This window comes from Arthrobacter sp. SLBN-53 (genome assembly GCF_006715585.1).
GTDB lineage: Bacteria > Actinomycetota > Actinomycetes > Mycobacteriales > Mycobacteriaceae > Mycobacterium > Mycobacterium neoaurum_A.
On sequence record NZ_VFNN01000001.1, the window covers coordinates 4752129 to 4977250 of the forward strand.

Genomic DNA, 225122 nt, shown 5'->3' on the forward strand with positions numbered 1-225122 from the left:
TGTGGCCGTGGTGTCCGGCGGTGCGTACGGCATCGACGGTGCTGCGCACCGCTCGGTGCTGGGGGTCGAGGGCGTCACCGTGGCGGTACTGGCCTGCGGCGTCGACGTGTCCTACCCCGCTGGGCATTCCGCAATGCTGCACCGGATCGCGGCGAGTGGCCTGGTGCTCAGTGAGTACGCACCGGGGGAACGGCCCACCCGGTACCGGTTCCTGACCCGAAACCGGTTGGTGGCCGCGCTCGGCGGGGCGACGGTGGTGGTCGAGGCGGGTGTGCGCAGTGGCGCGGCGAACACCGCCGCCTGGGCCAGGGCGATGGGCAGGACCGTGTGCGCCGTGCCCGGCCCGGTCACCTCGGCCGCTTCGGCGGGGTGTCATGTGCTGATCAGGAACGGGACGGCGGAGTTGGTCGGCCGGGCCGAGGAGGTCGTCGAAATCGTCGGCAGGATAGGCGAACTCGCCGATGATCCGGAGCATCCGCAGATGCCCCTCGACGGATTGTCCAGGGAGGAGATGCTGGTGTACGAGGCGTTGCCCGCGCGCGGGTTGCGCAGCGTCGAGCAGATCGCCGTCGACGCGGGCGTGCCGCCCGAACACGTGCTGGGACCGCTGGCGCTGCTGGAGATCGCCGGCCGGGTTGAGCGTCGCGACGGGCGGTGGCGGATCACCTGCGATTGACGCGGAGCCCACCACGACCCACGCGTGCCTCGTAGAGTGGTGAACGGATCAGCTAACGATATTGCGAGGTAGTGCCATGGCAGGACGCCCTATTCATACGTTCGAAGTGATCAGCAAGCTGCAGCTGACACCGCACATGATTCGCCTGGTGCTCGGCGGTGTCGGGTTCGACACCTTCAAGCCCGGCGGGTTCACCGACTCCTACGTCAAGATCGTCATCGTCCCGGCCGATGTCGACGTCGTGGCACTGCCGCACCCACTGACCCTCGACAGCTTCATCGAACTGCCCGAGTCCAAGCGCCCGACGGTGCGCACCTATACCGTGCGCAGCATCGACGATGCCAAACGTCAGATCGCCATCGACTTCGTCGTCCACGGCGAACTGGGGGTGGCCGGTCCGTGGGCGGCGGCCGCGGAACCGGGCCAGCCGGTGTACCTGATGGGGCCCAGCGGCGCCTACGCACCCGACCCGGCGGCCGACTGGCATCTGCTCGCCGGCGACGAATCGGCGATACCCGCCATCAGCGCGGCGCTGGAAGCGCTGCCGCCCAACGCAATCGGCCAGGCCTTCATCGAGGTCAGCGGTCCCGACGATGTCCTCGAATTCGTCAGCCCGGAGGGCGTCGACGTGCATTGGATCTACCGCGGCGGCCGCGCGGACCTGGTCAGCGAGGCACAGGCAGGCGACCACGCCCCGCTGATCGCTGCGGTGAAAGAGGCGAAGTGGCTGCCCGGACAGGTCCAGGTCTTCGTTCACGGCGAGGCGCAGGCGGTGATGCACAATCTGCGTCCCTACCTGCGCAAGGAACGCGGTGTCGAGGCCAAGTGGGCGTCCATCTCGGGCTATTGGCGCCGCGGACGCACCGAAGAAACTTTCCGCGAATGGAAGTCGGAGCTAGCCAAAGCCGAGGCGGGCCAGACAGACTGACCCCATGGCATACGGCGACTACCAGCTGGAGATCTATCTACAAGGGCTGGCGGGAGTGCTGCCGTCGTATCCGATTCTGTTCGCCGAACTGGAACAGCGAGCCGAGTACGCGTTGTCGCCGTCGGTGTGGTCCTACGTGGCCGGCGGGGCGGGCGATGAGCGCACCCAGCGGGTGAACGTCACCGCCTTCGAGCGCTGGGGGCTGATCCCGCGGATGGGGGTCGGGGCCACCGAACGACACCTCGAGATCGAGTTGTTCGGGCTGACACTGCCGTCCCCGGTGTTCATGGCGCCCATCGGCGTCACCGGCATCTGCAGCCAGGACGGTCATGGTGACCTCGCCGTCGCCCGGGCCGCCGCGCGCACGGGGGTGCCGATGACGGTCTCGACCCTGACGGCCGATCCGCTGGAGGACGTCGCCGCCGAGTTCGGCGACACCCCCGGCTTCTTCCAGCTCTACACCCCCAAGGATCGGGAGCTGGCCGCAAGCCTGGTCTCGCGGGCCGAGAAGGCCGGCTACAAGGCCATCATCGTCACCCTCGACACCTGGGTGCCGGGATGGCGCCCGCGCGACCTGAGCACCTCCAACTTCCCGCAGCTACGCGGCAAGTGCCTGTCCAACTACATGAGTGACCCGGTCTTCCGGGCCGGTCTGGCCCAGTCGCCCGAAGAGAATCCACAGGCCGCGATCCTGAAGTGGGTCAGCACCTTCGGCCAACCCGTGACCTGGGATGACCTGCGCTGGTTACGGGCCCAGACCGAACTTCCGCTGATCGTCAAGGGCATCCAGCACCCCGACGATGTCCGGCACTCCATCGACGTCGGGATGGACGGTATCTACTGCTCCAACCACGGCGGCAGGCAGGCCAACGGCGGGTTGCCGGCCCTGGACTGCCTACCCGAGGTGATCGAGGCCGCCGACGGGGTGCCGGTGCTCTTCGATTCCGGCGTCCGCACCGGTACCGACATCGTCAAGGCATTGGCATTGGGTGCCTCGGCCGTCGGCGTCGGACGGCCCTACGTCTACGGGCTCGCGCTCGGCGGCACCGACGGCGTGGTCCACGTGCTGCGGTCACTGCTGGCCGAGACCGATCTGACGATGGCCATCGACGGCTATCGCAGCCTGGCCGATCTCACCCCGGATACGTTGCGGCGCGTCCACTAGACACCTTCGGTAATTCTGCGACCGTGAAGCGGTGACCGAACCGTCGATCGAGACCCTGCTCGAGGAATTCGACGAGTATCTCGAGCTGAACCGCGGCCGATCGGCACATACCCGCCGGGCCTACCTGTCGGACCTGCGTTCGCTGTTCGAGTTCACCGGCGGCGGGCTGAGCACCCTGACCCTGCCCCGGCTGCGGTCCTGGTTGGCCGCGCAGGCCGGTGCCGGAGCGGCGCGCAGCACCCTGGCCCGGCGTACTTCCGCGGTGAAGACCTTCACCGGCTGGGCATTGCACCGCGGGTTGCTCGGCACCGACCCGGCCGCACGGTTGCAGACACCGAAATCGCACCGCGTGCTGCCCGCCGTGTTACGCCAGGACCAGGCCCTCGATGCCATGGAAGCGCTCAGCATCGGTGCGCAGCAACATGATCCGCTGGCCTTGCGGGACAGGGTGATCGTCGAGTTGCTGTATGCGACCGGGATCCGGGTCAGCGAGCTGTGCGGGCTGGACGTCGACGACATCGACACCGCGCGCCGGTTGTTGCGGGTCCTGGGCAAGGGCAACAAGGAGCGCACCGTGCCCTACGGCGAACCCGCCGAGGATGCGCTGACGGCCTGGCTGCAGACCGGTCGACCCGCGCTGGCCACCGCGCACTCGGGTCCGGCGCTGTTGTTGGGCGCCCGCGGCGGCCGGCTGGACCAGCGGCAGGCGCGCACCGTCGTGCACCAGACCATGGCCGCCGTCGACGGGGCGCCCGACCTGGGCCCGCACGGCCTGCGGCACAGCGCGGCCACCCATCTACTCGAAGGTGGCGCAGACCTTCGGGTGGTGCAGGAACTGCTCGGCCATTCGACGCTGGCGACCACCCAGCTCTATACACACGTCAGCGTGGCCCGGCTGCGCTCGGTGCACGACCAGGCGCACCCGCGGGCATAGCGAGCGATTTCGGCGCGCTCGCGCTCGGTGAGCGGGCGTCAGCGCGCCGAAATCGGCTTGAGCACGATCGGCGTCCCGTCCAGCAGCCCCAGCGGATCGACATAATCCGCCCGTGCGGCCGGACCCCACATCGCCCCCCAGTGCAGGCAGGCCGACACCGGGCAGCCGGGATGACCGGCGCGCAGCGTGCCCAATGCGGTCCCGGCCGACACGTGCTGCCCGGGACGCACCGCGGCCTCGACCGGTTCGTAGCTGGTCCGCAACCCACCGGGATGCTGCACCGATATCAACGGCCGACCGGCGAGCACCGCGGCGAAGACGACCACACCCTCGCCCGCCGCGTACACGGTCTGCCCGCCGGCACCGCCCAGGTCGACCCCCCGATGACCGGTCCGCCAATTCGGCTGTGGGGCGTCGAAACCCCGGGTGACGGCGGGGGCGGGCCGCAACGGCCAGGACAGCCGAGCCGTCTCGGCCGACACCGGTGCCGCGACGGCCAGCGCCGCGGCGATGAAGGTCACCGCCCATCTCATCTGCCCAGTTCAGCGCGCTATCGTCGGGAACGAAACCCCACACCGGCCCACTGTGGACGAACGGGCGTTTGTGGAAAACGCGCGTGGTAAAAGCACAGGTTCCCACGGTGTAAACTTCTTCCCGCAGCTCACATCCGTGGGCTGACTTCGCGCGTCTGCACCGCAACCCGCACAAACAGGTTGCTCAGCATGCCGGGCGGTCCCGACCGGGAAACCGGACGGGTCCGGCAGCAGCAGGCGCCAGGGCCGGGCATCGACCGATGTCTGGCGTCAACCGAACACCTAGTGAGGCACAACCATGGCCGTCGTGACCATGAAGCAGCTGCTCGACAGCGGCACCCATTTCGGACACCAGACCCGGCGCTGGAACCCCAAGATGAAGCGGTTCATCTTCACCGACCGCAACGGCATCTACATCATCGATCTGCAGCAGACGCTGACCTACATCGACTCGGCCTACGAGTTCGTCAAGGAAACCGTCGCCCACGGCGGCAGCATCATGTTCGTCGGCACCAAGAAGCAGGCGCAGGAATCGATCGCCGAAGAGGCGACCCGCGTGGGGATGCCCTACGTGAACCAGCGTTGGCTCGGCGGCATGCTCACCAACTTCCAGACCGTGCACAAGCGCCTTCAGCGGATGAAGGAGCTGGAGGCCATGGAGCAGACCGGTGGCTTCGAGGGTCGCACCAAGAAGGAAATCCTCATGCTCACGCGTGAGAAGAACAAGCTGGAGCGCTCGCTCGGCGGTATCCGGGACATGGCCAAGGTTCCCTCGGCCGTCTGGGTCGTCGACACCAACAAGGAGCACCTGGCCGTTGCCGAGGCTCGCAAGCTGAACATCCCGGTCATCGCGATCCTGGACACCAACTGCGATCCCGACGTGGTCGATTACCCGATCCCGGGTAACGACGACGCCATCCGTTCGGCCGCGCTGCTCACCAAGGTGATCGCCTCCGCGGTCGCCGAGGGTCTGCAGGCCCGCTCGGGCGCCGGTAAGGCCGAGGCAGGCCAGGACGCCGCCGCCGAGCCGCTCGCCGAGTGGGAGCAGGAGCTGCTGGCCGGTGCCACCACCGGTGCCGCAGAGGGCGCTCCCGCCGCCGAGACCACCACTGACGCTTCCTAAATCTTTTCAGGAGAAGGCTTTATGGCTAACTACACCGCTGCCGACGTCAAGCGCCTGCGGGAGCTGACCGGCGCCGGAATGATGGACTGTAAGAACGCGCTGGCCGAATCGGACGGCGATTTCGACAAGGCCGTCGAGCTACTGCGCATCAAGGGCGCCAAGGATGTCGGCAAGCGCGCCGAGCGTGCGACCGCCGAGGGTCTGGTGGCCGCCAAGGACGGCGTGCTGATCGAGCTCAACTCGGAGACCGACTTCGTCGCCAAGAACGCCGAGTTCCAGGGTCTGGCCGACACGATCGTGGCCGCCGCACTGGAGGCGAAGGCCGGCGATGTCGAGGCGCTCAATGCCGCCAAGGTGGGCGACTCGACGGTCGAGCAGGCCGTTGCCGACCTGTCGGCCAAGATCGGCGAGAAGCTGGTCCTGCGTCGCGCCGCGTACTTCGACGGTCAGGTGGAGACCTACCTGCACAAGCGCGCCGCGGATCTGCCGCCGGCCGTGGGTGTGCTGGTGGAGTACACCGGCGACGACAAGAGTGCGGCGCACACCGTGGCTCTGCAGATCGCGGCGCTGAAGGCCAAGTACCTCACCCGTGAGGACGTGCCGGAGGACATCGTCGCCAACGAGCGTCGTATCGCCGAGGAGACCGCCAAGGCCGAGGGCAAGCCCGAGCAGGCGCTGCCCAAGATCGTGGAGGGTCGCGTGACCGGCTTCTACAAGGACGTCGTGCTGCTGGATCAGCCGTCGGTGTCCGACAACAAGAAGACCGTCAAGGCGCTCCTCGACGAGGCAGGCGTGACCGTGACCCGGTTCGTCCGCTTCGAGGTCGGCCAGAACTAACACGTTTCGTCTCGCCAGAACCCCGCGTCACCTCGGTGACGCGGGGTTCTCTGCTTTCACGCAGCGCCGTGGTACGGACTGGTACCGTCGGTCGAATGGCCCGCATCCACACTTTCGGCGATGACGCTCTCGGTGACCACGACGCGGTCGGATTGGCGGACGCGTTGCGCACCGGTGCGGTATCACGCGCCGAGGTCATCGAGGCGGCCGTCGCCCGCGCGGAGGCCGTCGATCCCGCGCTGAACGGATTGGCCTACCGCGCCTATGACCGGGCGCGCGCATCCGCCGCACGAGGCGGCTTCTTCGCCGGAGTGCCCACCTTCGTCAAGGACAACGCCGACGTGGCCGGTATGCCCACGATGGATGGCACCGACGCCTGGACGCCGCGGCCCGCACCCGCCGACGGTGATTTCGCGCGCGCCTATCTGGGTACCGGACTGGTCGCACTGGGCAAGACGCAGCTCTCGGAGTTCGGGTTCAGCGCCGCGGCCGAGCATCCGCGCCTCGGTGCGGTGCGCAACCCGTGGGACACCGACCACACCGCGGGCGCGTCGTCATCGGGATCCGGTGCGTTCGTCGCCGCCGGTGTGGTACCGATCGCCCATGCCAACGACGGTGGTGGTTCGATCCGGATCCCGGCCGCGTGCAACGGACTGGTCGGCCTGAAGCCGACAAGGGGTCGACTGCCGCTGGATCGGCAGATGCGCCAGATGCCGCTGCGCATCGTCGCCAACGGTGTGGTGACGCGGTCCGTCCGCGACACGGCTGCGTTCTACCGGGAGATGGAGTTGCTCTACCGCAATCCCAAACTGCCTGCCATCGGTGACGTGACCGGACCGGGGCGGCGTCGCCTGCGCATCGCGGTCACCACCGAATCGATTGCGCGCGAGGCCGGTCCACAGGTGCGTGAGGCGACGATGAAGACCGCGGCGCTGTTGGAGGGTCTCGGCCACCAGGTCACCGAGATCGCCAATCCGATCCCGTCATCGTTCATCGACGACTTCCTGCAGTACTGGTCGCTGCTTGCCTTCGCCCTCGTGCGTGGCGGTAAGCGCACCTTCGGGCCCAGCTTCGATCCGGACCGGCTGGACAACCTGACGCGGGGGCTGGAGCGGGTGGCCGCCCGCAACCTGCACCGCATGCCGCTGGTCATCGCCCGCCTGTCGCGGATCCGCCGGATCACCGCGCAACTGGGGCATCGATACGACGTCCTTTTGATGCCGACGCTGGCCGATGTCACGCCGCGGATCGGGCACCTCGATCCCACCGCGGACTATCAGCAGATCATCGACCGGCTGATCGACTGGGTGGCCTTCACGCCGCTACAGAACATCACCGGTGATCCGGCGATCTCCTTGCCGCTGGGCACATCTGATGACGGTTTGCCGCTCGGTGCGATGTTCTGCGCAACCCAGGGCAACGAGCGCATCCTGTTGGCGCTGGCGTTCGAGCTGGAGCAGGCCAGCCCGTTCGCGCGTATCCAGGACTGACGTTTGCGAGCCTAGTTGTGCTCTGCGCCGACCGCGGCCAGAATCCGCTTCAGCGCGCTGCGGTCGGTATCGCTCAGCCGGCCGAGCACGCGGTGCTCGGCCGCGCGGATGCCCTCATCGGTGCGGGTGAGCAGCATCCGGCCCTCGCGGGTCAGCTCGGCCGGTCGGGCGCGCCCGGAGGGCACGCTGGCCGGCCGCGTCACCAGGCCTCGTTCCTGCAGGGCGCGCAGCACCATGTTCGTCGCCTGCGGCGAGACCGAAAGGTCCCGCGCCAGATCGGCATTGGACCGGCCCGGCGACTTGGACAGGATGCGCATGCAGAGGTATTGCGGGAAGGCGAGATTCAACGGTTCGAGGACGCTGGCGGTCACGTCGGCGCGCAACCGCATCGCGGCGCGGTGCAGCAGATAACCCAGTGGTTGGTCCGCCTGCGAAGAAGACATGTCAACCATGTTGACACATATCAACTAGGTTGATATACCGGATTCATGACGACGCCCGAGCCGCAGGAAATGTTCGAACAGGCCTACCGCGGTGATGCGCCCGAGTTCCAGGGTGTCCGTCCGCCCTGGAGTATCGGTGCGCCGCAACCCGAGATCGCGGCGCTCATCGAGGCCGGCATCGAGAACGGCACGCTGCACGGTGATGTCTTGGATGCGGGATGCGGTGAGGCGGCCACCGCGCTGGAACTCGCGGCCCGGGGGTTCACCACCGTCGGCCTGGATCAGTCGCCGACGGCCATCGAGCTCGCCCGCGCCGAGGCGGCCCGCCGCGGGCTGACGAATGCCACCTTCGAAGTGGCCGATATCAGCTCGTTCACCGGCTACGACGGCCGTTTCGGCACCATCATCGACTCCACGCTGTTCCACTCGATGCCGGTGGAGCTGCGCGAGGGCTACCAACGGTCCATCGTGCGGGCGGCCGCACCCGGTGCGTCCTATCACGTGCTCGTCTTCGATGCTGGGGCGCTGCGCAACGGCGGTCCCGTCAACGCCGTCACCGAGCCCGAACTGCGGGATGTGGTCGGCAGGTATTGGCAGATCGACGAGATCCGCCCTGCCCGCATCCATGCCAACTTCCCCGATGCGATCCTGGCGGCCGGACCTTTTGCGGGTAACGACATCCGAGAGGAGCCCACCGGCCTCAAATCGGTCGGTGCGTGGCTGCTGTCCGCCCATCTTGGCTGACCGTCGAACCGGTCATGACGTGCCCCTGCGACCCGAGCGTCGCAGGGGCACGTTGATGAGGCAGGATTGTCTGCGAATTCTGTGTCGCGGGACCGAAGGAGTCTGATGGCAGAGCCAGGCAGCGCGAGCCCCGGGGTCATCCGACCCGCCTATACGCGGGTCCTGCTCAAACTCGGCGGGGAGATGTTCGGCGGGGGACAGGTCGGGCTCGATCCGGATGTCGTCGCCCTGGTGGCCCGCCAGATCGCCGACGTGGTGCGCGCCGGAGCGCAGGTCGCCGTCGTCATCGGCGGTGGCAACTTCTTCCGGGGCGCACAGTTGCAGCAACGCGGTATGGAACGCACCCGCAGCGACTACATGGGCATGCTCGGCACCGTCATGAACAGCCTTGCGCTGCAAGATTTCCTGCAGAAGGAAGGCATCGACACCCGGGTGCAGACCGCCATCACGATGGGTCAGGTCGCCGAGCCCTACATCCCGCTGCGGGCGCGTCGGCATCTGGAGAAGGGCCGGGTGGTCATCTTCGGTGCAGGCATGGGCCTGCCGTACTTCTCCACCGACACCACCGCAGCGCAGCGCGCATTGGAGATCGGCGCCGAGGTGGTGCTGATGGCCAAGGCCGTCGACGGTGTCTTCACCGCGGACCCCCGCAAGGTGCCCGATGCCGAGCTGCTGACCACCATCACCCACCGCGAGGTGATCGACCGCGGCCTGCAGGTGGCCGATTCGACCGCTTTCAGCCTTTGTATGGACAACGGCATGCCGATTCTGGTGTTCAATCTCCTCACCGATGGCAATATCGCGCGAGCGGTCGCAGGTGAGAAGATCGGAACTCTGGTCACCAGCTGAGCGCGCTTTTAAGGAGATAGACACGTGATCGACGAAACCCTCTTCGACGCCGAGGAGAAGATGGAGAAGGCGGTGTCGGTGGCTCGCGACGACCTGTCGTCGATCCGCACCGGCCGCGCCAACCCGGGCATGTTCTCCCGTCTGAACATCGACTACTACGGTTCGATGACCCCGATCACCCAGCTCTCCAGCATCAACGTGCCGGAGGCGCGGTTGGTCGTGATCAAGCCGTACGAGGCCAACCAACTCAAGGCCATCGAGGACGCGATCCGCAACTCCGACCTTGGGGTCAACCCGTCCAACGACGGCAGCGTCATCCGGATCTCGATTCCGCAGCTCACCGAGGAACGCCGTCGCGAACTGGTCAAGCAGGCCAAGAGCAAGGGCGAGGATGCCAAGGTGTCGGTGCGCAACATCCGTCGAAAGGCCATGGACGAGCTGGCCCGGATCAAGAAGGACGGCGAGGCCGGCGAGGACGAGGTCGGGCGCGCCGAGAAGGACCTGGACAAGACCACCGGTCAGTACGTGACCCAGATCGACGAACTGGTCAAGCACAAAGAAGGCGAGCTGTTGGAGGTCTGATGACCTTTCAGCAGCGCACTCCCGTGGTAGAAGCCGAAAAACCGAAGAAGCCCTCGCGTGCGGGTCGTGACCTGCCCGCGGCCATCGCCGTCGGCGTCGTGCTCGGCGGTATGGCCATCGGCACGTTGTTGTTCGCCCCGCTGTGGTGGCTGCCGCTGCTGGCCGTCGCCATCGCCATCGCCACCCATGAGGTGATCCGCCGGCTGCGCGAGCACGGCTTCGTCCTACCGACCGTGCCGTTGCTGGTCGGCGGCCAGGCGATGATCTGGCTGACGTGGCCGTTCGGTGCCGCCGGTCTGCTGGGCGCCTATGCGGGCACCGTCGTGATCTGCATGTTCTGGCGGCTGTTGGGCCAGGGGCTGAACAAACAGCCCATCAACTATCTGCGTGATATCGCGGCGTCGGTGCTGCTGGCGACGTGGGTGCCGTTGTTCGCGGCGTTCACCGCGCTGCTGATCTTCGCCGACGACGGCGGGGAACGGGTGTTCACCATCATCGCCACCGTCGTGTTCGCCGATATCGGTGGTTACGTCGCCGGCGTGCTGTTCGGCAAGCACCTGATGGCCCCGGCGATCAGCCCCAAGAAGTCCTGGGAGGGGATGGGCGGCTCACTGGTCTTCGGCACTGCTGCCGCGATTCTGTCGGTGGCCTTCCTGCTGGATCGGCCGGCCTGGATCGGTGTACCGCTGGGTGTGCTGCTGGTCATCACCGGCGTTCTGGGGGACCTGGTCGAATCTCAGGTCAAACGTGACCTCGGCATCAAGGACATGGGCACGCTGCTACCCGGGCACGGCGGCATCATGGATCGCATCGATGCGATGCTGCCCTCGGCCGTCGTCGGCTGGATCGTGCTGACGCTGCTCGCCTGACCGTGATTTGTGGTGTCCCAGCCGCCATGGTCGCGGCGCAGACTCCACAAATCGCAGATTGGTGGCCCGGCCGCGCCGGATGAGATACTGGATCAGATCATGGCCGTTTCCCTTCCGCTGGTTTTCGACGCCCCGCGACGCGCGCTGCCGCCGCGGCATCTTGCCGACCTCGACGCCGACGGCCGGGTAGCCGCCGTGACCGAGCTGGGGCTGCCGAAATTCCGCGCCAAACAGCTGGCCAACCACTATTACGGCAGGCTGAGCGCCGACCCGCGGGAGATGACCGATCTGCCCGCCGCGGTGCGCGAACAGGTGGCCGAAGCGCTGTTCCCCACCCTGATCCAGCCGGCCAAGCAGATCCAGTGTGATGCCGGCGAGACCCGCAAGACGCTGTGGCGCGCGGTCGATGGCACCACCTTCGAGTCGGTGTTGATGCGCTATCCCCAGCGCAATACCGTGTGCATCTCCTCACAGGCGGGCTGCGGGATGGCGTGCCCGTTCTGCGCGACGGGCCAGGGCGGCCTGCAGCGCAATCTGTCCACCGCCGAGATCCTGGAACAGGTGCGGGCGGCATCGGCGGCAATGCGTCATGAACATGACGGCAGGCTGTCCAACATCGTCTTCATGGGGATGGGCGAGCCGCTGGCCAACTACAACCGGGTACTGGCCGCCGTGAAGCGCATCATCGCGCCGCCTCCGGAGGGCTTCGGCATCAGTGCGCGTTCGGTGACGGTGTCGACCGTCGGCCTGGCACCCGCCATCCGGAAACTGGCCGACGAGAAGCTCGGCGTGACGTTGGCGGTCTCGCTGCACACCCCTGACGACGAATTGCGCGACACCCTGGTCCCGGTGAACAACCGCTGGAGTGTCGACGAGGTGCTCGACGCCGCGCGCTACTACGCCGATTCGACCGGACGCCGGGTGTCCATCGAGTACGCGCTGATCCGCGATGTCAACGACCAGCCCTGGCGCGCCGACCTGCTGGGCAAGAAGCTGCACAGCAAGCTCGGCCAGTTCGTACACGTCAACCTGATCCCGCTGAACCCGACGCCGGGCAGCCAATGGGATGCCAGCCCGAAACCGGTCGAGCGTGAATTCGTGCGACGGGTGCAGGCCAAGGGAGTGTCGTGCACCGTGCGCGACACCCGAGGCCGCGAGATCGCCGCAGCCTGCGGGCAATTGGCCGCCGAGGGCTGATCTACTTGATGCCGACGGCGTGGCGCAGCTGCGCCAGGAACTGGGCATCGTCATCGCTGCGCACGATGTAATGCGATATCGCCACCCTGATCACCGTCGCGGCCTTCACCTCGGCGTTCGCGCCGCTGAGCAGTTTGAGCAGGCGTGCCCGCATGATCGGGATGACATAACCCAGTTGCTTGATGACGACCTCGGGTTCGATGTCCACCACCCGGACCCCGGAATACGACTGCTGGTACTCGACGATGAAACGCAATGCGGCATCCAGCTTTTCGGTGCCCCGCAGACCGGCGGTGGCTGCACCCATCCCGGTGTCGAACAGCTCGGATTCGTACCTGCCGAAGGCGCGCAACAGCTCTTCCTTCGACGCGAACCACCGGTACAACGTGGGCCGGGACACTCCGGCCTGCAACGCAACTTCCGACAGGCTCAGTTTGGTCTGACCGTTGCGGCCGAGCACCTCGGCCGTGGCGGCCAGGATCCGGCGCTGCGTCGAGGTGTCCTCGGCACCGTCGGAATGTGCGGTCAGGGGCTTGTTCACGCCCATGATGCTAGTAGGACCGCCCAGCGTTGATGGTCGCGAGCAGCTCCTGAACCTGCTCGGGGCGTACGGTGCCGCCGCTGAGCGATGCGAGCCGGCCGATCGGGATCGAGGACAGCATCCGCAGCATGTCGGTACGCAGTCCCTGGCCCGAATCGTGCTCTGGTGCCGCCGCGGCCATCGCGGTCATCACCACCGGTGCGGCCGCCGGATCGGACAGCAGTTCCCCGAGCGTGGAGTCCACGGTGAACGACGTCGGCACCTCATCACCGGAGACGCTCACCATGGTGCTCAAGCGCACGTCACGGCTGGAGGCGCCGGCTGCCAACGAATAGTCACCGGCTTCGACGACCCACCGCGACGCGGCGACATCCCAATGGGCGAGTTCGGCACGCGCGACGGCGATCTCGACGGTGCGGCGGTCGCCGGGCGGCAGCGTCAGCTCGCCGAAACCGACCAACCATCGCGGCGGCCGAGAGACCCGGGACTCGGCGCGCCCCGCGTAGATCTGCACCACCTCGCGACCCAGCCGTGATCCGTTGTTCGTCACCGTCACCCGCACCGTCCAGCGGTCGGTTCCCTCTTCGACCGTCAGGTTGTCATAGCTGAAGTCGGTATAGGACAGGCCGTGCCCGAACGGGAATGTCACCTCCAGATCGCGCGCGTCGTAGCCCCGGTACCCGACGAAAATCCGTTCCCCGTAGATGATCTTGCCGTTCTCGGCAGGGAAGTTCAGATACGCGGGGCAGTCCTGCAGACGGACCGGCACGGTTTCGGTGAGCTTGCCGGAGGGATTGACCGCGCCGAAGAGCACATCGGCGATGGCCGCCCCGCCGCCCTGCCCCAGCAGGGCACCGTCCAGGATCGCCGGTGCCAGGTCGGCGACCGGCTGTAGCCGCACCACGCCGCCATGGCTCAGCACCGCCACCGTGCGCGGCTGGGCGCGAACGACGGCGGCCAGCAGCTGGAGCTGCTCATCGGGCAGTTCGATATCGGCCCGGTCGAACCCCTCGGACTCGTCCTCGGCGGGCAGGCCCAGGAAGACCACCGCGGCGTCGGCGGCAGCCACCGCGGCAAGGGTGTCCTCGGTGATGCCGTCGGCATGGGTGACCGTGCCCGCCCGAATCTCGATCTCCTCCAATGGGATGTCCAGCCGGGTCGGGTTCACATGGGAGCTGCCCCCGCCCTGATAGCGCGGCGCCACGGCGAACGCGCCGACGACGGCGACCGAGGATGCCGGGTTCAACGGCAGCACATCGCCGTCGTTCTTCAACAGCACGATCGAGCGTGCGGCCGCGGTCCGAGCCAGGTCGTGATGCTCGTCGATATCGAAAGTCGCTGTCGCCGAATCGTGTTCATGGGCTCTCGTGGCCAGCCGTGCCACCCGCTGGGCGGCACGGGTCAGAACGTCGGGATCCAGATCGCCGGCCTCCATCGCGGCGCAGGCCGCGTCGTCGGTGTTGCCGCCGGTACCCGGCATCTCCAGATCCAGCCCAGCGGCGACCGCGGCGACCCGGTCTCGCACGGCGCCCCAATCGCTGACCACGGCGCCGTCGAAACCCCACTCGTCGCGCAGCACGGTGCTCAGCAGCCACTCGTTCTCGGCCGCGTACACGCCGTTGATGCGGTTGTAGGAACACATCACCGTCCAGGGGCGGGCCCGGGTGATGACATGTTCGAAACCGCGCAGATAGATCTCCCGAAGGGTGCGCTCGTCGACCTCGGAGCTGACACGCATCCGATCGTCCTCGGCGTTGTTGGCGGCAAAATGCTTCGGTGAGGCACCGACACCGCGGCTCTGCACGCCGGACACCCACGCCGCACCCAGCACCCCGGTGAGCAACGGATCCTCGGCAAAATACTCGAAGTTGCGGCCGCACCGAGGATCTCGCTTGATGTTGATCCCGGGCCCCAACAGCACGTTCACCCCGAGTGCCCGCGCCTCGTTCCCCAACGCGATGGCGACCCGGTGCACCAGCTGCGGGTCCCAGGACTGCGCCAGACCCGCTGCCGGAGGGAAACAGGTGGCCGGCTCGCTCGCGGCGATCCCGACGTGATCGGCGGCGCCGGACTGCCTGCGCACCCCGTGGGGGCCGTCGGTCAGCAGGATAGAGCGGACATCTCCGACGGCTTTGGTGGTCCAGAACGTGGCACCGCTTCCGAGTGCGGCCTGTTCGGCGGTGGACAGTGCGGTGATGTCATCGGAGCGCTCGGTCACCTGTCCCATTGTCCACAGTTCCGCGGTCCCGAGGCCCACAGCGGATCCGTCCACGACCCCGCGCACGAGAACGCCCCGGCAGCCAAGGGCTCCGGGGCGTTCTCGCAAACGGTGTGGGCTAGCGGTACCAGCCGCGGCTGCGGGCGATCCAGTCGCGCGCCACGATGCCGAGGATCAGCACGGCGAAGAAGATGAGGAAGACATCCTCGACGTGTCCGACATGGTTGCCGTGGGTCATCACGACCAGGAAGATCGCGGCGAAGATGCCGATGATGTGCAGCACCCGGGGGTTCTCCACCGACCAGCCCCATGCCGCCGAGGGCACATCTTCGGTATCGACGCCGTTGTGACGCTCGACCTCGGTGCTGGACACGCCTTCTCCTCACGTCCGCTGGACAGTGCGCCCATTCTGGCACACCGCGACGGACGCGCCCGAACGAGGTTCGCGAGCAGGCCCGCATGCAGGGCCGAAAAGGAGGTGGAAAAGGGCCTGTAGTGGGTACGTTGCGTGCGTGACGGAACGATTGCGCAGGAAATCCGTGGAGCAGTCCATCGCCGATACCGACGAACCGGGGACTCGGCTGCGCAAGGATCTGACCTGGTGGGACCTGACGGTCTTCGGCGTGTCGGTCGTCGTGGGCGCCGGCATCTTCACCGTCACCGCCTCGACCGCGGCGAACATCACCGGCCCGGCCATCTCGCTGTCGTTCATCCTGGCCGCCGTCACCTGCGGCCTGGCCGCCCTGTGCTACGCCGAGTTCGCCTCGACGGTACCGGTGGCCGGCAGCGCCTACACGTTCTCCTATGCGACCTTCGGCGAGTTCGTCGCCTGGATCATCGGCTGGGATCTGATCCTGGAGTTCGCCGTCGGCGCCGCCGTGGTGGCCAAGGGCTGGTCGAGCTACCTGGGCACCGTTTTCGGATTCTCCGGTGGTGTCGTCGCGGTCGGGCCGCTCGACTTCGACTGGGGCGCCCTGCTGATCGTCGGCACCGTCGCGGCACTGCTGGCGCTGGGCACCAAGTTGTCGTCTCATTTCAGTCTCGTCATCACCGCGATCAAGGTGTCGGTGGTGCTGCTGGTGGTGATCGTCGGCGCCTTCTACATCAAGGTGTCCAACTACACCCCGTTCATCCCGCCCACCGAATCCGGGGAGTCCGCGGGCTCCGGTGTGGACCAGTCGGTCTTCTCGCTGTTGACCGGTGCGGCGGGCAGCCACTACGGCGTCTACGGTCTGCTCGCCGGGGCGTCGATAGTGTTCTTCGCGTTCATCGGGTTCGACGTGGTCGCGACGACGGCCGAGGAGACCCGCAACCCCCAACGCGATGTCGCCAGGGGCATCCTGGCCTCGTTGGCGATCGTGACCGTCCTCTACGTGGCGGTCTCGGTGGTGCTGTCCGGGATGGCCTCCTATGTCGACATGAAGGAGGCCGGTGGAGGGCATCCGAACCTGGCGACGGCCTTCGAGCTCAACGGTGTGGATTGGGCAGCCAAGGTCATCTCGATCGGCGCGCTGGCCGGCCTGACCACCGTGGTGATGGTGCTGATGCTCGGTCTGTCGCGGGTGCTGTTCGCGATGTCCCGCGATGGCCTGCTCCCGCGCTCGCTCGCCCGCACCGGCACCCGGGGAACACCGGTCCGGATCACCGTCATCGTCGCCGTGCTGGTGGCGCTGGCCGCTTCGCTGTTCCCGGTCAATCGGCTCGAAGAGATGGTCAACGTCGGAACATTGTTCGCCTTCGTGCTGGTGTCGGCGGGAGTCATCGTGTTGCGGCGCAATCGCCCCGATCTCGAGCGTGGCTTCCGGGTGCCGTGGGTGCCGCTGCTGCCGATCGCCTCGATCGTCGCGTGCCTGTGGTTGATGCTCAATCTCACCGCGCTGACCTGGATCAGGTTCGTCGTGTGGATGGCTTTCGGTGTGCTGATCTACCTGGCGTACGGCCGCAGGCATTCCCTGCTGGGGCAGCGGTTGGCGCTGGACGGGAAGATCTGAACTCCGACTCAGCCGTAGGTGAACGAATACGCCTGCAGCCCACTGTCGAGTGACACCTCGATGGTGCCGGCGCCCACGGGGTCGTCGGCAACGATCTGCCGCATGTTCGGTGGACCCGTGACCGGTATCTCGCGGGTGACACCGTCGCGGGTGATCCGCACGGTGCCGTCACCGCCGACGACCAGATAGACGTTGCGCGCGCGATAGTTCAGCCGGATCGTCGATCCTGGCGCCTGCGCGGTGATGCCCTGATAGTCCAGCGCCCACGGCCCGCGCAGGGCGAAGCTGTCCGGGGCGAGCCGGTCCGGGAAGTCGAAGTTGTGGGTCCCCTCGTCGTACACCCCGGTGCCGCCGTAGTTGACCACCTTGCCGACGCTGAAGTACGTCTCTGGTGTGGTGGGGGCGGTCGGGGTGTCATCCGAGCGTTCCGTCGCCGCGGGCAGGGCGCGGCCGTCGCCGTCGGAAAGGAGTTGGCGGATCAGCTTTTCGGTGGTGGCGTAGTCGCCCTCGCCGAACTTGATGTGGCGCACCACGCCGTCCTTGTCGATCAGGTAGTGGGCCGGCCAGTAACGGTTTCGGTAGTTGGTCCAGGTCGAGAAGTTGTTGTCCATCGCCACCGGATAGGTGATGCCGAGATCGGCTGCGCCGCTGACGACATTGGCCTGCACCTTCTCGAAGGCGTACTCGGGAGTGTGGACACCGATGACCTGGAGTCCGCGATCGCGGTAGGCCGCATACCAGTCGACCAGATGCGGTGCGGCCCGCTGGCAGTTGATGCACGAGTAGGCCCAGAAGTCGATCAGGACCACCTTGCCGCGCAGCGACTTCAGGTCGATCGGTGTATTGCCCGGAGTATTGAGCCATGCCGTGATGCCCTTGATATCCGGTGCGGTGCCACAACTTTCCAGCACGGGGGCACCGTTGGTGCAGTTGGACAACTCGGCGTTCTGCTCGTTGACCAGCCCGCCGAGGTCGAGCTGCTCGCGCAGTTGCTCCTCACCGCCGACCCGGTCCTGCAGTGCGGTGGTGTAATCGGGGATGGAGCGCTGCAGCACCGCGGGAAGGTTGAATACGAGCGCCACGGCCAGTCCGATCGTGACCACTCCCGCGATGACGCGGATCTCGCGTTGCCTGCGACGGAAGGCCGCCACCCGCTCGGTGACCCGCCGCCCGGCCAGGGCGAAGAACAGCAGGGGCAGTGCGGCGCCGATGGCGAAGGACAGTGTCAGGGCGATGATGTCGGCCCCGATGCTGCCCGTGGCGCCGGCGACGACGATCGCGGCCAGCACCGGACCCGCGCACGGCACGTACAGCACGCCCAGGGTGAGGCCCAGTACGAAACCGCTGTTGCCGGAACCGAACTGCCGCTGCGGTAGCCGTGCGAATGGTTTCTCCAACAGCGCTTCGAATCGCGGGAAGATCAACCCCAGGCCGATCGCCACCAAGGCCGCCAGCGCCACCCAGCGGATGGTGTCCTGGGGCAGGTGCAGCAGCGACAGCAGTGCCGAACCGACCAGTGTGACCAGGCTGAAGCTAACGACCAGGCCGGCGATCACCAGGTAGGGCCGCAGTCGAGAGGTCAGCGCCGAGCGGGCAGGTGCATCGGTGTCCCCGCTCTGGGTGCCGGAAAAGAAGATGACCGGCAACACCGGCAGGATGCACGGCGAGATGCCGGTGATCAGGCCACCGAGGAAGCCGATCGCGATCAGAGTGACCATATGAGTTATTCGTCACGGCAACGCAATTGGATGGCCAGAAAACACATCAGCCCGGCCGCAGTTGCGGCCGGGCTGATGTGGTGGAGAACCGATCACATGGGCGGCATCAGCACGGTGTCGATGAGGTAGACGGTGGCGTTGGCGGTCTGCACGCCCCCGCACACCACGTTTGCATCATTGACCTTCAGTTCGGCGGGCATGGCCATGTTCGGCACGGTGACGTTCACATCGGCGCCCTGCATGGTCTTGTGCATACCGACCACCTGTTCGGGGCTGGCCTGACCCTCGACCACGTGGTAGGTCAGGATGCTGGTCAACAGCGCCGAGTCGGTCTTGAGGCGCTCGATGGTGGCCGGATCGATCTTCGCGAACGCCTCGTCGGTGGGCGCGAAAACCGTCAGTGCGGGAGCGCTGTTCAGCGTGTCGACCAGGTTCACGTGCGGGTTCAGCTGACCCGAGAGCGCCTGGGTGAGGGTCTTGAGCATCGGGTTGTTCGCCGCCGCGACGGCCACCGGATCGGCGGCCATACCGGTCACCGAGGCCGGACCGACGGGGTTCTGTGCGGCATAGGCTGCGCAGCCGGGGCCGACCGGCGCGGCCTGGGCGACGCCGGCGGAGGCGAAGATGAGGCCGGTGGCGGCGGCGGCGGTACATGCGACACCGGCGAACTTGCGGGTGTTCAGCGAGAAAGTCATCGATGTAGTCCTTTTCTTGGTCGTATCAACGTTTCGTATGGGGGAGTCGGGACGGGCGGTGCCGTCCGGAGAGGCGGGACGGCAGGGCCGTCCGGAGGGGCGAGGCAGCCCGGTCGGGGGAACGGGCCGCCTCGCCGGCTCAGTTCCGGCTATCAGGCAGCCGGGGGCATCAGGACGGTGTCGATCATGTAGACCGTGGCGTTGGCGGTCTTCACGCCGCCGCACACCAGGCCGGCGTCGCCGACCTTGAGGTCGTTGCCCGCACCGGTGACGGTGACCGGAGCGCCCTGAACGGTGGTGTGCTCACCGGCGACCTGATCGGGGCTGGCCTGGCCGGGGACCACGTGGTAGGTCAGGATCGAGGTCAGCAGGGCCGAGTCGGTCTTCAGGGTCTCCAGCGTGGCCGGATCGATCTTGGCGAACGCGTCATCGGTCGGGGCGAACACGGTGAACTCGCCGCCATTGAGGGTGTCGACCAGATTGACGTTCGGGTTGAGCTGGCCCGAGAGGGCCTGGGTCAGGGTCTTGAGCATCGGGTTGTTGGAGGCGGCGACGGTCACCGGGTCGGCGGCCATACCGGTCACCGATCCGGGCCCCTCGGGATTCTGCTCGGCGTACGCGGCGCAGCCCGAACCGATCAGGTTGCCGGCCGGCGCGGCCATGCTGGAGGTGGTCTCCGGTGCCGCCATCGACGAGGTCATCGAGGAGATTGAGGAACTGGCTTCACTGGCACTGCTCTCGACTGACGAAGTGCCGCCCGAACAGGCGGACAACCCGAGCGCCGCGACGGCGGCGAACCCGGCAAATGCGATGCGATGCTGGTGGGTCAATGTCATGAGACTCAACTTCCTTGTTGGCGGGTGGCTGGTACCGACCCGGTTGGCCCTACATCGCTCATTCGGTGCCCACCGCGGCCCGGATGGGTCTGCAGCAGAATTCGTGTCTGGGCGGGGCACAATGGTCGATGTGAGTTCTGACCGCCGGCGCGTGCTGATCCTCGGTAGTACCGGGTCGATCGGCACCCAGGCCCTCGACGTCATCGCCGCGAACCCCGACAGTTTCGAGGTGGTGGGGCTGGCCGCCGGTGGTGGCAACGCCGAACTGCTGGCCCGCCAGGCCGCCGAGACCGGCGTCACGAACGTGGCCGTCGCCGACCCCGATGCGCCCGTCGAGGCCCGCTACCGCGGACCGGAGGCCGCCACCCGACTGGTCGAGGACACCGACGCCGATGTGGTGCTCAACGCTCTCGTCGGGGCACTCGGGCTCAAACCGACCCTGGCCGCGCTGCACAGCGGCGCCCGGCTGGCGCTGGCGAACAAGGAGTCTTTGGTCGCAGGCGGACCGCTGGCGCTGGCCGCCGCGGCCCCCGGCCAGATCGTGCCGGTGGATTCCGAACACTCCGCGCTGGCGCAGTGCCTGCGGGGCGGGACCCCCGACGAGGTCGCCAGCCTGGTCCTGACCGCCTCGGGTGGACCGTTCCGGGGGTGGTCGGCGCAGGCGTTGGAGGATGTCACCCCCGAACAGGCCGGCGCCCACCCCACCTGGTCGATGGGTCCGATGAACACGTTGAACTCGGCGACTTTGGTCAACAAGGGTCTGGAGCTGATCGAGACGCACCTGCTGTTCGGCGTCGACTACGACCGCATCGAGGTGGTCGTGCATCCCCAGTCGATCGTGCACTCGATGGTCACCTTCACCGACGGCTCGACGCTGGCCCAGGCCAGTCCGCCGGATATGAAGTTGCCGATCGCGCTGGCGTTGGGATGGCCGGCACGGGTGCCCGGCGCGGCCGCGGCGTGCGATTGGTCCACAGCCTCGACCTGGACGTTCGAACCGCTGGACGCGGCGGTGTTCCCGGCCGTCGACCTGGCCCGCGAGGCAGGCCGCCGGGGCGGCAGCCTGACCGCGGTCTACAACGCCGCCAACGAAGAAGCCGCGGCGGCATTCCTCGACGGCCGGATCCGTTTCCCGGCGATTGTCCGAACCGTTGCCGATGTGCTGCACGCCGCAGATCAGTGGGCCGCGCAACCAGCTACCGTGGAAGAGATACTCGAAGCGCAGGACTGGGCCCGAGCACGGGCCGGCAGCGCCATCGACCGGGAGGTAGTCGGAAGCCGATGATGTTCACTGTCGGCATCGTGCTCTTCGCACTGGCCATCCTCGCGTCGGTGGCGTTGCACGAGTGCGGGCACATGTGGGTGGCCCGAGCCACCGGGATGAAGGTGCGCCGCTACTTCGTCGGCTTTGGTCCGACGCTGTGGTCGACGCGGCGACCCAACAAGCTCGGCAGCACCGAATACGGCATCAAGGCCGTCCCGCTCGGCGGGTTCTGCGATATCGCAGGCATGACCGCGGTAGACGAGATCGCCGATGAGGACCGGCCCTACGCGATGTACCGCCAGAAGGTGTGGAAGCGCGTCGCGGTGCTGTTCGCCGGGCCCGCGATGAACTTCATCATCGGCCTCGTCCTCATCTACGGCATCGCCGTCGTGTGGGGGCTGCCCAGCCTGACGCCGCCACCGACGACCGCTGTGATCGGTGAAACCGCCTGTGTGGCACCGCAGGTGGCCAAGGAGGGGGACAACCCCTACGGTCCGTGTCCGCAACCCGGCCCCGGCCCGGCGGCCCTGGCCGGACTGCAGCCCGGGGACACCATCGTCAAGGTCGGCGACACCGATGTGGCGACATTCCCCGAGATGGCGGCCGAGATCCGCAAGCTCGACGGCCCGGTCCAGGTGGTCTATGAGCGAGACGGCCAGCGCCTGTCCACCATCGTCGACGTCGCCAGGACCCAGCGTTTCACCTCGGCCGAGGCGGCCACCCCGGACACGGTCGGGGCCATCGGTGTCAGCGCGGTGCAACCGCCCGGGCCCACGCAGTACAACCCGTTGACCGCCATTCCGGCGACCTTCACCTTCACCGGTGATCTGGCCGTCGAACTCGGCAAGGCGCTGGCGAAGATCCCCACCAAGATCGGTGCCCTCGTCGACGCCATCGGTGGCGGGGAACGCGACAAGGAGACCCCGATCTCGGTGGTGGGCGCCTCGATCATCGGCGGCGAGACCGTCGACGCCGGGCTGTGGGTGGCCTTCTGGTTCTTCCTGGCCCAGCTGAACTTCGTGCTGGGAGCGGTCAACCTGATCCCGCTGCTGCCCTTCGACGGTGGTCACATCGCGGTGGCCACCTACGAGAAGATACGGAACATGTTCCGTGCGGCCCGCGGCAAAGTCGCCGCGGAACCGGTCAACTATCTCAAGCTGATGCCCGCCACCTACGTTGTGCTGGCGGTGGTCGCCGGGTACATGCTGTTGACGGTCACCGCCGACTTTGTCAACCCGATCAGCATCTTCGACTAGGAGTTCGACTGTGACGTCCATCGGCCTCGGCATGCCGGCCCCGCCGCCGCCCGTGCTGGCACCCCGCCGCAAGACCCGGCAACTCAAGGTCGGCGATGTCGGCGTGGGCAGTGAGTCGCCGATCTCGGTGCAGTCCATGTGCACCACCAAGACCCACGACATCAACTCGACGCTGCAGCAGATCGCCGAGTTGACCGCCTCCGGGTGCGATATCGTCCGCGTCGCCTGCCCGCGTCAGGAAGATGCCGAGGCGCTGCCGATCATCGCCAAGAAGGCCAACATCCCGGTCATCGCGGACATCCACTTCCAGCCCAAGTACATCTTCGCCGCCATCGACGCCGGATGCGCGGCGGTGCGGGTGAACCCCGGAAACATCAAGGAGTTCGACGGCCGGGTCAAGGAGGTGGCCAAAGCCGCAGGCGCGGCGGGTATTCCGATCCGGATCGGGGTCAACGCCGGCTCGCTGGACAAGCGCATGCTGGAGAAGTACGGCAAGGCCACCCCGGAGGCGTTGGTCGAGTCCGCGCTGTGGGAAGCCTCGCTGTTCGAGGAGCACGGCTTCGGCGATATCAAGATCAGCGTCAAGCACAACGACCCGGTGATCATGGTTGCGGCCTACGAGCAGCTCGCCGCGCAATGTGATTACCCGCTGCACCTCGGTGTGACCGAGGCGGGGCCGGCGTTCCAGGGCACCATCAAATCCGCCGTCGCGTTCGGCGCGTTGCTCTCCCGCGGGATCGGCGACACCATCCGGGTCTCGTTGTCGGCGCCGCCCGCTGAGGAGATCAAGGTCGGCAATCAGATCCTGGAGTCGCTGAACCTGCGTCCGCGCGGGTTGGAGATCGTCTCCTGCCCGTCCTGCGGGCGCGCCCAGGTCGATGTGTACACGCTGGCCAACGAGGTCTCGGCCGGTCTGGACGGACTCGATGTGCCGTTGCGCGTGGCGGTGATGGGGTGTGTGGTCAATGGACCGGGCGAGGCGCGGGAGGCCGACCTGGGGGTGGCTTCGGGTAATGGCAAGGGGCAGATCTTCGTCAAGGGCGAGGTCGTCAAGACGGTGCCCGAGGCCATGATCGTGGAAACCCTCATCGAGGAGGCCATGCGGATCGCCGGGGAGGCGGACGCGCAGGGAACTCCCTCCGGCCCACCGGTTGTCACCGTAAGCTGAGAAACGGCCCTGCACTGCGGGGCCACCACTGTCGGCCGGCCCCCAGAAAGAGTCCCCAATGTCGGCTCCACCGCTGTCCCGCTTCACCGCAGACCGCAGGGTCTCGGTGGTGCGCGACCTGGAGCCCGTGCGCGCGGTCCTGGACCAGGACCCCGTCGCCGCATGCATGGTGGCCTGCCGGGTACAGGAGTTCGGGGTGGACCCCAGCGCCATCGGCGGCGAGTTGTGGACGCGCCGGCGCCCTGCCGAATCCCTGTGCTACGCCGGGGCGAACCTGATTCCACTGCGCGGCGGTGGCGACGATCTCGCCGCCTTCGCGGCCAAGGCGCTGAGCGGCCCGCGGCGCTGTTCGTCGCTGGTCGGCCGGGCCGAGTTGGTGATGCCGATGTGGCGGCATCTGGCGCCCGGGTGGGGACCTGCCCGCGATGTCCGCGATGACCAGCCGCTGATGGCGCTGACCGAGGCCCCGGTCTGCGCCCCCGATCCGGCGGTTCGCCAGGTTCGGATGGAGGAGTTGGACACCTACCTGGTGGCCGCGATCGAGATGTTCATCGGCGAGGTCGGTATCGATCCGCGGATGGGCGACGGTGGCCGCAGCTACCGCCGTCGGGTCGCCGGCCTGATCGCTGCGGGGCGTGCCTGGGCGCGATTCGAACGCGGCGAGGTCGTCTTCAAGGCCGAGATCGGTTCGCAGTCACCGACGGTCGGGCAGATTCAGGGTGTCTGGGTGCACCCGGACTGGCGTGGCCGGGGGCTGGGTGCCGCCGGGACCGCGGCGGTGTCGGCCGCGGTGCTGCGCGGCGGCCGTATCGCGAGCCTCTATGTCAACGGGTTCAATCACGTCGCGCGCGCGACGTACGCCCGGATCGGTTTCACCCAGGTCGGCACGTTCGCCACGATCCTGCTCGACTGAGATCGACTTTTCTGTGGTCTACGCGGGACGTGGACCGCAAAAGCGTTGATCTCGACGCAATCACAGTTGTGTGTCGGTGCGCCTAAGCCGCCGACGCCCGTCGCGCTTTTAACATCTGTCTCAATGACAACACAGGCATCGGTGACCACATCCGTATCACGGCGTGCGAGGCTGCGAACCGCGGTCGCCGTGCTGGCTGTCGCTGCCCTCGGCACCTCGTTGAGCGCCTGCACGCCGAAACCCGACGGACCCGAGCCCGCTGCCGCGAAGTTTTTCGCGGCGCTGTCCACCGGTGACACCGCCGGCGCCGCGGCCCTGGCCGACAAGCCCGAGGAGGCCAAGGAGGCGCTCAACGAGGCCTGGGCGGGTCTGCAGGCCAATCGGCTGGACACCCAGATCACCGGGTCGAAGTACGAACTCGACACCGGCACAGTGAAATACCGCTACACCTGGCACCTGCCCAAGGAGCGGACCTGGACCTATGACGGTGAGCTCAACATGGTCCGCAACGAGGGACAGTGGGAGGTCCGCTGGACCACCACCGGCCTGCACCCGGGGCTCGGTGCCAACCAGACCTTGGCCCTGCGCGCCGATCCGCCGCGGCGGGCCTCGGTCAACGAACGCTCCGGCAGCGATGTGTTGGTGCCGGGCTACCTGTATCACTACGCCCTCGACGCACGCGCCGCCGGCGCCGAGCTGATGCCGACGGCCCGCGCCATCGTCGACGCGCTGCGACCGTTCGACGCCACGCTCGATGCCCAGCGTCTGGCGGAGGAGGCCAGCTCGAAGGCCACCCCGCTGAGCCTGATCACCCTGCGCAAGACCGACCACGACCGGGTGTTCGCCGCGATCGGCTCCCGACCGGGTGTGGTGGCCACACCGCAACCGGAGATGCTGCCGACCGACGAGAAGTTCGCCCCGGCGATCGTCCAGGAGGTCAAGAAGGCGGTCAGCGGTGATCTCGCCGGCGAGCCGGGTTGGCGGGTGGTCAGCGTCAACCAGAACGGTGTCGACGTCGCCGTGCTCAGCGAGGAGCCCGGCACCCCGGCGCCGTCGGTGACCATCAGCCTGGACCGCTCGGTGCAGAACGCGGCGCAGGACGCGGTGAACATGGTCGGCAAGAAGGCGATGATCGTGGCCATCAAGCCGTCGACCGGCGAGATCCTGGCCGTGGCGCAGAACGCTGCCGCCGACGTCGACGGTCCCACCGCGACGATGGGCCTCTACCCGCCAGGGTCGACGTTCAAGATCGTCACCGCGGCCGCTGCTCTCGAACGCGATATGGCCACCCCCAACACCCTGCTCGGCTGCCCGGGCACCCTGGACATCGGGCACCGCACCGTGACCAACTACAACGCCTTCGACCTCGGCACCGTGCCACTGTCGCGGGCCTTCGCCAACTCCTGTAACACGACCTTCGCCGAGCTGGCCAGCGTGATGCCGCCGCGTGGACTGACCACCGCGGCCGCCCGCTACGGACTGGGACCCGACTTCATCGTCGACGGCGTGCCGACGGTCACCGGATCGGTGCCGCCCACGGTCGATCTGGCCGAACGTACCGAGGACGGGTTCGGACAGGGCAAGGTGCTGGCGAGCCCCTTCGGCATGGCCCTCGTCGCGGCGACGGTCGCGGCGGGCAAGACCCCGGTGCCGCACCTGATCGAGGGACGTCAGACCGAGATCCACGGGCAGGCGGGCGAGCCGCTGAACCCGGAGATCGTCGACGGGCTGCGGCCGATGATGCGGCTGGTGGTGACCAACGGCACCGCCAAGGACCTCAACGGACTCGGCGATGTGCGGGGCAAGACCGGTGAGGCCGAGTTCGACGGCGGCTCACACGCCTGGTTCACCGGCTATCGCGGAGACATGGCGTTCGCCGCGCTCATCGTCGGCGGCGGCAGCTCGGAGTACGCGGTACGGATGTGCCGCGACATGCTCAACGGGTTGCCCCCGGACTACTTGGCCTAGCCTGGACCGGTGACCGACGATCTGACGCTGCGGGTCTCCGATGCGGACCGCAACGGCACGCTGCGCAGGCTGCACAACGCTGTCGCGCTCGGGCTCATCGATATCGAGGAGTTCGAGGAGCGCTCCGCGCGGGTGGCCTCGGCCCGACTGCATTCGGATCTGACCGCCCTGGTCGACGACCTGCCCGGCCCCGGTGCGATCGTCACCTCCGCCGCCGACCGGGTCGAGTTGCGGGGCGTGATGGGTTCGCTGAAACGCCAGGGGGAGTGGGTGGTTCCGACCCGGCTGGCGCTCACCCGACGCATGGGTTCGGTGGACCTGGACCTGACCCGCGCGCGGTTCGCCGGACCGATGGTGGTGATCGAACTCGATCTCAAGTTCGGCTCACTGGACCTGCGCCTGCCCGCCGGCGCCAGCGCCTCCATCGACGATGTCGAGGTTGTGGTCGGCAGCGCCCGCGATCACCGCGCCGACGCGCCCGCCGAGGGCACCCCGCACATCATTCTCACCGGCAAGGTGGTCTGCGGTTCGGTGGACATCCGCGGGCCGCGGCGCACCTGGAAGCCGAGCCTGCGGACACCGGTACGGCGCGGCCCCCGATCTCGGTAGGCTGATCGTCATGCCTGTTCGTGCCCCATTGCGCTCCGGAGAGCTGTCACCGACCCTGCCGGTGCCCAAATCGATCGAGCGCCCGGAGTACGTCTGGAAGCCCACGGCAGCCGAGGGCAGCGAGCCCTGGGTCCAGACCCCGGAGGTCATCGAGAAGATGCGAGTCGCCGGGCGCATCGCCGCGGGCGCGCTGCTCGAGGCGGGCAAGGCCGTCGCGCCCGGTGTCACCACCGACCACCTCGACAGGGTGGCCCACGACTACATGATCGACCACGGCGCGTATCCGTCGACGCTCGGCTACAAGGGCTTTCCCAAATCGTGCTGCACCTCGCTCAACGAGGTCATCTGTCACGGTATCCCGGATTCCACGGTGATCGCCGACGGTGACATCGTCAACATCGACGTCACCGCCTATATCGACGGCGTGCACGGCGACACCAACGCGACCTTCCTGGCCGGCGATGTCTCCGAGGAACACCGACTGCTCGTCGAACGCACCCATGAGGCGACCATGCGGGCGATCAAGGCCGTCAAACCCGGTCGTCAGCTCTCGATCGTCGGACGGGTCATCGAGGCGTATGCCAACCGGTTCGGCTACAACGTGGTTCGCGATTTCACCGGGCACGGCATCGGTGAGACGTTCCACAACGGGCTGGTCGTCCTGCACTACGACCAGCCGGCGGTCGAGACGGTGCTGGAGCCCGGGATGACGTTCACCATCGAACCGATGATCAACCTCGGATCGCTGGACTACGAGATCTGGGATGATGGCTGGACGGTGGCGACCCGGGACCTGAAGTGGACGGCCCAGTTCGAGCACACGCTCGTCGTCACCGAGAACGGTGCCGAGATTCTGACCCTGCCTTGAGGGGCGCACTGCTGATCGCCGGCACCACCTCCGATGCCGGTAAATCGATGGTGGTTGCCGGTCTCTGTAAGTTGCTGGCGCGCAAGGGCATCAGCGTGGCGCCGTTCAAGGCGCAGAACATGAGCAACAACTCCGCGGTGACGGTCGAGGGTGGTGAGATCGGCCGGGCGCAGGCGGTTCAGGCCCGCGCCTGTGGGCTGGCGCCCAGCGTGCGATTCAACCCCGTGCTGCTCAAACCAGGTAGTGACCGCACCTCCCAGCTGGTGGTGCGCGGCCAGGTCGCAGGCACCATGGCCGCCGGCGACTATTTCACCAAGCGCACCCAGCTCGCCGAGATCGTCAACGACGAATTGCGCTCCTTGCGAGCCGAATTCGACGTCGTCATCTGTGAGGGGGCCGGCTCGCCTGCCGAGATCAACCTGCGCGCCACCGACCTGTCGAACATGGGTCTGGCGCGCGCCGCCGACCTGCCGGTGGTGGTGGTCGGTGATATCGACCGCGGTGGCCTGCTGGCCCATCTGTTCGGCACCGTCGCCGTGCTGTCGCCGCAGGATCAGCGACTGATCAGCGGATTTCTGGTCAACAAGTTCCGTGGCGATCCGGGACTGCTGGCGCCCGGACTGGACCAGCTGCGCACCCTGACCGGCCGCCCCACCTACGGGGTGATCCCGTACCTGGACGAGCTGTGGATGGACACCGAGGACTCGTTGTCGGTACAGGCCGGCCGCACGTTGGGCGCACCGGTTCCCGCCGTGGGGCGCGACGGTTTGCGCGTCGGGGCGATCCGGCTGCCGCGCATCTCCAATTCCACCGACGTCGAGGCACTGGCCTGCGAACCCGGCGTGCAGGTGCACTGGATCACCGAACCCGCCGAGCTCGCCGACGTCGACGTCGTGGTGTTGCCGGGCAGTAAGGCCACGGTGTCGGACCTGGAGTGGCTGCGGGCCCGTGGGTTGGCCGACGCGGTGACCGCCCACGCGGCGGCCGGTGGTCCGGTGCTCGGTGTGTGCGGCGGCTTCCAGATGCTGTGCCGATCGATCGAGGATCCGGTCGAGTCGAAGGCGGGCACCGTCGCCGGACTGGGCCTGCTGGCCGCCGATATCGTCTTCGCGCAGCAGAAGACGTTGCGGCACTGGGAATCTCCACTGACCGGTTATGAGATTCACCACGGTCAGGTCGTCGGTGGTGCGGAGGCCGACTGGTTGGGCGTCGGCATCCGGCGCGACCAGGTGTACGGCACCCACTGGCACGGCCTGCTCGACAACGACGAACTGCGCCGGGCCTGGCTGGCCGAGGTCGCCGAGGCGGCCGGGCGGACCGGCTTCGTGGTGGCAACCGATGTCAGCGTGCCCGCCCGCCGCGACGCCCAGCTCGACGCGATGGCCGATGCGTTGCAGACACATGTCGACATCGACGCGCTGCTGGCGCTGCTGTCGGGCGCCCCGCAGCGTCCGGTCATCACCCACCACGCTCGGTAGCCTGTGCTGATGATCCGCGCACTCCGGTGGTTGTCCGCACTGGTCGCCGTGCTGGCGACGCTCACGGGTTGCACGAGCGCCGTCTCGGGCACGCCGACCTGGCCCGGTGCGCGCCTTGAGAAAGTGGTCCTGACGTCGGCCGATTTCCCGGACGGTGTCCAGTACGACCGCATCGTCGAAAAGGAAGGCGTTCCCGACGGGGCGGGCGGGCCGCCGCCGATGCTCTCGGACCCGCCGGGGTGCAGCGAGGGCTTCAGCAAGTCGATCGGGGCCACGGCCGAGCGCGGTCCCGGCAGCGCCGCGAAGTACGTCGTCGGCTACAACGGCGCGCGGATGCTGATCACCGTGTTGAGCTGGTCCCTGGACACCGAGACACTGCAGGCGATCGCCGAACGCTGTGAACGCTTCGCCACGTATTTCGGGCCGGGATCGCCCTCGATCCCGATGACCACGACCGCGCTGGACACCGACCGCGACGGCGCGCTGGTCTATCAGCAGACCATGGATCTGGGCGGGGCTCGCAGCAGCGTCTTCTTCTCGTTCGAGAATGTGGGTTCGATGGCGGTGTTCGGCGTCGCGTTTCCCACCCCGGACCCCCGGATCCCGGTCAAAGCGACGCTGCCACAAACCTTTCTGGAGGCAATGGGCAAGCAGGCCGAACGCTTGGAACAGGCGTGAAGACCGGTGAAAACAGCCCCGCCGGACGGCGGAATGACCTAGCGTGACCGAGATGCCCACCACGACCGTGACCGTCGACGGAACTGGATTCGCGGTGGACGTCGCGGGTCCGGAGAACGCCGGAGTGGTGGTGCTGCTCGGCTCGGCACAACTGGCACCCGCCGCCTATGACGGGGTGTGCCAACGGCTGCACACCGCATCGCTGCGCACCGTGGTGATCGCCGCTCATCCGCAGCTCGATGCGGCGACGGTCATCGCCATCATGGACACCTTCGATATCCGGTGGAGCACACTGGTCGGTGACCGCGCCGGCGCCGAGATCGCCTGGGAGCTGGCCGCGACCCGCCTGGACCGGTTCACCGGTCTGGTGGTCATCGATCGCGGTCACCCGCGGGTCACCGATGAGGCCGGGGTGACCCGTGACGAGAACTGCACGCCGGTCGAGGTGGCGACGACGGTCCTGGTCAGCAACGCCAAGGCCGCCGATATCGCCAAGGCCAGCCAGCGCTATGTCTACGGTGAGTTCCGTATCGTCGAATTGTTGGGCCGTCGTAATGCCGGCGAATCGACGGCGCAACTGGCCGCCGAGATCGTGATGCGCACCAGTACCTGGTGACTTGCTCCCGACCGGGCGGGTCCTCTCGCTTTCCATTGGTCTGATGGCCTACCTTTGGAGGTGACGGCTGGGTCGATGCCGATCCGCGCCGAGCCGACAGGACGGAGCCAGCATGCTGACGCAAGCCGAATTGGAGCGTCTCGTCGCGGCCGGAGAGATCGACACGGTCATCGTCGCCTTCCCCGACATGCAGGGCAGGCTGACCGGTAAACGGGTATCGGCACGGCTGTTCGTGGAGGAAGTCGCCGCCCACGGCGCCGAATGTTGTAACTACCTGCTGGCCGTCGACGTGGACATGAACACCGTCGAGGGCTACGCCATGTCCAGCTGGGAAACCGGTTACGGCGATATGGTCATGACCCCCGACTTCGACACGCTGCGCCTGCTGCCCTGGTTGCCCGGCTCGGCGCTGCTGATGGCCGATCTGTCGTTCACCGACGGCAAGCCCGTCGCCCCCGCGCCGCGCAGCATCCTGGCCGCGCAGCTCAAGCGGCTGGCCGACCGCGGGCTGAGCGCCTATGTGGGCACCGAGCTGGAGTTCATGGTTTTCGACGACACCTTCCGCGATGCGTGGAAGGCGGGATATCGCGGGCTGACCCCGGCCAGCGACTACAACATCGACTACGCGATGCTGGCCTCGACCCGGATGGAACCGCTGCTACGTGATATCCGACTCGGCATGGACGGCGCCGGGATGTACTGCGAGGGCGTCAAGGGGGAGTGCAACCTGGGTCAGCAGGAGATCGCCTTCCGGTACGACGAAGCGCTGGTTACCTGCGACAACCACACCATCTACAAGAACGGTGCCAAGGAGATCGCCGACCAGCACGGCAAGTCGCTGACCTTCATGGCCAAGTTCGACGAACGCGAGGGCAACAGCTGCCACATCCACATATCTCTCCGGGGTGCCGGCGGGGACAATGACGGAGCGGCCGTCTTCGCCGATGACAACGATCCGCTCGGGATGTCGACGATGTTCCGCAGCTTCGTGGCCGGCCAGTTGGCCACGCTGCGCGAGATGAGCCTGTGGTACGCGCCGAACATCAACTCCTACAAGAGATTCGCCGACGGCAGTTTCGCCCCGACCGCGGTGGCCTGGGGGCTGGACAACCGTACCTGCGCGCTGCGCGTCGTCGGGCACGGCCAGAGCATGCGGATGGAGAACCGGGCGCCCGGTGGTGATGTCAACCAGTACCTGGCCGTCGCCGCGCTGATCGCCGGGGGGCTCTACGGTATCGACAACGAGCTCGAACTCCCAGATGCGTTGGCAGGCAACGCCTACACCAGCGGTGCCGATCGCCTGCCGACCACGCTGGCCGAGGCCGCCGAACTCTTCGAGGCATCGCAGGTCGTGCGCGATGCGTTCGGTGACGAGGTCGTCGAGCACTACCTCAACAACGCTCGTGTCGAGCTGAAGGCCTTCAACGCCGCCGTCACCGACTGGGAGAGAGTGCGTGGTTTTGAACGGCTCTGAGAATCCGGTCCTGGGCCTGACGACCTATCTGCAGCAGGCCCAGACCGGGGTCTGGGACGTGCAGGCCAGTTTCCTGCCCGCCATCTATCTGCAGGGGGTGAACCTGGCCGGCGGCACCGCGGTACTGCTGCCGCCCCAGCAGCCCGACGTCGCAGACCGGGTGCTCGACGGGCTCGACGGGCTGATCATCACCGGTGGCCGTGATGTCGATCCCGCGGCCTACGGTCAGGGCAGGCACCCGCTGACCGATGAGCCCGCCGCTGACCGCGATGCCTGGGAGTTCGCCCTCGTGGAGCACGCGTTGGCGCGAAGGCTCCCGGTGCTCGGGATCTGTCGCGGTGCACAGGTTCTCAACGTCGTGCTCGGGGGAACGCTGCACCAACATCTGCCCGATGTGCTCGGGCACAGCCGCCATCAACTCGGCAACGCGGTGTTCACCACCTCCGCGGTGGTGACGGTGCCCGGCACCCGGCTGGCCGCACTGATCGGTGAGAACACCGACGCCCAGTGCTATCACCACCAGGGCATCGACCGCCTCGGCCGCGGGCTGATCGTCAGCGCGCTCGACGGTGCCGACCGCACCATCGAAGCCGTGGAACTCGACCCCGATGCCCACCCGGATCAGTTCGCGATCGCCGTGCAATGGCATCCGGAGGAGCGTCTGGACGATCTGCGCCTGTTCGCCGCCGTCGTTGCCGCTGCACGGGAGTACGCGCACACCAGACATCCATCGACAGAGAGCGTTTCATGACCAGTTGTGACGTCATCAACCCGGCGACCGAGGAACTGCTGCGCCAGGTCGAATTACTCGACGTCGCCGCCGTCGACGAAGCGGTGGCCCGTGCGGTGGTCGCGCAACGGAAATGGGCCCGGCTCGCACCCGCGGAGCGGGCGAGCGCGCTGCGGGCCTTCGCCGCCGTCGTCGACGCCCACATCGGCGAGCTCGCCGCCCTGGAGGTGGCCAACTCCGGACACCCGATCGGGCAGGCCGAATGGGAGGCCGGTCACGTCCGCGATGTGTTGAACTTCTATGCGGCCAGCCCGGAACGCTTGTCCGGCAAGCAAATCCCGGTTGCCGGTGGCATCGACGTGACGTTCAACGAGCCGCTCGGCGTGGTGGGGATCATCACCCCGTGGAACTTCCCGATGACCATCGCGTCCTGGGGATTCGCACCCGCCCTGGCCGCAGGTAATGCCGTGCTGGTCAAGCCCGCGGAGTGGACCCCGCTGACCACGCTGCGGCTGGCCGAGCTGGCCGGCACCGCGGGCCTGGATCCCGACCTGTTCCAGGTGCTGCCCGGGGCGGGCCCGGTGGTGGGGGAGCGGTTCGTCACCCACGAGCACATTCGCAAGGTCGTTTTCACCGGTTCCACCGCGGTGGGCACCCGGGTGATGGCCGGCGCCGCCGCGCACGTCAAGCGGGTGACCCTGGAACTGGGCGGCAAGAGCGCCAACATCATCTTCGATGACTGCGATCTGGAGCGAGCGGCGGCGACCGCACCCTATGGCGTGTTCGACAACGCAGGTCAAGATTGCTGCGCACGTAGCCGGATCCTGGTGCAACGCAATGTATACGAGCGATTCATGGAACTCCTGGAGCCCGCCGTAGCCGCGGTCAAGGTGGGTGACCCGACATCATCGGAGACCGAGATGGGGCCGCTGGTATCGCGTAAGCATTGGGAGTCGGTGTCCAGCTACGTGCCCGACGACGCGCCGGTCGCGTTCCGCGGATCGGCGCCCCAGGGCCCCGGATTCTGGTTCCCGCCGACCGTCCTGACCCCGCAGCGCACCGACCGCACCGTCACCGAGGAGATCTTCGGACCCGTCGTCACGGTGCTGCCGTTCGACGACGAGGCCGATGCCATCGCGCTGGCCAACGACACGAAATACGGTCTGTCCGGTTCGATCTGGACCGACAACCTGTCGCGGGCGCTACGGGTGTCCCGCGCCGTCGAGGCAGGCAACCTGAGCGTCAACTCGCATTCCTCGGTCCGCTACACCACCCCCTTCGGTGGCTTCAAGCAATCCGGTCTAGGCCGGGAACTCGGTCCGGATGCGCCGTTTGCTTTCACCGAGACCAAGAACGTGTTCATCGCCGTCGGCGAAGCCCAGTAGAGGAGAGGCAAGATGGATCTGACCCAGCGACTCAAGGACAAGGTCGCCGTCATCACCGGCGGTGCCAGCGGAATCGGCCTGGCCGCCGCGAAGCGCATGCAGGCCGAGGGTGCCATCGTGGTCATCGGCGACGTGGACGCGGCGACCGGCCAGTCGGTGGCCAACGATCTCAACGTGACCTTCGTGCAGGTCGACGTCGCCGACCCCGTCGCGGTGGACAATTTGTTCGACACCGCCTTCGAGGTGCACGGCGGGGTGGACATCGCCTTCAACAACGCCGGGATCAGTCCGCCCGAGGACGACCTGATCGAGAACACCAGCCTCGATGCCTGGCAGCGGGTGCAGGACATCAACCTCAAATCGGTCTTCCTCTGCTCCAAAGCCGCACTGCGGCATATGGTTCCTGCGCAGCGCGGGTCGATCATCAACACCGCGTCGTTCGTCGCGGTGATGGGTTCGGCGACCTCGCAGATCTCCTACACCGCGTCCAAGGGTGGGGTGCTGGCGATGTCGCGCGAGCTCGGTGTGCAATTCGCGCGCCAGGGCATCCGGGTCAACGCGTTGTGTCCCGGACCGGTGAACACCCCGCTGCTCAAGGAGCTGTTCGCCAAGGATCCCGAACGCGCGGCCCGCAGGCTGGTGCACGTGCCGGTCGGCCGGTTCGCCGAACCCGAGGAGCTCGCGGCGGCCGTGGCCTTCCTGGCCAGCGATGACGCCTCGTTCATCACCGGCTCGTCGTTCCTGGTCGACGGCGGCATCAGCTCGGCCTACGTGACACCGCTGTAGGGGGAGGCTTCCGTTGTCGGTGGGACCGGATCAGCAACCGGCCAGCGATGCCTTGTTGCGTCCGGTCCGGCTCGGCAATGCGTTCGAGGACACCGTGGGCAGGCTGCTGCAGATGATCCGACTCGGCGTGTTGGCCCCCGGCGACTCGCTGCCGCCGGAACGGGAGCTCGCCGCCCGGCTCGGCGTCAGCCGGGACACCGTGCGCGAGGCCATCAAGTCGCTGGCCGACACCGGCTATCTGGTCTCCAAACGCGGCCGCTACGGAGGCACGTTCCTGGCCGACGCGCTGCCCGAGAGTGTGCAGCCGCCCGACGGTGACGTGGTCACCCGCGATGTCCTCGATGATGTGCTGCGGCTGCGCGAGATCCTGGAGGTGGGGGCGGCGCGGATGGCGGCCACCCGCACCCTGACCGAGGCCGAAGCAGCCGAATTGCGCTCGCGTTGCCAGGATGTGCGCGGTGCCGCCGCCGAGGACTACCGGCGCCTGGACTCGCGGCTGCACCTGGCGATCGCCGAGGCCGCCGGTTCGGTCTCGCTGGTGCCGCTGGTCGCCGAGAACCGGATGCGGATCAATGCACTGCTCGACCAGATCCCGCTGCTGGGCCGCAACATCTCACATTCCGACGAACAGCACGATGCCATCGTCGAGGCCATCCTGACCGGGGACGCGAACGCGGCCGCCGACGCCATGTGTGCGCATCTGGCCGGCTCTGCGGCGCTGCTGCACGGCTTCCTGGACTGAGCGCCGCGACGACCACCGCGGTCGACGACTAGATTGCCAGTCATGGAGGACGCGTCGGCGGTGGGAAAGGCGTCATCGGCGCTGAACGATGTCGACACCGATGAATGGGCCCGGCGCTTCGATCTGCTCTCCGATCCACACCGCCTGGAGATCTTGCTGAGTCTGCACCGAGTGCCCGGTATCTGCGTCGGTGACCTTGCCGCCGCCCTGAACCGTTCCGAAAATGCCGTCTCACAAGCGCTTCGGGTGCTACGTGGGCAAGGCTGGGTGGACAGCGAACGGATCGGCCGGACGGTGAGTTACCGGCTCGACGACGAGATCGTGCACGATCTGCTGCACTGGCTCGGCGCCGGGCACAGCTGAGTCGAGCGCGGGGAGCGGGCCCGACATCTTTTCGCTTGGACAGATGTTGGAGTGTCGGCTTAGGCTCGGTCGATGAACATCCCCGCTCCGTGGTCGAGCAAGGTCTCCTTCGACCGAACCGACCGGATGGCGATCGCCGCGATGGCCGCCGTCGTGCTCTCGCTACACGCCTTCGGATGGGGAGTCCTGGTGCTGGCCGTTGCCCCCCAACACATCACGCTCGGGTCGGCGGGGGTCTTCGGCGTCGGCCTCGGGGTCACCGCCTACCTGCTCGGCGTGCGGCACGCGTTCGATGCCGACCATATCGCGGTCATCGACAACACCACCCGCAAGCTGGTCGGTGAGGGCAAGCGATCGATGTCGACAGGCTTCTGGTTCTCGCTCGGACATTCCAGCGTCGTCTTCGGCTTGGCGTTGCTGCTCGCTCTCGGGGTGCGGGCGCTGGCCGGCCCCGTGCAGGATGAGAGCTCGTCGATGCTGCAGACCCTCGGACTCATCGGTTCGGTGGTCGCAGGGACATTCCTCATCCTGATCGGGGTGACCAACCTGTTCGCCGTCGTGGGTATCGCCAAGGTGTTGCGCGACATGCGCTCCGGTGACTTCGACGAGGCCGAGCTCGAGCGGCACCTGAACAATCGTGGTTTCCTGGCGCGGCTTCTGGGCAGGGTGATGAGGCGGGTCAGCAAGCCGTGGCACCTCTATCCCGTCGGACTGCTGATGGGTCTCGGTTTCGACACCGCCACACAGGTCGCGCTGCTGGTGTTGGCGGCGGGCACCGCGGCCTTCACATTGCCGTGGTACGCGATCATGGTGCTGCCGGTCCTGTTCGCGGCCGGGATGAGCCTTTTCGACGCGCTCGACGGAATCTTCATGTCCCGCGCATACGGTTGGGCGTTCCTGCATCCGATCCGCAAGGTGTACTACAACCTGACCGTGACGGTGCTCTCGGTGTTCGTCGCACTCGCCGTGGGCGTCATCGTGTTGGCCGGATTGGTCACCGATCGCTTCGGCCTGGAGGACGGCGTGCTGGTCGCGATCGGTTCGGCAGATCTCGAATTCGTCGGTTTCATGATCGTCGGAATGTTCGTCGGGACCTGGCTGATCGCGTTGGCGTACTGGCGTTTCGGTCGGGTCGAGCAGCGCTGGAGCGGCAGCGTCTGATCTCGCTAGACGAGACCCAGCAGCGCGTTCTCGATGACCTCGGGCAGCGCGGGATGGATCCAATACTGCCCGGTGGCAACCTCTTTGGCTGTCTGGCCGAAACTGATCGCCTGGATCAGCGGCTGGATGATCGACGATGCCTGATACCCCATGATGTGCGCGCCGAGCAGCTTGCCGGTCGTCCGGTCGCCGATGAGCTTGGCGATCCCGGTGGTGTCCTCCATGGCCCAGCCGTAGGCGGTGTCGCCGTAGCTCTGCACCTTGACGATGACATCGTGTCCGGCGTCGCGGGCCTGCGCCTCGGTGAGTCCTACGGTGGCCAGTTGGGGATCGGTGAACACCGCCGAGGGCACATACCGGTGATCACTGGCGACCATCGCTGCGGTGTCATCCCAATCCTGCAGCAGGTTGTGCCGCACCACCCGCATCTCGTGGTTGGCCACGTGCTTGAGCTGGTAGTTCGAGGACACGTCGCCCAGTGCCCACACCCCGCGCGCGCTGGTGCGCTGGAACTCGTCGACGGCGACCATGCCGTCGGAGACGTCGACCCCGGCCAGTTCGGCATCCAGCTGATCACCGTTGGGCCGGCGACCGGTGGCCACCAGCAGCATGTCGGCGGACAGCTCGGTGCCGTCGTCGAGTTCGAGGACGACACCGTCGCCGTCCTGCGGGCGTGAGCCGACGACGTTGACATGCGTGCGCAGATCCCACTTCTGGGCGGCAAGGTCGGTGAAGCGGTGGCACAGCGTCTCGTCACAATGGGTCAGCAGACCGGGGCCGCGCACCACAATGGTGATCCGCACACCGAGCGAGGAGAACACGTGCGCGAACTCGGCGGCGACGAAACCGCCGCCGACGATCACCATGTGCTCGGGTAGTTCGCTGATGCGCATGATGTCGTCGCTGGTGTAGTACCGCACCCCGCAATCGGTGATGGCCGGCGGGATCACCGCGCGTGCGCCGGCGGCGATCACCACCTGATCAGTGCTGAACTGCGCACCGTCCTCGGTGCGCAGTGTGTAACGACCATCGGACACCCCGCTGAATCGGGTGTGACTGCCGTAGACGTCGATATTGGGCAGGCTGCGCTTGTATGCCTCACCGCCGCTGGCGATCGGGTCGATCCGGCCGAAGACCCGCGAGACGATATCGGGCCAACGGATCTTGTCGATATGGGCGTCCACGCCGTATTGCGCGCTGTGGCGCACCGTGTGGGCGACCTCCGCGGCGTAGACGAACATCTTGGTCGGAATGCAGCCGACGTTGAGGCAGGTGCCGCCGAAGGTGCCCTGCTCGCAGATGGCGATGCGCATGTCGGCATAGCGGGGGTCGACGTTCGGGTCGGGGATGCTGTTACCCGAACCGGTGCCGATGATCGTCAGGTCGTAATGCTGCATGTGGGTGTCCTATCCGGCATCAGGCGCGGTCGATGTTGTCCCGCTCGTCAGATACCAGTCCAGCCAGGTATCGAGTTCGCGGTAGGCCGCAGCCCGCGGTTCGGGCAGCGAGAGGAATACGTCGTGTTTGGCGTCGGTGATGGGCACGACCGTGAGCCGATTGCCGATACAGCCGGCCCAGCGCGCGATCTGGTCGACGTCGAGCACCGCGTCGCCGCGCTGGATCAGGTCCGGGTCGGAGGCCTCGGCGACGCTGTGGTCGGAGCGCAGGATCAGGCTGGGCACGCCGATATCGAGGCCGCGGTGTAACCGTCTCTGCCCCCGCCGGATTGCGTTGATCCATCCGAAGGTGATCGGGAATCCCCCGACGGGCTTCCAATCCAGGTTGTAGTCGAACTCACCGGCGAAGTCGCGGTGCAGGGTGGTGCCGTAGCCGCCGACTCCCGGCTTGCGGACCACCGTCATCTTGCGGACCCGGGCCAGCGCCATCAGCGCCGCCGAGGTGGGTGGGGTGCGCAGCACCGCCGGGCCGTGCAGGTCGAGGAAGGGGCTGTTGAGCACCAGCCCGGTGATCGGGCCGGTGTCGCCGCGCCGGCGCAGCCGATCCAGCCACAGCGAGAGGATCAGTCCACCGGCCGAATGCCCGTACATCAGTACCTGCTCGGCGTCGACGGCCGTCAGCGCCGCCTGCAGCGCCGAATCGTAATGGGCCAGGTCGGAGGTGAAATGCGGGGTTTGACCGGCACGCCGCGACCGCCCGCACTTGGGTAGGTCCATGGCATAAACGGCGAATCCGCGCCCGGCCAGGTGGTCGGCCAGTTGGGTATGGAAGAAGTAATCGGTGTAACCGTGCACCACCAGCACCGCGCGGGCGGCGCGCGGCTGCGGTCGGCCACGCGATACCAGCGTCGCCACCAGCTCGCCCTCGCCATCGGGGTCGGCGCCGAGAGGCAACTGCTGCTGCCAATAGCCTGGCAAGACGTCGGGCTCCCAGCCGGTCACGTCTGCCACTCTAGTGACCGGTACGCCCCGAGGGTCGGCGTGGCCGGGGCGAGCGAGGCCACCGAGCCCGACGACGATAACCTTGTGGTCGTGTCTGACTCGAAGACCGTGAAGACGGACGTGGTACTCGTCGGTGCCGGCATCATGAGCGCCACCCTGAGTGCTCTGCTGCGCCTGCTCGAACCGAACTGGTCGATCACCTTGGTCGAGCGCCTCGACGGTGCGGCCGCCGAGAGCAGCGACCCGTGGAACAACGCGGGCACCGGCCACTCGGCGCTCTGTGAGCTGAACTACACGCCGCAGAATTCCGACGGCACCGTCGACATCGCCAAGGCCGTCAACGTCAACGAGCAGTTCCAGGTCTCGCGCCAGTTCTGGACCTACGCCGTCGAGAACGGCGTGCTGCCCGACGTGCGCAACTTCTTGAACCCGATCCCTCACGTCAGCTTCGTCGAGGGCGCCGACAACGTCGCCTACCTGCGCGCCCGGTACGAGGCGTTGGTGTCCAACCCGCTGTTCTCGGCCATGGAGTACATCGACGACACCGACGAGTTCGCCCGTCGGCTGCCCTTCATGGCCGCCAAGCGGACGTTCGCCAAGCCGGTCGCGCTGAACTGGACGCAATCCGGTACCGATGTCGATTTCGGCTCACTGTCGCGCCAGCTGATCGGTTACACCGCAAGCCAGGGCATGACCACGCTGTTCGGCCACGATGTGCGCGACCTGTCCAAGGATTCCGACGGCGGTTGGACGGTCAAGGTGGTCAATCGGCGCACCCGGGCCAAGCACAAGATCAAGGCGAAGTTCGTGTTCGTCGGTGCGGGCGGCGGTGCGCTTCCGCTGTTGCAGAAGGCGGGCATCCCCGAGGCCAAGGGATTCGGCGGCTTCCCCGTCGGCGGTCAATGGCTGCGGTCGGCCAATCCCGACCTCACGGCCGGACACCAGGCCAAGGTCTACGGCGCGCCGCCGCTGGGCGCCCCGCCGATGTCGGTGCCCCACCTGGACACCCGGGTGATCAACGGCAAGTCCTACCTGCTGTTCGGGCCGTTCGCCGGGTGGTCGCCGAAGTTCCTCAAGCAGGGCAAGGTCACCGACCTGCCGCTGTCGGTGAAACCCAACAACCTCGCCTCGATGGTGGGTGTCGGACTCACCGAGATGAGCCTGTTGAAGTACCTGATCGGCCAGCTTCTGCTCAGCGAGGCCGATCGGGTCGACGCGCTGCGTGAATTCGCGCCCAGCGCAGTCGATTCGGACTGGGAGCTGGACATCGCCGGCCAGCGTGTGCAGGTGATCCGGCGCAAGGGTGCCGGTGGCGTGCTGGAATTCGGCACCACCGTGCTCACCGCCGCCGACGGCAGCATCGCCGGTCTGCTCGGCGCGTCCCCCGGCGCGTCGACCGCGGTCCCGGCCATGCTCGAGGTGATGGAGCGCTGCTTCGCCGACCGATACCCGACCTGGCTGCCCAAACTCAAGGAGATGGTGCCCTCGCTGGGGACCAAGCTCTCCGGTGAGCCCGCACTGTTCCGCGAGATCTGGGATCACGGCACCAAGGTGCTCAAACTCGATGCACCAGCGCCCGTATGACGGTGAGCTCTGCATGACCGTCGCGCTGCGCCGCAACTGGGCCAAGGATCTCGACGCCGCCACCCTCTACGAACTGCTCAAGCTGCGTGTCGAGGTCTTCGTCGTCGAGCAGGCCTGTCCCTATCCGGAACTCGACGGACGCGACCTGCTCGCCGAGACCCGGCACTTCTGGTTGGAAGGTGAAGACGGACAGGTGATTTCGACGCTGCGATTGATGGAGGAGCACCCCGGCGGGGAGAAGGTCTTCCGCATCGGCCGGGTGTGCACCAAACGGACCGACCGTGGGCGCGGACACACCTCCCGGCTGATGCAGGCCGCGCTGGCCGAGGTGGGCACCTACCCGTGCCGGATCGACGCGCAGACCTATCTGCAGGACATGTACGCCTCGCACGGGTTCATCCGTGAGGGTGAGGAATTCATCGAGGACGGCATTCCGCACATTGCGATGGTGCGCCCCGCGTCGGGGGGTGCCTCGTGACGTACCCGTTCAGCGCGCTGATCGGCCACGACCGGCTGCGGCTGGCCCTGGTGCTGTGCGCGGTGCGCCCGGATATCGGGGGAGTGCTGATCCGCGGCGAGAAGGGCACCGCGAAATCGACGGCCGTGCGCGCGCTGGCGGCGGTGCTCGCCCATGTCGACGAGGATGCGCGGTTGGTCGAACTGCCGATCGGGGCCACCGAGGACCGCGTCGTCGGGTCGCTGGATCTGCAGAAGGTGCTCCGCGAAGGTGAGCACGCCTTCTCGCCGGGACTGCTGGCGCGCGCCCACGGCGGGGTGCTCTACGTCGACGAGGTCAACCTGCTTCACGACCACCTGGTCGACGTCCTGTTGGACGCCGCCGCGATGGGCCGGGTGCACATCGAACGCGATGGTGTCTCGCACTCCCATGACGCCCGATTCGTCCTGATCGGCACCATGAACCCCGAAGAAGGCGAGCTGCGACCGCAGCTGTTGGATCGGTTCGGCCTCACCGTCGACGTGGCCGCCTCCCGCGATGTCGATACCCGCGTCGAGGTGATCCGGTCGCGGCTGGCCTACGAGGCCGACCCGAACGGCTTTGCCGCCGGTTACGCCGAGGCCGATGCCGAGTTGGCCGGCCGCATCGCCACGGCCCGTGCGGCACTCGCCGAGGTGGTGCTGGGGGACAACGAGTTACGACGCATTGCGGCCCTGTGCGCGGCGTTCGACGTCGACGGGATGCGGGCCGACCTGGTGTTGGCGCGCACCGCGGTCGCGCACGCCGCCTGGCGAGGTAGCGCGGTCGTGGAGGAAGAAGACATCCGGGTGGCCGCGGAGCTGGCGCTGCCGCATCGCCGCCGCCGCGACCCGTTCGACGATCCCGGCCTGGATCCCGAGCGTCTGGACGATGCGCTCTCGCAGACCGCCGAAGCCCCCGAGGAACCCGAGCCCGACCCCGAGCCGCCGGGTGGCGGCGGGGGATCGGATGCCCCCACCGAAGGGTCTGCCGCACAGGACAATTCGTCGGATCGAGGCGAGCAGCCCCAGGCTGCCGCTCCGCCGACCCGGTCCAGCGCACCACCATCGTCGACATTCCGCACCCGCGCCCTGGTGGTCCCCGGTGTCGGCGAAGGGGCCCCGGGTCGACGGTCCAAGGCCCGCAACCGCACCGGCAGCACCGTCGGGTCGACCGAGGTGGTGGGCGAGGGACACGGCACACACGTCTTCGCGACCGTGCTCGCGGCGGTCAACAACCAGCGCCGACCCGGCAGGCCGCAGGTGCAACCCGAGGATGTGCGGCGCGCAATACGCGAGGGCCGCGAAGGCAATCTGGTGATCTTCGTGGTGGACGCCTCCGGTTCGATGGCGGCGCGCGACCGGATGTCGGCGGTCGGCGGGGCCGCCCTGTCGTTGCTGCGGGACGCCTATCAGCGGCGTGACAAGGTCGCGGTGATCACCTTCCGCGGCCAGCAGGCCGATCTGCTGCTGCCGCCGACGTCCTCGGTGTACATCGCCGGCCGCCGGTTGGCCCGGTTCGACACCGGCGGCAAAACGCCACTGGCGCAAGGCCTGCTGGCCGCGCGTGACGTGGTGGTGCGCGAGAAGGCACGCGACCGTGCGCGCCGGCCACTGGTGGTGGTGCTCACCGACGGGCGTGCGACCGGGGGACCGGACCCGCTGGGCCGGACCAGGACGGCGGCGCGGATGCTGCTGGCCGAGGGGGCCGCCGCGGTCGTGGTGGACTGCGAGACATCGTTCGTGCGGCTGGGTTTGGCCGAAGAGCTGGCGCGCCAGCTGGACGCCCCGGCGGTCCGGCTCGCGCACCTGCAGGCCGGTGAACTGACCTCACTGGTCAAGACTGCGGCCTGAGAACAACCGAGGAGACCCGATGCCACAGGGACAACCGCTGACCGTGCCCGATGACGGGCTGACCACCAAGGCCCGGCGCAATGCGCCGCTGCTGGCGGTACACACCGGGCCGGGCAAGGGGAAGTCGACCGCGGCGTTCGGGATGGCATTGCGGGCGTGGAATCAGGGTTTCGATATCGGGGTTTTTCAGTTCGTCAAGAGCGCGAAGTGGAAAGTGGGCGAGGAGAGCGTCTTTCGCGAGCTCGGTCGGCTGCACGAAGAGCACGGCGCCGGCGGGCCCGTGCAGTGGCACAAGATGGGCTCGGGCTGGTCGTGGACGCGTAAGCAGGGATCCGAGGTGGATCACGCCGAGACCGCGCGGGACGGCTGGGCCGAGATCAGCCGCCGAATCGCCGCCGGACAGCACGACTTCTACGTCCTCGACGAGTTCACCTATCCGCTCAAATGGGGCTGGATCGATGTCGAAGAGGTGATCGCGACCCTGGCCGACCGACCGGGCCGCCAACACGTGGTGATCACCGGTCGCGATGCGCCGCAGGCGCTCATCGACGCCGCCGACCTGGTCACCGAGATGACCAAGGTGAAGCATCCGATGGATGCGGGCCGCAAGGGGCAGCGGGGCATCGAGTGGTAGCTCCCGCGATCGTCATCGCCGCGCCCTCGTCGGGCAGCGGAAAGACCACGATTGCAACGGGTCTGATGGGTGCGCTGCGGCGTGCCGGTCGACGGGTGGCGCCGTTCAAGGTCGGCCCCGACTTCATCGACCCCGGCTACCACGCGTTGGCCGCCGGTGTGCCGGGGCGCAACCTGGATCCCGTCCTGGTAGGCGAGAACCTGATCGGACCGCTCTACCGGCACGGCGTCGCGGCCGCCGACATCGCCGTCGTCGAAGGCGTGATGGGGTTGTTCGACGGGCGCATCAGTGCACACCACACCGGCCCGGCCCAGGGGTCCACCGCGCACGTGGCCGCGCTCCTCGGCGCTCCGGTCGTCCTGGTGGTCGATGCCCGCGGGCAGGCCCACAGCATCGGTGCACTGCTGCACGGTTTCTCGACGTTCGACAGTTCGATCCGGCTGGCCGGGGTGATCCTGAATCGGGTCGGTTCGGCGCGCCATGAACAGGTGTTGCGCCAGGGCTGTGAACAGGCCGGCGTGCCGGTGTTCGGGGCGATCCCGCGGTCGGCCGAGCTTGAGGTGCCTTCGCGTCACCTTGGATTGGTGACGGCGGTCGAATTCGGTGCGCTGGCTCAGCGTGCGGTCGCGGCGATGACCGATCTGGTCGCCCAGCACGTCGACGTGGCCGCGCTGGCCGGGGCGGCCACGGCCCACGTGCACGCTCCCGCCTGGAGCCCGGAGCCCGAGCACCGCGCCGCCGAGTCGATCACCATCGCCTTGGCCGCCGGACGTGCCTTCAGCTTCGGCTACGCCGAACATCGCGAACTGCTGACCGCCGCCGGGGCAGATGTCGTCGACTTCGACCCGCTCACCGATCTGCTGCCCGCGGGCACCGCGGGTGTGGTGATCCCCGGCGGGTTTCCCGAACAGTTCACCACCGAGTTGTCGGCCAATGCGGCCGTGCGCACCGAGATTCGGACGCTGGCGGCCGCGGGCGGCCCCGTGCATGCCGAGTGCGCCGGCCTGACCTACCTGATGGACGATCTGGACGGGGCGCCGATGTGTGGCGTACTCGCCGGTTCGGCATCGTTCACCGAGCGGCTCACACTGGGCTACCGGGATGCCGTCGCGGTTGCCGATTCGTCCATGCACATCGCGGGTGAGCGGGTCAGCGGGCATGAGTTCCACCGGACTGCAGTGACTTTCGCCACAGACTACGAGCCCGCGTGGGGGTTCGCGGGGACCGGCGGCCGGGACGGTGCGGTGCACGCCGGGGTGCATGCGGGGTACCTGCACACGCATCCGGCCGGGCACCCGAAGGCGTGCTCGCGCTTCGTCACCGCGGCGGCAACCTTTAAGCTCGGCGGGTGACGCGCACCCGAGGAGCCCAGTGACAGACAACGCCTACCTTGTCGGTCTGCGTTTGGAGGGCCGCAAAGTCGTCGTGGTCGGCGGCGGCACCGTCGCGCAGCGCCGGCTCCCACTTCTGGTCGCCGCAGGCGCGGATGTCCACGTCATCACCCTGGCGGCCACCCCTGCGGTGGAAGCCTTCGGCGACTCGTCGGCGACCGTCACCGTGACGCTTCGGGCGTTCCGTGACGAAGACCTCGACGGCGCCTGGTACGCCCTGGCCGCCACCGACGACCCGGAAGTCAACGCCGCGATCGTCGCCGGCGCGGATCGACGGCGGATCTTCTGCGTGCGCGCCGACGTCGCCCGGGAGGGCACGGCGGTCACGCCCGCCTCCTTCGAATACGAGGGGTTGTCGGTGGGGGTGCTGGCCAGCGGCGAGCACCGCCGGTCGGCGGCCATCCGCTCGGCCATCCACGAGGCGCTACAGCAGGGGCTCATCAGTGACCGCGAGCGCAACACCGGTGCCGAGGGTGCGACCGTGCACGAGGGGGTTGCCCTCGTCGGCGGCGGGCCGGGGGACCCGGAGTTGATCACGGTGCGCGGCAGGCGACTGCTGGCCAATGCCGATGTCGTCGTCGCCGACCGGCTCGCTCCGCCCGAGCTGCTGGCCGAACTGCCGCCCCATGTCGAGGTGATCGACGCCGCCAAGATCCCGTACGGGCGCGCGATGGCCCAGGAGGCCATCAACGATGTGCTGATCGACCGTGCGAAGGCGGGCAAGTTCGTCGTGCGGCTCAAGGGCGGCGACCCGTTCGTCTTCGCGCGTGGGTACGAGGAGGTGATCGCGTGCGCCGAAGCCGGTGTGCCGGTGACCGTGGTACCCGGTGTGACCAGCGCCATCGGTGTGCCGGCCCTGGCCGGTGTGCCGGTGACGCATCGGCACATCACCCACGAGTTCGTCGTGGTCAGCGGGCATGTTGCGCCGGGGCACCCCGAATCGTTAGTGAATTGGGATGCGCTGGCCGCGATGTCAGGAACCATCGTGCTGCTGATGGCCGTCGAGCGGATCGAACTCTTCGCTCAGGCGCTGCTTTCGGGCGGCAGACCTGCGGATACGCCGGTGATGGTGGTCCAGCATGGGACGACGGCGGCGCAACGGACGGTCCGGGCGACCCTGACCGACGTTGCCGAAAAGGTACGTTCGGAGGGGATTCGACCGCCCGCCATCATCGTCATCGGGGCTGTGGCGGCGTTCGGCAGTTAAAGGATTCTTAAGATTACTGTAAGGTAACCCGGTATGACTGCTCTCAACGACGCTGGCCGCAAATCCAGCCGAGACGGCGCAGGCGGCAGCGACCGGGCCCTGCCAGTGCATGTAGGCCGAGGGGATATGCAGCAAAACGGCAAGTCACCGGCGTTCCTGCCGTCCTGGAACTTCATCGCCGCCGTCATCGCCATCGGCGGTATGCAGCTGTTGGCCACGATGGACAGCACCGTGGCCATCGTCGCGCTTCCTAAGATCCAGGACGAGCTCGGGCTTTCCGATGCCGGTCGTAGCTGGGTCATCACCGCGTATGTTCTGACCTTCGGTGGACTGATGTTGCTGGGCGGTCGCCTCGGCGACACGATCGGCCGCAAGCGCACCTTCATCGTGGGTGTCACCCTGTTCACCATCGCCTCGGTGCTCTGCGGTGTGGCATGGGATGAGGCCACCCTGGTCATCGCCCGCCTGCTGCAGGGCGTGGGTGCGGCGATCGCGTCGCCCACCGGTTTGGCGCTGATCGCCACGACATTCCCCAAGGGACCCGCCCGCAACAGTGCGACGGCCGTCTTCGCCGCCATGACCGGTATCGGCTCGGTGATGGGCCTGGTGGTCGGCGGAGCCCTGACCGAGGTCTCCTGGCGCTGGGCATTCCTGGTCAACGTGCCGATCGGCCTGGTGATGCTGTATCTGGCCCGCACGCATCTGCGTGAGACCGATCGCGCCCCGATGAAACTCGACGCCGCGGGTGCCATCCTGGCGACCCTGACCTGCACCGCGGCCGTGTTCGGGTTCTCGATGGGACCGGAGAGGGGCTGGGCCTCGCCGCTGACGCTGGCGTCCTTGGCCGGTGCCGGAATCTTCGGATTGGCATTCCTCTACGCCGAACGCACCGCGGAGAACCCGGTGGTGCCGTTCTCGCTGTTCCGTGACCGCAACCGCGTCGCCACCTTCGCCGCGGTCTTCCTGGCCGGTGGCGTGATGTTCACCCTGACCGTGCTCATCGGGCTCTATGTCCAGGACATCATGGGCTACAGCGCGCTGCGCGCCGGTATCGGTTTCATCCCGTTCGTTATCGCACTCGGCATCGGTCTGGGCCTGTCCTCGCAGCTGGTGTCCCGCTTCGCGCCGCGATGGCTGGTGATCGCCGGTGGCGTGCTGGTGCTCGCCGCGATGATCTACGGCTCGACGCTCAACGGCGACATCCCGTACTTCCCGAACCTCGTGCTGCCGATCACCATTGGTGGATTCGGTATCGGCATGATCGTCGTGCCGCTGACGGTCTCGGCCATCGCCGGTGTGGGCCTCGACGAGATCGGACCGGTGTCGGCCATCGCGCTGATGCTGCAGAACCTCGGTGGCCCCGTGGTGCTGGCGGTCATCCAGGCCGTCATCACCTCACGGACCCTGTACCTGGGCGGAACCACGGGACCGGTCAAGAACATGAACGAGGCGCAGCACCACGCGCTGGACCAGGGATACACCTACGGCCTGCTGTGGGTCGCCGCGGTCGCCGTGGTGGTGGGTGCCGCCGCGCTGTTCATCCGCTACAGCGCGGAGGAGGTGGCGCACGCCCAGGAGGTCAAGGACGCCATCGATGCCGGCGAGCTGGAGAACTGAGCGCGCGACCCGTCGAGCCGACCCCTGACCGGGACCGGTCGAGAAATTTTCATCTGTGTTGTTTGGTTGCATCGTGCGGTGGGTACATCGCCGGTGGGAGCCGGTTGCCTCTATCGAGGCGCGCCCAAAACACAAGCGTGTAATTTCTCCACACCTGTGGATGGATCTTGTGGATAACTCCGCATCCAACGGAGTAGAGGCAGATATGCGCCGTCAGGACATCAGTACCGCGGTCGATCCGCTCGGCTGGCGTCTGATCCTCGGAACGCTGATCACGCACGTACCCGTCGACTCGCTCCGCGCCGCCGTGCGCGTCGCCGACGGCGCCGTGAACGCCGCCGATGCGGACGCCGTCACCGGACATCTCGGCGTCGAACTGTGCGACGACCGGGTGGTCCTGCGACTGCAGGACCGGTCGACGGGGACGATCACCGACCATGATCTGAGGCTGGCCGGCCGGATCACCGGCGCCCTGTCGGACGCGGGGTGGGTCACGGTGCCCGGTGATGCGGCGATAACGCCACAAGTCTTCGAAATCGCCGTCGACGCGCTCGACATCGCGTCGGTGCGCCCGTTCTGGCGGGCGATCACCGGCTATGTCGACCTCCCGGACGCGACCGACCTGCCGGCGGGGGCGCTTGTCGACCCGTTGGGGCGCGGGCCGACGATCTGGTTCCAGCAGATGGATTCGCCGCGCCCGCAACGCAACCGGATTCACCTCGACGTCGACGTCCCGCCCGAGCGCGCCGCCGCGCGCATCGAGGCGGCGCTGGCCGCGGGCGGGCGGCTGGTCTCGGATGCCGCCGCACCGGCGTTCTGGGTGCTCGCCGACGCCGAGGGTAACGAGGCCTGCATCTGCACCTGGCAGGGCCGCGACTGAAACGGATTGTCGGGCTCTTGGGTCGCCCACGAGGCTGAATTGTCGGGCTCCTACGTCGCCCGACTAGGCTGACCGCTCGTGATCACCCGTATGTCCGAGCTGTTCCTGCGTACCCTGCGCGACGACCCTGCCGACGCCGAAGTTCCCAGCCACAAGCTGCTGATCCGCGCCGGCTATGTGCGGGCCGTCGGACCGGGCATCTACAGCTGGTTGCCGCTGGGTCTGCGGGTGCTGCGCAAGATCGAGAACGTCGTGCGCAGTGAGATGAACGCCATCGGCGGCCAGGAGATCCTGCTGCCCGCGCTGCTGCCGCGCGCCCCTTACGAGACCACCAATCGCTGGACCGAGTACGGCGACACCTTGTTCCGCCTCCAGGACCGTCGTAACAACGACTATCTGCTCGGTCCAACACACGAGGAACTGTTCACCCTGATGGTCAAGGGGGAGTACTCCTCCTACAAGGATCTTCCCGTCCTGCTGTACCAGATCCAGACCAAGTACCGCGACGAGGCCCGCCCCCGCGCAGGCATCCTGCGCGGCCGCGAATTCGTCATGAAGGACTCGTACTCCTTCGATCTCGACGACGACGGCCTCAAGACCGCCTATCACCACCACCGCGAGGCCTATCAGCGCATCTTCAACCGGCTCGGGATCGACTATGTGATCGTCTCGGCGGTGTCCGGAGCCATGGGCGGCAGCGCGTCCGAGGAGTTCCTCGCCGAGAGCGAGGTCGGCGAGGACACCTTCGTGCGATGCGTCGAATCGGGCTATGCCGCCAACGTGGAAGCCGTCATCACCCGGGCGCCGGACGCGCTGCCCATCGAGGGACAGCCGCCCGCGCAGGTGTACGACACCCCCGACGCCCCGACCATCGCGACCCTGGTCGACTGGGCGAACTCGGCCGGGCTGCCGCAGTTCGGTGACCGAGCCGTCACCGCGGCCGACACGCTGAAGAACGTCCTGCTCAAGACCCGCCAGCCCGGCGGCGAGTGGGAATTGCTCGGCATCGGAGTGCCCGGTGACCGCGAGGTCGACGAGAAGCGACTCGGCGCGGCGTTGGAGCCCGCCGAGTTCGCCCTGCTCGACGACGCCGATTTCGCCGCCAACCCGTTCCTGGTGAAGGGATACGTGGGCCCGAAAGCACTGCTGGACAACGGGGTCCGATATCTCGTGGATCCGAGAGTGGTGTTCGGCACATCCTGGATCACCGGCGCCGATGAACTCAACAAGCACGTGGTGGGGCTGGTCGCGGGTCGTGATTTCACCCCGGACGGCACCATCGAGGCCGCCGATGTGCGCGACGGTGATCCCTCCCCGGACGGTGCCGGTGTGCTGACTTCGGCCCGCGGTATCGAGATCGGCCATATCTTCCAGCTCGGCCGTAAGTACGCCGACGCGTTCAGCGCCGATGTGCTCGGTGAGAACGGCAAGCCGGTGCGCCTCACCATGGGGTCCTACGGCATCGGGGTTTCTCGACTGGTCGCCGTCATCGCCGAGCAGCAGCACGATGACATCGGCCTGCGCTGGCCGGCCTCGGTCGCGCCCTTCGACGTGCACGTGGTGATCGCCAACAAGGACGCCGGCGCGCGTGCGGGCGCAGAGGAACTGGCCGCCGAACTGTCCGGTCTGGGCCTGGAAGTGCTCCTGGACGACCGAACCTCATCGCCCGGGGTCAAGTTCAAGGATGCCGAACTGCTCGGCATGCCCTGGATCGTGGTGGTCGGTCGCGGCTGGGCCGACGGCGTGGTCGAACTGCGCAACCGGTTCAGCGGTGAGGCCCGTGAGATCGCCGTCGCCGGCGCGGCCGCCGAGGTCGCCGCCGCGCTGAGCGCGAATCAGGCCTGAGCGCTGAGCGCGAATCGGGCCTGAGCGCTGAGCGCGAATCGGGCCTGAGCGCTGAGCGCGAATCGGGCCTGAGCGCTGAACGGCTAACCGGCTTGTTCGGGACCGCCAGGGAAGGCCACCGTCACCGGTGGCACGCCCAGGATGCTGCGCCACCGGGCGGCCAGCACCGCGGCCTGCGTCATCGCGGTGAGCGCGAAGGTGCGGTCCTGCGGATCTTCGGCCTGTTCCAGGACGGCCCGCCACGCGGTGGCCGTGTCGGCCTCCATGCGGACGGCCAGCTCGGCGGCGTCGCCGGGATCGGCGACCTCGGTAGGCAGCTGATAGCCCGGTGCCGGTAGCGGTGCGGTGATCTGACGGCGCGCAAGGATCTCCAACGCCTCCTCGCGGCGTTGTCGGTGCTGGGCCATCGCCTCGGCGACCAGCCAGTTGTCATCGGGCGTGGAATGCGCCGACACGATGCCGTAGCCGTAGATGGCGCCGTGCTCGGTCGCTACCGCATCGAACCACGCCGCGGCGGCGGCATTCTCCGGGCGATCCGGGTCCGGGGTCGGCTCGGGCGCCGTGTTCGGAGCTGTCATGGCTTCTCGCCTCCGCCGAGCGCCACCAGGTATGCCGCGGTGCACGCCGCGGAGATGGAACCGAACAGTCCGGCGCGATAGCCGGTGAGTCCTTCGGCAGCGCGAGCGGCCTGTTCGGCTGACCCGCGGAGTTCCTCGATGACCTTGGCGACGGTGGGGGCGGTCGCCGGGTCAGGCGCCGTCGCCGTGGTGGGGGTCGTGCTGGTCGCCGTCGCCGGGCCCTCGCCCGCGGTCAGCCTGGTGATCTCGGCGGCCAGCGCGTCGGCGTGGGCCGACCGCTCGGCGGCGATCGACGTCAGCGCGGCGACCTGCGACTGACGCGACGGTCCGGTCAGCGCCGTCGCCGCGTCACCGGCCAACTCGCTGTCGGAGCGGGCCCGGTCGAATCCGGTCTGCAGGTCGTCGAGGTCGGCGGGCGGCGGTGCCGGCGCGCACGCGGCGGTGGAGCCGAGTAGGGCCAGCGCGACGCCGGCCGGCAGGGCACCGATCAGCAGGCGACGCCGACTCAGGATGGGCAGGGCGCTCGGCACGCCCACATCCTGCCATGTTGGGTCGGGCCGCTCGTTTGGTGATTGTCGCGTCATGGCTGGCGTATCGTTTGGTAGTTGATTCTCCGGCCGTGCCGGTCGGAGGTTGTCCGCACAACTCAAGATGAGGAGCTCGCCGTGGCAACGGATGACCCGCTGCGGTCTGCGCGCCTTCCGTCGCGTGAGCAGGTGATCGAACTCCTCACCGGTGAGTTCTCGCGCGTGGGTTACGAAATCGAAGATGTCACGATCACGGCCGCCCGGCCGCCGAGCATCACCGTGGTCGCCGACGGTGATGCGCCGCTGGATCTGGACGCGGTGGCCGAACTGTCCCGGCTCGCCTCGGCGGCGTTGGACGAGGCAGATCGCGGTTTCGACCCGTACGTGCTCGAGGTCACGTCCCGGGGTGTGGACCGCCCATTGACCGAGGAGAAACACTTCCGCCGGGCGAAGGGACGCAAGGTCGGTGTGATCCTTGCGGACGGCTCGGAGGTCACCGGGCGCATCGGTGCGACCGCTGACGGGGTGGTCACCTTGGTGGTCGCGGACGGCAAGAATCTCGTCCTGCGGCCGGTGGCCGTCGGCGAGATCGTCAAAGCAATTGTGCAAGTAGAGTTTTCGACGCCAAATCGACGTGAGTTGGAGTTGGTCGAACAGTCAGAAGAGGGGGCCGGGTCGTGAATATCGACATGGCGGCATTACACGCCATCGAGGCGGACAAAGGTATCTCGGTCGATATCGTGGTGGACACCATCAAATCGGCGTTGCTCACCGCCTATCGGCACACCGAGGGCCACGAGGCCGATGCGCGTATCGACGTCGACCGCAAGACCGGTGTGGTCAAGGTGATGGCGAGGGAGACCGACGCCGACGGCAACCTGATCAGCGAATGGGATGACACCCCAGAAGGTTTCGGGCGTATCGCCGCCACCACGGCTCGCCAGGTGATCCTGCAGCGGTTGCGCGACGCCGAGAACGAGAAGATGTACGGCGAATTCGCCGCCCACGAGGGCGATATCGTCGCCGGGGTTGTCCAGCGTGATGCCCGCGAGAACACCCGCGGCAACGTGGTGGTGCGGGTGGGGACCGAGGCCAAGGGCTCCGACGGAATGATCCGTCCCGCCGAGCAGGTGCCCGGTGAGGGCTACCAACACGGCGACCGGTTGCGCTGCTATGTCATCGGCGTGACGCGTGGCGCCCGCGAGCCGAAGATCGAGCTGTCGCGCACCCATCCGAATCTGGTGCGCAAGCTGTTCGCCCTCGAAGTCCCCGAGATCGCCGACGGTTCGGTGGATATCGTGGCCGTGGCAAGGGAGGCCGGTCACCGGTCCAAGATCGCGGTCACCTCCCGGGTCTCGGGACTCAACGCCAAGGGTGCCTGCATCGGCCCGATGGGCCAGCGCGTGCGCAATGTGATGAGCGAGCTGTCGGGGGAGAAGATCGACATCATCGACTTCGACGAGGATCCGGCCCGGTTCGTCGCCAACGCGCTGTCGCCGGCCAAGGTGGTCTCGGTCACCGTCATCGACGAGAACACCCGCGCCGCGCGTGTCGTGGTGCCCGATTTCCAGCTGTCACTGGCCATCGGCAAGGAGGGGCAGAACGCTCGGCTCGCCGCGCGGCTGACCGGATGGCGCATCGATATCCGCAGCGATTCGGCCGCCGCGCCCGATGCCGACGGCGCAGAACACGCCACGTAGAGAAGCCGGCTCGGGGCCTAGTGACACGCGATTGAAGTCTGGACGCCCCGGAACGGTAGACTGAACCGTGATCCAGCGTGAGACTCCGGCAGGCCAGCCTCGTGCGCATCGAGATCCCGCGGGACCGGTGCGTACGTGTGTGGGTTGTCGGAAGCGAGCGCTGGCCGTCGATCTGGTCAGACTGTCCACCGTTTCCGACAGGCCCGGCGTTTGCGCCGTGACTGTGGATACAGCGGGTAATCTGCCGGGGCGGGGTGCGTGGTTGCATCCCGATCCGCAGTGTCTGGACGTGGCACTTCGCCGGCGAGCAATCGGCCGAGCGTTGCGCATCTCCGGTTCGCCGGACACCACCGTGGTGGAAGAGCTTTTCCACCGGTCAGAGAACAGGTAGCGAAGAACATGAGCACACCGTGAAGTCCCGATGACCATGCGTCATAGCTAAACCCGAGGCGCGGCCAAACCACCGCTGTCGCCTCCAAACGAGGAGAAGTAGTGGCAGGTAAGGCCCGCGTGCACGAGTTGGCGAAAGAACTCGGTGTCACAAGTAAGGAAGTTCTCGCCCGTCTGAGCGATCAGGGCGAGTTCGTCAAATCCGCATCATCGACGGTCGAGGCCCCCGTGGCCCGCCGTCTGCGGGAATCGTTCGGCGGCGGCAAGCCGGCGGCCGGCGATGCGCCCGCCCCCAAGGCGCCCGGCAAGACCGCGGCACCGTCCGGCGGCCCCAAGCCCGGACCGAAACCCGCACCACAGGCGCCCGCAGCGCCCGCTCCGGCCGCACCTGCAGCGCCGGCTCCGGCCGCGCCCGCAGCGCCTGCTCCGGCTGCACCCGCGGCGCAGGCTCCGACGCCGGCCGCGCCGACACCCGGCCCCGCGGCGCCGACGCCCGCACCTGCACCGTCGGCACCCGCGGCCACCGGCACTCCCGGGACCACCCAGACCCCCGGTCCCCGTCCGGGTCCGACTCCTGGTCCCAAGCCCGCACCGCGGGCACCCCGTGTCGGCAACAACCCGTTCTCGTCGCAGGCACCGGTCGAGCGTCCGGCGCCTCGTCCTGCCGCCGGTCCCGGTGGCCCGCGTCCGGGCCCCGGCCCCGGTGGTCCGCGTCCCGGCGCACCCCGTCCCGGTGCCGCCTCACCAGGCAACATGCCGCCCCGTCCGCCGGGTGCACGTCCCGGCGCGACCGGTCGTCCCGGTGGTCCGCGTCCCGGACCGGGCGGTCGTCCGGCTCCCGGTGGACGTCCCGGCGGCGGCGGTGGTGGTAACTACCGCGGTGGCGGCGCAGGCGGCGGCGCAGGTGCCGGTGCCGGCGGCGCAGCGGCCGGTGGATTCCGCGGACGTCCCGGCGGTGGTGGCGGCGGTGGCCGTCCCGGCCAGCGCGGCGGTGCCGCAGGTGCCTTCGGCCGTCCCGGCGGTGCTCCTCGACGCGGGCGCAAGAGCAAGCGCGCGAAAAGGGCCGAATACGAAAACATGCAGGCCCCGGTGGTCGGTGGCGTGCGGTTGCCGCACGGCAACGGCGAAACCATCCGGCTGGCCCGCGGCGCGTCGCTGAGCGATTTCGCCGACAAGATCAACGCCAACCCGGCTTCGCTGGTGCAGGCGCTGTTCAACCTCGGTGAGATGGTCACCGCCACGCAGTCGGTGGACGATTCCACGCTGGAGCTGCTGGGCAGCGAGATGAACTACGTCGTCCAGGTCGTCTCCCCGGAGGACGAGGACCGCGAGCTGCTGTCGTCCTTCGACCTCACCTATGGCGAGGACGAGGGCGGCGAAGAGGACCTCGAGTTCCGTCCGCCGGTGGTCACCGTCATGGGCCACGTCGACCACGGCAAGACCCGCCTGCTCGACACCATCCGTAACGCCACCGTCCGTGAGGGCGAGGCCGGTGGGATCACGCAGCACATCGGCGCGTACCAGGTCCTCACCGAGCTGGACGGCAACGAGCGGCTGGTCACCTTCATCGACACCCCCGGTCACGAGGCGTTCACCGCCATGCGTGCCCGTGGCGCCAAGGCCACCGATATCGCGATCCTGGTGGTCGCCGCCGACGACGGTGTGATGCCCCAGACGGTGGAGGCCATCAACCACGCGCAGGCGGCCGATGTGCCGATCGTGGTGGCGGTCAACAAGATCGACAAGGAAGGTGCCGACCCGAGCAAGATCCGGGCGCAGCTCACCGAATACAACCTGGTGGCCGAGGAGTACGGCGGCGACACGATGTTCGTCGACATCTCCGCCAAGCAGGGCACCAATATCGATGCGCTGCTGGAAGCGGTGTTGTTGACCGCCGATGCGTCACTGGATCTGCGGGCCAACCCCGATATGGAAGCCCAGGGTGTGGCAATCGAAGCGCACCTGGACCGCGGTCGTGGTCCGGTGGCGACGGTGCTGATCCAGCGCGGCACGCTGCGGGTCGGCGACTCGATCGTCGCCGGCGACGCCTACGGCCGCGTCCGACGCATGGTCGACGAGCACGGTGAGGATGTCGAGGAGGCGCTGCCGTCGCGTCCGGTGCAGGTCGTCGGGTTCACCTCGGTGCCCGGTGCCGGCGACAACCTCCTGGTTGTCGACGAGGACCGCATCGCCCGCCAGATCGCCGACCGGCGCAGTGCGCGCAAGCGCAACGCCCTGGCCGCGCGCAGCCGCAAGCGGATCAGCCTGGAAGACCTGGATTCGGCGCTGAAGGAAACCAGCCAGCTGAACCTGATCCTCAAGGGCGACAACGCCGGTACCGTCGAGGCGCTGGAAGAGGCCTTGATGAACATCGAGATCGACGACGAGGTGCAGTTGCGCGTCATCGACCGCGGTGTCGGTGGTGTCACCGAGACCAACGTCAACCTGGCCTCGGCCTCGGATGCCATCATCATCGGCTTCAACGTCCGTGCTGAGGGCAAGGCGACCGAGCTGGCCAACCGCGACGGTGTCGAGATCCGCTACTACTCGATCATCTACCAGGCGATCGACGAGATCGAGGCCGCGCTCAAGGGCATGCTCAAGCCGGTCTACGAGGAGAAGGAGCTCGGTCGCGCCGAGATCCGCGCCATCTTCCGGTCGTCCAAGGTCGGTAACATCGCCGGTTGCCTCGTGCAGTCGGGCATCATGCGGCGCAACGCCAAGGCCCGCCTGCTGCGCGACAACGTGGTGGTCGCCGAGAACCTCACCATCTCCTCGCTCAAGCGGGAGAAGGACGATGCCACCGAGGTCCGCGAGGGTTACGAGTGCGGTCTGACCGTGACCTACAACGACATCAAGGAAGGCGACGTCATCGAGACCTATGAACTGGTCGAGAAGGCGCGCACCTAATGGCTGATCCAGCTCGCGCACGCCGGCTGGCCAAGCGGATCTCGACGATCGTGGCCTCGGCCATCGAGTACGAGATCAAGGATCCGCGGCTGGCCGGCGTGACGATCACCGACGCGAAGGTGACCGCCGACCTGCACGATGCGACGCTGTACTACACGGTGTTGGGGCCGACCCTGGAGGACGAACCCGATTACGCCGGTGCAGCGGCCGCCTTGGAGAGCGCGACCGGTGTGCTGCGCTCCAAGGTGGGCGCGGGCACCGGCGTGCGGTTCACCCCGACGCTGGCCTTCGTCAGGGACACCGTCCCGGACGCGGCCAATCGAATGGAAGAACTGCTGTCGAAGGTGCGGGCGGCCGATGCCGACTTGGCCCGAGTTCGGGAGGGTGCGGTGCCGGCAGGCGATGCCGACCCGTACCGTGTGAGCGGGGGAGACGCTCGCGGGGACGAACTCGACGCTGAGGACACCGGTGACGACGACCGACACGACCGCTGAGACCGCTACCGACGCGGTCCCATCCGGCCCGCGGGTCGATGCCGCGGGTGCGGCACGGTTGTTCGATGACGCCGATTCGATCGTGATCATCGCGCATGTCTATCCCGACGCCGACACCATCGGCGCCGGTCTGGCACTCGCACAGGTCGCCGCCACCGCGGGCAAGGACGTGCAGGTCAGCTTCGCCGCTCCCGATGCACTTCCAGAGTCGCTGGCCACTCTGCCCGGCGGGCACCTGTTGGTCCCGCCGGCTCAGGTGCGCCGAGATCCGGACCTGGTGGTCACCGTCGACATCCCGTCGGTGAATCGGTTGGGCAGTCTGAGCGAGTTGGCGGAGGGTGCTCGCGCGGTTCTGGTCATCGATCACCACGCCTCCAACACACTGTTCGGCACGACCAACTTCGTGGATCCGAAGGCGGACTCGACGACGATGCTGGTCGCCGAGCTCCTCGACGCCTGGGACAAGCCGATCGACGAACCGGTGGCCCACTGCCTCTATGCCGGGTTGACCACCGACACCGGATCGTTCCGGTGGGCCAGTGCCCGCGCGCACCGGCTGGCGTCCCGACTGCTCGACACCGGGTTGGACAACGCCGGAATCAGCCGCGCCCTGATGGACACCCACCCGTTCGCCTGGCTGCCCATGTTGTCGCGCGTGCTGGGTTCGGCCCGGTTGCTCGAGAATGCCGCCGGCGGACGGGGGTTGGTCTACGCCGTCGTCGATCACCAGGAATGGAGCGGCGCGCGACCCGAAGAGGTCGAGAGCATCGTCGATATCGTGCGCACCACCGCCCAGGCCGAAGTGGCGGCGGTGTTCAAGGAGATCGAACCACGGCAGTGGTCGGTATCGATGCGTTCCAAGTCATTGGATCTCTCGGCAGTGGCGGGGCGTTTCGGCGGCGGGGGACACCGCCAGGCCGCAGGCTACTCGGCCGCCGGCTCTGTCGATGACGTCGTTCTCGCCTTGCAGGATGCTCTTGGCTGACGAACCGGTCACCGCGCGGCGGATCGCCGGACTGGCGTTGCCCGCACTGGGAGTGCTTGCCGCAGAACCTCTTTACCTGCTGTTCGACCTTGCCGTCGTGGGGCGGCTCGGGGCGCTGAGTTTGGCGGGTCTGGCGATCGGCGGCTTGGTGATCTCACTGGTCGCCTCGCAGGGCACCTTCCTGTCCTATGGCACCACCGCGCGATCGGCGCGGTTCTTCGGCGCCGGCGATCGCGCCGCCGCGGTACGTGAAGGTGTGCAGGCCAGCTGGCTCGCGGTGGGGCTCGGGGTGCTGATCGTGGCCCTGGTGCAGGTCTTCGCCGATCCGCTGGTCTCGGTGCTCGCCGACGGCGGCGCGCTGGCCGCCGAGACGCTGCCGTGGCTGCGCATCGCCATCTGCGGTGCGCCGGCGCTGCTGATCTCGTTGGCAGGCAACGGCTGGATGCGCGGTGTGCAGGACACGGTCCGGCCCCTTCGCTACGTCGTTTTCGGTTTCACCGTGTCGGCCCTGCTGTGTCCGCTGTTGGTGTACGGCTGGCTGGGATTGCCCCGGCTGGAGTTGGCCGGCTCGGCGATCGCGAACCTGGTCGGGCAATGGCTGGCGGCGTTGTTGTTCTGCCGGGCCCTGCTCGCCGAGAAGGTGCCGCTGGCAGCGGTGCCTGCGGTACTGGTTGCGCAGCTGCTCATGGGACGTGACCTGCTGGTGCGCTCACTGGCCTTCCAGGCGTGCTTCGTCTCCGCGGCGGCGGTGGCTGCCCGGTTCGGCGCCGCGTCGGTGGCCGCGCACCAGGTGGTGCTGCAACTGTGGAGTTTTCTTGCCCTGGTGCTCGATTCGTTGGCCATCGCCGCTCAGTCACTGGTCGGTGCCGCCCTCGGCGGTGGTCAGCTGAGCCACGCCAAGTCGGTCGCCGCCCGCGTCACCATCTTCTCCACCGCGGCCGCCGCGGTACTCGCGCTGATCTTCGCCGCCGGCTCCGAGGTGATCCCGCGGCTGTTCACCTCCGATGCGGCGGTCCTCGACCAGATCGTTGTGCCGTGGTGGTTCCTGGTCGGCCAATTGATCGTCGCCGGAATCGTTTTCGCGCTGGACGGGGTGCTGCTGGGCGCCGGTGACGCCCGGTTCATGCGTAACGCCACGGTGTGCAGCGCGTTGGTCGGTTTCCTACCGCTGATCTGGCTGTCGTTGGCGTTCGGCTGGGGACTGGCCGGCATCTGGTCGGGTCTGTCCCTGTTCATGGTGCTTCGCCTGGTGTTCGTCGGCTGGCGCACCCTCTCGGGACGCTGGCTGGTGGCAGGCACCGGATAGTCCCCAGCTGAAGCCGTCCGTCAGGCTCCCAGCGTGCGCTGGATGTCACCCTTCATGGCATTGAGCTGGCTGCCCCAGTAACCCCAGCCGTGGGTGCCGTTGGGCGGGAAGTTGAACGTGCCGTTGGTCCCACCGGCCTTCTCGTACTGGGTCTGGAAGTTGCGGTTGCTGTCCAAGGTGATCGTTTCCAGCACCTGGCCGGCCACATCGCCACCACCGCCGAGCTCACCGGGACGACCGGTGCCGCAGTACACCCAGATGCGAGTGCCGTTGGCGACGAGCTTGCCGACGTTCACGGTCGGGTCGTTGCGCTGCCAGGCCGGTCCGCCGCCCAGGCCCCACATGTTGATCGCGTTGAAACCGCCGGCGTCGGCCATGGCGAAGGTGACCAGCAGTGGCCACAGGCCCTGCGAGAGGTTCAGATAGCCCGACAGCGAGGCGGCGTAGCTGAACTGACCGGGGTGGAAGGCGGCCAGGGTCAGCGCGGCGCTACCCGACATCGACAGCCCGACAACGGCATTGCCATTCGGCGAGATGCCCTTGTTGGCGGCCAGGTAGTTCGGCAGCTCAGAGGTCAGGAAGGTCTCCCACTGGTAGTTGTAGGTCTGGCCGTTGCCGACCGCGGGTCCCTGCCAGTTGGTGTAGAAGCTGGACATGCCGCCCACCGGCATGACGACCGAGACTCCGGATTCGAAGAAGGTCTCGAAGGCCGCGGTCTCGATATCCCAGCCGCTGTTGTCGTCGCGGGCGCGCAGACCGTCGAGCAGGTACACCGCGCGCGGGCCGCCCCCTTGGAAGCGCACCGGGATGTCACGACCCATCGCGGCCGAGGGAACCATCAGCGTCTCGACCGGTAGCCCGGGCCGGGAGAATGCCGAGGCGGTGGTCGGTTGGACCATCCCGACGAGCAGGAGTGCGGCCATCAGGCCGATCATTGCTCGGCGGGTCATTGCGTGCAGATTTTTCATGAGATCGATGCCGTCCTGTCGGGCGAGCCCCCCGCGGCGCGCAGGTACGAAGATGCGATCCGGCACGGCGCCGGGCCGGACCGGTGTCATCGATTACGTCGTCTGCGAACGGCTTTTCGTTACGACGCCTTCGGTTCGCTGTCGGTGAACGCCGGAAGACACCAGGAACGCCCGACGCGTTCAGCGCCGGGCGTCCGCGGGTGCTCGATCAGTCTGCGGCGCTGGAGCTTCCCAGCAGGTCGCGGACCCGGTTGGCCACCTTGATGAACTCCGGCCGTTCCATCGTCTCGGCGTAGTCCCGTTCGGCGGGGAGGTCGACGTCGATGGTCTCGATGATGCGGCCCGGCCGCGGGCTCATCACCACGACGCGGTTGGCCAGGTACACCGCCTCGGCCACCGAGTGTGTCACCAGTACGACGGTGGTTCCGGTTTCCCGCCAGATCCGGTGCAACTCGACATTCATCTTTTCCCGGGTCAGCGCGTCGAGTGCACCGAAGGGCTCGTCCATCAACAGCACCTCGGGTTGGTGCAGCAGCGCCCTGCACAGCGAAACACGTTGCTGCATACCGCCGGACAGCTCGTGGGGCAGGGCGTTCTCGAACCCGCTCAGCCCGGTCATCTCGATCAGGTAATCGCAGCGGGACTGCGCCTCCTTACGGGGCATGCCTCGCATCTCGGCCTGCAGCAGGATGTTCTTGCGGACCGAACGCCATTCCAGCAGGGCGGCTCGCTGGAAGACGTATCCGATATCGCGCTGCGGTCCTTTGACCTGCCTGCCGCGCAACCTGACATCACCGGAGGTGGCGGTGGTCAATCCGGCGACCACCTTGAGCAGGGTGGACTTGCCACAGCCCGACGGGCCGGCGATGGAGACGAACTCCCCGTGTGCGACCCGCAGGTCGACATCGTCGACGGCGGTGACGGTGGACCGTTTGGAGGAGAACGTGACGGTCAGGTTGTCGATGGAGATGGCGTCGGAGGTCACGGTGGTCCTCGGTGCGGTGATCGTTGCGGAGGTCATGATCGGGCTCTTCCCTATTGTCCCGCGGTGGCGGGGACGAACGACGATGCCCAGTATTCGGCCGGGTCCTTGGCCGACTGCAGAAGGCCGGCCTCGCTCAGGGTGGCGATGGTGGAGGTCCAGTCCTGTTCGGCATTGGTGCCGGGGACCTTGCCGGTGGTGGCCGGGGTGTTCAGCAGCGGGATGGTCTCCTGCCACTGCTGCAGCAGCACCTGCTCGGGTGGCGTCTGCGGGTCGACACCCACCATGGCCTTGGCGGCGGCCGCGGGATCGTTCTTGGCCGACTCGTAGGACTCACTGACCGCGTCCAACATCGACTGCACCAGTTCGGGATTGTCGGCGATGGTGGAGTTGTGGGTGATCAAACCGTTGCTGTAGAAGTTCAGCCCGGCGTCGGAGTAGCGGAAGTAGCGCATTTCGCGGCCGCTCTTGTTGGCGATGGTGGGGCCCTGGTCATGGGCGAAGCCGATGAGCCCGTCGACGCGGCCGGCCATCAGGGCGGCCATCTTGCCCGCGGAGTCCAGGTTCTGCTCCTGTACCGCACCGGGTTCCAGGCCGACATCGGCAAGGTACATCGGGAACGTGGTGGTCGGGGCGTCACCGGCGGACACCGCGATGGTGCGTCCGGCCAGATCGGCCGGTTCCTCGATTCCGGAGTCGGCGAACACCTGGACCGCCGAGGGGGTGGTCTGCAAGAACACGCCGACGCTCTTGATGTCGACGCCCTGGTCGATATTGCTCAACACCGCGGCGGTATCCGACCAGCCGAAGTCGACCTGCTTACCGCCGACCGCCTGCGCGGTGCGGGTGGAGCCCTGGCCGGGATCGATGGTCAGGTCGATGCCGTGCTTGGCGAAGATGCCCTCTTTCACACCGAGGTAGAGGGGAGCGTGCTCGCCGTAGGGGTACCAGTTCAGCATCAGCGTGACCGGAGTGGTGCCCTCGCCACCGTCGGCGGCCGAGTTGTCCTGGCCCGCACCGCCACCGCAGGCGGCGAGGGTAAGCATGGCGGTGGTGGCGGCGATCGCGCCGGCGGCGCGACGATTCAGCGAAAACATGGGTCTCCTGTTTCGGGGTGGGGGTCAGACGGCCGCGGTGGAGGCGGAGTTGGACGTACGGCGCGAGGCGTGCCAGGGGATGAGCAGCTTCTCGGCGATTTCGATGATGGCGAACAGCACGATCCCGAGAATGGACATGATGATCAATGCCGAGAACAGCATTGCGGTGTCCAGGCTTCCGTTGGCCTGCAGGATCACATAGCCCAGACCTTCGTTGGCACCGACGAATTCACCGACCACGGCGCCGGTGACCGCGAGGGTGGCGGCCACTTTCAGACCGGACATCAACTGCGGCAGGGAAGCGGGGAAGCGGACCTTCATGAAGGTCTTGAACCGGCTGGCACCCATCGTGGAGGTGAGTTCCAGGATCTCGGGATCCACCGAACGCAGACCGGCCAGCCCGGAGATCACGATGGGGAAGAAGGCCATCAGCACGGCGACCAGAATCTTGGGGGATGGGCCGAAGCCCAGCCACACGATGAACAGCGGGGCGATCGCGATCTTCGGGACCACCTGGGCGAACAGGATCAGCGGGTAGACGGTCTTCTCGAAGCTGGTCGAGTAGATCATCATGACCGCGACGAATACGCCGACAACGGTGGCGATGAGGAAGCCGATGACGGTCTCCCAGGTGGTCACCCAGGTGTTGGCCGCAAGGTATGCCGCGTTCTGCTGGGTCGCGGCCCAGGTATCGGCGGGCGAGGGAAGGATATAGGGCGCAACGAGTTCGGCCTCGGTGACTGCCCACCAGCCGGCCAGCAGCGCGAGCACCAGCACGATCGGCCGCCAGGTGTTCGACAACGTGCGTCCCGGTGAGAATGATCGGCGAGCCCGTCGGGAACCGGTGCGCGATCGGGCCCGCGTGCCGATGTCCGGTGACTGGACGCGGGCCGATGCGGTTACCGCCATGGAATGTCCTCTAGTTCGCAGTGAACGGGTTGAAACCCGTTGGGAATGCGCTTTCCGAAGCAATTTCGACAGTAACGTGACCTGGCGCACACTGTCAACCGGGTGGTGGTCTGCGCCTCGTGAGGCTGAGAATCAGCTCAGCTTCGTGCTGTCCCGCAGCACGATCCGACCGGGTATCCGCTCGCGCAGATCGTCGGCGCCGTCGTGGTTGCGCAACGCCAAATCGACTGCGCGCACGCCGATTTCTTCGAGCGGAAGGATCACGGTGGTCAGGCTGGGGGTGTGATCGCGCAGGGTGGGGATATCGTCGAAGCCGGCGATGCAGACATCACGGGGAACGCTCAGTCCCAGCTCTCGCCACGCCGCGATCGCCCCGATCGCCATGACGTCGGTGACCGCGAACACGCAGACCGGTGGTGTCACCGCACCCGGTTGCAGATCCAGTGCGGCCGCCAGGCGACGGGCGGCCGAATGGCCACCGTCGCGATCGAAGTCTCCGGATACCTCCACCAAGGGGGTCAGTCCGTGCCTGCCGAGCGCCTCGACGAATCCGTTGCGTCGGTCGACCGAGGTTCGGATATTGCCCGGTCCGCCGATCACGGCGAACCGCCGGTGCCCGGCCGCCACCAGTGCGTCGGCCAATTCTGCTGAAGCGAAATGATTTTCGGGTTCGACGGCGCCGCCGAAGGCCAGCGGTTGGCCGACCACGACGACCCGTCCACCGTTGGCTCGGTAACGGCCGAACTCGGCCTCCAATTCGCGGTCGAGGTCGCCGCTCTGGCGTGAACCGGCCAGCACGATCGCATCGGCGCGGTGTGCGATGAACGTACTGACGGCCTCACGTTCGATATCGAAATCGCGGTCGGTGCCGGCCAGTAGTACCTGCTTGCGGGCGGCCCTGGCGGCGGCCTGTACTCCGCGGGCGATCGAGGAGAAGTAGGGGTCGGCTATGTCATGCACGATGAGGCCGAGCAGTCCGGTGGAAGCCCGCGCCAACGCCTGGGCCTGGGCATTCGGCACGTAGCCCAGCTCGCGTGCGGCTGCCCGCACCCGGTCGGCCACGCCTTCCCCCGGAACGCGGCTCGACCCGTTGAGCACGCGCGACGCCGTCGCCTGCGAGACCCCCGCGCGTACCGCCACATCGTGCAGAGTGACCGCTGCCATGCCCGTTCTTCCCCTGTGTCGCCGACGTCCGGAGTTGACCCGGATAGTGCCGACAGCTTACCTTGGAAAGCGCATTCCGAAGTGCAGACGCCGCCGTCACTCGACCGATGAGTTCGGCCGCGGTGTCGGTCCGCACACCTTTCACCGTCTCTTCAGACAAGGAATCTGCACATGTCTTCAGCTGAATCATCCGGCCGCCGTACGGTGCGCATCGCCATGAACGGCGTCACCGGGCGCATGGGTTACCGGCAGCACCTGGTGCGTTCGATCCTCCCGTTGCGCGACACCGGACTGTTGCTCGACGACGGTAGCCGGGTGGCCATCGAGCCGATCCTGGTGGGCCGCAACGCCGACAAGCTCGCCGAACTTGCCGCCGAGCACGGCATCGAGTCCTGGACCACCGACGTCGCCTCGGTGATCGCGGACCCGACGGTGGACGTCTATTTCGACGCGCAGGTGACCTCGCGCCGGATGGAGGCGCTTTCGACCGCGATCAAGGCGGGCAAGCATGTCTACACCGAGAAGCCCACCGCGGAAACCCTCACCGAGGCGATCGAACTGGCGCGGATGGCCGAGAATGCCGGAGTGGTCGCCGGTGTCGTCCACGACAAGCTGTACCTGCCCGGACTGGTGAAGCTGCGCAGGCTGATCGACGAAGGCTTCTTCGGCCGCATCCTCTCGATGCGGGGCGAGTTCGGTTACTGGGTGTTCGAGGGTGACCACCAGCCCGCGCAGCGACCCAGCTGGAACTATCGTGCCGAGGACGGCGGAGGCATCACCGTCGACATGTTCTGCCATTGGAACTATGTGATGGAGGGTCTGCTCGGCACCGTCGAAGCCGTCACGGCGCGCACCGTGACCCACATCCCGACCCGTTGGGATGAGCAGGGCAAGGCGTATGCCGCCACCGCCGACGACGCCGCCTACGGCATCTTCGAGATCGAGGGCGGCGTGATCGCCCAGATCAATTCGTCCTGGGCGGTGCGGGTGCACCGCGACGAGCTGGTCGAGTTCCAGATCGACGGCACGCACGGTTCCGCGGTGGCGGGTCTGCGCCGATGCGTGGCCCAACAGCGCGCGCACACCCCGAAGCCGGTGTGGAATCCCGACCTTCCGGTCACCGAGAAGTTCCGCGACCAGTGGCTGGAGGTCCCGGCCAACGCCGATCTGGACAACGGCTTCAAGCTGCAGTGGGAGGAATACCTACGCGACGTGTTGGCCGGCCGCCCGCACCGCTTCGGCCTGCTGTCGGCGGCCCGCGGTGTGCAGCTCGCCGAGCTCGGTCTGCAGAGCTCGGCCGAGGGACGGCGCATGAGCGTGCCGGAGATCGTGCTGTGACCATGATCAGCGCCGGCACCGGCGTGCTGCTCGACCTGCCGGAGCACGGATCCTACGAGCTCTCCCGCCCGGGGTCGTGGCGCAAACCCGGCTCGCCGATCACCTCCCGGATCGCCTATGCCGCAGCCCATGTGGTGCCCGCCGCCGCGGCCGACTGCACCCCGGGTGCGCCGGCACAGCTGGACTGGGACGTCACCATGGCCTACCGACACGAGTTGTGGTCCTACGGGCTCGGTGTCGCCGAGGCCATGGACACCGCCCAGCGCGGGATGGGTCTGGACTGGGCCGCCACGCGAGAACTGATCGCCCGTAGCGGCCGCGAGGCCGCCGCGGTGGGTGGCCGGCTGGCGTGCGGGGCGGGCACCGATCAACTCGACCTCGCCGACGTTCCCGGCGGCGCAACCGGTTTGGCCGTCGTCACCGATGCCTACCGTGAACAGATCGACGTCGTCCGAAACGCCGGGGCCGAGGTGATCCTGATGGCATCACGAGCATTGGCCCGGGTGGCACAGTCACCCGCCGACTATCTCTCGGTGTACGGCACGCTGCTGGCTCAGGTCGACCGGCCGGTCATCCTGCACTGGTTGGGCGAGATGTTCGATCCGGCGCTGCGCGGATACTGGGGTGACACCGATATCGACGCCGCCACCGCCACCTTCCGGGAACTGCTGGGCACCCACGCCGACAAGATCGACGGGGTCAAGGTCTCGTTGCTCGACGCGGGCCACGAGGTGGCGCTGCGGCGCGCGTTGCCCGCCGGTGTCCGGCTCTACACCGGTGACGATTTCAACTACCCGGAACTCATCATCGGCGACGGTGCGAGCCATTCCGATGCGTTGTTGGGGATCTTCGCCGCCATCTACCCGGCCGCCTCCACGGCGCTGCAGGAACTCGACGCAGGCAACACCGCGGCGGCCGAGGACATCCTGGAATCCACCCGAGCGTTGGGGCGGCACATCTTCGCCGCGCCGACCTATTACTACAAGACGGGGATTGCGTTCCTGTCCTGGCTCAACGGCCATCAGCCCGGTTTCACGATGGTCAACGGTCTGACCGCGGGCCGCTCGGTCGGGCATCTGTGCGAGTTGTTCGTGCTCGCCGACCGGGCCGGCCTGCTCGACGACCCGCAGATTGCCGCCGATCGGATGCGGATGTACCTGACGTTGAACGGAGTCCGGTGATGAGCGATCCCTATGCCAGGCTGTCGCTGAACACCATGACCACCAAGTCCTGGACCCTGCGCGAGGCCGTCGAGGCGACAGCCGCGGCGGGATTGCCGGCCATCGGTCTGTGGCGCGATCGGGTCGCCGAGGCCGGTGTCGATGATGCGGCGAAGATCGTGCGCGATCACGGGCTCCGGGTGTCCAGTCTGTGCCGCGGCGGTTTCCTGACCGGTCGGCACGACGGTGACACGGCCTTGGCGGACAACCGTCGGGCGATCGATGAGGCGGCCACCCTGGGCGCACCGGAATTGATAATGGTCGCCGGCGGTGTGCCGGACCGGGATCTACCGGGCGCCCGTGCCCGGCTCGCCGACCGCATCGCCGAACTGGTGCCCTATGCCGCACAACGGGATGTCCGACTGGCCCTCGAACCGCTACACCCGATGTTCTGCGCCGACCGCGCGGTGATCTCCACCCTCGGGCAGGCGCTGGAGCTGGCGGCGCCGCACCCCGCCGAGTCGGTCGGTGTCGTCGTCGACACCTTCCACCTCTGGTGGGATCCCGAACTCGCGCAGCGGGTTGCCGAGGCCGGCGCCCAGGGGCGGATCAGCTCTTACCAGATCTGTGACTGGCTGGTCCCGATGACACCGGACCCGTTGGTCTCACGCGGCATGATGGGCGACGGTGTCATCGACTTCGGGGCCATCACCGCAATGGTGGCCGCGGCCGGATATGCCGGGGACGTCGAGGTGGAGATTTTCAACGAAGCGGTGTGGGCCACCGACGGACACGCCGTGCTGGAGACGATGAAGAGTCGCTACCGCGATATGGTTCTGCCCGCGTTGTGAAGATTCTCATCGCACCGGACTCGTTCAAGGGCACCGCGACGGCGACCGAGGTGGCCGAGGCGCTGGCTGCCGGCTGGAAGGCATTGCGAGGCAACGACGATATCGTCGTCCTGCCGCAGGCCGACGGAGGTGAGGGCACCTTGAGCGCCATAGCCGCATCGGCATCCTGGCAATGGCACCGGACCGTCGTGGACGGCCCCGATGGCCGTGCGGTGCCGGCCCGGTGGCTGCTCGACACCAGCACCGGCCAGCGCCGGGCGGTCGTGGAGCTCGCCGAGGCCTCCGGTATCGCGCTCATGTCGAGGCTGGACCCCTGGCGGGCCGACAGCCGCGGTCTCGGCCAGCTGATCGACGCCGCGTTACGCGCCGGTGCCCGCTCGGTTCAGGTTGGGCTCGGTGGCTCGGCGAGCACCGACGGTGGCGCCGGCGCGTTGATGGCGCTGGGGCTCAAGGCCTTCGACCGGCACGGCTGCCCGATCGGTGCGGGTGCCTCCGGGCTGCGTGATGTCGACCGGGTCGAGGCGGACGGGCTGGCGCCGCCACCACCCGGTGGGGTCGAGATATTGGTCGACACCGCGGCACCGCTGACCGGCCCGCAGGGCGCGGCGGCGGTGTTCGGTCCACAGAAGGGTGCCGCTCCCGCAGATATCGCTTTGCTCGACGACGGGTTGCTGCGCTGGTCCCGGGCGCTGCGAGCGGCCGGTCTGCACGCAGATCCGGACAGCCCCGGCGCCGGGGCGGCCGGCGGAGCGGGTTTCGGATTGCTGGCCTGGGGTGCGGCGCTGGCCTCGGGAGCCGACCGCATCGCCACCGTCACGGGCCTGGATGCCCAACTGCCACAGGCGGATCTGCTCATCACCGGGGAGGGCCGATTCGACGGCACCTCCTGGACGGGCAAGCTGGTCGGCCATCTGCTCGCCGCGGCCGACCGTGCCGGGGTGGCTGCGCTGGTGGTGGCCGGTCAGGTCACCGCCGAGGCGGACGTATCCACCCTGTCGCTGACGGAGCTGGCCGGCTCGACGGATGCGGCGATGGCCGATCCACGGCGCTGGCTGCACGCCGCCGGATCGGCCGCCGCGCGGCTGTTCGCGCAGGGTCAGTAACCCGACCCGGCTTCGCCGGAGGTCAGCAGCGCCCGCGACCCGGACACCCCGAGGCGGGTGGCACCGGCGGCGACCATCTCGAGGGCCTGCTCCAGGGTCCGGACCCCGCCGGAGGCCTTCACCTGAAGACCCGCTCCGGACACGGTGCGGTGCATCAACTCCACGGCGTGCACGCTGGCCCCGCCGGTCGGGTGGAATCCGGTGGAGGTCTTCACGAAATCGGCGCCGGCGGTGACCGCGGCCCGGCACACCCCGACGATCTCGTCATCGGTCAGCGCCGCCGACTCGATGATCACCTTGAGCACCGTCGGGACGGGCGCGGCGGCGCGCACGGCGGCGATATCGGACTGGACGGCGGCGAAGTCACCCGCCTTCGCGGCACCGACGTCGATCACCATGTCGATCTCGTCGGCACCCTTGCCGACGGCCTCGGCAGCCTCGGCCGCCTTCACCGACGAGGAGTGCTTACCGCTCGGAAAACCGCACACCACCGCGACTTTGAGCTTCTCGGGCACGGTGATCGGCAGCATCGACGGTGACACGCAGACCGAGTAGGTGCCCAGCTCGGCGGCCTCGGCGACCAGTGCGGCGACGTCGGCGGCGGTGGCCTCCGGCTTGAGCAGCGTGTGGTCGATCATCGCGGCGATATCGGCGACGGTGGGTGCGGTGGGGATGCTCATGTCTGCTTCTGTCTTTCCTTCTGACGGGGTGGGAGAAATCAGGCGGCGCTCTTGGACTGGCGGTCCAACAGGTAGTTCATGATCAGCGCCGCGATCAGGATCAGGCCGGTGACCAGCATCTGGAAAAACGAGCTCAGTCCCAGCAGGTTGAACAGGTTGCGCAGCACCGACAGCAACAGTACGGCGATGAAGGTGCCCAGCACCCCGCCCTTGCCGCCGAACAGGCTGGTGCCGCCGAGCACGACCGCGGCGATCGCGTCGAGTTCCAGACCGGCGTTGGCCGTCGGCTGGCCGATGGTCAGCCGGGCGGTGAGCAGGACTCCGGTCAGGGCGGCCAGCCCACCGCTGATCACATAGGCCATGGTGGTGATCCGTTGCACGGGCAGACCCGACAGCCGGGCGGCTTGGGCGTTGCTGCCCACGGCATAGATGTGTTCGCCGAAGGTGGTGCGCCGCAGCACGAGTCCCACGATGATCGTGGTCGCCACGAAGATGATGCCGACGACCGGGATGCCGGCGATCGACCCGGCGCCGAGGAAACGCAGACCCATCGGGATCTCCGCGGTGGTCGGGGTGCCGTTGGTGGTCAGATAGGTCAGGCCGCGGATGCTCTGCATACCGGCGAGGGTGACCATGAAGGCCGGCAGCACCAGATAGGCACTCAGGCCGCCCATCACGCCGCCGAGCACCAGTCCGGAGGCGATTGCGAGCGCCATCGCCAGCGGCCAGGCCAGACCGAGGCCGATGAAGATGGCGACCAGCATTCCCGACAGTGCGGCGACGCTGCCGACCGACAGGTCGATACCCGAGGTGAGGATCACCACCGTCATCCCGATCGCGACGATGCCGGTCAGGCTGGATTGCTGCAGCAGGTTGGCCATGTTTCCGGTGGTGAGGAACTGTGGTGCGGACACCGAGGCCACCACGAACAACGCGATGAAGATGAACAGCAGGTTGAACCGCATGAAGACGGCGCGGCGGCTCGATTTCGTTGCGCCGGCGGCCGAGTCGGCGGGCCGATCGATCAGGTCAGTCATTGTCAGTCTTCGTTCTTCCGGTGACGATGCAGCGGGCGATATCCGCTGTGGGGGTGGTGGCGGGCTCGAACTGCGCGATGTTGCGTCCCTCGTGCAGGACCCAGATGCGGTGGCAGTTCTCGGTGAGCTCGCTGAGTTCGCTCGATGCCATCACGACACCGACGCCCGTCTCGGCCAGTGCCTGGACCTGTTCGAACAGGTCGGCCTTGGCGCCGATATCCAAACCGCGGGTCGGCTCGTCGAGCAGCAGCAGGTCGATGCCGCGGGCAATCCACTTGGCCAGCACAACTTTCTGCTGATTGCCGCCGGACAGTTGCCCGACGGGCTGCTCGACGCTGGCGAACTTCACACCGAGGCGCTCCAACGGCGGGCCGCACACTTCGCGGGCCTTGGCCAGCGGGTTGATCCGCCGCGGTGGCAACGCGGCGATCGCGGCGTTGCGCAGGATCGACTGTTCCAGGAACAGGCCCTGCCGTTTGCGGTCCTCGGGAACAAGTCCGATACCGCGGCCGACCGCCGAACGCGGTGTCAGGGAGGTGATGTGCCCGTCCTTGAACGTCATGTCCAGGGCGGCCTTGCGGTCACCGAAGATGGTGGCCAGCAGGGTGGATCGACCGGCGCCGCCGAGGCCCGCGAGGCCGATGATCTCGCCACGGCCGACGGTGACATCGCGGATGTCGATGACACCGTCGATGGTGGCCCTGCGCAGGTTCAGCAGGGGGGCGCCGGAAAGGGCGCGAGGTTGCCGTGGCGGACGCGCCTGTACGGTTCGGCCGATCATGGCCTCCACCAACTCCTCCTTGGTCACCGAGGCGATATCGAAGACGCCGACGGTGGTGCCGTCGCGCATCACGGTAGCGCGGTCGCCGATGGCCTTGATCTCGTCGAGCCGGTGGGAGATGTAGATGACCGATTTGCCCTCGGCGGTGAGTTCGCGGATCACTGTGAACACGGCCGCGAGGTCATGATCGGTCAGGGTCGCGCTGGGCTCGTCCATGATGACGATGCGGGCGTCGGTGGTGAGCGCCTTCGCGATCGCGGTGAGCTGTTGATCCGACACCGACAGTTCGCCGACGACGGCGGTCGGCGCGAACCTGCCGCCGACCCGGGCGATTGCCGCCGCCGCCCGGCGGTCGCGCTCCCCGCGGTGGACGAACGGGCCGCGCCGCGGCTCGTGCCCGAGAAACAGGTTCTGCGACACCGTCATATCCGGCACCAGATCGAGTTCCTGGTAGATGGTGTTGATACCGGCGCGCACCCCGTCGATGGGGGAGCCGAACGTCACCGTCTCCCCGCCAAGGACGATCGTTCCCGCATCCGGTGTGTACGAGCCCGAGAGGATCTTCATCATCGTGGACTTGCCCGCGCCGTTCTCGCCGAGCAAGCAGTGCACCTCGCCCTCGGCGACCTCGAGGCTGGCACCATCGCAGGCCCTGGTCCCCGGGAACGATTTGACGATGCCGACCATGCTGAGCGCGGTGCGGCGGTCTGCCGGGGGATGGGGGGTAGCTGCTGTGGACGACGGCGGGGTGGAATCCAGAGAGGTCATGCCATCCCTCCAGCTTTGGCGGTGTGGTCAAGAACTGTGGTCGCGGTTGGTTCGTCGGTGATCAGCACCGAACACAGCCCGCTGCGCAAGGCCGCCCCGACCATCGGGACCTTCGCGGGCCCCGCCGCGACGGCGATCGCACAGTTGGCGTTGCGGACATCGTCGAGTCCCAGCCCGACGGTCCTGCTGTCGATACCCGGATGGGCTATCCGCCCGTCCGCGGTCAGGAAGTGGGCCAGTACGTCACCACACGCCCCGGCCGCGTCGAGTTCGCGCAGTTCGGCAGGGGTCACCGCGCCGGATTCGACCAACACCGAGGTCGGCCCGGACGCACCGAGGGAGAACAGCAGCGCATCGGCCTGCCGGGCACCGTTGAGCACGTCGACGACGAAACCCTCGGCATACAACGCATCCCGGGTTTCGATTCGCTCGACGATGGCGGGCACCGGCAACAGGGTGGCCCGTCCGTTGCCGCTGTGCGCGATGCTGGTGGCGATGTTCGCCGCCGTGGTGGGCCGTACCGAACGGCTGACTCCGCCGTTGGCCTGGATGACCTCGATATTGCTGGTCCAGCCGGCCGGCAGCACCGCCGCCACATGCTGCAGGGTCTTCCCCCAGGAGACAGCGAGGGTAGCGATCGACTGCGCGTTCGCTTTCAGGTAATCCGCTGCGGCCGCGGCGATGTGGTCATCCGAGCCCGGGCGTTCCGGGCCGGGCACCACGATGCACTCGCGCAGCCCGAACTCGCTGCGCATGCGCACCTCGAGGTGGGTGCGCCGGGCCTGCGGATGCACGATCTTGATCTGCACGATGCCCACCTCACGAGCCTCGTCGAGCAGTCGGCCCACCTTCCATCGGGTGAGGTGCAACTCCCGGCCGATGTCCTCCTGCGTTCGGCCCTGCTCGTAATAGCTCTGCGCGACGTGCAGCATCAACTGGGTGTGGCTGGGTCCACTGGCTTTGGGCTCGGTCGGGCGCGCCATCAGCACACCACCCGATCCGTCGTGGCGATGGTGCGCTCGGTCAGCGCATCGGCGCTGTCGCGCATGAACGGCGCCATGATTTCGGTGAGCCGCTGGTACTCGGCGAAGGTGTTCTCATACACCGCGATCCGTGCAGGTTCGGGCTCGAGTACCCGCACCGTCGGGGCGAACAGCGCCGAGCCCTCGTCGAGCGAACCGGTCACCCCCGCGGCGGTCGCGGCGATCACCGCGCAGGCGCGCAGGGTGAGATTCTCACCGATGACCAGTTCGGCGGGACGGCCCAATACATCGACGGTCACCTGCTGCCACAACGGGTTGCGTTCAATGCCCCCGGAGAACACCAGCCGATCGCATGACACCCCGGCCCGCTCGAAGGAGTCGATGACGCTGCGAGTACCGCAGGCGACGGCTTCGACCATCGCCCGGTAGAGCTCGGCCTTGGTGGTTCCCAGCGACAGGCCCACCACAGTCCCGCGTAACCGGGGCTCGCGGTAGGGCGTGCGGTTACCCATGAAGTAGTCCAGTGCGTGCAGCCCGTGAGCGGCCGGATCGACCGCGGTCGCTTCGTCGATCAACGCCGGAAGATCTTGGCGGGCAACTCCCATGATGGATTCGCCGGCCCATTTGAGCACTGAACCGCTGGCGACCTGTCCGCCCTCGACGAGCCATTTGTCCTGGTGCAGCGCCCTCGGGTAAGGGCCCCAGATCTCACGGGTGTCGGTCGGGTCGTCGACCTCGGCGATGATCGCCGAGGAGGTGCCCGAGACCAGCGATACCAGTCCGCCCAGTTCGGCGCCGCATGCCAGTAGTGAGACGTGAGCGTCGATTCCGCCGACCGCGACCACCGGACTGCCGGTGATCCCGAGATCGGCGGCGGCCGCCGGATGCAGCGATCCGGCGGCACCGCCGACGGCGACGATGCGGTCGGGAAGTTTGGCGGTCAGGTCCGGCACGCCGAGGGCGGCATACAACTCGTCGGGAAAGCGCCCGGCGAGGGTGTCGTAGTTGTACTTGCACACCGCGTTCATCTGCGAACCCACCCATTCGCCGGTGAGCCGGAAGATGACGTAGTCGACGGCCTCGACGATGCGCGCCGCCGAACGGTAGATATCCGGTTCGTGGCTGTGCAGCCACATGGCCTTGGGCACCAGCCATTCCGCGGCATCCGAGCCCCCGGACCATTTCAGGATGGGGTGCTCGTCGACGAGTTCGGCGGTGAACGCGGACTCGGCGCCGCTGCGGCAATCCATCCACAAGATGGCGGGCCGTAATGGCTCTCCGGCGTCGTCGAGTACCGCGACGGTCGAGGCCGTCGTGGATGCGGCGATGGCGACCACCGCGCCCGCATCGCGACAGGCGGCGCTGCCCAACAACTCTCGGCTGGCAGTGCTGAGCGCCGACCACCATTCGCGGGGGTCCTGTTCAGCCCAGCCCGGTCGCGGAAACCGGGTGCCATACGGTCGGTGCGCGGTGCCCAGCGCCCGACCGTCCTCGGTGAATGCGCCCACCCGGGCGCCCTCGGTGCCCAGGTCGATCGACAACAGAATCCCCATGATCAATCCTCGTTGGGCAGGAACAGAACCTTCGAGGAGAAGATCGAGCGCTCACCGAGTTGATGCATCGTCTGGGGAAGTGCCGACAGCGGCAGCTCGTGAGTGATCATGAACTCCCACTCGAGTTGGCCGGTCGACATCATCTTCGCCGATGTGCGCCATTCGTCGCCGGGGAACGGCGCGGAGAACGAGTTCCACGACCCGTGCAGGGTGGCCTCCAGTCGCATGAACTGGTTGAACGTCTCCTTGCCCAGCGGTACCGGTGCATGCGGGATGCCGATGAACACGGCGTGCCCGTGTGGACCGGTCAGATTGGCCGCCATGTCGGCGGTCGCCGGCACGCCCGCCGATTCCAGGACGATGTCGAACCCGCGCCCGCCGAGCGCCCTGGCCTCCTCGACACCCTGGACGGCGTGGTCGGCACCTGCTTGCCGGGCCATCGCGGCCTTCTCCTCGCTGAGGTCGACGGCGACAACCTCGGTGGCGCCGTGCAGTCGTGCCCACTGGACACCGAACAGGCCGATGGGACCGGCACCGATCACGAGCACCCGGTGCCCGGCCCGCAGCCCGGTCTTCCACAGGCCGTGTAGCGCGATGGCCGCCGGGTCCAGCATGGCCGCGGCCCGCGGATCGATACCGGCGGGCAGCTTGAGCAGGTTGCCCACCGGCGATACCGCGTACTGCGCGTACGCACCGTCGCAGCGACTGCCGAAGTAGTCGTAGTTCTCGCACAGTCCGAACGCGCCCTTGAGGCAGAAATCGCAGGTGCGGCAAGGGATCAGCGGCGGCACCGACACCAGTTCGCCCAGCTCGAATCCGGTGACACCCTCACCGAGTTCGACCACCCAGCCGGAGAATTCGTGGCCGCAGATGATCGGCATGATGTAGCCCCCGTTGCGCAACATCCGGGGGATGTCGGAACCACAGACACCGCACGCAGCGATCTTCAGCAGCACCTGGCCGGGTCCGGGCCGGGGCGTCGCGACCTCCTCGACCCTGATATCACCAGGGGCGTGCATGACGGCGGCCGTCATCGTCTGCGGGATGTTCTGCTCGGGCGTCAGGTCGCGCGCCGGTGCTTCGGTTGTCATGACTTCTCTCTCTTGATGTTTCGCGATTCGAAAGCGTGGCGGTGTCAGGCCGGCGGCTGCGGGGCCTTGGCGAAGGTGGTGTCACCGATCAGTGATGCGGCGTTGGACTTATCGACCAAACCTGTTCCGGCATCGATGAACTCGTCAACCTTCTCACCGCGGGCCACCTTCACGGCGGTCTGCACGGCCAGGGTGCCCTCTGCATTGGGGTCGTTGAGCGCGGTGGCGACGTACTCGTTGCCATCGGCGATGGCCCGGACGGCCTCCATCAGACCGTCGACACCGAACACCTTGACGTCGGCACGGTTGTTCTCGGCGAGCACCTGGAGTGCACCGAGGGCCATATCGTCGTTCTGCGCGTAGACGGCCTTGAGGTCGGGGTGGGCCTGCAGTAGGTCCTGCATGGCGGTGACGGCATTGGCGCGGATGTAGTCGCTGTACGGGCCGGGTACCACGGTGATGTTGGGCTGCGCGGCCACGGCGGCGGCGAATCCTTCGTGCCGATCGCGAGCGACCGCGCCGCCGGCATCGCCCTGGATTTCGATGATCTTGCCGCCGGCGGGCCCGAGCGCGGCCACCGCGGCCTCGCCGACGATCTCGCCCATGGCCTTGTTGTCGCGGCCGACGAAGGCCGCCGCACCGGATTCCACGGGTCGGTCGACGGTGACGACCTTGATGCCCGCCGCGTCGGCCGCCGCCAGCGACGGCGCGATGCCCTTGGGGTCGACCGGGTTGATCACCAGCACGTTGATGCCACGGGTGATGAGGTCCTGCACATCGTTGTTCTGCTTGGTCACATCACCGTTGGCGTCGGCGAAGTAGAACTGGTTGCCGTCGCCCTCGGCGGTTTGGCGGGCGGCGTCGGAGAGCGCCACATAGAACGGGCTCTGTTGGGTGGCTTGACTGAAGCCGATGACGACGGCGCCGTCGGTGGTGGCGGCGTTGGTGGCGGACCCGTTCTGGCCGGGCATCGAGCACGCGGTGGTGCCGATCGCCACTGCGGCCGAGATCGCGAATCCGGTGACGACATTTGCGAACCTCATTGCAACTCCTTACGTGCGCTTCGGCGTCGAAGCGCGTGACGTCCATCACCGTAGGAATTACCGTGAGGTTACGTCAACGTATGCGCATATCTTTGCTCATATGAGCAAAGCGAGGTGGTGCAGGTCGCCGGTGTGCGGCTACACCTGGGTGCGTCCGCGCTCGATGACCGAACTGCGACTGGCGGCGATGTCATCGCCGGTGGCGGTGGCCATCCACGCCCGCGCCGCCTCGGCCTCGATCCACAGCCCGGCCTGGGTCTGTTCGGCATCGATGCGGTGGTATGACTCCAGCAGCGCGCGTACGGCCTTCTGGTTGTTGCCGACGATCGTCGCCGCGATCCGCCGGGCGGTGGGCAGCAACTCGTCGTGCGGCACCACCTCGGTGACCAGCCCGGCGCGCAGCGCATCCTGCGCCGAGAGATAGTCACCGGTCAGGCTCATCCGCCGGGCCATGCCGACGCCGACCTTCTGCGGCAGCCGCACCGAAAGTCCCCAGGTCGGCAACAGGCCGACGCGGGCGTGGGTGTCGGCGAATTTGGCCCGCTCCGAGGCGATCAGCACATCGCAGTACAGCGCCATCTCCAGGCCGCCGGTGACTGCCGCGCCGTTGATCGCGCCGATCACGGGCTTGCGCATCGGCGGCCACTTCGGGGAGATATCCGGCAGTTCGGTGGTGTCGCCGAGTTCCTTGAGGTCCAGACCCGCGCAGAACACCGGGTCGGCACCGGTCAGAATCACCACGTCCACGTCGTCATCGGCCTCGGCGTCCCGCAGGGCGGCGATGAACTCCCCGCGCAACCGCGCCGAGAGTGCATTGCGCGCCTGTGGGCGGTTGAAGGTCAGGGTGCGGACCCGGTCGGTGGTGTCGATCAGCAAGACGGGCGAGTCGGTCATTCGCCCACCGTATCGACCTCTGTCACGGCCGCGCGGGCGGGCCTATCGTGGACTCATGTGCCGAAACATCACCGAGTTGCGCGGGCTGGAGCCGGCGGCGACACCCGAGGAGATCGAGGCCGCCGCGCGTCAGTACATCCGCAAGATCAGCGGGGTCGCCCGCCCCACTGCGGGCAATGTCGACGCGTTCGAGGCGGCCGTCGCCGAGGTCACCGCCGCCACCGAACGGCTGCTGGCGCAGTTGCCGGCGCGACGGCAGCCGCCGAAAACCGTGCCGCCGCTGCGCCGCCCCGAGGTGCGGGCCCGGCTCGGTCTGTGAGTACACCGGCGCTCAAGGAATGGGGCGCGGCGGTGCACGCCCTGCTCGACGGGCGGCAGACCGTGCTGCTGCGCAAGGGCGGCATCCACGAAAAGCGGTTCGAGGTCAGCTCCGAGGAATTCTTGTTGTTCCCCACGGTCGCGCACTCGCACGCCGAGCGGGTGCGTCCCGAACACCGCGACACGCTGTCGGGCTCGGCGGACAGCACCGATGATGCGGTGCTGCTGCGGGCCGGGGCGAAAGTGGTGGCCGCGGTCGAGGTCAACCGTCCTGACCGGATCGAGGAAATCTCCGATCTGCACATCTGGACCGCGCAGTCCGTGCGTGCCGACCGGCTGGACTTCCGTCCGCGGCACCGACTGACGGTATTGGTGGTCCAGGCCCGTGCGCTCGTGGACCCCGTGCGCCTGGAGCGCACCCCGCAGTACCGGGGATGCGCCAGTTGGGTGACCCTGCCGGTCTCCGAAAGCCGTTACACCGCACCGGTTCACGATCTCCGCACACTGGCAGCCATCGGCGCCCGCGTGCGCGACTCAGTGGGCTGACGGCGGCTGGCTGTCGGCGGGCAGGACCACCCGGGTCTCCTCGCCGAAGACCACGGTGTGTGTGGCCGGCCGCATCGCCGTACCCGACACCGCCGGATCACCGGTGCCCAGATTGCGGGCGTAGCGCGGATGCGACCCGCCGGCCACCAGCAGCCGGATCCGAGACCCCGCGGCGAACCGGTGTGCGACGGCGTCGGTTTCGATGCGGATCTGCTCGCAGTCGGGATTGCTTGCATACCTTCGGTATCCGTCACTGACATTGCGGGACCGGCCCTTGGCATCGACCTCGCTGATCCGCACGAACACATCGTGGTGTGGATTGTCGGCGCGATGGGTGAGTTCGACGACGGGACTACCGACGACATAGAGGTCCGCGGGCAGCGGCTCGCCGGTGAACGCGAGCACATCGGCCCGATCTGCCAGCGCGGAGTCGTCTCGATAACCGCCGTCGGGGGACAGCAACCGGCCGCCGACGGTGGGGGTCGGGTCGGCAGGCTGATAGGTGAACATCAGGTGCCCGCCTGCCGGGGTGCCGGCCAGGGCGCCGTCGGCGCGCGGGTACAGCGTGTGGTGCGCTGTGACCGGCGGCCAATCGTCCAGCTCGACCCACCCGTCGCCGGCGGCCTGATGTATGTGGATGCGCACCGGATGGCGCCGCGTCGACGGCGCGCCGCCCAGGTGCGTGCTCAGCCAGTCCAGCGTCTCGCGGAGGACGGTGGCGCCGCCGCGGGTCATCACCTGGGTGTGGGTCCACGATCCGACGGTCAGGGCCGTCTCGACGCCTCGGTCGCGCAGCCGCCGGTACTGGGCCAGCGTCTGGTCGAGGAACAGGTCCTGCCAGCCGCTGAGCAACAGCACCGGCACGTCCGTGCGGTCCAGGGCGGCGCCGGCGGCCAGGCGTTGCCAATGCTCGGGATCGTCTTGCGGTGGCCGTAACCAGGATTCGTACCACGGCGCACCCTCACCGAGCAGTGCGCGCCCGCCGCTGCCCAGCGGCAGATCCCGTGCCGCCGCCATGACCCGCCGCCCCGCGGTCACCTGGCGCGCCAGCGCCCGCGCCAGGCCTGGTTCCTCCTGGCGGGAGACCATATCGCTCCAGCCGAGGAAGTCGTTGAGCGAGAACGCGCCGGTGCCCCAGGACGATTCGGCGAAATCGTGCGGACCGACGGTGATGATCGCCGCGGCCAGCTCGGCGGGCGGCTCGACCAGCAGCGCCCACTGGGTGAAGCCCAGGTAGGACAGCCCGACGGTGGCGAAGGTGCCGGTGAACCAGGGCTGCTCCCGCAGCCAGGCCACCGTGTCGGCACCGTCGGCGACCTCGTTGACCATCGGCGTGAACTCGCCGCCGGAACCGAACGTGCCCCGCACGCTCTGGAAGACGACGTGATACCCGCGGCTGGCGTAGACGCTGCCGAACGACAAGGTGAACGGGAAACGCCTGCCGTACGGTGCCCGGACGAGCAGGGTGCCCGCCGGAGCCGCGGTCAGTGGTTCGTAGTGGTCGGCCAGGAGTTCCACGCCGTCGCGCATCGGCACCCGGAGGCGCTTGTGTACGACGAAGTCGGTGCTGGGCGGGGGGACATCCAATATCCGGCTCAAGGCCTGCCGGGCATGACGGGACAGTCGTGAGCTCACCTAACGAACACTACGTGGGCTCAGAAGTGGCCTCAGAACTTGTAGTAGGGCACCAGTTCGTTGGCGCGCTGCAAATTGACCTGCAGACAATCCGGCCGATCCGGGGAATGGATGGGGGAGTAGAACACCGACTGCTGCAGCACGCCGTAGCTGGTTTTGAAGGCGATCATGCAGGTCACCCACCAGCGATCGTTCCAGTCCGTCGGCTTCATGATCCAGAACTGGGCGGCCCGATGCCCGGCGATGTCGAGTTCGACCGCGTCGGGGGGCAGCGTCGCCTCGTAGGTGCGCCACACGAATGCCTCGATGGCCATCTGATAGTTGCCGGCGTCGTATTTGCAGCGCAGCCCGTCCTCGGGCGTCGGCGGGGTGAGGGCCAGGCCGATGCGCTGCACCACGTCGATCGGGATGTCCTCGCACGGGTCGAACGGCCGCGGGTCGGTCGTCTCGATGACCGGCCATTTGATCGTGGTCGACACGTTTGTCATCGGCAGGTCGTCGACGCTCACCGTGACCGGTGTGCCGGCCGGGTTGGTCTGCCACACGACGATCACCGCCGCGACGAGCGCACTCAACGCCGACAGCAGGCGCAGCTTGGCACCCATCGAACCCCCATACATCGTCATCCGACCCGAGGGTCCGCACGAACCCTGCCGGGAGTCTAAACGAGAACAGGTTCTAGTTGCCCGGGTTCGGGCATCTCGGGGGCGTCCCTGTCCGGCAAGTACGCTGGACCGCTGTGTCCTCGCCTGTTTCGAAGCCGTCCCGGGAACAACGACGACCGGTACTGTGGGCGATCAGTGACCTGCATACCGGGCACACCGGCAACAAGCCGGTGACCGAGTCGCTGTATCCGTCCAGTCCCGATGACTGGCTGATCGTCGCCGGCGACGTCGGCGAGCGCACCGACGAGATTCGCTGGGCGCTGGACCTGCTCCGTAAGCGATTCGCCAAGGTCATCTGGGTGCCGGGTAACCACGAGCTGTGGACCACCACCCGCGACCCCATGCAGATCTTCGGTCGCGCCCGCTACGACTATCTCGTCGACATGTGCGACCAGATGGGGATCGTCACGCCCGAGCATCCGTTCCCGGTGTGGAATGAGCAGGGCGGTCCGGCCACGATCGTGCCGATGTTCCTGCTCTACGACTATTCGTTCCTGCCCGAGGGCACCGGCACCAAGTCCGAGGGGCTGGCGCTGGCCAAGGAGCGCAACATCGTCGGCACCGACGAATACCTGCTCTCGGCCGAGCCCTACGCCACGCGTGATGCGTGGTGCCGCGACCGGGTGGCCTACACCCGCAAGCGGTTGGAGGAGCTCGACTGGATGACGCCGACCGTGCTGGTGAACCACTTCCCGATGGTTCGCGAGCCGTGCGATGCGCTGTTCTACCCCGAGTTCGCGCTGTGGTGCGGGACCACCGCAACCCGGGATTGGCACACCCGGTACAACGCCATCTGTTCGGTGTACGGCCATCTGCACATCCCGCGCACCACCTGGTATGACGACGTGCGATTCGAAGAGGTGTCGGTCGGATACCCGCGAGAATGGCGCCGCCGCAAGCCATATCGCTGGCTGCGTCAGATCCTGCCGGACCCCAAGTATCCGCCCGGCTACCTCAACGACTTCGGCGGCCATTTCGAGATCACCGACGAGATGCGGGAGAACGCACAGAAAATGCAGGACCGGATCGCCTCGCGCAGGAGCAGGTAGATGCTGCTGCCCGCCGTCGTCCCCGAGCTGGTCTCGACCGCCGAGATGTACCACGATCCGCCGGATCTGACACCGCTGCCCGAAGAGGCGCCCTTGGTGGCGCGGTCGGTTGCCAAGCGGCGCAACGAATTCGTCACCGTGCGCCACTGCGCGCGGATCGCGCTCGGTGAGATCGGCGTGCCGCCGGTGCCGATCCTCAAGGGTGACAAGGGTGAACCGTGCTGGCCCGACGGGGTGGTCGGCAGCCTCACCCACTGCGATGGCTTCCGCGGCGCCGTGGTGGGCAGGCAGGGGCAGGTGCGGTCAATCGGCATCGATGCCGAGCCGCATGGCGTGCTGCCCACGGGCGTGCTCGACGCCATCAGTCTGCCGGTCGAGCGGCACCAGATCTCGGCGCTTCCCGCAGAGTTGCACTGGGATCGAATTCTGTTCTGCGCCAAAGAGGCCACCTACAAGGCGTGGTATCCACTGACGCATCGCTGGCTGGGATTCGAGGATGCCCACATCACCTTCACCGTCGCCGGCACCGGCACGGCCGGCACATTCCGGTCGACCATCCTGATCGACCCCGCCGCCGAGCACGGCCCGCCGCTGAGCGCGCTGGACGGTCGGTGGTCGGTGGCCGGTGGGATCGCGCTGACGGCGATCACGCTGTGAGCAAGCCCGTTCCTGCTCCGGGGCTGGTGATCGTCGACAAGCCGGCCGGAATGACCAGTCATGACGTCGTCGGCCGCTGCCGGCGGTTGTTCGGCACCCGCAAGGTGGGCCACGCCGGCACATTGGATCCGATGGCCACCGGGGTGCTGGTCATCGGTATCGAGCGCGCCACCAAACTGCTCGGGCTGATCACCGGCACGGATAAGTCCTACGCAGCCACCATCCGCCTCGGGCAGACGACCTCCACCGAGGACGCCGAGGGCGAGGTGTTGCAGACGGTGCCCGCCGAGCATGTCACCGATGCGCAGATCGAGGACGCGCTCGCGCGACTGCGGGGTGATATCGAGCAGGTGCCGTCGGCGGTCAGCGCGATCAAGGTCGCCGGCGAACGGTCCTACAAACTCGCTCGTGAGGGGCGCGCGGTCGAGCTGCCGGCCCGGCCCGTGCGCATCTCCCGATTCGAGGTGACCGCCGTGCGCAGGGGCGGCGGGTTCACCGACGTCGACGTCGAGGTCGATTGTTCCTCGGGCACCTACATCCGGGCGCTGGCGCGCGATGTGGGTGCCGGTCTGCAGGTGGGTGGGCATCTCACCGCGTTACGACGCACCGCGGTCGGGCGGTATGACCTGCGGCAGGCGCGGACCCTCGACGACCTCGCCGAACAGGCCCGGCTGTCCTACAGCCTCGACCAGGCCTGCCTGCAAGGGTTCGCCCGGCGCGATCTCACCGAGAAGGAAGCGGTGGACACCGGTCACGGTCGCCCGCTGGACGTGGCGGGCATCGACGGGATCTATGCGGCCGTCGCACCCGACGGCAGGGTGATCGCGTTGCTGCAGGACGGCCCCTCACGCACGACCCCCGTGGTGGTGCTGCGCCCGGCCACCTTGTCCTGAGCCGGTCGGCACCTCCCGGGCATCGGCGCTGCCCGCGGGCGAGTGGCACTGATTACCCCGGGCAGCGGTGTGTGAAACGAGTGGGCCGTTTATCAGGTTTTCCCTAACCAGGGGCCGTTTTTATTAGCCAAATCCCAGGTTTCCTGTGAACTTTCTGCGCCGGCCGGGCGTTGAAGAAGGTATGAGCGAGCACGCACCGGTTTGCGACCATCCACTGTTCACCTATCAGCCCGCGTGGGCCCACGGTGAGCGGGGAGCCCGCGTCGGCCATGTGACCCACACCGTCGATCTGCCGATCGGTCCGACGGCGCTGTGGTCGGTGGTGTCGGACCCGCGCACCTGGTCGGACTGGCTGACCGTTCACCAGCGCTGGATCGGCCAGCCGCGGACCGGCTTCGTCCCCGGCGCCCGGATGACCGCCGAGACGCTGATGCTCGGCGTGTCCGGGACCGTGGAGTGGACGGTCGAATCCGCGATCGCGCCGGGCACCCTGGTGCTCATCGGTACCGGTGAGGCCGGCCTGCGCGCCCGGTTCACCCTGCTGGTCAACTCCGCCGAGGGCGGCTCACAACTGACCGTCACCAGCGAGGTCACCGGTGAACTGCTGACGGCCCCGCTGATCTCGGCCATCGAGCGCGACGGGGCCGAACAGCTGGAGATGAGCGTGCAGAAGCTGCTGGCGTGTGCCTGTGCGCAGGCGGCCCCGAAACCCCGCGCATTGCGCCTGGTGCATTCGGCCGACGATGTCGTGCCGGTCGAGAGCAGCGCCGCCGCGCCGCTGCGGGCGGTGCGCTAGACCACCCAGATCGCTTCTGCTGCAGGGCTTCCCAGATCGACGGTGACGGGCGTCCCGGTGTCGTTCGACGGCGCCTGCACCGCGACGGAGATCATCCCGGCGAAGTCTCTGCGCGCCACCACCTGCAGTCGGGAATCCAGCGTGATACCCACACTGTCGAAATAGCGCAGCATCTCCGGATCGGCATCCGAGATCCGGGCCACGGTGCCGTCTTCGCCGTCCACGCATACCGACAGCTGCCTGGCCGGTGGTGTCGGGACCCGGCCGTCCGGTGCCGGTATCGGATCGCCGTGCGGGTCGCGGGTGGGAAAACCCAGTTTTGCGTCGATGCGGTCGAGCATGCGGTCCGATACCGCGTGCTCCAGGATCTCGGCCTCGTCGTGCACCTCGTCCCACCCGTAGCCCAGCTCGCGCACCAGGAACGTCTCCATCAGCCGGTGCCGGCGCACCATCGCCAGTGCGGCCTTGCGGCCCGCGTCGGTCAGCGTCACCGCGCCGTACTTGGCGTGGTCGACCAGCCCTTGATCGGCCAGCTTGCGGATGGACTCCGACGCCGTGCTCGCCGACACTCCGATGCGTTCGGCCAGCAGTTTCGTGCTCACCTTGTCCGGTGACCATTCCTGGGCCGTCCAGATGACTTTGAGGTAATCCTGGGCAACCGTCGTCAGTTCCTGCGGGTCGCTGTTGGAGTCCACGGTCACTGAGTTTAGGCAACCGTTGCCTGTTGCGGGTATCCCAGGCGGACGGCGGTGACACCGCGCCGTAGGCTTGCGGCTGTGCAGCGGTGGCGGGGCCGGGAAGACATTCCCACGGACTGGGGCCGATGTGTCCTGACGATCGGCGTATTCGACGGTGTTCACCGTGGCCATGCCGAGTTGATCAATCGTGCCGTCAAGTCGGGGCGGTCGCGTGGGGTTCCCACCGTGCTGATGACCTTCGACCCGCACCCCATGGAGGTCGTGTTTCCGGGCAGCCATCCGGCGCAGCTCACCACACTGGCCCGCCGGGCCGAACTCGTGGAAGAGACCGGTGTGGACGTCTTCCTGGTGATGCCGTTCACCGCGGATTTCATGAAGCTGACCCCCGAGCGCTACATCCACGAGCTCCTCGTCGAGAGCCTGCACGTGGTCGATGTCGTGGTGGGGGAGAACTTCACCTTCGGACGGAAGGCGGCAGGCAATGTGGACCTGCTGCGCAAGGCCGGCGAGCGTTTCGGATTCGCGGTCGAGGGGATGAGGCTGGTGTCCGAGGAATTCGCCCGTGACGAGTCGGTCACGTTCTCCTCGACCTATATACGTTCCTGCGTGGACGCCGGCGACGTCGTTGCCGCAGCCGAGGCGCTGGGCCGTCCGCATCGCGTCGAGGGGGTCGTGGTCCGTGGTGACGGTCGCGGCCGTGGTCTTGGCTTCCCGACCGCCAATGTCGCACCACCCATGCATTCGGCCATCCCCGCCGACGGTGTCTACGCGGCCTGGTTCACGGTGCTGGGACACGGGCCGGTGGTCGGCACGGTGACCCCCGGCGAGCGCTATCAGGCGGCGGTGTCGGTGGGGACCAACCCGACCTTCTCCGGGCGCACCCGCACCGTGGAGGCCTTCGTCCTCGACGCCGAAGCCGATCTGTACGGCCAGCATGTGGCAGTCGACTTCATCGCTCGTATCCGCGGCCAGGAGAAGTTCGACTCGGTCGATGATCTGGTCCTCCAGATGGGTGCCGATACCGAGCGGGCGCGCTCGATTCTCGCTGCAGGCTGAGGTCCTGTTAGTATTTCGTCCGACCCAGCGTGTGCTGCAGTTCGCGGCGGCCGCGCCCCAGATGTTCCTCGCGGACCTTTTTGATGGAGTTTTTTCGTGGCGCTCACTACCGAACAGAAGAAAGAAATCCTCGGCCAGTACGGGCTGCATGACACCGATACAGGTTCGCCGGAGGCCCAGGTCGCGATGTTGACCAAGCGGATCCAGGATTTGACCGAACACCTCAAGAAGCACAAGCACGATCACCACTCGCGGCGGGGGCTGCTGCTGCTGGTCGGTCGTCGGCGTCGGTTGCTCAAGTACGTCGCACAGGTCGACGTCGAGCGCTACCGCTCGCTGATCGAGCGCCTCGGCCTGCGCCGCTGACGCTCCGGACCGCGGCCCTGGCCGCGATCTGCACCCTCGGGTGCCTGTCGGGGGGACTCACCGGCTGCTCGTCGGCGGCCGCGGCGGCTCTACAGGTCGGCGACTGTCTGAAGGTTGTCGGTACCCCCGATCGCCCGGACGCCGTCAAGGCGATCTGTGGCAGCACGGATTCCACATTCAAGGTGGTGGCCACCGCCGCGTCCAGTGACGGTTGTCCCACCGATGTGGATTCCTACTACTCCACGCACAGCACGTTCAGCGACACCACCAGCACCATCTGCATGGATGTGGATTGGGTTGTCGGACAGTGCATGAGTGTCGATCCCGACAACGGCCGCGATCCGGTCCGCGTGGACTGCGCCGACACCACGCAGCCGAACCGGCAGCGTGCCACCGAGATCCTGCACGGCGTGGCCAACGTCGACCAGTGTCGCAGCGGCATGGGCTATGCCTATGACCAACGAGAGTTCACCGTGTGTGTCGATGACGTCGCCTGAAGGCGGTCATCACCCGTCGGTGTAGCATGAAGATGTTTTGGGCCACATGTATTCATGAGCAGGCCCGAGCAACAAGGTGCGGTTCGCGCAGTTCCGCGTGCACCGTCCCTGCGCGTCACAGCAGTGCCCGCCTGTTCGGGCGGTCTTCGGTAGTGGCTGCCGGGGTATTTCTTTCGAACCCCGGCCGCTTCGATCGACGGCCGTAGCCGATTTCAGGGGACCGCTGACGCGTGTACGCGCAAAACAGTTGAATACCCAGAAAGGCTGCAATGTCTGCAGTTGAAACCGACGAGGGTGTGTTCGAGTCCACCGCCGTCATCGACAACGGGAGCTTCGGCACCCGCACCATTCGCTTCGAGACCGGCCGTTTGGCCCGGCAGGCCGCCGGCTCCGTCGTCGCCTACCTCGACGAAGAGACGATGCTGCTGAGCGCCACCACCGCCAGCAAGTCGCCGAAGGATCATTTCGACTTCTTCCCGCTGACCATCGACGTCGAGGAGCGGATGTACGCCGCGGGTCGGATCCCCGGCTCGTTCTTCCGTCGCGAGGGACGTCCCTCCACCGACGCGATCCTGACCTGTCGTCTGATCGACCGGCCGCTGCGTCCGACCTTCGTCTCCGGTCTGCGCAACGAGATCCAGGTCGTGGTGACCGTGCTGAGCCTGGATCCCAAGGATCTGTACGACGTGCTGGCGATCAACGCCGCGTCGGCGTCCACCCAGATCTCCGGCCTGCCGTTCTCCGGCCCGGTCGGCGGTGTGCGCGTCGCCCTGATCTCCACTCCTGAAAACAAGGCCGGCCAGTGGGTTGCGTTCCCGACCGTCGAGCAGCTCGAGGACGCAGTCTTCGACATGGTGGTTGCCGGGCGTAAGGCCGGCGACGACGTCGCCATCATGATGGTCGAGGCCGAGGCCACCGAGAAGGTCATCGACCTGATCGCCGGCGGCGCCGGCGCCCCCACCGAGGCCGTTGTGGCCGAGGGCCTGGAGGCCGCAAAGCCGTTCATCGCCGCCCTGTGCACCGCACAGGAGGAACTGCACGCTGCTGCCGGTAAGGCGACCGTGGAGTACCCGCTGTTCCCGGATTACCAGGCAGATGTGTACGAGCAGGTCGCCGCGGTGGCCACCGAGGCGCTCTCACAGGCGCTCACCATCGCCGGTAAGGCCGAGCGCGATGGCCGCACCGACGAGATCAAGGGTGAGGTGCTCGAGCGCCTTGCCGGTCAGTTCGAGGGCCGCGAGAAGGAGATCGGCGCCGCGTACCGTTCGCTGACCAAGAAGCTTGTGCGCCAGCGCATCCTGACCGATCACTTCCGCATCGATGGTCGTGGCGTCACCGATATCCGGGCCCTGTCGGCCGAGGTCGCGGTCATCCCGCGGGCGCACGGCAGCGCGTTGTTCGAGCGCGGCGAGACCCAGATCATGGGTGTCACCACCCTGGACATGGTCAAGATGGCCCAGCAGATCGATTCGCTGGGGCCGGAGAAGTCCAAGCGCTACATGCACCACTACAACTTCCCGCCGTTCTCGACCGGTGAGACCGGCCGCGTCGGCTCGCCCAAGCGTCGCGAGATCGGCCACGGGGCACTCGCCGAGCGCGCCCTGATGCCGGTGCTGCCGAGCGTCGAGGAGTTCCCGTACGCCATCCGCCAGGTGTCGGAAGCGTTGAGCTCCAACGGTTCCACCTCGATGGGCTCGGTGTGTGCGTCGACCCTGTCGCTGCTGAACGCCGGCGTGCCGCTCAAGGCGCCGGTTGCCGGTATCGCCATGGGACTGGTTTCCGACGAGGTCGATGGGGAACGCAAGTTCGTCACCCTGACCGATATCCTCGGCGCCGAGGATGCCTTCGGTGACATGGACTTCAAGTGCGCGGGTACCAAGGACTTCGTGACCGCCCTGCAGTTGGACACCAAGCTCGATGGCATCCCGTCCAAGGTGTTGGCCGGTGCGTTGGACCAGGCCAAGGACGCCCGGATCACCATCCTGGAGGTCATGGCCGAGGCCATCGACGCTCCCGACGAGATGAGCCCGTACGCGCCGCGCATCACCACCATCAAGGTCCCGGTGGACAAGATCGGCGAGGTCATCGGGCCCAAGGGCAAGATGATCAACTCGATCACCGAGGAGACCGGCGCGTCGATCTCCATCGAGGACGACGGCACCGTGTTCGTCGGCGCCAGCAATGGCGAGGCCGCGCAGGCCGCGATCGACAAGATTAATGCCATCGCCAATCCGCAGCTGCCCAAGGTGGGTGAGCGGTTCCTGGGAACGGTGGTCAAGACCACCGACTTCGGAGCGTTCGTCTCGCTGTTGCCGGGTCGCGACGGTCTGGTGCACATCAGCAAGCTGGGCCGCGGCAAGCGCATCGCCAAGGTCGAGGATGTCGCCAAGGTCGGTGACAAGATGCGTGTCGAGATCGCCGATATCGACAACCGCGGGAAGATCTCGCTGGTGCTGGTCGAGGAGGAGACCTCGGCGAGCGCCCCGGAGGCCGAGGTGGCCGAGCCCGCCGGCGCGGAAGCGTAGCTGCACAGCGTAATTTCGACGGACATGCCCCGGTGCTCACACAGCACCGGGGCATGTCCCGTTTCTGGCGAAAGAATGTGACCAGCAAGCGCTTTCCGTATGCTGACGGCTGTGAGCCCCGCTGGGCGGACCCGCTCGGCGCACAGCAATGAGGAGTGCCGCTTTGTCCTCGGTGGCCGAAAAATACGAAACGACCATCCGGCTGGACGAGCTGGTGTCCGGCGTTCCGCATCCCTTGACCGTCGCCGGGGTCGACTTGGTTCTGGTCCGCCGCGCCGACGATACGGTGTCGGCGCTTTACGGGCGCTGCGCCCATCGCGGCGTCCGCCTCGCCGATGGTCATGTCGAGGGTGCGGACCTGGTCTGCGGTGTGCACGGTTGGCGCTACGACCTGGACTCCGGGGTGTCGCCGGTGAACAATTCGGTGGCCCTGGCCACCTTCGACACCACCGTGCGCGACGGGTACGTCGCGATCGATCTGGCTGCGGTGCGGGCCCATGCGTCGCGCCATCCCCACCTGCAGGGCGGTGGGTACCAGGAGGAATTCTCCGATGTGGCACCGACATCCGAGGAGCCCTACGTCACCGATATCCGGGAACTGGCCGAGCACGGGTTGTCGCGGCTGGGGATGCATGGCGCAACGGGTGCAATGGGGGTACCGCGTTCGGAGCTGCCGTCGTGGGACAGCATCCAGTTCGTCACCGCACAGCTCGCGCGCCCCCGCTGCTCGACGGTGAGGCGGTGGACACCGGTGTGGTCATCGGGCCGACGGCTGCCAAGCCGCTCGCCCTCGACATCCCGCTGTTCGTCACCGACATGAGCTTCGGGGCCTTGTCACAGGAGGCCAAGGTCGCCCTGGCATCCGGTGCTGAACTCGCAGGAACCGGAATCTGTTCCGGTGAGGGCGGCATGCTCCCGGAGGAGCAGCAGGCCAACTCCAGATACTTCTACGAGCTTGCCTCCGGCCGGTTCGGGTGGAGTTTCGAGCGGCTCGACGTCGTGCAGGCTTTTCACTTCAAGGGCGGCCAGGCGGCGAAAACCGGTACCGGCGGCCACCTCTCGGGAAAGAAGGTGGTGGGCAAGATTGCCGAGGTGCGCGGCCTTGCCCCGGGGACGGATGCCATTTCACCCGCCAGATTCCCGGACTGGACGACGGTCGGCCAGTACGCCGACTTCGCCGCCGAGGTCCGCGCCCGATCCGGGGGCATCCCGATCGGCTACAAGATGAGCGCCCAGCGCATCGAGGAAGATATCGACGCCGCCCTGGAGATCGGGGTGGACTACCTGATCATCGACGGGCGCGGCGGCGGTACGGGTGCGGCGCCGCTGATCTTTCGGGAGAACATCTCGGTGCCGACCATCCCCGCTCTGGCGCGGGCGCGCCGACACCTCGATCGCTGCGGCAAGTCAGGCCAGGTGACACTGGTGGCGACGGGCGGCATCAGGACGGCCGCCGACATGGCCAAGGCGATGGCGCTGGGTGCGGATGCCATCGCGCTGGCCAACTCGGCGCTGCAGGCGATCGGATGCGTCGGCATGCGGGCCTGCGGCAGCAACAACTGTCCGGTCGGGATCGCCACCCAGCAGCAACACCTGCGTGATCGGCTCGACGTCCAGCAGGCGGCGCACCGACTGGCCCGGTTCCTGCAGGCATCGGTCGATCTGATGTCGGTGCTGGCCAGGGCCTGCGGCCACCGAAGGCTGGCAGACTTCGACATCGCCGATCTGGTGACCTTCGACCGGGACATGGCGTACCTGAGCGGGGTGCCCTATGCCGGAGTGATGCCGCTGTGAGCGACCGATAGCCCGCCCCGGCTACGGGTGGGCCGCGTGTCGGTGCCCGAGGGGCATACGGCAACATGGGTCGCCGCAGAGAGGAGCGCCGATGTCGACGGCAGTGCGCCGAACAGACCTACCCGGCGGCTTGCGGGTGGTCACCGAGCACCTCCCGTCGGTGCACTCGGCGTCGGTGGGTGTATGGGTCGGTGTCGGTTCGCGCGACGAAGGCGCCACTGTCGCCGGTGCGGCGCATTTCCTGGAGCATCTGCTGTTCAAGTCCACGCCGACCCGGTCGGCGGTGCAGATAGCCCAGGCCGTCGACGCGGTGGGCGGTGAACTCAACGCTTTCACGGCGCGCGAACACACCTGCTACTACGCCCATGTGCTCGATTCCGATGTGGAATTGGCGGTCGATCTGGTGGCGGATGTGGTCCTGCGGGGTCGCTGCGCCGCCGAGGACGTCGAGGTGGAACGCGATGTCGTGCTCGAGGAGATCGCGATGCGCGATGATGACCCCGAGGACACGCTGGGGGATGTGTTCCTGTCGGCCATGTTCGGCAATCACCCGGTCGGCAGGCCGGTGATCGGCACCGTCGATTCGATCTCGGCCATGACGCGCACACAGCTGCACTCGTTCCACATGCGGCGCTACACACCGGAACGGATGGTGCTGGCGGTGGCCGGCAACGTCGACCACGACCACATCGTCGGACTGGCCAAGGAGTACTTCGGTCCGCGACTGTCGCGCGGTCGTGCTCCGGCCCCGCACCGTAAAGGCGCCGGCCGGGTTCCGGGAACCCCGTCGCTGGAACTGGTCAGCCGCGATGCCGAGCAGAGTCACGTGTTGGCGGGCGTGCGCAGCCCGGGCCGCTACTGGGAACACCGCTGGGCACTTTCGGTGCTGAACACCGCGATCGGCGGCGGATTGAGCTCGCGACTCTTCCAGGAGATCAGGGAGCGTCGCGGGCTGGCATATTCGGTGTATTCCAGTGTGGACACGTTCTCCGACGCCGGCGCCTTCTCTATGTACGCGGCCTGTTTGCCGGAACGGTTCGACGAGGTGGTGCGATTGGCCACCGACGTGCTCGCCGACGTGGCGCGTGACGGCATCACCTCCTCGGAGTGTGCGATCGCCAAGGGCTCGCTGCGCGGCGGTCTCGTGCTGGGCCTGGAGGATTCGAGTTCCCGGATGCACCGGATCGGGCGCAGCGAACTGAACTTCGGGGCGCACCGCAGCATCGCCCAAACCCTCGAGCAGATCGACGCTGTCACCCTCGAGGAGGTCAACGCCGTCGCGCGTCGATTGCTGTCGAAGCCTCTCGGTGCGGCGGTGCTCGGTCCGTACAAATCCAAAAGGTCCTTACCGCAGCGCCTTCGAGATATCGCGGGGTAGTGGGTTACAGTCGGGTGATGCGCCTGTCACGACGCGAGCTGTTGATCGGCGGTCTGACGCTGGTGGCGGTGGGGTCGGTTGCCGGTTGTGCGGACGATACCGCGCTGGCTGCCCCGGCGACCGCACTGCCCGAGCGGATCCGCGATCTGGAGGCTCGGCACAATGCCTTCATCGGGGTGTTCGGGATGAACCTGGACTCCGGGATGTCCGTTCGGCACCGCGCCGGAGAATCGTTCGCGATGTGCTCCACATTCAAGGCCTATGCGGCGGCTGCGGTATTGCGGAGGGTGGCCGACGGCGAATTGTCCTTGGAGAAGCCTGTTTTCGTTGATCCAGCGGGGATCCTCCCGAATTCGCCGGTGACCGAGGAACGTGCAGGCGGCCAGATGACGCTGGCCGAACTGTGCCAGGCCGCGCTGCAACGCAGCGACAACCTGGCTGCCAACCTGCTGCTCGCCACACTCGGCGGCCCGCGCGCTATCACCGATTTCGCGCGCAGCATCGGTGATGACACCACTCGGTTGGACCGCTGGGAGACCGATCTGAACTCGGCGATCCCCGGCGATCCGCGCGATACCAGTACCCCCGAGGCGCTTGGTATGGGGTATCGGAACCTGTTGGCGGGTGACGCTTTACCGCCCGTGCAACGCGATCTCCTCGATGGATGGATGCGCGCCAACCAGACGTCGAGCATGCGCGCGGGTCTGCCGCCGGACTGGACGACGGCGGACAAGACCGGCAGTGGCGATTACGCCACGACCAATGACGTGGGTATCGCCTACGGGCCCGGTGGTACGCGCGTGCTGCTGTCGATCATGACCCGCACCCAATCCGCCGATCCCGATGCCGAGGGGCTGCGGCCGGTGATCGGTGAGGTCGCCGCGCTGGTGCTACCGGACCTGCTCGCCTGACGCGCAGCCGTCCTCGGTTCACCCAAGCACTGCCGTGGGGTCGGTGAACGGCAGGTCGAGATCGCTGGCCACCTGCTCGGAGAGCAGCGCGCCCTCATGGGTGGACAGGCCCTTCGCCAGTGACGGGTCGGCGCGGCAGGCCTCGCGCCAGCCCTTGTCGGCCAGCTTGAGCACGTAGGGCATGGTGGCGTTGGTCAGCGCATACGTCGATGTCCGTGGCACGGCGCCGGGCATGTTGGCCACGCAGTAGAAGACGGTGTCGTGGACGGCGAAGGTCGGGTCGTCGTGGGTGGTGGGGCGCGAATCCTCGAAACAACCACCCTGGTCGATGGCGATATCGACGAGAACCGCGCCGGTCTTCATCTGCGCGACCGTCGAATTGGTGACCAGTTTCGGCGCTTTGGCGCCGGGCACCAGCACGGCACCGATGACCAGGTCTGCCTGCTTGACCGCGTCTTCGAGATCCAGGCTGGACGAGTAGCGGGTCTCGATCGCCCCGCCGTACTCGGCGTCGATCTTGCGCAGGGTGTTGATGTTGAGATCGAACACGGTGACGTGGGCACCCATGCCCCATGCCACCGCGGCCGCGTTGTCACCGGCCATGCCGCCACCGATGACGACGACCCGAGCGGGGGCGACGCCGGGGACCCCGCCCATCAGCACACCGCGACCACCCTGGGTGCGCATCAGGTGGTACGCGCCGACCTGTGCGGCCAGTCGTCCGGCAACCTCGCTCATGGGGGCGAGCAGGGGGAGAGCCACCGATCCGTCCGATCCGGTGGTCTGCACGGTCTCGTACGCGATCGCGGTGGTGCCGGAGGCCATCAGCGCATCCGTGCACGGCTTGGACGCAGCCAGGTGCAGGTAGGTGAACAGCGTTTGGCCCTGTCGCAGCCGCGCGTACTCGGCTTCGATGGGTTCTTTGACCTTGAGGAGCAGATCTGCGTCGGCCCACACCTTTTCGGCGCTCTCGACGATCTCGGCACCGGCGGCCTTGAAGTCGTTGTCGGTGATGGCCGAGCCTGCGCCCGCGCCGGCCTGGATGATGACGTCGTGACCACGCTTGGTCAGCTCGGCCACCCCGGCGGGCGTGATGGCGACGCGGTATTCGTTGTTCTTGATCTCGGTCGGGATGCCGACGAGCATGCTCGCTCCTAAAGTCTTGGATGTACCAGCAAGTGTGAATAAACATCGACAGACGCACAATCTTTATGTCGATAATTCGCTAAGATCGCGCCATGGCAGAACGATCATCAACCCGCGGTCCGCGGTTGGCGCCTGGGCCGAAAGATGTTCGACCCTCCGATCTCGACGATATCGACCGGCGAATGTTGCTCGCCCTGCACGCGGATGCGCGGATGTCCAACAGCGCGTTGGCCGAGGCGGTGGGGATTGCGCCGTCGACATGTCACGGTCGGCTGCGTCGTCTTCAGGACATCGGGGTGATCCGTGGGTTCTACACCGATATCAACCCGGCGGCGGTCGGGCTGACGCTCCAGGCGATGATCTCGGTGAGCCTGCAATCCAATGCGCGCGGGCGCATTCGGGATTTCATCGCCCAGATCCGACAACGCCCGCAGGTGATGGACGTCTACTTCCTGGGCGGCGGTGACGATTTCATCCTGCATGTCGCGGCGCGCGATACCGAGGACCTGCGTGCGTTCGTGGTGGAGAACCTCAATGCCGACGGCGATGTGGCCGCCACCCAGACGTCCCTGATCTTCGAGCACCTACGGGGAGCGTCGCCCTTGTGACCGTCGATGACGACCTGGCCACGCTGTACGGGGTGCCGCCGCCGGAATTCACCGCGCTGCGAAGCCGATTGGCAACGCAGGCGAGGGAACGCGGCGATACCGAGGCGGCCCGCACGATCGGTGCGGCCCGCCGGCCCACCCAGGCCGCCTGGGTGGTCAACGCGTTGATGCGTGCGGATCCCGCGGCCGCTGACCGGCTGGCCGAACTACGTGCGCAGCTGCAGGCTGCGCACGCCGCCATGGACGGTGCGCGTATCCGCGAGTTGACCACCGCGCAACGCCGAGTGGTCGCAGACCTCACCAGGGCCGGCCTCGCGGCAGCGCGGGTGGACTCGCCGACGCCCGCTCTGCGTGCCGATATCACCAACACGCTGCAGGCGGCGATCGCCGATCCGGGCGTACACGCCAGGCTCGGCCGGCTGGAGAAAGCCGAGGAGTGGTCGGGGTTCGGTGATTTCGGGGTATCGGTGGCCGTCGGGACCCGGCGGCCCGACTCGACTGCGCCGGCCCCGCCCGCCCGGCGCACTCCCGATACCGGTGAGCGTCGGCGTCTCCTGTCCGAGCAGCGTGCCGCGGCCGCAGCGGCACTCGCGCAGTCGCAGAAGGCCGATGCGGTCGCCGCCGGCGCGGTCGCGGAACGGCAGGCCGCACTCGTCGCCGCGCGGCAACGCCTTGAGCGGGCTCGTGAGTCGCTGGCGGCCGCCGAACACGATGTCGATATCGCCGATGCCGACCTTGCGGACGCCCGGCGCGCACACGATGTCTCGAAATCCGATCTGGAGCGCGATGCCGCGGCGCTGGCCGCCGCCGATTCCGCGCTCGATGCCCTGGCCTGGCCTGACCTGACCTGACTTGGCCGCGGCCCGCTACACGGCGCTGGGCGCGACCAGTTCCGGGTGGAACGTACTCACCATCCGTCGGATTCCGTCGCGCCAATCCACCGATGTCCCGCCCGCGATCTCGTGCATCTTGGTCGTATCGGTCGGGCCGGTGGGAAGGGCCTGATCGCTGACCTCGAAAACCGGCTCCCGACCGATGAGCTCCCCGATATAGGTGCACCATTCCTGCAAGCCGACCGTTTGGTCACCGCACCAGTTCACCGTGGTCGCCGGGACCGTCGCGGCCGCCAGCATCCGGGGCAGCATGGCGATGATGTCGTCCTGGTGGATCGGGTTGTAGCGAGCCGGCCCTCCCGGTGGCACCGGTAGCGGGATACCCGCCAGCATCATCTCCATCTGATAGAACGGCCAGCCGCCGTTGTCGCCGTAGGGGACGTTGAGCCGCGCGATCACCGTCGGTAATCCCAACGCGCGCGCCATCGTCCGCGCCACCACCTCGCCGGCGATCTTGGAGATCGAATAGGTCGGGAAGAGGGGCTTGTGGTTGTCGCCCAATGCCGCTGACTCGGTGCGTGGTTCCTCGCCGGGCGGGTCGTACACGGCCGCCGACGAGCAGTGCAGAAATGCCGTGGCGTCGGCGCAGTGCGCCATCAGCAGACCCACCGACTCCGCATTCGCCGCCAGGTCCTTGTCCCAGCGGCCGCTCTTGGCGACGCCAAGATTCAGCACGTAATCGAAATCCGAGGGCAGGCGGGAGAAGTCGCCGGCGGCAAGGTTCACCTGTTCACAGTGAATACCCGCCAGCTCCAGACGCTCCCGCGCGGCGGGATCGGTGAATCGGGCGATACCCCAGACTTCGTTGTCGGCCGCCAACGACATCGCGATGGGGGCTGCTACCTGTCCGGTCGGGCCGGTGATGAGGATCTTGTGACCACGCATGGCCGGATGCTACTCGGCGCGCAGTGCCAATCCGTTGCCTTCGGCGTTGGTCAGCGTCAACCGATCGGCCTCGACGATCGCCGTCACCTCACCGGTGAGCACATCGAGCACCGATCGCTCGATCTCGCCGACCTCGCCGGGGCAGGGCGGACCACTGGTGTTGATCGGCCCGAAGGTGATGACGCCGGCCACGGCTGTGGCGCGACCATAGAAGGTGTTACACCCTGTCCAACCGACCACGGTGTCGTCATCACGAACGGTCAACCCGGGTTTGGCCTGTTCCAGGGCCGCCGATGTCATCGCCGCGTCGCCCGAGATCAGGGTGTCCACCCGCCAACTGGTGCCGACGACCGGCCGGTCGGGATCGAGGACAGACTTGTCACGCAGGGTCACCGTCGTGGCGGCGGTGGTCAGGGTGAGATCGTCACCGGTCAACGTCCACCCGGGTCGGGCCTGCAGCAGACGTGTCATCCAGGCATCGGCCTCGGAGAAGGGTGGCGGGCAGGCCATCATGGTGGTCGCGAGTTCACCGGTACTCAGGTGCCCGCCGGACAGGTCGGCGGTGGCCGATCCACGGTTGCATCCGGCGAAGGCCGAGATATGGCCGTCGCGGAACTCCAGCGTCAGCGGCCCGCCACCGGGGATCGGTTCGCCGACGATACCGACAGATACGAAGGTCCGCCCCTCTGGCGTGGGGTCTTGCGCATCGGCCACGCCGCCGCAGCCTGCGAGAGCCGCGACCGCCAGGGGGAGCCACGCGATGCGCATGTGCCCACGGTACCGACCGGCGCGCGCAGTAGGCTGCCCCTCATGCGAGTCGCAGTGTTGGGTGCCCACGGCAAGGTCGGCGCCACCATGGTCGAGGCCGTCCGGGATGCCGCCGATCTGGAGCTCTCCGCCGAGGTGGACGCCGGGGATGCGTTGAGCCTGCTGACCGAGAGCGGCACCGAGGTCGTCATCGATTTCACCCATCCCGATGTGGTGATGGACAACCTGAAGTTCATCATCGACAACGGTATTCACGCGGTGGTGGGTACCACCGGATTCACCGAGGAGCGCATCGCCACCGTGCGCGGGTGGCTGGCCGACGCGCCCGGATCTGCCGTCCTGATCGCCCCGAACTTTGCCATCGGCGCCGTGCTGAGCATGCACTTCGCCAAGCTGGCGGCCCGCCACTTCGAGTCGGTCGAAGTCATCGAACTGCATCACCCGCACAAGGCCGATGCGCCTTCGGGTACCGCCACCCGCACCGCAGCGCTGATCGCCGAGGCGCGAAAGGGTCTGCCGCCCAGCCCCGATGCCACCAGCACCGGACTGGAGGGTGCGCGCGGCGCCGATGTAGACGGTGTCCGGGTGCATTCGGTCCGGCTGGCCGGGTTGATCGCCCACCAAGAGGTGCTGTTCGGCACGCAGGGGGAGACCTTGACCATTCGTCACGACAGCCTGGACCGCACCTCCTTCGTGCCCGGTGTCCTGCTCGGCGTGCGTCAGGTCGCCGGACGTCCTGGCCTGACCATCGGGATTGAGCCTCTGCTCGACCTGTCATGAACAACGACGGTGGGCGTGCCCTGCGAATCCAGGTGTTGATCGGATTCATGTGCATCGCGCTGCTGGTCTACTTCGTCATGTTGGGCCGAACGGCGTTGGCACTCATCGCTTCCGGTGAGGCGGCGCCCATCGGGCTTGGCGTGGCGCTGCTGGTGTTACCGCTGATCGGGTTGTGGGCCATGGTGGCCACGCTGCGTGCCGGATTGGCTCATCAGCGTTTGGTGCGGCTGGCCCGCGAGTCCGGAATGGACCTCGACGTGAGTGATCTTCCGCGCCGGGCCTCGGGTCGCATCGAACGCGACGCCGCCGACGCGTTGTTCGAGCGGACCCGTGCGGAGCTGGAAGCCGACCGTGACAACTGGGTTCGTTGGTATCGGCTGGCTCGCGCCTACGATTTTGCCGGGGACCGGGGCCGGGCCAGGGAGACGATGCGCACCGCCGTCGAGATGGAGCGCGACGCGCGGTGAGGCTGCTGATCGTGCATCACACCCCGAGCCCGCACTGTCAGGCCATGTTCGAGGCGGTGCTGGCCGGCGCCACCGATCCCGAGATCGAGGGTGTTGAGGTGGTGCGGCGGCCGGCCCTGACGGTGTCGGCGGCCGAGATGCTCACCGCGGACGGCTATCTGCTGGGTTCGCCGGTGAACCTCGGCTACATCTCCGGTGCGCTCAAACATGCCTTCGACCAGAGCTACTACCAACTGCTCGACAGCACCCGCGGTCGCCCGTTCGGACTGTTTATGCACGGCAACGAGGGCACCGAGGGTGCGGTGCGCGCGGTCGACGGCATCACATCCGGCCTGGGCTGGCAGAAGGCAGCCGAACATGTGGTGGTCTCCGGCGCGCCCGGCAAGGCCGATCTGCAGGCCTGCTGGAATCTCGGCGCGACGATTGCGGCCGGCTTGATGGACGCGCCCTGAAGGGGCCGCCCGGCCCGCCACCGTCGTGACTTTGTTCCCAAGCCGCGGACCTCCGACCGGCGGGATGGCACACTGACCGCGACGTCGAGTCAACAACGGAGGGGCTATGCCGGGAATCGCCGAGATCGCGTTGGGCGCCGCACCGATCGCCGGTGGCGCACTGCTGGGCCTGGCGGCCGGCGCCTTCAAAGGTCCGGACATCCGCGGCAACATCAAGGCCGATATGGAACTGCTGGAGAAGATCCCCCAGGATCAGGTCGAACGGCGCGCGGCGTTACAACGGTCCATCGACATCCGCATCGACGATATCGTCGGCGCCGTCGAGAAGCAGCGCGAGATCCGGCAAATGGCCGCCTCCTACGAGGGCAACTGGCGCGATATCGTGGTGTTCGTCTGCACCGTGCTGTTCGCCATCGTGTGGTGGAACGTCAGCCACGACCGCACCAACTGGCTGGTCATGTTCGTGCTGCTGATCGTCCTGTCGGTCGTCGCCGCGATCTATGCCTCACGCGGAATCTTTCGCGCGTTCGCGACGTACCTGCACGACCGTCGCACGACCCCGTAGCTCAGCCGAGCGTGCGCCCGAACACCGCGCTCATCGCCTCCCAGTGCCGCGCCGCCGCCGCAGCATCGTATGGGGCATTGTCCGGCACCGCGAAACCATGTGCCGCGGAATAGAATTCGATTGTGTGCTCGACACCGGCTGCCGTCAACGCCTGTTCAAGGGTTCGGGCCTGCGTCGCGGTGAACGACGCGTCATCCTGCGCCCCGCCCACATAGACGACAGCCTGAATGGCGCCGGCCAGCAGGTGCGGGCTGTCGGGTTGGTCGGTGGCAAGCCCGCCACCGTGGAAAGACATCGCCGCCGCCACCCGCTCGGGTACCCGCCCCGCGATGATCAGCGATGTGCGCCCACCCATGCAGTAGCCGGTGGTACCGAAACGTTCGCCGCGCACGTCGGGGCGGGCGCCCAGATAGTCGAAGAAGGCTGCCGCATCGGCGACCATCACGTCGGGGGTCACGCTCTTGATCATCCCGAACAGCCGCCTGCGTTCGGCCTCGTCGCCGAAGACCGTGGCCATGTCGAACGGCGCCCAGCCGGCCTCGCGGTAGTAGACATCGGGCACCAGCACCACGTAGCCGTACCCGGCGAGCTGGGCGGCCATCTCGTCGAAGGTTCTGCGTGCGCCGCCGGCGTCGGGGTACATCACGACGGCAGGCCAGGGGCCGTCGCCGTCCGGGGTGGCCACGGTGACCCGGCAGGAACCGTCCGCAGTGGTGATGGTGTCCGTGGTGGTGGGCATGGTTTCAGTTCTACCCGACATCGGGGTCGGGTCCGAGCGTGCCGGGTGGGTGCGACGTAAGCTGGCCCGGTGGCCCCGGTTGACACCCCGTACGAGGATCTACTGCGTCTGGTGATGGAGCAGGGCACCCCGAAATCCGACCGCACCGGCACCGGTACCCGCAGCGTGTTCGGACACCAGCTGCGCTATGACCTGAATGCCGGATTCCCGCTGATCACCACCAAGAAGGTGCACACCAAGTCGATCGTCTACGAGTTGCTGTGGTTTCTGCGCGGTGATTCCAACGTGCGGTGGCTGCAAGAACACGGAGTCACGATCTGGGACGAATGGGCCTCGGAGACAGGCGATCTCGGACCGGTCTACGGTGTGCAATGGCGATCCTGGCCGACCCCGTCCGGCGAGCACATCGACCAGATCTCGGCGGCGCTGGAACTGCTCAAGAGTGACCCCGACTCCCGACGCAACATCGTCTCGGCATGGAATGTCGGGGAGATCCCGCAGATGGCGCTGCCGCCGTGTCATGCGTTCTTCCAGTTTTATGTCGCCGACGGCCGACTGTCCTGTCAGCTGTACCAGCGCAGCGCCGACCTGTTCCTCGGTGTGCCGTTCAACATCGCCAGTTACGCCCTGCTGACCCACATGATGGCCGCGCAGGCCGGCCTGGGTGTCGGTGAGTTCATCTGGACCGGCGGTGACTGCCACATCTACGACAACCACGTCGAGCAGGTGACGTTGCAGCTGTCGCGGGATCCGCGGCCCTACCCGGAACTCATTCTGGCCCCGCGTGATTCGATCTTCGACTACACCTATGAGGATATCGCCATCGTGAACTACGACCCGCATCCGGGGATCAAGGCCCCGGTGGCGGTGTGAAGCTGATCTGGGCCCAGTCGACCTCCGGTGTCATCGGACGGGCCAACGGCATCCCGTGGCGGCTGCCCGAGGACCAGGCGCGCTTCAAGGAGCTGACGCTGGGGCAGACCGTCGTCATGGGCAGGTTGACGTGGGAGTCGCTGCCCGCGGCGGTGCGTCCGCTGCCGGGACGTCGCAACATCGTGGTGTCCCGTGACCCGGACTATCGGGCAGAAGGTGCCGAGGTGGTCACCGAACTCCCTGCCGATATCGACGGCTGGGTGATCGGTGGCGCGCAGCTCTACGGCCAGGCGATGACGTCTGCGGATCGTTGCGAGGTCACCGAGATCGAGATCGACCTGGTGCGCGATGACGAGGACGCGGTTGCCCCGGTGCTCGACGAGACGTGGACCGGCACCGTCGGAGACTGGCTGACCAGTAGTTCGGGGTTGCGGTACCGATTCTCCAGCTACGTGCGCTGACGAGCTTGTCGGTGCGTGCGGCACGGGCTTGTCGGTGCCATGCGGCACGATGACCACGTGGCGACCCTGACCCCAGCACAGGCCCGCCGGCTCGCCGTGGCCGCACAGGGATTCCATGAACCAAAACCGCGCGGTCCCGTCACCCGTGCGCACCTCAAACGGTTGGTCGCGCGCACGCAGGTGCTGCAACTGGACTCGGTGTCGGTCTCGGTGCGTGCGCACTACGCGCCGGTGTTCAGCCGGCTGGGCCCCTATGACCGGGACGTGCTCGACCGCGCCGCATGGAGTCACAGCGCCAGGTCCCCACGACTGCTGACCGAGTATTGGGCACACGAAGCGGCCCTGATGTCGGTGGAGGACTGGCCGCTGATGCGCTGGCGGATGCGGGAGTTCGAGCACGGCCGCTGGGGTAGCGAGATCGTCAAGAGGAATGGCCGGCTCGCCGAGGACGTCATCGCCGCGATCACCGAGCTCGGGCCATCGACCGCCGGCCAGATCGAGGCCCATCTGCAGACCGAACCGCGCGGCCGTAAGGGTCCGTGGTGGGACCGCAGCGACACCAAGTGGGTGGCCGAGGCGCTGTGGTCGGCAGGTGTGCTCACCACGGCGACGCGGATCGGGTTCGCCCGCCACTACGACCTGACCGAACGGGTGTTGCCGCCGGAGGTGCTGGCCCGGGAGGTCTCCGACTCCGAGGCGGTGCGGGAGTTGATGCTGCGGGCGGCCGGCGCGCTCGGTATCGGCACCGAACCGGATCTGCGTGACTACTTCCGGCTGAGCCCGAAGCTGAGCAAGCCCGCGCTGGCCGCGCTGGTGGCCGACGGCGAATTGGAGGCCGTCGAGGTCGACGGGTGGGGCGCGCAGGCCTACCTGTTGCCGGGCCGGACGATCCCGCGCCGAGATCGCGGGACGGCGCTGTTGTGTCCGTTCGACCCCTTGATCTTCTTCCGCCCGCGGGTACAGCGCTTGTTCGACGGATTCCACTACCGCATCGAGATCTACACCCCGGCCCCCAAGCGTCAGTTCGGGTACTACGTGTGGCCGTTTCTGCTGGACGGGCAACTGGTCGGCCGTGTCGACCTCAAGCGCGCCGACGGCGCCCTGCACGTTCTGGGTGCGTTCACCGAGGACGGGCACGATCGCGGGCACGTCGCCGCCGCCATGGCGCCGGAGCTGACGTCGATGGCGCACTGGCTGGGGCTCGATGACGTCGCCGTGGGGCATCGCGGCGAACTGTGTGGACCGCTGCGCGCAGCATTGCGGACCGCTGGTTGACCGCACAGAGGTGACGCGGGCGTCGTCAAAAGGCACACTGTTACGAATGTCCGGGCGGGACCGACAGTGGTGGCAACGCAACGATCAATTCCACTGGTTCAGCGCCTATCTGCAGGAACGTGACCTCGCGCTGCAGTGGCGGCTGGCCACCTTCACCTTCACGGTGCTGTTTGCGTCGGTACCGGTGCTGATGATGGGCAGCCCGCTCGGTCCCAGCTCGAACGCGACCCGCACGCTGGCCGTCCTGGTATCGGCCCTGGCTGTCGCGGCGGGATCGGTATGGCTGCTCGGCTGGCCCAGCCGCGGGCGTTCGTTGGCGTACCACGCGATCTGCAGCGGCTCCATCGCATTGGGTTGCCTGACGCTTTCCGGTCCCTATGGCGGCCTCATGGGTTGTGCGATGTTCGCCGCGATCGGCGGCATGCTCGCCTACTTCCACGCGCTCATCCATGTGTTGGCCAATTTCGTCGTCGCCGCGACGTGCGTCGCCGTCACGGCGTGGCGTCTACACGCTGACACCGGCGACACCGCTCTGGTCGTCGCATCGGTCCTGGTGGTGCTCGGTCTCAACCTCGGTGTGCCGTTTGGCATCCACGCGCTGGTGCATTCATTGCATTCCGATCTGAGGCTGGCCGACCATGACCCGTTGACGGGGCTGGCGAATCGACGATCCTTCTACAACGCCGTGCATGAACTCGTCCTGTCCCGCGCCGGTATGTCCAGCCCGTTCAACGTCACGATGATCGATATCGATGACTTCAAGAAACTGAACGACACCCGCGGGCACGCTGCCGGGGACGCGGCGCTGGTGGGTATCGGTGCCGTGCTGCAACGGCTCTGCGCGCCGGGCGCCCTCGTGGCGCGCATCGGCGGTGAAGAGTTCGTGGTCGCCGATATCGCTCCGAAGGAGCAGCACGCGGCCTCGGCCGAGAGCATCCGGCACGGCATCTCGGCGCAGCCGGGGCAGCTCACCGCGAGCCTGGGCTGTTGCACCGCGACGCTGGCGGCCGATGCCGCGTTCCCGGCGTTCTTGGACGAAATGATCGCGATCGCCGATGCCGCGATGTATCGGTCCAAGCGGGCAGGAGGTGACCAGGTGCAGTATGTGGAACTGGCCGATGACGGTGACGCTCTCTCCACCTCACCGTGACCTTAAGGATCCCTTATTTTTCTTATTTTTGGTGTACGGTGATCGGAGAAGCCCAGGGACGGCGAAAGGATCCGAACATGCACGACACCCAGATTGCCTTGGTGACCGGCGCGTCCCGAGGTATCGGTGCCGAGGTCGCCCACCAATTGGCGCACCCGGGTACCCGTGTCATCAATGCTCCCGACATCGCCGACGAGACGGCCGCGGAGTCGGTGATCGCCGATATCCGGCATCGGTTCGGGCGGCTGGACACCTTGATCCTGAACGCTCCCGGCGTTCTGGAACACGACGCCCGCGCAGCGATGCGGGTCAACCGTGATGCTCAGCGCCGGATCGTGGAACTGGCCATGCCGCTGATGCCGATCGGTGGACGAGTCGTGTTCGTCACGAGCCACCAGGCGCACTTCTATCCCCACAAGGCGGTCCCCAAGGGCTATGCCCCGATCGCGGCCAGCATGCGCGCGGGGGAGACGGCCATGTACGGCATGCGTTACGAATTCAACCGGCGCGGAATCCATTTCACCGTCGTCTCGGGCAACATGATCGACGGCGCGTACTTCGCGCCGCCGCCATCGGCTGACGGTTTTGCCGCTGCGGTCGCCGGTGCGGCGCAGTCGGAGTACCACCCCGGCATCGTCTACGTCGGCGGCGGTTCGCAGTATCTCTGCTCGGCCTAGTGGGCGCCGTGCAACACCGTTCTGCGTCGTCCCTAACCCAGTGGAATGTCGTTGCCGCCCTTTGACTCCTGATACTGCTGTGACAGCTGGGCGTAACGATCGGTGATACGACTCTGCTGGGCGCGCAGCTCGGGTTCGGTGCCGATCAGCTCGTCGATGCTGACCGCGGTCCAGAACGCATTGCGGCGACGGTAGCCACCGGGCTCCAAGCCGAACACCTCGGACAGGATCTGAAGATCGTGCGGGATGGCGAAGCTGTCACGGGAGTCCTCGTGGCTGAAGAAATAGTAGAAGTTGTCGAAACCCGCCCACGTGATGGCCGACATGCACATGGTGCACGGTTCGTGGGTCGACAGGAACACCAGATCCGCGGTCGGAGGCCGGTCGGGCAGCTCGTAGAACTGGTTGAGCGTGTGCACCTCGCCGTGCCACAGCGGATTGGTCAGTTCGGCGTTGGTGCCGGCGACCACCAGCGACAGATCGGACTTGCGCAAGATGGCGGCGCCGAAGACCTTGTTACCCGTCGCCACCCCGGCCGATGTGAGCGGCAGCACATCGGACTCGATCACATCGAGCAAGCGGCGGGCGAGTGCGGTCGCTGAAGCCATGTCGAACACTAAACCGAAACCGCCCGACCCGCCCGCGCTGCAAAATCGGGTCGACCGAGCGGGTAATCTGACGCCCGTGACCACCAGTGGAATTGATGTCAGCGCACGTTTGGGCACCGTGCTGACTGCCATGGTGACGCCGTTCGGCCCGGACGGCTCGCTTGATCTGGCGACCGCCAAGAAGGTAGCCACCCACCTGGTCGACACCGGTTGCGATGGTCTGGTGGTCTCCGGGACCACCGGCGAGTCGCCGACCACCACCGATGACGAGAAGATCGCGCTGCTGGAGGCCGTGCTGGACGCCGTCGGCGACCGAGCGCGCATCATCGCCGGAGCCGGCACCTATGACACCGCGCACAGCGTGGGCCTGGCCAAAGCCAGTGCGGCCGCCGGCGCGCACGGCCTGCTGGTGGTGACCCCTTACTACTCCCGCCCGTCGCAGCGCGGGGTCGAGGCGCACTTCACCGCTGTCGCCGACGCGACCGAGCTGCCGGTGGTGCTCTATGACATCCCGCCCCGCTCGATCATCCCGATCGACTGGCACACCCTGCACAACCTGTCAGCTCACCCCAACATCGTCGCGGTCAAGGATGCCAAGGGGGATCTGCACGGGGCGGCACGGTTGATGGCTGACACCGGCATCGCGTACTACTCCGGAGACGACTCGCTGAACCTGCCCTGGCTGGCGGTGGGCGCGGTCGGCTTTATCAGCGTCTGGGGCCATGTGGCCGCCGGTCAGCTGCGCGACATGCTGGTCGCGTTCAACTCCGGCGATGTCGCCACGGCTCGCAAGATCAACACCACGCTGGCGCCGCTGAACGACGCACAGAACCGGTTGGGTGGCGTGACGATGTCCAAGGAAGCGTTGCGGTTGATCGGCCTCGATGCGGGTGAGCCCCGGTTGCCCCAGGTGCCGGCAGAGCAATCCGAGATCGATCTCCTGGCCGCCGATATGCGCGCCGCCGGCGTCTTGCGATGAAGGGCATCTTGCGATGAACACTGTCGCCGGCGGACCGGCTCCCACGACTCAGCCCGCGCTGACCGCGCCGGGGCCGTTGGCGCCGGGTGGACTGCGCATCACGGCGCTGGGCGGTATCGGCGAAATCGGCCGCAACATGACCGTTTTCGAGCATCTCGGACGGTTGCTCATCATCGACTGCGGTGTGCTGTTCCCCAACCACGACGAGCCCGGCGTCGACCTGATCCTGCCGGATCTGCGCCACGTCGAGAATCGCCTCGACGATGTCGAGGCGCTGGTGCTCACGCACGCCCATGAGGATCACATCGGCGCGATCCCGCATCTGCTGAAGTTGCGCGGCGATATCCCGGTCGTCGGCTCGAAGTTCACGCTGGCATTGGTGGTCGAGAAGTGCCGCGAGCATCGCATCAAGCCCAAGATCATCGAAGTAGCCGAGGGGCAGCGCAGCACTCACGGGGTGTTCGAATGCCAGTACTTCGCGGTCAACCACTCGATCCCGGATGCGCTGGCCATCGCCGTGCACACCGGCGCGGGCACCATCCTGCACACCGGCGATATCAAACTCGACCAGCTCCCGCCGGACGGGCGGCCCACCGATCTGCCCGGCATGTCGCGGCTCGGGGATGCCGGTGTCGATTTGTTCTTGTGTGACTCGACCAATGCCGAGCATCCCGGAGTGAGCCCGTCGGAGAGCGAGGTCGGCCCCACTCTGCACCGGCTGATCCGTGGCGCCGATGGCCGCGTGATCGTGGCCTGCTTCGCCTCCAACGTCGATCGTGTCCAGCAGATCATCGACGCCGCAGTCGCGTTGGGCCGGCGGGTGTCCTTCGTGGGGCGCTCCATGGTGCGCAACATGGGCATCGCCCGCGAGCTCGGCTTCCTACGGGTGGCCGATGAGGACATCCTCGATATCGCGGCCGCCGAGATGATGCCGCCCGAACGGGTCGTGCTCATCACCACGGGCACCCAGGGTGAGCCGATGGCCGCGCTGTCGCGGATGTCGCGCGGCGAGCACCGCAGTATCACCCTGACCGCCGGTGACCTGGTCATCCTGTCCTCGTCGCTGATCCCCGGCAACGAGGAGGCGGTATTCGGCGTCATCGATGCGCTGGCCAAGGTGGGGACCCGGGTGGTCACCAATGCGCAAGCGCGGGTACATGTTTCGGGGCACGCCTACGCCGGTGAGCTCCTGTTCCTCTACAACGGCGTGCGTCCGCGCAATGTGATGCCGGTGCACGGAACCTGGCGGCACCTGCGGGCCAATGCCGCGTTGGCGGTGAGCACCGGGGTGCCTGCCGAGAACGTCATGTTGGCCGAGAACGGGGTGAGCGTCGACCTGGTCAACGGTGTCGCCTCCATCGCGGGCGCGGTGCCGGTGGGCAAGCGGTTCGTCGACGGTCTGGTCACCGGTGACGTGGGGGAGTCGACCCTCGGCGAAAGGCTGACCCTGTCAGCGGGTTTCGTCGCCGTCACGGTGGTGGTGCGTCGCGGCACCGGGCGCGCCGCCGGACCCGCGCACCTGCACTCGCGGGGTTTCTCCGAGGATCCCAAGGCGCTCGATCCGGTCGCCGAGAAGGTGGCCCAGGAGTTGGAGCGGCTCGCCGGTGATCAGGTGACCGATCCCGTTCGCATCGCTCAGGCGGTGCGGCGCACCGTCGGCAAGTGGGTGGGGGAGACCTACCGCCGCCAGCCGATGATCGTGCCGACCGTCATCGAGATCTAGTCGCTGCGCACGGCCAGCGCCGTCCATTCGATCGGCGATGCGCTCAGGGGCCGGCCGGTGGGGCGGATGTAGATGTCGCGGTAGTAACTCGGACCGGCCTGCTCGATCAGCCGCCAGCCGTGGCCGCGCAGCATCTCCTCCAGGTTTTCGGGGGAGAAGCCGGATTTCCACAATCGTGGGACGAACCGGCGGTACACCGCGTCGCTCTCATATCTCTCGGTGCCGTCGACGAAATCGGCGCGGACGTAGCTGAAGACCAGTCGGCTGCCGGCTGTCGCCTGGCGGAGTTGTTCGAACAACTCGTGTACCGCAGCTGGGGACAGATACTGGGTGAGCCCTTCGGCGATGTAGAGCGTGCGGCCGGTATCGCGAAAACCATTGGTGTGCAGCGCGTTCATCAACGGCTCACGTTCGAGGTCCACACCGACGAGGTGCACCGAGGTAGGCACCGAGCCGAGCGCGCGGACGACCGTTGTTCTCTTGCGGTCGATGTTCGTCTGCTGATCGACCTCGAATACCGGAAGATCGCTGTAGCGGGCGATCCGATACGGCCGGGTGTCCAGACCGGATCCGAGGATGACGACGGCGTCGGTCTCGCTGGCCGGATCGGACACCTTGTCATCGATATAGCGCTTGCGACAGGCGATCCCGGCCCAAAGCCCCGGTCCGGACCGGTCCGATGCCGCGATCAGGGCACGGCGCAGCCAGCCCGCGCGTGCCATCCCGGCCAGGGCCCGAGAGCCCCGCGGCAGAAAGCAAGCAGCCAGATCATCGTCGATCAGCCGGCGTTGCGGAGGCTCCAGCGCCTCGATGGCCGACAGCAACATCGGTCCGATCGCGGTGCGGGCGGCCGGATTCGACGGCACTAGCGCTTGTTCACGAATCCGGCGTCCAGTGGCAGCGTGACACCGGTGACGTACCGGGCGGCATCGGATACCAGCCAGAGCACCGCATTGGCGATGTCGTCGACGTCGAGGGTCTGCACCGGCAGGGCGTTGGACATATCCGGTCCGCGCTGTTCCTGCTGGGCCATGCCCTGCAACCAACTGCGGATGAAGTCGTTGTCGATCATGGGAGTGTCGACACCGGCCGGATGAATCGAGTTGACCCGGATATTGAACTGTGCCAACACGTTCGCATAGACCCGCATCAATCCGACGATGCCGTGCTTGGCGGCGGCGTAGCCGATGGATCCGGCCAGCGGCGAGCCGATGCCGACCAACCCCGCCACCGAGGACGTCAGCACGATCGACCCGCCGTTGCCGAATTTGACCATGGGCTTCATTGCCACGTCGACGGTGTTGTACACCCCGGTGAGGTTCACGTCGATCACGTCCTGCCAGGCGTCCTCGCCGGACATGGGGGCGATGCCCGCGTTGGCGATGACGATGTCGAGCCGGTCGCCGAGCGCTTCGGTGCCGGCCCGCAATGCCGACTTCACCGCGTCTCGATCCCGTACATCGGCTTCGGCGGCGTAGATCCGCGCGCCAGCCTCCTCGACGAGCTTGACCGTCGCGGCCAGGTCGTCGGGGGTCGCCATCGGATAAGGCACCGAGGCGATCTGATCGCACAGGTCCACCGCGATGATGTCGGCGCCCTCACCGGCGAGCTTGACCGCGTGCGCCCGGCCCTGGCCGCGCGCTGCGCCGGTGATGAAGGCGACCTTTCCCGATAGTGATCCCATCAGGCCATCTAACCGCGCAGCTGTCCCTTGGCGGGATCACCGGCAACGATCGGTGTCAGCATCTTGATGTCCGGTGCACCGGCGAGGTGGTCACCGATCGCCCCGAACAGCTTCCCGATCGCCGGCGCGGTGCCGTGCTTCTGCAATGCGTCGGCGTCGGCCCATTGTTCGACGAAGACGAAGGTCCCGTCGGCTTCGTGCAGGGAGTACAGCTCGCAGCCCGGCTCGTCGTGCACCTCGGCGATGGCCTCGGTGCATGCCGCGCGAACGGTATCCACGGATTCGGGTTTGGCGGTCATGGTGGCGACGACGACAACGGGCATGGTGCTCCTCAACTCCGAGTGGCTTGCCGACCCACCCTAACTGCGGGTGTGGCGGGGGTCACCGGGGGAGTCCAGACGGTCAGCCGCTCCCAGGTCAGGGGAAATGCCGAGTTCGAGACCAATTTGTGACTGGTGTGGCTGATGGTGAAAGAGAGGCCCCTGCGACTAGGCTGGCACCCATGGCCAACAAGACCGCCGCCCGGTCCCGAGCCCGTTCGAGCACGTCAAAGGGCAGTTCGGGAACCAAGTCGCGGGCAGCAAGTAAGCCGGCGAAGCGCCCGGCCCCGCCTCGGCGCAAACCCGCGCCGCGCCGCTCACCGTCGCGCTTTGCCGCCGCAGGCGCCGCCATGGGCCGGGGAACCCGGGCCGGCTGGTTGATGGTTGCCAAGGGCGCAGGCTCCACCGCGCGTTCGGTCGGCCGGGCTCGTGATCTGGAGCCGGGCCACCGGCGCGACGGGATCGCGCTGGCGCTGCTGGGGCTCGCGGTCGTCGTCGCCGCCAGCTCCTGGTTCGATGCCGCCCGGCCCGTAGGCGGCTGGATCGACATGGTGTTGCGCACCGTGGTCGGCGGCGCCGTCGTGCTGGTGCCCATTGTGCTCGGCGTCATCGCCGTCGTCCTGATGCGCACCGAGCCCAACCTCGACGCCCGGCCCCGGCTGATCCTGGGTTCGGTCATGATCGCGCTGCCGGTGCTCGGCCTGTGGCACGTGTGGGCCGGTGCACCCCTGGATTCGATCGCGCGCCGCGATGCCGCGGGATTCATCGGTTTCGTCATCGGCGGCCCGCTCTCGGACGGTCTGACGGTGTGGATCGCGACGCCGTTACTGGTGATCGGTGTGCTGTTCGGGGTGTTGCTGTTGACCGGCACGACCATCAGGGAGCTGCCCGACACGTTGCGGGACATGTTCAGCACTCGTGGCTTCGACGACGACTATGACGACGAGTACGACGAAGACGACTACTACGACGATGGCGCCGAGGCCGTCACCGATGACTTCTCCGACGCCTACTACGACCGCGACGACGACCTCGGAGCTGCCGACGCACAGCAGTGGCCGACCGCCGAGTTGCCCGCCGGAACGCCGATGGACAACTATCCGCTGCCGGTCGAGGAGGCCCCCACGGCTCCGGAGCCCGTTGCGGCCAAGCCCCCGCCCCGCAGGCCCAAGCCGGAACCGAAGAAGCCCAAGAAGTCCGAGGACGACGCCCTGGTGGTGGACCGGGTCGTCGAGGGGCCCTACGTGCTGCCCTCGCTGGAGCTGCTGGTGGCCGGGGACCCGCCGAAGTTGCGGACCGCCGCCAACGACCAGATGGAAGACGCCATCACCTCGGTGCTGCAGCAGTTCAAGGTCGACGCGAGCGTCACCGGTTGCACCCGCGGCCCGACGGTGACCCGCTACGAGGTCGAACTAGGCCCCGGCGTGAAGGTCGAGAAGATCACCGCGCTGCACCGCAATATCGCCTACGCCGTGGCCACCGAGAGCGTCCGCATGCTCGCGCCGATTCCCGGCAAGTCCGCCGTCGGTATCGAGGTGCCCAACACCGACCGCGAAATGGTTCGGCTGTCCGATGTGCTCACCGCGCCGTCGACCCGCCGTGACCATCACCCGCTGGTGATCGGGCTCGGCAAGGACATCGAGGGCGATTTCATCTCCTGCAACCTGGCCAAGATGCCGCACCTGCTGGTGGCCGGTTCGACCGGTTCGGGTAAGTCCAGCTTCGTCAACTCGATGCTGGTGTCGTTGCTGGCGCGGGCGACCCCCGAAGAGGTCAGGATGATCCTGATCGACCCGAAGATGGTGGAGCTGACGCCGTATGAGGGCATCCCGCACCTGATCACCCCGATCATCACCCAGCCGAAGAAGGCCGCCGCCGCGCTGTCCTGGCTGGTGGAGGAGATGGAGCAGCGCTACCAGGACATGCAGGCGTCTCGGGTGCGTCATATCGACGTGTTCAACGAGAAGGTGCGCAGCGGCGAGATCAGCACCCCGCTGGGCAGCGAGCGGGTCTATAAGCCCTATCCCTACATCCTGGCCATCGTCGACGAGCTCGCCGACCTGATGATGACGGCGCCGCGTGACGTCGAAGAAGCCATCGTGCGTATCACCCAGAAGGCGCGCGCCGCCGGTATCCATCTGGTTCTGGCCACTCAGCGTCCCTCCGTGGACGTGGTCACCGGTCTGATCAAGACCAATGTGCCGTCCCGATTGGCGTTCGCGACGTCGTCGCTGACCGACAGCCGCGTCATCCTCGACCAAGCCGGCGCCGAAAAACTGATCGGTATGGGTGACGGGCTGTTCCTGCCGATGGGGGCCAACAAGCCGATCCGCATGCAGGGTGCCTTCATCACCGACGAGGAGATCCACGCCGTCGTCGAGGCCACCAAGTCCCAGGCCGAGCCGGAGTTCGTCGAGGGCGTCACCAAGGCCAAACCGACCGGTGGCGAGCGCGGCGATGTCGACCCCGACATCGGCGACGATATGGATGTGTTCCTGCAGGCCGTCGAGCTGGTGGTGTCCTCGCAGTTCGGGTCCACCTCGATGCTGCAGCGCAAACTGCGGGTGGGATTCGCCAAGGCGGGACGCCTGATGGATCTGATGGAGACCCGCAATATCGTCGGTCCGTCCGAGGGCTCCAAGGCACGCGAGGTGCTGGTCAAACCCGACGAGCTGGCCGGCACGCTGGCGTTGATCCGGGGCGGCTCGGACGCCAACGGCGGTGACGACGACGAGGACGAGCCCGACTTCTAGCGCGATTTGTGGAGCGTGAGCCGTCACCGTCGCGGCCCACGCTCCACAAATCGCTAGAGGGTGAGCAGCATGCGGGTGTTGCCGAGGATGTTCGGCTTCACATAGGACAGGTCCAGGAACTCGGCCATGCCGGTATCGAAGGACCGACACATCTCCTCGTAGACCTCGGCGGTCACCGGGGTGCCCTCGATCTCGGTGAAACCGTGCCTGCCGAAGAAATCGGTCTCGAAAGTCAGCACGAAGATGCGCTGCAGGTGCAGTTCGCGTGCCACGTCGAGCAGCTGTGCGACCACCCGGTGCCCGACACCCTTGCCGCGGACCTTGGGATGTACCGCGACGGTGCGTACCTCGCCCAGGTCGGCCCACAGCACGTGCAGGGCACCGCAGCCCACGATCTCACCGCCGGCCTCGGCCACCCAGAACTCCTGCACCGCCTCGTAGAGGTTGACCAGGTTCTTCTCCAGCAGGATCTTGCCCGCATAGATGTCCACGAGATCCTTGATCGCCGGCACATCGGAGGTGCGGGCCCGGCGCACGACAAGGGCATCTGGGACTTGATCGACCGCCTCGCTCACAGCAGCGAGAGTATCGGCAAGAGCAACCGATATTCTGTTTCGGTGCCGGGCCAACCAGATACCGATCCAGTGGTTCCCCGTGCGTCCGTCGCCAACGTCGCCAATCTGCTGACCGGTGTCCGATTTGTGCTCGTGCCGGTCTTCCTGGCCGCCCTGTTCGCCGGTGACGGTCACGAGACGTCCTGGCGAACAATCGCTTTCGCCGTGTTCACGACGGCGGTCATCACCGACCACCTGGATGGCGCCCTGGCCCGCGCCTACGGCATGGTCACCGAATTCGGCAAGCTGGCCGATCCGATCGCCGACAAGCTGCTGATCGGCTCGGCGCTGATCGGGTTGTCGATGCTCGGCGATCTGCCCTGGTGGATCACGATCGTCATCATGGTCAGGGAGATCGGTGTCACAGTGTTGCGATTGGCGGTGCTCCGGCACGGGGTCATCCCGGCCAGCCGCGGCGGCAAGGTGAAAACGCTGGTCCAGGCGGTCGCGATCGGTCTGTTCATCCTGCCGATCTCGGGGCTGTGGTTGACCACGGCCACCGCGATCATGTGGTTGGCCGTCCTGCTGACCGTGCTGACGGGTGCCGACTACGTGGTGTCGGCGGTGCGCGACTCCCGGGCCCGACCGTCCACCTGAGCGAGTGCGGTGCCCGTGGGGAACCAACAGGACCCCGAGGGCGTTGATCCTGATATGACGACACTGCTGCGTGAGGTGATCGGCGACGTGCTGCGTAGCGCACGGACCGGGCAGGGGCGGACGCTGCGTGAGGTGTCCGACGCGGCCAGGGTCAGCCTGGGCTATCTGTCCGAGGTGGAGCGGGGCCGCAAGGAGGCCTCCAGCGAGCTGCTCAGCGCCATCTGCGACGCTCTGGACATCCCGATGTCGCGGGTCCTCTTCGACGCCGGTGAGCAGCTCGCCCGCCAGGAGCATGCCGCCAGCGGCGTGACAGGTATCGATGCCAGCACCAAGGTCGTGATCCCTCAGGTCGTGTCCATGGCGGTGGCTTGATCGGGTGCGGAAACGATAGGTTGACCCCAAGACGTTGCGCACCTCCGAATTGCGAAGGCGGGAAACTTCATGGCCAATCCGTTCGTCAAGGCATGGAAGTACCTCATGGCGCTGTTCAGCTCCAAGGTCGACGAATATGCCGATCCGAAGGTTCAGATCCAGCAGGCGATCGAGGATGCTCAGCGCCAGCACCAGGCCCTGACACAGCAGGCCGCACAGGTCATCGGAAACCAGCGTCAGCTGGAGATGCGCCTGAACCGCCAATTGGCCGATATCGAGAAGCTGCAGGCCAACGTCCGCCAGGCGCTGACGCTCGCCGACCAGGCGACCGCGGCCGGTGACGCCGCCAAGGCGACCGAGTACACCAACGCCGCCGAGGCGTTCGCCGCGCAGCTGGTGACCGCCGAACAGAGCGTCGAGGACCTCAAGGCATTGCACGATCAGTCGCTGCAGGCCGCAGGCCAGGCGAAGAAGGCCGTCGAGCAGAACGCGATGGTGTTGCAGCAGAAGATCGCCGAGCGCACCAAGCTGCTGAGCCAGCTGGAGCAGGCCAAGATGCAGGAGCAGGTCAGCGCTTCGCTGCGGTCGATGAGCGAGATCTCGGCACCGGGCACCACCCCGAACCTCGACGAGGTGCGCGAGAAGATCGAGCGTCGGTACGCCAATGCGATGGGTGCCACCGAGCTGGCACAGAACTCGGTACAGGGCCGCATGATGGAGGTCCAGCAGGCCAGCGTGCAGATGGCCGGACACTCCCGTCTCGAGCAGATCCGCGCCTCCATGCGCGGCGAGGCGCTGCCCGCGGGTGACGCCGCCGCGCCGACGGCCAATCCGGCCGCCAATCCGCCGGCTGCTGCCCCGGAAAACCCACTCTCGCAATAGTTCTGGAGGAGATATGGCCGCGGGACCGCGATCGGGGCGCCGAGGGCGTTGGCGCGCAGTGGCCGAGCGGGGCCTCCAGGGCGGGATAGACACCGCCGCCGAGTTCTCCGGCCTGCTGGCGAGCAAACTCGCGGCCATGTCCGACCCGCGAGCCAAGCTGCTGCGCAAGCGCCGCTGGGCGCTTCGCCTGGGTCTGTTCTTCGGCCTCAGCAGCGGCTTCTGGATTCTGGTGACCGCGTTGCTGGCGGTATGGAGCACCCCGGTGTGGGCCTTGATCGTCACCGGCGTGGTCGCCGCGGGTGCCGCGTTCCCGGCCACCCTGCTCTTCCTGCGCTACCGCTGGTTGCGTGCCGAACCGCTGCCCGCCGGTCCCACTGCCAGGCGGATGCCGCCCTGGGGTTCGGCGGCCCGCAAACCGATGGCCGACCTGGCGTCCTCCGAGCGCGGGCTGTACTCGTTGCTCGGTGTGCTCCGGCGCAGCCGGATGCTGCCCGAGGCCGACCTGCGCGATATCGAGATCGCCGCCGGACAGACCGCGGTCACCATGGCCGCGACCGCCGACGAGGTGGTCGCCATGGAACGCACCGCCTCGGCCTCACCGCGCTCGCGCGCGCATCTGGCGCCGACAATCGCGTCCTTCACCGGGCAACTGCAGCGCGGAGCCCGTCAGTACGACGAAATGGTGACCGCGGCAGCCCAATTGGTGTCCTCTCTGAACGCTGGTCCGGTATCGCATTCGCCGATGGCCCAGCAGCGCTACCGTGACGAACTGGTCAACGCCACCGACCGGCTGCAGGGCTGGGCGCAGGCCTACAGCGACCTCCGCGAGATCGGGGTCCGGCGCGGCGCCTGATCAGATGTCGTGCGTGCCCAGCTCGGCGGAATCCGGGCGCGGGCCGAACCGATCGATGTAGGACTGGTGCTTGGCGGCGTCGCGTTGCCGCGCCAGCGCGTCGACCAGAGCTGGGTTCAAGCCGTGTACACGCAACATGTGGCGACGCCAGATCTTGTTCAGTGCATGGGAGAAGTAGATGAACGGGATCAGGATGGGCACCGTCATCGACAGGTGCACATACAGCGTGGTGGGGATGAGCCAGAAGGGCGCGAGCACCAACACCGCCGGGACCAACACCCGTAGCATCAATCGCCGCGTGGCGCCCGGACCGGCCAGGTCGTTGCGGACCCAGTCGAGCATCGAATCGGGGAGCCGACGGCCCAGACAGTAACCGATCAGCTGGAACAGATTCGGTTTCGACCTGGTCATCGCAACCCGGTCATCGCAGCCGAGGCCGCAGCGCGGGGATCACCGCTCCGGCCAATCCGCGCACCAGCGCCTTGGTCATGTCGAACATGTCGAAATAATCGCGCCAGAGGGTGATGCGACCGTCGCGGACCTCGAACACGCCGCAGACCCAGAACTGCAGCCGCACCGGACCGATGATCAGGACATCGGTGCGCTCGTTGAGCACGACACCACCATCGGAAGCGGTCCGGTGGATGGCCACGTCGAACCCGAAGGCGGGCCGGTCCAGACCCCGGAACACGGCAAGGACGCGTCGACTTCCCCGAACGGTCGGAAACCCGACGTTCTGGTAGACGATATCGTCGTCGATCAACGCTGCCGCCGTGTCGAGGTCGGGTCCACGCAGCGAGAACAGGAACTTCTCCACCGTCGCGATATCGGCGGCGTCGGTGCTGGTCGGGGATGCCTGGTCGGTCATGGAACTCAGCGTATGTGACAGGGTGTGCGGTGTGCGCGTAGCTGTGGTGGCCGGACCGGATCCCGGGCATGCCTTCCCGGCGATCGCGCTGTGCCTGCGGTTGCGCGAGGCCGGCGATGCTCCCGTCCTGTTCACGGGCGAACAGTGGCTGGACACTGCCCGGTCGGCAGGGCTGCACGCCGAGCTGTTGGCGGGCCTGGACCCCGAGGGCACCGACGACGACGGTGATGCGGGTGCCAAGATCCATCGTCGGGCCGCGCGGATGGCGGTACTCAATGTGCCAGGAATACTTGCCATCGCACCCGATCTGGTGGTCTCCGACGTCATCACCGCGTGCGGCGGGATGGCCGCCGAGCTGCTCGGTGTGCCCTGGATCGAGCTGAACCCACATCCGCTCTACCTGCCTTCGAAGGGTCTGCCGCCACTGGGCAGCGGCCTCGCACCCGGGGTTGGCCTGCGCGGGAGAATGCGCGACACGGTGATGCGCGCGCTGACGGCACGCTCCATCCGGGCAGGCCATCGGCACCGGGAGCAGGCCAGGATGGCGATCGGACTGTCGGCCCGCGAACCTGGACCGTTGCGGCGACTGATCGCCACGTTGCCTGCCCTCGAGGTTCCGCGACCGGACTGGCCTGCCGAGGCAGTCGTTGTCGGCCCCTTGCATTTCGAGCCCACCGAGGCGGTGCTGGAGCCCCCGCCGGGCGGCGGCCCGCTGGTGGTCGTGGCGCCCTCGACCGCCGTGACCGGGGCCGCGGGGCTTGCCGAACTGGCGCTGACCGCCCTGCGGCCAGGCCGGGAACTACCCGCCGGGGCACGCGTGGCCATCTCGCGCCTCGGCGGTCCCGAGCTGGCGATGCCGGAGTGGGCCGTGGCCGGGCTGGGACGTCAGGACGCGCTGTTGGCCCGCGCCGATGTGCTGGTCTGCGGTGGTGGTCACGGAATCGTCGCCAAGGCCTTGCTGCACGGGGTGCCGCTGGTCACCGTCCCGGGTGGTGGTGACCAATGGGAGATCGCCAATAGGGTGGTGCGCCAGGGATCGGGACGTCTGATCCGGCCGTTGACCCCCGAGTCGCTATCGGCTGCCGTGGCCGCCGTGCTGGCGGATCCTGGATACCGCGATGCCGCGCAGCGGGCCGGGTCCGGTGCCGAGGCGGTGACTGATCCGGTACGGGTGTGCCATGACGCGCTGGCTCCGACCCGCTAGTGGTCGGTAGGTTGGCGGCGTGCGTCTCACCGAGTTCAACGATCGTGTCACCGGCCGGTTCGGTGCCGCCTACGGCGCGTCGGTGCTCGTGGATCATGTACTCAGCGCGCTGGGAGGTCGGACCGCCGCCGAGGCCATCGAGGCAGGGGTCGAGCCGCGGGATGTGTGGCGGGCGCTGTGCGCGGATTTCGACGTGCCGCGCGATCAGTGGTGACCGGTCGGGCCTACCGGCGGGCGAGCACCCGATCCAGGAACTCCACCTGATCGATACGGACCCGCGGATCCAGATAGATGTCGAAGTGGCCGTACGGATAGCGGCGCAGCTCACCGCGGGGAGCGCGTTCGGCCGTGGTGACGGTCGATCGCGGCGGCGCGGTGGTATCGCTGTCACACACGCACACCAGCACCGGCATCCGTAGCCGCCGGGCCGCGCGTACCGGTCGGTAGAAGGGGAAGCGCAACATGAGGCGCGCCGAAAATTCGTTGCGCCACAGCGACTCCGGTCCCACGATCGCGGCGAAGCCCGGCTGTGCGTCCGGCGCGGTCATCGCCGCGACCGTGCCGGGTGCCCCGACGGCGGGTATCAGCAGCGGCGGCCCGCCCCGCCAGGCCCGGATCTGATCGCGGATCGCGGCGATCGTGATGCGTGCCGATGTCAGCGGCGCGACTTTGGCCAGGGTGGGCAGCGCATCGGTGAACGGCGCCTGGGAGACCACGGCCGCGATGGACGGCTCGTCTGCGGCGATGGCGAGCACGTGACCGCCGCTGAATGAGGATCCCCACAACACGATGCGGTTCGCGTCGATGCCGTCGAGTCCGCGGGCCCACTCCACGACGGCCCGGTAGTCCGCGTGCTGGGCGGCGATGTCGATCAGTTGACGGGGCCGACCGGTCGACGCGCCGAAACCGCGGTAGTCGAACAGGGCGACGGCGTAACCGGCCGCGCAGAATGCCTCGGCGTAGGGCGGCAGGCCGTCGTCACGGGTGCCGGAAAACCCGTGGGCCATGACGACGCAGGGCGTGTCGACGCCTGGCGTGTTGTCGGTGTCGGGCCGGTACAGGTATACGGCGAGTTCTGCACCGGCGAAGGGAATCCGCAGGTCCGCACGCTGAGTCATCGCCCGAGAATACCGACCTGCGACACCCGCGCCCGCGATGCGCGGCGTGTCACCTTGCCTTCGAACACCTGTTCGCTAATGTGGTGATCATTCGGCCGGAGTCACTTGTCGGTGGTGCGTTCTAGTCTCGCAGCCAACCGACCGGAACCCCGGTCAACCGCACGACTACGGAGAGGTACTCCCATGGCGCCACAGGCTCCCGATCGCGAAAAGGCACTCGAACTGGCGATGGCCCAGATCGAGAAGAACTACGGCAAGGGTTCGGTGATGCGCCTCGGTGAAGAGGTTCGCCAGCCCATCTCGGTCATCCCCACCGGCTCCATCTCGCTGGACGTGGCGCTGGGTATCGGCGGTCTGCCGCGCGGCCGCGTCGTCGAGATCTACGGCCCGGAATCCTCGGGTAAGACCACCGTTGCGTTGCACGCGGTGGCCAACGCCCAGGCCGCCGGCGGTATCGCGGCGTTCATCGACGCCGAGCACGCGCTCGATCCCGAGTACGCCAAGAAGCTGGGGGTGGATACCGACGCCCTGCTGGTGTCCCAGCCCGATACCGGTGAGCAGGCGCTGGAGATCGCCGACATGCTGGTGCGGTCCGGGGCCATCGACCTGATCGTCATCGACTCGGTCGCCGCCCTGGTGCCGCGCGCCGAGATCGAGGGTGAGATGGGTGACAGCCATGTCGGTCTGCAGGCCCGCCTGATGAGCCAGGCGCTGCGCAAGATGACCGGCGCGCTGAACAACTCGGGCACCACGGCCATCTTCATCAACCAGCTGCGCGAGAAGATCGGCGTGATGTTCGGTTCGCCCGAGACCACCACCGGTGGTAAGGCGTTGAAGTTCTACGCCTCGGTGCGCCTGGATGTGCGCCGTATCGAGACGCTCAAGGACGGAACCGACGCCGTCGGTAACCGCACCCGCGTCAAGGTCGTCAAGAACAAGGTGTCTCCGCCGTTCAAGCAGGCCGAGTTCGACATCCTGTACGGCCACGGCATCAGCCGCGAGGGCTCGCTCATCGATATGGGTGTCGAGCACGGCTTCATCCGCAAGTCCGGTTCGTGGTTCACCTACGAGGGTGAGCAGCTGGGACAGGGCAAGGAGAATGCCCGTAAGTTCTTGTTGGAGAACGGCGATGCGGCCAACGAGATCGAGAAGAAGATCAAGGAGAAGCTCGGTATCGGTGCCGTGCTGACCGATGATGACGTTCTGCCCGCCCCCGTCGACTTCTGAGAAGCCGGCCGGACCCAAACGGGAGGAGCAGGCGCGGGACGTATGCCTTCGCCTGCTCACCGTCCGGGCCCGCACTCGGGCCGAGCTGGAAACCGCGCTGACCAAACGCGGCTTCCCCGACGATGTCAGCGCGCGGGTGCTCGACCGGCTGGTCGAGGTGGGGTTGCTCGACGACGCGGCGTTTGCCCAGGAGTGGGTCCGTAGCCGTCGGACCAATTCGGGAAAGGGTAAGCGCGCGTTGGCCGCCGAGCTGCGCACCAAAGGTGTCGACGACGAATTGATCGCCGAGACGCTCGACAGCGTCGACGCGGGCGAGTGGCGGGTCCAAGCCGAGCGCCTGGTCGCCGACAAGTTGCGTCGGGAACGCCTCGATGACGAGCTGAAGGTGATCCGCAGATTGGTCGCGATGCTGGCTCGTCGCGGGTACAACCAGGGCATGGCCTTCGACGTGGTCCGCGAAGGATTGGCGGCAGAGCGTGAACGCCGGGCGGTTTAGATCAGCACGTCGAGCACCTGCGTCAGCCTCGTCACGCCGTCGGAGCCGAGGAAATGCCCGGCTCCTGGGACCACGACGGCGGTGGTCCCCAGTGACGCGGCGAGACGGTCGGTGTGTTCGATCGGGACGTAATCGTCTGCGTCGGAACGGAACAGCGCCAGCCGGTCGATACGTTCTGCCAGCCCGTCCACCGGGCATCCGCCGTTGATGTAGTCGTTGAGATTCGGCAGGGCCGGACACGGATCGACAAACCCGGAAACCAGGACCAGGGCGCCGAGTCGCCAGGGCGTGCGAAGTGCGGCCAGATATCGCAGCACGGTGAGACATCCGAGACTGTGTCCCACCACGATCGTTTCTGCGTTCGGGATGCCGACGGTGTCGCGCACGGTACGCAACCACGGTCCGGGCTCGGGTGCCTGCGGACTCGGCATGGCAGGCACCGAGGTGGTGATGCCACGGGTGTCGAGCTCTTCGGCCAGCCAACCGAACCAATGGTCGTGCGGCGTGGCCGAATATCCGTGGATGATTACGGCACGCCGTGCGGTTGTCGATGTCATGCACCCGACGCTAAAGCTTCACGCCCGCGTGAATGTCAAGACCGAGTCCGGAATTCACCGTCGTGCTGATCGGTGAGCTGGCCGCGGCGGCCGGTGTCAGCGCCCGTGCACTGCGGCATTACGAGGACCGTGGACTGCTGGTTCCCGGTCGGACCGCCAACGGTTACCGGCGGTATGACCGGGAGGATGTCACCCGGGTGAAGCAGATCCAGCTGATGATCGGTGCCGGGCTCGGCGCATCCACCATTCGGCGGTATCTCGACTGTGCCCGCACCGACGAGCGAGGGACATTCCTGCACATGTGTCCCGACCTGCGGGCCGCTCTGGACGAGGTCGCCGGCCGTCTCGACAAGCGCCAAGCCCAGCTCACCGAAACCCGGTTGCGGCTGCGGACGCTGGCCGCCGGAGCGGCGGCCTCAGATCAGGAATCCGCCGTCGACATTCAAGTTGATACCGGTGATGTAGCCCGAATCGGGGGAGGCCAGAAAGGCCACGGCGCTGGCGACATCACCGGTGTTGCCGTAGTGCCCGACGGCCAGTAGCGGGGTCATCTGCTCGGCGAGTGGGCCCTCGGCGGGGTTCATGTCGGTGGCGATGGGCCCCGGCTGGATGTTGTTGACGGTGATACCGCGCGGCCCGAGTTCGCGGGCCAGGCCGCGGGTGAATCCGGCGACCGCCGCCTTGGACAGCGCATACACCGAAAAGGCCGGCACCGGAACGCGTTCGGCGTTCACGCTGCCGATGTTGATGATGCGCCCGCCCGTGCTCAGGTGTGGCACGGCGGCCTTGGTGGCCACGAATACGCCACGCACGTTGATGTCCACGATGCGGTCGAATTCCTCGAGATCGAAGTCCTCGATGAGTGCGCCGGAGGCGACACCGGCATTGTTCACCAGGATGTCCAGGCCGCCGAGTTCGGCGGCGGCGGACTCGACCGAGGCGGTGACTGCCTGCGCGTCGGCGGAGTCGGCCGCAATGGCCACCACCTTGGCGCCCGCGGTGGTCAGTTCGTCGACCAGTTGTTGTGCCGGGGTGGGCGAGGAGTTGTAGGTGAAGGCGACCGACGCACCGTCGGCGACCAGGCGGCGCACGATCTGGGCGCCGATACCGCGCGAGGCGCCGGTCACCAATGCGCGGCGGCCTGCCAGTGGTGCAGTACGGGTGTTATCGGTCATGACGTCCTCCGAGAGCTGGAACGGTTCGTGCCGAACCGATCGGTTGTTGACTCTTGTGGAGATAACAGTGCGCGCCGTGCTTCATTCCCGGGTGTGATCCCGCGGATCCGAACGCGGCTACTGCAGTCCGCGTTCCAACGCGGCCAGCAAGCGCAGCGCCGCGGGGAGATCGCGGTGGTCGTCGAGTGCGCCACCGATGGCATCCGCTATGACGGATGCCCAGACAGCGCGGATGCGGGCGAGGTCTTCGGCGGCCAGTTCGGTTGTGCGAAGTAGGAATTGGCGATTGTCGGCCGGATCCGGCGTTCGTTCGACCAGGCCCTTGCGTTCCAGGTCGCGCAGCGCCCGGCTCAGGTTGCTGCGTTGCAGGGCGGTTCCGGTCGCGACCGCGCTGGGGCCGATGCCGGGGTGGTGGTCGATATAGCGCAGCACCGTCACCTCGGTCGTGGAGAGGTCGAGTACGGACGGATCGGCCATGGTGCGGGCCCGGATCGCGCGGGAGACCGCCATCAGGAGGTCGGCCAGGTCGGCGAGCTGCTCGGTGTGAGCGGATCGAGCTTGCATGATCGCCACCCTACCTGATAGTTATAGTTATATAACTATCATTTGATAACCAATTTGGAGCCGCTGCATGACCACCTCTGTCGACACCCCGCGCGCGGACGCGGCACCACGGATCACCGTCGGCCTACTCGTCACCCTTGCGCTGTTGTCGGCGGTGGCCCCGTTCGCCACCGACCTCTATCTGCCCGCCTTCCCCGAGATGGTCGACGATCTGCATACCTCGCCGACCACGGTGCAGCTGACCCTGACCACGTTTCTGATCGGTCTGGCGCTGGGGCAGTTGATCTTCGGCCCGCTCTCGGATCGCTACGGGCGGGTGAAGCCGCTGTGGATCGGTGCCGCGATCTGTGTGGGTGCGAGTGCGGTCGCGGTGTTCGCGCCAACCATCGAGGTGCTCATCGCCGCCCGGCTGGCGCAGGGCCTGACGGGTGCGGCGGGTATGGTGATCGGCCGCGCCATCATCTCCGACCTGGCCACCGGCCGTGCCGCTGCCCGGGCCTTCAGCCTCATGATGATCGTCGGCGGCATTGCTCCGATCGTTGCTCCGCTGGCCGGTGGTTTCCTTGTCGGTCCGGTGGGTTGGCGCGGCGCGCTGGCGATCATCCTGGTGCTGGTCGCTCTGATGCTCATCACCGCGCTCATCGTCATCCGCGAGACGCACACCGAGGAGCGTCGCACCGCGCTGCGGGCCGAGAAAGTCACCGCAGGCTCGCCATTGCGTCAATTGCTCGGGCGTCGTTACATCGGCAACGTTGTCGCGTTCGGTTTCGCCTTCGCGGTGCTGATGGCCTATATCTCGGCCTCACCGTTCGTCTACCAGACGATGATGGGCCTGAGTGCCGCCCAGTACGGCGCGGTATTCGGTGTCAATGCTCTCGGCCTGCTGCTGGTGAGTGCGCTGAGCGCGCGGCTGTCGGCCCGCACCGAACCGCATGTGCTGGCCACCGCCGGGCTGGCGGTCATTTCCGTCGCCAGCGTCGTGGTGCTGGCGCTGGCCTACACCGACCTCGCGGCAGGCTGGCTGGCGCTCCCGCTGTTCGCCGCCGACGCCGGCATGGGTCTGGTCTTCGGCACCACCACTGCTCTGGCTCTGTCGGCAGCGCCGCGGGCGGCCGGGAGCGCCTCGGCGGTCCTGGGTGCCACCCAGTTCCTGTTGGCCGCCGCCGTCTCACCCCTGGTGAGTCTTGCCGGTGAGCACACCGCGGGCCCGCTGGGCATCGTGATGGTGTGCTGCTCGGTGATCGCCTGCGCCGGTCTGGCGCTGGCCCGCAATCACACTCCCGATCCGTCCTGAACGATCGGCCGTGCCGCCTGCGGTTCAGGGCCCTTCTTGGACCGCCGCAGCCTGGCCTCGAGTCGCGTGGCCAACGAGGAGAGGGCAAAGTTCAGCCCGATCATCAACACCGCGATGACCATCAGCGCCGGGATGTAGTTGCTATAGGCGGACCCGACGCTCTGCGCCTGGCGAACCATCTCGACGAACGTGATCTGATAGCCGATCGCGGTGTCCTTGAGGACCACGACCATCTGTGACACCAGAACCGGCAGCATCGAGGTGATGGCCTGGGGGAGCTGCACGCTGGCCATCGTCTGGGTCCACGTCATGCCCAGCGCCGAGGCGGCCTCGGCCTGGCCGCGGGGCAGCGCGTGCACACCGGTGCGCACGATCTCGGCGATCACCGCCGCGTTGTACAACGTCAGGCCGGTGATCACCCCGGCCAGTGCCAGGTATTCCGAGGCGAACACCCCGTACATCGCGAACAGTGCGTATGAGAACAGCATCATGATCAGCACCGGTACCGCGCGGAAGAACTCCACGAACACGCCACAGCCCCAGCTGATGGCCCGCACCGGCGAGAGCCGTCCGATCCCGAGCAGGCAGCCCAACACCAGGGCCAGCACGATCGACACCGCGGCGGCGGTCAGCGTGCCCTTGATACCGGGCAGCACGTAGGTGGTCCAGAGATCGGCGGTGAAGAACGGCTCCCACTTGGCGGCATCGAACTGCCCCGCGGAGGCGAACTTCCACGCCACCCAGCCCAGGATCGCGGCGAACACCAGGGCCGTCAGAACGGCCAGGACCATGTTGATCTTGCGCGCGCGGGGACCGGGCGCATCGAACAGGACGGACGAGCCTGTCATCAGTGCTCTCCGCTCTTCGCGCAAGCGCTCATGTGCTCACTGCTCTTCGCGCGAGCGCTCATGTGTTGTCTGTTCTTCGCGCAAGCGCTCATGTGTTGTCTGTTCTTCGCGCAAGCGCTCATCACCGCAAAACCGCCCAGCGCCTGCCCAGCCACCCGAACAGCAAGCCCATCGGCAGGGTCAGGATGACGAACCCGATGGCGAAGATGGAACCGACCACCAGCAGTGCCGAGGTGTTCTCCACCATTTCCTTCATCAGCAGTGCCGCCTCGGCGACACCGATCGCCGAGGCGATGGTGGTGTTCTTCGTCAACGCGATCAGCACCGAACCGAGTGGGATGATGACCGCTCGAAAAGCCTGCGGCAGCAAGATGATCCGAAGATTCTGCGAGAAGGTCAGGCCGAGCGAACGCGCCGCCTCGGCCTGACCCATCGGCACGGTGTTCACCCCGGAGCGGATGGACTCACACACGAACGCCGCTGTGTAGACCGTCAGCCCGAGGACCGCCAGGCGGAAGTTGCTGTCGACGATCGACGTCGGCGACGTCGGGTCGGTCAGCGTGATGTGCAGCGTGTTGGCCAGGCCCAACGAGCAGAACACCAGGATCAGGGTCAGCGGGGTGTTGCGCACCACGTTGACATAGCTGGTGCCCACCGCCCGCATCACCGGTACCGGTGAGAGCCGCATTGCGGCCAGGGCGGTGCCCAGTACCAGTGCACCCATCGCCGCATACACGGTCAGCTCGATGGTGACCAGGAACGCGGCGAAGATCCGGTCCTGGTACTCGCTGAAAACTTCCACCCGGTGGATCCGCCTACTTCGTGACGGCGGGCGGCTGGGGTGTGGCGATACCGGCCGGGCCCAGATTCTTCTCGAACGCTGCGGCCCACTTGCCCTCGGTCTCCATCTTGGTGATGGCGTCGTTGATCTTGGTCTGCAGGTCGGTGTCGTCCTTCTTCAGCCCGATGCCGTAGTTCTCCTGCGAGAACGGTTCACCGACGAGCTTGAAGGTGCCCGGCTGTTGGGCGGCATACCCGGCCAGGATCACCTCATCGGTGGTCACCGCATCGATCGCGCCGCTCTTGAGCGCCTCCACGCAGGCCGAGTAGGTGTCGTACTGCTGCAGCTGGACGCCGGGGTACTTGTCCTTGATGCGCTGGGCCGGGGTCGAGCCGGTGACCGAGCACAGCTTCTTGTTGTTCTCCAGCGATTCGGCGCCGACGATGTCGGAATTGTCCGCCCGCACCAACAGGCTCTGGCCGGTCACCAGATAGGGACCGGCGAAGCTGACCTTCTCCTTGCGCGCGTCCGTGATCGAGTAGGTGGCGGCGATGAAGTCCACCTGCCCGTTCTGGATCAGCGTCTCGCGCTGACCGGACGGGGCTTCCTTCCACTCGATCTGATCGGGGGTGTAGCCGAGCTGTTCGGCCACATAGGTCGCCACATCGACATCGAACCCGCTCATCGACCCGTCCGGGTTCTTCAGGCCCAGGCCCGGCTGGTCGAACTTGGTACCGATGACCACCTTGTTCTCGTCACCGCCCGATCCGCCGCCGCAGGCGGCCAGGGTGAGTGGCAGTGCTGCGGCCAGGACGGCGGCAGCGGCCACCCGAACTCGAAATGACATCACGTGCTCCTTCGATTCAGTGATTGAGAATCTTGCCGAGGAAGTCCTTGGCACGGTCGGATTTCGGATTGCCGAAGAACTCCTCCGGCTCGGCGTCCTCCACGATCGCGCCGTCGGCCATGAAGACCACCCGCTGTGAGGCACGCCGCGCAAAGCCCATCTCGTGGGTGACCACCAGCATCGTCATCCCCTCGGTGGCCAGATCGGTCATGACGGCCAACACCTCGTTGATCATCTCGGGGTCCAGCGCGCTGGTGGGCTCGTCGAAGAGCATCACCTTCGGACTCATCGCCAACGACCTGGCGATCGCGACACGCTGCTGCTGCCCACCGGAGAGTTGCGCGGGGTACTTGTCGGCCTGATTGGCGATACCGACGCGCTCCAGCAGCTTCATCGCGTCGGCACGCGCTGCGTCCTTGGCGATCTTGCGCACCTTGACCGGGGCCAGCATGACGTTCTCGATGATCGTCTTGTGGGCGAACAGGTTGAACGACTGGAACACCATCCCGACGTCGGAGCGCAGCTGGGCCAGCTTGCGGCCCTCCTCGGGCAGCACCTCGCCGTCGATGGTGATGGTTCCCGTGTCGATCGGCTCGAGCCTGTTGATGGTGCGGCACAAGGTGGATTTGCCCGAACCCGACGGACCGAGCACCACGACGACCTGACCGCGCGGGACGTCGAGATTGATGTCCTTGAGCACGTGGAGATCGCCGAAATGCTTGTCGACAGCCTGCATCGAGATCATCGGGACCGAAGCCGCGGTGGTCATGGGCCCTGACCCTACCCAGGGAACGCTCAGGATGGGCGGTATCGACACCCCCGTAACATGATCGTCGTGAGTTCCATGGTTGCTGCCGACGCACAGGCGGATCTTGCGGCACCCGCCGACGTCGACGTGCGCACCTATCAGGTGCGCACCTACGGCTGCCAGATGAACGTGCACGATTCCGAACGGCTGTCGGGCCTGCTCGAGGCCGCCGGTTACGCGCGCGCCGCCGAGGGTGCCGATGCCGACATCGTGGTGTTCAACACCTGCGCGGTGCGCGAGAACGCCGATAACAAGCTCTACGGCAACCTCAGTCACCTCGCGCCGCGCAAGGCGGCCGATCCGAACATGCAGATCGCGGTCGGCGGGTGTCTGGCCCAGAAGGACCGCGACACCGTCCTGAAGAAGGCTCCGTGGGTCGATGTTGTGTTCGGTACCCACAACATCGGGTCGCTGCCGGTCTTGTTGGAGCGGGCCCGTCATCAGCGGGTGGCCCAGGTCGAGATCGCCGAGGCCTTGCAGGAATTTCCTTCGGCCCTGCCAGCCGCGCGCGAATCAGCCTATGCCGCTTGGGTTTCCATCTCGGTCGGCTGTAACAACACCTGTACGTTCTGCATCGTGCCCGCGTTGCGCGGCAAGGAGGTCGATCGCCGTCCCGGCGAGATCCTGGCCGAGGTGCAGACGCTGGTCGACCAGGGTGTGCTCGAAGTCACGTTGCTCGGCCAGAACGTCAATGCCTACGGCGTCTCCTACGCCGACCCGACGATCGCGCGTAACCGGGGTGCCTTCGCGGAGTTGTTGCGTGCCTGCGGAACCGTCGACGGGCTGGAACGGGTTCGGTTCACCTCGCCGCATCCGGCCGAGTTCACCGACGATGTGATCGAGGCGATGGCCACCACGGCGAATGTCTGTCCCACGCTGCACATGCCGTTGCAGTCCGGATCCGACCGCATCCTCAAGGCGATGCGTCGGTCCTATCGCGCCGAGAAGTTCCTCGGGATCATCGACCGTGTCCGCTCCGCCATACCGCAGGCGGCCATCACCACCGACATCATCGTCGGGTTCCCCGGCGAGACCGAAGAGGATTTTCAGGCCACCCTCGACGTGGTGGCCCGAGCGAGATTCGCCAGCGCCTTCACCTTCCAGTACTCCAAGCGGCCGGGAACCCCCGCCGCGACCCTGCCCGACCAGCTGCCCAAAGAGGTTGTCAGCGAGCGGTATCAACGGCTCGTCGACCTCCAGGAACAGATCTCGTGGTCGGAGAACAAGGCACAGGTGGGCCGTGAGGTCGAGTTGCTGGTGGCCGCGGGGGAGGGGCGCAAGGACGCCGCCACCGCACGCCTGTCCGGCCGCGCACGCGACGGTCGGTTGGTGCATTTCCACGCAGGGGGCGCCGACGTGCGCCCCGGCGACATCGTCACCACCACGGTGACCCGTGCCGCCCCCCACTTCCTGGTGGCCGACGGCCCGCTTCATACCCATCGCCGCACTCGCGCCGGCGATGCGCACGCCGCGGGCCTGCGGCCGGTGACCGGCGTCGGCCTCGGCATGCCGGGCATCGGCGCGCCGGCGGCGGCCACCACCACCGATTGTTCGACGACTGGATGCGCATTGTGAGTGAGAAGAATCCGCCGGAGTTCGAGGACTTCAAGGACGACCTGGAAGCGGCCGAACGCCGCGTCGCCGCCGAGATCGACCCCGGTGCCCGCGCGATGGTGGTGGCGGTCTGCGTCTTCGTGCTGCTCGGCACCTTCGTGCTGCCGCACACCGGATCGGCGCGCGGACTGGACATCCTGGTGGCCAGCGATGTCGCCCACAGCACCGGACTGTCGTTGCCCTCACGCGTGTTCGTCTGGCTGGCGTTGGTGTTCGGCGTCGGGTTCTCGATCCTTGCGCTGCTGACCCGGCGCTGGACGCTGGCCTGGATCGCGCTGGCGGGCACCACCGTCGCCTGCCCGGCCGGCATGCTCGCGGTGTGGTCCCGGCAGACCGCGAGCGGTGATCTGCCCGGGCCCGGCATCGGATTGATCATCGCCTGGATCGCGGTGCTGGTCCTGGCCTTCCACTGGGCGCGGGTGGTGTGGACGCGTACCGCGGTGCATCTGAGTGCCGAGGAAGAGCGGCGCGCGGCGATCGCCGCCCAGCAGCGCAAGTCGCTGCTGGACGACGAGGGCTAACGTTTCTTGGTGACGGCCTCGGCGGCCGTATCCGCCCACTCGCGCCACTGCGCGGCACTGGCCCGGGCCTTCTCGGCGTCCTTGGTCTTGCCGGCCGCCTCGGCCTTCTCCGCCTGGCGCTCGAATTGTTCGGCCCGTTCCCGGAACTGGTCGGCACGGGCCTTGGCCTCGGCATCGGTGTGATCGACGGTCTGCGCGTCGCGGACCTTCTTCTCCACCGCCCGCAACCGGCGTTCCAGATCTGCCGACCGCTCACGGGGAACCTTGCCGATGGCGTCCCACTTGTCGCCGATATTGCGCAACGCGGACAGGGCGGCCTTGGGGTCGGAGACGTCGATGCGCTCGGCCTCGGTCAGCAGCTTTTCCTTGGCGTCGGCATTGGCGCTGAACTCGGCGTCCCGCTCGGCGTGTACGGCATTGCGGGCGGCGAAGAACGTGTCCTGGGCGGCCTTGAAACGTGCCCACAGCGCATCGTCGACATCCTTGGCCGCACGTCCGGCCGCCTTCCACTGGGCGAGCAGATCGCGGAAGGTCGCCGCGGTCGCTGCCCAGTCCGTGGAATCGCTGAGCTTCTCGGCCTTCTCGCACAGGGCCTCCTTGGCCTGGCGCGCACCGACGCGTTCGCGATCGAGCTCGGCGAAATGCGAACCCCGGCGCCGGTTGAACGTCTCGCGCGCCGCCGAGTAGCGCTTCCACAGCGCGTCGTCGGTCTTGCGGTCCAACCCGGTGATGGTGCGCCACTCGTCGAGGATGGCCCGGAGCCGGTCGCCCGCGGCCTTCCACTGGCCGGTGGCGTTCGCGATCTCCTCGGCCTCGGCGGCCAGGGCTTCCTTGCGTGCGGTCTGTGCCGCGCGGTGCTCATCGCGCCGGGCGCGTTCCTCGGCGGCGGCCCCGTCGGCGTGTTCGAGGATGCTGTTCAACCGGGCCTGCACCGAGTCGACATCACCGAGAACCGCGGCCGTAGGCAGCGTCTCCAGCAGCGTCGTCGCGGCGGACTTGATCTTGCGGGCATCCCCGCTGCCGGCGGCCAGCCGGGTTTCCAGCAGCACGACCTCGGTGTTCAGATCGTCGAAGCGGCGACCGAAATGGGTGTAGGCCGCCTCGGCGTCGCCGGCCTGCCAGGACCCGATGACGCGCTCACCGGCAGAGGTGATCAGCACGACCGTGCCGTCGTCCTCGACGCGGCCGAACCGGTGCGGGTCCACCGACGGCGGCACGACCGGCGCGGCGGCCGCCGCCGGCCGGGGATGGGGTGCGGGCCGCGGTCCGGGCCGCGGGATCGGTTTCGGTGTCGGTTTGGGCGCCGATGTCTCGGCGGTCTCGCCCGGCCCTGAATCGCTGCTTGTCATCTCTTCCTCGCACTCCCGCGCGGTTTGACCCGCGCACCTGCCGCGCGACGCGGCGCCCGATGCTTCCGCCCGTTATTCAAGCAGGTCGGTCCCGTCCGTGCGCACAGCTTCGCGATGCGTGGGCGATCTGCGGTTGCGATCCGAACCGCTTTACCGGCAACCTCAGGACCCGAACCCCCGAGGAGGCCGCGTTGGACAAGGCGGATATCGCCGCACTACTGGCGCTCGGTGCCGCCCTGTTCATCGCCATCGGCGATGTCATCCACCAGCGCTCCGCCCACGAGGTGACCGACGAGGACGTCAGCCACCTCACGCTGTTCCTGCGACTGCTGCGCGACCGGGTCTGGTGGGTCGGCAGCCTGGTCTCGGCGGTCGGGTTCGGTCTGCAGGCCGCAGCGCTGGGATTCGGATCGGTATTGCTGGTGCAGGCGCTGCTGGTGACCTCGTTGCTGTTCGCGCTGCCACTCAATGCCCGGGCCTACCGGCGCCGGGTCACCCGCTTCGAATGGACGTGGGCGGTGCTGCTGGCGATCTCGGTGGCGGTGATCGTGACCGTCGGCAACCCCACGGAAGGCCAGGCCCGCGCCGGGACGGAGGCCTGGCTGGCCGTCGTCGCCGTGCTGGGCCCGCTGCTGGTGCTGTGTGTGGCCGGCGCGCGGATCTGGTCCGGCAAGCCGATCGGGGCGATCCTGCTGGCGGTGGTGTCCGGCGCGCTGTGGGGCATCTTCGCGATCCTCACCAAGGCCGTGGTGGACCGACTGGGCGACGGGTTGTGGGAGCTGCTGCGCACCCCCGAGCTGTATGCGTGGGCGCTGGTCGCGGTGGCAGGCACCGCGTATCAGCAAGCGGCCTTCCGGGCCGGCGCGATCACGGCGTCGCTGCCGACGATGACGGTGACCGAACCCGTCGTCGCCTCCGCGCTCGGCGTCGTGGTGCTGGGGGAGGCGTTGCGCCCCGGCGAGGCGGGCTGGATCACCCTGGTGGCCGCGGTGGTGGTGATGGTCCTGGCGACCGCGGCGCTGGCGCGCGGTGAGGCGGGCTGGGCCGACGAGCAGGTTTCGCCCGCGCGCTAGCGTGAAGACGTGTTGGCGGCCATTGCACTGATCCCATCCGCGCCGATCCTGGTGCCGGAGTTGGCCGGAACGGCGGCCGAGGAGGTGGCCGATCTGCGGGCGGCCGTACTGACGGTCGGCGCCCAGCTGCCGGCACGCTGGATCGCGGTGGCCGCCGGCCGGACCGCGGCGGTGGTGGGCCCGCAGGCGGTGGGGACCTTCGCCGGTTACGGCGCCGATATCGTCGTGACGCTGTCGCCGGAACCGGACGGCCCGGTCGCCGATCTCCCGCTGGCCGCGCTGATCACCGGCTGGGTGCGCACCAACGCGGCCCCGAACGCCGTCGCCGAGGTGCATATCGTCGGACCCGACACCGATGCCGGATCCCTGCGTGCGGTCCTCGACGCCACCGGTGACCCGATCGGCGTGCTGGTGGTCGCCGACGGGGCCAACACCCTGACCGCCGCCGCGCCAGGTGGCTTCGATCCCGACTCGGTGCCGGGGCAGCGCCGGCTCGACGACGCGCTGGCCGCGGGCGACACCGCGAACCTGACCCGCGTGGCCGCCGGCGCGGTAGGCCGTGACGCCTACCGGGTGGTGGCCGATCTGGTCGGTTCGGCACCGGTGGCGGCGCATGAGCTCTACCGCGGCGCCCCGTACGGTGTCGGCTATTTCGTCGGGATGTGGCGGCTGTGACCCCAGCGCTGCGACCGGTCGCCGTGATCGGCCCGACCGGCACCGGGAAGTCCGCGCTCGCGCTGGCGCTGGCCCACCGACTGGGCGGGGAGATCGTCAACGCCGACGCCATGCAGCTCTACCGCGGTATGGACATCGGCACCGCGAAGCTGCCGCCCGAGCAGCGCGAGGGCATCGTCCACCATCAGCTCGATGTCCTCGACGTCACCGAGAACGCCTCGGTCGCGCGGTATCAGCACAGTGCGGCCGCCGATATCGAGGCGATCCTGGCGCGTGGTGCGGTGCCGGTGATCGTGGGCGGCTCGATGCTCTACATCCAGTCCCTGCTCGATCAGTGGTCGTTTCCCGATACCGATCCCGCGGTGCGGGCCAAATGGGAGGCCCGGCTGACCGAGGACGGGGTGGCCGCGCTGCACGGCGAACTGGCGCGCGTCGATCCCGCCGCTGCGGCGGCCATTCTGGACACCGACGCCCGCCGCATCGTGCGGGCGCTGGAAGTCGTCGAGCTGACCGGTGAGCCGTTCGCCGCGTCCGCGCCACGGATCGGCAATCCGCGGTGGGGCACCCAGATCATCGGATTGGACTGGGAGACAGGCACGCTCGATACCCGCTTGCGCGCGCGCACCGAAGCCATGTTCGCCGACGGGCTGGTCGGCGAGGTCGGCGGCCTGATCGAGCGCGGCCTGCGCGACGGGGTCACCGCGGCCCGCGCCATCGGCTACGCCCAGGTGCTCGCGGCGCTGGATGCCGGCGATGATCCCGATTTCGCCGGGGCGCGCGAAGCCACCTTCGTGGGCACCCGGCGGTACGTGCGGCGACAGCGGTCGTGGTTCCGGCGCGATCATCGGGTCCGGTGGCTGGACGGTTCGCGCCCGGACCTGGCCGAGGCCGCGCTGAGTATCCTGGACGGGTGAGACTGGGCATCCCCTTCGTCAAGGGACACGGAACGCAGAACGACTTCGTCGTGCTGCCCGATCTGGATGCCGAACTTCCACTGCGCCCCGACTGGGTGGCCACCCTGTGCGACCGGCGCCGCGGCCTCGGCGCCGACGGAGTGCTGCGCGTGACGACCGCCGCCGCGGCCAAGGCGGCCGGGGTGTTCGCCGTGCTGCCCGAGGGGGTGGCCGGCGACGACTGGTACATGGACTACCGCAATGCCGATGGCTCGATCGCCCAGATGTGCGGTAACGGGGTGCGAGTGTTCGCGCACTATCTGCGCGCCGCCGGTCTGGAGCACCGTGACGAATTCGTGGTGGGTTCGCTGGCCGGGCCGCGTCCGGTGGTCGTGCGGGTCGATGCGGGCGAGAGCGCGCGGGCCGAGGTCACCGTGGACATGGGCAAGGCCGTCCTGCTGGGTACCGGTACGGCCGTGGTCGGTGGTCAGGGCTTCACCGGGCTCGGCGTGGATGTCGGCAATCCGCACCTGGCCTGCGTCAGCGATCTCAGCGCTGCGCAGCTTGCCGCCCTCGACGTGGCCGCCCCCGTCTCCTTCGACACCGGTCAGTTCCCCGAGGGCGTCAACATCGAGGTGCTCACCCGCCCCGAGTCGGGCGCGGTCAACATGCGGGTCCACGAGCGCGGAGTCGGCGAAACACGTTCCTGCGGAACAGGAACCGTTGCGGCGGCGTTGGCGGCCCTGGTGGACGGCGGCGCCGACACCGGTACCTTGCGGGTCCGTATCCCCGGCGGCGAGGTCACCGTCACCATCACCGAGGCCACCAGCTACCTGCATGGTCCGTCGGCCCTGGTGGCCCGCGGTGACTATGCGGGTGATTAATCACATGCGTGCAGCCCGGGCGGCATGTCACCATCGAAAGCACATATGACTGAATTTTCTCCGAACAATCCCGTTCCCAGCACCGGTGAACTCGCCCTGGAAGACCGGGCGGCCCTGCGCAGGGTCGCCGGACTGTCCACCGAGCTCACCGATATCTCCGAAGTCGAGTATCGCCAGCTGCGCCTGGAGCGCGTGGTCCTGGTGGGGGTGTGGACCGAGGGCAGCGCGGCCGATGTCGACGCGAGCATGGCCGAACTGGCCGCGCTCGCCGAGACCGCAGGCTCGGAGGTCCTCGAGGGCCTGGTGCAACGCCGCGACAAGCCCGACGCCTCGACCTATATCGGTTCCGGTAAGGCCATCGAGCTGCGTGAGATCGTCGAGGCCACCGGCGCGGACACCGTCATCTGTGACGGCGAGCTCAGCCCCGCCCAGCTCAACGCCCTGGAAAAGGCCGTCAAGGTCAAGGTGATCGACCGCACCGCCCTGATCCTGGACATCTTCGCCCAGCACGCGACGAGCCGGGAGGGCAAGGCGCAGGTCTCGCTGGCCCAGATGGAGTACATGCTGCCGCGACTGCGCGGTTGGGGTGAATCGATGTCCCGGCAGGCCGGCGGCCGGGCCGGTGGTGCCGGTGGCGGTGTGGGTACTCGCGGCCCTGGTGAGACCAAGATCGAGACCGACCGGCGCCGCATCCGGGAGCGGATGTCCAAACTGCGCCGCGAGATCAAGGACATGAAGAAGATCCGCGACACCCAGCGCGGGAGCCGTCGGCGCAGCGATGCCGCCGCACTGGCGATCGTCGGCTACACCAACGCAGGCAAGTCCAGCCTGCTCAACGCGCTCACCGGGGCCGGCGTCCTGGTCGAGAACGCGCTGTTCGCCACGTTGGAGCCGACCACCCGGCGCGGGGAGTTCGAGGATGGTCGGGCGTTCGTGCTCACCGACACCGTCGGGTTCGTCCGCCACCTACCCACCCAGCTGGTGGAGGCGTTCCGGTCCACGCTGGAGGAGGTGGCCGATGCGGAGTTGCTCATCCACGTGGTCGACGGCTCCGATGCCACACCGCTGGCCCAGATCCAGGCGGTGCGCACGGTGATCAACGATGTCGTCACCGAATACGGTATCGCCCCACCGCCGGAACTGCTGGTGGTCAACAAGATCGACGCGGCGGGTGATCTCGCGCTGGCACAGCTACGGCGTGCACTGCCGGACGCGGTGTTCGTCTCGGCGCACACCGGGGAAGGCCTGGCGCAGCTGCGCACCCGGATGGCGGAGCTGGTGGAACCGACCGACGCGTTCGTCGACGTGACATTGCCCTACGAACGCGGCGACCTGGTGGCCCGCGTCCACGCCGAAGGGCGCATCGAATCGACCGAGCACACCGACAAGGGAACCAAGATCGCCGCCCGCGTCCCGGTTCCGCTCGCGGCGGCGCTCGGGGAGTTCAGTAACTGGTAGTCGACACGGGCAGGCGCACCGTTCATCGGATCCCCCGAGGTCCCGGCGATGGGCGCCTGCCCGCGGGTCAGGCGGCCGCCGCGTCGTCGGCGGGCGATGGATCGGAATGGCTGTCGGTCTTCGTATCGTCGGGTGTCACGACCGATGTCGTGATGCCCGAATCCTCGGTCGTCGCATCATCGGAGTGCAGCACCTCGATGGTCGGGGCTCGATCTGAGTCGTCCTCTTCACTCAGGTCCTGATCGCCCAGATCGTTGCGCAGGTCCGCGCGCAGTTCATCGCCGGAACGGTCCTCGTCGCGCAGGTCCTTGCTGCTCGGGTCTTCCTTGAGCAGGTCTGCGGTGTCGCCGGACTCATCGCCGGCCGTGGTGGTATCGATCGAGCGTGCGAGCGGCAGCACGTCCGCGCCGTCGGTGTCGGGCGGCACGGTCACCGGGGTGCGCTGCTCGTCGCGCACGATGGCGGCCGGTTGTGCCGGTGCCGGAACGGGCTTCGGACCGAAGGCGGCCTGGAAACCCTCGCCGATCGCGGCCGCGACGTCCTGGACGAAGGTCACCGGGTTGATCCGGGGGATCAACCGGAACGGTGCGGGCACACCGTAGCTGAGGGTGCGGTCGTAACCGGTCTCGATGAGCACCCGCAGCAGCGGGGAGACGAAGTCGACGATCGGAGTGATCAGGAACCCGGTGCCGGTGAAGGCGGCGAATTCGAGGAACGGCCGCACGATCGGAAGTGTGCGGGTCGGGATGGTGACGTAGCGGGTGTCGCCGTGCTCATCCCAGTTGTTCTGATCGGCCAGTTCGACGGCGAGTTCCTCGGGGGTGTAGTCGTCGGGCAGTTCGCCGACGTCTTTCTGGTTGGGGGCCAGGTAGGTGCCGTGCACGTACCAGAAGCCCGCGATCGCGTTCAGCACGGCGAGCGCGTTGACGGGGTAGATCGGGAAGTCGGAGACGCCGTCGTATTGGAAGGCGATATCGGTGGCGCAGATGTGGTCGCAGGTGTCGGTGGGTGCGGGCAGCCCGAACGTGGCGTCCAGGATCGGTACGTGCCCGAGGAAGGCCAGCCGCTCGAACAGGCCGCCGTTGGGCCGGTTCGTGTTTCCGATCATGACGAAGGACAGGTAGTTCTGGTCCTTGGGAAGTCCGGCGAGATTGCGCTTTTCCCTGCTGACGATGTTGGCGCCCTGGGAATAGCCCATCAGGATCACCGGGGTGTTCGCCGGGTTCTGTGCCAGGGTGTCGACCAGCGTGCCGTTGAGCGTGGAGAGTCCCGCGCCGGTCGACACATCCCATTTGTCGCCGGTCAGGCCGCCCCAGCCGGGCAGTGGGATGGGCCAGAACTGGGCCGGGTAGTTGATGCCTTCCAGCGTGCAGTCGTTGTCCTTGGTGCAGGCCGGGTTGAACGGGGCGATGTAGTAGTCCCTGGCGTTCTGCAGATAACCGTCGATCCCGTTGGCATTGGGGGTTCCGGTGCCGGGGACGATGAGCGCGGTGGCGGCCAGTGCGGCGGCCAATGTCAGCGTCGAGGCGATCGACACCGCGATCGCGAGGAGCACCGTAATCAGAGTTGTGGTGGCACGCCGCGCAATGCGCATCGGATCCCCCTCGTCGTGGTTGTTCGCCGACTCTTCGGATCGTTGCACTCGGGCGGGCTGACGGGAGCGTAAACCACAGATTGAAAATAGAATCTCATTCTAATACCGTGTGGACGTCCGGGAATGTGGAGGGAGATTGCGTTGGGTTTGCGTGGTGACGCAGCGATCGTCGGGTTTCACGAGCTACCCGCGACGCGGAAGCCGACCGGAACCGCGGAGTTCACCATCGAACAGTGGGCGCGGTTGGCGGCCGCGGCGGTGGCCGACGCGGGCCTGTCGGTCCAGCAGGTCGACGGGCTGGTGACCTGCGGGGTCATGGAGTCCCAGCTGTTCGTCCCGTCCACTGTTGCCGAGTATCTGGGTCTGGCGGTCAATTTCGCCGAGATCGTCGATCTCGGCGGCGCCTCGGGCGCGGCCATGGTGTGGCGCGCGGCGGCGGCGATCGAATTGGGGCTCTGCCAGGCGGTGCTGTGCGCCATCCCGGCCAACTACCTGACCCCGATGTCGACGGAGCGTCCCTACGATCCAGGCGACGCGCTGTACTACGGGGCCTCCAGCTTCCGGTACGGCTCGCCACAGGCCGAGTTCGAGATCCCCTACGGATACCTCGGACAGAACGGTCCGTACGCGCAGGTCGCCCAGATGTATTCGGCCACATACGGATACGACGAGACCGCGATGGCCAAGATCGTCGTCGACCAGCGGGTGAACGCCAACCACACACCCGGGGCGGTGTTCCGGGACAAGCCGGTGACCATCGCCGATGTCCTGGACAGCCCGATCATCGCGTCCCCGCTGCACATGCTGGAAATCGTCATGCCGTGCATGGGGGGATCGGCAGTGCTGGTCACCAATGCCGAACTGGCCCGCGCCGGCCGCCACCGTCCGGTCTGGATCAAGGGGTTCGGCGAACGGGTACCCTACAAGTCCCCGGTCTATGCCGCCGACCCGCTCCAGACACCGATGGTGAAGGTCGCCGAATCCGCCTTCGGGATGGCCGGCCTGACCCCGGCCGACATGGACATGGTGTCGATCTACGACTGCTACACCATCACCGCCCTGCTGACGTTGGAGGACGCGGGTTTCTGTGCCAAGGGCACGGGAATGCAGTTCGTCACCGACCACGACCTGACCTTCCGCGGTGACTTTCCGATGAACACCGCAGGCGGACAGCTCGGCTACGGCCAGCCCGGCAATGCCGGTGGCATGCACCACGTGTGCGATGCCACCCGGCAGCTGATGGGACGCGCCGGGGTAACCCAGGTCGCGGACTGCCACCGCGCCTTCGTCTCGGGCAACGGTGGCGTGCTCAGCGAACAAGAAGCTCTCGTCTTGGAGGGGGATTGATGACCGAGTCGTTGGCCCGGCCGGTGCCACTGCCCACGCCGACCTCGGCGCCGTTCTGGGACGGCCTGCGCCGGCACGAGGTGTGGGTGCAATTCTCACCGTCATCGGATGCCTACGTGTTCTATCCGCGCATCCTGGCGCCCGGCACCCTGGCCGATGATCTGTACTGGCGCCAGATCTCCGGTGATGCCACCCTGGTCAGCTTCGCCGTCGCACAGCGACCGGTCGCCCCGCAGTTCGCCGATGCCGTTCCGCATCTGATCGGCGTGGTGCAGTGGACCGAGGGGCCGCGGCTGGCCACCGAGATCGTCGGTGTCGATCCGGCTCGACTGCGCATCGGTATGGCCATGACGCCGGTGTTCACCGAACCCGACGGCGCCGATATCACCCTGTTGCACTACACCGCCGCCGAATAGGGGACACATGGCGCTGGCAGTCACCGACGAACAGGTACAGCTGACCGAGGCGATGGCGGGTTTCGCCCGCAGGCACGGCGGGCTGGAACTGACACGCTCGCAGTTCGACGCCCTTGCGGCCGGGGAGCGCCCGGCGTTCTGGGCGGCCTTGGTCGCCAACGGACTGCACGGGGTTCAATTGCCCGAGCAGGGTGGGGGTTTCGTCGATGCCGCCTGTGTCATCGACGCCGCGGGCTACGGGCTGCTGCCCGGGCCGTTGCTGCCCACCATGACCGCCGGTGCCGTCATCGCAGACCTGCCGGAACAACCGGCGGTGGGCGCCGCGCGCGAGGCCCTCGCCGCGGGTGGCCCGATGGCGGTGTTGTTGCCGAGCGACGGGGTGCTGCTTGCCGAACCCGACGGCGCGGGGTGGCGGCTCACCGGCACCGCCGGACCACAGCTCGGTGTGGTCGCCGCGGAGCACGTGATCGTTGCCGCCGATACCGCTGCGGCGCAACGACTGTGGTTTCTGATCAGCACCACGGGCCCGGGGGTGTCGGTGCAGGCGGCGGCCTCGACCGATCTGACTCGCGATGTCGGCACCCTGTCGTGCACCGACGCATCCGTCGTGGCCGACGCCGTGCTGACCGGTGTCGACCCGGTGCGGGCACGTTGCCATGCCATCGGCCTGATGGCCGCCGAGGCAGCGGGCATCGCGCGCTGGTGTGTGGACAATGTGGTCGCCTATCTGAAGGTGCGCGAACAGTTCGGGCGGCCCATCGGGGCGTTCCAGGCCCTGCAGCACAAGGCGGCCATGCTGTTCATCGACAGTGAACTTGCCGCGGCCGCCGCATGGGATGCGGTGCGTGGCGCCGAACAACCGATCGACCAACACGAGATCGCCGTCGCGGGCGCGGCCGTCGCGGCGATCGGCAAGCTGCCGGATCTGGTGGTCGATGCGCTGACGATGTTCGGGGCCATCGGGTACACCTGGGAGCACGACCTGCACCTGTACTGGAAGCGATCGATCAGTCTGGCCGCCGCCGCGGGCACTGTCGCCGAATGGGCGGAGTTCCTCGGTGACCCGGACCGGCAGCCACGAGATTTCGGCATCGAGTTGGCCGGTGTGGAGGAGCGTTTCCGGACGCAGATCGCCGCGCTGATCGACGCCGCGGCGCAGTTGGACAACGAGGCGCCGGGCCGGCAGAACCCCGAGTACGAGGACTTCTGGACCGGTCCGCGCCGGAGGGCGCTGGCCGATGCCGGACTCGTCGCGCCGTATCTGCCCGAGCCGTGGGGGCTGGACGCCACGCCGGCCCAGCAGCTCGTCATCGATGAGGAGTTCGATCGGCGGCCCGCGCTTGCCCGGCCATCGTTGGGAATCGCACAGTGGATACTGCCGACGGTCCTCGCCGAGGGGACCGACGCCCAGCGGGAGCGCTTCGCGGTCCCGACCCTGCGCGGTGAGATCGGTTGGTGTCAGCTGTTCTCCGAACCCGGCGCCGGATCGGATCTGGCGGCCCTGACCACCAGGGCGACCAAGGTCGACGGGGGGTGGCGGGTCGACGGGCAGAAGGTGTGGACCTCCTCGGCGCAGCGCGCCGACTGGGGCGCGCTGCTGGCCAGGACGGATCCGCAGGCCGCCAAGCACCGGGGCATCGGCTACTTCCTGATCGATATGACCAGCCCGGGCATCACCATCCGGCCGCTGCGAACCGCCAGCGGGGACGAACATTTCAACGAGGTGTTCTTCGACGATGTCTTCGTGCCCGATGACATGCTGGTCGGCGAGCCGACCGCAGGCTGGTCGCATGCGTTGGCCACGATGGCCAACGAACGGGTGGCCATCGGTGCCTACGCCAAACTGGACAAGGAACGTGAATTGCGGGCGCTGGCACGCCAGGCCGGACCGGCGGGTGTCGCGGTGCGGCAAGCGTTGGGCCGGGTACGGGCAGCCACCAACGCCATCGGCGCGCTCGCGGTGCGTGACACCCTGCGCCGGCTCGCCGGGCACGGCCCCGGTCCGGCATCCAGCGTCGGCAAGGTCGGCACCGCACTGCTGGTGCGCCGGGTGACCGCCGACGCGCTGGCCTTCAGCGGTCGGGCCGCCATGGTGGGTGGCGCCGACCATCCCGCAGTGGCCGACACGTTGATGATGCCTGCGGAGGTCATCGGCGGTGGCACCGTCGAGATCCAGCTCAATATCATCGCCACCATGATCCTCGGACTGCCGCGCGCATGACCACGGCCGACACCGAACTGCCCGACTACAAGCGGGCCCGCCGGGCCCAGATCGTCGATGCGGCACTGGATCTGCTGAAGTCACAGGACTACGAGCAGATCCAGATGCGCGATGTCGCCGATCACGCCCGGGTCGCGTTGGGCACCCTGTACCGATACTTCAGCTCCAAGGAACACGTCTACGCCGCGGTCTTGATGCAATGGGCGCAACCGGTTTTCGCCGCGGCGGAAGCCGACCTACCGGCCACCGAACAGCAGGTCCGCGAGAAGATGCGCGGCATCATCACCAGCTTCGAACGTCGGCCGGCGTTCTTCAAGGTCTGCATGCTGCTGCAGAACACCACCGACGCCAATGCCCGCGACCTGATGGATCGATTCGCCTCCGTGGCCCAGCGCACCCTGGCTACGGACTTCGCCTCCATGGGCGAACAGGAATCGGCCGACACCGCGATCATGGCCTGGGGCATCATCTCCACCATGCTGTCCGCGTCCATCTTGCGCGACCTGCCGATGGCCGACACCTATCGCGTGGTCGACGCGTTCGTCGATCTGATCGGTCCGCGGCTGCCCAGCGGGGCGGTGGAAGGCCGGGATTGACGAACGACCGGCGGCTCGTGCGCACGCACCGGGGGAAGCGGCTGTTCATAGCGTTGCACCTCGACGAGCACATGTGCGCCGCTGCACCCGCGGGCCAACGACGAGGTGCCGACATCGTCGGTGAGCACATTTGGATTGCCGTGCACGCACAGTGAATCCGGATCGCTGGGATCCAACGGGTCGTACCAGGCGCCGGTGGCGAGTTGCACGACCCGCGGGCGAACACCGGCATCGATGACCACGCCGGCCAGGCAGGCGCCGCGATCGTTGAACACCCGCACCGCATCGCCGTCGGTGAGCCCCCGCTCGGCCGCGTCGCTCGGGTGGATCCGGATCGGTTCGCGGCCCGCCACTTTGGACTCCCGGCTGACCGCGCCGATATCGAGCTGACTGTGTAGTCGGCTGGTCGGCTGGTTGGCCAGCAGATGCAGCGGATAGTCGCTCGCGCGGTGGCCGCCCAGCCACTCGGTCGGCTCGAACCAGGCCGGGTGGCCCACGCAGTCGGCATAGCCGAATGAGTCGATATCGGCCGAGAAGATCTCGATGCGCCCGCTGGGGGTGTGCAGCGGATGTGCCCGCGGATCGGCACGGTAGTCGGCCAGCAGGGTCAGCCCGGACTCGGTGGGCAGCCTGAGCTGACCGTCGGCCCAGAACTGATCGAAGGTGGGCACCGCGAAATCCAGCCCGGCCGACCATGTCTCGTACAGGTGGCGCAGCCACTGCCGCGCGGTCCTGCCCTCGGTGAACTGCTCGCCCACTCCGAGCCGCTCGGCGAGTTCGGAAAAGGTCGTGTAATCGTCGCGCGACTGAGCGTGGGGCTCGGCTAGAGCGGGCATCGCGACCAGCAGTGGATCGTTCTTGGATCCGGAGTAGTCGTCACGTTCATAGGCGGTGGTGGAGGGCACGACGATATCGGCGTGCTTGGCCATCGCGGTCCAGTACGGATCGTGGACGACGATGGTGTCCGGCCGGGCAAGCGCGCGTCGCAACCGGCCGATGTTCTGGTGGTGGTGGAACGGATTGCCGCCGGCCCAGTACACCAGCCGGATGTCGGGATAGGTGAGCCGACTGCCGTTGTAGTCGAACGGTTCCCCCGGGTGCAGCAGCATGTCGCTGACCGCAGCCACCGGTATGAAGGTCTGCACCCGGTTCGGCCCCTGCGGCAGGACCGGCAGCGGATGGCGCAACGGCGGCAGCCCCGGTTCGTTCATCGAACCGTAGCCGTGTCCGAAACCCGCTCCGGGCAGCCCGATCTGGCCCAGCATGGCGGCCAGCGTCAGACCCATCCAGGGGGCCTGCTCACCGTGTCGGATGCGTTGCAGTGACCAGCTGACGGTCACCAGTGTCCGCGCGGCGGCCATCCGGCGCGCCAGCGCGGTGATGTCGGCGGCGGACAGTCCGCTGATCTCGGCCGCCCACGCCGGCGTCTTGGGCACGCCGTCATCGGTCCCCAACAGGTAGCGCTCGAACCGGTCGTAGCCGGTGCAGTACTCGTCGAGGAACTCGCGGTCGGCCAGCCCCTCGGTGGCCAGCACATGCGCCAATCCCAGCATGACGGCAACGTCGGTGCCCGGCACGGGCGCGTGCCATTCGCACTCACCGTCGACATCATCGCGCAGCGGGGAGAACGAGACGATACGACCGCCGCGATCGCGCAACCGGCGCAGCGCGCCGCGGGCCGGATGTACCGACGTACCACCGTGATTGATACCGGTGTTCTTCAGCGCCAGACCACCGAAGGCCACCAGCAGATCGGTGTGCTCGACGATGACATCCCAGGACGTCGAGCGCTTGAACAGGTCGTCATGGGTGCCCACGACGCGGGGCATGATCACCCCGGTGGCACCCAGACTGTACGAGTGTCGCGACGAGGTGTAACCACCGAGCAGCTTGAGGAACCGGTGCACCTGGCTCTGGGCGTGGTGGAAGCGCCCGGCACTGGCCCATCCATAGGAACCGCCGTAGATGGCCTCGTTGCCGTGATCGTCGATGACCCGTCGCAGTTCGTCGGCGAGCAGCTCGGTCAGTTCGGGCCAGGTGAGCGCGACGAACTCGTCGGCGCCGCGCCGGTCGCTGGGTCCGGGACCGTCGCGCAACCAGCCCGCCCGCACCGCCGGGCCGGTGATGCGGGCCCGGTGTCGCAGCGAGCCCGGCAGATTCCCGAGCAGGGGAGAGGGGTCGGCGTCACCGGCGGCCGGTGTCACCGCGGTGATGTCGCCGTCGGCCACCTCGGCGGAGAAAACGCCCCAGTGGGCGAGGCTGCTGCGCGGCACCGGCTCATCGTAGGGCGATCGATGCCACGTTCGGGCAGCCAGCGACGTTCGACCAACCATCCGGTTGGTATATGTTGGTCGTCACCCAACCGATAACCAGTACCGGAGGTCACAGATGGGCGCCGTCAAATACGACCGCACGTTGTTCGAGCCCGAGCATGAATTGTTCCGCGAGTCGTACCGTGCCTTCCTGGAGCGCCATGCCGCGCCCTTCCGGGAGGAATGGGAGAAGGCGAAGATCGTCGACCGTGAGGTGTGGCGCGAGGCCGGTAAGCAGGGCTTTCTCGGGATGGCCGTGCCCGAGGAGTACGGCGGCGGCGGCAATCCGGATTTCCGCTACAACGTCGTCATCACCGAGGAGACCAGCGCGGGCCGGCACAGCGGCCTCGGATTCACCTTGCAGAACGACGTCATCGCCCCGTACCTGATCGAGCTGACCACCGAGGAGCAGAAGCAACGCTGGCTGCCCGGGTTCTGCAGCGGCGAATTGATCACGGCGATCGCAATGACCGAGCCGGGTACCGGCAGCGACCTGCTGGGCATCAAGGCCCGCGCCGTCCGCGACGGTGATCACTACGTCCTCAACGGATCGAAGACGTTCATCACCAACGGTATTCACGCGGACCTGGTGATCGTGGTGGCCTGCACCGACCCCGACAAGGGTGCACAGGGTTTCTCGCTGCTCGTCGTCGAGCGCGGTATGGAGGGGTTCGAACGGGGCAGGCACCTGGACAAGATCGGTCTGGAGGCCCAGGACACCGCCGAGCTGTCGTTCACCGATGTGCGGGTTCCGGTCGAGAACCTCCTCGGCCAGGAGGGCATGGGCTTCCTCTACCTGATGCAGAACCTGCCCCAGGAGCGCATCAGCATCGCGGTGATGGCCGCCGCGGCGATGGAGTCAGCGCTGGAGGAGACCCTGCAGTACACCAAGGAACGCAAGGCCTTCGGCAAGCCGATCGGTAGCTTCCAGAACAGCCGTTTCCTGCTTGCCGAGCTGGCCACCGAGGCCACCGCGATCCGGGTCATGGTCGACGAGTTCATCAAGCTGCACCTCGAAGGGAAGCTGACCGTCGAGCAGGCCGCGATGGCCAAATGGTTCAGCACCGAAGCTCAGGTGCGTCTGGTGGACCGGTGCCTGCAACTGCACGGCGGCTACGGCTACATGCGCGAATACCCGATCGCCCGGGCGTTCCTGGACTCCCGGATCCAGACGATTTACGGCGGCACCACCGAAATCATGAAGGAGATCATCGGTCGCAGTCTGGGGGTCTAGCAGGTCCGACACGCCGTCGCCGCAGGTGGCGATATCCCACGAGTTCGCCGACAACTGTCGCAGAGTTGACGAACACGATACTTTCGTGGGGTTTTGCACGACTTCCGGGAGGACCGAATGACCAGGCAGCGAACCCGACTCGGCAGCTTTGCCGGACGGGCGGCAGCAGTGCTGGTAAGTGCCGGGCTGATGGCCGCGACGGTGCTGCTGGCACCGCAGGCGTCGGCGACGCCGGAAGGCGATGCCGATGCGGCAATCACCGTCGCGTGGGAGACCGCCGGCGGCGGTGCGGAGGGGCCACTCGGTCCCAAGGACGGCGGCGTGTACCCGGCCGGCCCGGGCTTCGGCCAGAACTTCGCCGGCGGCAAGATCTTCTTCACCCCGCAGACCGGCGCGCACATCATGTCCGGCGCCATCCTGGAGAAGTACGAATCCCAGGGTGGTCCGACCGGTGACCTGGGATTCCCGACCATCGACGAGGGGCCCGGACGGGCGGCCGACAGCCGCAACGTGACATTCAACGCGCCCGACAACCCGGTGATCTTCTGGACCCCCAGCACCGGTGCGCGGGTGGTGCGCGGTGCCATCAACAGCGCCTGGGACGCCCTTGGCGGATCGGCGGGCGTGCTCGGTGTGCCTGCCGATGACGAGACCATCGACGGTGACGTCGTCTCACAGAAGTTCACCGGCGGCCAGATCTCGTGGGATCGCAAGACGCGCGCCTTCACCACCACGCCACCAGAGCTGGCCGCCCAACTCGGGGCGGTACAGGTGCCCTCGGACGCGGCATCGGCCATCGCCGCGGCACGTCGGGCCGCCGGCGGCGAACTGGGGCCGCTCGGTGCCGAAGACGGGGCCCAGTATGCGATCGGCGCCGACGGCGTCGGCCAGAACTATGCCGGCGGCAAGATCTTCTACAGCCCGCAGACCGGTGCCAACGTGGTGACCGGGCAGATCCTGGCCAAGTACGAGAGTGTCGGTGGGCCGACCGGGGATCTCGGGTTCCCCACCGCCAGCGAGGCGGATGGCGGGCTGGCTCCGCAGAGCGCGGTGGTGCCCTTCGCCGCCGAGGACAAGCCGGTCATCTTCTGGACCCCCGACTTCGGTGCGGTGATCGTCCGTGGGGCCATGAATGCCGCCTGGGAGAAGTTGGGTGGCGCGACCGGCGAACTCGGCGCACCCAAGAGCGATCAGACCGACAACGGCGGCGTGATCAACCAACAGTTCAACGGTGGATCCATCTCGTGGGACAAGGCGGCCAACCGGTTCAGCACGGAGCCCGCGGGCTTGCAGTCGCAGCTGGCGGGCCTGCAGGTTCCCGGGGCTGATTCCCCGCAAGCGCCGGCCGATGGCCCGCAGGCGAACGGCGGCGGCGACAGCGGCGACAAGTGGTACACCTGGCGCTGGTGGTGGCTGCTGGGCCTCATCCCGGTGGTGGGTCTGATCGCCGTGATCGCCGTGGCGGTCTTGCGCAACCGGCGGTCCGGTGACGAGGACCGGTTCGACGACGACCTCGACGACGATCCGTATGACCGTGATGACCGTGGCTACTACGGCTATGGCCAGAACGATCACCAAGACGATTACCAAGACGATCACCAAAACGATGACCGGGCCGAGGATCGCGACAGCGGCTATGGTCCGCCGCCGCAGGATCCGTGGGCATCACTGTCGCCGGTCGGGTCAGCGGGCTCCTTCACGGTCGATCCGATCGACACCGGTGCCGGCCACGACCCCCGGGCCGGCGATGATGCGGATGCCGATGGCCTCGGCGTCGACCCGTTCGCCGATCGTGGTGCCGACACCGACCGGCCGGAAGAACTGCTGCGGTTCGACGACGACGAAGATGACGTCGACACCGCCCCGACCCGGATCGAGACGCCCACACCGCAGCCGGTTGAGTCCGTCTTCGCCGAGTCTGATTTCGCCGACTCGGATTATGCGGCGTCTGATTTCGCCGACTCGGATTATGCGGACTCGGACTTCGGTGCCCGTGTTGTCGGTGCACCGGTGCTCGAACCCGAGCCGGACCTGACCGCCCCGGAACCCGAGGTGACGGGCGGACGTCACGCTGCCGCCGGCGGGGACGATGATGACGATGACGCCGGTTGGACCTCGATGCGACTGGCGACCACCGATCGCTACCGCGCCCCGGAGGGTTACCCCATCAAGGCCGATACCAAGACCGGTCTCTACTGGGCGCCCGGTAGCCGCGGTTACCGCGATACCGAGGCCGAGATCTGGTTCTCCAGTGAGGAATTCGCGCGCGCGAACGGATTCATCCGCGCCGATTGATCAGACGCCGACCGGTCAGACGCCGACCGATCACACCTTGCGGATCACGGTGACGACCTTGCCGAGCACCACGGCGTCGTTACCGTCGATGGGTTCGAACGCCGGGTTGTGCGGCATCAGCCACACCTGACCCTTGGTCCGCTTGAAGGTCTTGACCGTGGCTTCGCCGTCGATCATGGCCGCGACGATATCGCCGTTGTCGGCGACGTTCTGCTGGCGCACGACCACCCAGTCGCCGTCGCAGATGGCCGCGTCGACCATGGATTCGCCGACCACCTTCAGCAGGAACAGCGATCCCTCGCCGACCAGCTCCTTGGGCAGCGGGAACACATCCTCCACGGCCTCCTCGGCCAGGATCGGCCCACCCGCCGCGATTCTGCCGAGCACCGGGACGAAGGTCGGTTCCGGTAGCGCATCGGAGCCCGCGACGTCGGTGGCCACGATCGGGGTGATCACCTCGTCGGCACCGCGCACGTCGACCGCGCGGGGGCGGTTGGGATCGCGCCGCAGATAGCCCTTGCGCTCCAGGGTGCGCAGCTGGTGGGCGACCGAGGACGTGGAGGTCAACCCCACCGCGTCCCCGATCTCCCGGATGCTCGGTGGGTAACCGCGGGTGGTCACCGACGAGCGGATGACCTCCAGGATGGTGCGCTGACGCTCGGTCAGGCTGGAGCGTGCCTCAGGGGTGTCGCTGCTGTCGCTCATGTCGCCGAATGTAGTCGCAGCCGCCCCGATAATCAAACATGTGTTCGAGGCGTGTCGCGGCCCGACAGGGCGTGTCTGCGGCGTCATTGCGGCGCGATCAGCCGAGCTCACTCATCGGTCACGGTCAGGGTCACCTCGATGTTGCCACGGGTGGCGTTGGAGTAGGGGCACACCCGGTGTGCGGCCTCGGCGAGCTCGGTGGCGGTGTCATGGTTCACATTGGGCAGCACGATCTCCAGCTCGACGGCAAGACCGAACGCGCCGTCCTCGGCGGCCCCCAGTGTCACCCGGGCGCCGACGGCGGAGTCGGTGACATCGGCCTTGTGTTCGCGGGCGACCAGTCGGAGTGCGGAGTGGAAGCACGCCGCGTAACCGACGGCGAACAGTTGCTCGGGATTGGTGCCGGTGCCGGAACCGCCCATCTCCTTGGGCATACTCAGTGCGACATCGACTTTCCCGTCGGAGGTGCGGCCGTGTCCGTCACGTCCCTCGCCGGTGGCCAGGGCCTCGGCGGTGTAAAGCTTCTTCATCGGTGGGTGTTCCTTTCGTCGTTTTCGGTCAGTGCGGTGAGCTGAGCTGGTCGACAAGTCCGCGGAGGGCGTCGCGTAGCGCGCCGACCTCCTCGGGTCGGGCATCGGTGGCGGCCAGCAGGCGCTGTGGAATGCAGGCGGCACGTTCTTCGAGGGCGCGCCCGGCGGGGGTGAGTGCGACCTCGACGCGACGTTCGTCGGCGGTCGCGCGGTGACGCACCACCAGGCCGGTGCTCTCCAGGCGTTTGATCAACGGTGAGAGGGTGCCGGAGTCCAGGTGCAGCCGCCGGCCCAGGTTTCCGACGGTGCTGGGGTCGTCCTCCCAGAGGGCCAGTAGGACGAGGTACTGGGGGTAGGTGATGCCCAGTTCCGCCAGGAGCGGCCGATAGGCCGCGGTCATCAGGCGCGAAGCCGAGTACAGCGCGAAGCACAGCTGTTCGTCGAGGCGTCCGGCGGTCATGACCACAACTGTAGCGGTCAATTCAATTGTGGGCAATTGAATTGAGCTGAGTTCCGTCCGCGGATTCGCGACCGTCCGCTTGTCGGTGGGTGTCGATATCGTTCGCTAACAGTTCGATCACGTGTTCTATCGTTCGAACAGATGATCGACTACAGTTCGAACAAAGAAGCGAACACACCTCAAGGAGGCAGGCACATGACGATTCTGGAAGCACGTAGCGATGTGCGTGAGCGCCGGACGTCCGGCGCCACCCGGCGGCAGGAAGTTCTGCGGCGCACCCCGTCGGAGGCCGAGGTGTGGCCCTTGCCTCGCGATGTCGTGGTGCGGCGGCGTCGGCGGCCGCAGGATCGTCGTCCCGGCGGTGCGCCGATCGGTCATCGCGGCACGGGGGTGCTGATGTCGCGTGCCTCGCACCGCAGGCCGATCACCCCGGCCGCGACCGTGCTGCTGGCGCTGCTGGCCGGCGCATTCACGCTATGGCTGGGATTCGTGGCCAACCTCGGCGTTTCCGCGACGGAGCAACCCGTCGAGGTGCCCACCAGGTTGTCGGTCGTGGAGGTGCAGACCGGTGAGACCTTGCAGAGCATCGCGGCGCGGGTCGCCCCCGACGTGCCTGCCGACTCCGTCGTCGAGCGCATCCGCGAACTGAACAAGCTGGAATCCGGCACCCTGCGGACCGGGCAGACCCTCATCGCACCGATCGGCTGAGATCGTGCGCACCGGCACGGGGTCGCACCGTATCCGCACCATGCAGGTACGCTCGGAAGCGTCAAATCTGGTGCAGCTGTGGTGCGGCGAAGGAGCGGGAATGCACTGTCCGTTCTGTCGTCACCCCGATTCGCGTGTCGTCGATTCCCGTGAGACCGACGAGGGCCAGGCGATCCGGCGGCGGCGGTCCTGCCCTGAGTGCGGCAGGCGCTTCACCACCGTCGAGACCGCGGTGCTGGCAGTCGTCAAGCGCAGCGGCGTCACTGAGCCGTTCAGCAGGGAAAAGGTCATCAAGGGCGTGCGACGGGCATGCCAGGGCCGCCAGGTCGACGACGATGCGCTCAATCTGCTTGCCCAACAGGTCGAAGACGCCGTGCGGGCCGCAGGCTCGCCGGAGATCCCCAGTAACGAGGTCGGGTTGGCCATCCTGGGGCCGCTGCGTGACCTCGACGAAGTTGCCTATCTGCGCTTCGCCTCGGTATACCGATCGTTCTCCTCTGCCGACGATTTCGAGCGTGAGATCGAGGCCCTGCGCGCTCACCGGCGCGTCAACACCGCCGGCTGACGTCGTTCATCCGAGCCGACGCCTTCCGTCGTCGACCACCCGGCCGGCCACTTTCACCCATCCGGTGGGATCCCACCAGGTCCGGATCTGTGATCCTTCGCCCTGGGTGATCAGCAGATCGCGATTGAGATGGTCGGTCATCCGGATCGCCGCTGCGCCCGTCGCCTCATCCTCGGGGATTCCCAGATGCGGCGCGAACATCCGGGAGCGCAGCGCCCCGGCCGCACGATCGGTCCACGCCCAGAGGTAGTGCTCGACATCGTCGACGTAGTCGGTGGGATCGGCGGTCAGCACCTGTTCGGCCGACTCGAATTCGTAGATCGCCAGCTCCGGTGCCCACTCCGAGCGGGCGCTGATGGCGGTGAATTCATCGTCGATGTAGTCCACCTGCACCAGTCCGGCGGGAACCTGCAGCGTCCGCACCGGCATACCGCGATCCTTCAGCCACCAGGACGTCCCGACGGTCGGGTGCCCGGCGAACGGTATCTCGGCGGCCGGGGTGAAAATGCGGACATGAGCGCTGGCCGCGCCCGGCTCGGGGATGTCGACGAATACTGTTTCGCTGTAACCCAACTCGGTCGCGATCCGTTGGCGGTCGGCCGGATCGACGGTGGCGGCATCGATCACACCGAGCGGATTGCCGAACCTGCCGTCAGCGTTGGTGAATACTCGCAACACATCGACGTCGACGGCCATGACCCGATTCTAGGCGCGAACCCGCCTCAGGTGGCGCTGCGTTCGTCGGCGCCCATCGCGTCGAGCACGGCGACCCGAGTATCCAATGGGCCGGTGATCGTTCGTTCGCGAATGCCGGTGCGCAACAACGCGCGCAGCATTTCGTGGTCGTGCACCGAGGGTGCGGTGGTGTTGATGAATCGCTCGACGAGCTCGACGAAGCGCTCCGGATCGTCGTGGAAGGGGAAATGTCCGGATTTGTCGAAGATGTGCAGTTCCGAGCCGGGCATGGCGGCATGTGCCAGGTGGGCATGGCTGACCGGGATGACCGAATCTTGCTTGCCCCAGATCAGTTGCACTGGAACCGATTCGGTCAGATAACAGCGGTCGAGCATGGTGACCACCTGACCGCGCCAGTCCACGACCGCGCGCAGTGTCCTGGCGAACGCCGAGGATGCGGTGGGCTCGGGCAGGTCGGCCAGCACCCGCAGCATGTCGGGAAGATCGCGGCCCACCCCGGTCGAGCCGAACACCGTTCCGCCGACGCGGCCGATGGCTTGCAGGGCGGGCAGCACCAGGGGCACGCGCAGCAGGGCCAACGACTCGCTGACTCCCGGCAGCGCCGCGATGCGTAGTGCGATGTTGACGTCCTTGGTGACGCCGCCCGCGCCGACGAGTACCAGCCGATCCACGAACTGCGGGAACTGATAGGCGAACTGCATGGCCACGCCGCCGCCGAGCGAGTGCCCGACGACCGTCACCCGATCGATGTCGAGGACGCTGAGCAGGTCGCGCATACCGTTGGCGTACGCGGCCACCGAGTAGTCCGCACGCGGCTTGTCCGACTGCCCGTGGCCGAGCAGGTCGGGTGCGATCACGGTGAAGCGGCGCGCCAGCAACGTCTGCACCGTGTGCCAGGTGGTGGAGTTGTCGCCGATGCCGTGGATGAGCAGCACCGCGGGCCCGGATCCGGCGATCCGGTATGCCCGTCGGTAACCGTGGATGGTCTGGAACTTCAGGTTCGGGGTGACCTCACGCACGCTGCGCAGAGTGGTCGTGCGATCGGCCATCTGCGCCACTCCTCGCTGGTGAGAAGCTTCAGGTACGGTCCCCGCCGTCGGGGAAACTGTCCGGGAAGCCGCCCCGCTTGTTGTCGTCCTGCTGGGCCAGGAACCGTTCGAACTCGGCACCCAACTCGTCACCGCTCGGCAGGTCCTCGTCGCGGGCGAGCAGCGAACGATTTTCCTGTGCGGCAACGAATGCATCGTACTGATGCTCGAGCGCGGCCACCACCTGAGCGACCTCCGAACTGGCCTCGACCTGTTCGTTGATCTTGGTGTGCACGTCGATGGCGGCCTCGCCGAGCGCGGTCAGCGGGATATCCAGCGAACCGGCCCGAGCTGCCTCGGCCAACAGTGTCTCGGCGGCCGGGGGATAGGCGGTCTGGGCCAGATAGTGCGGCACGTGAACGGTGAAACCGAGCACCTCGTGGCCGTGCTGGCCCATGCGGAACTCCAGCAGGCTGGACACGCTGGCGGGGACCTGGACCTCGCCGACCCACGGCGTGTGACCGGCGATCAGCTCGGAGTTCGGCGAATGCGCGGTCAGCGTCACCGGCCGGGTGTGCGGCACCGCCATCGGGATGGTGCCCAGCCCGATCGTCTGCCGGACGCCGAGGCGTTCGGCGAGCAACCGCACCGCGGTCACGAATCGCTCCCAGCGCAGGTCCGGCTCCATCCCGGCCAGCAGCAGAAACGGAGTGCCGACGCTGTCACGCAGGGCGTAGAGGTTCAGTTCGGGCTGCTCGTAGCCGCTGAAGTGATCGGTCTTGAACGTCATCAGTGGTCGGCGCGAGCGGTAGTCGAGCAACTCGTCGATGGCGAAGGACGCCACCAGTTCGGTATCGAGGGTGTTCTTCAGATGCTCTGCCGCCAACCGGATGGCATGTCCGGCGTCGGAGAACCCCTCCAACGCGTGAATCAGAACCGGTCCGCTGCCGTCGACGGCAGACAGCTGTGGTGCGGGGAACTCCAGCTCGTACATCCCATTCTGCTCGGGCTGGTAGTGCTGCTCCTGGGAATCGGGCATCAGGTTCACCTCCTGTTCACTAGTGTCTCGCATGTCGACGAACGCCCGCGTTACGGGTACCCCGACATCGTCTCAACACCGCACGGGTGGCCGTCCTTCCCGTCAGCTCCGGAACCGGTTGATGCGTCCGGGAAGGTGGGGCAGTCGAACCCCGCATCGACGAGGGACCCGATGCTGCCGGCGCAGCTCCTCACGGCCGGACCGAGGTGCGCCTCGATCTCGCCATCGCGGGAACTTCCTGGCAACGTCGTTCGTCTCTATTGCTGACGGAGTTTCCGACCACACAGAGAGCACAATGCGACGCGCCAAGCGCAAACCCCGAAGACCCCGCCGCCGGCCCGTTGAGACCGGCACCGAGAAGTCCTCAGTTGCCCGCAGGGCGACATGCTGACCGCCCTCGGAATTCTGCTCGGCATCGTGGTGGTGTCTGCCATCACCGCCCTGACCGGTTATTTCGTGGCACAGGAGTTCGCCTACATGGCGGTCGACCGGTCCCGTCTGAAGGCCCGCGCCCAAGCCGGTGACATCGGCGCCACCCGCGCACTGCAGGTCACCCGCCGCACCTCGTTCATGTTGTCCGGCGCTCAGCTGGGCATCACCGTCACCGGCCTGCTGGTCGGTTATGTCGCCGAACCGCTCATCGGTAAGGGTCTGGGGGAGTTGCTCGGCGGCGTCGGTGTGCCGCTGGGGCTCGGCATCGCCATCGGCACGGTGCTGGCCATGGTGTTCTCCACCGTGGTGCAGATGGTCTTCGGTGAGCTTTTCCCGAAGAACCTCGCGATCGCGCGGCCCGAACCGGTGGCCCGTTGGCTGGCGTTGTCCACCAACATCTACCTGGCTGTGTTCGGCTGGCTGATCAAACTGTTCGACGCATCGTCGAACCTGCTGCTGCGCGCCCTGCGCATCGAACCCGTGCACGACGTCGAACACTCGGCGACCGCCCGCGATCTCGAACACATCGTGGCCGACTCGCGCGAGGCGGGGGACATCCCCGAGGAACTGTCCACCCTGCTGGACCGCATCCTGGACTTTCCGACCCGCACCACCGAGCACGCGATGATCCCTCGGGCCCGCGTCGACGTGGTCGGTGCCGACGAACCGGTGGGCGCGGTGTTGGCGAAGATGGCCAGCGGTCATACCCGGTACCCGGTGATCGGTGCGACACCCGATGATCTGGTGGGCGTTGTCCATTTGCACGATCTGCTGGGCGCCGCGGACCCGTCGGCCACGGCCGGCGAGAATTGCCGGCCCGCGGTGATCGTCCCGGAAACCCTGCCGTTGCCCTCGGCATTGCGCGCCCTCAGCGAGGCACGCGACGAGATGGCACTCGTGATCGACGAATACGGCGGTTTCGCCGGGGTGCTCACCATCGAGGATCTGGCCGAGGAACTGGTCGGCGAGATCGACGACGAGCATGACAAGGACTCGGCCGACGATGACGTGGTGCCCACCGGTGACGGGTGGTTGGTGCGCGGCGACGTCGCGCTCGACGAATTGAGCCGAGTGATCGGCCATGACCTGCCCGAGGGTGATTACGAGACGCTGGCCGGGCTGCTGATCGCCGAATTCGGTGGTCTTCCCGGTGTCGGCGATGCCGTCTCGGTCGACCTCGGCGTCGAGCCCGCAGAGCTGATCGCCGATCATCCGCCGTTGCAGCGCCGCCTGGATGCCACCGTTCAGGCCGTCGAAAAGCACGTGCCGGCAAGGGTTCTGGTGAGCCTGGCCGACGTGCCTGTCGACGCCGTGCAGGAAGGAACCGGTGATGAGTAACCCCTGGGTCGTCGCCCTGGTGACCGCGTCGCTGATCGCGGCCAGCGCGTTCTTTGTGGCCGTCGAGTTCGCCTTGATCGCGGCACGGCGCCACCGCTTGGAAGATGCGGCGCCGCACAGCCGCTCGGCCCGCGCCGCACTGCGTTCGGCGTCCGAGCTGTCGGTTCTTCTGGCCGGGTCGCAGCTGGGTATCACGATCTGCACCCTGGCCCTGGGCGCCATCACCAAACCCGCCGTGCACCATTGGTTGACCCCGGCCATCGCGGGCTGGGGTGCGCCGTCGTGGCTGGCCGATGTCGGCGGGTTCGTGCTCGCGCTGATCATCGTGACGTTCCTGCACCTGGTCGTCGGTGAGATGGCCCCCAAGTCCTGGGCCATCGCCCACCCCGAACGGTCGGCGACCATGTTGGCGTTGCCGATGCGGGCGTTCATGTGGGTGACCCGCCCCGTGATCGGCACGCTGAACCGCCTGGCCAACTGGTGTCTGCGCAAGGTCGGCGTCGAACCCGTCGATCAGGTGGCCACCGGTCAAGATCCCGACGCGCTGCGGCATCTGGTGGAGCATTCGGCCACCGTGGGCACCCTGGACGAGCGGTATCACGGTCATCTGGTCAGCGCGCTGGAACTGGAGGCGCTGACCGTCGGGGACATGTTGCGCACCGGAGCCGAGCCCAGCAGCGTGCGCTCCACGGCGACCACGGCCGATATTCAGGCCGAGTCACTGCGCACGGGTCACCTCCGACTTCTGGTCCGCGACAACGGTGCCGTTCTGGGGGTCGTGCACGTACGGGACACCGTGCAGGCCGACGCCGGCACCACGGCCGCCGACCTGATGCGTCCGGCTCTGCAGTTGAGGGTCGACATCCCTGCCTATGCGGCGCTGCGGACCATGCGGGAGACCCGCAATCATCTGGTGGTGGTGACCGATTCCGATGGCAGCATCCTCGGCTTGATCACACTGACCGATGTGCTCGAACGACTGCTGCCGACTGCCGACGCGGTGACCTGAGTTATCCACATTGCCAGGTTGATCCACAGTTGGCCCGTCGTGGTCGCGCAGACCGCGTGACTCGTCGTGGCATGCCGTGACGATCATCGGTATGACACAACAACCTCGCGGATTCGACGTCGGTCGGCCCGCATCGCTGATCGCCGCACTGCCGGCGGTCCTCGGCTTCGTCCCGGAGAACTCGCTGACCATCGTCACCCTCGACGGCGGTGAGATGGGCTGCGTCATGCGGGTCGACCTGACGCCCGGTCTGCTCGGCAACACCACCGCGCTGGCCGAGGTGGTGGCCGGATCGGGTCATGACGGGGCGGTGGCCGTGATCGTCGACGAAGACGGAGCCGATCACGGGGAGCTTGCCGACGACCTCGCGGTGTCGATGTCCAGGGAGGGGGTCGATCTGCTGGCGGTGCTCGCCGTCGATCGGATTGCCGCCGACGGTCGATGGTCCTGTGTGTGCGGATGCGGTGCGCACGGTGTGGTCGATGACCCGGACTGTTCCCCGCTGGCGGCCGAGGCCGTGCTGGGTGGTCGCCGGCTCTATCGCCGTCGTGACGAGCTACGGGCCGTGGTCACCACGACCGACTCGGCGCGTGGTGAGCGGCTGGGTCAGGCGTTGCGATCGGCTCGGCGGGGTCAGCTCAGTACCGCGGCGGCACGGCGGGCGATCGAGTCGGCCATGACGCTGGCCCGCGCAGTGGCGGCAGGCCAGGAACCCGCCGATGCCGACATCGTCGTCGTGGTCGGAGCGCTGCGTGATCCACGTGTCCGAGACACCCTCTACGCCCTGGCGGTCGGCGACGCCGCAGCCGCCGCCGAGACGCTGTGGGCGGCGCTGGCTCGGTTGGTCCCGGTGCCATGGCGGCAGGAGGTGCTGACATTGCTCGCGTTCTCGGCCTACGCGCGCGGCGACGGCCCGCTGGCGGGAATCGCGTTGGAGGAGGCGGTCGATATCGATCCGACGCACCGGATGGCGACCATGCTGGACTGTGCGTTGCAGTCCGGGATGCGTCCCGAGCAGATTCGTGAGCTGGCGCTGTCCGGATACCGGATCGCCGGGCAACTGGGCATCCGATTACCACCACGGCTGACCTTCGGACGCCGTGCGGGTTAGACCTTTTCGACCTTCACCGCATGGGCCATGTGATGGGGCAGCTCGACGTCCTGGTGTCCGGGCATCAGGATCAGAACGCCCTGATCGCCCGGATCGTCGCCGACCTGGACCGTCACGCGCGCGTTGGGGACCACACCGGCATCCTTGAGCCTGCCGATCAGTTCGACATCGCCCTGGACGTGTTCGGTCAGCTGGCGCACCACCACCGCGACCGGGGAACCGGCCGGCAGCTCGGTCAATCGGACCAGGTTCGCGTCGTCGTCGGAATCGGCCCCGCCGAAACCGAGTTCCGACAGGCCCGGGATCGGGTTGCCGAACGGAGAGGTCGTCGGGTTGTCGAGCACCTGGACCAGACGCCGCTCGACATCCTCGCTCATGACGTGCTCCCAGCGGCACGCCTCGGCATGCACTTCTTCCCAGGGCAGGCCGATCACGTCGACGAGCAGCCGCTCGGCGAGACGGTGTTTGCGCATCACCGAGACGGCCAGATTGCGGCCCTTCTCGGTGAGTTCGAGATGGCGGTCACCGGCGACGTGCAGCAAGCCGTCCCGTTCCATCCGGGACACGGTCTGACTCACGGTCGGGCCGCTCTGATCCAGACGTTCGGCGATGCGCGCCCGCAGCGGCACCACGCCCTCTTCCTCGAGGTCATAGATCGTCCGCAGGTACATCTCGGTGGTATCGATGAGGTCGTTCATGCCCTACCTTCCAGGCCCTGCCGTTACTACCCGAGTCTAGCTGGCCGGTGTCGGGGGCAGTGGTCCAACATCCCATGTGAGCGTCCAAGACGTCGCGATGCCCGCCGCGGAACGCGACGGGCATCACGGGGTGGGTTGTCTGGGATCAGCTGGCGTACGACCGCAGCCGCTCGGCCCGATCTCCGTTACGGAGCTTGGACATCACTTCGCGCTCGATCTGGCGGACCCGCTCGCGGGACAGCCCGAACAGCTTGCCGATCTGGTCGAGAGTGCGCGGCTGGCCGTCGTCAAGGCCGAAGCGCAGCCGGATGACCTGCTGCTCGCGCTCGTCGAGCGTGGCAAGCACGTACCGGATATCGGTGTGCAGGAGCTCGGAGATCACGGCGTTCTCGGCCGACATCGCCTCGGAGTCCTCGATGAAGTCACCCAGCGGCGCCTCTTCGTCGCTGCCGACCGGCATGTCCAGGCTCACCGGGTCACGGCTGTGCTCGAGCAGGTCGGTGATCTTCTCGACGGGGATACCCGATTCCTCGGCCAGTTCCTCATCAGTCGCCTCGCGACCGAGGTTCTGGTGCATCTCGCGCTTGATCCGGGCCAGCTTGTTGACCTGCTCGACGAGGTGGACGGGCAGCCGGATGGTGCGGCTCTGGTCGGCCATACCGCGGGTGATGGCCTGGCGGATCCACCAGGTGGCGTAGGTCGAGAACTTGAAACCCTTGGCGTAGTCGAACTTCTCCATCGCGCGGATCAGCCCGAGGTTGCCCTCCTGGATCAGATCCAGCAGCGGCATGCCGCGTCCGGTGTAGCGCTTGGCCAGCGACACCACCAGGCGCAGGTTCGCCTCCAGCAGATGACGCCGCGCGGCGTCACCATCGCGGACCACGGCCGCCAGATCGCGGCGCTTGGCCTCGCCGAGGCGCTTCTTGGTGTCCAGGACGTGCTGGGCGTACAGGCCCGCCTCGATGCGTTTGGCCAGCTCGACTTCGTCGGCCGCGTTCAGCAGCGCGGTCTTGCCGATGCCGTTGAGATAGACGCGGACCAGGTCGGCGGCGGGGCTCTGGGCGTCCAGATCGGAATCGATGCGGCTTGCGGTGGCGATCGCCATTTACGGCCTCCTGCTCGGCGGAACTGTCACTGCGTATAACGCCCGAGAGGGTTCGTGAGTTCCCGCTCGGTCCCAGTGGCATACCACCTGACCTGCGGCTTTAAACAGACGACCTGAGAATGTCCTGAGAAGTGGAGAAGAGGTTGCTCAGTCGGGAACGCCGTGACCCGCATGCGGACTGCCCGCACTCGGGTCGGGCCGCACGGGTGCCTGCAGCGCCGGGCGCTCGGCGGTGGGGAACAGCGGCGTGCGCCGGCCCGTACCCGCATCGGGATAGCGGCGCGGCTCGGAGGCGCTGCGCGGTGGGCGGTCGTTGGCGATCAGCACCGCGATCCAGGGCAGTGGAATGGAGGCCACGATGATCGCCAGCGAGATCAACCCGTTGTGCCAGACCCCGTAGGCGACGGCGGCCAGCACCAGCGCGGGAATGCGGAAGGACATCAGGGTGAGGTATTTGCGCACCCGGGCGCGGTGCTGCTCGTCGTGGGGCAGTGCAGCGCGGGTGATGAGCACCGGGCGACCTTGGTCGTCGAAACTCAGCTCGGGGCTTTGTTTCATCACTCCACTGTCGCACACCCGAGACGCCGCGCGCACCTGCCGGGCACAATGGAGCAATGCAGACCCAGACCATCGAACGGCCCGATACCGACGAGCGCGTCGACGACGGGACCGATGACGACGCCCCCAAGGTCTTTCATTACGTCAAGAAGGAGAAGATCGCCGAAAGTGCCGTCATGGGCACGCATGTCGTCGCGCTGTGCGGCGAGGTCTTTCCGGTGACCAAGGCCGCCAAGCCCGGTTCACCGGTTTGCCCTGACTGCAAGAAGATCTACGAGCAACTCAAGAAGTAACGTCGCCGGGATCGGGCCGCGGCTCGGACTTGGTGGCGCCGGCCCGCGCGGTGTCGGTCTTGGCCGATATCCACTCGCGGACCCGGTCCGCATGCGTCACCGGGGCGGGCCACTCCTCCTGGATGGCGGCGTTGAGTTCGGCGCCGATCATCACCGCGAAGCCTGCCAAGAAGGCGAACAGCAGGAACGCGATCGGGGTCGCCAACGCGCCATAGGTGTAGCCGGTCGCGGTGATCCAGGTCAGATAGAACCGAAGACTGAACGTGGCGATCAGGAAGACCGCGGTGGCCAGCACCGCGCCGACGACCAATCGGTGCGTGGGCAGCGGACTGGGCAATGACACGCGATACAGCACGGTGACCACGACGATCAGCGCGATCACCAGCACGGGGTAGTAGCCGTACTGCAGCGTGTGCGACCAGCTCTCCGGGATGTACTCGGTGATCTTGCGCGGTCCCAGTGCGATGAACGGAGCGGTCAACACCGCGCTGACCAGCATGATCACATAGAGACCGAGTGCGAAGAAGCGTTGTCGGACCGGGTGGCGCAGGGGCGTCTGGTCGTGTGCCTCGACCACCGAGTCGACGAAGGCCGACACGGCCGAGGACCCGGCCCACAGCGAGATGACGAATCCGAGCGACACCACCTCGCCGCGCGCCGACCGGACGATGTCGTAGATCGTCGGTTCGATGATCTCGTTGACGACGTTCTGCGAGAAGAACCGCTCCGAGGTGCCGATGAGCTGCTCTTCGATGGTGGGCAACGTGTCGGGACCGAACAGCGGTGCGAGATAGGCCAGACTGCCCAGCATTCCGAGTAACAGCGGGGGCAGCGACAGCGCACACCAGAATGCGGCCTGTGCGGACTCCGAGAAGATCGAATCGTCCCACGCCTTCGACAGCGTGCGCTTGAGGATCGGCCAGATGTGGTGGCGTGACGGTCTTGTCGAGGACTGGTCGCTCATCACTGGTCCAGCATTCCCGACGAAAGCACGCGCCGCCCCGTAGGGCGGCGCGTGATGTTCGCTATGCGTCGACCGGACTGACCTCGATCACGGCGGCCAGTTCGATCAGCTTCGCCTCGTGCTCGTTGGCGTGGTGCTGGCAGAACAGCAGCTCGGCACCGGAGGGCAGCTTGGCGCGTACGCGTGCGGCGGCACCGCAGCGGTCGCAGCGATCTGCCCGGGTCAGTTCCGGACTCATCAGGGTTGCGTTCACGGCGCTTCCTCCGTTCTGCCTGGGTGCGTATGTCTACTGTGTCAGACGTTTTCGGTTCTGGCCTTGTTCCCCGGGGGTTCACCGGTGTGTCGTGTCTCACTGCGCCGGCGTTACCGTACGGGCAACCTGGACAGCGTGAGTACCCAGAGCGCGCTTCTTTTGCACCTGTGCACCGCCGAAGAATGGGAGCGGGCGCGTGCCGCCGGCGAGCACCGGCCGGCATCGCTGGACGATGTCGGATTCGTGCACCTCTCCACTCCTGAACAGGTTCATCTGCCCGCCAACCGCTTGTTCGCGGGACGGACCGATCTGGTGTTGCTGCACATCGACCCGCGGGCCCTGACCGATGAGGTGCGATGGGAGCCCGGCGTGCCGACCGATCCCGAATCGATGGTGTTCCCACACCTTTACGGACCGTTGCCGGCCGCTGCTGTGACAAGTGTCACGCCGTATCTGCCGGCGACCGACGGCTTCTTCGCCGCACTCGGGTGAACGTCTTCGGACACGCCGCCATGGTAGTCACCGGTACGTTGAGCCGGTGACGGCAGCGCAGCGGATCGCGGTGGTGACCGGGGCCGGCCGCGGTGCCGGGCGCGGCATCGCGACCGCACTCGGTGAGCACGGGTGGAAGGTCTACGGCACCGGGCGGACCATCGACGCCGCACCGCCCGGCGGCGTGGCGGTCCGGTTGGACCACGCCGATGACGCCGCCGTGGGCGAGTTGTTCGCCCGCATCGGCGCCGACGAGGGTGGGCTGGACCTCCTCGTCAACAACGCCGCCGTGGTCCACGACGACCTGACCGGGTCGAAGCCGTTCTGGGACAAGCCGATCGGCCTGGGCGACGTGCTCGACGTCGGTCTCCGATCGGCCTATGTCGCCTCCTGGCACGCCGCGCCCTTGTTGCTGCGACGGCCGCGGGGGCTGATCGCCTTCACCTCGTCGCCGGGGTCGGTGTGCTACATGCACGGTCCCGCCTACGGGGCGCAGAAGGCCGGGATCGACAAGCTGGCAGCCGATATGGCGGTCGACTTCCGCGGCAGCAATGTCGCCACGGTGTCGATCTGGATGGGCATCCTGCTCACCGAGCGGCTGCGGGCCGCCTTCGCGGGCAACCCCGAGGCGTTGGCGGCGACCGCCGAGCACGCCGAGACCCCGGAGTTCACCGGGCATCTGATCGACGCATTGTTCGAGGATCCGGAGCTGGCCGGTTTGTCCGGGCACACCCTGATCGGAGCGGAACTCGGCGAGCGCTACGGCATCACCGACGAAGGAGGACGCCGCCCGCCGTCGCACCGCGCCTGGTTGGGTGCCCCGAGGACGCCCAGCCAGGTCATCGTGCGCTGAGCGACCAGGCCTAGTCCAGGTAGTCGCGCAACACCTGGGAACGGCTGGGGTGGCGCAGCTTGCTCATCGTCTTGGACTCGATCTGACGGATGCGCTCACGCGTCACGCCGTACACCTGCCCGATCTCGTCGAGGGTGCGCGGCTGACCATCGGTGAGACCGAACCGCAGGCGTACCACGCCCGCCTCACGCTCGGAGAGCGTCTCAAGCACCGACTGCAGCTGATCCTGCAGCAGGGTGAAGGACACGGCGTCGACGGCCACCACGGCTTCGGAGTCCTCGATGAAGTCACCGAGCTGGCTGTCGCCCTCGTCGCCGATGGTCTGGTCCAGCGAGATCGGCTCACGCGCGTACTGCTGGATCTCCAGCACCTTCTCCGGCGTGATGTCCATTTCCTTGGCCAGCTCTTCGGGCGTGGGTTCGCGACCCAGGTCCTGAAGCAGCTCGCGCTGGATGCGGCCCAGCTTGTTGATGACCTCGACCATGTGCACCGGGATGCGGATGGTGCGGGCCTGGTCGGCCATGGCGCGGGTGATGGCCTGGCGGATCCACCAGGTGGCGTAGGTGGAGAACTTGTAGCCCTTGGTGTAGTCGAACTTCTCGACGGCACGGATCAGGCCGAGGTTGCCCTCCTGGATCAGGTCCAGGAACGCCATGCCGCGTCCGGTGTAGCGCTTGGCCAGCGACACCACCAGGCGCAGGTTCGCCTCCAGCAGGTGATTCTTGGCGCGGTCGCCGTCACGGCAGATCCACGTCATGTCCCGGCGCTCGGTCGGGGTGAACTTCTCACCCTTGGCGGCCTTCTCGGTCATCAGCTGAGTGGCATACAGGCCGGCCTCGATGCGCTTGGCGAGCTCGACCTCCTCCTCGGCGTTGAGCAGCGCGACCTTGCCGATCTGCTTCAGGTAGGCCCGCACCGAGTCCGCCGAGGCGGTGAGCTCGGCGTCCTTGCGGGCCTGACGCAGCGCCTCGGACTCCTCTTCGTCCCAGACGAAGTCTCCCGAGGCCTTGTCCTTCTCGGTCGGCTCGGCGATATCGTCGTCGCCGTCCTTGGCCGGCTTGGCCGCGGCGGGGGAGGCGTCGTCGCCTTCGGCCTCTTCGTCGGAGTCCGCGTCGGCGGTGTCGGTCTCGTCGTCGGTCTCCAGGTCGTCGATCTCGACATCCTCGAGATCATCGCCGGGCTCAACGTCCAGATCCTCGGCACCGTCGAGTTCCTCGCCGAGGTTCACTTCCTCGCCGGACTCGTCCTTCTTGCCTCGCGGCGATGCGGCCTTGGCCGGTGCCTTCTTGGCCGGTGCCTTCTTCGCGGCCCGCTTGGCCGGTGCCTTCTTGGCCGGCGCCTTTTTCGCGGCGGTCTTGGTGGCGGTGGCCTTCACCGGCTCGTCGGTTGCCGGGCTTGCCTCTGTCGCTGCCACGTACACCTCTCGGTAATGCTGGACGGTGACCGCGCACACGCGTCACCGAAATTCGGCTATCTCGAATAGTGGCGTCGTATCTCTGCTTGGGATATCCGCCGCTATCAGTCGGTGGCGGCCGCCGTCGACCATTGTAACGACAGTGTGGTCCACCACCGTGCCGAGCGGCAAATCCGGTCGCGTGTTATTGCACGTGAATGCCCTTGGCGGCCATCGCCGCGCCGACGATTCCCGCCGAGTTGCGCAGCGCGGCGGGGACCACCGGGGTGCGGTTCTTGAGCATCGGGATCCAGCGGTCGGCCTTGCGGCTGATTCCGCCGCCGGCGATGAACAGGTCGGGCCAGATCGCGTTCTCGATGGTCACCAGCACCTTGGTCACCTCCTCGGTCCAACGCTGGTAGTTCCATTCCTTGCGTTCCTTGACCGAGGAGGCCGCGCGATGCTCGGCCTCCTTGCCTTCGACCTCGAGGTGGCCGAACTCGGTGTTGGGGAGCAGCAGACCGTTGTGGATCACCGCCGACCCGATGCCGGTGCCGAACGTCAGCAGCACGATCAGACCGGTGTTGTCCTTGCCTGCTCCGTATTGCTCCTCGGCAAGGCCCGCGGCGTCGGCGTCGTTGAGCACGGTCACGTGCTGGCCTTCGAGCACATTGCTGATGACCTCGGCGGCGTCGGTGCCGATCCAGCCCTTGTCCACGTTGGCCGCGGTGCGCACGACGCCGTTGGTCACCACGCCCGGATAGGTGACGCCCAGGCTCCCGGTCCAGCCGAACTCGCGGACCACCGCCGCCACGGTGGCCGCGACGGCATCGGGGGTGGCGGGCTGCGGGGTGGCCAGTTTGATCCGGTCGCCGATGAGGGTTCCGGTGTCGAGGTCGACGATGCCTCCCTTGATGCCGCTGCCGCCGACGTCGACGCCGAAGCCAGTATTGGGCGAATCGGTCATTGGAACGCTCCTCAACAGGGTCCGGCGGGCAATCCGACATCACCCTAACGGGTTGTGGTGCGATGTACTCATGACTGATCCGCAGACGTTGCGCCAGGTGTCCGAGCAATTGGCTACGGAGGCGGCAACTTTCGTTCTGACCCGCCGGGCCGAGGTGTTCGGTGCGGTTCCGGCGGCCGATGCGGTGCAGACCAAGAGCACCCCGACGGACCCGGTGACCGTGGTGGACACCGAGACCGAACGGTTGCTGCGCGACCGGCTGGCCGAGTTGCGTCCCGGTGAGCCCATCCTCGGTGAGGAGGAGGGTGGCTCGGCGGTGGGCGAACCCGGCGTCCCGGTCTGGGTGATCGACCCCATCGACGGGACGGTGAACTTCGTCTACGGCATCGAGGCCTATGCGGTGTCGGTGGGAGTCCAGATCGACGGTGTCTCGGTGGCCGGCGCGGTGGCCCATGTGTCCACCGGCGAGATCTATTCGGCGGCGGTGGGGCACGGTGCGACGGTCACCCGGTCCGGTGTGCAGGCCGCATTGCGGTGCAACACCATCGACGATCTGTCGATGGCGCTGGTGGGCACCGGATTCTCCTATGATTCGGCGCACCGGGCCAGGCAGGCCGAGGTGCTTGCCGCGTTGTTGCCCCAGGTTCGCGATATTCGGCGCATCGGGTCCTGCGCGCTGGACCTGTGCATGGTGGCCCGGGGGCGGCTGGACGCGTACTTCGAGGACGGCGTGCAGGTGTGGGACTGGGCGGCCGGCGCGCTGATCGCCGCCGAGGCCGGAGCCGTGGTACGCCTGCCGGGTCCCGACGGGGGCGGGGCGCTGATGGCGGCCGCGCCCGGTGTCGCCGGGGCGCTGACCGACCGGATCTGAGGGCTCAGCAGGTGGCGCTGTGGATCTTGGTCAGCAGCGCCGCGTCGGCCGGTTGGGTCGCGTCGGGCCGCAGGCCGGCGAGCATCGCGTCGATATCGTCGCTGCGGCTGAACTCGCTGAACTCGGTGCCGACCGCCAGATCCACGGTGTCATCGGTGCGGCCGTCCTGGAACAGTTCGGTGCAGGGCGCGACGAGCCAGACCGCGGCCGCGGCCGCCCGCCCTGCCTCGCCGAACCGGATCTGACCCTGACATTCGAGTCTGCTGTTGGCGTACACGGGGTCGTTGGCGGCGGTGGGCTGCGCGAAGCCCAGGCCCTGCAGCGCCCCGGACACATCGGCGGCCTGCCCGGCTTGGCCGCTGGCGTTGAGGACGCGGACCTTGGTGTCGGCGAGACGGGCGGGCATCACCTCGGCCATCTCGGTGCGCGACACCGGTTCTCCGAGTCGGGTCTGGGTGGCATCGGCGGCGGGCGGGGGCGCATTGCAGGCCACCGCTTCTGGCACGACGGTCGACTGGTTGAGCGCGACGACCCAGATCACGCCGGCCGCGAGGGCCAGCACCACGAACAGGCACAGCACCGGGATGACGTTGCGGCGACGGAACGGCCGGCCGTGCTTGTCGAACGCCGTGCCCTCGGTGATGGATGCGACCACCACTGCACCTTAGAGGTATGCCGGGGCGGGCACTTCTACCAGGACGTTTGTGCTGTGACATAAATCACAGTCAATCTGAACCCAATCGGGGCACGAATCATTTGGCGTAGGCGTTCGACGCTGGTACAAAGCCTTGCTGCATGACGCTGCATTAATTAGGAGGGGATTGAATGGCCACCGACTACGACGCTCCACGGAGAACAGAGACCGACGACGTCTCGGAGGATTCGCTCGAAGAGCTCAAGGCGCGACGCAACGAGGCCCAGTCGGCCGTCGTCGACGTCGACGAATCGGAGTCTGCCGAATCGTTCGAATTGCCCGGCGCCGATCTGTCCGGCGAGGAACTGTCGGTGCGGGTCGTGCCGAAGCAGGCTGACGAGTTCACCTGTTCGAGCTGCTTCCTGGTGCACCACCGCAGCAGGCTGGCAAGCGAGAAGAACGGCGTGATGATCTGCACCGACTGCGCCGCCTAGCGTCGCAGCACCGGCCCCGATGATCCAGCAGTCAGCTGCGCAGGGCCGCCAGCACCCGGTCCGGGTGCCGGCAACTGACCAGCCAATAGGGGGTCGGATCATCGGGATCGTCGAGTACGACCAGCACCATCGGGCCGACCCAGGCCCGGTGCAGCACATAGGCCGCTGGGTCCAGCTGGCGACCCAGGGCCGACGATTTGGCCGATCGGGGAACCTCGGCCGACCGGGCGATCAGGTTCACCGGCAGATGTGCCGGACCCGCCCACAACTCGACCGGGGCGTCGTCTGCGGCGCCGTTCTGGACAACCCGGACTTCCATCCGTCCCATCCACATCAGCGCGGCCGCCGCGACGGGCAGCAGCACCGCATAGGGCACCCAGTCCGGCAGGGCGGCCACGCCCATGTTGACCTCGGCGGCGATCAGTACGGCGAGGCCCAATCCGGGCAGCCAGAACCACCACGGCACCCGAAGGCGTTCGCGGTAGCGCACGGTTTGGGCGATGGCGCGCGTATCGGACACGTGCCCAAGAGTAATCTTTGCGCCCGTGCCCTCTTCTCTGGCGGTCGTGCGATTGGATCGCGACCTTCCGATGCCCAGCCGGGCTCACGACGGTGATGCCGGCGTTGACCTGTACAGCGCCGTCGATGTCGATCTCGAGCCGGGGCATCGCAGCCTGGTCCCCACCGGGATCGCGGTGGCCATCCCGCACGGGATGGTCGGTCTGATCCATCCACGGTCGGGATTGGCTACGCGCGTGGGTCTTTCGATCGTGAACAGTCCAGGAACGGTCGACGCCGGGTACCGTGGTGAGATCAAGGTGGCGTTGATCAACCTCGATCCGCAGCAGCCGATAGCGGTGCGACGCGGAGATCGCATCGCACAGCTGCTGGTACAGCGGGTCGAGCTTCCCGAGCTGGTCGAGGTCCCGTCATTCGACGAGGCCGGGCTGGCTGACACTTCCCGTGGCAGCGGTGGCCACGGCTCTTCAGGCGGACATGCGAGTTTGTGATGACAGATAACGACGACGATTTCGACGGCCCCTTCGACATCGAGGATTTCGATGATCCGGAGGCGGCGACGGTGGCGCGCCTTGACCTCGGTTCGGTGCTCATTCCGCTGCCGGCCGCCGGTCAGGTGCAGGTGGAGCTCACCGATCAGGGTGTGCCGAGTTCGGTCTGGGTGGTGACGCCCAACGGCCGGTTCACCATCGCGGCATACGCGGCGCCCAAGTCGGCGGGACTGTGGCGCGAGGTGGCCACCGAGCTGGCCGAGTCGCTGCGCAAGGACGGTGCCAAGGTGCGCATCGATGACGGCAAGTGGGGGCGCGAGGTCGTCGGCGCCAGCACCTCGGTTCCGGAAGGGCAGCAGCCCGGCGTGGTGCGCTTCATCGGTGTCGACGGCTACCGGTGGATGATCCGCTGTGTCGTCAACGGGCTCCCGGAAAAGGTCGACGCGCTGGCGGTCGAAGCGCGAGAAGCTTTGGCCGACACGGTTGTTCGTCGCGGAGACACGCCGTTGCCGGTGCGTACACCGCTGGCTGTGCAGTTACCCGAGGCGATGGCCGCGCAGCTGCGTGCCGCGGCCGCCCAGCAGGCGGCGGCCCAGCAGGCGGCCGCCCAGCAGGCGCAAGCCCAGGTTCAGGGACAGGCCCCGCCGGAACCGGCGGCACGGCGCAGCGCGCAGGGCACCGCCATGCAGCAGATGCGCAGCACCATCACCGGCGGTTAGAGCCCGCTCAGAGCGGTCAGGCACGCCGCGCCCAGGCGCGTCGGGTCCGCTCCGATTTCATCGAGGGTCACCGTCTGCAGCGCCGCGCGCGGTGCCGCGGCGGCCCACTCGTAGCCGACCCGTCCGGGATGGATCGGATCATCGACGGCCGCGGCTATGCCCATCGGCGCCGACAGCGTCCGCAGTTCATCGACCGTGGGCGCCACGAACCCGGCGGCCTCCTCCATCGCATCGGGCAGGCCCGGCCACTGCCCGGTCCATGACCGGGCCAATTCCTCGGCCAGCCAGGCCGGGCTCGATTCCCGCATCGCGGTGATCGTCGCCGCCAGGCCATCGGTGCGCAGCTGATGTGCCGACGCGCGCGCCGCCAGCGCGGCCACGGCATCCCCGGGCGCCCCCGACCAGGCGGGCAGTGCGGCGAGTACCGCGACGGTGCTGTCCGGGTGGGCCAATGCCCAGTGCGCGGCGATGGCCGCGCCGATGGACACCCCGCCGACGGCGATCGTCCCGGCCGCCGCGGTGGCCTCGGCCAGCGCCGCCAGGTATCCGGCGATCAGTCGGTGTGGGTCGGGGGCCGGGGTGAGCACCACCGCGCCCACGGCGTGCAGCGGCGCGGCGAAGGCGCGATAGACGTAGTCGTCGTCGGATCCGGTGCCTGCCATCAGAACGGTCGTGACGCCTGTCAAGTCGACGGTCATCATCCGATCGTGCCGCGCCGATGCCCGGCGTGGCGAATCGGAACCAACAGGTCTACGGTGGCGTTGGTCAGTATGCGGATCGAAGACGATTCGCGGTGAGGGAGAGGTCATGGCTACCGCCGAGGGGTATCTTCGCCGGCTTACCCGCCGGTTGACGGAAGACCCCGAGCAACGCGATGTCGAGGAACTCAGCGATGAGGCCGCCGGCACCGGCGCCCAGAAGGCCATCGACTGCGAGCGCGGCCAGGAAGTCACCATGGTCGGCACGCTGCGCAGCGTCGAGTGCAACGGCAAGGCCTGCGCAGGGGGCGTCAAGGCCGAACTGTTCGACGGCACCGACGCGGTGATGCTGGTCTGGCTCGGTCAGCGGCGCATCCCCGGTATCGAGACCGGCCGGACCCTGCGCGTGCACGGACGGATCGGCAAGCTCGACAACGGTGCGAAGGCGATCTACAACCCGCACTACGAGATCCAGAAGTGACGGGGGATACCTCCGAAGTCACCGCCGAGGAACCCGCCAAGAAGGCCGGGCAGGCGATCCTGGACCAGATGGGCGGCATCAGCGGCCTGATCTACTCCTCGCTGCCGGTCCTGGTGTTCGTGCCCGTTTCGACCAAATTCGGTCTGATGCCCGCGATCTGGGCGGCCCTCGGCGTGGCGGCGCTGGTCCTGGTGTGGCGGTTGATCCGGCGCGAAACCGTGCAGCCCGCCATATCCGGATTCATCGGCGTGGGGCTCAGCGCGCTGATCGCCTGGTGGCTCGGCGAATCACGCGGCTACTTCGCCTACGGGATCTGGATGTCGCTGGTCTACGCCTCGGTGTTCACCGTCTCGATCGTGATCCGTCGACCGTTGGTGGGCTACGCCTGGAGTTGGTTCAGCGGTCACGGGCGGGACTGGCGCTCGGTGCGCCGGGCGGTGCTGGCCTTCGATGTGGCGACCTTCGCGTGGGCGATCGTGTTCGCGTCGCGGTTCGTCGTACAACGCCACCTCTACGACGCCGACGATGTCGGCATGCTCGGGGTGGCCCGGATCGCCATGGGATGGCCGCTGACCGGTGTGGCGGCCGTCATCACCTGGTTCGCCATCCGGGCCGCGCAGAAGGCGCTGCAGGAGTCAGCGCGCCTGCGGCCGCAGGAGTAGCTGGCGCAGCTCGTCCTCGGCCTCGGTGGTGGACACGAAAACCAACTCGTCGCCACCCTCCAGCGGCTCATCACCTTCGGGAACGATCACCCGCTGGCCGCGCAGGATGGTCACCAGTGACGCGTCGCGCGGAAGATTGAGCCGTTTGACGGCCTTGCCGCCCCACGGGGTGTCATCGGGCAGGGTGATCTCCACCAGGTTGGCCTGACCCTTACGGAAACTCAGCAGTCGCACCAGATCACCCACCGCGACCGCCTCCTCGACCAGCGAGGCCAGCATGCGTGGGGTGGACACCGCGACGTCGACACCCCAGTTCTCGTCGAAGAGCCACTCGTTGCGCGGATCGTTGACACGTGCCACCACCCGCGGCACCGCGAACTCGGTCTTGGCCAGCAGGCTCAACACGACATTGGCCTTGTCGTCGCCGGTGGCGGCGATCACCACGTCGAACTCCTCGAGCCGCACCCCCTCCAGCAGGCTCAACTCGCAGGCGTCACCGAGACGCCAGTGCGCGGCCGGGATGGCGTCGATGTCGATGTGTTCGGGATCACGCTCCAGCAGCGTGACCTCATGGTTGGCGACGAGTTCACGGGCGATGGACCGGCCCACTGCACCGGCTCCGGCGATGGCCACCTTCATGCGTCGTCCTCGCTGGGCGGTAGTGCCGAGATCGCCATGGCCTCGGCGATGTGGCCGGAGATGGCCGCGATGAAGACCTGGTCACCGGCCTGGATGATGGTCTTGGCGTCCGGGAGCAGGCCGCTGCCCATGCGCAGCAGGAACGCGACCCGGCCGCCGGTGGTGGTCTCCAGCTCAGTGACCGGATGGCCGGCCCAGTCCTGATGCAGAGGCAGCTCGGCAACGCCGACGTTGCCCGACGGGTCCCGCCACTTCGTGGTCTCGGACTCCCTGGTCAGCACGTTGAGCAGCCGGTCGGTCGTCCACGGCACCGTCGCGACGGTGGGGATGCCCAGGCGCTCGTATACCGCGGCGCGTTTGGCGTCGTAGATGCGCGCGACAACGCGCTCGACGCCGAAGGTCTCGCGTGCGACACGCGCGGAGATGATGTTGGAGTTGTCACCGGAGGAGACCGCGGCAAAGGCGCCGGCCTCCTGGATTCCCGCACGCAGCAGGACATCCCGGTCGAATCCCATGCCCAGCACGCGCTCGCCGGAGAACTCGGGGGACAGCCGGTTGAACGCGGTGGAATCGCGATCGATCACGGCAACCTCGTGTCCGATCCTGGACAGTCCGTCAGCCAGCGATGCGCCCACCCGGCCGCACCCCATCACCACTACCCGCACTCTCGGTCCTCTCTGGCCGTCGTCCAGGAATACCGCCATATCCAACACACCGGTGTCCCGGCGCACCCGGAACGCTACAGCCAATCGCCGCTGCGCTTACTCTTGGCACTCGTGTCCAAGCTTTCGACCGCCGCCAGGCGGTTGGTCCTGGGAAGACCGTTCCGCAGCGACAAGCTGTCCCACACGCTGTTGCCCAAGCGGATCGCGCTGCCGGTGTTCGCCTCCGATGCGTTGTCCTCGGTCGCCTACGCGCCGGAGGAGATCTTCCTGGTGCTCTCGGTGGCCGGCTTGGCGGCGTACTCGTTCGCCCCGTGGATCGGTCTTGCCGTCGCGCTGGTGATGATGATCGTGATCGCCAGCTACCGGCAGAACGTCCATGCCTACCCCTCCGGTGGTGGCGACTACGAGGTGGTGACCACCAACCTGGGTGGCACCGCGGGACTGACGGTGGCCAGCGCGCTGCTGGTCGACTACGTCCTGACCGTGGCCGTCTCGATGTCCTCGGCGATGGCCAACATCGGCTCGGCGGTGCCGTTCATCAACCAGCACAAGGTGTTGTTCGCGGTGCTGGCGATCCTGGTGCTGGCCGCGCTGAACCTGCGCGGCATCCGGGAGTCGGGCACCGCCTTCGCCATCCCCACCTACGCCTTCATGGTCGGCATCTTCATCATGCTGGGGTGGGGCCTGTTCCAGATCTACGTGCTCGGCCACGAGCTGCGCGCGGAGTCGGCATCGTTCGACGTGCAAACCGAGCACGGCGATCTGATGGCGGTGGCCATGGTGTTCCTGGTGGCGCGGGCGTTCTCGTCCGGCTGCGCGGCCCTGACCGGTGTGGAGGCCATCAGCAACGGTGTCCCCGCCTTCCAGAAGCCCAAATCGCGCAATGCGGCCTCGACGCTGCTGATGTTGGGTGCGGTCGCCACCTCGCTGTTCATGGGGATCATCCTGTTGGCCAAGGAAACCGGCGTGAAGATCGCCGAAAGCCCCGAGACCCAGTTGATCGGCGCCCCGCCGGGATATCACCAGAAGACGCTGATCGCACAGCTCGCCGACGCGGTGTTCCACGACTTCCCGGTCGGCCTGTACGCCATCGCCGGGGTGACCGCACTGATCCTGGTGCTGGCGGCCAACACCGCATTCAACGGTTTCCCCGTTCTCGGATCGATCCTGGCCCAGGACCGGTTCCTGCCGCGGCAGCTGCACACCCGCGGTGACCGGCTGGCGTTCTCCAACGGGATCCTGTTCCTGGCCTTCGCGGCCATCGCCTTCGTGGTGGCGTTCCAGGCCGAGGTCACCCACCTGATCCAGCTCTACATCGTGGGCGTCTTCGTCTCGTTCACGCTCAGCCAGATCGGCATGGTGCGGCACTGGACGCGTTACCTGAAGGTCGAGACCGACCCGGCCGTACGCCGGCACATGATGCGCTCGCGGGTGATCAACGCCGTCGGCTGTGTGTGCACCGGCACCGTGCTGGTGGTCGTCGTGATCACCAAGTTCATGGCCGGTGCGTGGATCGCCATCCTGGCCATGGGATCGCTGTTCGTGCTGATGAAGATGATCCGCAGGCACTACGACACAGTGGCGCGCGAACTCGACGAGCAGGAGGCCGAACTCGAGGACGTGGTGCTGCCCAGCCGTAACCACGCCGTGGTGCTGGTGTCCAAGCTGCACCTGCCCACCCGCCGCGCCCTGGCCTACGCGCGCGCCACCCGGCCGGATGTGCTGGAAGCGATCACCGTCAGTGTCGATGATGCCGAGACCCGCGAGTTGGTACACACCTGGGAGGAGAGCGATGTCAGCACGCCGCTGAAGGTCATCGCCTCGCCATATCGCGAAATCACCAGGCCGGTACTTGATTACGTCAAGCGGGTGACCCGGGAGTCGCCGCGCACGGTGGTCACGGTGTTCATCCCCGAGTATGTGGTCGGGCATTGGTGGGAACAGGTACTGCACAACCAGAGCGCGTTGCGGCTGAAGGGTCGGCTGCTCTTCGAGCCGAACGTGATGGTCACTTCGGTACCCTGGCAGCTCAACTCGTCGGAGCGGCTCAAGACCATGCAACCGCAATCTGCCCCCGGCGATGCACGTAGAGGATTTCTGGATTGATCGAGCTGACGCTGACCACCGGGCCGGCGGCCAACGGTGGCAGCTGTGTCGCCCGCCACGACGGCCGCGTGGTGTTCGTGCGCTACGCACTGCCGGACGAGGTGGTCCGGGTGCGGGTGGTGTCCGAGCGCGGATCCTATTGGCACGCCGATGTTGTCGAGGTCCTCGAGGCCTCGCCCGACCGGATCGACTCGCTGTGCTCCATCGCGGGTTCGGAGGGTTCCGGGTGTTGCGATCTGGCGTTCGTCGATCCTGCCGCCGCCCGCCGGATCAAGGGCGATGTGGTGGCCAACCAGCTGAGCAGGCTCGGCGGGTTCGAGTGGTCCGGGCAGGCCGAGGAGGTGGGAACGGTGGGCGCCACCGGCTGGCGCACGCGTGTCCGACTGGACGTCTCGGACTCCGGTCGCGCCGGGTTCCATCGTTACCACAGCGATGAGTTGGCCGAATCGCTGCATTGTGCGCAGCTGCCCGCCGGGATGCTCGACGGGCTCGACGGATCGCGTTGGCCGCCGGGGGCGCAGCTGCACATCGCGGTCGACGATCTCGGTCGTCGCCATGTCGTGCAGGCCGGACCGCGAACCGGGCGCAAGGCGAGCACCCAGGTGGTGGAGGGTGACTACGAGGCCGTGCAGGAGATCGGCGATCGGCGGTGGCGCGTTCCGGTGACGGCGTTCTGGCAGGCGCACAAGGACGCGCCGCGCACCTACAGCGAGCTCATCGGCCGGGTTGCCGGTGCCCAGCCGGGTGGCACGGCGTGGGATCTGTACGGCGGTGCCGGGGTGTTTGCGTCGGTGCTGGCCGACGCGGTCGGGGAGAGTGGCCGGGTGCTCACCGTCGACACCTCCCGAGGTGCGGCGCGTTCGGCACGGGCAGCGCTGGCCGATGCCCCGCAGGTTTCGGTGGTGACCGATTCGGTGCGCCGGGTGGTGGCCGCCGAACGGTCCCGTCCCGACGTCGCGGTGCTGGACCCGCCGCGCTCGGGTGCAGGCCGTGAGATCATCGAGGCGCTGGCCGGAGTGCCGAGGATCATCCACATCGGTTGTGAGGCGGCATCATTCGCGCGGGATATCGGTGAGTACCGACGTCACGGCTACGCGGTGGAGAACCTGCGGGTGTTCGACTCGTTCCCGCTGACCCACCACGTCGAATGTGTGGCGGTGCTGACCCGCTGACTCAGGCCGCGCGGCCAGAACAATCCGGCGCGCGATCTGCGGCGGCGTCGAGGCCTGACTGAGTCCGCGAGACTACGTGTTCTTGCGCGAAAAGGCTGAACTCTCGCTATAAACCCTCGCCATAAACCGTAGTGTCGCCGAGGGCAAAGAGTTGTGCCGACTTGACGAATCGTTGGGTTTTCCTAACAATTACTTGTATGAGTCCGGTGAAACGGGGTGAAACGCTCCCGATCCATAACCGCATTCGCGTCCTGCGCGCGGAACGCGGCATGAGCCGGGCCGACCTGGCGGTCCTCATCGAGGTCAACCCGCAGACCGTCGGTGCGCTGGAGCGGGGCGATCACTACCCGAGCCTCGATCTGGCGTTCCGCATTTGCGATGTGTTCGACCTTCCGGTCGAGGCGGTGTTCTCGCGGACCGAGTTCGCGCCGTTGTCCGGCCAGGTCTACCGACGAGAAAAGGGAGGCGATTGACAATGGCTGACACGGATGTGATCGAGCGCTACCAGGACTTCCGCACCAGGCGGTTCCTGAAGCAGGAACAGATCTGGGCGAACTCGCTTCCCGGTTGGCGCAGCAGGCGGCGCAGGCGGATCCTGGTGGCCGTCCTCGCGGTGACGTTCGCGGCGATGTTCGCCACCAGCGTGCTGTGCGCGTTCGGTGTGCCCTGGGCACCGCTGCTGTGGCTCCCCGCGTGCGTGGTGTTCTTCCCGGCCTGGATCGCCATGCAGATCGTGTCCAGCCGTCGCGGCGACGCACCGCGGGGTGCCCTCGACGAGTTCGAGATCGCCCAGCGCAACAGCGCGAGGTCGATCGGGCTCACCGTCACCCAGAACCTGGTGATGATCCCGGTGCTCTATCTCGTCTTCGGGTCCGTCATCACCGGGGGCACCGATCCCAACATGGCGTATGCAGGCGGTCTGATGGCCCTGACGATGCTGCTCATCGGTGGCTGCACCCCGGCGATGATCCTGGGCTGGACTCGGCCCGACCCCGAACCGGACGTCTGAGCTCAGGCGCGCAGGGCGGTCGAGACCAGGTCGAAGAGGCGGGGCTCCCACTCGCCGACGCGTCCGGTGCGTGCGCGCTCGGCGATGTAGGCGCCGACGACGGCGTCGATGAGTGTCTCCGGATCGATGTCGGCCGAGATGCCGCCGTCGGCCCTGAGCTCGTCGACGACGACGACCAGCGCTGCCCGTTGACTGCCGAGGGCCTCCCGGAACAACGCGCTGAACTCGGGGTCTTCGTCGGTGAGAAGTGAGGCGAAGCCGCCGAACCCGATGCCACCGTCGACTGCGGCGACTGCGTTGCGCACCAGCCAGTGCAGCCGATCGGTGGTGGCGGCGCGGGGAGGTGGTGGTGGCGGGGTCATCAACTCCGACAGCGCGGCGCGCAGCATGGCGCGCCGATCCCGATGCCGTCGGTAGATGGTCGTCTTGGCGATTCCCGAATGAGCCTGCACCGCCTGGATGGTCACCGCACTCGGCCCCGCCGACCGCAGCAGGTGCAGCGCGGTCTCGGTGATCCGATTACCGACCTCGTCGGAGTCCGCCATCGATGGTTCCTTCTCGGTCCGGGAATGTCCGGTCTCCATTATGCGCTACGCTAGGAGTATCGATACGCAACGCGTAGCGTAGCTCAAGGAGGGATGATCGATGAGCAAGTGGAAAGGCACGACAGTCATATATCTCGGCTATGTCAGCCTGCTGGTCGGATTTCTGTGCCTCGGCGTGACCGTCGCGGCACTGGCGGCGCGTAGTCCGTGGTTCATCGCGGCTGCCGGCGGGATGGTCGGCGGCTTCATCACGGCCGTCATCGCCGTTCGGAAGGGCCTTCGGCGAGGGGTTTCCAGCCTCTGGGCCGAGAAACGCCCCTCCGGTGACGTCGACCGGTACCTGGCCAGTTACCGAGGCGAGTCGCGATCTACGCCTGATGCGACCATCGACGCACCCGCGCTCACCTCCCGGGCGGCGTGACACGGCGACCGGTAGTCTCCGTACCGGTGTGCCGGGAAGTCTGGTCGGCGTTCATATCGCGCTGACCAAGGGAGCTTGATGAACAACCGCCGACTTCTCACCCTCGGCTCATGGCCGGAGGCCAAGCGGGTCTCGGAGATTCTGCGCAAGGAGACCGTCGGCGGCGTCATCCTGCTCGCCGCCGCCGCAGCCGCCATCATCTGGGCCAATTCGCCGTGGGCGGACAGCTATTTCGCCATGCGGGACTTCAAGGTCGGTGCCGAGCCGTTCGGGTTGCATCTGTATCTGTCGATCGGGCACTGGGCCGCCGACGGGCTGCTGGCGATCTTCTTCTTCGTGGTGGGGCTTGAGCTCAAACGGGAGTTCGTCGCCGGCGATCTGCGCGATCCGGGCCGCGCAGCGCTGCCCATCGCGGCGGCCGTCGGCGGCATGGCGGCGCCCGCGCTGATCTTCGCCGCCATCGCCTGGCGCGGTGGGGAGGGCGCCCTGCACGGCTGGGCGATCCCCACCGCGACCGATATCGCCTTCGCGGTCGCCGTGCTGGCGGTGATCTCCACCCATCTGCCGTCGGCGCTGCGGATGTTCCTGCTGACCTTGGCGGTGGTCGACGATCTACTTGCCATCACGGTGATTGCGGTGTTCTACACCGATGAGCTCGACATCGGCGCGCTCGCTGCGGCGTTCATCCCGTTGGCTCTGTTCACGCTCTGTGTGCAACGCGGCATCAAGGCCTGGTGGATCCTGATCCCGCTGTCGGTCGCGACGTGGGTGCTGATGCACGAATCCGGTGTCCACGCGACCGTTGCCGGGGTGCTGCTGGGCTTCGCCGTACCCGTGCACCGATCGGTCACCCGCGCCGGTGCTGACCTCGGCTCGGGCATGGCCGAATACTTCGAGCGCAAGACCCGCCCACTATCGGCCGGTGTGGCCATACCGGTGTTCGCTTTCTTCGCCGCCGGTGTCGCACTCGGCGGATTCAGCGGTTTGGCCCGGGCGCTGACGAACCCGATCACGCTGGGCATCGTGGCCGGGCTGGTCCTTGGCAAGCCGATCGGCATCTTCTGCACCACGTGGGCGCTGTCGAAGCTCACCCGCGCCGAACTGGACACCTCGCTGCGCTGGGTCGACGTGATCGGGGTGTCGATGTTGGCAGGCATCGGATTCACCGTGTCGTTGCTGATCGGTGATTTGGCTTACAGCGACGCGACCCGCGCGGAGTTCGTGAAGGTCGGGGTGCTGACGGGTTCGCTCATTGCGGCAGTGTTGGCCGCAGTGGTGCTGGCCACCAGAAATGCCGCATACCGCCGGATTCAGGAAGCCGAAACGGCCGATGATGATCATGACGGAGTGCCCGACATCTACCAGCCTCGACAGGACTGACCCATGGTGCGTGGGTAAGCTGGCGGGATGCTTAAACAGATCCGCGGACCAGCAGATCTACAGCGCCTGTCGCAATCCCAGCTCACCGAGCTGGCCGGCGAAATCCGTGAATTCCTGATTCACAAGGTAGCTGCAACCGGCGGACATTTGGGCCCCAACCTCGGCGTCGTCGAGCTCACCCTTGCCCTGCACCGGGTGTTCGACTCGCCGCACGACCCGATCATCTTCGACACCGGGCACCAGTCCTATGTCCACAAGATCCTGACCGGCCGCGCCGACGACTTCGATCAGCTGCGCATGAAGGACGGCCTGTCGGGTTACCCGTCGCGGGCCGAGAGCGAGCACGACTGGGTCGAGTCGAGCCATGCCAGCACCGCGCTGTCCTACGCCGACGGGCTGGCCAAGGCGTTCGAGCTGTCCGGGCACCGCAATCGCCATGTCGTCGCCGTCGTCGGTGACGGGGCGCTGACCGGCGGTATGTGCTGGGAGGCGCTGAACAACATCGCCGGATCCGACCGTCCGGTGGTCATCGTGGTCAACGACAACGGACGCAGCTACGCGCCCACCATCGGCGGACTGGCCGATCACCTGGCCGCGCTGCAGTTGCAGCCCGGGTACGAGAAGTTCCTCGAACGCGGCCGCGATGTCGTGCGCGGGGTCCCCGTCATCGGTGAGATCTGCTACCAGTGCATGCACAGCGTCAAGGCGGGCCTCAAGGATGCGCTGCAGCCCCAGGCCATGTTCACCGATCTGGGTCTGAAGTACGTCGGCCCCATCGACGGTCATGACGAGCACGCCGTCGAGGCGGCGCTGCGGCACGCCCGTGGTTTCAACGCACCCGTCATCGTGCACGTCGTCACCCGCAAGGGCATGGGTTACGGGCCGGCCGAGGCCGACGTCGCCGAGCAGATGCACGCCTGCGGTGTCATCGATCCGCTGACCGGTCTGGCGACCTCCGAATCGGCGCCCGGCTGGACCGCGACGTTCGCCGATGAGCTCATCCGGATCGCCCGGCGGCGCCGCGATATCGTCGCGATCACCGCGGCCATGCCCGGTCCCACGGGATTGAGCGCATTCGGCCAGCAATATCCGGATCGTCTGTTCGATGTCGGTATCGCAGAACAGCATGCGATGACCTCGGCGGCCGGGCTGGCGATGGGTGGAATGCACCCGGTGGTCGCGGTGTACTCGACCTTCCTCAACCGCGCCTTCGACCAGATGATGATGGACGTCGCGCTGCACAACCTGCCGGTGACGATCGTGCTCGACCGTGCGGGCGTGACCGGGCCCGACGGCGCCAGCCACAACGGTGTGTGGGACATGTCGATCCTGGGGATCGTGCCAGGGATGCGGGTGGCCGCCCCGCGCGACGCCGCCCGGCTGCGCGAGGAGTTGGGCGAAGCGGTAGAGGTCAAGGACGGGCCGACGGCAATCCGGTTTCCCAAGGGTGCTGTCGGAGAAGATATTCCGGCGCTGGAACGGCGCGACGGTGTAGATGTCCTGGCCAAACCCGGACCGGGACTCTCCGAGGATGTGCTGCTGATCGCGGTCGGTTCGTTCGCCCAGATGGGCCTGGCCACCGCGCAGCGCCTGCAGCAACAGGGGATCGGCGTCACCGTCGTCGATCCGCGGTGGGTGCTTCCCGTGCCCGAGGCGTTGCAGGCCATGGCCAAGGCCCACAAGTTGGTGGTCACCGTCGAGGACAACGGTCTGCACGGAGGTATCGGATCCTCGGTGTCGGCCGCGTTGCGGCACAACGAGATCGACGTGCCGTGCCGTGACGTCGGCGTGCCGCAGGAATTCCAGGTGCACGCGTCGCGCGGCGAGATCCTCGCCGAGGTCGGTCTGACCGATCAGCACATCGCCCGACAGATCACCGGATGGGTCGCGGCGCTGGGATCGGCCGTGGGAGACCGGGTCGAGAACAGCGTCGACTGAGCGCGTTCCGCTCAGGCGTCCTCGTCGGGCGCACCCGACAGGCGGCGCTGTCGTAGCACCCACGCCGCGACCGCCAGGACCAATACCAGGGCGCCGAGCACCCCGGTCTGCACGATGGTCCTGGCGAATTCCGGCCCCTGGCCGACCAGCTTCGCCGCCTCCACCGACTGCACCACGATCTCTTTGATGCAGGCCAGGATTCCGACGATCAGAAACGGTTCGACGGCAATCTCGTGGGATCGCAGGCTGGTGCGTACCGCATAGAGCAGTTCGACGAAGATGAAGATCAGCAGCACGCCGTCCAGCAGTTCCAGCATGACGTTGGAAGTGGGTGCGTCCAGAAGCGAGAACATGGTCTTGACCTGGGCCACCAGCAGGGCCACTGCGCCGGCGACAAGGATCACCGCGATGCCCCAGTACACGGCATCCTCGACGATGCTCAGGACGCGGTCGGCGAACCGCTGTCGGTCCTTCTCGTCGTGCGTTTCCTCTTTCTCGGCCACGTCGCCTACCCGTCGGACGGTGGCGTCAAGGCTTCCGTCAGCACCGGCACCGTCAGCTCCCGCTGCCACGGGCGTGCCCCGGCCTGAGTGAGGTAATCCTCGACCGCTGCCCGCACATCGGGCACCGGCTGCCAGTCCCAGCACAATCGGCGCAGGGTGTCGGGCGTCAGCAGATTCTCGGTCGGCACCGAGACGCGTTCGGACAGCTCGGACAGGGCGGCGCGCGCGGCCTCGAGACGTTCGGCGGCCTCCGGCTTGCGCCGTGACCAGCGGGCCGGCGGTGGTGGGCCGCTGGTGGGCTCGGCACCCGTCGGCGGATCCGGGTCGGTGCGGGCCCTGGCCAGCGCGTCCAGCCACACCTGCGCACTGCGGCGCTGTCGACTGCCGCCGAAAACCGGTAGAGCAGTCAGCTTTTCGATGGTGTCCGGGTTGCTGGTGGCGGCGCTGACGATCGCGGCGTCGGGCAGGATGCGTCCTGGGGCGATATCGCGGCGCTGCGCGATGCGGTCGCGGGTGACCCACAGTTCACGCACAGCGGCCAGGGCGCGCGGGTCGCGCACCTTGTGGATACCCGATGTCCTACGCCAGCGATCACGCCGGGTTACCGTCGGTTCCGCGGTGCGCAGATACTCGAATTCCTGTGCCGCCCAGTCGGATTTGCCCTGCTCGTCCAGCACCGCGGCGAGCGCCTCCCGCAGCTCCAGCAGTGCCTCGACGTCCAGCGCCGCGTAGTTGAGCCAGTCCGCGGGCAACGGACGCTTGGACCAGTCGGCGGCACCGTGACCCTTCACCAGACCGAGGCCCAGCAGTCTGCGCACCATCTCGGCGAGGTTGACCCGCTCGAAACCGGCCAGCCGCGCGCCCAATTCGGTGTCGTACAGCCGAGGTGGCGTCATGCCCAACTCCGCCAGGCAGGGCAGATCCTGGTCGGCGGCGTGCAACACCCACTCGTCGGTGCTGAGTACCTCCGCCAGCGGCGCCATGACCTTCAGCGCGTCACCACCGTGATTGACGGGGTCGATCAGGATGATGCCCGACCCGGCGCGCTTGATCTGAATCAGGTAGGCGCGGTTGGAGTATCGGAAGCCCGACGCGCGTTCGGCGTCGATCGCGAACGGGCCCGAGCCGGCGGCCAGCAGGTCGGCTGCCTTGACCATGTCACTGGGGTAGAACGCGACCGGCGGCACGCCGCCGGCGGGCGCCAGCAGGGGAGTCGCCTCGGGTTCGGGCGCGGCCCCGGAGTCCTCTGATTCGGTCATGTCAGGCGCGGGTACGGGATCCCAAGCTCGTCACGCCGGCCGGCGGTAACCCGGCAGCATGCTCCAGCACCTCGCAGAACGCCTGGACGTGCGGGCCGAGTTCCAGATCGGTTGCCGTCCACGAGGCCCGCAGCTCGAGCTGATGGGCCCGCGGCGGGCCGGAGATGTCGCCGTAGCGCACCGACGTGGTGGCGGTGACGGTGCCGCCGAGGGCGGTGACCGCCTGTGCGTGCGCGGCGAGCGCGTCGGCCAGCCAACTCCACGCGACTTCCGGCAGTAGCGGATCGACGGCCTCGGTGGAGTCCAGGTCGGCCTGGATGTAGGCGACCAGTCGCATGGTGCCGTCCCAGGCTTCGGCACCCTCGGGATCGTGCAGCAGGATCAGTCGGCCGAAGGCATCGCCGTCGGAGCGTTCCGGAACCACCGCGACCTCGGGGTGGCGGACCTCGGCACCCAATGCGTAGCTGAACGGGGCCAATCGCTGCGGGGGACGAATCGGACCCAGCTCGATCTCCGGCCGCACGGTTGCGGCATTCATCGCCGCAACTGCGGTCCGGAATTGAGCCGGTTCGACGGATGTCACAGACAGCGACGCTAGCCCCAACTGCTCTCAGGCTTGCGCAGGCGCGCCGTCTTTCGGGCGCGTGGCAACATAGGTGCCGATGAGCACCCGTCGTGACCTGCCAGAGTCGCCATTTCTGGCCGCCGCTACCGGCCGCGCCCCGTCCCACACCCCGGTGTGGTTCATGCGGCAGGCCGGGCGTTCGCTACCCGAATACCGTGCGCTGCGCGCCAACCACAAGATGTTGGAGGCCTGCTTCGACTCCGAGCTGGTCTGCGAGATCACCCTGCAGCCGGTACGCAGGCACAAGGTGGACGCCGCCATTCTGTTCTCCGACATCGTGGTGCCCCTGCGGGCCGCCGGCGTCGCCCTGGACATCGTCCCCGACGTCGGACCGGTGATCGAGCATCCGATCCGCACGGCGGCCGACGTGGCCGCGCTCACACCGCTGGAGCGCGCACAGGTCGCCCCGGTCAGCGACGCGATATCGCTGCTGGTTGCCGCGCTGGGGGACGTGCCGCTGATCGGATTCGCCGGAGCTCCGTTCACGCTGGCGTCCTACCTGGTGGAGGGCGGCCCGAGCCGCAACCACGAGAAGACCAAGGCCATGATGCTCGGCGAGCCGCAGACCTGGCACGCCCTGATGACCTCGCTGACCGACCTCACGATCGGTTTCCTGGAGGCGCAGCTGGACGCCGGTGTCGACGCCATCCAGCTCTTCGACTCCTGGGCGGGCACGCTGTCGCTGGCCGACTACCGCGCCTACGTCCTGCCGCACAGTTCGCGGATCTTCGCGACGCTGGCTCCCCGCGGCGTGCCGATGACGCACTTCGGGGTCGGCACCGCCGAACTGCTCGGTGCCATGGGTGAGGCCGGCGCGACGATGGTCGGGGTGGACTGGCGTACCTCGCTGACCGCCGCGGCCCAGCGGGTGGGTCCCGGAAAAGCGCTGCAGGGCAACCTCGATCCGGTGACGTTGTTCGCCGGTTGGCCCGCCGTCGAGCGCGCCGCGCGTGCCGTCGTCGAGGATGGCCGCGCCGCGGTGGCCGCGGGGGCTGCCGGACACGTCTTCAACCTCGGTCACGGTGTGCTGCCCGCCACCGACCCCGAGGTGGTGACCGACCTGGTCGCGCTGGTGCATTCGTTGTGACCACATACTGCGTTGTCGGCGGCGGGATCTCGGGATTGGCCGCCGCCTACCGGCTGCGGGTGGCAGCCGGTCCGGATGCCGAGATAACGCTTTTCGACCCCGCCGATCGGCTCGGCGGGGTGCTGCGCACCGAACAGGTCGGTGGCATGACGATGGATCTGGGTGCCGAGGCGTTCATCACGCGCAGGCCCGAGGTCCCCGCGCTGCTCGCCGAACTGGGACTGACCGACCGCCAGGTTGCCAGCGCCGGTGCGCGACCGCTGATCTACAGCCAGGGCAGGCTGCACCCGCTGCCCACGGGCACCCTGCAGGGTGTGCCCGCGCACGCCGAGTCGGTGGCCGGATTGGTCGACGAGGCGACCGTCGCCCGCATCACCGAGGAGATAAGCCGACCGCTGAACTGGCGCCACGGCGCGGATCCATCGGTTGCCGAGCTGATCGGCGACCGCTTCGGCGCCCAGGTCGTCACCCGGTCGGTGGAACCGCTGCTGACCGGTGTCTACGCCGGGTCGGCCGCCACCATCGGGGTGCGCGCGGCGTTCCCGGCGCTGGCGGCGGCACTGGACCGCGGTGCCCGCAGCCTCACCGAGGCTGTGCGCACCGCCCTGCCTCCGCCTCAGCCCGGTCCGGTCTTCGGTGCGCTCGACGGCGGCTACACCGTGCTCGTCGATGAGCTGGCCCGCCGCGCCGGGGTGCGTTGGGCGCAGGTCGGCATCCAACGGGTGACGCGATCACCGCGCGGCTGGGACCTGGTCGACGACGAGAGTGGGCACTGGTCGGCCGATGCGGTCGTGCTGGCCGTGCCCGCGCCACGGCTGGCCCGCCTGATCGAACACATCGCACCGCGCAGCGCGGCGATCGCGCGCGACATCCCGGTGGCCTCCACCGCCCTGGTGGCGCTCGCCCTGCCCGGCGGCACACCGCTGCCCGACCAGTCGGGCGTGCTGGTTGCCGGCGGCGAGGCGCTGCACACCAAGGCCATCACCTTGACCTCCCGCAAGTGGGGCAGGCGCGGCAATGTGGAGCTGGTGCGGTTGTCCTACGGGCGGTTCGGGGACAGCTTGGCCCGCAGCGTCGGTGACGACGAGCTGTTGAACTGGTCGCTCGCCGACCTGCAGCAGGTGTTCGGGATCAGCACCGACCCGGTCGATTTCCGGGTGCAGCGCTGGATCGAGGCGATGCCGCAGTACGGGCCCGGCCATGCCGATCGGGTGGCGGAGTTGCGCGCCGGACTACCGCCGACGTTGGCCGTTGCCGGTGCCTACCTCGACGGGATCGGGGTGCCCGCATGCGTGGGGTCCGGCACGACGGCGGCGGCACGGCTGGTGGCAGGATAGTCATATGGCCAAGCTCGATTACGACTCGCTCAACTCGATGACCCGGTACATGATGATCTCGGTGTTCGCCGTCCAGCCGGAGGCGCTCGACGCCGACCGCAGTGCCGTCATCGACGAGACCGCGACCTTCCTCAAGCAGCAGGAGGAGGGTGACGTCGTTGTCCGAGGCCTTTACGACGTCTCCGGTTTCCGGGCCGATGCCGACTACATGATCTGGACGCACGCCGAACGGGTCGAGGATCTGCAGGCCGCCTACAAGGCCTTCCGGCGCACCACCCTGGGCTTGGCCAGCGATCCGGTGTGGAGCGTGGTCGCCCTGCACCGCCCCGCAGAATTCAACAAGAGCCATGTCCCGGCGTTCATCGCCGGTGAGGATCCCGGTGACTACATCTGCGTGTATCCCTTTGTGCGGTCCCTGGATTGGTACCTGTTGCCCGACGACGAGCGCCGCAAGATGCTCGTCGAGCACGGGATGGCCGGCCGGGAATACCCCGACGTGCGGGCCAACACCGTCCCGGCGTTCGCGCTCGGTGACTACGAGTGGATCCTGGCCTTCGAGGGGCCGGATCTGGCCCGCATCGTCGAGCTGATGTGGAAGCTGCGCTACACCGACGCCCGGCGCCATGTCCGTGAGGAGACGCCGTTCTTCACCGGTCCGCGGGTGGGTGTCGAACAGCTGTTGACCGCCCTGCCGTGAACCCACGCCCCGACCGGGTGCGCGTCGACCTGATTGTTTGCTAGCGTTTGACGATGCCGACAGTCGCCCGGGTGGGGGGCGGGGCCGCGGTCACCACCATCGTGTTCTCCGTCTGGCTGCTCACCGGGTGGGGTTCACCCGATGTGCGGGTGGCGGTCGAAGATCTGGCGTTCATCGTGATCTCGGTGTTCGTGACCGGTTGCTGTATGTACGCGGCATGGCGTGCCCAGGGGCGGCAGCGGGTGGTATGGGGCTGTGTCAGTGTGGGCATGGTCGGTTACACCTTGGGCTCGGTGATCTGGGCGTATTACGAGGTGTGGCAGATGGCATCGCCGTTCCCCTCGATCGCCGACGTGGCCTATCTGGTGTTGCCGATCTTCGTCTGTATAGGTTTGCTGGCCATCCCGCATGCGGCGTCCGGGTATACCCACGGCAGGCTGGCGCTCGACGGTGTCATCGTGGCGGTCGCGTTCTTCCAGATCGGCTGGTGGACGGTCGTGGACACCATCCTGCAGTCCGATGGGGACGGTCGTCTCCTGCTGGGGATTGCCATGGCGTACCCGATGCTGGACCTCGGGGTGCTCACGGTGGCGGTGCTGGTCCTGGCCCGCGCGCCCGCCGGTCAGCGCCAGTCGCTCGCCCTGCTGGTCGGCGGTATGACGCTGATCGCCATCGGCGACGGCATCTTCGTCTTCACCAACACGCATGACAACGAATCGTGGGTGCCCTTCTCCAGCATCGGATGGGCGCTCGGGCTGTTGCTGATAGCGCTGGCGGCCCTGACCTCCCGCAGACACAGCGGCACGCGGGCCGATACCGATCAGCCGATCTCCCGCGGCGCCATGTGGTTGCCATACATCCCGATCGTGCTGGCCCTGGCCGCGGCGGCGATGCACTTTGCTGGATCGCCGGGGGTGCCGCCTGCCCTGTTGATCTCGGTGCTGCTCATCGTGCTGGTGCTGGTGCGGCAGTTCATCGTGGTCGGCGAGAACAGCCGGCTGCTGGAAACGGTCGCCGCTCAGGCCATGCGCGATCCGCTGACCGGGCTGGCCAACCGTGCCCTGCTGCAGGACCGACTGACGCACGCGATGGCGCTGCACGAGCGTGACGACGAGGCCGTCACGGTGCTGTCGATGGACCTCGACGACTTCAAGCTCGTCAACGACGGACTGGGCCATCCGGCCGGTGACTCACTGCTGATCCAGGCCGCAGAGCGCATCGTCACCTGCACCAGGTCCGGCGATACCGTCGCCCGCATGGGGGGCGACGAGTTCGTCGTGCTGATGGAGGGTGACGAGGCCGCCGCGCGGTTGGTGGCCCACCACGTGGTGGCGGCGTTCGCCGATCCGTTCGTGGTCGACGGATATGAGCTGCGGCTCTGCCCCAGCGCGGGGTTGGCGGTCGCGAACTCCGAGGGGACCAGGCTGTCGGCCGATGATCTGCTCAAGCGGGCCGATCTGGCGATGTATGCCGCCAAGCGCGGCCGCATCACCGGTGTGCACATCTACTCCGACGAGGACGTGCCCGCCGGCATCGGCGATCCGGTGCAATCACGTCGGGGGGCTGTCGACAGCGCGCGTGACAGCGCGGTGGCGTTCCAGATGCTGGGCCAACTGCGCCATGCCATCGACAACTTCGAGCTCACGCTGGTCTATCAGCCCAAGGTCGACCTGATCGACGCATCGATCATCGGGGTCGAGGCCCTGGTCCGCTGGCCGCATCCCGATCGCGGCCTTCTCGGGCCGGACCAGTTCCTGCAACTGGTCCGCGATCACGGATTGATGCGCCCCATCAACGAATTGGTTCTCGAGCAGGCGCTCGACCAGGTGGCCGGCTGGCGCGATCTGGGGTTCCGGGTTCCGGTCGCGGTCAACATCTTCGCGCCCTCGCTGTCCGACTTCGGGCTGCCGGACCGCATCCAGCGTGCGCTGCGGGCACGGGATCTGCCGTTCGAGACCCTGACCGTCGAGATCACCGAGGATCTGCTGCTCGACAACCGCGAGGTGGCCGCCACGGCGATCGACCAACTGCGTGCCAGCGGTGTCCGGGTGGCCATCGACGATTTCGGCAGCGGCTACTCGGCCCTGTCGTACCTGCGTGATCTGCACATCGACGAACTGAAGTTGGACAAGGGGTTCGTCACCACCATCACCGATGATCGCCGGGCCGGTGCCATCGTGCGGGCGGTGATCGACCTGGCTCGTGAACTCGGACTGAGCACCGTTGCCGAGGGTGTGGAGAACGCCGAAACCGCCTCGCTCTTACGGGAGTACGGCTGCCAGGTGGGGCAGGGCTACTACTTCAGCGAGCCGTTGCCGCCGGCGGAGCTGCTGGCGCTGCTCAGGACCCGGCGGCAGGAACGAGACGCAGCGATATCGAGTTGATGCAGTAGCGCTGGTCGGTGGGGGTGGGATAACCCTCGCCTTCGAAGACGTGCCCGAGGTGGCTGTGGCAGTTGGCGCAGATGACCTCGATGCGGGTCATGCCCAGCGAGTCGTCACGGCGCAGGATCACCGCCTCGGAGTTGGCCGGATCGAAGAAAGACGGCCACCCGCAGTGGGATTCGAACTTCTCGGTGCTGCGGAACAGTTCAGACCCGCAGGCCCGGCACTCGTAGACCCCCGCGGTCTTGGTGTCGGTGTACTCGCCGGTGAAGGGCCGCTCGGTACCCGCGCGGCGCAGCACCTGGAATTCGGCGGGATTGAGCTTCTCGCGCCATTGGTCGTCGGTCAGCTCGATCTTGGGACCAGGGGTCGTCATGATTTCACGCTAGCGCGCCGATCCGCATCCGTCATCCACGGCGGATCGATACCGGAATCCAGCCGACCGTCGGCCTTGGCGTCCAGGTAGCGGAAGTACAGCACGCAGAACACGACGATCAACAGCAGCGACCAGCCGTAGGTGATCTTCATGTATTCCAGGAAGCGTCCGGTGGTCGGCCAGTGCGCCAGCAGCCAGCGGTCCATCGTCATGAACCCGTACACCGCAAGCCAGGCCGGCCAGTTGTGCAGCACCGAGTTGCGCAGTACCACCGTCATCAAAAACGGGAACAGCATGGTCGAGTAGTAGCCCTGGCCCAGCGAGAGCACCAGGAACGACGCCGTCAGCAGCACACCGGACGAGGTCAGCAGCCAGAACAGCGGGTCGCGTTCGCGGTAGTACCTGTAGAGCAGGTACAGGCTGCCTGCGGCCAACAGCAGGAACAGGATGCGCAGGGACAGGATCAGCCACATCGGCAGGCCGTAGTAGATGCCGTTGCCCAGGATCGAGGAGTTGAAGTAGTCGCGCGTCTCCAGGATGTAGGGCAGCGTCCGGTGCACGAAGCTCATCGGGTCCGACACCAGCGGCCAGGCTGCCGCGTTGAAGACCAGCGGAACACCGAAGGCCGTGATCAAGGTGTAGAACTGGCGGTTGAGTACCGGTAGCAACAACAGCGGCGCCAGGGATGGTTTGACCACCAGCGTCAGGCCGATCGCGGCGCCCGCCAACAGTTCTGCGGTGCGTCCGCCCTTGAGCAGGAACCGGAAGAACAGCACCGCGCCCAGCAGCATGCACCCGTTGATATTCGTGAAAACCAGTGTGTTCGTGACGGATTCGGTGCAGAACATGGCCAGAACCAAGGCGGGCGCGGCCACCGAGGACAGGGTGTAGTTGAACATCCGCAACAGCAGATATGCCGCGATCAAGAATGCGATCACATTGAACGTGATGTACCAGTAGCGGGCGGCATCGACGGGCAGATAGCCGAAGGGTGCGAGCAACAGCGTGCCGCCGGGCGGGTACAGGTAGTGCGGGTCGACGTGGTCGAAGTTCTCGTTGTAGATGTCCCAGCCCATTTTGAAATTGATGACGGCCCGGTAGACGGGCCCGAAGTCATCGGTGATGTAGCCGTTGGTGCCCAACACATAGCTGCGGTGGATCACCGAGAGGATGGCGATGGGCCACAGAACCGACCGCAGGATCGTTGCCGTCGACGGCGGTGTGGTGCTGGGACGGAACGCGTTCAGGACGGACTGCTGGAACGACACCTGCGCAATTTACACCGGGTGTCCTGACGGCCCACTCAGGCAGGGCAGAACGTGTCGGTCTCGGGCAGCGTGCCTTTTTCCAGATAACCGATCACCGGGGGCAGCGCGCACGGCGAGTAGACGCTGGCACCGTGTCCGATGCCCTGGAAGATCACCCGCTTGCTGTTGGACCCGGCGTTGATGATGGTGGCCGCGACCGCGGCGACGCCCTCATTGCCGATGACGGGATCGTTCTGCACACCGAGCAGCAGGGTGGGGACCTTCAGATCCTTGGGGTCCTCGGAGGCCGAACCGCTGGGCCAGCTCAGGCAGTTCACCATGCGCAGCGCGCCGACGGTGCCGAACTGGGGGTAGGTGCGGTTCCAGGCGACGACGAGTTCGCGGACGCGGTCGGGGGTGGGCCGGTTGAGCGCATCGCTGCAGCTGTTGACGAACTGGCCGTCGGTCTGGCGCAGATCCTCGGCCTGGGCGATCAGATCGGTCATGGCGCCGGTGTCACCGCCGCGGGCGGCGGCGATGGCGCCACCGAGCGCGTTGGTCGCGGCCACCCGGTCACCGCGCGGGAAGGCCAGCGCGGTGGTGATGGCGTCGGCGACCGCGGCCTCGGACGCACCGTTGGGCCCCCGTCCCTCGCGGGCGGCCTTGAGTAGCGCATCGACCGCGCCCTTGGGGTCCGGGCTCAGCGGGCAGTTGATGGCCGTGCACTGTGCGGCGAAGGCATCCAGCGCGGCCTGCTGGCCCTTGACCCGCTGCTCGGCGGCCGCTTCGGCGCCGATCGCCAACGGCAGGGGGGAGTCCAGCACCAGACGGGACACCTTCTCCGGGTGCGAGCCGGCGTAGGCCAAGGCCACCTGGGCGCCGTTGCCGATCCCGAGCAGTGCGATGGTCGGCACGTCCCAGGTGCTGCGCAACCGCTCGATGTCCTCGGCGGCGTGGGCGTTGTCGTAGGCCGAGTCGCCGGGGGCGATGGTGTCGGTACAGGTCGTGGTGGCGGTCTGGGCGATCGCGCTGAGTTTGGCCACCGGATCGTCACCGGTTTCGAACTGGGTCTGGTCGATCATCTCCTGGCGGTCGAACAGGTCGCGGCAGTCGATGGCTTTGGACAGTCCCATGCCGCGGCGGTCGACCGCGACGATCGGGTTCGTCTTGAGGATGTCGGTTCCCGACCGGGACAGCCAGACCGGCAGCTGGGTCGACGACGGCAGGTCGCTGCCGGTGGTGAACACCAACGGTCCGGCGTCGGTCGGGGTGGCGGCGGTGCGGGCCCGGACCACACCGATCGGGATCGTCCCGTTGGCACCCTTGATCGGATCGAGGTCGGCGTCGTAGGTCGCGCATTCGAGGGTCACACCGGACACCGGCGCCACGGCGGCATCACGGAAGGTCTGCGCGGTGCAGTCCGACCAGTTCAATGCGCGGTCGTTGTCGGCGCTCGGTGCTTCCCATGCCGGCGGTCCGGAGGCGGCGGGTGTGGTTTCCGGAGCGCCCTGCGGGCCGGCGCCCTCGTCGGTGGCGTACTGCGGGTTGGCGGCCAGCAGTGGCGCACACGAGGTCAGCAACACGGCGACCGCGGAAACACCGAGTGCCCTCATCACCGGGCGGACTCCTCGAGCCGCCGCGCTCCTGCCCGCCGTAACCATGCCGACCACAGTAGCGATCACGCCCGCTGGATCAGTGACGGCTGTAGCGCGTGTACAGATAACCGTCGTCGTCGGTGAGCGTGTGCCGGCGGCGCATCCGGGTGATCGCCTCGTCATGGCCGTCGGTGATGCGCTTACCCGAACCGCCCACCAGGGTCGGCGCGATCGTCAGGCACAGTTCGTCGAGCAATCCCGCGGAGATCAACGCACCGAGCAGGCTGGGGCCACCCTCGGTCAGCACCCGCGTAAGGCCCAGCCCGGCCAGCGTGTCCAGTGTGGTGGCCAGGTCGACGGCACCGGGATCACCGGGGGCCGAGCAGTCGTACACCTGCGCCAGCCCGGCGAACTCGGTGCGCGCCTCCTCGGCGGACTCGTGGGTGGTCAGGATCAGTGGCGGCACCTCGGTCTGGGTGAACACCGGCAGGCTGTGGTCCAGCCGTGCGGTGCGGGTGACCATCGCGATCGGCGGCACCTCGGCCTGGCCGCGGGCGTTCCGCGCCTGGCGTTCGGCCGCACCCAGCTGCGCACCGGAATAGCCTTCGACGCGTACCGTGCCCGCGCCGACGAGCACCACATCGGCGAGCTCGCGCATCAGCCGGTAGAGCGCGCGGTCCCCGTCGCCGCCGAGGACACCGGATTTCCCGTCGGCGGTCGCCGCTCCGTCGAGGCTGGTGATGAAGTTGGCCCGCACCCAGCAGGAATCGAGGTTCTCGGGGTAGGCGTACAGCTCGGAAAGCCCGGCGCCGGCGTCATCGACGGGGCCCAGCGTTGTGAAATCCGTCCCAGCGGCGCTATCCGACATGGGTTTCATTGCAGCACGTCGATAAGGTGCACGACATGCAAAGCGGCACCAGGGTCGACGGTTTGGTGGATCGGCACCCCAAGGTGACGCCGGAACAGCTGGTCGCGCGGCTGGTGCCACCGCCGACCTTCGCCGATGTCAGCTTCGACACCTACCGCCCCGATCCCGCCGAGCCGTCGCAGGCCGCGGCGGTCGAGCGGTGCCGGGAGTTCTGCGAGCAGGCGCTGCAGCGGCGGGCCGGAAAGAAGAAGCTGTTCGGCAAGCGGGAGGTGCTGCCCGGGGTGGGGGTGTACCTCGACGGCGGGTTCGGTGTCGGCAAGACCCACCTGCTGGCCTCCACCTACTACGCCCTGACCAACGCCGACGTCGCGCCGACGGCATTCGCGACGTTCGGTGAGCTCACCCAGCTGGCCGGGGTGTTCGGTTTCACCGAGTGCATCGAGCTGCTGAGCCAGTACATCGTGATCTGCATCGACGAGTTCGAGCTCGACGACCCTGGCAACACCACGTTGATCTCGCGGCTGCTCTCGGCCCTCGTCGAGCGCGGGGTGTCGATTGCCGCCACCTCCAACACGTTGCCCGAGCAGTTGGGTGAGGGCCGGTTCGCCGCACAGGATTTCCTGCGTGAGATCAACACGCTGGCCGCGATCTTCACGACCGTGCGGGTCGAGGGTCCCGACTACCGGCACCGTGGCCTGCCGCCGGCGCCGGAGCCGCTGTCCGATGACGCGGTGCGTGCCCGCGCCGTCGGGGTCGACGGCGCGACGCTCGACGATTTCGACGCGCTGTGCGCCCACCTGGCGACCATGCATCCTTCGCGCTATCACGCGTTGATCGACGGGGTCCGGGAGGTGTTCATCACCGGGGTGCACCCGATCACCGACCAGAGTGTGGCGTTGCGGCTGGTGGCACTGACCGACCGGCTCTACGACGCCGGCGTCCCGATCCTGGCCTCGGGGACCAAGCTCGACACGATCTTCAGCGACGAGATGGTGGCAGGTGGTTTCCGCAAGAAGTACCTGCGGGCCACGTCGCGGTTGTTGGCACTCACGGCGGCGGCGCAGTCGGGCTGAGCCTTCGCACCATCACGTAGTCGTTCTCGATGTTGTTGCCCAGCTGGAACGTCTTGGTCCCGGCGACCTCGAATCCCGATTTCGCGTAGAAGCGTTGCGCCCGGGCATTGTCCTGGTTCACCCCGAGCCACACGCATGCCGCGCCGAGGTCGGTGCAGTGTCCCAGGGCGTGTGCCATCAGTGCGGCGGCGATGCCGCGGCCGTGGGCTTCGGGTGCGGTGTACATCTTGGACAGTTCGACGGTCGGCCGGTGCGGGACGGCGCGCTGCACATCGGGGTCGTCGGGCTCACCGCGAATCAGCATGGTGTAGCCGAGGATCCGATCTGCGTCGCACGCGATGAGCACGATGCGATCCGGGTCGAGCAGATAGTCCCCGAAGGCCTGCGGTGAGAGGTGGGTCGCGACGAACGCGGCCACATCACCGGGGTCGGACTCGGCCGGGCAGGCCAACGGGAACGTAGCGGCCGCGACCGCGGCCAGCTCGTCGACGTCCGCGGCCGTGGCGGCCCGGATCACGGCAGGGGGGAGCCCGGCTGCCAGATGTTCCACTGCGCCAGATGGGTTCCGGTCTGCGGGTTGATCATCACCACGTTGGTGACCAGCGCGCGGTAGACGTCCCAGTAGACGCCACCGGAGACGGTGGCCCCTGGCGGGGCGTTGAGCAGTGCCTTCTCCAGCGCGTCGGGGGCATCGGTGTGTTTGGCGGCGTAGGCGTCGGCGTACGGGGTGACGCCGCTGAACGTGGTGGCGATCGACAGCTTGAACGGGTTGGGCGCGGAGATCACGTGCACGGTGATGCCGGCGCGCCAGGGGCCGCCCTGGGCCCGCCAGCGCGGCGAGCCGTTCCAACCCCAGCCGGGCGGGACGGGCACCGGGAGCACGTCGTGGACGGTGACGTCGGCGACGAAGTCGTCGTACTGGACGCGCAGCGTCTGTCCGAGGTCGCCGATCGGCGTCTCGGCCGCGGCGGCGGGTGGCGCGACACCGACCGCCACCAACGTCATGGCGGCGACAAGGATCGACAACAAGCGCGGCATACAAACCCTCCCTTTGCTGCTTCGCATGATGGCACATGCCCGGCGGCGGCTCGGAGGTTCGGCCGTTTAGGCCACCCAGGGGCCGTGTCCGCCGACGGATTCGATGCGGATCCGGGTCAGGAATCCGTCGGGGGCATCGGCGGGTGGGAAGTGTTCGTCGGAGCCGAGCATGGCGACGGCCAGATCCTTGAGGACATCCAGACCGCCTTCGACGACGCGCGCGGTGCCGGTGACCGACAGGTACTCGCGTTGCTGGCCGGGCTTGCTCGGAGCAAGGATGGTGGCGGTGACCCGGCCGTCGCGGCGGATGTTGCGCACCTTGCGGTAGGTGTCGGACAGGTGGGCCGAGACGAGTTCGTCGCCCTCGGGGGTGGATTGCAGCGCGACCCAGACGACGGTGGCCTGCGGGCTGCCGTCGGGGTTGATGGTGACCAGCGTGGCGTCGGCGCCCGCACCGATGAGTTCCCGGGCGGCTGCGTTGAGTTCCATGTCGCAGTTCTACAGTTCGTCGTCGGATTTCATTCCCGGCATCGACGACAGCAGATCGACCAGGGTGGTGGTGACCCGGTCCCTGTCGAGGCCCAGGCCGTGCAGGGGGCCGTCCCCGGACTCGGACTCCAGCAGCGCCAGCAGCATGTGTTCGGTGCCGATGTAGTTGTGGCCCAGGCGAAGTGCCTCGCGGAAGGTCAGCTCCAGCACCTTCCTGGCGGCCCCGTTGAAGGGCACCAGGTCCAATGTCTGGCCGGTGGCGGCCGGCAGCGTGATTGCCGCGCGCAGCTGGTCGGGTTCGATGCCCTGGGCGCGTAGCAGGGCGATGGCCAGTGAGTCGGTGTCGACCAGCAGGCCCAGAATCAGGTGCTCGGGGGTGATCTCGGTGTTCTCGGCATCGCGGGCGGCGTTCTGGCTGAAGACGACCGCGGCGCGGGCTCGCGGGGTGAACCGTGCGAAACCCTCGTTGGGGTCGATGGTGTCGCCCTTGGGGACGAACCGTTTCTGGGCGGCCTGTTTGGTGACGCCCATGCTGGCGCCGATGTCGGTCCAGGAGGCCCCGGAGCAGCGGGCCTGGTCCACGAAGTGACCGACGAGGTGGTCGGCGACCTCGCCGAGGTGTTCGGCGGCCAGCACGGCGTCGGAGAGTTGTTGGAGGGCGTCGGTGTGGACGGACTTGATGGTGCGGATCAGGTCGTCGAGGCTGACAGAAGTGCTCATGCGTCAACCGTAGGTTGACGATGCGCCTTCGTCAACCCTGGGTTGACGCTATGGCCGCGGGTAGCCGCGTCGCACCGTGCGATCGAGAATGCCCAGCGTCGCACGCAGTGCCGACTCGGGGATCACCGGGAAGATGCCCGCCTCGCGCCACTTGTCGTCGATGGCCGACCAGTCGTAGAACGATGTCACGACGGTCCCGTCGTCGGTGGGCTCCAGGCGGTAGCCGTAGACGTGGCCGATCTGCGGCTTGATCTGGCCGAGGATGGTCCAGGCGATCAGCCGGTCCTGCTCGTAGTCGACGATGTCGACGGTCACGTCGTACTTGCCCATCGGAAAGTCGTTGAGCGCCTCCCGATCCATGTGCACCACGAACCGGTCACCGACCTGTCGGGCCGGTTCGCCGGTCGCATCCTGCAACATGCCGGAGGCGTCGATGGCCACGTGGCCGTGCGGGTCGGTCAGCACGGCGAAGATGTCGGCGGCCGGGGCGGCGATGGTGCGTTGGACTTCCATGCGGTCGCTCACGGGGAGACTCCTTGCTGGCGGTTGGGTTTGCGGGCGATCAGATACCCCTGCGGTGTCGATTCGACACCGTCGTCGTCGGGGGCGCGGACCAGTTGGGTGTACACCGGGAGGCCGGCGGCGCCCAGCGACTCGGCGACCGATTCCGGGCGACGGCGTTCGAAGACCAGATCGACGTGTTCGCCGAATGCCTCGGTCAGATGGCGTGGTTGATCGCCGACCTGGAACGCCAACAGGGCGACGCCGCCGGGAATCAACACGCGTCGGAACTCGGCGAACACCCCGGCCAGGGCGTCGTCGGGCACGTGGATTATCGAATACCACGCGCACACCCCGCCGACGCTCGCGTCGGGCAACGGCAGCGCTGTCATCGAGCCGATGGTGAAATCGATACCCGGGCACGCACGGCGCGCATGGTCGATCATGTTGGTAGACAGGTCGATTCCCGACACCGCGGCGCCATACGCCCGCAGGAGCGCGGTGGCCGCGCCGGTCCCACAACCGACGTCGACGACGGGCCACCCCGCCGGTACCGAATCGGCGAACGCCCGCAGCATCGCGCGGTCGACCGGTTTGTCGTCGAGGTGGCCGCCGAAGGCGGTGGCATAACCGGCGGCCGTGCGGTCATAGCCGGCCCGGGTGCGCTCCAGGAACGAGATGTCAACCATCGCTGTCGAGGTTACTGTCGCAGTATGCGTATCGCGGTGTTGTGCATCGGAATCATCCTGGCGGCCTTCGGCACCCTGTTCGCCCTGCAGGGTTTCGGCGCCGTCGGAGGCAGTCCGATGAGCAACACCACCACCTGGTCGGTGCTCGGTCCGCTGATCGCCTTGATCGGGGTGGGCATCGCCGGTTATGCCTGGCGGCTCAAGCCGTGACGCCGAGGCCGCTTTGGCCCGTGCACGGCGAGCGTGTAACCTGGCCGACGTGAACATCGGTGTATGCGCCGCCTATTGGCGCTTTATCAAGGCTCCGGGCGGAGCCGATAAAGCGTTGTTCTAACCGCGCATCCACCCGGAGCCCAGGCAGTGACCACCACGGTCGCTGCCTTTCGTCATTACGAGGGCGCCGAAATCTCACGCAGGTGCCCGTAGCAGGAAGGCACCCCATGAATCTGGCGCAGATCGCCACCGCACCCGCGACGTCGGACCGGCGGATTCGCAGTTTCAGCGAAATCCCCAGCCCGCACGATGTGCTCACCGAGTTCCCGCTGGGCGCGCGGCGGGCCGAGCGGGTGGCGGGCGACCGCGACGAGATCGCCGACATCCTGGCCGGTCGCGACGACCGCCTGCTGGTCGTGGTCGGCCCGTGCTCGGTACACGACCCCGAGGCCGCGCTCGACTACGCCGGCCGGCTGGCCACGGTGGCCGAGGAGCTCAAGGACCGGCTCAAGATCGTCATGCGGGTGTACTTCGAGAAGCCCCGCACCACGATCGGCTGGAAGGGCCTGATCAACGATCCGGGCATGGACAACACCTTCGACGTCACGCGGGGGCTGCGGACCGCGCGCCAGTTGCTGCTCGACATCATCGACATCGGTCTGCCGGTCGGATGCGAATTCCTCGAGCCCACCAGCCCCCAGTACATCGCCGACGCCGTCGCCTGGGGCGCCATCGGTGCGCGCACCACCGAATCGCAGGTGCACCGGCAGCTGGCCTCGGGTCTGTCCATGCCGGTCGGCTTCAAGAACGGCACCGACGGCAACATCCAGGTCGCCGTCGACGGTGTCAATGCCGCTGCGGCCCAACATGTCTTCTTCGGGATGGATGACATGGGCCGGGGCGCGCTGGTCAACACCGCGGGCAACGAGGACTGCCATGTGATCCTGCGCGGCGGCACCGGCGGACCCAACTATGACGCATCCGCGATCAATGCGGTGGCCGACAAGCTGGTGGCCGCCGGCCTGCCCGGCCGCGTCGTCATCGACTGCAGCCACGCCAATTCCGGCAAGGATCACGTCCGCCAGGCCGTCGTGGCCGCCGAGGTGGCGCAGCTGGTGCGCGACGGACTACCGGTCAGCGGTGTCATGTTGGAGAGCTTCCTGGTGGCCGGCGCCCAGTCACCCGATGCCAAGCCGCTGACCTACGGCCAGTCGGTCACCGACAAGTGCATGGATTGGGCCACAACCGATCTGGTGTTGCGCGAGCTCGCGCGCCGCTGACCCGGCTAGCCCTGCTCGTCGAGCAGGGCCAGCAGGGTCTGCGTGGTCTTCCAGTTGCGGATCGTCATCTGCTTGTACTCGGCGGTGGTGGTGATCTTGCTCAACCTGCTCTTGGTTCGTTCGGCGCTCAGCCGCGCGAAATACACCACCCCGGTACCCGGCCAGACCTGGTCGACCCCGTCGCGCAGCGTGACGATATCCAGCACGCGCGCCGCGGTCAGGGGCGCCTTCAGGAAGATCGTGTCGGAATGGAACGTGTCGGGGTCGGCACCGAAACCCTTGGGCGCCTTGGTGACCACGTTGCGCAGCTGGCGGTGTGAGCGCACCACCACGACCAGCGGCACGCCGAATGCCTTCTCCAGGGTGCCCTCGATGGCGGTCTCCAGGTTCGCGGGATCGTCGTCGGTGTCGAACAGCACGTTGCCCGACTGGATGTAGGTGCGCACGTTGTCATAACCGTGCTCGTCGAGGGTGGCGCGCAGATCCTTCATCGCGATGATGTTCTTGCCGCCGACGTTGATTCCGCGCAACAGGGCGACGTAGCGGGCCATCAGCCGAACCCGACGTTGCTGCGGTGCATCGCACCGAAGCTACTAGCATTCCGCCCATGGCAAAGGTCGAACTTTCCCGCGAGCTGTCGATAGACCCGCAGACCGCATGGGACCACGTGTCCAAGCTCGACGAACTGGGGGACTGGCTGGTCCTGCACGAGGGCTGGCGCAGCGATGTCCCCGACGAACTGACCGCCGGTACGACGCTGATCGGGGTGGCCGGTGCGAAGGGCATGCGCAACCGGGTCACCTGGACGGTGCGCACGTTCGACGCTCCGCGGCTGGTGGAGGTCACCGGCAAGGGGGTCGGCGGGACCAAGTACGGGCTGAAGATGGCGGTGAAGCCGACCGCGTCGGGATGTGCGTTCACCGTCACCATCGACCTGGGCGGGCCGCCGCTGTTCGGTCCGATCGGTGCGGTCGCCGCGCGCACCGTCAAGGGCGATATCGAGCGTTCGGTCGACAACTTCGAGTCGCTGTACGCCTGAAGCATCTAAGCTCGCCCACGTGTGGGGGAGACGCGCCGCGGCGTTGCTGGTTGTGCTGGCCTGTGCGCTGACACCGGTACCGGTGGCCACCGCCGAAGCGCCGGTGGCGCATATCGACTTCGGCGGGCTGAGCCGCACCTATCAGGTGCATGTGCCGCCAGGCACGCCGAAGGGGCTGGTGCTCAGCCTGCATGCCGGTGGGCAGACCGGAGCGCAGCAGGCCGCGCTGACCGACTTCGATCCGGTGGCCGACCAGCACGGTTATGTCGTGGTCTATCCCGACGGGATCGACTTCAGCTGGGCCGACGGGCGCGGCGCCTCGGTGCCCGACCGCACCGGCGTCGACGATGTCGGATTCCTGGTGGCGCTGGTGCAGCGACTTTCGGCCGACTTCGGGATACCGCCGGGCCGGGTGTTCGCCACCGGGTTGTCGGCGGGCGGTTTCATGGCCAACCGGTTGGCCTGTGAGCGCGCCGACGTGTTCGCCGCCATCGCGACCGTCGGTGCGTCCCTCGGGACCAATGTCGGGTGTCATCCGTCGCGCCCGGTGTCGGTGCTGACCATCCACGGCACGCTGGACCCGATCGTGCCCATCGGCGGTGGACCGATGATGGGCCGCGGTGGGGCGAGCACCGTCCTGGCGGCCACCGCGCTGGTCGACAGCTGGCGACACCTCGACGCCTGTGCTGCGGATCCATTGATCGAACCGCAGCCCGGCGCCGATGCCCAGTTCGTCGAGCGGATCAGTTATCGCTGCGCCGAGGGGTCGGCGGTGGTCTACATGCGGGTCGACGGCGGCGGGCACACGTGGCCCGGGGCCCCGGAGATCCTGCCGGCCAACCAGGTGGGCCCGGCGATCAGGTCGTTCAGCGCCTCCGAGGCCGCCGCGGTCTTCTTCGGCGAACACGGGCGCTGACTTCCGCATACCCACCGTTCGAACATATGATCGAACGGTGGGTGAGATGCAGTCCATCGGGTACGGCGGGCAGCCCACGCGTGAGGTGTTCCGCCGGGTCGATCCACCGCAGACCGTGCTGGTGGATCTGGCCGCGCTGTTCCCGCGTCAACCGCACTGCCGGTGGGGCCGTCAGCACCCGCTGGGGCTGCAGATGCACAAGGTTGTCGAGGCGCAGCTGACCTGCTGGGGGTTGTGCGAACAGGGTGCGTGGTGGGGGTTGGTCACCTATCCGGTGCGCTTCGGGGCCAGCGAACGGCCGGTGACGCATTGGGTTCCGGCCTGGATGCTGACCCTGGGCTGATCGTGCGGCGTTGACGGTGGCGGGTGAGATGCTGCTGGCGTGGCAGACAAGGTGGTCGACGACGTCGTGAAGGACCGGGCGGTGCAGTACAACATCGCCCTGACCGTCCTTGCGGTGCTGACCGCGGTGGTGGCACTGCTGACCAATCTGACCGGCGGCGGCTGGGAGCTCGGGCTGCGGATCGCGACCGTCGTGCTGGCCACCGCCACGGCCATCACCGGATTGTTCAAGTTTCGCAACGAGCGTGCCTACAAGGCGCAGCAGGAGGGCCAGAAGACCGATCTGGAGCAGGCGTTGCGCGCCGAGTCGCGGCGGACCTCGCTGCTGATCAACGGCGCGATGTTGGGCACCGCCGATAAGCTGCGCCGGTTCGCGGCCATGGATCAGGCCGCCCGGGACCGCGAGATCAGCGGGTTCCGGTCGTCCATCGTCAGCAAGGTGTGCGACCTGATGCAAAGCGATGCGCCGCGTGCGGCGTACTTCCGGGTGCAGCATCGCCCCGGCGGTTCCCGGGTGATGACGTGTGGTTCCTATGTCGACTCGATCAACCGCGAGGATTCGTTCACCAGCGAATTCGTCGAGGGGACCGGCGGTGATCAGGGCGTGTGGACGCTGATCGACCACGGTGACGTCGAGAGCAGCAACGACACCGACGCGCGCATCCCGGAGACCTGGGATGTCAGTAGGGGCCGTGTCTACAAGTCGTTCGTGTCGGTGGCGGTGCGTGCCGACGTGGCCTTCGGAATGCTGACGGCCAACACCTTGGAGAAGGACGGGTTCAGCGCCTCCGATATCGCCTCGATCAAGATCTTGGCGCACCTGCTGGCCGCGGCCGAGGCGACGGGTCGGCCGCGATGACGCGGGGGACGAGTTGGCCCGTGTTGTCGGATGTCGCCGCTAGGCTGACGGTATGTCGAGGAAGGGAGTGCAGACCATGGCTCGTGCCGTGCAGTTCCACGACGATGACATGAAACGCGCCTGGGAAGAGGCGATCGTGGCCGAGCGGGAGGCCGAGTTGCATCCCGAGCGCACCGCCGAACGTCGGCGCCGGCTGATCCGCTGGGTGCAGGCGCGCGATCTCGCGGCGTCGGTCGCGTAGCGGTCCCGGCGCAGTCGGGCATGCCCGAGCCCTCGGGTGGTGAGGATCCCACCGGCTACATGGCCGATGCCGGGTCGCCCACCGAGCTGGCCGGCATCGCCGATGCCGACACCCAGTCGGCGTTCGCCTGGGGGCTCGACGAGGAACCCGAACCACAAGCACCACGCACGCTGAGCCCGGCGGTGATCACCGCGGGTGCCGTGGGGGCGGCCGTGGTCGTGATCGCCGCGGCGTCCGCGGTCGCGGTATGGGCATTGCGCGATGAGCCGGTGAGCGCGCCTGCGCCCCGGCCGGATCTGCTCAACGGGGTGTATCACGTTGAATACCAACCGGACCGGGCCACGACGTCGGGTACCGACCGTCCGGTCAGCTGGGGTGTGCAGGGCGCGCCGACCCAGGATTGGCTGACGCTGACCACCACGTGCACCGACGGACCCTGTGTCGCTGGCGGGGAGGTGCTCGGCCCGGACCGGCATCGGATGGCCGGAGCGCGGACGCTGTCCTTCCAGTTGATCGACGGGGCGTGGCGCGATATCGCGCCGGCCCGGGTGAAGTCCACCTGTCGTTATGCCGACGGGTCGATCGCCGGCGAATCGTGGACGACGGTGACCCTGGGGTTCACGCCGCGCCCCGACGGCACGTTCACCGGTGCGCTCACGACGGTGGTCGACACCAACGAGTGTGGCGATCAGGGGAACACCGTGGTGACCCCGTTGACGGCGGCGCGGGTGGGGGATGCGGTGTGAACGTGAGTAGGTGCAAGGTCAGGGCTCCATGTGCGTAGGCAAGCACCGAAATTGGATAGAACCCAAGTTCGTTTGCGGAACCCTGACCCGCACTCAACGAGAACTATCCGATTGGATGCGTCCTCGCAGCTGAATATACCCAATCGTGGCCCAGATCACACGTCGGGGGTTTAGCTACGAAAGTTTGCCGGTCTAGCTGTCAGGCGTGCAGACCCTCGGAGGCTGATGTTGATGAGTGCCGTGAAAACCGCCCTTGCCGTTGTCGTGCTGTCGATGGTGGCGCTGACGGCTTGCGGAACGACAAGCGGAGTCAACGGTGGGGCAGTTACGACCAGCGCCGAGAGCGGCGATCCGGAAGCCACCATGCGGACAAGACCCTCGTTCGAGGATGCACAACGGCAGTACCGGGCGACCGTCGAGGACTGGGCCACCCAGATCGCTTCGACGTCAACGGGTTTGACGTGGCGGGTGAAAGAGGACAGCTGGGGAGGATGCACCGGCGAATACGCCGACACACCAGGAGTCCACGCCTTTATCTACGTCGTTTTCGATGGCCCGATACCCGACACGACGTGGCCGTCGGCGCTCGACGTGGTGCGGCGGGGCGCCGCGCAGCTCGGCGCCACCGATGTGACCGCGACCGTCAACCGGCCGGACGATCACAACGTGATCTTCTCCGGCAACGACGGCATCACAGTCGAATTCGGAACCAAGGCCGCTGGGGTGTTGTCGGCGAAGTCGGATTGCCGGCTGCGGCAGGCGGATATGCCGGGGAAGTAGGCCTGTCGGTACTCAGCTACGCCGCCCGATAGTCACCGACATTGCCTTCGTGGGCGTAGTCGAGCAGCGGCCAGTCCAGGCCAGGATGAAGCCCCCGCGTCGCGACTTGTCGATGTAGGCCTGCACCACCTCTGCCTGCGGCATAGAGTGCATCGAGTGACTGGTGGTGGGCGCTTTCGCAAGCTGTCCCCGGGCTGCCGCGGCGACTAGGGCTGGAGTAGTCGCCGATACGCATCCAAGGTCTCAAAAATTCACATAACCCGTCGATATGAGACGAGTCTTCTGAAAGAGCTTTTGCGACGTCGCGCACGGGGAGTCGTTGGACCGTAGTTCTCAGCCGGGGCTGTGGCCGAAACTTTGGTTTTGCGACGCTCGTTCGGTCGAAATGTCCAGCGTCGATTTCACTAGACCGCGCGGGAGTGGCCTCTCCACCCCGTCGGCGGGTGCCTATAGCGTGGGCAGAATGGCAGAGCGTTGGACCGTCGGCATGTTGGCAGCGGGGCATCTATGACCATCGACCCGCCCTTTCTGGGGCAGTCGTTCCCCGTCACGTGGCCTGAAACCAAGTATGGCGACACCACCAAACCTAGGGCACATCAGCGAGTCAACTGAACCCGGGGCAGTCCCTCTGTCGGTTCGATCTCGGTGGCGATGATTCGGGTGACTCGCACGCTTCCATTGTCCCCGGGGTATGACACCGGGCACTCTCATGAATTTCGCCGGAAGCGGGATTTCGTGGTCGTCAGCGAAGACTTCACTGAGTCGCTTTAATTAGCCAGGTGAACAAGGAACGATGGACGATGCTCGGGGCAGTACTGCTGTCTGGCGTTGCTCTCGTTGGCTTTGGCTGTTTGTTCGGCCGATCCTCCGCTGTACCATTTCCCACTGAGTTCTGGCGCATCGCCGCCCAACCAATCGCAACCTTTCTCGCCGCAGTAGTTGCTCTTGTCGTTGGTGGCTTGGGGTTCTATGGGATTCACTTGTCCAGTGACCGTGCACGTCGCTCTGATGTTGAAGCGCTAGAAGACCGGCGAGCGGACGCTCGTATTCAACGTTGCTGGAGCCGCTTCGAATGGATGGTGGAACGCGCAAGCGATGCAACTGTTCCGCCCGAACTGTTGACATCGTTTGCATTGAATCTCAGCCTAGAGGCGGTTGATACTGGCGACGCAACACTGCTAGATGCGGTCAGTGATTACGCGGAACATCTTTTGGAAGCGTGGGAAGCACCGCTTAGGCGGTGACCGTCGCTGCCCACCGAGGCTAGGCAGGAATCAGGTAGGGCGCGCACAATGTTATTGGCAGCTATAAGCCCAATGCTAGCGAGGTGAAGCAGACATGGGTGTCGCTCATGACGGGCCGCTGGTTCAGCGGATCGAACGCGTGGACCCAGAGACCTGGGCCCGAGAAGTCCGGCGCGCTGCCGAGCTCGCCGCGTCTCTGGCGGAAAAGACGGGGCGCAAGGTTCCGGAGTTCGCCCTGCGAGTCCTTTCAAAGTCTGAGGAGGACCTTGTCGCCGAACGGGTAGCCGCGCAGGCGAAAGACCCGACAGCGGAGCCAGGGCGTGAAGTTACGAACGAGGCCGCAGCGAGTGACGACAACGAGTCCTTTGCGGCGTCGGCCGTCGCCCGTCATTCCGAGATCGTGGCGATGCGGGCGGTGCAGAGAGCGCTGGGTAGGTTCGTTCCCGCCGGTGGGTTCCCGGCGCCGACGGTGCCCCCCGTAATTGGGATGGTTCGTCCCGCAGTTGGACAGCCCCCTCGTTTGCCGTATGTCCCTACAAATGTCTCCATAGACGATGCCTACCTGCTGGAGGCTTTGCAGGAGGTGCTGAGAATTCTCGACGCGGGAAACCCTCAGCTCGCGAAGATCTACATAGAGGCAGTTTTACAGGACGAGCCGACGGCATACCTGCCCTGACGAGTACTACGCCCGGTCAGCACGGGGGCGGTAGTCGCGCGTCAAGTTATGGCCGGAAACAAACGAAGAGAAACCGCCCCCGGCGAAGGGCTGCCGGGTGGTGGTTCTTTCGTATCTGACTCTATGTGGCCGGCGGTCTCACCGGTTGCACCAATTCCGGGCCGGCCACCTCGGCGCCGATCTCGAACAGGCAACTGATCGCCGCCCACTGCTGTGGTGTGCATCTGAACTCATTGGTGTTCTCCATGGCGGTCACGGTATGGCCGGCATCGCGGGGGAGATGAGCAGCCGCACCGCGTGGGCGTCCGCGGCGAGCAGCGATACGAAAGCGGCCCTCACTGGTGACGCTCGACTTCGGCCACCGCGGCGGCCAGCGATTCGGCGAGCATGCGCGCGGTCTCCACGGGGAGGTCCTCGGGCAAGGCGCCGACCGCCACCCACCTGCTTGCGCGGCCATCATCGAATTGGACCCCGCGGATCTCGATGGGGATATCGAAGCCATGGCGAGCGACGATGCTGAACCCCTCCACATCACCGGTGACAGGCACGAGCCAACTGCTGCCAGTGAACATGCGGAACGGCTCGCCGTCGTCGGTGGTCCATCCGGTGATCGAGGTGGCATCGGCGGGCTGAGAGATAGGCATGCGGGTCTCCCTATATTGGGGTTACCCGAACCGCTGTTGCATGAATGTTGCACGCGGACTAGTGAGAAGCTCTAACTAGTATCTTTGACCTGCAATGAAACCTGGTGCGCGATACTGGGATTGAACCAGTGACCTCTTCCGTGTCAGGGAAGCGCTCTCCCGCTGAGCTAATCGCGCCGGGGTCGAACTTGGAGGTGGAGACGGGAATCGAACCCGTGTGCACGGCTTTGCAGGCCGTTGCCTCACCACTCGGCCACTCCACCATTGGGGTTGATGCCACTGCACCTTCGAGCGGATGACGGGATTCGAACCCGCGACCCTCACCTTGGCAAGGTGATGCGCTACCAACTGCGCTACATCCGCGTGCTCCGAGTGAGATCGTCACCCGGTGCGGATCAGAACATTAGTCCAACCCCACGCGTAACCACAAATCACTCGAAACATGCAGGCAATCAGTCCTAAAACACCTGGTAAACCTGGCGTGAGATCGAGAAGCCTTGACCGCTATCGCTCTCCCGGCACGACATTGCGCTCTCGGTGCTGGTGCAACTGAGCGCCCCGCGCGTGATCGTGTGGCCGTATTCCAGGACATCGGGTCCGCCCAGCGTCGTATCCCCAGCACAGACGAACGCCGCTGGCTCACCGACGCCCATCTGCAGGCCCTGACCGTAATCAAACTCACAGTCGGCCGGTCGGGCCGGCGGCGCCCAATCCCGCTCGGCGATATCGCAGCGCACATAGTCCACATCCAGCACGCACCCGACGTTGCCGCTCGGCGAGCTGAAGTGCGCCAGGTCCTGCGCGACGGCCGGAGCCGCCCACACGATCGTCGCGGCATCGGTGAAGGCAAGCGTGACCGCCAGCCGAAGGGTCATGTCGCAAACCTAACGCCGCAGGTCAGACCGTGAGCACCATTCGGTACCGGGCCTTGCCGGTATCCATCGCCGCGTACGCCTCGGCCGCCTGCGCCAGCGGCAGCTCCTGGATGCGGGCGCGCACCCCGGACTGCACCGCGAACTTCATGGTGTCCTCGACATCGCGCGCGGTCCCCGACGGATGCCCGGTGATGCTCACTCCCGGCGTGATCAGCTGCAGCGGGCTCACCGGCAGCGGATCGGGCGTCACCCCGACCACGATCAGTTCACCGCGGGGCAGCAGCCCGCCGACGGTGTCGGCCATCGCCTGGGAGTTGGCGGCCGTGGCCAGCACCACCTGCACCCCGCCGAGCGCCTGCAGCGCCTCGCTGACATCACCGGCCTTGGAGTCGACATAGTGGTGCGCCCCGAGATCGAGGGCGTCCTGCTTCTTGTCGGCCCCACGCGCGATCGCGACGGTCTCGAACCCCATCGCCCGGGCGAACTGCACACCCAGATGCCCGAGGCCGCCGACGCCGAGCACGGCCACCCGGTCACCGGGCTGCGCCCGTGTCTCCCGCAACCCGTGGAACACCGTGACGCCCGCACAGGCCATCGGGGCGGCCTCGGCGAAGGACAGGCCCTCGGGGATGCGGGCGAGCGCACTGGCGGGCACCGTCACCGACTCGGCATAACCGCCGGGGTAGTGCCAGCTGGGGATCTGGCCGTTCTCGCAATGGATGAAATCGCCCTTGCGGCACTGGGTGCAGTGCCCACAGTTGCCGCCGAACCAGCCGACGGCCACCCGGTCACCCACCGCGAACTCCTGCACGCCGTCGCCGATCTCGGCGATGGTGCCCGCGATCTCGTGGCCCGGCGTCAGCGGCCAGCTCAGCCCGGGGAACCCCCCGTTGACGAAGGCGTGGTCGGTGCCACAGACCCCGCAGGCCGCTACCGCGATGCGGACGTGGTCGCGGCCCGGCGATGTGGTCTCGACGTCGGTGAGTTCCAGCGGCGCTCCGGCCGATGCGACATGTACCGCTTGATGACGTGCCATCTCGTTCCTCGCTCCTTGGTGGTGGTGTGCCATATACATACCCACGCATGGGTCGATCGAGAGCGCGGATTCGCCGAAAATGGCGCCACTGTGACCAGCGGATTCCAGCTGGCAGGTAAGTGCGTGCTAGTCTTCGTCCTCGTTCCCCGGTCTCGTAGCTCAGGGGGAGAGCGTCCGCCTCACACGCGGAAGGTCACTGGTTCGATCCCAGTCGGGACCACAACAATGCCGCCCGTATGGGCGGCATTTGTATTTGGCGGCTCCAGTGCCGGCGGTTCCGTGGGCGCACGCTTCAGCAAAGGCCGGCCCGTCTTTGGCCGCTCATTCAAGGATTCACCTCGCGGAGGGCCTGTCGGGCGCGCATGCTGATAATTGACGCTTCCGACAAAGGGGGGGTGCGATGAGGCGACGTGCACGTTCGGCGACGATCCTGGTCGTCTTCGCGGTGGCTTATGCGCTGGCCATCGCCGCAGGACGTGCGACTCGGCTGGTCGGCGATGAGGTGGCACTGGCATGGCCCGCGGCCGCGGTGGCAATCATGTGGCTGCTCGTGGTGCAGCGCCGCGGACCGGTGGAACGCGGCGTCCACCTCGCGGCCCTGGCGGTCGTCACCTTCACCACCAATCTGGTCACCGGCGCCCCGGTGGGACTGGCCGCCTGGTTCGTTCTGGTCAACATCACCCTCGTGCTGGTCACCGTGCGTCTGTTGCAGTGGCGGGGCACCGCGGCGGCGCTGCGCGACCCGGCCGACCTGGCACGCTTGGTCGTGGCGGTGTTCGGCGGCGCGAGTTGCGCGGCGGTGCTGGCCACGATGTATCTCTACGCGAACGGCGACACTCGTTTCTGGGAGACATTCGCCCTGTTTCTCGTGCGGAACGGAACGTCTGCGCTGCTCGGGGTGTCGATCTGGCTGAGGCTGCGCGATCTGGTGTGGCTGCGCCCGAAGATCACCGCGGGCAAGGCCGCTGAAGCGGTGGCCGTTGCCGCGGCGGTGACCGTGGTGTTCGTCTGGACGTTCTGGGTCAATGCCGGTGCGTCCCTGGCATTTCTGAGTCTGGTGCCGGCGATGTGGCTGGCACTGCGCTACAGCACCACGGTGAACACTGTGTTCCTCGCGCTGGCCGGGACGTGGATCATCTACGCGACGCTGTCGGATCGGGGCGGTTTCGCGCTCGCCGACGCGGAGAGTCGCGCGCTGCTGGCCCAGACGATGGTGTGCACACTGACCATCGTGACGCTGGCGCTGTCGCTGTACCGAGATTCCCGGGCGAGGCTCATCACGCAATTGGAGGCTGCACGCGACCGGGCGGACCGCGACTCGCAGATGCTGAGCGCCGTTCTGGACAGCATCCATGACAGCGTGGTCGTGGTAGCTCCGGACGGAACGGTCGTACTGGAGAACGCGCGGGCACACGAGTCGCAACTGGTGGCCGATGTCTTGTCTGCTGCCGAATTATCGGATCTGGCCCCCGGCGAGAGTGTCAGCGCACCGCGCGACGTCATGGTGGCCTCCCACGACGCTCGCGTCATCGAGCTGACGGCCGCACCGCTGGCAGACCTATCGCGTCATCGCGTCATCGCGTTCCGTGACGTGACCGAAGAACGCAGAAACGCCGACGCCCTACGGCAGGCGCGTGATCTGTTCGCCAGCGTCCTGCAGGCCGCGTCCGAACAAGCGATCATCGGCACGGATCCCTCGGGCCGGATCACCGTGTTCAACAACGGAGCCGAACGCCTGCTCGGCTGGACCCGTGCGCAGATGATGGGTCGATCACTGTTGGACATCCACCATCTGCCCGAAGTTCATTCCCGCGCAGCAGAGTTGGATATCCCCGTTGGTTTCGAGGTGCTCACCCATCGGGTCTCCCCGGATCGGGCCGAAGTTCGCGAATGGACATATGCCAGATGTGATGGTGCTTTCATCCGCGTCAACCTGGCGGTATCGCAGATGTCCGACCCTGACGGCGTGTGCTCTGGGTACATCGGTGTCGCAACGGATATCACCGAGCAGGCAGCCGCCGAGCAGGCACTGGCCGAGAGTGAAGAGCGATTCCGGCTGGCTTTCGACACCGCGCCCATGGGGATGTTCCTGTTCGACGCGGCAACGGGATCCGCTGGACGAATCACTCGGTGCAACCAGGCGATGGCGAACCTGCTCGGGCGGCGGGTGGACGAGATACCAGGCATGCTCGTCACCGATCTCTGCGAGTGTGAGGAAGATTCGTGTTCTGAGAGTTTGGGGCAGCTGCGCGAGCTGCGGGTCGGGGATCGATTCGAAGCCGAGATTGCCCTGCGTCGAGCAGACGGTTGTGTCGAATGGGGCTCGGCGTCGGCCTCGGTCATCGCTGCCGGTGGAGCGGTACCGTACGGCATCTGCATGGTCGAGCACATCACCGCGCGGAAACAGGCCGAGGCCGCTCTGCAGCATATGGTTTCGCATGATCAGTTGACGGGTCTGGCCAACCGCACATTGTTGGTGGACCGTGCGGAGCAGGCACTATCCGACCCAGGCCGCGACGGTGTCGGCACCGTCGGGATGATCTTCCTGGACCTCGACGGATTCAAGGGGGTCAACGACACGTGGGGCCACGGCGAGGGCGACGACGTCCTGACGGTGGTTGCCCAGCGGATTCAGTCGGTGATCAGGGCGGGTGACACCGCAGCGCGATTGGGTGGGGACGAGTTCGCGGTGCTGTGCCCCGACATTGCCGACCCCGGCGTGGTGCAGCGGGTGGCAGAACGAATTCGCACCGAGGTCAGCCGGCCGATACAACTGTCCACGGGACACATCGTCGATCAATTGTCGGTCAGTGCGGGCGTGACGCTGTCGCAACCGGATTCCACGGCAGAGACCCTCTTGCGGCGAGCGGACGAGTTGATGTACTCGTCCAAGCGCAGCGGCAAGAACAGCATCACGTTGGGAGGCCAGTTCGACACGACAACCGTGATGTTTGCATCTCGACTGATCTCGGAGTTGGACCGTGCCGTCCGGCTCGGGGAACTGGTCGTACACTTCCAGCCGATCGTCGACTTGGCTACCGGTCGCTGCGCGGCCATGGAGGCATTGCTGCGGTGGCAACACCCGGAACAGGGTCTCTTGCTGCCTGACAGGTTTCTCGATGTCGCGGAGAACTCGCCTCACATGCCGGCCATCGGACGCTTCGTGTTGCACGAGGCGTGCCGCCAGGCCGCCCAGTGGACCGGTTCATTGGGGTCCGCGGCCATTCATGTCAATGTGTCCGGACGCCAGCTGGAAGTCAGCGATCTGTACTCCGATGTCACCAATGCGTTGAAATGCTCGCAGCTGAGTTCGGACAGGCTGGTGCTGGAGTTGACGGAAACGTATGCGGGGCGAATCGTGCAGTCCGCCAAAGCCGATCTGGTGCGGTTGCACAAAGCGGGTGTGCGCATCGCCATCGATGACGTCGGTACCGGGTTCAGCAGTCTGTCGAAGATCGTCGATTTGCCGGTCGACATCTTGAAGATCGACAAGCAGTTCATCGCCGGCTTACCCCACGACGCGCGATGTGCGGCCGTCACTCAGGCGGTGCTGAGCCTGGGGGAGACCCTGGGCTTGTCGACCATCGCCGAAGGTATCGAGACGGCGACCCAGCGTGAACTGCTGATGGATTGGGGCTGTGTGCTCGGACAGGGATTCCTGTTCGGGCGTAGCGCAGCGCTGGGCGGCAATGCCGATGAGCTGGCCACCAGGTGACCGGATCAACGGCTCGGCACCCGGGTTCTTCATCGTGGGTCGGTAGGGTTTGGAGGTCGACGCGATTTTTCGAGAAGAGGGTGCCGTGGCCGGAGCAGAGGCTCATTTCTATCTGACCGCCGAGGGCACCGGGCTGCCGCACGACCCCTTCAACGCGATCGTCGGGCCACGGCCGATCGGCTGGATCTCCACGGTCAACGCCGACGGCGTCCGCAACCTGGCGCCCTACAGCTTCTTCAACGGATTCAACTACCGGCCGCCGATCATTGGGTTCTCCTCGGTCGGCTGGAAGGACAGCGTCGCCAACATCAAGGCCACCGGAGAGTTCGTCTGGAATCTGGCCACCCGCGGCCTCGCGGTGGCGATGAACGAGACCTCGGCATCACTGCCCCCGGACGAGGACGAGTTCGTCCGCGCCGGGTTGACCGCCGCGCCGTCACGCACCGTGGCCGCCCCGCGGGTGCTGGAAAGCCCGGTCAACTTCGAATGCGCACTCACCCAACTGATTCAGCTCCGCGACACCGCAGGCGATCCCGTCGACACCTGGATGGTTCTCGGCCAGGTGATCGCGGTGCACATCGACCGGCAGTGGCTTGTCGACGGGGTCTATGACACCACGGGTCCACGGCCGATCCTGCGCGCAGGCGGCCCGGCCAACTACTCCGAGGCCGGCCCCGACGGTGTGTTCACCATGCAGCGACCGAACTGACCGATCATGGGACTGCTCGACGTCGGTGACGGCAACCAGATCTTCTGGGAGCGGCGCGGCAATCCGGACGGCCCCACCGTGCTGATCGTGCATGGGGGCCCCGGCAGCGGGCGATCCCGTACCGCGCACAGAACTTTCGACGACAACCACTTTCAGATCGTGTCCTTCGATCAGCGCGGTTGCGGGGACAGCCTTCCGCACGCCGCCGACCCGGCCACCGACATGAGCGTCAACACCACCTGGCATCTGATCGCCGATATGGAGAAGCTGCGCGAGCACCTCGGCGTCGCACGCTGGCTGCTCTACGGCGGTTCCTGGGCGTCGACGCTGATCCTGGCCTACGCGCAGCAGTACCCGCAGCGCGTCTGCGGCATCATCCTGATCGGTGTCACCATGACCCGGCCCGCCGAGATCGACTGGCTCTACCGCGGCCTGCGGCTGCTGCTGCCCGCGCAGTGGGAGCGCTTTCGTAACGCGGTGCCCCCGCCGTTGCGCGACGGCAACCTCGTCGAGGCCTACCGGCAGTTGATGGAGGACCCCGATCCGGCGGTGCGCCGCCGGGCCGCGCATGAATGGTGCACCTGGGAGGACGCCGCGATCGCCCACGAGCACACCGGGGCAGTACAGCGCGAAACCGGATACCGCGAAACTGGTGTTCGTGCGTATCTGCACACACTATTTCGCCCAGCACGGTTGGCTGACCGACGGTCAGCTGCTCCGCGACGCCCACCGGCTGGCCGCCATCCCCGGGGTTCTCATCCACGGCCGGTTGGATCTGTCGGCGCCGTTGCTCACGGCATGGGAACTGGCCCGCGCGTGGCCGGATGCCGAACTGGTGGTCATCGAAGACTCGGGGCACACGGGAAGCCCGACCATGAGATCGGCCATCGAGCAAGCGGTTTCACGCTTCACGCGGTGATCGGCTCAGCCCGCCGCCCATTGGGCGGCACGGTCGAGCTCATCGGCTCCGAAGACGGCCAGCTCGCCGGGGACCATCCAGCCGATGGCATGCATCGTGTGGCGCACCCAGTCCTTGTCGGACACCACGGCGATCCGTTTGAAGGCCGAATGGTGATGCAACAGGGCGCCGAAACCCATCTTCAGATCCTCGGTCAGCCCGCCGGGGCCGAACCCTTCGTAATCCGGGTCGATCACCTCGACGATCCGGATTACGGCCGCCTTGCCGAGCTCCTCCATAACGGGCTGGAACATCCGCAGTTCTTCGCCGGAGATGCGCCCGGACACCCGGATGCCGGTGACGCCGGCGGGCATGTCGGTCAGTGTTTCGATCATGGCTCCACGTTGCTCCCGCCGGCGTCAGTGTGCGGGCACGTCGCGCGCCGGCATGGCGGCCACCAGCGGGGTGTCGACACCGACGCGTCCCACCGCGGCCGCCCCGCCCGGCGATCCCAGGGGAGCGTCACGGCCCGGCAACACCGTCTCGAAGAATGCCGCATTGTCGGCCATATAGGGCAGCTCGGTCTCCTCGAGGTCGCTCTCGTAGGCGATCGCATCAACCCGGCAGGCGATGCGGCAGGCGCCGCAGTCCACGCATTCGTCGGGGTTGATGTACATCGACCGGGCGCCCTCGTAGATGCGGTCGGCCGGGCATTCGGCCACACATGACTTGTCCATCACGTCGATACATGCCGATCCGATCACGTAGGTCATAGGTCGACGGTAGAAAACCTGTGTCACATGCACCGGAGTCCAAGGGCCGCACTCGGGAGGGACTTTGGTCCTTTCTAGCCCGCCAGCCCCAAGTGCTCGCGCAGCGTGGTGCCCGTGTAGTCGGCGCGGAACACCCCGCGTTCCTGCAGCAGTGGAACCACCGTATCGACGAACGGGTCCAGTCCGCCCGGGGTGACGTGCGGCACCAGGATGAAACCGTCGCTGGCATCGGCCTGGACAAGGGTGTTGATCTGTTCGGCCACCGTCGCCGGTGACCCGATGAAGTTCTGTCGGCCGGTGACCTCGATGATCAGCTCTCGGCTGGTGAGGTTCTCCGCCTCGGCCCTGGCGCGCCACTCGTTGGCCACCGCCACCGGGTCACGGTGCATCCGCACGCTGGCCCGACCCCTGGCGATGGTGTTCTCACCGACGACCGGATCGACCGATGGCAGCGGCCCGTCCGGATCATGTTCGGACAGATCGCGATTCCAGAGTTGTTCGAGGAATTTGATTGCCGTGGCGGGGGAGACCTGTGCCAACCGGACCTCGTGGGCGATATCGGCGGCCTCGGCATCGGTGTCACCGAGCACAAACGTCGCGGCAGGCAGGATCAACAGCTGGTCATGGCGACGCCCGTGTGCGGCGAGTCTGCCCTTCACATCGGCGTAGAACGCCCGTCCGTCGGCAAGGGTGCCGTGCCGGGAGAAGATCGCATCGGCGGCACGGGCGGCGAACTCGCGACCGTGATCGGAGTCGCCGGCCTGGAAGATGACCGGGCGACCCTGCGGACTGCGCGGCACGTTGAAGCGGCCGGTGACGTCGAAATGGTCGTCGCGATAAGCGAATCGGCCGGCCTCGCCGGTCGAAAGGAAGGTCCCGCTCGTCTTGTCCGCGATGATCTCGTCACCGCGCCACGAGTCGAACAGCGTGTGCGCGGCCGCCAGAAAGCTCTCGGCGCGTGCGTAGCGCTGATCCTCGGCAAGGAACCCGCCGCGCCGGAAGTTCTCCCCGGTGAAGGCATCCCACGAGGTGACGACGTTCCACGCCGCCCGCCCACCGGACAGATGGTCCAGCGATGCGAATTGGCGTGCCACCTCATAGGGTTCGTTGAATGTCGAGTTGATGGTGCCGGTCAGCCCGAGCCGGTCGGTCACCGCAGCCAGCGCGGCCAGCACCGTGAAGGTGTCCGGCCGGCCGACCACATCCAGGTCGTAAATCTGGCCGCCCTGCTCGCGTAACCGAAGTCCTTCGGCCAGGAACAGAAAGTCGAACTTGCCCCGTTCGGCGGTGCGCGCGAAGTGCGCGAACGACGCGAAGTCGATATGACTGCCCGAGTTCGGATCGCTCCACACCGTCGTGTTGTTGACGCCGGGAAAATGCGCGGCGAGATGAATCTGCTTGATCGGCTTGCTCATATCCGCCCTAGGGGTGTGCGTACCGGTTGGCCGGGCGGGACAATCCGAACAACCCGCGCAGGGTCGACTGCGCGTAGCCCGTCCGGAAGATCCCGCGCCGCTGCAGTTCGGGAACCAGCCCGCCGGTGATCTGGCGCAGATCGTGGGGTACCGTCGCCGGCCGCAATCGGAAACCATCGGCGCCGCCGGCCTGCCACTGTTGCAGCTGGTCGGCCAATTGTGCCGGTGTTCCGACGAAAACGTGCGCGTCACTGATGTATTCGCGACCAAGCAACTCGTCGAGCCGCGTGCGGTGCGCCGTGGCGGCGGTGCTGGTGTCGGCCAGGAAAACCACCACGTCGGCGATGAGGCGCACCGCGGTGGCCCCGGCAGGCCGGTGTGCGGCGATGGTGTCGGCGATGCCGGTGATCTCGTCGGCATGGTGCGGGGTGATGAAGCCCAGATCGGCACTGGCGGCGATCAGCCGGTAGGCCGGGTCACCGTGGGCCAGGGCGGCGACCAGGGGCTGGCCCTGCGGCGGGCGCGGAGTGATCGACGGGCCCTTGACGGAGAACCAGCGTCCCCGGAAGTCGATGTAGTGCAGCTTGTCGCGGTCGACGAATCGCCCGGTGGCCGTATCGCGGATCTCCGCGTCGTCCTCCCAGCTGTCCCAGAGCCTGCGCAGCACCTCCACGTAGTCGGCGGCCTCGGACATCCCGTCCTCGGCGACCTCGCGGCCGAAATGACCCACCGATTCCGGGTTGGAGGACACCTGGACGCGGACTCCGGCACGGCCGGTGCTCACATAGTCGAGCGTGGCGATGGCCTTGGACAGGTGAAACGGCTCGGTGTGCGTGGTGATCGCGGTCGGGATCAGGCCGATGTGCCGGGTCACCGGTGCTACCCGTGCGGCGATCTGCACGGCGTCCAGTCGCCCGCGCAACCGGTCGGTGCGGGTGTCCGGGCGGAACGGATGGTCCGACTGCAACGCCAGCCCGTCCTCGATCGTGACGAAGTCGGCGAGCCCGCGCTCGGCCTCCTGGATCAGCTCGGTCCAGTACGCCGCGGTCAGCACCTCGGTGGGCCTGGCGTCGGGCAACCGCCACGCCGCCGGATGCCACCCGGTGCCGTCGAGGGCGATGCCGAGATGCAGCGGTGCCACCGGTCTGCTCACACCCTCAGTCTTCCCGGCCGCGCCGCGGCGGCAAGGGATCTGCGCAGCCTGATTCGGTTCGTCCGGCCGGTCACGCCAGCGCTGCCAGCGCCTTCGCCGGGTCGTAGCCCGCGAAATCGGTCAGCGTGCCCTCGCGGAGACGATTCACCCACGCCGGATCGGCCAGCAGCGCCCGGCCGACCGCCGCGATATCGAACTCACCGGCCTCGAACTGGGCGACCAGTCGATCGGCCGAGTCGGGTTCGATCAGCTGGCCGGGCTTCTCACTGCGGAACTGGGTCTGCAGACCGACCGAGCCCACGGCGATGACCGGCAGTCCGGTGATCTTCTTGGTCCAGCCGGCCAGGCTGAGCTCACTGCCGGAATCGGCGAACGCGGGAACGTAGTGGCGGCGGGTCGAGGGATGGAAGATGTCCACACCCGCCGCTGCCAGGGGCGTCAGGATGGCGTCGAGTTCGCCCGGATCGGATGCGATGGTTGCCGAGTAGTCGGCGCCCTTCCACTGCGAGTACCGGAAGATGATCGGGTAATCGGCGCCGACGGCGGCGCGCACAGCGGCCACCACTTCGGCCGGGAACCGTGTTCTCGCGGCCAGCGATCCGCCGTAGGAGTCGGTGCGTTGATTGGTCTTCTCCCAGAGGAATTCGTCGATCAGGTAGCCGTGCGCACCGTGAATCTCGATTGCGTCGAACCCCACGTCGCGCGCCGCCGACGCAGCGTCGGCGAACGAGGCGGCCACCGCGGCGAGCTCGTCGCGGTCCAACGCCCGGCCCTTCGGCTCGCCCTTGCCGTTGATCCCGGATGGGCTGACCACGGTGACGCCGTCGGAGTCGCTGCGTTCGGCGCCCTGATGCCACAGCTGTGCGGCAACGGTCCCGCCCTCTGTGTGCACCGCCTCGGTGACCCGGCGCCAACCCTGCAGAACCTCATCGCCGGCGATGGTCGGGACGGAGGTCGGGTAGCCGGCCGCGGGATCGGGAAGTCGAACGCCCTCGGTGATGATCAGACCGACCCCGCCGGCCGCGCGTCGGCGGTAGTACTCCGCGACATCGGCACCCGGCACGCCACCGGGGGAGGCCTGCCGCGTCATGGGTGCCATCGCGAAGCGATTGTGCACCGTCAGCGAACGAACGGTCAGTGGGGTGAAGAGTGGGTCGACGCTCATGGATCGATTCAACCCGAGACCCGCGCCCGATAATCCCCGGCGTCAGCGATTGGCGAGCAACAGCACAATCGCGGCGATGGTGAGCAGTACGGAGGTGGCGATCGGCACGAGCACCCAGTTGCGCATGGCGTCGGGCCGAGGCGAGTTGTTCTTTGCCGGTGTGGGCATCGCGGTATTCCTTTCGGTCGACCGGATGCAATTATGGTTACCCGCCCCGCCGGACGCGAAAACGTCAGTCAGACCGTTCCCACGTCCAGCCGGTGATCGACGGGTGGTCTTCGCCGTGTTCGCGGGTGTAGAGACGGGCTGCCAGCCGGGCGTCGACCATCTCCTGACGGAGCCCGGCGGCGTTGCTTCCCAGTCCCGCGACGCGGTCGATCACGTCGATGACCAGGTGGAAACGGTCCAGATCGTTGAGCATCACCATGTCGAACGGGGTGGTTGTGGTCCCGCGCTCCTTGAACCCGCGAACGTGAAGTTGATCATGATTTCTGCGCCGGTAGGCAAGGCGGTGGATGAGCCACGGATACCCGTGGTAGGCGAAGATGACCGGTTTGTCGGGCGTGAACAACGCGTCGAACTCGGGGTCGGACATGCCGTGCGGATGCTCGGAATCCGGTTGTAGGCGCATGATGTCGACCACATTGACCACCCGGACCCTCAGGTCGGGCAAGTGGCGACGCAGGATATCCGCTGCGGCAAGGATTTCCAGCGTAGGAATGTCACCGGCGCAGGCCAGCACCACATCGGGTTCACTGGTATTGGTGCTCGCCCACTCCCAGATGCCGGCACCGCGGGTGCAGTGTGCGACGGCCTCGTCCATGGTCAGATAGTTCAGCGCGGGCTGCTTTCCGGCGACGATGACGTTGATGTACTGCCTGCTGCGCAGGCAGTGATCGGCCACCGACAGCAGGGTGTTGGCATCCGGCGGCAGGTATACGCGCACGACTTCGGGGCGCTTGTTGGCGACGTGGTCGATGAACCCGGGGTCCTGGTGGGAGGCGCCGTTGTGATCCTGGCGCCAGACATGCGATGTGAGAAGATAATTCAGCGATGCGATGGGCAGACGCCAGTCGAGGTGGTTGCTGCTGGTCAACCATTTGGCGTGCTGGTTGGCCATGCTGTCGACGATGTGGATGAAGGCTTCATAACAGCTGAAGAATCCGTGCCGGCCGGTCAGTAGATAGCCTTCCAGCCACCCCTGGCACATGTGTTCGGAAAGCACTTCCATGACGCGGCCATCGGGCGCCAGATGCTCGTCATCGGCGGATTGCTCTGCCTGCCAGGCTTTGTCGGTCTTCTCGAACACCGCGGACAGTCGGTTCGACGCGGTCTCGTCGGGTCCCATCAGGCGGAAGTTATCGGGATTGGCGGCGATCACATCACGCAGATAGGTGCCCAGCACCCGGGTCGCCTCAGCGGTGGTGCTCGCCGGACCGGGCACCTCCACGGCGTAGTCCGTGATCGGCGGCAGGTTCAGCTCACGCAGCAGCACACCGCCGTTGGCGTGCGGATTGGCGCTCATCCGCCGGTCACCAACCGGGGCCAGGGCACGTAGTTCGGGGCGCAGGGCACCGGAGGAGTCGAACAACTCCTCGGGCCGATAGCTGCTCATCCATTCCCGCAGCGCCTCCAGATGCGCTGCGTTGGTCCGCGTTTCCGACAGTGGCACCTGATGCGCGCGCCAGGTGCCCTCCACCTTCTTGCCATCCACCTCGTGCGGGCCCGTCCAGCCCTTCGGGGTGCGCAGGATGATCATCGGCCACAGCGGCCGGCCGGTCTGTCCGTCTTCGCGCGCGGCGCGTTGAATGGCCGCGATCTGGTCGAATGCATCATCGAGAGCGCCTGCCAGCTGCCGGTGCACATCGGCGGGATCATCGCCTGCGACGGTGATCGGGATGTAGCCGTAACCACGCATCAGGGAATCGAGTTCCTCGGCCGGGATGCGGGCGAGCACCGTCGGGTTGGCGATCTTGTAGCCGTTCAGATGCAGGATCGGCAGCACCGCGCCGTCCCGGGCGGGGTCGAGGAACTTGTTGGAATGCCAGCTGGTGGCCAGCGGGCCGGTCTCGGCCTCACCGTCCCCGACCACGGCGGCGACCACCAGATCGGGGTTGTCGAAGGCTGCGCCGAACGCGTGCACCAGGGCGTAGCCGAGCTCACCACCCTCGTGGATGGAACCCGGCGTCTCGGCCGCCACGTGGCTGGGGATGCCGCCGGGAAAGGAGAACTGCCGAAACAGCTTCCGCAGGCCCTCGACGTCCTCGCCGATGCCGGTGTACACATCCGAATAGGTGCCCTCCAGGTAGGCGTTGGCCACCAGTCCCGGCCCGCCGTGCCCGGGGCCGGTGATGTAGATGACGTTGGCATCACGCTGCCGGATCACCCGGTTCAGATGCGCATAGAGCAGGTTGAGACCCGGCGTGGTGCCCCAATGCCCCAGCAGCCGCGGCTTGACGTGTTCGGGCGCCAGATCCTCGCGCAGCAGCGGATTGTCCAGCAGATAGATCTGGCCGACGGACAGATAGTTCGCGGCTCGCCAATACGCGTTCAGCGCGGTGACTTCGTCCTCGGTCAGGGATGCGGATAAAGTCATGATCTAGGCCTACCACGACTGGCGCGATATAAACACCCGCGTCATTTTCCGTTCGTCACCGTGACGGCGTGCACCCCCCAGATGTCATCGCAGTATTCAGCGATCGCCCGGTCGGAGGAGAATTTGCCGCTGCGGGCGGAGTTGAGTATCGACATCCGCGACCAGGCGTCACGGTCCTGCCAGGCGGCGCTGACCCGGTCCTGGCACGCGACATACGAGGCGTAGTCGGCCAGCACCAGGAACGGGTCGTCGTAGGTGAGGTTGTCGATCAGCGGCCGGAACACCTCGGTGTCCCCGTGCGAGAAATGGCCGCCGGCAATCAGATCGAGGACGGCCCGCAGTTCCGGATCCGCGGCGATGTAGGACGACGGTCGATAACCGTTGCGCTTGAGCTCCTCGACCTCCTCCACGGTGAGCCCGAACAGGAAGAAGTTCTCTGGACCGGCCTCGGCGCGGATCTCGACGTTCGCACCGTCGAGCGTGCCGATGGTCAACGCACCGTTCATCATGAACTTCATGTTGCCGGTGCCCGAGGCCTCCTTGCCCGCGGTGGAGATCTGCTCGGAGAGGTTGGCGGCCGGATAGATCAGGTGGGCGTTCTGCACGTTGAAGTTCGGCAGGAAGACCACCTTCATGTACCGGTTGACCTCGGGATCGAAGTTGACCATGTCGCCGACGGCGGTGATGAGCTTGATGATCCGTTTGGCCAGGAAGTACCCGGGGGCGGCCTTGCCACCGAAGATGTACGCCCGCGGCGCCATGTCGATGCCGGGATTGTTCTTGATGCGCAGATACTGCGTGACGATATTGAGCACGTTGAGGTGCTGGCGCTTGTACTCGTGGATGCGCTTGACCTGGATGTCGAACAACCAGGTGGGATCGAGCTCGACACCGGTCTCGGCGTAGACGAAGTCGGCCAGCCGGGATTTGTTGGCGCGCTTCACATCGCGCCACTCGGCGCGGAAACCGTCATCGTCGATGAAGGCCTCCAGCCCGCGTAACCGGTCCAGGTGGGTCAGCCAGCCGTCGCCGACGGTGCGATCGAACAGTTGGCGCAGCCCGGGATTGGACAGGGCGACGAAGCGGCGCGGGGTCACCCCGTTGGTCTTGTTGGAGAACCGCTCCGGCCACATCTCGTAGAAATCCTTGAGCACGCTGTCCTTGAGCAACTCGCTGTGCAGGGCGGCAACCCCGTTGATCGCGTGGCTGCCCACAGTGGCCAGGTGCGCCATCCGCACCGACTTGCCGCCGTCCTCGTCGATCAGCGACATCCGCCGCACCCGGTCCTCGTCACCGGGGAACCGGGCCCTGACCTCGTCGAGGAACCGGCTGTTGATCTCGTAGATGATCTCCAGGTGCCGGGGCAGGCTCTCGCCGAAGATCCCCAGCGGCCACTTCTCCAGCGCCTCCGGCAGCAGCGTGTGGTTGGTGTAGCCGAAGGTGGCCACCGTGATCGCCCACGCCGTGTTCCAGTCCAGGCGGCGCTCGTCGACCAGTAGCCGCATCAGCTCCGCGACTCCGATCGAGGGGTGCGTGTCGTTGAGCTGGATGGCGAACTTCTCGGCCAGTTCGTAGATGGACAGATCGGCCAGATCGTCGACGATGTGCAGTACATGCTGCAGCGAGCACGAGACGAAGAAGAACTGCTGCAGCAGGCGCAGTCGCTTGCCCACCTCGGGCTCGTCGTTGGGGTAGAGCACCTTGGTGACGGTCTCGGAGGTGACCTCCTCCTCGACGGCCTTGTAGTAGTCGCCGGTGTTGAAGGCCTCCAGGGCGAACGACTGCACCGCCCGCGCACTCCACAGGGTGAGCACATTGCACGTCTTGACGCCGTAACCCTGGATCGGGGTGTCATAGGCGACGCCCTGGATGACGCGCTGGGGGATCCAGCGGGCGCGCAGCACCCCGGCATCATCGTGATAGCGCTCGGTGTGCCCACCCCACAGCACCGGGTAGTGGACATCGGGTTTGGCGATCTCCCACGGGTTTCCGTTGAGCAACCAGTTGTCGGTCTTCTCGACCTGCCAGCCGTCCTGCAGCTCCTGGTCGAAGATGCCGAACTCGTAGCGGATGCCGTAGCCGATGGCGGGCCGCTCCAGGGTGGCCAGCGAGTCCAGGTAGCACGCGGCCAACCGGCCCAGGCCGCCGTTGCCCAATCCGGGCTCCTCCTCGCAGTCGAGCACCTCTTCCAGATCCTGACCGAGCTCGGCCAGCGCGGTGCGCGCCGCGTTCTCGATGCCCAGGTTGAGCAGATTGGCACCCAGCTGCGGGCCCATCAAGAATTCCGCGGACAGGTAACAGGTGAGCTTGCTGCCCAGGTCCAACGATGTCTGGGTGGAGGCGACCCGGTTGTCCTGCATCCGGTCACGAACCGCCAGCGCCAGCGCCCGGTAGTAGTGCTCGGGGCGCAGCGCGGCGGCCGGCCTGCCGATCGAGTAGCGGATGTGGTCGATGATGGCCCGTCGCAGTGCGTCGGCCGAGAGTCCGGTGCGGCTG

Annotated in this window: 235 protein-coding genes, 4 tRNA genes and 2 pseudogenes (2 of these 241 cut by a window edge); 143 read left to right on the forward strand and 98 right to left on the reverse strand. The window is 67.4% G+C overall.

Features of this window, described 5'->3' with window-relative positions:
* From dprA to FBY28_RS22810, 4 genes are all read left to right on the forward strand, one after another.
* Window positions 1-676 carry the 3' portion of a DNA-processing protein DprA gene (dprA, locus tag FBY28_RS22795; RefSeq protein ID WP_141869494.1) on the forward strand. It extends 452 nt beyond the left edge of the window, so the window shows 676 of its 1128 coding nt (coding positions 453-1128); its start codon lies off the left edge, out of view; the stop codon is at window positions 674-676.
* Window positions 677-752: 76 nt separating this feature from the next.
* Window positions 753-1604, forward strand: coding sequence for a siderophore-interacting protein (locus FBY28_RS22800; RefSeq protein ID WP_141869495.1), 852 nt, complete (start codon window positions 753-755; stop codon window positions 1602-1604).
* A 4-nt stretch (window positions 1605-1608) separates the two neighbouring features.
* On the forward strand, window positions 1609-2769 hold the full coding sequence (locus tag FBY28_RS22805; protein WP_141869496.1) for a lactate 2-monooxygenase: 1161 nt from the start codon (window positions 1609-1611) through the stop codon (window positions 2767-2769).
* A gap of 31 nt (window positions 2770-2800) precedes the next feature.
* Entirely contained in the window at window positions 2801-3703 is a 903-nt protein-coding gene (locus tag FBY28_RS22810) for a tyrosine recombinase XerC (protein ID WP_019511990.1), read from the forward strand.
* A 38-nt stretch (window positions 3704-3741) separates the two neighbouring features.
* Here the strand turns inward: FBY28_RS22810 and FBY28_RS22815 are convergent, their stop codons facing one another.
* Complete coding sequence (locus FBY28_RS22815; RefSeq protein WP_141869497.1) at window positions 3742-4236, reverse strand: M23 family metallopeptidase; 495 nt, start codon at window positions 4234-4236, stop codon at window positions 3742-3744.
* A 298-nt stretch (window positions 4237-4534) separates the two neighbouring features.
* Here FBY28_RS22815 and rpsB point away from each other — a divergent pair, with 298 nt between their 5' ends.
* The 3 genes from rpsB to FBY28_RS22830 all read left to right on the forward strand — a co-directional run bounded on the left by rpsB (window position 4535) and on the right by FBY28_RS22830 (window position 7686).
* Window positions 4535-5359, forward strand: coding sequence for a 30S ribosomal protein S2 (gene rpsB, locus FBY28_RS22820; protein WP_019511992.1), 825 nt, complete (start codon window positions 4535-4537; stop codon window positions 5357-5359).
* Between the two features lie 21 nt (window positions 5360-5380).
* The gene (gene tsf / locus FBY28_RS22825) at window positions 5381-6196 is read left to right on the forward strand and encodes a translation elongation factor Ts (protein WP_030134943.1); all 816 of its coding nucleotides are present in this window, start codon (window positions 5381-5383) and stop codon (window positions 6194-6196) included.
* Window positions 6197-6291: 95 nt separating this feature from the next.
* Window positions 6292-7686, forward strand: coding sequence for an amidase (locus tag FBY28_RS22830; protein ID WP_141869498.1), 1395 nt, complete (start codon window positions 6292-6294; stop codon window positions 7684-7686).
* 11 nt (window positions 7687-7697) lie between these two features.
* On the opposite strand, the gene FBY28_RS22835 is transcribed toward FBY28_RS22830, so the two are convergent.
* Window positions 7698-8129, reverse strand: coding sequence for a MarR family winged helix-turn-helix transcriptional regulator (locus FBY28_RS22835; RefSeq protein WP_141869499.1), 432 nt, complete (start codon window positions 8127-8129; stop codon window positions 7698-7700).
* A 45-nt stretch (window positions 8130-8174) separates the two neighbouring features.
* Between FBY28_RS22835 and FBY28_RS22840 the strand changes: the two genes are divergently transcribed.
* The 5 genes from FBY28_RS22840 (at window position 8175) to rlmN (ending at window position 12370) form a co-directional block, all read left to right on the forward strand.
* Window positions 8175-8873, forward strand: a complete 699-nt coding sequence (locus tag FBY28_RS22840) for a class I SAM-dependent methyltransferase (RefSeq protein ID WP_141869500.1) — start codon at window positions 8175-8177, stop codon at window positions 8871-8873.
* A gap of 105 nt (window positions 8874-8978) precedes the next feature.
* On the forward strand, window positions 8979-9722 hold the full coding sequence (gene pyrH, locus FBY28_RS22845; protein ID WP_019511997.1) for a UMP kinase: 744 nt from the start codon (window positions 8979-8981) through the stop codon (window positions 9720-9722).
* A gap of 24 nt (window positions 9723-9746) precedes the next feature.
* Window positions 9747-10304, forward strand: coding sequence for a ribosome recycling factor (gene frr, locus FBY28_RS22850; protein WP_019511998.1), 558 nt, complete (start codon window positions 9747-9749; stop codon window positions 10302-10304).
* Window positions 10304-11173: a phosphatidate cytidylyltransferase gene (locus FBY28_RS22855; RefSeq protein ID WP_141869501.1), complete on the forward strand. Its 870-nt coding sequence runs from the start codon at window positions 10304-10306 to the stop codon at window positions 11171-11173. The genes frr and FBY28_RS22855 overlap by 1 nt, the downstream gene beginning before the upstream one ends.
* A gap of 99 nt (window positions 11174-11272) precedes the next feature.
* A complete protein-coding gene (rlmN, locus tag FBY28_RS22860; protein WP_141869502.1) occupies window positions 11273-12370 on the forward strand; it encodes a dual-specificity RNA methyltransferase RlmN in 1098 nt (365 codons plus the stop codon).
* A 1-nt stretch (window position 12371) separates the two neighbouring features.
* Here the strand turns inward: rlmN and FBY28_RS22865 are convergent, their stop codons facing one another.
* The 3 genes from FBY28_RS22865 to FBY28_RS22875 form a co-directional block, all read right to left on the reverse strand.
* On the reverse strand, window positions 12372-12911 hold the full coding sequence (locus FBY28_RS22865) for a TetR/AcrR family transcriptional regulator (protein WP_141869503.1): 540 nt from the start codon (window positions 12909-12911) through the stop codon (window positions 12372-12374).
* Between the two features lie 10 nt (window positions 12912-12921).
* Complete coding sequence (locus FBY28_RS22870) at window positions 12922-15129, reverse strand: glycoside hydrolase family 3 C-terminal domain-containing protein (protein WP_524912035.1); 2208 nt, start codon at window positions 15127-15129, stop codon at window positions 12922-12924.
* Window positions 15130-15247: 118 nt separating this feature from the next.
* Window positions 15248-15502 carry a DUF2631 domain-containing protein gene (locus tag FBY28_RS22875; RefSeq protein WP_019512003.1) on the reverse strand — a complete coding sequence of 85 codons (255 nt, stop codon included), beginning with the start codon at window positions 15500-15502 and terminating at the stop codon, window positions 15248-15250.
* A gap of 139 nt (window positions 15503-15641) precedes the next feature.
* Here FBY28_RS22875 and FBY28_RS22880 point away from each other — a divergent pair, with 139 nt between their 5' ends.
* Window positions 15642-17120, forward strand: coding sequence for an amino acid permease (locus FBY28_RS22880; RefSeq protein WP_141869505.1), 1479 nt, complete (start codon window positions 15642-15644; stop codon window positions 17118-17120).
* Window positions 17121-17128: 8 nt separating this feature from the next.
* Here the strand turns inward: FBY28_RS22880 and FBY28_RS22885 are convergent, their stop codons facing one another.
* The 3 genes from FBY28_RS22885 to FBY28_RS22895 all read right to left on the reverse strand — a co-directional run bounded on the left by FBY28_RS22885 (window position 17129) and on the right by FBY28_RS22895 (window position 20369).
* Window positions 17129-18838, reverse strand: coding sequence for a cytochrome c biogenesis protein DipZ (locus tag FBY28_RS22885; protein WP_141869506.1), 1710 nt, complete (start codon window positions 18836-18838; stop codon window positions 17129-17131).
* Between the two features lie 92 nt (window positions 18839-18930).
* Window positions 18931-19533, reverse strand: coding sequence for a fasciclin domain-containing protein (locus tag FBY28_RS22890; RefSeq protein WP_141869507.1), 603 nt, complete (start codon window positions 19531-19533; stop codon window positions 18931-18933).
* Between the two features lie 152 nt (window positions 19534-19685).
* On the reverse strand, window positions 19686-20369 hold the full coding sequence (locus FBY28_RS22895) for a fasciclin domain-containing protein (RefSeq protein WP_141869508.1): 684 nt from the start codon (window positions 20367-20369) through the stop codon (window positions 19686-19688).
* Window positions 20370-20490: 121 nt separating this feature from the next.
* Here FBY28_RS22895 and dxr point away from each other — a divergent pair, with 121 nt between their 5' ends.
* The 17 genes from dxr (at window position 20491) to nicT (ending at window position 37828) form a co-directional block, all read left to right on the forward strand.
* Window positions 20491-21654 carry a 1-deoxy-D-xylulose-5-phosphate reductoisomerase gene (dxr, locus tag FBY28_RS22900; protein WP_141869509.1) on the forward strand — a complete coding sequence of 388 codons (1164 nt, stop codon included), beginning with the start codon at window positions 20491-20493 and terminating at the stop codon, window positions 21652-21654.
* Window positions 21651-22889 (forward strand): M50 family metallopeptidase, encoded by a 1239-nt coding sequence (locus FBY28_RS22905; RefSeq protein WP_141869510.1) that lies wholly within the window; start codon window positions 21651-21653, stop codon window positions 22887-22889. The genes dxr and FBY28_RS22905 overlap by 4 nt, the downstream gene beginning before the upstream one ends.
* A gap of 10 nt (window positions 22890-22899) precedes the next feature.
* Window positions 22900-24057, forward strand: a complete 1158-nt coding sequence (gene ispG, locus FBY28_RS22910) for a flavodoxin-dependent (E)-4-hydroxy-3-methylbut-2-enyl-diphosphate synthase (RefSeq protein ID WP_141869511.1) — start codon at window positions 22900-22902, stop codon at window positions 24055-24057.
* Between the two features lie 58 nt (window positions 24058-24115).
* Window positions 24116-24970, forward strand: a complete 855-nt coding sequence (locus FBY28_RS22915) for a GNAT family N-acetyltransferase (RefSeq protein ID WP_141869512.1) — start codon at window positions 24116-24118, stop codon at window positions 24968-24970.
* 123 nt (window positions 24971-25093) lie between these two features.
* The gene (locus FBY28_RS22920; protein ID WP_019512012.1) at window positions 25094-26938 is read left to right on the forward strand and encodes a penicillin-binding transpeptidase domain-containing protein; all 1845 of its coding nucleotides are present in this window, start codon (window positions 25094-25096) and stop codon (window positions 26936-26938) included.
* A gap of 9 nt (window positions 26939-26947) precedes the next feature.
* Window positions 26948-27547 carry a DUF1707 SHOCT-like domain-containing protein gene (locus FBY28_RS22925; RefSeq protein ID WP_019512013.1) on the forward strand — a complete coding sequence of 200 codons (600 nt, stop codon included), beginning with the start codon at window positions 26948-26950 and terminating at the stop codon, window positions 27545-27547.
* 10 nt (window positions 27548-27557) lie between these two features.
* The gene (gene map / locus FBY28_RS22930; RefSeq protein ID WP_141869513.1) at window positions 27558-28415 is read left to right on the forward strand and encodes a type I methionyl aminopeptidase; all 858 of its coding nucleotides are present in this window, start codon (window positions 27558-27560) and stop codon (window positions 28413-28415) included.
* Window positions 28412-29893: a cobyric acid synthase gene (locus FBY28_RS22935; RefSeq protein WP_141869514.1), complete on the forward strand. Its 1482-nt coding sequence runs from the start codon at window positions 28412-28414 to the stop codon at window positions 29891-29893. Before map ends, FBY28_RS22935 begins: the two co-directional genes overlap by 4 nt.
* Before the next feature lie 9 nt (window positions 29894-29902).
* Window positions 29903-30571: a hypothetical protein gene (locus FBY28_RS22940; protein ID WP_141869515.1), complete on the forward strand. Its 669-nt coding sequence runs from the start codon at window positions 29903-29905 to the stop codon at window positions 30569-30571.
* Window positions 30572-30623: 52 nt separating this feature from the next.
* Window positions 30624-31187, forward strand: a complete 564-nt coding sequence (locus FBY28_RS22945; RefSeq protein WP_141869516.1) for an alpha/beta hydrolase — start codon at window positions 30624-30626, stop codon at window positions 31185-31187.
* A 112-nt stretch (window positions 31188-31299) separates the two neighbouring features.
* Entirely contained in the window at window positions 31300-32661 is a 1362-nt protein-coding gene (locus FBY28_RS22950; RefSeq protein ID WP_141869517.1) for a glutamine synthetase family protein, read from the forward strand.
* Window positions 32648-33412 (forward strand): gamma-glutamyl-gamma-aminobutyrate hydrolase family protein, encoded by a 765-nt coding sequence (locus FBY28_RS22955; protein ID WP_174241712.1) that lies wholly within the window; start codon window positions 32648-32650, stop codon window positions 33410-33412. The genes FBY28_RS22950 and FBY28_RS22955 overlap by 14 nt, the downstream gene beginning before the upstream one ends.
* Complete coding sequence (locus tag FBY28_RS22960) at window positions 33409-34776, forward strand: aldehyde dehydrogenase family protein (protein WP_141869518.1); 1368 nt, start codon at window positions 33409-33411, stop codon at window positions 34774-34776. Before FBY28_RS22955 ends, FBY28_RS22960 begins: the two co-directional genes overlap by 4 nt.
* A gap of 12 nt (window positions 34777-34788) precedes the next feature.
* Window positions 34789-35562: a 3-oxoacyl-ACP reductase gene (locus FBY28_RS22965; RefSeq protein WP_141869519.1), complete on the forward strand. Its 774-nt coding sequence runs from the start codon at window positions 34789-34791 to the stop codon at window positions 35560-35562.
* Between the two features lie 13 nt (window positions 35563-35575).
* Window positions 35576-36304, forward strand: a complete 729-nt coding sequence (locus tag FBY28_RS22970; RefSeq protein ID WP_141869520.1) for a FadR/GntR family transcriptional regulator — start codon at window positions 35576-35578, stop codon at window positions 36302-36304.
* A gap of 42 nt (window positions 36305-36346) precedes the next feature.
* Entirely contained in the window at window positions 36347-36667 is a 321-nt protein-coding gene (locus FBY28_RS22975; RefSeq protein WP_141869521.1) for an ArsR/SmtB family transcription factor, read from the forward strand.
* A 72-nt stretch (window positions 36668-36739) separates the two neighbouring features.
* On the forward strand, window positions 36740-37828 hold the full coding sequence (nicT, locus tag FBY28_RS22980) for a Nickel transporter NicT (protein WP_141869522.1): 1089 nt from the start codon (window positions 36740-36742) through the stop codon (window positions 37826-37828).
* A 5-nt stretch (window positions 37829-37833) separates the two neighbouring features.
* Here the strand turns inward: nicT and mtr are convergent, their stop codons facing one another.
* A complete protein-coding gene (gene mtr / locus FBY28_RS22985; protein ID WP_141869523.1) occupies window positions 37834-39225 on the reverse strand; it encodes a mycothione reductase in 1392 nt (463 codons plus the stop codon).
* Window positions 39226-39234: 9 nt separating this feature from the next.
* A complete protein-coding gene (locus FBY28_RS22990) occupies window positions 39235-40227 on the reverse strand; it encodes an alpha/beta hydrolase (RefSeq protein ID WP_141869524.1) in 993 nt (330 codons plus the stop codon).
* Between the two features lie 90 nt (window positions 40228-40317).
* Between FBY28_RS22990 and mqo the strand changes: the two genes are divergently transcribed.
* The 9 genes from mqo (at window position 40318) to FBY28_RS23035 (ending at window position 51713) form a co-directional block, all read left to right on the forward strand.
* Complete coding sequence (mqo, locus tag FBY28_RS22995; protein ID WP_141869525.1) at window positions 40318-41811, forward strand: malate dehydrogenase (quinone); 1494 nt, start codon at window positions 40318-40320, stop codon at window positions 41809-41811.
* On the forward strand, window positions 41792-42289 hold the full coding sequence (locus FBY28_RS23000) for a GNAT family N-acetyltransferase (RefSeq protein ID WP_286178404.1): 498 nt from the start codon (window positions 41792-41794) through the stop codon (window positions 42287-42289). The genes mqo and FBY28_RS23000 overlap by 20 nt, the downstream gene beginning before the upstream one ends.
* Window positions 42286-44139, forward strand: coding sequence for a magnesium chelatase subunit D family protein (locus tag FBY28_RS23005; RefSeq protein ID WP_141869526.1), 1854 nt, complete (start codon window positions 42286-42288; stop codon window positions 44137-44139). The genes FBY28_RS23000 and FBY28_RS23005 overlap by 4 nt, the downstream gene beginning before the upstream one ends.
* 19 nt (window positions 44140-44158) lie before the next feature.
* A complete protein-coding gene (gene cobO, locus FBY28_RS23010; RefSeq protein ID WP_141869527.1) occupies window positions 44159-44773 on the forward strand; it encodes a cob(I)yrinic acid a,c-diamide adenosyltransferase in 615 nt (204 codons plus the stop codon).
* Window positions 44767-46125 (forward strand): cobyrinic acid a,c-diamide synthase CobB, encoded by a 1359-nt coding sequence (locus FBY28_RS23015; RefSeq protein ID WP_141869528.1) that lies wholly within the window; start codon window positions 44767-44769, stop codon window positions 46123-46125. The genes cobO and FBY28_RS23015 overlap by 7 nt, the downstream gene beginning before the upstream one ends.
* A gap of 19 nt (window positions 46126-46144) precedes the next feature.
* Window positions 46145-47371 carry a uroporphyrinogen-III C-methyltransferase gene (cobA, locus tag FBY28_RS23020; RefSeq protein ID WP_141869529.1) on the forward strand — a complete coding sequence of 409 codons (1227 nt, stop codon included), beginning with the start codon at window positions 46145-46147 and terminating at the stop codon, window positions 47369-47371.
* 126 nt (window positions 47372-47497) lie between these two features.
* Window positions 47498-48988, forward strand: coding sequence for an MFS transporter (locus FBY28_RS23025; protein WP_141869530.1), 1491 nt, complete (start codon window positions 47498-47500; stop codon window positions 48986-48988).
* Between the two features lie 205 nt (window positions 48989-49193).
* A complete protein-coding gene (locus tag FBY28_RS23030) occupies window positions 49194-49868 on the forward strand; it encodes a VOC family protein (RefSeq protein WP_141869531.1) in 675 nt (224 codons plus the stop codon).
* A gap of 78 nt (window positions 49869-49946) precedes the next feature.
* Window positions 49947-51713, forward strand: coding sequence for a proline--tRNA ligase (locus tag FBY28_RS23035; protein ID WP_141869532.1), 1767 nt, complete (start codon window positions 49947-49949; stop codon window positions 51711-51713).
* A gap of 83 nt (window positions 51714-51796) precedes the next feature.
* On the opposite strand, the gene FBY28_RS23040 is transcribed toward FBY28_RS23035, so the two are convergent.
* Together FBY28_RS23040 and FBY28_RS23045 are read right to left on the reverse strand one after the other, a co-directional pair.
* Complete coding sequence (locus tag FBY28_RS23040; RefSeq protein ID WP_141869533.1) at window positions 51797-52291, reverse strand: ferritin-like domain-containing protein; 495 nt, start codon at window positions 52289-52291, stop codon at window positions 51797-51799.
* Window positions 52288-52821: a hypothetical protein gene (locus tag FBY28_RS23045; protein WP_216847907.1), complete on the reverse strand. Its 534-nt coding sequence runs from the start codon at window positions 52819-52821 to the stop codon at window positions 52288-52290. The genes FBY28_RS23040 and FBY28_RS23045 overlap by 4 nt, the downstream gene beginning before the upstream one ends.
* Window positions 52822-52956: 135 nt before the next feature.
* On the opposite strand from FBY28_RS23045, the gene rimP reads away from it, so the two are divergent.
* From rimP to FBY28_RS23080, 7 genes are all read left to right on the forward strand, one after another.
* Window positions 52957-53499, forward strand: a complete 543-nt coding sequence (gene rimP / locus FBY28_RS23050; RefSeq protein WP_141869535.1) for a ribosome maturation factor RimP — start codon at window positions 52957-52959, stop codon at window positions 53497-53499.
* Complete coding sequence (nusA, locus tag FBY28_RS23055) at window positions 53496-54518, forward strand: transcription termination factor NusA (RefSeq protein WP_141869536.1); 1023 nt, start codon at window positions 53496-53498, stop codon at window positions 54516-54518. The genes rimP and nusA overlap by 4 nt, the downstream gene beginning before the upstream one ends.
* Before the next feature lie 139 nt (window positions 54519-54657).
* A complete protein-coding gene (locus FBY28_RS23060; RefSeq protein WP_286178407.1) occupies window positions 54658-54909 on the forward strand; it encodes a YlxR family protein in 252 nt (83 codons plus the stop codon).
* A gap of 101 nt (window positions 54910-55010) precedes the next feature.
* Entirely contained in the window at window positions 55011-57818 is a 2808-nt protein-coding gene (infB, locus tag FBY28_RS23065; protein WP_141869537.1) for a translation initiation factor IF-2, read from the forward strand.
* Window positions 57818-58312, forward strand: coding sequence for a 30S ribosome-binding factor RbfA (gene rbfA, locus FBY28_RS23070; RefSeq protein ID WP_141869538.1), 495 nt, complete (start codon window positions 57818-57820; stop codon window positions 58310-58312). The genes infB and rbfA overlap by 1 nt, the downstream gene beginning before the upstream one ends.
* Window positions 58287-59297 (forward strand): DHH family phosphoesterase, encoded by a 1011-nt coding sequence (locus FBY28_RS23075; protein WP_174241715.1) that lies wholly within the window; start codon window positions 58287-58289, stop codon window positions 59295-59297. The genes rbfA and FBY28_RS23075 overlap by 26 nt, the downstream gene beginning before the upstream one ends.
* Entirely contained in the window at window positions 59290-60603 is a 1314-nt protein-coding gene (locus FBY28_RS23080; protein WP_286178409.1) for an MATE family efflux transporter, read from the forward strand. Before FBY28_RS23075 ends, FBY28_RS23080 begins: the two co-directional genes overlap by 8 nt.
* A 20-nt stretch (window positions 60604-60623) precedes the next feature.
* On the opposite strand, the gene FBY28_RS23085 is transcribed toward FBY28_RS23080, so the two are convergent.
* The 5 genes from FBY28_RS23085 to FBY28_RS23105 all read right to left on the reverse strand — a co-directional run bounded on the left by FBY28_RS23085 (window position 60624) and on the right by FBY28_RS23105 (window position 65723).
* Window positions 60624-61553 carry an alpha/beta hydrolase gene (locus FBY28_RS23085; protein ID WP_286178410.1) on the reverse strand — a complete coding sequence of 310 codons (930 nt, stop codon included), beginning with the start codon at window positions 61551-61553 and terminating at the stop codon, window positions 60624-60626.
* A gap of 226 nt (window positions 61554-61779) precedes the next feature.
* The gene (locus FBY28_RS23090; protein WP_141869542.1) at window positions 61780-62592 is read right to left on the reverse strand and encodes an ABC transporter ATP-binding protein; all 813 of its coding nucleotides are present in this window, start codon (window positions 62590-62592) and stop codon (window positions 61780-61782) included.
* 14 nt (window positions 62593-62606) lie between these two features.
* A complete protein-coding gene (locus FBY28_RS23095) occupies window positions 62607-63650 on the reverse strand; it encodes an ABC transporter substrate-binding protein (RefSeq protein WP_141869543.1) in 1044 nt (347 codons plus the stop codon).
* A gap of 24 nt (window positions 63651-63674) precedes the next feature.
* Complete coding sequence (locus tag FBY28_RS23100) at window positions 63675-64559, reverse strand: ABC transporter permease (protein ID WP_174241716.1); 885 nt, start codon at window positions 64557-64559, stop codon at window positions 63675-63677.
* 132 nt (window positions 64560-64691) lie between these two features.
* Complete coding sequence (locus FBY28_RS23105) at window positions 64692-65723, reverse strand: LacI family DNA-binding transcriptional regulator (RefSeq protein ID WP_141869544.1); 1032 nt, start codon at window positions 65721-65723, stop codon at window positions 64692-64694.
* Window positions 65724-65894: 171 nt separating this feature from the next.
* Here FBY28_RS23105 and FBY28_RS23110 point away from each other — a divergent pair, with 171 nt between their 5' ends.
* Genes FBY28_RS23110 through FBY28_RS23125 form a run of 4 tightly spaced genes read left to right on the forward strand, consistent with a single transcriptional unit; the run spans window position 65895 to window position 70175 of the window.
* Window positions 65895-67061, forward strand: a complete 1167-nt coding sequence (locus FBY28_RS23110; protein WP_141869545.1) for a Gfo/Idh/MocA family protein — start codon at window positions 65895-65897, stop codon at window positions 67059-67061.
* 2 nt (window positions 67062-67063) lie between these two features.
* Window positions 67064-68242 carry a dihydrodipicolinate synthase family protein gene (locus FBY28_RS23115; RefSeq protein ID WP_141870413.1) on the forward strand — a complete coding sequence of 393 codons (1179 nt, stop codon included), beginning with the start codon at window positions 67064-67066 and terminating at the stop codon, window positions 68240-68242.
* A complete protein-coding gene (locus FBY28_RS23120; protein WP_141869546.1) occupies window positions 68242-69072 on the forward strand; it encodes a sugar phosphate isomerase/epimerase family protein in 831 nt (276 codons plus the stop codon). The genes FBY28_RS23115 and FBY28_RS23120 overlap by 1 nt, the downstream gene beginning before the upstream one ends.
* Window positions 69069-70175 (forward strand): glycerate kinase, encoded by a 1107-nt coding sequence (locus FBY28_RS23125; protein ID WP_141869547.1) that lies wholly within the window; start codon window positions 69069-69071, stop codon window positions 70173-70175. The genes FBY28_RS23120 and FBY28_RS23125 overlap by 4 nt, the downstream gene beginning before the upstream one ends.
* Here FBY28_RS23125 and deoC read toward each other — a convergent pair.
* The 8 genes from deoC to FBY28_RS23165 all read right to left on the reverse strand — a co-directional run bounded on the left by deoC (window position 70169) and on the right by FBY28_RS23165 (window position 79005).
* On the reverse strand, window positions 70169-70855 hold the full coding sequence (deoC, locus tag FBY28_RS23130) for a deoxyribose-phosphate aldolase (protein ID WP_141869548.1): 687 nt from the start codon (window positions 70853-70855) through the stop codon (window positions 70169-70171). The two genes, FBY28_RS23125 and deoC, sit on opposite strands and share 7 nt — an antisense overlap.
* Window positions 70856-70893: 38 nt before the next feature.
* Window positions 70894-71892: an ABC transporter permease gene (locus tag FBY28_RS23135; protein WP_141869549.1), complete on the reverse strand. Its 999-nt coding sequence runs from the start codon at window positions 71890-71892 to the stop codon at window positions 70894-70896.
* Window positions 71885-73441 (reverse strand): sugar ABC transporter ATP-binding protein, encoded by a 1557-nt coding sequence (locus tag FBY28_RS23140; RefSeq protein WP_141869550.1) that lies wholly within the window; start codon window positions 73439-73441, stop codon window positions 71885-71887. The genes FBY28_RS23135 and FBY28_RS23140 overlap by 8 nt, the downstream gene beginning before the upstream one ends.
* Window positions 73438-74424, reverse strand: coding sequence for a sugar-binding transcriptional regulator (locus FBY28_RS23145; RefSeq protein ID WP_141869551.1), 987 nt, complete (start codon window positions 74422-74424; stop codon window positions 73438-73440). The genes FBY28_RS23140 and FBY28_RS23145 overlap by 4 nt, the downstream gene beginning before the upstream one ends.
* A complete protein-coding gene (locus tag FBY28_RS23150; RefSeq protein ID WP_141869552.1) occupies window positions 74424-75977 on the reverse strand; it encodes an FGGY-family carbohydrate kinase in 1554 nt (517 codons plus the stop codon). The genes FBY28_RS23145 and FBY28_RS23150 overlap by 1 nt, the downstream gene beginning before the upstream one ends.
* Before the next feature lie 2 nt (window positions 75978-75979).
* Complete coding sequence (locus tag FBY28_RS23155; protein ID WP_141869553.1) at window positions 75980-77068, reverse strand: galactitol-1-phosphate 5-dehydrogenase; 1089 nt, start codon at window positions 77066-77068, stop codon at window positions 75980-75982.
* A 44-nt stretch (window positions 77069-77112) separates the two neighbouring features.
* Window positions 77113-78111 (reverse strand): substrate-binding domain-containing protein, encoded by a 999-nt coding sequence (locus FBY28_RS23160; protein WP_174241717.1) that lies wholly within the window; start codon window positions 78109-78111, stop codon window positions 77113-77115.
* A gap of 138 nt (window positions 78112-78249) precedes the next feature.
* Entirely contained in the window at window positions 78250-79005 is a 756-nt protein-coding gene (locus tag FBY28_RS23165; RefSeq protein WP_019513076.1) for an enoyl-CoA hydratase, read from the reverse strand.
* 55 nt (window positions 79006-79060) lie between these two features.
* On the opposite strand from FBY28_RS23165, the gene FBY28_RS23170 reads away from it, so the two are divergent.
* Both FBY28_RS23170 and FBY28_RS23175 read left to right on the forward strand, forming a co-directional pair.
* The gene (locus tag FBY28_RS23170; RefSeq protein ID WP_141869554.1) at window positions 79061-79324 is read left to right on the forward strand and encodes a DUF2277 domain-containing protein; all 264 of its coding nucleotides are present in this window, start codon (window positions 79061-79063) and stop codon (window positions 79322-79324) included.
* On the forward strand, window positions 79321-79869 hold the full coding sequence (locus FBY28_RS23175; RefSeq protein ID WP_141869555.1) for a DUF1802 family protein: 549 nt from the start codon (window positions 79321-79323) through the stop codon (window positions 79867-79869). Before FBY28_RS23170 ends, FBY28_RS23175 begins: the two co-directional genes overlap by 4 nt.
* On the opposite strand, the gene FBY28_RS23180 is transcribed toward FBY28_RS23175, so the two are convergent.
* Together FBY28_RS23180 and FBY28_RS23185 are read right to left on the reverse strand one after the other, a co-directional pair.
* Window positions 79858-81504 carry a CocE/NonD family hydrolase gene (locus FBY28_RS23180; RefSeq protein WP_216847909.1) on the reverse strand — a complete coding sequence of 549 codons (1647 nt, stop codon included), beginning with the start codon at window positions 81502-81504 and terminating at the stop codon, window positions 79858-79860. The genes FBY28_RS23175 and FBY28_RS23180 overlap by 12 nt on opposite strands.
* Window positions 81505-81536: 32 nt before the next feature.
* On the reverse strand, window positions 81537-82130 hold the full coding sequence (locus tag FBY28_RS23185) for a DUF3558 domain-containing protein (RefSeq protein ID WP_216847910.1): 594 nt from the start codon (window positions 82128-82130) through the stop codon (window positions 81537-81539).
* A 113-nt stretch (window positions 82131-82243) separates the two neighbouring features.
* Here FBY28_RS23185 and pptH point away from each other — a divergent pair, with 113 nt between their 5' ends.
* The 4 genes from pptH (at window position 82244) to FBY28_RS23205 (ending at window position 85564) form a co-directional block, all read left to right on the forward strand.
* A complete protein-coding gene (gene pptH / locus FBY28_RS23190; protein WP_141869556.1) occupies window positions 82244-83218 on the forward strand; it encodes an ACP phosphodiesterase PptH in 975 nt (324 codons plus the stop codon).
* A complete protein-coding gene (pptT, locus tag FBY28_RS23195) occupies window positions 83219-83875 on the forward strand; it encodes a 4'-phosphopantetheinyl transferase PptT (RefSeq protein ID WP_141869557.1) in 657 nt (218 codons plus the stop codon).
* The gene (gene truB, locus FBY28_RS23200) at window positions 83872-84768 is read left to right on the forward strand and encodes a tRNA pseudouridine(55) synthase TruB (protein ID WP_141869558.1); all 897 of its coding nucleotides are present in this window, start codon (window positions 83872-83874) and stop codon (window positions 84766-84768) included. Before pptT ends, truB begins: the two co-directional genes overlap by 4 nt.
* A 181-nt stretch (window positions 84769-84949) precedes the next feature.
* The gene (locus tag FBY28_RS23205) at window positions 84950-85564 is read left to right on the forward strand and encodes a type II toxin-antitoxin system Rv0910 family toxin (protein ID WP_141869559.1); all 615 of its coding nucleotides are present in this window, start codon (window positions 84950-84952) and stop codon (window positions 85562-85564) included.
* On the opposite strand, the gene mntR is transcribed toward FBY28_RS23205, so the two are convergent.
* Window positions 85561-86259, reverse strand: coding sequence for a manganese-binding transcriptional regulator MntR (gene mntR / locus FBY28_RS23210; RefSeq protein WP_023985621.1), 699 nt, complete (start codon window positions 86257-86259; stop codon window positions 85561-85563). The genes FBY28_RS23205 and mntR overlap by 4 nt on opposite strands.
* Before the next feature lie 81 nt (window positions 86260-86340).
* Between mntR and FBY28_RS23215 the strand changes: the two genes are divergently transcribed.
* From FBY28_RS23215 to bla, 8 genes are all read left to right on the forward strand, one after another.
* The gene (locus FBY28_RS23215; RefSeq protein WP_141869560.1) at window positions 86341-87318 is read left to right on the forward strand and encodes a bifunctional riboflavin kinase/FAD synthetase; all 978 of its coding nucleotides are present in this window, start codon (window positions 86341-86343) and stop codon (window positions 87316-87318) included.
* 96 nt (window positions 87319-87414) lie between these two features.
* Window positions 87415-87684, forward strand: coding sequence for a 30S ribosomal protein S15 (gene rpsO / locus FBY28_RS23220; protein WP_141869561.1), 270 nt, complete (start codon window positions 87415-87417; stop codon window positions 87682-87684).
* A gap of 44 nt (window positions 87685-87728) precedes the next feature.
* The gene (gene lppU / locus FBY28_RS23225) at window positions 87729-88181 is read left to right on the forward strand and encodes an LppU family putative lipoprotein (RefSeq protein WP_141869562.1); all 453 of its coding nucleotides are present in this window, start codon (window positions 87729-87731) and stop codon (window positions 88179-88181) included.
* Window positions 88182-88450: 269 nt separating this feature from the next.
* The gene (locus FBY28_RS23230) at window positions 88451-90706 is read left to right on the forward strand and encodes a polyribonucleotide nucleotidyltransferase (protein ID WP_141869563.1); all 2256 of its coding nucleotides are present in this window, start codon (window positions 88451-88453) and stop codon (window positions 90704-90706) included.
* Window positions 90707-90854: 148 nt separating this feature from the next.
* Complete coding sequence (locus tag FBY28_RS26100) at window positions 90855-91526, forward strand: Rieske (2Fe-2S) protein (RefSeq protein WP_216847912.1); 672 nt, start codon at window positions 90855-90857, stop codon at window positions 91524-91526.
* Complete coding sequence (locus tag FBY28_RS26105; RefSeq protein WP_216847913.1) at window positions 91448-92500, forward strand: FMN-binding glutamate synthase family protein; 1053 nt, start codon at window positions 91448-91450, stop codon at window positions 92498-92500. Before FBY28_RS26100 ends, FBY28_RS26105 begins: the two co-directional genes overlap by 79 nt.
* A 91-nt stretch (window positions 92501-92591) precedes the next feature.
* Window positions 92592-93878 carry a M16 family metallopeptidase gene (locus FBY28_RS23240; RefSeq protein WP_141869564.1) on the forward strand — a complete coding sequence of 429 codons (1287 nt, stop codon included), beginning with the start codon at window positions 92592-92594 and terminating at the stop codon, window positions 93876-93878.
* A 14-nt stretch (window positions 93879-93892) separates the two neighbouring features.
* Window positions 93893-94789, forward strand: a complete 897-nt coding sequence (gene bla / locus FBY28_RS23245; RefSeq protein WP_141869565.1) for a class A beta-lactamase — start codon at window positions 93893-93895, stop codon at window positions 94787-94789.
* Between the two features lie 18 nt (window positions 94790-94807).
* On the opposite strand, the gene ald is transcribed toward bla, so the two are convergent.
* On the reverse strand, window positions 94808-95935 hold the full coding sequence (ald, locus tag FBY28_RS23250) for an alanine dehydrogenase (protein WP_141869566.1): 1128 nt from the start codon (window positions 95933-95935) through the stop codon (window positions 94808-94810).
* A gap of 92 nt (window positions 95936-96027) precedes the next feature.
* Here ald and aldR point away from each other — a divergent pair, with 92 nt between their 5' ends.
* Window positions 96028-96543, forward strand: a complete 516-nt coding sequence (gene aldR, locus FBY28_RS23255) for an HTH-type transcriptional regulator AldR (RefSeq protein WP_023985625.1) — start codon at window positions 96028-96030, stop codon at window positions 96541-96543.
* Window positions 96540-97394 carry a hypothetical protein gene (locus tag FBY28_RS23260; protein ID WP_216847915.1) on the forward strand — a complete coding sequence of 285 codons (855 nt, stop codon included), beginning with the start codon at window positions 96540-96542 and terminating at the stop codon, window positions 97392-97394. The genes aldR and FBY28_RS23260 overlap by 4 nt, the downstream gene beginning before the upstream one ends.
* A gap of 15 nt (window positions 97395-97409) precedes the next feature.
* Here FBY28_RS23260 and FBY28_RS23265 read toward each other — a convergent pair whose 3' ends face one another.
* The gene (locus FBY28_RS23265) at window positions 97410-98321 is read right to left on the reverse strand and encodes an NAD-dependent epimerase/dehydratase family protein (RefSeq protein WP_141869567.1); all 912 of its coding nucleotides are present in this window, start codon (window positions 98319-98321) and stop codon (window positions 97410-97412) included.
* Between the two features lie 9 nt (window positions 98322-98330).
* Entirely contained in the window at window positions 98331-99089 is a 759-nt protein-coding gene (locus tag FBY28_RS23270; RefSeq protein WP_141869568.1) for an META domain-containing protein, read from the reverse strand.
* Window positions 99090-99131: 42 nt separating this feature from the next.
* Here FBY28_RS23270 and dapB point away from each other — a divergent pair, with 42 nt between their 5' ends.
* From dapB to FBY28_RS23290, 4 genes are all read left to right on the forward strand, one after another.
* Window positions 99132-99869: a 4-hydroxy-tetrahydrodipicolinate reductase gene (gene dapB / locus FBY28_RS23275; RefSeq protein WP_141869569.1), complete on the forward strand. Its 738-nt coding sequence runs from the start codon at window positions 99132-99134 to the stop codon at window positions 99867-99869.
* Complete coding sequence (locus FBY28_RS23280) at window positions 99866-100336, forward strand: hypothetical protein (protein WP_141869570.1); 471 nt, start codon at window positions 99866-99868, stop codon at window positions 100334-100336. The genes dapB and FBY28_RS23280 overlap by 4 nt, the downstream gene beginning before the upstream one ends.
* Window positions 100333-100788: a flavodoxin family protein gene (locus FBY28_RS23285; protein WP_286178418.1), complete on the forward strand. Its 456-nt coding sequence runs from the start codon at window positions 100333-100335 to the stop codon at window positions 100786-100788. The genes FBY28_RS23280 and FBY28_RS23285 overlap by 4 nt, the downstream gene beginning before the upstream one ends.
* A 106-nt stretch (window positions 100789-100894) precedes the next feature.
* The gene (locus FBY28_RS23290) at window positions 100895-101353 is read left to right on the forward strand and encodes a hypothetical protein (protein ID WP_141869571.1); all 459 of its coding nucleotides are present in this window, start codon (window positions 100895-100897) and stop codon (window positions 101351-101353) included.
* 1 nt (window position 101354) lies between these two features.
* Here the strand turns inward: FBY28_RS23290 and FBY28_RS23295 are convergent, their stop codons facing one another.
* On the reverse strand, window positions 101355-102092 hold the full coding sequence (locus FBY28_RS23295) for a dienelactone hydrolase family protein (RefSeq protein WP_141869572.1): 738 nt from the start codon (window positions 102090-102092) through the stop codon (window positions 101355-101357).
* A gap of 114 nt (window positions 102093-102206) precedes the next feature.
* On the opposite strand from FBY28_RS23295, the gene FBY28_RS23300 reads away from it, so the two are divergent.
* The 5 genes from FBY28_RS23300 (at window position 102207) to FBY28_RS23320 (ending at window position 106528) form a co-directional block, all read left to right on the forward strand.
* Entirely contained in the window at window positions 102207-102965 is a 759-nt protein-coding gene (locus FBY28_RS23300; RefSeq protein ID WP_353618560.1) for a thymidylate synthase, read from the forward strand.
* Window positions 102962-103426 (forward strand): dihydrofolate reductase, encoded by a 465-nt coding sequence (locus tag FBY28_RS23305; protein WP_141869574.1) that lies wholly within the window; start codon window positions 102962-102964, stop codon window positions 103424-103426. Before FBY28_RS23300 ends, FBY28_RS23305 begins: the two co-directional genes overlap by 4 nt.
* Before the next feature lie 57 nt (window positions 103427-103483).
* Window positions 103484-104701 (forward strand): winged helix-turn-helix domain-containing protein, encoded by a 1218-nt coding sequence (locus FBY28_RS23310; protein ID WP_141869575.1) that lies wholly within the window; start codon window positions 103484-103486, stop codon window positions 104699-104701.
* 46 nt (window positions 104702-104747) lie between these two features.
* On the forward strand, window positions 104748-105851 hold the full coding sequence (locus FBY28_RS23315) for a GGDEF domain-containing protein (RefSeq protein ID WP_141869576.1): 1104 nt from the start codon (window positions 104748-104750) through the stop codon (window positions 105849-105851).
* 77 nt (window positions 105852-105928) lie between these two features.
* Entirely contained in the window at window positions 105929-106528 is a 600-nt protein-coding gene (locus FBY28_RS23320) for an SDR family oxidoreductase (RefSeq protein ID WP_141869577.1), read from the forward strand.
* A 32-nt stretch (window positions 106529-106560) separates the two neighbouring features.
* Here FBY28_RS23320 and FBY28_RS23325 read toward each other — a convergent pair whose 3' ends face one another.
* Window positions 106561-107136, reverse strand: coding sequence for a nucleoside deaminase (locus FBY28_RS23325; RefSeq protein ID WP_141869578.1), 576 nt, complete (start codon window positions 107134-107136; stop codon window positions 106561-106563).
* Between the two features lie 76 nt (window positions 107137-107212).
* On the opposite strand from FBY28_RS23325, the gene dapA reads away from it, so the two are divergent.
* Together dapA and FBY28_RS23335 are read left to right on the forward strand one after the other, a co-directional pair.
* Window positions 107213-108115: a 4-hydroxy-tetrahydrodipicolinate synthase gene (dapA, locus tag FBY28_RS23330; protein WP_141869579.1), complete on the forward strand. Its 903-nt coding sequence runs from the start codon at window positions 107213-107215 to the stop codon at window positions 108113-108115.
* 13 nt (window positions 108116-108128) lie between these two features.
* Entirely contained in the window at window positions 108129-109838 is a 1710-nt protein-coding gene (locus FBY28_RS23335) for a ribonuclease J (protein ID WP_141869580.1), read from the forward strand.
* On the opposite strand, the gene FBY28_RS23340 is transcribed toward FBY28_RS23335, so the two are convergent.
* Genes FBY28_RS23340 through FBY28_RS23350 form a run of 3 tightly spaced genes read right to left on the reverse strand, consistent with a single transcriptional unit; the run spans window position 109835 to window position 111845 of the window.
* Window positions 109835-110704, reverse strand: coding sequence for an SAM-dependent methyltransferase (locus FBY28_RS23340; RefSeq protein ID WP_141869581.1), 870 nt, complete (start codon window positions 110702-110704; stop codon window positions 109835-109837). The genes FBY28_RS23335 and FBY28_RS23340 overlap by 4 nt on opposite strands.
* Window positions 110704-111522: a mycofactocin-coupled SDR family oxidoreductase gene (locus FBY28_RS23345; protein ID WP_141869582.1), complete on the reverse strand. Its 819-nt coding sequence runs from the start codon at window positions 111520-111522 to the stop codon at window positions 110704-110706. Before FBY28_RS23345 ends, FBY28_RS23340 begins: the two co-directional genes overlap by 1 nt.
* Before the next feature lie 8 nt (window positions 111523-111530).
* On the reverse strand, window positions 111531-111845 hold the full coding sequence (locus tag FBY28_RS23350) for a putative quinol monooxygenase (RefSeq protein ID WP_030135047.1): 315 nt from the start codon (window positions 111843-111845) through the stop codon (window positions 111531-111533).
* 179 nt (window positions 111846-112024) lie between these two features.
* Here FBY28_RS23350 and FBY28_RS23355 point away from each other — a divergent pair, with 179 nt between their 5' ends.
* Window positions 112025-114595 carry an FtsK/SpoIIIE family DNA translocase gene (locus tag FBY28_RS23355; protein ID WP_174241719.1) on the forward strand — a complete coding sequence of 857 codons (2571 nt, stop codon included), beginning with the start codon at window positions 112025-112027 and terminating at the stop codon, window positions 114593-114595.
* A 53-nt stretch (window positions 114596-114648) separates the two neighbouring features.
* Here FBY28_RS23355 and FBY28_RS23360 read toward each other — a convergent pair whose 3' ends face one another.
* Complete coding sequence (locus FBY28_RS23360; RefSeq protein ID WP_174241720.1) at window positions 114649-115170, reverse strand: amino-acid N-acetyltransferase; 522 nt, start codon at window positions 115168-115170, stop codon at window positions 114649-114651.
* 42 nt (window positions 115171-115212) lie between these two features.
* Between FBY28_RS23360 and pgsA the strand changes: the two genes are divergently transcribed.
* The 4 genes from pgsA to pspM all read left to right on the forward strand — a co-directional run bounded on the left by pgsA (window position 115213) and on the right by pspM (window position 117913).
* Window positions 115213-115806 (forward strand): CDP-diacylglycerol--glycerol-3-phosphate 3-phosphatidyltransferase, encoded by a 594-nt coding sequence (pgsA, locus tag FBY28_RS23365; RefSeq protein WP_174241721.1) that lies wholly within the window; start codon window positions 115213-115215, stop codon window positions 115804-115806.
* A 54-nt stretch (window positions 115807-115860) separates the two neighbouring features.
* A complete protein-coding gene (gene clgR / locus FBY28_RS23370; protein WP_141869584.1) occupies window positions 115861-116178 on the forward strand; it encodes a transcriptional regulator ClgR in 318 nt (105 codons plus the stop codon).
* A gap of 69 nt (window positions 116179-116247) precedes the next feature.
* On the forward strand, window positions 116248-117060 hold the full coding sequence (gene pspA / locus FBY28_RS23375) for a phage shock protein PspA (RefSeq protein ID WP_141869585.1): 813 nt from the start codon (window positions 116248-116250) through the stop codon (window positions 117058-117060).
* A 13-nt stretch (window positions 117061-117073) separates the two neighbouring features.
* Window positions 117074-117913: a phage shock envelope stress response protein PspM gene (pspM, locus tag FBY28_RS23380; RefSeq protein ID WP_174241722.1), complete on the forward strand. Its 840-nt coding sequence runs from the start codon at window positions 117074-117076 to the stop codon at window positions 117911-117913.
* Here the strand turns inward: pspM and FBY28_RS23385 are convergent, their stop codons facing one another.
* Together FBY28_RS23385 and FBY28_RS23390 are read right to left on the reverse strand one after the other, a co-directional pair.
* Window positions 117914-118324: a DUF5313 domain-containing protein gene (locus FBY28_RS23385; RefSeq protein ID WP_019513028.1), complete on the reverse strand. Its 411-nt coding sequence runs from the start codon at window positions 118322-118324 to the stop codon at window positions 117914-117916. It lies immediately after the preceding gene.
* Between the two features lie 10 nt (window positions 118325-118334).
* Window positions 118335-118781: a limonene-1,2-epoxide hydrolase family protein gene (locus tag FBY28_RS23390; protein WP_019513027.1), complete on the reverse strand. Its 447-nt coding sequence runs from the start codon at window positions 118779-118781 to the stop codon at window positions 118335-118337.
* 31 nt (window positions 118782-118812) lie between these two features.
* On the opposite strand from FBY28_RS23390, the gene FBY28_RS23395 reads away from it, so the two are divergent.
* The gene (locus tag FBY28_RS23395; protein WP_141869586.1) at window positions 118813-119985 is read left to right on the forward strand and encodes a glycosyltransferase; all 1173 of its coding nucleotides are present in this window, start codon (window positions 118813-118815) and stop codon (window positions 119983-119985) included.
* A 19-nt stretch (window positions 119986-120004) separates the two neighbouring features.
* A complete protein-coding gene (locus FBY28_RS23400) occupies window positions 120005-120199 on the forward strand; it encodes a DUF3046 domain-containing protein (protein ID WP_019513025.1) in 195 nt (64 codons plus the stop codon).
* 10 nt (window positions 120200-120209) lie between these two features.
* Here FBY28_RS23400 and FBY28_RS23405 read toward each other — a convergent pair whose 3' ends face one another.
* Window positions 120210-121103, reverse strand: coding sequence for an alpha/beta hydrolase (locus FBY28_RS23405; RefSeq protein ID WP_141869587.1), 894 nt, complete (start codon window positions 121101-121103; stop codon window positions 120210-120212).
* Between the two features lie 183 nt (window positions 121104-121286).
* On the opposite strand from FBY28_RS23405, the gene recA reads away from it, so the two are divergent.
* Window positions 121287-122330 (forward strand): recombinase RecA, encoded by a 1044-nt coding sequence (gene recA / locus FBY28_RS23410; protein ID WP_019513023.1) that lies wholly within the window; start codon window positions 121287-121289, stop codon window positions 122328-122330.
* Complete coding sequence (gene recX, locus FBY28_RS23415) at window positions 122296-122826, forward strand: recombination regulator RecX (RefSeq protein ID WP_216847918.1); 531 nt, start codon at window positions 122296-122298, stop codon at window positions 122824-122826. The genes recA and recX overlap by 35 nt, the downstream gene beginning before the upstream one ends.
* Here the strand turns inward: recX and FBY28_RS23420 are convergent.
* The gene (locus tag FBY28_RS23420; RefSeq protein WP_141869588.1) at window positions 122823-123383 is read right to left on the reverse strand and encodes an RBBP9/YdeN family alpha/beta hydrolase; all 561 of its coding nucleotides are present in this window, start codon (window positions 123381-123383) and stop codon (window positions 122823-122825) included. The genes recX and FBY28_RS23420 overlap by 4 nt on opposite strands.
* A gap of 32 nt (window positions 123384-123415) precedes the next feature.
* On the opposite strand from FBY28_RS23420, the pseudogene FBY28_RS26495 reads away from it, so the two are divergent.
* Window positions 123416-123634, forward strand: a pseudogene (locus FBY28_RS26495) (MerR family transcriptional regulator); the annotation flags it as partial.
* Between the two features lie 165 nt (window positions 123635-123799).
* Here FBY28_RS26495 and FBY28_RS23430 read toward each other — a convergent pair.
* Complete coding sequence (locus tag FBY28_RS23430; RefSeq protein ID WP_174241723.1) at window positions 123800-124558, reverse strand: 3-oxoacyl-ACP reductase family protein; 759 nt, start codon at window positions 124556-124558, stop codon at window positions 123800-123802.
* A gap of 117 nt (window positions 124559-124675) precedes the next feature.
* Window positions 124676-125122, reverse strand: coding sequence for a MarR family winged helix-turn-helix transcriptional regulator (locus FBY28_RS23435; RefSeq protein ID WP_141869589.1), 447 nt, complete (start codon window positions 125120-125122; stop codon window positions 124676-124678).
* Between the two features lie 67 nt (window positions 125123-125189).
* Between FBY28_RS23435 and FBY28_RS23440 the strand changes: the two genes are divergently transcribed.
* Window positions 125190-126416 (forward strand): multidrug effflux MFS transporter, encoded by a 1227-nt coding sequence (locus FBY28_RS23440; protein ID WP_141869590.1) that lies wholly within the window; start codon window positions 125190-125192, stop codon window positions 126414-126416.
* On the opposite strand, the gene FBY28_RS23445 is transcribed toward FBY28_RS23440, so the two are convergent.
* The 4 genes from FBY28_RS23445 to FBY28_RS23460 all read right to left on the reverse strand — a co-directional run bounded on the left by FBY28_RS23445 (window position 126395) and on the right by FBY28_RS23460 (window position 129637).
* Entirely contained in the window at window positions 126395-127264 is an 870-nt protein-coding gene (locus FBY28_RS23445; protein WP_141869591.1) for an amino acid ABC transporter permease, read from the reverse strand. The genes FBY28_RS23440 and FBY28_RS23445 overlap by 22 nt on opposite strands.
* Window positions 127265-127385: 121 nt before the next feature.
* Entirely contained in the window at window positions 127386-128066 is a 681-nt protein-coding gene (locus tag FBY28_RS23450) for an amino acid ABC transporter permease (RefSeq protein WP_141869592.1), read from the reverse strand.
* Between the two features lie 13 nt (window positions 128067-128079).
* The gene (locus tag FBY28_RS23455; protein ID WP_141869593.1) at window positions 128080-128892 is read right to left on the reverse strand and encodes a glutamate ABC transporter substrate-binding protein; all 813 of its coding nucleotides are present in this window, start codon (window positions 128890-128892) and stop codon (window positions 128080-128082) included.
* Between the two features lie 16 nt (window positions 128893-128908).
* Window positions 128909-129637, reverse strand: coding sequence for an amino acid ABC transporter ATP-binding protein (locus FBY28_RS23460; RefSeq protein ID WP_141870421.1), 729 nt, complete (start codon window positions 129635-129637; stop codon window positions 128909-128911).
* A gap of 99 nt (window positions 129638-129736) precedes the next feature.
* Here FBY28_RS23460 and miaB point away from each other — a divergent pair, with 99 nt between their 5' ends.
* Window positions 129737-131275: a tRNA (N6-isopentenyl adenosine(37)-C2)-methylthiotransferase MiaB gene (miaB, locus tag FBY28_RS23465; protein WP_141870422.1), complete on the forward strand. Its 1539-nt coding sequence runs from the start codon at window positions 129737-129739 to the stop codon at window positions 131273-131275.
* Entirely contained in the window at window positions 131272-131835 is a 564-nt protein-coding gene (locus FBY28_RS23470) for an Rv2732c family membrane protein (RefSeq protein ID WP_141869594.1), read from the forward strand. The genes miaB and FBY28_RS23470 overlap by 4 nt, the downstream gene beginning before the upstream one ends.
* On the opposite strand, the gene FBY28_RS23475 is transcribed toward FBY28_RS23470, so the two are convergent.
* Complete coding sequence (locus tag FBY28_RS23475; protein WP_141869595.1) at window positions 131832-133184, reverse strand: DUF349 domain-containing protein; 1353 nt, start codon at window positions 133182-133184, stop codon at window positions 131832-131834. The genes FBY28_RS23470 and FBY28_RS23475 overlap by 4 nt on opposite strands.
* A 191-nt stretch (window positions 133185-133375) precedes the next feature.
* On the opposite strand from FBY28_RS23475, the gene FBY28_RS23480 reads away from it, so the two are divergent.
* From FBY28_RS23480 to hflX, 5 genes are read left to right on the forward strand one after another with little or no spacing between them, the layout of a single operon-like run.
* Window positions 133376-134257 carry a DMT family transporter gene (locus FBY28_RS23480; protein WP_141869596.1) on the forward strand — a complete coding sequence of 294 codons (882 nt, stop codon included), beginning with the start codon at window positions 133376-133378 and terminating at the stop codon, window positions 134255-134257.
* Window positions 134258-134266: 9 nt separating this feature from the next.
* Entirely contained in the window at window positions 134267-134932 is a 666-nt protein-coding gene (locus tag FBY28_RS23485) for a class III extradiol ring-cleavage dioxygenase family protein (RefSeq protein ID WP_141869597.1), read from the forward strand.
* A complete protein-coding gene (miaA, locus tag FBY28_RS23490; protein WP_286178423.1) occupies window positions 134929-135846 on the forward strand; it encodes a tRNA (adenosine(37)-N6)-dimethylallyltransferase MiaA in 918 nt (305 codons plus the stop codon). Before FBY28_RS23485 ends, miaA begins: the two co-directional genes overlap by 4 nt.
* On the forward strand, window positions 135843-136709 hold the full coding sequence (dapF, locus tag FBY28_RS23495; protein WP_286178424.1) for a diaminopimelate epimerase: 867 nt from the start codon (window positions 135843-135845) through the stop codon (window positions 136707-136709). Before miaA ends, dapF begins: the two co-directional genes overlap by 4 nt.
* 45 nt (window positions 136710-136754) lie before the next feature.
* Window positions 136755-138167, forward strand: coding sequence for a GTPase HflX (gene hflX, locus FBY28_RS23500; RefSeq protein WP_141869598.1), 1413 nt, complete (start codon window positions 136755-136757; stop codon window positions 138165-138167).
* Between the two features lie 67 nt (window positions 138168-138234).
* Here the strand turns inward: hflX and FBY28_RS23505 are convergent, their stop codons facing one another.
* Window positions 138235-139722, reverse strand: a complete 1488-nt coding sequence (locus FBY28_RS23505) for a PE-PPE domain-containing protein (protein ID WP_160145523.1) — start codon at window positions 139720-139722, stop codon at window positions 138235-138237.
* Between the two features lie 180 nt (window positions 139723-139902).
* On the opposite strand from FBY28_RS23505, the gene FBY28_RS23510 reads away from it, so the two are divergent.
* The 4 genes from FBY28_RS23510 to FBY28_RS23525 are packed head-to-tail and all read left to right on the forward strand — an operon-like array spanning window position 139903 to window position 144341.
* Complete coding sequence (locus FBY28_RS23510) at window positions 139903-141108, forward strand: thiolase family protein (protein WP_174241725.1); 1206 nt, start codon at window positions 139903-139905, stop codon at window positions 141106-141108.
* Window positions 141108-141524, forward strand: a complete 417-nt coding sequence (locus tag FBY28_RS23515; protein ID WP_141869601.1) for a Zn-ribbon domain-containing OB-fold protein — start codon at window positions 141108-141110, stop codon at window positions 141522-141524. Before FBY28_RS23510 ends, FBY28_RS23515 begins: the two co-directional genes overlap by 1 nt.
* Before the next feature lie 7 nt (window positions 141525-141531).
* Window positions 141532-143745: an acyl-CoA dehydrogenase family protein gene (locus FBY28_RS23520; protein ID WP_141869602.1), complete on the forward strand. Its 2214-nt coding sequence runs from the start codon at window positions 141532-141534 to the stop codon at window positions 143743-143745.
* On the forward strand, window positions 143742-144341 hold the full coding sequence (locus FBY28_RS23525) for a TetR/AcrR family transcriptional regulator (protein ID WP_141869603.1): 600 nt from the start codon (window positions 143742-143744) through the stop codon (window positions 144339-144341). Before FBY28_RS23520 ends, FBY28_RS23525 begins: the two co-directional genes overlap by 4 nt.
* Here the strand turns inward: FBY28_RS23525 and FBY28_RS23530 are convergent.
* Entirely contained in the window at window positions 144266-146614 is a 2349-nt protein-coding gene (locus FBY28_RS23530) for a molybdopterin-dependent oxidoreductase (RefSeq protein WP_141869604.1), read from the reverse strand. The genes FBY28_RS23525 and FBY28_RS23530 overlap by 76 nt on opposite strands.
* Before the next feature lie 115 nt (window positions 146615-146729).
* On the opposite strand from FBY28_RS23530, the gene FBY28_RS23535 reads away from it, so the two are divergent.
* Both FBY28_RS23535 and FBY28_RS23540 read left to right on the forward strand, forming a co-directional pair.
* Window positions 146730-147887: an acyl-CoA dehydrogenase family protein gene (locus FBY28_RS23535; protein ID WP_141869605.1), complete on the forward strand. Its 1158-nt coding sequence runs from the start codon at window positions 146730-146732 to the stop codon at window positions 147885-147887.
* A gap of 117 nt (window positions 147888-148004) precedes the next feature.
* Window positions 148005-150182, forward strand: coding sequence for an LGFP repeat-containing protein (locus FBY28_RS23540; protein WP_174241726.1), 2178 nt, complete (start codon window positions 148005-148007; stop codon window positions 150180-150182).
* 30 nt (window positions 150183-150212) lie between these two features.
* Here FBY28_RS23540 and lexA read toward each other — a convergent pair whose 3' ends face one another.
* The 3 genes from lexA to FBY28_RS23555 form a co-directional block, all read right to left on the reverse strand.
* On the reverse strand, window positions 150213-150887 hold the full coding sequence (lexA, locus tag FBY28_RS23545) for a transcriptional repressor LexA (protein WP_141869606.1): 675 nt from the start codon (window positions 150885-150887) through the stop codon (window positions 150213-150215).
* 107 nt (window positions 150888-150994) lie between these two features.
* Entirely contained in the window at window positions 150995-151417 is a 423-nt protein-coding gene (locus tag FBY28_RS23550) for an organic hydroperoxide resistance protein (protein ID WP_141869607.1), read from the reverse strand.
* A gap of 28 nt (window positions 151418-151445) precedes the next feature.
* Complete coding sequence (locus FBY28_RS23555) at window positions 151446-151877, reverse strand: MarR family winged helix-turn-helix transcriptional regulator (RefSeq protein ID WP_141869608.1); 432 nt, start codon at window positions 151875-151877, stop codon at window positions 151446-151448.
* A gap of 195 nt (window positions 151878-152072) precedes the next feature.
* On the opposite strand from FBY28_RS23555, the gene FBY28_RS23560 reads away from it, so the two are divergent.
* Entirely contained in the window at window positions 152073-152585 is a 513-nt protein-coding gene (locus tag FBY28_RS23560) for a LysM peptidoglycan-binding domain-containing protein (RefSeq protein ID WP_141869609.1), read from the forward strand.
* 100 nt (window positions 152586-152685) lie between these two features.
* A complete protein-coding gene (gene nrdR, locus FBY28_RS23565) occupies window positions 152686-153150 on the forward strand; it encodes a transcriptional regulator NrdR (protein WP_023985646.1) in 465 nt (154 codons plus the stop codon).
* A gap of 6 nt (window positions 153151-153156) precedes the next feature.
* On the opposite strand, the gene FBY28_RS23570 is transcribed toward nrdR, so the two are convergent.
* From FBY28_RS23570 to FBY28_RS23580, 3 genes are read right to left on the reverse strand one after another with little or no spacing between them, the layout of a single operon-like run.
* On the reverse strand, window positions 153157-153846 hold the full coding sequence (locus tag FBY28_RS23570) for a PhzF family protein (RefSeq protein WP_141869610.1): 690 nt from the start codon (window positions 153844-153846) through the stop codon (window positions 153157-153159).
* A gap of 26 nt (window positions 153847-153872) precedes the next feature.
* Complete coding sequence (locus tag FBY28_RS23575; RefSeq protein WP_141869611.1) at window positions 153873-154895, reverse strand: alpha/beta fold hydrolase; 1023 nt, start codon at window positions 154893-154895, stop codon at window positions 153873-153875.
* A 28-nt stretch (window positions 154896-154923) separates the two neighbouring features.
* On the reverse strand, window positions 154924-155913 hold the full coding sequence (locus FBY28_RS23580; protein ID WP_141869612.1) for a proteasome assembly chaperone family protein: 990 nt from the start codon (window positions 155911-155913) through the stop codon (window positions 154924-154926).
* Window positions 155914-156297: 384 nt separating this feature from the next.
* On the opposite strand from FBY28_RS23580, the gene FBY28_RS23585 reads away from it, so the two are divergent.
* From FBY28_RS23585 to FBY28_RS23595, 3 genes are all read left to right on the forward strand, one after another.
* Entirely contained in the window at window positions 156298-157683 is a 1386-nt protein-coding gene (locus tag FBY28_RS23585; protein WP_141869613.1) for a hemolysin family protein, read from the forward strand.
* Window positions 157676-158692, forward strand: a complete 1017-nt coding sequence (locus FBY28_RS23590) for a hemolysin family protein (protein ID WP_141869614.1) — start codon at window positions 157676-157678, stop codon at window positions 158690-158692. The genes FBY28_RS23585 and FBY28_RS23590 overlap by 8 nt, the downstream gene beginning before the upstream one ends.
* A 91-nt stretch (window positions 158693-158783) precedes the next feature.
* On the forward strand, window positions 158784-159803 hold the full coding sequence (locus FBY28_RS23595; RefSeq protein ID WP_141869615.1) for a DUF4192 domain-containing protein: 1020 nt from the start codon (window positions 158784-158786) through the stop codon (window positions 159801-159803).
* Here the strand turns inward: FBY28_RS23595 and FBY28_RS23600 are convergent.
* From FBY28_RS23600 to FBY28_RS23610, 3 genes are all read right to left on the reverse strand, one after another.
* Window positions 159800-160501 carry an iron-dependent transcriptional repressor DtxR gene (locus FBY28_RS23600; RefSeq protein ID WP_141869616.1) on the reverse strand — a complete coding sequence of 234 codons (702 nt, stop codon included), beginning with the start codon at window positions 160499-160501 and terminating at the stop codon, window positions 159800-159802. The two genes, FBY28_RS23595 and FBY28_RS23600, sit on opposite strands and share 4 nt — an antisense overlap.
* Window positions 160502-160646: 145 nt before the next feature.
* The gene (locus FBY28_RS23605; protein ID WP_019512983.1) at window positions 160647-161606 is read right to left on the reverse strand and encodes a sigma-70 family RNA polymerase sigma factor; all 960 of its coding nucleotides are present in this window, start codon (window positions 161604-161606) and stop codon (window positions 160647-160649) included.
* 147 nt (window positions 161607-161753) lie between these two features.
* Window positions 161754-162164, reverse strand: a complete 411-nt coding sequence (locus FBY28_RS23610; protein WP_141869617.1) for a DUF3099 domain-containing protein — start codon at window positions 162162-162164, stop codon at window positions 161754-161756.
* A 56-nt stretch (window positions 162165-162220) separates the two neighbouring features.
* On the opposite strand from FBY28_RS23610, the gene FBY28_RS23615 reads away from it, so the two are divergent.
* On the forward strand, window positions 162221-162457 hold the full coding sequence (locus FBY28_RS23615; RefSeq protein ID WP_141869618.1) for a DUF3039 domain-containing protein: 237 nt from the start codon (window positions 162221-162223) through the stop codon (window positions 162455-162457).
* On the opposite strand, the gene FBY28_RS23620 is transcribed toward FBY28_RS23615, so the two are convergent.
* A complete protein-coding gene (locus tag FBY28_RS23620; protein WP_141869619.1) occupies window positions 162447-163421 on the reverse strand; it encodes a YihY/virulence factor BrkB family protein in 975 nt (324 codons plus the stop codon). The genes FBY28_RS23615 and FBY28_RS23620 overlap by 11 nt on opposite strands.
* Before the next feature lie 61 nt (window positions 163422-163482).
* Window positions 163483-163674, reverse strand: a complete 192-nt coding sequence (locus tag FBY28_RS23625; RefSeq protein ID WP_023985651.1) for a DUF7455 domain-containing protein — start codon at window positions 163672-163674, stop codon at window positions 163483-163485.
* Between the two features lie 135 nt (window positions 163675-163809).
* Here FBY28_RS23625 and FBY28_RS23630 point away from each other — a divergent pair, with 135 nt between their 5' ends.
* Both FBY28_RS23630 and FBY28_RS23635 read left to right on the forward strand, forming a co-directional pair.
* Entirely contained in the window at window positions 163810-164166 is a 357-nt protein-coding gene (locus FBY28_RS23630) for a DUF952 domain-containing protein (RefSeq protein WP_141869620.1), read from the forward strand.
* A 46-nt stretch (window positions 164167-164212) separates the two neighbouring features.
* A complete protein-coding gene (locus FBY28_RS23635) occupies window positions 164213-165019 on the forward strand; it encodes an SDR family NAD(P)-dependent oxidoreductase (RefSeq protein WP_141869621.1) in 807 nt (268 codons plus the stop codon).
* A gap of 10 nt (window positions 165020-165029) precedes the next feature.
* Here the strand turns inward: FBY28_RS23635 and FBY28_RS23640 are convergent, their stop codons facing one another.
* Window positions 165030-166433: an RNA polymerase sigma factor gene (locus tag FBY28_RS23640; RefSeq protein WP_141869622.1), complete on the reverse strand. Its 1404-nt coding sequence runs from the start codon at window positions 166431-166433 to the stop codon at window positions 165030-165032.
* Between the two features lie 184 nt (window positions 166434-166617).
* A complete protein-coding gene (gene ppgK, locus FBY28_RS23645) occupies window positions 166618-167379 on the reverse strand; it encodes a polyphosphate--glucose phosphotransferase (RefSeq protein WP_141869623.1) in 762 nt (253 codons plus the stop codon).
* 70 nt (window positions 167380-167449) lie between these two features.
* Between ppgK and FBY28_RS23650 the strand changes: the two genes are divergently transcribed.
* The gene (locus tag FBY28_RS23650) at window positions 167450-168250 is read left to right on the forward strand and encodes an inositol monophosphatase family protein (protein ID WP_141869624.1); all 801 of its coding nucleotides are present in this window, start codon (window positions 167450-167452) and stop codon (window positions 168248-168250) included.
* A 4-nt stretch (window positions 168251-168254) separates the two neighbouring features.
* On the opposite strand, the gene cei is transcribed toward FBY28_RS23650, so the two are convergent.
* On the reverse strand, window positions 168255-168905 hold the full coding sequence (gene cei, locus FBY28_RS23655) for an envelope integrity protein Cei (RefSeq protein ID WP_141869625.1): 651 nt from the start codon (window positions 168903-168905) through the stop codon (window positions 168255-168257).
* A 170-nt stretch (window positions 168906-169075) separates the two neighbouring features.
* Here cei and FBY28_RS23660 point away from each other — a divergent pair, with 170 nt between their 5' ends.
* Window positions 169076-169378, forward strand: a complete 303-nt coding sequence (locus FBY28_RS23660; protein WP_015306517.1) for a DUF4193 domain-containing protein — start codon at window positions 169076-169078, stop codon at window positions 169376-169378.
* 31 nt (window positions 169379-169409) lie between these two features.
* On the opposite strand, the gene FBY28_RS23665 is transcribed toward FBY28_RS23660, so the two are convergent.
* On the reverse strand, window positions 169410-169898 hold the full coding sequence (locus FBY28_RS23665) for a DUF3093 domain-containing protein (protein WP_141869626.1): 489 nt from the start codon (window positions 169896-169898) through the stop codon (window positions 169410-169412).
* 25 nt (window positions 169899-169923) lie between these two features.
* Between FBY28_RS23665 and dut the strand changes: the two genes are divergently transcribed.
* Together dut and FBY28_RS23675 are read left to right on the forward strand one after the other, a co-directional pair.
* Window positions 169924-170388: a dUTP diphosphatase gene (dut, locus tag FBY28_RS23670; RefSeq protein WP_141869627.1), complete on the forward strand. Its 465-nt coding sequence runs from the start codon at window positions 169924-169926 to the stop codon at window positions 170386-170388.
* Window positions 170388-171107: a DUF3710 domain-containing protein gene (locus tag FBY28_RS23675; RefSeq protein ID WP_174241727.1), complete on the forward strand. Its 720-nt coding sequence runs from the start codon at window positions 170388-170390 to the stop codon at window positions 171105-171107. Before dut ends, FBY28_RS23675 begins: the two co-directional genes overlap by 1 nt.
* Here the strand turns inward: FBY28_RS23675 and FBY28_RS23680 are convergent.
* Window positions 171104-171805, reverse strand: a complete 702-nt coding sequence (locus FBY28_RS23680; RefSeq protein WP_141869629.1) for an alpha/beta hydrolase — start codon at window positions 171803-171805, stop codon at window positions 171104-171106. The two genes, FBY28_RS23675 and FBY28_RS23680, sit on opposite strands and share 4 nt — an antisense overlap.
* Before the next feature lie 109 nt (window positions 171806-171914).
* On the opposite strand from FBY28_RS23680, the gene FBY28_RS23685 reads away from it, so the two are divergent.
* Together FBY28_RS23685 and FBY28_RS23690 are read left to right on the forward strand one after the other, a co-directional pair.
* Window positions 171915-172286, forward strand: coding sequence for an OB-fold nucleic acid binding domain-containing protein (locus tag FBY28_RS23685; RefSeq protein WP_019512968.1), 372 nt, complete (start codon window positions 171915-171917; stop codon window positions 172284-172286).
* Complete coding sequence (locus FBY28_RS23690) at window positions 172283-172948, forward strand: DUF3159 domain-containing protein (RefSeq protein WP_216847923.1); 666 nt, start codon at window positions 172283-172285, stop codon at window positions 172946-172948. The genes FBY28_RS23685 and FBY28_RS23690 overlap by 4 nt, the downstream gene beginning before the upstream one ends.
* On the opposite strand, the gene FBY28_RS23695 is transcribed toward FBY28_RS23690, so the two are convergent.
* On the reverse strand, window positions 172922-173587 hold the full coding sequence (locus tag FBY28_RS23695; RefSeq protein ID WP_141869630.1) for a potassium channel family protein: 666 nt from the start codon (window positions 173585-173587) through the stop codon (window positions 172922-172924). The genes FBY28_RS23690 and FBY28_RS23695 overlap by 27 nt on opposite strands.
* Window positions 173584-174318, reverse strand: coding sequence for a potassium channel family protein (locus tag FBY28_RS23700; RefSeq protein WP_286178429.1), 735 nt, complete (start codon window positions 174316-174318; stop codon window positions 173584-173586). Before FBY28_RS23700 ends, FBY28_RS23695 begins: the two co-directional genes overlap by 4 nt.
* A 45-nt stretch (window positions 174319-174363) precedes the next feature.
* Between FBY28_RS23700 and FBY28_RS23705 the strand changes: the two genes are divergently transcribed.
* The 4 genes from FBY28_RS23705 (at window position 174364) to FBY28_RS23720 (ending at window position 178539) form a co-directional block, all read left to right on the forward strand.
* The gene (locus tag FBY28_RS23705) at window positions 174364-176358 is read left to right on the forward strand and encodes an APC family permease (RefSeq protein ID WP_141869631.1); all 1995 of its coding nucleotides are present in this window, start codon (window positions 174364-174366) and stop codon (window positions 176356-176358) included.
* On the forward strand, window positions 176355-177530 hold the full coding sequence (locus FBY28_RS23710; RefSeq protein ID WP_141869632.1) for a class I SAM-dependent RNA methyltransferase: 1176 nt from the start codon (window positions 176355-176357) through the stop codon (window positions 177528-177530). Before FBY28_RS23705 ends, FBY28_RS23710 begins: the two co-directional genes overlap by 4 nt.
* 197 nt (window positions 177531-177727) lie before the next feature.
* Window positions 177728-178003 (forward strand): helix-turn-helix transcriptional regulator, encoded by a 276-nt coding sequence (locus FBY28_RS23715; protein ID WP_141869633.1) that lies wholly within the window; start codon window positions 177728-177730, stop codon window positions 178001-178003.
* Window positions 178004-178005: 2 nt separating this feature from the next.
* Window positions 178006-178539 (forward strand): hypothetical protein, encoded by a 534-nt coding sequence (locus tag FBY28_RS23720; RefSeq protein WP_141869634.1) that lies wholly within the window; start codon window positions 178006-178008, stop codon window positions 178537-178539.
* A 2-nt stretch (window positions 178540-178541) separates the two neighbouring features.
* On the opposite strand, the gene FBY28_RS23725 is transcribed toward FBY28_RS23720, so the two are convergent.
* A complete protein-coding gene (locus tag FBY28_RS23725; protein WP_216847924.1) occupies window positions 178542-179123 on the reverse strand; it encodes a TetR/AcrR family transcriptional regulator in 582 nt (193 codons plus the stop codon).
* Window positions 179124-179184: 61 nt separating this feature from the next.
* On the opposite strand from FBY28_RS23725, the gene FBY28_RS23730 reads away from it, so the two are divergent.
* The 3 genes from FBY28_RS23730 (at window position 179185) to dxs (ending at window position 182823) form a co-directional block, all read left to right on the forward strand.
* On the forward strand, window positions 179185-179505 hold the full coding sequence (locus FBY28_RS23730; RefSeq protein WP_141869635.1) for a hypothetical protein: 321 nt from the start codon (window positions 179185-179187) through the stop codon (window positions 179503-179505).
* 78 nt (window positions 179506-179583) lie between these two features.
* Window positions 179584-180885: a Na+/H+ antiporter NhaA gene (gene nhaA, locus FBY28_RS23735; RefSeq protein ID WP_141869636.1), complete on the forward strand. Its 1302-nt coding sequence runs from the start codon at window positions 179584-179586 to the stop codon at window positions 180883-180885.
* Window positions 180886-180912: 27 nt separating this feature from the next.
* Window positions 180913-182823, forward strand: a complete 1911-nt coding sequence (gene dxs / locus FBY28_RS23740) for a 1-deoxy-D-xylulose-5-phosphate synthase (protein ID WP_141869637.1) — start codon at window positions 180913-180915, stop codon at window positions 182821-182823.
* Window positions 182824-182834: 11 nt separating this feature from the next.
* Here the strand turns inward: dxs and FBY28_RS23745 are convergent, their stop codons facing one another.
* From FBY28_RS23745 to FBY28_RS23755, 3 genes are read right to left on the reverse strand one after another with little or no spacing between them, the layout of a single operon-like run.
* Window positions 182835-183326, reverse strand: a complete 492-nt coding sequence (locus FBY28_RS23745) for a phosphate-starvation-inducible PsiE family protein (protein ID WP_141869638.1) — start codon at window positions 183324-183326, stop codon at window positions 182835-182837.
* A gap of 5 nt (window positions 183327-183331) precedes the next feature.
* A complete protein-coding gene (locus FBY28_RS23750; protein WP_141869639.1) occupies window positions 183332-184585 on the reverse strand; it encodes an HRDC domain-containing protein in 1254 nt (417 codons plus the stop codon).
* A gap of 1 nt (window position 184586) precedes the next feature.
* Window positions 184587-185168 (reverse strand): DUF3000 domain-containing protein, encoded by a 582-nt coding sequence (locus FBY28_RS23755; RefSeq protein WP_023985662.1) that lies wholly within the window; start codon window positions 185166-185168, stop codon window positions 184587-184589.
* A 79-nt stretch (window positions 185169-185247) separates the two neighbouring features.
* Between FBY28_RS23755 and hemE the strand changes: the two genes are divergently transcribed.
* Genes hemE through FBY28_RS23775 form a run of 4 tightly spaced genes read left to right on the forward strand, consistent with a single transcriptional unit; the run spans window position 185248 to window position 190715 of the window.
* The gene (hemE, locus tag FBY28_RS23760) at window positions 185248-186297 is read left to right on the forward strand and encodes a uroporphyrinogen decarboxylase (RefSeq protein WP_141869640.1); all 1050 of its coding nucleotides are present in this window, start codon (window positions 185248-185250) and stop codon (window positions 186295-186297) included.
* Window positions 186294-187634, forward strand: coding sequence for a protoporphyrinogen oxidase (locus FBY28_RS23765; RefSeq protein ID WP_141869641.1), 1341 nt, complete (start codon window positions 186294-186296; stop codon window positions 187632-187634). The genes hemE and FBY28_RS23765 overlap by 4 nt, the downstream gene beginning before the upstream one ends.
* A gap of 4 nt (window positions 187635-187638) precedes the next feature.
* Window positions 187639-188331: a hydrogen peroxide-dependent heme synthase gene (hemQ, locus tag FBY28_RS23770; protein WP_141869642.1), complete on the forward strand. Its 693-nt coding sequence runs from the start codon at window positions 187639-187641 to the stop codon at window positions 188329-188331.
* 53 nt (window positions 188332-188384) lie between these two features.
* A complete protein-coding gene (locus FBY28_RS23775) occupies window positions 188385-190715 on the forward strand; it encodes a putative bifunctional diguanylate cyclase/phosphodiesterase (protein ID WP_141869643.1) in 2331 nt (776 codons plus the stop codon).
* Here FBY28_RS23775 and msrB read toward each other — a convergent pair.
* From msrB to FBY28_RS23795, 4 genes are all read right to left on the reverse strand, one after another.
* Window positions 190672-191091 (reverse strand): peptide-methionine (R)-S-oxide reductase MsrB, encoded by a 420-nt coding sequence (gene msrB, locus FBY28_RS23780; protein ID WP_141869644.1) that lies wholly within the window; start codon window positions 191089-191091, stop codon window positions 190672-190674. The genes FBY28_RS23775 and msrB overlap by 44 nt on opposite strands.
* Window positions 191088-192359: an arabinofuranan 3-O-arabinosyltransferase gene (gene aftC / locus FBY28_RS23785; RefSeq protein WP_174241728.1), complete on the reverse strand. Its 1272-nt coding sequence runs from the start codon at window positions 192357-192359 to the stop codon at window positions 191088-191090. Before aftC ends, msrB begins: the two co-directional genes overlap by 4 nt.
* 35 nt (window positions 192360-192394) lie before the next feature.
* Complete coding sequence (locus FBY28_RS23790) at window positions 192395-193951, reverse strand: alpha/beta hydrolase (protein ID WP_141869646.1); 1557 nt, start codon at window positions 193949-193951, stop codon at window positions 192395-192397.
* 79 nt (window positions 193952-194030) lie between these two features.
* Window positions 194031-194801 (reverse strand): pyrimidine reductase family protein, encoded by a 771-nt coding sequence (locus FBY28_RS23795; protein WP_141869647.1) that lies wholly within the window; start codon window positions 194799-194801, stop codon window positions 194031-194033.
* A gap of 35 nt (window positions 194802-194836) precedes the next feature.
* Here FBY28_RS23795 and zapE point away from each other — a divergent pair, with 35 nt between their 5' ends.
* Window positions 194837-195874 carry a cell division protein ZapE gene (gene zapE / locus FBY28_RS23800; protein ID WP_141869648.1) on the forward strand — a complete coding sequence of 346 codons (1038 nt, stop codon included), beginning with the start codon at window positions 194837-194839 and terminating at the stop codon, window positions 195872-195874.
* On the opposite strand, the gene FBY28_RS26310 is transcribed toward zapE, so the two are convergent.
* The 6 genes from FBY28_RS26310 to FBY28_RS23830 all read right to left on the reverse strand — a co-directional run bounded on the left by FBY28_RS26310 (window position 195849) and on the right by FBY28_RS23830 (window position 199311).
* Entirely contained in the window at window positions 195849-196424 is a 576-nt protein-coding gene (locus FBY28_RS26310; protein ID WP_141869649.1) for a GNAT family N-acetyltransferase, read from the reverse strand. The two genes, zapE and FBY28_RS26310, sit on opposite strands and share 26 nt — an antisense overlap.
* Window positions 196388-196912: a hypothetical protein gene (locus FBY28_RS26315; protein WP_141869650.1), complete on the reverse strand. Its 525-nt coding sequence runs from the start codon at window positions 196910-196912 to the stop codon at window positions 196388-196390. The genes FBY28_RS26310 and FBY28_RS26315 overlap by 37 nt, the downstream gene beginning before the upstream one ends.
* Before the next feature lie 66 nt (window positions 196913-196978).
* On the reverse strand, window positions 196979-197401 hold the full coding sequence (locus FBY28_RS23815) for a PPOX class F420-dependent oxidoreductase (RefSeq protein ID WP_141869651.1): 423 nt from the start codon (window positions 197399-197401) through the stop codon (window positions 196979-196981).
* Between the two features lie 9 nt (window positions 197402-197410).
* Window positions 197411-198121, reverse strand: a complete 711-nt coding sequence (locus FBY28_RS23820) for a Clp protease N-terminal domain-containing protein (protein WP_141869652.1) — start codon at window positions 198119-198121, stop codon at window positions 197411-197413.
* Window positions 198122-198169: 48 nt separating this feature from the next.
* On the reverse strand, window positions 198170-198646 hold the full coding sequence (locus tag FBY28_RS23825; protein WP_141869653.1) for an SRPBCC family protein: 477 nt from the start codon (window positions 198644-198646) through the stop codon (window positions 198170-198172).
* A complete protein-coding gene (locus FBY28_RS23830; protein WP_141869654.1) occupies window positions 198643-199311 on the reverse strand; it encodes a class I SAM-dependent methyltransferase in 669 nt (222 codons plus the stop codon). The genes FBY28_RS23825 and FBY28_RS23830 overlap by 4 nt, the downstream gene beginning before the upstream one ends.
* A gap of 24 nt (window positions 199312-199335) precedes the next feature.
* Here FBY28_RS23830 and FBY28_RS23835 point away from each other — a divergent pair, with 24 nt between their 5' ends.
* Both FBY28_RS23835 and FBY28_RS23840 read left to right on the forward strand, forming a co-directional pair.
* A complete protein-coding gene (locus FBY28_RS23835) occupies window positions 199336-199521 on the forward strand; it encodes a hypothetical protein (RefSeq protein WP_141869655.1) in 186 nt (61 codons plus the stop codon).
* A 230-nt stretch (window positions 199522-199751) separates the two neighbouring features.
* Window positions 199752-200804: a 3-deoxy-7-phosphoheptulonate synthase gene (locus FBY28_RS23840; RefSeq protein ID WP_141869656.1), complete on the forward strand. Its 1053-nt coding sequence runs from the start codon at window positions 199752-199754 to the stop codon at window positions 200802-200804.
* Window positions 200805-200809: 5 nt separating this feature from the next.
* Here the strand turns inward: FBY28_RS23840 and FBY28_RS23845 are convergent, their stop codons facing one another.
* Complete coding sequence (locus tag FBY28_RS23845; RefSeq protein WP_141869657.1) at window positions 200810-201355, reverse strand: DUF1697 domain-containing protein; 546 nt, start codon at window positions 201353-201355, stop codon at window positions 200810-200812.
* A 56-nt stretch (window positions 201356-201411) separates the two neighbouring features.
* Here FBY28_RS23845 and FBY28_RS23850 point away from each other — a divergent pair, with 56 nt between their 5' ends.
* From FBY28_RS23850 to FBY28_RS23890, 9 genes are all read left to right on the forward strand, one after another.
* Window positions 201412-201843 carry a type II toxin-antitoxin system Rv0910 family toxin gene (locus FBY28_RS23850; protein ID WP_019511837.1) on the forward strand — a complete coding sequence of 144 codons (432 nt, stop codon included), beginning with the start codon at window positions 201412-201414 and terminating at the stop codon, window positions 201841-201843.
* Window positions 201844-201862: 19 nt separating this feature from the next.
* Complete coding sequence (locus tag FBY28_RS23855; RefSeq protein ID WP_141869658.1) at window positions 201863-202759, forward strand: CE1 family esterase; 897 nt, start codon at window positions 201863-201865, stop codon at window positions 202757-202759.
* Between the two features lie 37 nt (window positions 202760-202796).
* On the forward strand, window positions 202797-203102 hold the full coding sequence (locus tag FBY28_RS23860; protein WP_141869659.1) for a hypothetical protein: 306 nt from the start codon (window positions 202797-202799) through the stop codon (window positions 203100-203102).
* A 39-nt stretch (window positions 203103-203141) separates the two neighbouring features.
* Window positions 203142-203960 carry a hypothetical protein gene (locus tag FBY28_RS23865; RefSeq protein ID WP_141869660.1) on the forward strand — a complete coding sequence of 273 codons (819 nt, stop codon included), beginning with the start codon at window positions 203142-203144 and terminating at the stop codon, window positions 203958-203960.
* A gap of 52 nt (window positions 203961-204012) precedes the next feature.
* Window positions 204013-204201 (forward strand): hypothetical protein, encoded by a 189-nt coding sequence (locus tag FBY28_RS23870; RefSeq protein WP_131701330.1) that lies wholly within the window; start codon window positions 204013-204015, stop codon window positions 204199-204201.
* Window positions 204202-204221: 20 nt separating this feature from the next.
* Window positions 204222-204947 carry an Rv2253/PknI dimerization domain-containing protein gene (locus FBY28_RS23875; RefSeq protein ID WP_141869661.1) on the forward strand — a complete coding sequence of 242 codons (726 nt, stop codon included), beginning with the start codon at window positions 204222-204224 and terminating at the stop codon, window positions 204945-204947.
* 231 nt (window positions 204948-205178) lie between these two features.
* Window positions 205179-205727, forward strand: a complete 549-nt coding sequence (locus FBY28_RS23880; protein ID WP_160145524.1) for an LppA family lipoprotein — start codon at window positions 205179-205181, stop codon at window positions 205725-205727.
* Between the two features lie 779 nt (window positions 205728-206506).
* Window positions 206507-206971 (forward strand): hypothetical protein, encoded by a 465-nt coding sequence (locus FBY28_RS23885; protein WP_141869663.1) that lies wholly within the window; start codon window positions 206507-206509, stop codon window positions 206969-206971.
* A gap of 94 nt (window positions 206972-207065) precedes the next feature.
* Window positions 207066-207647, forward strand: a complete 582-nt coding sequence (locus tag FBY28_RS23890; RefSeq protein ID WP_141869664.1) for a hypothetical protein — start codon at window positions 207066-207068, stop codon at window positions 207645-207647.
* A 121-nt stretch (window positions 207648-207768) separates the two neighbouring features.
* Here FBY28_RS23890 and FBY28_RS26320 read toward each other — a convergent pair whose 3' ends face one another.
* The 7 genes from FBY28_RS26320 to FBY28_RS23920 all read right to left on the reverse strand — a co-directional run bounded on the left by FBY28_RS26320 (window position 207769) and on the right by FBY28_RS23920 (window position 210202).
* The gene (locus FBY28_RS26320) at window positions 207769-207894 is read right to left on the reverse strand and encodes a hypothetical protein (protein ID WP_286178440.1); all 126 of its coding nucleotides are present in this window, start codon (window positions 207892-207894) and stop codon (window positions 207769-207771) included.
* An 88-nt stretch (window positions 207895-207982) separates the two neighbouring features.
* Window positions 207983-208291, reverse strand: a complete 309-nt coding sequence (locus FBY28_RS23895) for a hypothetical protein (RefSeq protein WP_141869665.1) — start codon at window positions 208289-208291, stop codon at window positions 207983-207985.
* A gap of 102 nt (window positions 208292-208393) precedes the next feature.
* Window positions 208394-208468, reverse strand: a tRNA-Val gene (locus FBY28_RS23900).
* 12 nt (window positions 208469-208480) lie between these two features.
* Window positions 208481-208554: transfer RNA gene (locus FBY28_RS23905), tRNA-Cys, on the reverse strand.
* 27 nt (window positions 208555-208581) lie between these two features.
* Window positions 208582-208654 (reverse strand) — tRNA-Gly (locus tag FBY28_RS23910).
* Between the two features lie 95 nt (window positions 208655-208749).
* A complete protein-coding gene (locus tag FBY28_RS23915; RefSeq protein WP_141869666.1) occupies window positions 208750-209166 on the reverse strand; it encodes a DUF6636 domain-containing protein in 417 nt (138 codons plus the stop codon).
* A gap of 22 nt (window positions 209167-209188) precedes the next feature.
* Window positions 209189-210202 carry an alcohol dehydrogenase catalytic domain-containing protein gene (locus FBY28_RS23920; RefSeq protein WP_141869667.1) on the reverse strand — a complete coding sequence of 338 codons (1014 nt, stop codon included), beginning with the start codon at window positions 210200-210202 and terminating at the stop codon, window positions 209189-209191.
* A 148-nt stretch (window positions 210203-210350) separates the two neighbouring features.
* On the opposite strand from FBY28_RS23920, the gene FBY28_RS23925 reads away from it, so the two are divergent.
* The 5 genes and pseudogenes from FBY28_RS23925 (at window position 210351) to FBY28_RS26330 (ending at window position 215545) form a co-directional block, all read left to right on the forward strand.
* Window positions 210351-210422, forward strand: a tRNA-Val gene (locus FBY28_RS23925).
* A 180-nt stretch (window positions 210423-210602) separates the two neighbouring features.
* Window positions 210603-213917 carry a bifunctional diguanylate cyclase/phosphodiesterase gene (locus FBY28_RS23930; RefSeq protein ID WP_141869668.1) on the forward strand — a complete coding sequence of 1105 codons (3315 nt, stop codon included), beginning with the start codon at window positions 210603-210605 and terminating at the stop codon, window positions 213915-213917.
* An 85-nt stretch (window positions 213918-214002) separates the two neighbouring features.
* Window positions 214003-214626, forward strand: a complete 624-nt coding sequence (locus FBY28_RS23935) for a flavin reductase family protein (protein WP_141869669.1) — start codon at window positions 214003-214005, stop codon at window positions 214624-214626.
* Window positions 214627-214632: 6 nt separating this feature from the next.
* Window positions 214633-215055: pseudogene (locus tag FBY28_RS26325) on the forward strand (alpha/beta fold hydrolase); the annotation flags it as partial.
* A gap of 229 nt (window positions 215056-215284) precedes the next feature.
* Window positions 215285-215545: an alpha/beta hydrolase gene (locus tag FBY28_RS26330; RefSeq protein ID WP_286178443.1), complete on the forward strand. Its 261-nt coding sequence runs from the start codon at window positions 215285-215287 to the stop codon at window positions 215543-215545.
* Between the two features lie 5 nt (window positions 215546-215550).
* Here the strand turns inward: FBY28_RS26330 and FBY28_RS23945 are convergent, their stop codons facing one another.
* The 8 genes from FBY28_RS23945 to FBY28_RS23975 all read right to left on the reverse strand — a co-directional run.
* Window positions 215551-215919: a SpoIIAA family protein gene (locus tag FBY28_RS23945; RefSeq protein WP_141869670.1), complete on the reverse strand. Its 369-nt coding sequence runs from the start codon at window positions 215917-215919 to the stop codon at window positions 215551-215553.
* Window positions 215920-215943: 24 nt separating this feature from the next.
* Window positions 215944-216297: a ferredoxin gene (gene fdxA / locus FBY28_RS23950; protein WP_141869671.1), complete on the reverse strand. Its 354-nt coding sequence runs from the start codon at window positions 216295-216297 to the stop codon at window positions 215944-215946.
* A gap of 74 nt (window positions 216298-216371) precedes the next feature.
* Window positions 216372-217712, reverse strand: a complete 1341-nt coding sequence (locus FBY28_RS23955) for an NtaA/DmoA family FMN-dependent monooxygenase (protein WP_141869672.1) — start codon at window positions 217710-217712, stop codon at window positions 216372-216374.
* Between the two features lie 7 nt (window positions 217713-217719).
* A complete protein-coding gene (locus FBY28_RS23960; RefSeq protein WP_141869673.1) occupies window positions 217720-218865 on the reverse strand; it encodes an LLM class flavin-dependent oxidoreductase in 1146 nt (381 codons plus the stop codon).
* 70 nt (window positions 218866-218935) lie between these two features.
* Entirely contained in the window at window positions 218936-220030 is a 1095-nt protein-coding gene (locus FBY28_RS23965; protein ID WP_141869674.1) for an oxidoreductase, read from the reverse strand.
* 42 nt (window positions 220031-220072) lie between these two features.
* Window positions 220073-220198, reverse strand: a complete 126-nt coding sequence (locus tag FBY28_RS26335) for a hypothetical protein (protein ID WP_019512673.1) — start codon at window positions 220196-220198, stop codon at window positions 220073-220075.
* A gap of 64 nt (window positions 220199-220262) precedes the next feature.
* A complete protein-coding gene (locus tag FBY28_RS23970) occupies window positions 220263-222626 on the reverse strand; it encodes a phosphoketolase family protein (RefSeq protein WP_141869675.1) in 2364 nt (787 codons plus the stop codon).
* Between the two features lie 41 nt (window positions 222627-222667).
* Window positions 222668-225122, reverse strand: partial view of a glycogen/starch/alpha-glucan phosphorylase gene (locus FBY28_RS23975; protein ID WP_141869676.1) — the 3' portion only. It continues 38 nt past the right edge of the window; 2455 of the gene's 2493 nt are visible here — the last part of the coding sequence; the start codon falls outside the window, past its right edge; the stop codon is at window positions 222668-222670.

Coding starts and splice junctions, on each gene's coding strand:
- clgR (WP_141869584.1), top strand. CDS start 115,861: ATGACGACACTGCTGCGTGAGGTGATCGGCGACGTGCTGCGTAGCGCA.
- FBY28_RS23160 (WP_174241717.1), bottom strand. CDS start 78,111: ATGAGGTTCGCAAATGTCGTCACCGGATTCGCGATCTCGGCCGCAGTG.
- FBY28_RS23440 (WP_141869590.1), top strand. CDS start 125,190: ATGACCACCTCTGTCGACACCCCGCGCGCGGACGCGGCACCACGGATC.
- ppgK (WP_141869623.1), bottom strand. CDS start 167,379: ATGACCGATTCGCCCAATACTGGCTTCGGCGTCGACGTCGGCGGCAGC.
- FBY28_RS26320 (WP_286178440.1), bottom strand. CDS start 207,894: ATGGAGAACACCAATGAGTTCAGATGCACACCACAGCAGTGGGCGGCG.
- FBY28_RS23040 (WP_141869533.1), bottom strand. CDS start 52,291: ATGACAGCTCCGAACACGGCGCCCGAGCCGACCCCGGACCCGGATCGC.
- FBY28_RS23460 (WP_141870421.1), bottom strand. CDS start 129,637: ATGATCTCGATGCAGGCTGTCGACAAGCATTTCGGCGATCTCCACGTG.
- FBY28_RS23970 (WP_141869675.1), bottom strand. CDS start 222,626: ATGACTTTATCCGCATCCCTGACCGAGGACGAAGTCACCGCGCTGAAC.
- FBY28_RS23650 (WP_141869624.1), top strand. CDS start 167,450: ATGACTGATCCGCAGACGTTGCGCCAGGTGTCCGAGCAATTGGCTACG.
- FBY28_RS22885 (WP_141869506.1), bottom strand. CDS start 18,838: ATGGTCACTCTGATCGCGATCGGCTTCCTCGGTGGCCTGATCACCGGC.
- dxs (WP_141869637.1), top strand. CDS start 180,913: ATGCTTAAACAGATCCGCGGACCAGCAGATCTACAGCGCCTGTCGCAA.
- FBY28_RS23295 (WP_141869572.1), bottom strand. CDS start 102,092: ATGCCCACCACCACGGACACCATCACCACTGCGGACGGTTCCTGCCGG.
- FBY28_RS23325 (WP_141869578.1), bottom strand. CDS start 107,136: ATGGCTTCAGCGACCGCACTCGCCCGCCGCTTGCTCGATGTGATCGAG.
- FBY28_RS23870 (WP_131701330.1), top strand. CDS start 204,013: ATGTCGAGGAAGGGAGTGCAGACCATGGCTCGTGCCGTGCAGTTCCAC.
- FBY28_RS23850 (WP_019511837.1), top strand. CDS start 201,412: ATGGCAAAGGTCGAACTTTCCCGCGAGCTGTCGATAGACCCGCAGACC.
- FBY28_RS23725 (WP_216847924.1), bottom strand. CDS start 179,123: ATGGAGACCGGACATTCCCGGACCGAGAAGGAACCATCGATGGCGGAC.
- FBY28_RS23345 (WP_141869582.1), bottom strand. CDS start 111,522: ATGGGATCACTATCGGGAAAGGTCGCCTTCATCACCGGCGCAGCGCGC.
- FBY28_RS23475 (WP_141869595.1), bottom strand. CDS start 133,184: ATGACAAGCAGCGATTCAGGGCCGGGCGAGACCGCCGAGACATCGGCG.
- FBY28_RS23570 (WP_141869610.1), bottom strand. CDS start 153,846: ATGGCCGTCGACGTCGATGTGTTGCGAGTATTCACCAACGCTGACGGC.
- FBY28_RS23140 (WP_141869550.1), bottom strand. CDS start 73,441: ATGACCTCTCTGGATTCCACCCCGCCGTCGTCCACAGCAGCTACCCCC.
- nicT (WP_141869522.1), top strand. CDS start 36,740: ATGAACATCCCCGCTCCGTGGTCGAGCAAGGTCTCCTTCGACCGAACC.
- FBY28_RS23205 (WP_141869559.1), top strand. CDS start 84,950: ATGAGCGAGCACGCACCGGTTTGCGACCATCCACTGTTCACCTATCAG.
- FBY28_RS23820 (WP_141869652.1), bottom strand. CDS start 198,121: ATGAGCACTTCTGTCAGCCTCGACGACCTGATCCGCACCATCAAGTCC.
- FBY28_RS23915 (WP_141869666.1), bottom strand. CDS start 209,166: ATGACCCTTCGGCTGGCGGTCACGCTTGCCTTCACCGATGCCGCGACG.
- msrB (WP_141869644.1), bottom strand. CDS start 191,091: ATGACGACCCCTGGTCCCAAGATCGAGCTGACCGACGACCAATGGCGC.
- FBY28_RS23030 (WP_141869531.1), top strand. CDS start 49,194: ATGCGCCGTCAGGACATCAGTACCGCGGTCGATCCGCTCGGCTGGCGT.
- FBY28_RS23560 (WP_141869609.1), top strand. CDS start 152,073: ATGACGATTCTGGAAGCACGTAGCGATGTGCGTGAGCGCCGGACGTCC.
- map (WP_141869513.1), top strand. CDS start 27,558: ATGCCTGTTCGTGCCCCATTGCGCTCCGGAGAGCTGTCACCGACCCTG.
- FBY28_RS22800 (WP_141869495.1), top strand. CDS start 753: ATGGCAGGACGCCCTATTCATACGTTCGAAGTGATCAGCAAGCTGCAG.
- FBY28_RS22905 (WP_141869510.1), top strand. CDS start 21,651: ATGATGTTCACTGTCGGCATCGTGCTCTTCGCACTGGCCATCCTCGCG.
- FBY28_RS22945 (WP_141869516.1), top strand. CDS start 30,624: ATGCCCACCACGACCGTGACCGTCGACGGAACTGGATTCGCGGTGGAC.
- recX (WP_216847918.1), top strand. CDS start 122,296: ATGATGACGTTCTGCCCGCCCCCGTCGACTTCTGAGAAGCCGGCCGGA.
- FBY28_RS23535 (WP_141869605.1), top strand. CDS start 146,730: ATGGGCGCCGTCAAATACGACCGCACGTTGTTCGAGCCCGAGCATGAA.
- FBY28_RS23720 (WP_141869634.1), top strand. CDS start 178,006: ATGGCTGACACGGATGTGATCGAGCGCTACCAGGACTTCCGCACCAGG.
- FBY28_RS23090 (WP_141869542.1), bottom strand. CDS start 62,592: ATGACCTCCGCAACGATCACCGCACCGAGGACCACCGTGACCTCCGAC.
- FBY28_RS23000 (WP_286178404.1), top strand. CDS start 41,792: ATGCACCAGCGCCCGTATGACGGTGAGCTCTGCATGACCGTCGCGCTG.
- FBY28_RS23115 (WP_141870413.1), top strand. CDS start 67,064: ATGATCAGCGCCGGCACCGGCGTGCTGCTCGACCTGCCGGAGCACGGA.
- FBY28_RS23230 (WP_141869563.1), top strand. CDS start 88,451: ATGTCTGCAGTTGAAACCGACGAGGGTGTGTTCGAGTCCACCGCCGTC.
- cobO (WP_141869527.1), top strand. CDS start 44,159: ATGCCACAGGGACAACCGCTGACCGTGCCCGATGACGGGCTGACCACC.
- FBY28_RS23660 (WP_015306517.1), top strand. CDS start 169,076: ATGGCCACCGACTACGACGCTCCACGGAGAACAGAGACCGACGACGTC.
- FBY28_RS23240 (WP_141869564.1), top strand. CDS start 92,592: ATGTCGACGGCAGTGCGCCGAACAGACCTACCCGGCGGCTTGCGGGTG.
- FBY28_RS23170 (WP_141869554.1), top strand. CDS start 79,061: ATGTGCCGAAACATCACCGAGTTGCGCGGGCTGGAGCCGGCGGCGACA.
- FBY28_RS23110 (WP_141869545.1), top strand. CDS start 65,895: ATGTCTTCAGCTGAATCATCCGGCCGCCGTACGGTGCGCATCGCCATG.
- FBY28_RS23815 (WP_141869651.1), bottom strand. CDS start 197,401: ATGGAACTCAACGCAGCCGCCCGGGAACTCATCGGTGCGGGCGCCGAC.
- FBY28_RS22915 (WP_141869512.1), top strand. CDS start 24,116: ATGTCGGCTCCACCGCTGTCCCGCTTCACCGCAGACCGCAGGGTCTCG.
- FBY28_RS23270 (WP_141869568.1), bottom strand. CDS start 99,089: ATGCGCATCGCGTGGCTCCCCCTGGCGGTCGCGGCTCTCGCAGGCTGC.
- FBY28_RS23620 (WP_141869619.1), bottom strand. CDS start 163,421: ATGAGCGACCAGTCCTCGACAAGACCGTCACGCCACCACATCTGGCCG.
- mtr (WP_141869523.1), bottom strand. CDS start 39,225: ATGCAGCATTACGACCTGACGATCATCGGCACCGGTTCGGGTAACAGC.
- FBY28_RS22835 (WP_141869499.1), bottom strand. CDS start 8,129: ATGTCTTCTTCGCAGGCGGACCAACCACTGGGTTATCTGCTGCACCGC.
- pyrH (WP_019511997.1), top strand. CDS start 8,979: ATGGCAGAGCCAGGCAGCGCGAGCCCCGGGGTCATCCGACCCGCCTAT.
- FBY28_RS23890 (WP_141869664.1), top strand. CDS start 207,066: ATGGGTGTCGCTCATGACGGGCCGCTGGTTCAGCGGATCGAACGCGTG.
- FBY28_RS23420 (WP_141869588.1), bottom strand. CDS start 123,383: ATGACATCGACAACCGCACGGCGTGCCGTAATCATCCACGGATATTCG.
- FBY28_RS23100 (WP_174241716.1), bottom strand. CDS start 64,559: ATGGCGGTAACCGCATCGGCCCGCGTCCAGTCACCGGACATCGGCACG.
- FBY28_RS23695 (WP_141869630.1), bottom strand. CDS start 173,587: ATGAAGGTGGCCATCGCCGGAGCCGGTGCAGTGGGCCGGTCCATCGCC.
- rbfA (WP_141869538.1), top strand. CDS start 57,818: ATGGCTGATCCAGCTCGCGCACGCCGGCTGGCCAAGCGGATCTCGACG.
- FBY28_RS23120 (WP_141869546.1), top strand. CDS start 68,242: ATGAGCGATCCCTATGCCAGGCTGTCGCTGAACACCATGACCACCAAG.
- FBY28_RS23150 (WP_141869552.1), bottom strand. CDS start 75,977: ATGGGGATTCTGTTGTCGATCGACCTGGGCACCGAGGGCGCCCGGGTG.
- FBY28_RS23105 (WP_141869544.1), bottom strand. CDS start 65,723: ATGGCAGCGGTCACTCTGCACGATGTGGCGGTACGCGCGGGGGTCTCG.
- FBY28_RS23435 (WP_141869589.1), bottom strand. CDS start 125,122: ATGCAAGCTCGATCCGCTCACACCGAGCAGCTCGCCGACCTGGCCGAC.
- FBY28_RS23455 (WP_141869593.1), bottom strand. CDS start 128,892: ATGTCATTTCGAGTTCGGGTGGCCGCTGCCGCCGTCCTGGCCGCAGCA.
- FBY28_RS23920 (WP_141869667.1), bottom strand. CDS start 210,202: ATGGCACGTCATCAAGCGGTACATGTCGCATCGGCCGGAGCGCCGCTG.
- FBY28_RS23145 (WP_141869551.1), bottom strand. CDS start 74,424: ATGGCGCGCCCGACCGAGCCCAAAGCCAGTGGACCCAGCCACACCCAG.
- FBY28_RS22960 (WP_141869518.1), top strand. CDS start 33,409: ATGACCAGTTGTGACGTCATCAACCCGGCGACCGAGGAACTGCTGCGC.
- FBY28_RS23715 (WP_141869633.1), top strand. CDS start 177,728: ATGAGTCCGGTGAAACGGGGTGAAACGCTCCCGATCCATAACCGCATT.
- FBY28_RS23135 (WP_141869549.1), bottom strand. CDS start 71,892: ATGACTGACCTGATCGATCGGCCCGCCGACTCGGCCGCCGGCGCAACG.
- FBY28_RS23580 (WP_141869612.1), bottom strand. CDS start 155,913: ATGCCCGATTCCCAGGAGCAGCACTACCAGCCCGAGCAGAATGGGATG.
- FBY28_RS22950 (WP_141869517.1), top strand. CDS start 31,300: ATGCTGACGCAAGCCGAATTGGAGCGTCTCGTCGCGGCCGGAGAGATC.
- FBY28_RS23675 (WP_174241727.1), top strand. CDS start 170,388: ATGACAGATAACGACGACGATTTCGACGGCCCCTTCGACATCGAGGAT.
- FBY28_RS23795 (WP_141869647.1), bottom strand. CDS start 194,801: ATGTCGGATAGCGCCGCTGGGACGGATTTCACAACGCTGGGCCCCGTC.
- FBY28_RS23835 (WP_141869655.1), top strand. CDS start 199,336: ATGCGTATCGCGGTGTTGTGCATCGGAATCATCCTGGCGGCCTTCGGC.
- FBY28_RS23550 (WP_141869607.1), bottom strand. CDS start 151,417: ATGAAGAAGCTTTACACCGCCGAGGCCCTGGCCACCGGCGAGGGACGT.
- aldR (WP_023985625.1), top strand. CDS start 96,028: ATGGCAGAACGATCATCAACCCGCGGTCCGCGGTTGGCGCCTGGGCCG.
- FBY28_RS23025 (WP_141869530.1), top strand. CDS start 47,498: ATGCAGCAAAACGGCAAGTCACCGGCGTTCCTGCCGTCCTGGAACTTC.
- fdxA (WP_141869671.1), bottom strand. CDS start 216,297: ATGACCTACGTGATCGGATCGGCATGTATCGACGTGATGGACAAGTCA.
- FBY28_RS23730 (WP_141869635.1), top strand. CDS start 179,185: ATGAGCAAGTGGAAAGGCACGACAGTCATATATCTCGGCTATGTCAGC.
- hemE (WP_141869640.1), top strand. CDS start 185,248: ATGAGCACCCGTCGTGACCTGCCAGAGTCGCCATTTCTGGCCGCCGCT.
- FBY28_RS23355 (WP_174241719.1), top strand. CDS start 112,025: ATGGCCAACAAGACCGCCGCCCGGTCCCGAGCCCGTTCGAGCACGTCA.
- FBY28_RS23290 (WP_141869571.1), top strand. CDS start 100,895: ATGCCGGGAATCGCCGAGATCGCGTTGGGCGCCGCACCGATCGCCGGT.
- FBY28_RS23525 (WP_141869603.1), top strand. CDS start 143,742: ATGACCACGGCCGACACCGAACTGCCCGACTACAAGCGGGCCCGCCGG.
- FBY28_RS23315 (WP_141869576.1), top strand. CDS start 104,748: ATGTCCGGGCGGGACCGACAGTGGTGGCAACGCAACGATCAATTCCAC.
- FBY28_RS23955 (WP_141869672.1), bottom strand. CDS start 217,712: ATGAGCAAGCCGATCAAGCAGATTCATCTCGCCGCGCATTTTCCCGGC.
- FBY28_RS23875 (WP_141869661.1), top strand. CDS start 204,222: ATGCCCGAGCCCTCGGGTGGTGAGGATCCCACCGGCTACATGGCCGAT.
- FBY28_RS22965 (WP_141869519.1), top strand. CDS start 34,789: ATGGATCTGACCCAGCGACTCAAGGACAAGGTCGCCGTCATCACCGGC.
- FBY28_RS23600 (WP_141869616.1), bottom strand. CDS start 160,501: ATGAACGACCTCATCGATACCACCGAGATGTACCTGCGGACGATCTAT.
- FBY28_RS23585 (WP_141869613.1), top strand. CDS start 156,298: ATGCTGACCGCCCTCGGAATTCTGCTCGGCATCGTGGTGGTGTCTGCC.
- FBY28_RS22840 (WP_141869500.1), top strand. CDS start 8,175: ATGACGACGCCCGAGCCGCAGGAAATGTTCGAACAGGCCTACCGCGGT.
- tsf (WP_030134943.1), top strand. CDS start 5,381: ATGGCTAACTACACCGCTGCCGACGTCAAGCGCCTGCGGGAGCTGACC.
- FBY28_RS23555 (WP_141869608.1), bottom strand. CDS start 151,877: ATGACCGCCGGACGCCTCGACGAACAGCTGTGCTTCGCGCTGTACTCG.
- FBY28_RS23185 (WP_216847910.1), bottom strand. CDS start 82,130: ATGACGATGTATGGGGGTTCGATGGGTGCCAAGCTGCGCCTGCTGTCG.
- FBY28_RS23390 (WP_019513027.1), bottom strand. CDS start 118,781: ATGACCGACCAGGCATCCCCGACCAGCACCGACGCCGCCGATATCGCG.
- FBY28_RS23775 (WP_141869643.1), top strand. CDS start 188,385: ATGCCGACAGTCGCCCGGGTGGGGGGCGGGGCCGCGGTCACCACCATC.
- FBY28_RS23540 (WP_174241726.1), top strand. CDS start 148,005: ATGACCAGGCAGCGAACCCGACTCGGCAGCTTTGCCGGACGGGCGGCA.
- lexA (WP_141869606.1), bottom strand. CDS start 150,887: ATGAGCGACAGCAGCGACACCCCTGAGGCACGCTCCAGCCTGACCGAG.
- FBY28_RS23350 (WP_030135047.1), bottom strand. CDS start 111,845: ATGCCCGTTGTCGTCGTCGCCACCATGACCGCCAAACCCGAATCCGTG.
- FBY28_RS23335 (WP_141869580.1), top strand. CDS start 108,129: ATGAACACTGTCGCCGGCGGACCGGCTCCCACGACTCAGCCCGCGCTG.
- FBY28_RS23320 (WP_141869577.1), top strand. CDS start 105,929: ATGCACGACACCCAGATTGCCTTGGTGACCGGCGCGTCCCGAGGTATC.
- FBY28_RS23830 (WP_141869654.1), bottom strand. CDS start 199,311: ATGGTTGACATCTCGTTCCTGGAGCGCACCCGGGCCGGCTATGACCGC.
- hflX (WP_141869598.1), top strand. CDS start 136,755: ATGACTGAATTTTCTCCGAACAATCCCGTTCCCAGCACCGGTGAACTC.
- FBY28_RS23155 (WP_141869553.1), bottom strand. CDS start 77,068: ATGACAACCGAAGCACCGGCGCGCGACCTGACGCCCGAGCAGAACATC.
- FBY28_RS23790 (WP_141869646.1), bottom strand. CDS start 193,951: ATGAGGGCACTCGGTGTTTCCGCGGTCGCCGTGTTGCTGACCTCGTGT.
- FBY28_RS23095 (WP_141869543.1), bottom strand. CDS start 63,650: ATGTTTTCGCTGAATCGTCGCGCCGCCGGCGCGATCGCCGCCACCACC.
- FBY28_RS23515 (WP_141869601.1), top strand. CDS start 141,108: ATGACCGAGTCGTTGGCCCGGCCGGTGCCACTGCCCACGCCGACCTCG.
- FBY28_RS23575 (WP_141869611.1), bottom strand. CDS start 154,895: ATGGCCGATCGCACGACCACTCTGCGCAGCGTGCGTGAGGTCACCCCG.
- FBY28_RS26335 (WP_019512673.1), bottom strand. CDS start 220,198: ATGCCCACACCGGCAAAGAACAACTCGCCTCGGCCCGACGCCATGCGC.
- FBY28_RS23685 (WP_019512968.1), top strand. CDS start 171,915: ATGGCTACCGCCGAGGGGTATCTTCGCCGGCTTACCCGCCGGTTGACG.
- pspA (WP_141869585.1), top strand. CDS start 116,248: ATGGCCAATCCGTTCGTCAAGGCATGGAAGTACCTCATGGCGCTGTTC.
- FBY28_RS22975 (WP_141869521.1), top strand. CDS start 36,347: ATGGAGGACGCGTCGGCGGTGGGAAAGGCGTCATCGGCGCTGAACGAT.
- FBY28_RS23680 (WP_141869629.1), bottom strand. CDS start 171,805: ATGACCGTCGACTTGACAGGCGTCACGACCGTTCTGATGGCAGGCACC.
- recA (WP_019513023.1), top strand. CDS start 121,287: ATGGCGCCACAGGCTCCCGATCGCGAAAAGGCACTCGAACTGGCGATG.
- FBY28_RS23945 (WP_141869670.1), bottom strand. CDS start 215,919: ATGATCGAAACACTGACCGACATGCCCGCCGGCGTCACCGGCATCCGG.
- FBY28_RS23845 (WP_141869657.1), bottom strand. CDS start 201,355: ATGGCCCGCTACGTCGCCCTGTTGCGCGGAATCAACGTCGGCGGCAAG.
- FBY28_RS23880 (WP_160145524.1), top strand. CDS start 205,179: ATGAGTGCCGTGAAAACCGCCCTTGCCGTTGTCGTGCTGTCGATGGTG.
- FBY28_RS23965 (WP_141869674.1), bottom strand. CDS start 220,030: ATGAGCGTCGACCCACTCTTCACCCCACTGACCGTTCGTTCGCTGACG.
- FBY28_RS23605 (WP_019512983.1), bottom strand. CDS start 161,606: ATGGCGATCGCCACCGCAAGCCGCATCGATTCCGATCTGGACGCCCAG.
- FBY28_RS23085 (WP_286178410.1), bottom strand. CDS start 61,553: ATGACCCGCCGAGCAATGATCGGCCTGATGGCCGCACTCCTGCTCGTC.
- nhaA (WP_141869636.1), top strand. CDS start 179,584: ATGAACAACCGCCGACTTCTCACCCTCGGCTCATGGCCGGAGGCCAAG.
- FBY28_RS22805 (WP_141869496.1), top strand. CDS start 1,609: ATGGCATACGGCGACTACCAGCTGGAGATCTATCTACAAGGGCTGGCG.
- FBY28_RS23840 (WP_141869656.1), top strand. CDS start 199,752: ATGAATCTGGCGCAGATCGCCACCGCACCCGCGACGTCGGACCGGCGG.
- FBY28_RS23595 (WP_141869615.1), top strand. CDS start 158,784: ATGACACAACAACCTCGCGGATTCGACGTCGGTCGGCCCGCATCGCTG.
- FBY28_RS22940 (WP_141869515.1), top strand. CDS start 29,903: ATGATCCGCGCACTCCGGTGGTTGTCCGCACTGGTCGCCGTGCTGGCG.
- FBY28_RS22855 (WP_141869501.1), top strand. CDS start 10,304: ATGACCTTTCAGCAGCGCACTCCCGTGGTAGAAGCCGAAAAACCGAAG.
- FBY28_RS23405 (WP_141869587.1), bottom strand. CDS start 121,103: ATGACTCAGCGTGCGGACCTGCGGATTCCCTTCGCCGGTGCAGAACTC.
- FBY28_RS23300 (WP_353618560.1), top strand. CDS start 102,207: ATGGAGCAGGGCACCCCGAAATCCGACCGCACCGGCACCGGTACCCGC.
- FBY28_RS23445 (WP_141869591.1), bottom strand. CDS start 127,264: ATGACAGGCTCGTCCGTCCTGTTCGATGCGCCCGGTCCCCGCGCGCGC.
- zapE (WP_141869648.1), top strand. CDS start 194,837: ATGCAAAGCGGCACCAGGGTCGACGGTTTGGTGGATCGGCACCCCAAG.
- FBY28_RS23385 (WP_019513028.1), bottom strand. CDS start 118,324: ATGACCAGGTCGAAACCGAATCTGTTCCAGCTGATCGGTTACTGTCTG.
- rlmN (WP_141869502.1), top strand. CDS start 11,273: ATGGCCGTTTCCCTTCCGCTGGTTTTCGACGCCCCGCGACGCGCGCTG.
- FBY28_RS23590 (WP_141869614.1), top strand. CDS start 157,676: ATGAGTAACCCCTGGGTCGTCGCCCTGGTGACCGCGTCGCTGATCGCG.
- FBY28_RS22890 (WP_141869507.1), bottom strand. CDS start 19,533: ATGACTTTCTCGCTGAACACCCGCAAGTTCGCCGGTGTCGCATGTACC.
- pptT (WP_141869557.1), top strand. CDS start 83,219: ATGCTGCTGCCCGCCGTCGTCCCCGAGCTGGTCTCGACCGCCGAGATG.
- FBY28_RS26100 (WP_216847912.1), top strand. CDS start 90,855: ATGAGGAGTGCCGCTTTGTCCTCGGTGGCCGAAAAATACGAAACGACC.
- FBY28_RS23520 (WP_141869602.1), top strand. CDS start 141,532: ATGGCGCTGGCAGTCACCGACGAACAGGTACAGCTGACCGAGGCGATG.
- hemQ (WP_141869642.1), top strand. CDS start 187,639: ATGGCCAAGCTCGATTACGACTCGCTCAACTCGATGACCCGGTACATG.
- pspM (WP_174241722.1), top strand. CDS start 117,074: ATGGCCGCGGGACCGCGATCGGGGCGCCGAGGGCGTTGGCGCGCAGTG.
- FBY28_RS23930 (WP_141869668.1), top strand. CDS start 210,603: ATGAGGCGACGTGCACGTTCGGCGACGATCCTGGTCGTCTTCGCGGTG.
- dxr (WP_141869509.1), top strand. CDS start 20,491: ATGGTCGATGTGAGTTCTGACCGCCGGCGCGTGCTGATCCTCGGTAGT.
- FBY28_RS26315 (WP_141869650.1), bottom strand. CDS start 196,912: ATGCCGCGCTTGTTGTCGATCCTTGTCGCCGCCATGACGTTGGTGGCG.
- deoC (WP_141869548.1), bottom strand. CDS start 70,855: ATGAGCATCCCCACCGCACCCACCGTCGCCGATATCGCCGCGATGATC.
- FBY28_RS22830 (WP_141869498.1), top strand. CDS start 6,292: ATGGCCCGCATCCACACTTTCGGCGATGACGCTCTCGGTGACCACGAC.
- FBY28_RS22920 (WP_019512012.1), top strand. CDS start 25,094: ATGACAACACAGGCATCGGTGACCACATCCGTATCACGGCGTGCGAGG.
- FBY28_RS23750 (WP_141869639.1), bottom strand. CDS start 184,585: ATGACCGAATCAGAGGACTCCGGGGCCGCGCCCGAACCCGAGGCGACT.
- FBY28_RS23895 (WP_141869665.1), bottom strand. CDS start 208,291: ATGCCTATCTCTCAGCCCGCCGATGCCACCTCGATCACCGGATGGACC.
- FBY28_RS22895 (WP_141869508.1), bottom strand. CDS start 20,369: ATGACATTGACCCACCAGCATCGCATCGCATTTGCCGGGTTCGCCGCC.
- FBY28_RS23615 (WP_141869618.1), top strand. CDS start 162,221: ATGCAGACCCAGACCATCGAACGGCCCGATACCGACGAGCGCGTCGAC.
- nrdR (WP_023985646.1), top strand. CDS start 152,686: ATGCACTGTCCGTTCTGTCGTCACCCCGATTCGCGTGTCGTCGATTCC.
- ald (WP_141869566.1), bottom strand. CDS start 95,935: ATGCTCGTCGGCATCCCGACCGAGATCAAGAACAACGAATACCGCGTC.
- FBY28_RS23265 (WP_141869567.1), bottom strand. CDS start 98,321: ATGCGTGGTCACAAGATCCTCATCACCGGCCCGACCGGACAGGTAGCA.
- FBY28_RS23280 (WP_141869570.1), top strand. CDS start 99,866: ATGAACAACGACGGTGGGCGTGCCCTGCGAATCCAGGTGTTGATCGGA.
- FBY28_RS23165 (WP_019513076.1), bottom strand. CDS start 79,005: ATGACCGACTCGCCCGTCTTGCTGATCGACACCACCGACCGGGTCCGC.
- rpsB (WP_019511992.1), top strand. CDS start 4,535: ATGGCCGTCGTGACCATGAAGCAGCTGCTCGACAGCGGCACCCATTTC.
- FBY28_RS23430 (WP_174241723.1), bottom strand. CDS start 124,558: ATGACCGATAACACCCGTACTGCACCACTGGCAGGCCGCCGCGCATTG.
- dapB (WP_141869569.1), top strand. CDS start 99,132: ATGCGAGTCGCAGTGTTGGGTGCCCACGGCAAGGTCGGCGCCACCATG.
- FBY28_RS22815 (WP_141869497.1), bottom strand. CDS start 4,236: ATGAGATGGGCGGTGACCTTCATCGCCGCGGCGCTGGCCGTCGCGGCA.
- miaB (WP_141870422.1), top strand. CDS start 129,737: ATGGTTGCTGCCGACGCACAGGCGGATCTTGCGGCACCCGCCGACGTC.
- FBY28_RS23610 (WP_141869617.1), bottom strand. CDS start 162,164: ATGAAACAAAGCCCCGAGCTGAGTTTCGACGACCAAGGTCGCCCGGTG.